At 58.8% G+C, this 226,127-nt stretch carries 219 protein-coding genes (2 of these 219 cut by a window edge); 110 read left to right on the top strand and 109 right to left on the bottom strand.

Going from position 1 to position 226,127, the window contains the following annotated elements; all coding sequences use genetic code 11:
* A protein-coding gene (locus ACU0FH_RS10190; protein ID WP_446194499.1) for an Hsp20 family protein crosses the window boundary here: on the top strand, window positions 1–334 show its 3' portion. The gene continues 137 nt to the left of window position 1, outside the view; the window shows 334 of its 471 coding nt (coding positions 138–471); its start codon lies beyond the left edge, outside the window; the stop codon is at window positions 332–334.
* A gap of 221 nt (window positions 335–555) precedes the next feature.
* On the top strand, window positions 556–1,092 hold the full coding sequence (locus ACU0FH_RS10185) for a PRC-barrel domain-containing protein (RefSeq protein WP_238371998.1): 537 nt from the start codon (window positions 556–558) through the stop codon (window positions 1,090–1,092).
* A 58-nt stretch (window positions 1,093–1,150) separates the two neighbouring features.
* Here the strand turns inward: ACU0FH_RS10185 and ACU0FH_RS10180 are convergent, their stop codons facing one another.
* Window positions 1,151–2,626: an NAD-dependent succinate-semialdehyde dehydrogenase gene (locus tag ACU0FH_RS10180; RefSeq protein WP_238371999.1), complete on the bottom strand. Its 1,476-nt coding sequence runs from the start codon at window positions 2,624–2,626 to the stop codon at window positions 1,151–1,153.
* Between the two features lie 85 nt (window positions 2,627–2,711).
* Here ACU0FH_RS10180 and ACU0FH_RS10175 point away from each other — a divergent pair, with 85 nt between their 5' ends.
* Both ACU0FH_RS10175 and ACU0FH_RS10170 read left to right on the top strand, forming a co-directional pair.
* Entirely contained in the window at window positions 2,712–3,506 is a 795-nt protein-coding gene (locus tag ACU0FH_RS10175) for an alpha/beta hydrolase (RefSeq protein ID WP_446194498.1), read from the top strand.
* Between the two features lie 182 nt (window positions 3,507–3,688).
* On the top strand, window positions 3,689–4,897 hold the full coding sequence (locus tag ACU0FH_RS10170) for a M24 family metallopeptidase (protein WP_446194497.1): 1,209 nt from the start codon (window positions 3,689–3,691) through the stop codon (window positions 4,895–4,897).
* 173 nt (window positions 4,898–5,070) lie between these two features.
* Here the strand turns inward: ACU0FH_RS10170 and ACU0FH_RS10165 are convergent, their stop codons facing one another.
* On the bottom strand, window positions 5,071–5,499 hold the full coding sequence (locus tag ACU0FH_RS10165; RefSeq protein ID WP_446194496.1) for an organic hydroperoxide resistance protein: 429 nt from the start codon (window positions 5,497–5,499) through the stop codon (window positions 5,071–5,073).
* 103 nt (window positions 5,500–5,602) lie between these two features.
* Between ACU0FH_RS10165 and ACU0FH_RS10160 the strand changes: the two genes are divergently transcribed.
* The 8 genes from ACU0FH_RS10160 (at window position 5,603) to ACU0FH_RS10125 (ending at window position 13,626) form a co-directional block, all read left to right on the top strand.
* A complete protein-coding gene (locus ACU0FH_RS10160) occupies window positions 5,603–6,055 on the top strand; it encodes a MarR family winged helix-turn-helix transcriptional regulator (protein WP_238372003.1) in 453 nt (150 codons plus the stop codon).
* A 116-nt stretch (window positions 6,056–6,171) separates the two neighbouring features.
* The gene (locus ACU0FH_RS10155; protein ID WP_446194495.1) at window positions 6,172–7,248 is read left to right on the top strand and encodes a hypothetical protein; all 1,077 of its coding nucleotides are present in this window, start codon (window positions 6,172–6,174) and stop codon (window positions 7,246–7,248) included.
* Between the two features lie 38 nt (window positions 7,249–7,286).
* A complete protein-coding gene (locus tag ACU0FH_RS10150; RefSeq protein ID WP_446194588.1) occupies window positions 7,287–8,408 on the top strand; it encodes a hypothetical protein in 1,122 nt (373 codons plus the stop codon).
* A gap of 73 nt (window positions 8,409–8,481) precedes the next feature.
* Window positions 8,482–10,416 (top strand): ATP-binding protein, encoded by a 1,935-nt coding sequence (locus tag ACU0FH_RS10145; RefSeq protein WP_446194494.1) that lies wholly within the window; start codon window positions 8,482–8,484, stop codon window positions 10,414–10,416.
* Window positions 10,413–11,324 carry a hypothetical protein gene (locus ACU0FH_RS10140; RefSeq protein ID WP_446194493.1) on the top strand — a complete coding sequence of 304 codons (912 nt, stop codon included), beginning with the start codon at window positions 10,413–10,415 and terminating at the stop codon, window positions 11,322–11,324. Before ACU0FH_RS10145 ends, ACU0FH_RS10140 begins: the two co-directional genes overlap by 4 nt.
* Entirely contained in the window at window positions 11,321–12,667 is a 1,347-nt protein-coding gene (locus ACU0FH_RS10135) for a DUF6638 family protein (protein WP_446194492.1), read from the top strand. Before ACU0FH_RS10140 ends, ACU0FH_RS10135 begins: the two co-directional genes overlap by 4 nt.
* Window positions 12,667–12,942: a hypothetical protein gene (locus tag ACU0FH_RS10130; protein ID WP_446194491.1), complete on the top strand. Its 276-nt coding sequence runs from the start codon at window positions 12,667–12,669 to the stop codon at window positions 12,940–12,942. Before ACU0FH_RS10135 ends, ACU0FH_RS10130 begins: the two co-directional genes overlap by 1 nt.
* Window positions 12,943–12,951: 9 nt before the next feature.
* Window positions 12,952–13,626, top strand: a complete 675-nt coding sequence (locus tag ACU0FH_RS10125) for a DUF1523 family protein (RefSeq protein ID WP_446194490.1) — start codon at window positions 12,952–12,954, stop codon at window positions 13,624–13,626.
* A gap of 232 nt (window positions 13,627–13,858) precedes the next feature.
* Here the strand turns inward: ACU0FH_RS10125 and ACU0FH_RS10120 are convergent, their stop codons facing one another.
* Complete coding sequence (locus ACU0FH_RS10120; RefSeq protein ID WP_446194489.1) at window positions 13,859–14,929, bottom strand: NAD(P)H-dependent flavin oxidoreductase; 1,071 nt, start codon at window positions 14,927–14,929, stop codon at window positions 13,859–13,861.
* 236 nt (window positions 14,930–15,165) lie between these two features.
* Between ACU0FH_RS10120 and ACU0FH_RS10115 the strand changes: the two genes are divergently transcribed.
* Window positions 15,166–15,846, top strand: a complete 681-nt coding sequence (locus ACU0FH_RS10115; RefSeq protein WP_446194488.1) for a hypothetical protein — start codon at window positions 15,166–15,168, stop codon at window positions 15,844–15,846.
* Between the two features lie 12 nt (window positions 15,847–15,858).
* Here the strand turns inward: ACU0FH_RS10115 and ACU0FH_RS10110 are convergent, their stop codons facing one another.
* A complete protein-coding gene (locus ACU0FH_RS10110) occupies window positions 15,859–17,436 on the bottom strand; it encodes a DUF5928 domain-containing protein (RefSeq protein ID WP_446194487.1) in 1,578 nt (525 codons plus the stop codon).
* Between the two features lie 241 nt (window positions 17,437–17,677).
* Here ACU0FH_RS10110 and ACU0FH_RS10105 point away from each other — a divergent pair, with 241 nt between their 5' ends.
* The 5 genes from ACU0FH_RS10105 to ACU0FH_RS10085 all read left to right on the top strand — a co-directional run bounded on the left by ACU0FH_RS10105 (window position 17,678) and on the right by ACU0FH_RS10085 (window position 21,868).
* Window positions 17,678–18,496: a sulfotransferase family protein gene (locus tag ACU0FH_RS10105; protein WP_446194486.1), complete on the top strand. Its 819-nt coding sequence runs from the start codon at window positions 17,678–17,680 to the stop codon at window positions 18,494–18,496.
* A gap of 157 nt (window positions 18,497–18,653) precedes the next feature.
* Entirely contained in the window at window positions 18,654–19,130 is a 477-nt protein-coding gene (smpB, locus tag ACU0FH_RS10100) for an SsrA-binding protein SmpB (protein WP_238372014.1), read from the top strand.
* On the top strand, window positions 19,131–19,796 hold the full coding sequence (locus ACU0FH_RS10095; RefSeq protein ID WP_446194485.1) for a glutathione S-transferase family protein: 666 nt from the start codon (window positions 19,131–19,133) through the stop codon (window positions 19,794–19,796).
* Between the two features lie 30 nt (window positions 19,797–19,826).
* Window positions 19,827–20,684, top strand: a complete 858-nt coding sequence (sseA, locus tag ACU0FH_RS10090; protein ID WP_446194484.1) for a 3-mercaptopyruvate sulfurtransferase — start codon at window positions 19,827–19,829, stop codon at window positions 20,682–20,684.
* Window positions 20,684–21,868, top strand: a complete 1,185-nt coding sequence (locus ACU0FH_RS10085; RefSeq protein ID WP_446194587.1) for an amino acid aminotransferase — start codon at window positions 20,684–20,686, stop codon at window positions 21,866–21,868. Before sseA ends, ACU0FH_RS10085 begins: the two co-directional genes overlap by 1 nt.
* A 218-nt stretch (window positions 21,869–22,086) precedes the next feature.
* Here the strand turns inward: ACU0FH_RS10085 and ACU0FH_RS10080 are convergent, their stop codons facing one another.
* Together ACU0FH_RS10080 and ACU0FH_RS10075 are read right to left on the bottom strand one after the other, a co-directional pair.
* A complete protein-coding gene (locus ACU0FH_RS10080; RefSeq protein ID WP_446194483.1) occupies window positions 22,087–23,415 on the bottom strand; it encodes an ammonium transporter in 1,329 nt (442 codons plus the stop codon).
* A gap of 29 nt (window positions 23,416–23,444) precedes the next feature.
* Window positions 23,445–23,783, bottom strand: a complete 339-nt coding sequence (locus ACU0FH_RS10075) for a P-II family nitrogen regulator (protein WP_088631613.1) — start codon at window positions 23,781–23,783, stop codon at window positions 23,445–23,447.
* A 252-nt stretch (window positions 23,784–24,035) separates the two neighbouring features.
* Here ACU0FH_RS10075 and ACU0FH_RS10070 point away from each other — a divergent pair, with 252 nt between their 5' ends.
* Window positions 24,036–26,267, top strand: coding sequence for a transglycosylase domain-containing protein (locus tag ACU0FH_RS10070; protein WP_446194482.1), 2,232 nt, complete (start codon window positions 24,036–24,038; stop codon window positions 26,265–26,267).
* Window positions 26,268–26,327: 60 nt separating this feature from the next.
* On the opposite strand, the gene ACU0FH_RS10065 is transcribed toward ACU0FH_RS10070, so the two are convergent.
* Complete coding sequence (locus ACU0FH_RS10065) at window positions 26,328–26,936, bottom strand: MlaC/ttg2D family ABC transporter substrate-binding protein (protein WP_446194481.1); 609 nt, start codon at window positions 26,934–26,936, stop codon at window positions 26,328–26,330.
* A complete protein-coding gene (locus ACU0FH_RS10060) occupies window positions 26,929–27,744 on the bottom strand; it encodes an MlaA family lipoprotein (protein ID WP_238372021.1) in 816 nt (271 codons plus the stop codon). The genes ACU0FH_RS10065 and ACU0FH_RS10060 overlap by 8 nt, the downstream gene beginning before the upstream one ends.
* 140 nt (window positions 27,745–27,884) lie before the next feature.
* On the opposite strand from ACU0FH_RS10060, the gene ACU0FH_RS10055 reads away from it, so the two are divergent.
* From ACU0FH_RS10055 to ACU0FH_RS10025, 7 genes are all read left to right on the top strand, one after another.
* Window positions 27,885–29,672: a type I secretion system permease/ATPase gene (locus ACU0FH_RS10055; RefSeq protein WP_446194480.1), complete on the top strand. Its 1,788-nt coding sequence runs from the start codon at window positions 27,885–27,887 to the stop codon at window positions 29,670–29,672.
* Entirely contained in the window at window positions 29,669–30,967 is a 1,299-nt protein-coding gene (locus ACU0FH_RS10050; protein WP_446194479.1) for an HlyD family type I secretion periplasmic adaptor subunit, read from the top strand. The genes ACU0FH_RS10055 and ACU0FH_RS10050 overlap by 4 nt, the downstream gene beginning before the upstream one ends.
* A gap of 63 nt (window positions 30,968–31,030) precedes the next feature.
* On the top strand, window positions 31,031–31,489 hold the full coding sequence (locus ACU0FH_RS10045; protein WP_238372023.1) for a RidA family protein: 459 nt from the start codon (window positions 31,031–31,033) through the stop codon (window positions 31,487–31,489).
* Window positions 31,486–32,253, top strand: a complete 768-nt coding sequence (locus tag ACU0FH_RS10040; protein WP_446194478.1) for a glycerophosphodiester phosphodiesterase family protein — start codon at window positions 31,486–31,488, stop codon at window positions 32,251–32,253. The genes ACU0FH_RS10045 and ACU0FH_RS10040 overlap by 4 nt, the downstream gene beginning before the upstream one ends.
* A 50-nt stretch (window positions 32,254–32,303) precedes the next feature.
* Window positions 32,304–33,491, top strand: coding sequence for a GNAT family N-acetyltransferase (locus ACU0FH_RS10035; RefSeq protein ID WP_446194477.1), 1,188 nt, complete (start codon window positions 32,304–32,306; stop codon window positions 33,489–33,491).
* Entirely contained in the window at window positions 33,488–33,787 is a 300-nt protein-coding gene (locus ACU0FH_RS10030; protein WP_446194476.1) for a 4a-hydroxytetrahydrobiopterin dehydratase, read from the top strand. Before ACU0FH_RS10035 ends, ACU0FH_RS10030 begins: the two co-directional genes overlap by 4 nt.
* The gene (locus ACU0FH_RS10025) at window positions 33,787–34,629 is read left to right on the top strand and encodes a mechanosensitive ion channel family protein (protein ID WP_446194475.1); all 843 of its coding nucleotides are present in this window, start codon (window positions 33,787–33,789) and stop codon (window positions 34,627–34,629) included. Before ACU0FH_RS10030 ends, ACU0FH_RS10025 begins: the two co-directional genes overlap by 1 nt.
* 60 nt (window positions 34,630–34,689) lie before the next feature.
* On the opposite strand, the gene ACU0FH_RS10020 is transcribed toward ACU0FH_RS10025, so the two are convergent.
* Entirely contained in the window at window positions 34,690–35,178 is a 489-nt protein-coding gene (locus ACU0FH_RS10020; protein WP_088631624.1) for a peroxiredoxin, read from the bottom strand.
* A gap of 90 nt (window positions 35,179–35,268) precedes the next feature.
* Between ACU0FH_RS10020 and ACU0FH_RS10015 the strand changes: the two genes are divergently transcribed.
* Together ACU0FH_RS10015 and rsmD are read left to right on the top strand one after the other, a co-directional pair.
* Window positions 35,269–36,480, top strand: a complete 1,212-nt coding sequence (locus ACU0FH_RS10015; RefSeq protein WP_446194586.1) for an NAD(P)/FAD-dependent oxidoreductase — start codon at window positions 35,269–35,271, stop codon at window positions 36,478–36,480.
* Window positions 36,477–37,031: a 16S rRNA (guanine(966)-N(2))-methyltransferase RsmD gene (rsmD, locus tag ACU0FH_RS10010; protein ID WP_446194474.1), complete on the top strand. Its 555-nt coding sequence runs from the start codon at window positions 36,477–36,479 to the stop codon at window positions 37,029–37,031. The genes ACU0FH_RS10015 and rsmD overlap by 4 nt, the downstream gene beginning before the upstream one ends.
* Before the next feature lie 21 nt (window positions 37,032–37,052).
* Here rsmD and map read toward each other — a convergent pair whose 3' ends face one another.
* Together map and sfsA are read right to left on the bottom strand one after the other, a co-directional pair.
* Window positions 37,053–37,865, bottom strand: coding sequence for a type I methionyl aminopeptidase (gene map / locus ACU0FH_RS10005; protein WP_446194585.1), 813 nt, complete (start codon window positions 37,863–37,865; stop codon window positions 37,053–37,055).
* Between the two features lie 65 nt (window positions 37,866–37,930).
* Window positions 37,931–38,635: a DNA/RNA nuclease SfsA gene (sfsA, locus tag ACU0FH_RS10000; protein WP_446194473.1), complete on the bottom strand. Its 705-nt coding sequence runs from the start codon at window positions 38,633–38,635 to the stop codon at window positions 37,931–37,933.
* Between the two features lie 48 nt (window positions 38,636–38,683).
* Between sfsA and ACU0FH_RS09995 the strand changes: the two genes are divergently transcribed.
* The 4 genes from ACU0FH_RS09995 to ACU0FH_RS09980 are packed head-to-tail and all read left to right on the top strand — an operon-like array spanning window position 38,684 to window position 41,625.
* Window positions 38,684–39,412 (top strand): competence/damage-inducible protein A, encoded by a 729-nt coding sequence (locus ACU0FH_RS09995; protein WP_446194472.1) that lies wholly within the window; start codon window positions 38,684–38,686, stop codon window positions 39,410–39,412.
* A complete protein-coding gene (locus tag ACU0FH_RS09990; protein ID WP_446194471.1) occupies window positions 39,409–40,143 on the top strand; it encodes a GNAT family N-acetyltransferase in 735 nt (244 codons plus the stop codon). The genes ACU0FH_RS09995 and ACU0FH_RS09990 overlap by 4 nt, the downstream gene beginning before the upstream one ends.
* Window positions 40,136–40,708 carry a peroxidase-related enzyme gene (locus ACU0FH_RS09985; protein ID WP_233145532.1) on the top strand — a complete coding sequence of 191 codons (573 nt, stop codon included), beginning with the start codon at window positions 40,136–40,138 and terminating at the stop codon, window positions 40,706–40,708. Before ACU0FH_RS09990 ends, ACU0FH_RS09985 begins: the two co-directional genes overlap by 8 nt.
* Window positions 40,705–41,625 carry an OmpA family protein gene (locus ACU0FH_RS09980; protein WP_446194470.1) on the top strand — a complete coding sequence of 307 codons (921 nt, stop codon included), beginning with the start codon at window positions 40,705–40,707 and terminating at the stop codon, window positions 41,623–41,625. The genes ACU0FH_RS09985 and ACU0FH_RS09980 overlap by 4 nt, the downstream gene beginning before the upstream one ends.
* 30 nt (window positions 41,626–41,655) lie before the next feature.
* On the opposite strand, the gene ACU0FH_RS09975 is transcribed toward ACU0FH_RS09980, so the two are convergent.
* A complete protein-coding gene (locus tag ACU0FH_RS09975; RefSeq protein ID WP_446194469.1) occupies window positions 41,656–42,831 on the bottom strand; it encodes an acetyl-CoA C-acyltransferase family protein in 1,176 nt (391 codons plus the stop codon).
* A gap of 118 nt (window positions 42,832–42,949) precedes the next feature.
* Between ACU0FH_RS09975 and ACU0FH_RS09970 the strand changes: the two genes are divergently transcribed.
* The 5 genes from ACU0FH_RS09970 (at window position 42,950) to ACU0FH_RS09950 (ending at window position 47,398) form a co-directional block, all read left to right on the top strand.
* Window positions 42,950–43,516, top strand: a complete 567-nt coding sequence (locus ACU0FH_RS09970) for a helix-turn-helix domain-containing protein (RefSeq protein WP_446194468.1) — start codon at window positions 42,950–42,952, stop codon at window positions 43,514–43,516.
* A 96-nt stretch (window positions 43,517–43,612) separates the two neighbouring features.
* Window positions 43,613–44,797 carry a glycine C-acetyltransferase gene (locus tag ACU0FH_RS09965; RefSeq protein ID WP_446194467.1) on the top strand — a complete coding sequence of 395 codons (1,185 nt, stop codon included), beginning with the start codon at window positions 43,613–43,615 and terminating at the stop codon, window positions 44,795–44,797.
* Window positions 44,797–45,411, top strand: a complete 615-nt coding sequence (locus ACU0FH_RS09960; protein ID WP_446194466.1) for a class I SAM-dependent methyltransferase — start codon at window positions 44,797–44,799, stop codon at window positions 45,409–45,411. The genes ACU0FH_RS09965 and ACU0FH_RS09960 overlap by 1 nt, the downstream gene beginning before the upstream one ends.
* Window positions 45,408–46,445, top strand: a complete 1,038-nt coding sequence (gene tdh, locus ACU0FH_RS09955; protein ID WP_446194465.1) for an L-threonine 3-dehydrogenase — start codon at window positions 45,408–45,410, stop codon at window positions 46,443–46,445. The genes ACU0FH_RS09960 and tdh overlap by 4 nt, the downstream gene beginning before the upstream one ends.
* On the top strand, window positions 46,442–47,398 hold the full coding sequence (locus ACU0FH_RS09950) for a PLP-dependent cysteine synthase family protein (protein WP_446194464.1): 957 nt from the start codon (window positions 46,442–46,444) through the stop codon (window positions 47,396–47,398). Before tdh ends, ACU0FH_RS09950 begins: the two co-directional genes overlap by 4 nt.
* Before the next feature lie 80 nt (window positions 47,399–47,478).
* On the opposite strand, the gene ACU0FH_RS09945 is transcribed toward ACU0FH_RS09950, so the two are convergent.
* Together ACU0FH_RS09945 and ACU0FH_RS09940 are read right to left on the bottom strand one after the other, a co-directional pair.
* Entirely contained in the window at window positions 47,479–48,207 is a 729-nt protein-coding gene (locus ACU0FH_RS09945) for a metallophosphoesterase (RefSeq protein WP_446194463.1), read from the bottom strand.
* A gap of 76 nt (window positions 48,208–48,283) precedes the next feature.
* Complete coding sequence (locus ACU0FH_RS09940) at window positions 48,284–49,240, bottom strand: LysR family transcriptional regulator (RefSeq protein WP_446194462.1); 957 nt, start codon at window positions 49,238–49,240, stop codon at window positions 48,284–48,286.
* Window positions 49,241–49,404: 164 nt separating this feature from the next.
* On the opposite strand from ACU0FH_RS09940, the gene ACU0FH_RS09935 reads away from it, so the two are divergent.
* Complete coding sequence (locus tag ACU0FH_RS09935) at window positions 49,405–49,788, top strand: hypothetical protein (protein WP_446194461.1); 384 nt, start codon at window positions 49,405–49,407, stop codon at window positions 49,786–49,788.
* A gap of 54 nt (window positions 49,789–49,842) precedes the next feature.
* Here the strand turns inward: ACU0FH_RS09935 and serA are convergent, their stop codons facing one another.
* Together serA and ACU0FH_RS09925 are read right to left on the bottom strand one after the other, a co-directional pair.
* Window positions 49,843–51,438 (bottom strand): phosphoglycerate dehydrogenase, encoded by a 1,596-nt coding sequence (gene serA / locus ACU0FH_RS09930; RefSeq protein ID WP_446194460.1) that lies wholly within the window; start codon window positions 51,436–51,438, stop codon window positions 49,843–49,845.
* A 69-nt stretch (window positions 51,439–51,507) separates the two neighbouring features.
* A complete protein-coding gene (locus tag ACU0FH_RS09925; RefSeq protein ID WP_446194459.1) occupies window positions 51,508–52,662 on the bottom strand; it encodes a phosphoserine transaminase in 1,155 nt (384 codons plus the stop codon).
* A 158-nt stretch (window positions 52,663–52,820) separates the two neighbouring features.
* On the opposite strand from ACU0FH_RS09925, the gene serB reads away from it, so the two are divergent.
* The 4 genes from serB to ACU0FH_RS09905 are packed head-to-tail and all read left to right on the top strand — an operon-like array spanning window position 52,821 to window position 54,897.
* Window positions 52,821–53,705, top strand: a complete 885-nt coding sequence (gene serB, locus ACU0FH_RS09920; RefSeq protein ID WP_446194458.1) for a phosphoserine phosphatase SerB — start codon at window positions 52,821–52,823, stop codon at window positions 53,703–53,705.
* A gap of 38 nt (window positions 53,706–53,743) precedes the next feature.
* Entirely contained in the window at window positions 53,744–54,079 is a 336-nt protein-coding gene (locus tag ACU0FH_RS09915) for an ArsR/SmtB family transcription factor (RefSeq protein ID WP_446194457.1), read from the top strand.
* The gene (locus tag ACU0FH_RS09910; protein ID WP_446194456.1) at window positions 54,076–54,552 is read left to right on the top strand and encodes an SRPBCC family protein; all 477 of its coding nucleotides are present in this window, start codon (window positions 54,076–54,078) and stop codon (window positions 54,550–54,552) included. Before ACU0FH_RS09915 ends, ACU0FH_RS09910 begins: the two co-directional genes overlap by 4 nt.
* 30 nt (window positions 54,553–54,582) lie before the next feature.
* Window positions 54,583–54,897 (top strand): YciI family protein, encoded by a 315-nt coding sequence (locus ACU0FH_RS09905; protein ID WP_446194455.1) that lies wholly within the window; start codon window positions 54,583–54,585, stop codon window positions 54,895–54,897.
* A gap of 12 nt (window positions 54,898–54,909) precedes the next feature.
* On the opposite strand, the gene ACU0FH_RS09900 is transcribed toward ACU0FH_RS09905, so the two are convergent.
* Window positions 54,910–55,914 carry an asparaginase gene (locus tag ACU0FH_RS09900; RefSeq protein WP_446194454.1) on the bottom strand — a complete coding sequence of 335 codons (1,005 nt, stop codon included), beginning with the start codon at window positions 55,912–55,914 and terminating at the stop codon, window positions 54,910–54,912.
* 173 nt (window positions 55,915–56,087) lie between these two features.
* On the opposite strand from ACU0FH_RS09900, the gene ACU0FH_RS09895 reads away from it, so the two are divergent.
* The 4 genes from ACU0FH_RS09895 to ACU0FH_RS09880 all read left to right on the top strand — a co-directional run bounded on the left by ACU0FH_RS09895 (window position 56,088) and on the right by ACU0FH_RS09880 (window position 58,997).
* Complete coding sequence (locus ACU0FH_RS09895; RefSeq protein WP_446194453.1) at window positions 56,088–56,621, top strand: invasion associated locus B family protein; 534 nt, start codon at window positions 56,088–56,090, stop codon at window positions 56,619–56,621.
* A gap of 90 nt (window positions 56,622–56,711) precedes the next feature.
* Window positions 56,712–57,887 carry a 23S rRNA (adenine(2503)-C(2))-methyltransferase RlmN gene (rlmN, locus tag ACU0FH_RS09890; protein ID WP_446194452.1) on the top strand — a complete coding sequence of 392 codons (1,176 nt, stop codon included), beginning with the start codon at window positions 56,712–56,714 and terminating at the stop codon, window positions 57,885–57,887.
* Between the two features lie 3 nt (window positions 57,888–57,890).
* Complete coding sequence (locus ACU0FH_RS09885; protein ID WP_446194451.1) at window positions 57,891–58,655, top strand: DsbA family protein; 765 nt, start codon at window positions 57,891–57,893, stop codon at window positions 58,653–58,655.
* A gap of 144 nt (window positions 58,656–58,799) precedes the next feature.
* Window positions 58,800–58,997 (top strand): hypothetical protein, encoded by a 198-nt coding sequence (locus tag ACU0FH_RS09880; RefSeq protein ID WP_446194450.1) that lies wholly within the window; start codon window positions 58,800–58,802, stop codon window positions 58,995–58,997.
* A 65-nt stretch (window positions 58,998–59,062) separates the two neighbouring features.
* Here the strand turns inward: ACU0FH_RS09880 and ACU0FH_RS09875 are convergent, their stop codons facing one another.
* A complete protein-coding gene (locus tag ACU0FH_RS09875) occupies window positions 59,063–59,905 on the bottom strand; it encodes an LOG family protein (RefSeq protein ID WP_446194449.1) in 843 nt (280 codons plus the stop codon).
* A gap of 76 nt (window positions 59,906–59,981) precedes the next feature.
* On the opposite strand from ACU0FH_RS09875, the gene ACU0FH_RS09870 reads away from it, so the two are divergent.
* On the top strand, window positions 59,982–60,908 hold the full coding sequence (locus tag ACU0FH_RS09870) for a threonine/serine dehydratase (RefSeq protein WP_446194448.1): 927 nt from the start codon (window positions 59,982–59,984) through the stop codon (window positions 60,906–60,908).
* Between the two features lie 71 nt (window positions 60,909–60,979).
* The gene (gene dapD, locus ACU0FH_RS09865) at window positions 60,980–61,807 is read left to right on the top strand and encodes a 2,3,4,5-tetrahydropyridine-2,6-dicarboxylate N-succinyltransferase (protein WP_446194447.1); all 828 of its coding nucleotides are present in this window, start codon (window positions 60,980–60,982) and stop codon (window positions 61,805–61,807) included.
* 57 nt (window positions 61,808–61,864) lie between these two features.
* On the opposite strand, the gene ACU0FH_RS09860 is transcribed toward dapD, so the two are convergent.
* Entirely contained in the window at window positions 61,865–63,433 is a 1,569-nt protein-coding gene (locus tag ACU0FH_RS09860) for a choice-of-anchor L domain-containing protein (RefSeq protein WP_446194446.1), read from the bottom strand.
* 174 nt (window positions 63,434–63,607) lie between these two features.
* Here ACU0FH_RS09860 and ACU0FH_RS09855 point away from each other — a divergent pair, with 174 nt between their 5' ends.
* Both ACU0FH_RS09855 and ACU0FH_RS09850 read left to right on the top strand, forming a co-directional pair.
* Window positions 63,608–63,958, top strand: coding sequence for a hypothetical protein (locus ACU0FH_RS09855; RefSeq protein ID WP_446194445.1), 351 nt, complete (start codon window positions 63,608–63,610; stop codon window positions 63,956–63,958).
* Window positions 63,959–64,067: 109 nt separating this feature from the next.
* Window positions 64,068–64,319, top strand: a complete 252-nt coding sequence (locus ACU0FH_RS09850; protein ID WP_446194444.1) for a GlsB/YeaQ/YmgE family stress response membrane protein — start codon at window positions 64,068–64,070, stop codon at window positions 64,317–64,319.
* A gap of 112 nt (window positions 64,320–64,431) precedes the next feature.
* Here the strand turns inward: ACU0FH_RS09850 and ACU0FH_RS09845 are convergent, their stop codons facing one another.
* On the bottom strand, window positions 64,432–65,493 hold the full coding sequence (locus ACU0FH_RS09845) for a Hint domain-containing protein (protein ID WP_446194443.1): 1,062 nt from the start codon (window positions 65,491–65,493) through the stop codon (window positions 64,432–64,434).
* Window positions 65,494–65,834: 341 nt separating this feature from the next.
* On the opposite strand from ACU0FH_RS09845, the gene dapE reads away from it, so the two are divergent.
* From dapE to rnr, 3 genes are read left to right on the top strand one after another with little or no spacing between them, the layout of a single operon-like run.
* Entirely contained in the window at window positions 65,835–66,980 is a 1,146-nt protein-coding gene (gene dapE, locus ACU0FH_RS09840) for a succinyl-diaminopimelate desuccinylase (protein WP_446194442.1), read from the top strand.
* 3 nt (window positions 66,981–66,983) lie between these two features.
* Window positions 66,984–67,586, top strand: coding sequence for a TIGR04282 family arsenosugar biosynthesis glycosyltransferase (locus tag ACU0FH_RS09835; RefSeq protein WP_446194441.1), 603 nt, complete (start codon window positions 66,984–66,986; stop codon window positions 67,584–67,586).
* Between the two features lie 38 nt (window positions 67,587–67,624).
* Window positions 67,625–69,889, top strand: coding sequence for a ribonuclease R (gene rnr / locus ACU0FH_RS09830; RefSeq protein WP_446194440.1), 2,265 nt, complete (start codon window positions 67,625–67,627; stop codon window positions 69,887–69,889).
* Here rnr and ACU0FH_RS09825 read toward each other — a convergent pair.
* The 10 genes from ACU0FH_RS09825 to ACU0FH_RS09780 all read right to left on the bottom strand — a co-directional run bounded on the left by ACU0FH_RS09825 (window position 69,886) and on the right by ACU0FH_RS09780 (window position 80,475).
* Window positions 69,886–70,539 (bottom strand): aspartate/glutamate racemase family protein, encoded by a 654-nt coding sequence (locus tag ACU0FH_RS09825; protein ID WP_446194439.1) that lies wholly within the window; start codon window positions 70,537–70,539, stop codon window positions 69,886–69,888. The genes rnr and ACU0FH_RS09825 overlap by 4 nt on opposite strands.
* Window positions 70,536–71,993 carry a dihydropyrimidinase gene (gene hydA, locus ACU0FH_RS09820; protein ID WP_446194438.1) on the bottom strand — a complete coding sequence of 486 codons (1,458 nt, stop codon included), beginning with the start codon at window positions 71,991–71,993 and terminating at the stop codon, window positions 70,536–70,538. The genes ACU0FH_RS09825 and hydA overlap by 4 nt, the downstream gene beginning before the upstream one ends.
* A gap of 16 nt (window positions 71,994–72,009) precedes the next feature.
* On the bottom strand, window positions 72,010–73,308 hold the full coding sequence (locus tag ACU0FH_RS09815; RefSeq protein ID WP_446194437.1) for an NAD(P)/FAD-dependent oxidoreductase: 1,299 nt from the start codon (window positions 73,306–73,308) through the stop codon (window positions 72,010–72,012).
* Between the two features lie 2 nt (window positions 73,309–73,310).
* Window positions 73,311–74,072, bottom strand: a complete 762-nt coding sequence (locus ACU0FH_RS09810) for a DUF1028 domain-containing protein (protein WP_446194436.1) — start codon at window positions 74,070–74,072, stop codon at window positions 73,311–73,313.
* A 26-nt stretch (window positions 74,073–74,098) separates the two neighbouring features.
* Complete coding sequence (locus tag ACU0FH_RS09805) at window positions 74,099–75,466, bottom strand: amidohydrolase family protein (RefSeq protein ID WP_446194435.1); 1,368 nt, start codon at window positions 75,464–75,466, stop codon at window positions 74,099–74,101.
* Window positions 75,463–76,242, bottom strand: coding sequence for an ABC transporter permease (locus ACU0FH_RS09800; RefSeq protein WP_446194434.1), 780 nt, complete (start codon window positions 76,240–76,242; stop codon window positions 75,463–75,465). The genes ACU0FH_RS09805 and ACU0FH_RS09800 overlap by 4 nt, the downstream gene beginning before the upstream one ends.
* Window positions 76,239–77,081 (bottom strand): ABC transporter permease, encoded by an 843-nt coding sequence (locus tag ACU0FH_RS09795; protein ID WP_446194433.1) that lies wholly within the window; start codon window positions 77,079–77,081, stop codon window positions 76,239–76,241. The genes ACU0FH_RS09800 and ACU0FH_RS09795 overlap by 4 nt, the downstream gene beginning before the upstream one ends.
* Before the next feature lie 72 nt (window positions 77,082–77,153).
* Entirely contained in the window at window positions 77,154–78,287 is a 1,134-nt protein-coding gene (locus ACU0FH_RS09790; RefSeq protein ID WP_446194432.1) for an ABC transporter substrate-binding protein, read from the bottom strand.
* 73 nt (window positions 78,288–78,360) lie between these two features.
* The gene (locus ACU0FH_RS09785; RefSeq protein ID WP_446194431.1) at window positions 78,361–79,431 is read right to left on the bottom strand and encodes an ABC transporter ATP-binding protein; all 1,071 of its coding nucleotides are present in this window, start codon (window positions 79,429–79,431) and stop codon (window positions 78,361–78,363) included.
* A gap of 123 nt (window positions 79,432–79,554) precedes the next feature.
* Entirely contained in the window at window positions 79,555–80,475 is a 921-nt protein-coding gene (locus tag ACU0FH_RS09780) for a LysR substrate-binding domain-containing protein (RefSeq protein WP_446194430.1), read from the bottom strand.
* Window positions 80,476–80,571: 96 nt separating this feature from the next.
* Here ACU0FH_RS09780 and ACU0FH_RS09775 point away from each other — a divergent pair, with 96 nt between their 5' ends.
* Both ACU0FH_RS09775 and ACU0FH_RS09770 read left to right on the top strand, forming a co-directional pair.
* Window positions 80,572–81,507: an N-carbamoyl-D-amino-acid hydrolase gene (locus tag ACU0FH_RS09775; protein ID WP_198952201.1), complete on the top strand. Its 936-nt coding sequence runs from the start codon at window positions 80,572–80,574 to the stop codon at window positions 81,505–81,507.
* On the top strand, window positions 81,504–82,178 hold the full coding sequence (locus tag ACU0FH_RS09770) for a DUF1028 domain-containing protein (RefSeq protein ID WP_446194429.1): 675 nt from the start codon (window positions 81,504–81,506) through the stop codon (window positions 82,176–82,178). The genes ACU0FH_RS09775 and ACU0FH_RS09770 overlap by 4 nt, the downstream gene beginning before the upstream one ends.
* Window positions 82,179–82,240: 62 nt before the next feature.
* On the opposite strand, the gene metH is transcribed toward ACU0FH_RS09770, so the two are convergent.
* The 3 genes from metH to ACU0FH_RS09755 form a co-directional block, all read right to left on the bottom strand.
* Window positions 82,241–84,970 carry a methionine synthase gene (gene metH, locus ACU0FH_RS09765; RefSeq protein ID WP_446194428.1) on the bottom strand — a complete coding sequence of 910 codons (2,730 nt, stop codon included), beginning with the start codon at window positions 84,968–84,970 and terminating at the stop codon, window positions 82,241–82,243.
* Entirely contained in the window at window positions 84,963–86,012 is a 1,050-nt protein-coding gene (locus ACU0FH_RS09760; protein ID WP_238372079.1) for a homocysteine S-methyltransferase family protein, read from the bottom strand. Before ACU0FH_RS09760 ends, metH begins: the two co-directional genes overlap by 8 nt.
* Window positions 86,013–86,176: 164 nt before the next feature.
* The gene (locus ACU0FH_RS09755) at window positions 86,177–86,977 is read right to left on the bottom strand and encodes a DeoR/GlpR family DNA-binding transcription regulator (protein WP_446194427.1); all 801 of its coding nucleotides are present in this window, start codon (window positions 86,975–86,977) and stop codon (window positions 86,177–86,179) included.
* Between the two features lie 274 nt (window positions 86,978–87,251).
* Here ACU0FH_RS09755 and ACU0FH_RS09750 point away from each other — a divergent pair, with 274 nt between their 5' ends.
* From ACU0FH_RS09750 to ACU0FH_RS09725, 6 genes are all read left to right on the top strand, one after another.
* The gene (locus ACU0FH_RS09750; protein ID WP_446194426.1) at window positions 87,252–88,322 is read left to right on the top strand and encodes an ABC transporter ATP-binding protein; all 1,071 of its coding nucleotides are present in this window, start codon (window positions 87,252–87,254) and stop codon (window positions 88,320–88,322) included.
* A gap of 34 nt (window positions 88,323–88,356) precedes the next feature.
* Complete coding sequence (locus tag ACU0FH_RS09745; RefSeq protein ID WP_446194425.1) at window positions 88,357–89,619, top strand: ABC transporter substrate-binding protein; 1,263 nt, start codon at window positions 88,357–88,359, stop codon at window positions 89,617–89,619.
* Between the two features lie 108 nt (window positions 89,620–89,727).
* Entirely contained in the window at window positions 89,728–90,603 is an 876-nt protein-coding gene (locus ACU0FH_RS09740; RefSeq protein WP_446194424.1) for a carbohydrate ABC transporter permease, read from the top strand.
* On the top strand, window positions 90,600–91,418 hold the full coding sequence (locus ACU0FH_RS09735) for a carbohydrate ABC transporter permease (protein ID WP_446194423.1): 819 nt from the start codon (window positions 90,600–90,602) through the stop codon (window positions 91,416–91,418). Before ACU0FH_RS09740 ends, ACU0FH_RS09735 begins: the two co-directional genes overlap by 4 nt.
* Window positions 91,419–91,497: 79 nt before the next feature.
* Complete coding sequence (locus ACU0FH_RS09730; RefSeq protein WP_446194422.1) at window positions 91,498–92,688, top strand: cytochrome P450; 1,191 nt, start codon at window positions 91,498–91,500, stop codon at window positions 92,686–92,688.
* Between the two features lie 64 nt (window positions 92,689–92,752).
* Window positions 92,753–93,793, top strand: a complete 1,041-nt coding sequence (locus tag ACU0FH_RS09725; RefSeq protein WP_446194421.1) for a TRAP transporter substrate-binding protein — start codon at window positions 92,753–92,755, stop codon at window positions 93,791–93,793.
* A 51-nt stretch (window positions 93,794–93,844) separates the two neighbouring features.
* Here the strand turns inward: ACU0FH_RS09725 and ACU0FH_RS09720 are convergent, their stop codons facing one another.
* Window positions 93,845–94,261 (bottom strand): cupin domain-containing protein, encoded by a 417-nt coding sequence (locus ACU0FH_RS09720; RefSeq protein ID WP_446194420.1) that lies wholly within the window; start codon window positions 94,259–94,261, stop codon window positions 93,845–93,847.
* Between the two features lie 191 nt (window positions 94,262–94,452).
* Between ACU0FH_RS09720 and ACU0FH_RS09715 the strand changes: the two genes are divergently transcribed.
* From ACU0FH_RS09715 to ACU0FH_RS09685, 7 genes are all read left to right on the top strand, one after another.
* Window positions 94,453–95,067 (top strand): ribonuclease D, encoded by a 615-nt coding sequence (locus ACU0FH_RS09715; protein WP_446194419.1) that lies wholly within the window; start codon window positions 94,453–94,455, stop codon window positions 95,065–95,067.
* Window positions 95,064–96,029 carry a KpsF/GutQ family sugar-phosphate isomerase gene (locus ACU0FH_RS09710; protein WP_446194418.1) on the top strand — a complete coding sequence of 322 codons (966 nt, stop codon included), beginning with the start codon at window positions 95,064–95,066 and terminating at the stop codon, window positions 96,027–96,029. Before ACU0FH_RS09715 ends, ACU0FH_RS09710 begins: the two co-directional genes overlap by 4 nt.
* A 14-nt stretch (window positions 96,030–96,043) precedes the next feature.
* Window positions 96,044–96,640, top strand: coding sequence for a hypothetical protein (locus ACU0FH_RS09705; protein WP_446194417.1), 597 nt, complete (start codon window positions 96,044–96,046; stop codon window positions 96,638–96,640).
* A 56-nt stretch (window positions 96,641–96,696) separates the two neighbouring features.
* Window positions 96,697–97,137, top strand: a complete 441-nt coding sequence (gene lptA / locus ACU0FH_RS09700; protein ID WP_088631963.1) for a lipopolysaccharide transport periplasmic protein LptA — start codon at window positions 96,697–96,699, stop codon at window positions 97,135–97,137.
* A gap of 1 nt (window position 97,138) precedes the next feature.
* The gene (lptB, locus tag ACU0FH_RS09695; protein WP_446194416.1) at window positions 97,139–97,897 is read left to right on the top strand and encodes an LPS export ABC transporter ATP-binding protein; all 759 of its coding nucleotides are present in this window, start codon (window positions 97,139–97,141) and stop codon (window positions 97,895–97,897) included.
* Between the two features lie 249 nt (window positions 97,898–98,146).
* Window positions 98,147–98,722 (top strand): ribosome hibernation-promoting factor, HPF/YfiA family, encoded by a 576-nt coding sequence (gene hpf / locus ACU0FH_RS09690; RefSeq protein WP_088631676.1) that lies wholly within the window; start codon window positions 98,147–98,149, stop codon window positions 98,720–98,722.
* A 40-nt stretch (window positions 98,723–98,762) separates the two neighbouring features.
* Complete coding sequence (locus tag ACU0FH_RS09685) at window positions 98,763–99,227, top strand: PTS sugar transporter subunit IIA (RefSeq protein ID WP_088631677.1); 465 nt, start codon at window positions 98,763–98,765, stop codon at window positions 99,225–99,227.
* Here ACU0FH_RS09685 and ACU0FH_RS09680 read toward each other — a convergent pair.
* The 8 genes from ACU0FH_RS09680 to cysQ form a co-directional block, all read right to left on the bottom strand.
* Window positions 99,214–100,650 (bottom strand): nodulation protein NodH, encoded by a 1,437-nt coding sequence (locus tag ACU0FH_RS09680; RefSeq protein ID WP_446194415.1) that lies wholly within the window; start codon window positions 100,648–100,650, stop codon window positions 99,214–99,216. The genes ACU0FH_RS09685 and ACU0FH_RS09680 overlap by 14 nt on opposite strands.
* Before the next feature lie 17 nt (window positions 100,651–100,667).
* The gene (locus ACU0FH_RS09675) at window positions 100,668–102,365 is read right to left on the bottom strand and encodes a DUF5927 domain-containing protein (RefSeq protein WP_446194414.1); all 1,698 of its coding nucleotides are present in this window, start codon (window positions 102,363–102,365) and stop codon (window positions 100,668–100,670) included.
* Window positions 102,362–103,348 (bottom strand): glycosyltransferase family 2 protein, encoded by a 987-nt coding sequence (locus ACU0FH_RS09670; RefSeq protein WP_446194413.1) that lies wholly within the window; start codon window positions 103,346–103,348, stop codon window positions 102,362–102,364. Before ACU0FH_RS09670 ends, ACU0FH_RS09675 begins: the two co-directional genes overlap by 4 nt.
* Before the next feature lie 217 nt (window positions 103,349–103,565).
* Window positions 103,566–104,492 (bottom strand): glycosyltransferase family 2 protein, encoded by a 927-nt coding sequence (locus tag ACU0FH_RS09665; RefSeq protein WP_446194412.1) that lies wholly within the window; start codon window positions 104,490–104,492, stop codon window positions 103,566–103,568.
* 132 nt (window positions 104,493–104,624) lie between these two features.
* Window positions 104,625–105,608 (bottom strand): UDP-glucose 4-epimerase GalE, encoded by a 984-nt coding sequence (gene galE / locus ACU0FH_RS09660; RefSeq protein ID WP_446194411.1) that lies wholly within the window; start codon window positions 105,606–105,608, stop codon window positions 104,625–104,627.
* A 36-nt stretch (window positions 105,609–105,644) separates the two neighbouring features.
* Complete coding sequence (galU, locus tag ACU0FH_RS09655; protein WP_238372097.1) at window positions 105,645–106,538, bottom strand: UTP--glucose-1-phosphate uridylyltransferase GalU; 894 nt, start codon at window positions 106,536–106,538, stop codon at window positions 105,645–105,647.
* Window positions 106,539–106,750: 212 nt separating this feature from the next.
* Entirely contained in the window at window positions 106,751–107,551 is an 801-nt protein-coding gene (locus ACU0FH_RS09650; protein ID WP_446194410.1) for a 3-deoxy-manno-octulosonate cytidylyltransferase family protein, read from the bottom strand.
* Window positions 107,551–108,348 carry a 3'(2'),5'-bisphosphate nucleotidase CysQ gene (cysQ, locus tag ACU0FH_RS09645; protein ID WP_446194409.1) on the bottom strand — a complete coding sequence of 266 codons (798 nt, stop codon included), beginning with the start codon at window positions 108,346–108,348 and terminating at the stop codon, window positions 107,551–107,553. The genes ACU0FH_RS09650 and cysQ overlap by 1 nt, the downstream gene beginning before the upstream one ends.
* A 125-nt stretch (window positions 108,349–108,473) precedes the next feature.
* Here cysQ and ACU0FH_RS09640 point away from each other — a divergent pair, with 125 nt between their 5' ends.
* A complete protein-coding gene (locus ACU0FH_RS09640; protein WP_088631686.1) occupies window positions 108,474–109,295 on the top strand; it encodes an ABC transporter permease in 822 nt (273 codons plus the stop codon).
* Between the two features lie 6 nt (window positions 109,296–109,301).
* Here ACU0FH_RS09640 and ACU0FH_RS09635 read toward each other — a convergent pair whose 3' ends face one another.
* A complete protein-coding gene (locus tag ACU0FH_RS09635; protein WP_446194408.1) occupies window positions 109,302–109,901 on the bottom strand; it encodes an alpha-ketoglutarate-dependent dioxygenase AlkB family protein in 600 nt (199 codons plus the stop codon).
* A gap of 220 nt (window positions 109,902–110,121) precedes the next feature.
* On the opposite strand from ACU0FH_RS09635, the gene dnaK reads away from it, so the two are divergent.
* The 3 genes from dnaK (at window position 110,122) to radC (ending at window position 114,193) form a co-directional block, all read left to right on the top strand.
* Window positions 110,122–112,026: a molecular chaperone DnaK gene (gene dnaK / locus ACU0FH_RS09630; RefSeq protein WP_238372101.1), complete on the top strand. Its 1,905-nt coding sequence runs from the start codon at window positions 110,122–110,124 to the stop codon at window positions 112,024–112,026.
* Between the two features lie 79 nt (window positions 112,027–112,105).
* Window positions 112,106–113,254 carry a molecular chaperone DnaJ gene (gene dnaJ / locus ACU0FH_RS09625; protein ID WP_446194407.1) on the top strand — a complete coding sequence of 383 codons (1,149 nt, stop codon included), beginning with the start codon at window positions 112,106–112,108 and terminating at the stop codon, window positions 113,252–113,254.
* A 177-nt stretch (window positions 113,255–113,431) separates the two neighbouring features.
* A complete protein-coding gene (radC, locus tag ACU0FH_RS09620) occupies window positions 113,432–114,193 on the top strand; it encodes a RadC family protein (RefSeq protein ID WP_446194406.1) in 762 nt (253 codons plus the stop codon).
* Between the two features lie 26 nt (window positions 114,194–114,219).
* Here radC and ACU0FH_RS09615 read toward each other — a convergent pair whose 3' ends face one another.
* From ACU0FH_RS09615 to secA, 3 genes are all read right to left on the bottom strand, one after another.
* Window positions 114,220–115,767: a phosphate ABC transporter substrate-binding/OmpA family protein gene (locus tag ACU0FH_RS09615; protein ID WP_446194405.1), complete on the bottom strand. Its 1,548-nt coding sequence runs from the start codon at window positions 115,765–115,767 to the stop codon at window positions 114,220–114,222.
* A 26-nt stretch (window positions 115,768–115,793) separates the two neighbouring features.
* Window positions 115,794–116,819, bottom strand: a complete 1,026-nt coding sequence (locus ACU0FH_RS09610; RefSeq protein ID WP_446194404.1) for a hypothetical protein — start codon at window positions 116,817–116,819, stop codon at window positions 115,794–115,796.
* A gap of 89 nt (window positions 116,820–116,908) precedes the next feature.
* A complete protein-coding gene (secA, locus tag ACU0FH_RS09605; protein ID WP_446194403.1) occupies window positions 116,909–119,629 on the bottom strand; it encodes a preprotein translocase subunit SecA in 2,721 nt (906 codons plus the stop codon).
* A gap of 173 nt (window positions 119,630–119,802) precedes the next feature.
* Between secA and ACU0FH_RS09600 the strand changes: the two genes are divergently transcribed.
* The 3 genes from ACU0FH_RS09600 to mutT are packed head-to-tail and all read left to right on the top strand — an operon-like array spanning window position 119,803 to window position 122,287.
* Window positions 119,803–120,654, top strand: coding sequence for a peptidylprolyl isomerase (locus ACU0FH_RS09600; protein WP_446194402.1), 852 nt, complete (start codon window positions 119,803–119,805; stop codon window positions 120,652–120,654).
* Between the two features lie 4 nt (window positions 120,655–120,658).
* Window positions 120,659–121,885 carry a bifunctional glutamate N-acetyltransferase/amino-acid acetyltransferase ArgJ gene (gene argJ / locus ACU0FH_RS09595; RefSeq protein ID WP_446194401.1) on the top strand — a complete coding sequence of 409 codons (1,227 nt, stop codon included), beginning with the start codon at window positions 120,659–120,661 and terminating at the stop codon, window positions 121,883–121,885.
* Between the two features lie 3 nt (window positions 121,886–121,888).
* Window positions 121,889–122,287 (top strand): 8-oxo-dGTP diphosphatase MutT, encoded by a 399-nt coding sequence (gene mutT / locus ACU0FH_RS09590; RefSeq protein WP_446194400.1) that lies wholly within the window; start codon window positions 121,889–121,891, stop codon window positions 122,285–122,287.
* Between the two features lie 406 nt (window positions 122,288–122,693).
* Here the strand turns inward: mutT and infB are convergent, their stop codons facing one another.
* The 6 genes from infB to pip form a co-directional block, all read right to left on the bottom strand.
* Complete coding sequence (gene infB / locus ACU0FH_RS09585; protein ID WP_238372110.1) at window positions 122,694–125,192, bottom strand: translation initiation factor IF-2; 2,499 nt, start codon at window positions 125,190–125,192, stop codon at window positions 122,694–122,696.
* Window positions 125,192–125,821: an RNA-binding protein gene (locus ACU0FH_RS09580; protein ID WP_446194399.1), complete on the bottom strand. Its 630-nt coding sequence runs from the start codon at window positions 125,819–125,821 to the stop codon at window positions 125,192–125,194. Before ACU0FH_RS09580 ends, infB begins: the two co-directional genes overlap by 1 nt.
* A gap of 21 nt (window positions 125,822–125,842) precedes the next feature.
* Window positions 125,843–127,471, bottom strand: a complete 1,629-nt coding sequence (gene nusA, locus ACU0FH_RS09575; RefSeq protein WP_446194398.1) for a transcription termination factor NusA — start codon at window positions 127,469–127,471, stop codon at window positions 125,843–125,845.
* Window positions 127,472–128,062 (bottom strand): ribosome maturation factor RimP, encoded by a 591-nt coding sequence (gene rimP, locus ACU0FH_RS09570; RefSeq protein ID WP_446194397.1) that lies wholly within the window; start codon window positions 128,060–128,062, stop codon window positions 127,472–127,474.
* Between the two features lie 140 nt (window positions 128,063–128,202).
* Entirely contained in the window at window positions 128,203–129,051 is an 849-nt protein-coding gene (locus tag ACU0FH_RS09565) for an ABC transporter substrate-binding protein (RefSeq protein WP_446194396.1), read from the bottom strand.
* Complete coding sequence (gene pip, locus ACU0FH_RS09560) at window positions 129,048–130,031, bottom strand: prolyl aminopeptidase (protein ID WP_446194395.1); 984 nt, start codon at window positions 130,029–130,031, stop codon at window positions 129,048–129,050. The genes ACU0FH_RS09565 and pip overlap by 4 nt, the downstream gene beginning before the upstream one ends.
* Window positions 130,032–130,080: 49 nt before the next feature.
* On the opposite strand from pip, the gene ubiG reads away from it, so the two are divergent.
* Complete coding sequence (gene ubiG / locus ACU0FH_RS09555) at window positions 130,081–130,830, top strand: bifunctional 2-polyprenyl-6-hydroxyphenol methylase/3-demethylubiquinol 3-O-methyltransferase UbiG (RefSeq protein ID WP_446194394.1); 750 nt, start codon at window positions 130,081–130,083, stop codon at window positions 130,828–130,830.
* A gap of 87 nt (window positions 130,831–130,917) precedes the next feature.
* On the top strand, window positions 130,918–131,955 hold the full coding sequence (locus ACU0FH_RS09550; protein ID WP_446194393.1) for a sodium:calcium antiporter: 1,038 nt from the start codon (window positions 130,918–130,920) through the stop codon (window positions 131,953–131,955).
* A gap of 3 nt (window positions 131,956–131,958) precedes the next feature.
* Here the strand turns inward: ACU0FH_RS09550 and ACU0FH_RS09545 are convergent, their stop codons facing one another.
* The 4 genes from ACU0FH_RS09545 to ACU0FH_RS09530 are packed head-to-tail and all read right to left on the bottom strand — an operon-like array spanning window position 131,959 to window position 134,279.
* Window positions 131,959–132,402: a MarR family winged helix-turn-helix transcriptional regulator gene (locus ACU0FH_RS09545; protein WP_088631705.1), complete on the bottom strand. Its 444-nt coding sequence runs from the start codon at window positions 132,400–132,402 to the stop codon at window positions 131,959–131,961.
* A 29-nt stretch (window positions 132,403–132,431) separates the two neighbouring features.
* Entirely contained in the window at window positions 132,432–133,262 is an 831-nt protein-coding gene (locus tag ACU0FH_RS09540) for a carbon-nitrogen hydrolase family protein (protein WP_446194392.1), read from the bottom strand.
* Window positions 133,262–133,519 (bottom strand): glutaredoxin 3, encoded by a 258-nt coding sequence (grxC, locus tag ACU0FH_RS09535; protein ID WP_238372119.1) that lies wholly within the window; start codon window positions 133,517–133,519, stop codon window positions 133,262–133,264. The genes ACU0FH_RS09540 and grxC overlap by 1 nt, the downstream gene beginning before the upstream one ends.
* Window positions 133,520–133,559: 40 nt before the next feature.
* Complete coding sequence (locus tag ACU0FH_RS09530; protein WP_446194391.1) at window positions 133,560–134,279, bottom strand: ComF family protein; 720 nt, start codon at window positions 134,277–134,279, stop codon at window positions 133,560–133,562.
* A 27-nt stretch (window positions 134,280–134,306) separates the two neighbouring features.
* On the opposite strand from ACU0FH_RS09530, the gene ACU0FH_RS09525 reads away from it, so the two are divergent.
* Both ACU0FH_RS09525 and hemH read left to right on the top strand, forming a co-directional pair.
* Complete coding sequence (locus tag ACU0FH_RS09525; RefSeq protein WP_446194390.1) at window positions 134,307–135,125, top strand: methyltransferase domain-containing protein; 819 nt, start codon at window positions 134,307–134,309, stop codon at window positions 135,123–135,125.
* Window positions 135,126–135,182: 57 nt separating this feature from the next.
* On the top strand, window positions 135,183–136,247 hold the full coding sequence (gene hemH, locus ACU0FH_RS09520) for a ferrochelatase (protein ID WP_446194389.1): 1,065 nt from the start codon (window positions 135,183–135,185) through the stop codon (window positions 136,245–136,247).
* A gap of 66 nt (window positions 136,248–136,313) precedes the next feature.
* On the opposite strand, the gene ACU0FH_RS09515 is transcribed toward hemH, so the two are convergent.
* Window positions 136,314–136,496 carry a hypothetical protein gene (locus tag ACU0FH_RS09515; protein WP_088631711.1) on the bottom strand — a complete coding sequence of 61 codons (183 nt, stop codon included), beginning with the start codon at window positions 136,494–136,496 and terminating at the stop codon, window positions 136,314–136,316.
* 138 nt (window positions 136,497–136,634) lie between these two features.
* A complete protein-coding gene (locus tag ACU0FH_RS09510) occupies window positions 136,635–137,246 on the bottom strand; it encodes a L,D-transpeptidase (protein ID WP_446194388.1) in 612 nt (203 codons plus the stop codon).
* Between the two features lie 169 nt (window positions 137,247–137,415).
* On the opposite strand from ACU0FH_RS09510, the gene ACU0FH_RS09505 reads away from it, so the two are divergent.
* On the top strand, window positions 137,416–137,928 hold the full coding sequence (locus tag ACU0FH_RS09505) for a CAP domain-containing protein (RefSeq protein WP_446194387.1): 513 nt from the start codon (window positions 137,416–137,418) through the stop codon (window positions 137,926–137,928).
* A gap of 12 nt (window positions 137,929–137,940) precedes the next feature.
* On the opposite strand, the gene ACU0FH_RS09500 is transcribed toward ACU0FH_RS09505, so the two are convergent.
* The 7 genes from ACU0FH_RS09500 to hslO form a co-directional block, all read right to left on the bottom strand.
* Window positions 137,941–138,441, bottom strand: coding sequence for a L,D-transpeptidase family protein (locus tag ACU0FH_RS09500; protein ID WP_446194584.1), 501 nt, complete (start codon window positions 138,439–138,441; stop codon window positions 137,941–137,943).
* A 94-nt stretch (window positions 138,442–138,535) separates the two neighbouring features.
* The gene (locus ACU0FH_RS09495) at window positions 138,536–139,762 is read right to left on the bottom strand and encodes a class I SAM-dependent RNA methyltransferase (RefSeq protein WP_446194386.1); all 1,227 of its coding nucleotides are present in this window, start codon (window positions 139,760–139,762) and stop codon (window positions 138,536–138,538) included.
* Between the two features lie 39 nt (window positions 139,763–139,801).
* Complete coding sequence (locus tag ACU0FH_RS09490; RefSeq protein ID WP_446194385.1) at window positions 139,802–141,646, bottom strand: ABC transporter ATP-binding protein; 1,845 nt, start codon at window positions 141,644–141,646, stop codon at window positions 139,802–139,804.
* Window positions 141,643–143,481 (bottom strand): ABC transporter ATP-binding protein, encoded by a 1,839-nt coding sequence (locus tag ACU0FH_RS09485; RefSeq protein WP_446194384.1) that lies wholly within the window; start codon window positions 143,479–143,481, stop codon window positions 141,643–141,645. The genes ACU0FH_RS09490 and ACU0FH_RS09485 overlap by 4 nt, the downstream gene beginning before the upstream one ends.
* Window positions 143,482–143,689: 208 nt before the next feature.
* On the bottom strand, window positions 143,690–144,841 hold the full coding sequence (locus tag ACU0FH_RS09480) for a CCA tRNA nucleotidyltransferase (RefSeq protein WP_446194383.1): 1,152 nt from the start codon (window positions 144,839–144,841) through the stop codon (window positions 143,690–143,692).
* On the bottom strand, window positions 144,841–145,440 hold the full coding sequence (locus ACU0FH_RS09475) for a CoA pyrophosphatase (RefSeq protein WP_446194382.1): 600 nt from the start codon (window positions 145,438–145,440) through the stop codon (window positions 144,841–144,843). Before ACU0FH_RS09475 ends, ACU0FH_RS09480 begins: the two co-directional genes overlap by 1 nt.
* Window positions 145,430–146,416, bottom strand: a complete 987-nt coding sequence (gene hslO, locus ACU0FH_RS09470; protein ID WP_446194381.1) for an Hsp33 family molecular chaperone HslO — start codon at window positions 146,414–146,416, stop codon at window positions 145,430–145,432. The genes ACU0FH_RS09475 and hslO overlap by 11 nt, the downstream gene beginning before the upstream one ends.
* Before the next feature lie 77 nt (window positions 146,417–146,493).
* Between hslO and ACU0FH_RS09465 the strand changes: the two genes are divergently transcribed.
* Window positions 146,494–146,940: an NUDIX hydrolase gene (locus ACU0FH_RS09465; protein WP_446194380.1), complete on the top strand. Its 447-nt coding sequence runs from the start codon at window positions 146,494–146,496 to the stop codon at window positions 146,938–146,940.
* Here the strand turns inward: ACU0FH_RS09465 and ACU0FH_RS09460 are convergent.
* Entirely contained in the window at window positions 146,937–148,229 is a 1,293-nt protein-coding gene (locus ACU0FH_RS09460) for a PP2C family protein-serine/threonine phosphatase (RefSeq protein ID WP_446194379.1), read from the bottom strand. The two genes, ACU0FH_RS09465 and ACU0FH_RS09460, sit on opposite strands and share 4 nt — an antisense overlap.
* A 119-nt stretch (window positions 148,230–148,348) precedes the next feature.
* Here ACU0FH_RS09460 and ACU0FH_RS09455 point away from each other — a divergent pair, with 119 nt between their 5' ends.
* Entirely contained in the window at window positions 148,349–148,720 is a 372-nt protein-coding gene (locus tag ACU0FH_RS09455) for an Hpt domain-containing protein (protein ID WP_446194378.1), read from the top strand.
* 93 nt (window positions 148,721–148,813) lie between these two features.
* Entirely contained in the window at window positions 148,814–150,040 is a 1,227-nt protein-coding gene (locus ACU0FH_RS09450; protein ID WP_446194377.1) for an argininosuccinate synthase, read from the top strand.
* Between the two features lie 124 nt (window positions 150,041–150,164).
* On the opposite strand, the gene ACU0FH_RS09445 is transcribed toward ACU0FH_RS09450, so the two are convergent.
* Window positions 150,165–150,881: a sulfotransferase-like domain-containing protein gene (locus ACU0FH_RS09445; protein ID WP_446194376.1), complete on the bottom strand. Its 717-nt coding sequence runs from the start codon at window positions 150,879–150,881 to the stop codon at window positions 150,165–150,167.
* A gap of 178 nt (window positions 150,882–151,059) precedes the next feature.
* Between ACU0FH_RS09445 and msrA the strand changes: the two genes are divergently transcribed.
* Complete coding sequence (gene msrA / locus ACU0FH_RS09440) at window positions 151,060–151,722, top strand: peptide-methionine (S)-S-oxide reductase MsrA (protein WP_446194583.1); 663 nt, start codon at window positions 151,060–151,062, stop codon at window positions 151,720–151,722.
* Here msrA and ACU0FH_RS09435 read toward each other — a convergent pair.
* Window positions 151,719–153,974 (bottom strand): NADP-dependent malic enzyme, encoded by a 2,256-nt coding sequence (locus ACU0FH_RS09435; RefSeq protein ID WP_446194375.1) that lies wholly within the window; start codon window positions 153,972–153,974, stop codon window positions 151,719–151,721. The genes msrA and ACU0FH_RS09435 overlap by 4 nt on opposite strands.
* Before the next feature lie 156 nt (window positions 153,975–154,130).
* Between ACU0FH_RS09435 and mutS the strand changes: the two genes are divergently transcribed.
* Window positions 154,131–156,743 carry a DNA mismatch repair protein MutS gene (mutS, locus tag ACU0FH_RS09430; protein ID WP_446194582.1) on the top strand — a complete coding sequence of 871 codons (2,613 nt, stop codon included), beginning with the start codon at window positions 154,131–154,133 and terminating at the stop codon, window positions 156,741–156,743.
* Between the two features lie 30 nt (window positions 156,744–156,773).
* On the opposite strand, the gene ACU0FH_RS09425 is transcribed toward mutS, so the two are convergent.
* On the bottom strand, window positions 156,774–157,337 hold the full coding sequence (locus tag ACU0FH_RS09425) for a nucleotide exchange factor GrpE (protein ID WP_446194374.1): 564 nt from the start codon (window positions 157,335–157,337) through the stop codon (window positions 156,774–156,776).
* Window positions 157,338–157,346: 9 nt separating this feature from the next.
* Entirely contained in the window at window positions 157,347–158,411 is a 1,065-nt protein-coding gene (gene hrcA / locus ACU0FH_RS09420; RefSeq protein ID WP_446194373.1) for a heat-inducible transcriptional repressor HrcA, read from the bottom strand.
* Window positions 158,412–158,524: 113 nt separating this feature from the next.
* On the opposite strand from hrcA, the gene rph reads away from it, so the two are divergent.
* Genes rph through hemW form a run of 3 tightly spaced genes read left to right on the top strand, consistent with a single transcriptional unit; the run spans window position 158,525 to window position 160,993 of the window.
* Window positions 158,525–159,238: a ribonuclease PH gene (gene rph, locus ACU0FH_RS09415; RefSeq protein ID WP_446194581.1), complete on the top strand. Its 714-nt coding sequence runs from the start codon at window positions 158,525–158,527 to the stop codon at window positions 159,236–159,238.
* The gene (gene rdgB / locus ACU0FH_RS09410; RefSeq protein WP_446194372.1) at window positions 159,235–159,846 is read left to right on the top strand and encodes an RdgB/HAM1 family non-canonical purine NTP pyrophosphatase; all 612 of its coding nucleotides are present in this window, start codon (window positions 159,235–159,237) and stop codon (window positions 159,844–159,846) included. Before rph ends, rdgB begins: the two co-directional genes overlap by 4 nt.
* Window positions 159,839–160,993, top strand: coding sequence for a radical SAM family heme chaperone HemW (hemW, locus tag ACU0FH_RS09405; protein WP_446194371.1), 1,155 nt, complete (start codon window positions 159,839–159,841; stop codon window positions 160,991–160,993). The genes rdgB and hemW overlap by 8 nt, the downstream gene beginning before the upstream one ends.
* 31 nt (window positions 160,994–161,024) lie before the next feature.
* Here hemW and ACU0FH_RS09400 read toward each other — a convergent pair whose 3' ends face one another.
* The 7 genes from ACU0FH_RS09400 to hemJ all read right to left on the bottom strand — a co-directional run bounded on the left by ACU0FH_RS09400 (window position 161,025) and on the right by hemJ (window position 168,389).
* Window positions 161,025–161,930: a ParB/RepB/Spo0J family partition protein gene (locus ACU0FH_RS09400; RefSeq protein ID WP_446194370.1), complete on the bottom strand. Its 906-nt coding sequence runs from the start codon at window positions 161,928–161,930 to the stop codon at window positions 161,025–161,027.
* Between the two features lie 14 nt (window positions 161,931–161,944).
* Window positions 161,945–162,754, bottom strand: a complete 810-nt coding sequence (locus tag ACU0FH_RS09395; RefSeq protein ID WP_238372142.1) for an AAA family ATPase — start codon at window positions 162,752–162,754, stop codon at window positions 161,945–161,947.
* Window positions 162,747–163,346 (bottom strand): 16S rRNA (guanine(527)-N(7))-methyltransferase RsmG, encoded by a 600-nt coding sequence (gene rsmG, locus ACU0FH_RS09390; protein WP_446194369.1) that lies wholly within the window; start codon window positions 163,344–163,346, stop codon window positions 162,747–162,749. Before rsmG ends, ACU0FH_RS09395 begins: the two co-directional genes overlap by 8 nt.
* Window positions 163,343–165,220, bottom strand: a complete 1,878-nt coding sequence (gene mnmG / locus ACU0FH_RS09385; RefSeq protein ID WP_446194368.1) for a tRNA uridine-5-carboxymethylaminomethyl(34) synthesis enzyme MnmG — start codon at window positions 165,218–165,220, stop codon at window positions 163,343–163,345. Before mnmG ends, rsmG begins: the two co-directional genes overlap by 4 nt.
* Window positions 165,221–165,231: 11 nt before the next feature.
* Window positions 165,232–166,518: a tRNA uridine-5-carboxymethylaminomethyl(34) synthesis GTPase MnmE gene (gene mnmE / locus ACU0FH_RS09380; RefSeq protein WP_446194367.1), complete on the bottom strand. Its 1,287-nt coding sequence runs from the start codon at window positions 166,516–166,518 to the stop codon at window positions 165,232–165,234.
* Window positions 166,519–166,545: 27 nt separating this feature from the next.
* Window positions 166,546–167,817, bottom strand: coding sequence for a transcription termination factor Rho (gene rho / locus ACU0FH_RS09375; RefSeq protein ID WP_238372146.1), 1,272 nt, complete (start codon window positions 167,815–167,817; stop codon window positions 166,546–166,548).
* A gap of 125 nt (window positions 167,818–167,942) precedes the next feature.
* Window positions 167,943–168,389, bottom strand: coding sequence for a protoporphyrinogen oxidase HemJ (gene hemJ, locus ACU0FH_RS09370; RefSeq protein WP_446194366.1), 447 nt, complete (start codon window positions 168,387–168,389; stop codon window positions 167,943–167,945).
* Between the two features lie 407 nt (window positions 168,390–168,796).
* Between hemJ and ACU0FH_RS09365 the strand changes: the two genes are divergently transcribed.
* The 4 genes from ACU0FH_RS09365 to dnaQ are packed head-to-tail and all read left to right on the top strand — an operon-like array spanning window position 168,797 to window position 171,495.
* A complete protein-coding gene (locus ACU0FH_RS09365) occupies window positions 168,797–169,396 on the top strand; it encodes a Maf family protein (RefSeq protein WP_446194365.1) in 600 nt (199 codons plus the stop codon).
* Window positions 169,393–170,226 carry a shikimate dehydrogenase gene (locus tag ACU0FH_RS09360; protein WP_446194364.1) on the top strand — a complete coding sequence of 278 codons (834 nt, stop codon included), beginning with the start codon at window positions 169,393–169,395 and terminating at the stop codon, window positions 170,224–170,226. The genes ACU0FH_RS09365 and ACU0FH_RS09360 overlap by 4 nt, the downstream gene beginning before the upstream one ends.
* Window positions 170,223–170,816: a dephospho-CoA kinase gene (gene coaE, locus ACU0FH_RS09355; RefSeq protein ID WP_446194363.1), complete on the top strand. Its 594-nt coding sequence runs from the start codon at window positions 170,223–170,225 to the stop codon at window positions 170,814–170,816. Before ACU0FH_RS09360 ends, coaE begins: the two co-directional genes overlap by 4 nt.
* Window positions 170,809–171,495: a DNA polymerase III subunit epsilon gene (dnaQ, locus tag ACU0FH_RS09350; RefSeq protein WP_446194362.1), complete on the top strand. Its 687-nt coding sequence runs from the start codon at window positions 170,809–170,811 to the stop codon at window positions 171,493–171,495. The genes coaE and dnaQ overlap by 8 nt, the downstream gene beginning before the upstream one ends.
* A 4-nt stretch (window positions 171,496–171,499) precedes the next feature.
* On the opposite strand, the gene secB is transcribed toward dnaQ, so the two are convergent.
* Together secB and ACU0FH_RS09340 are read right to left on the bottom strand one after the other, a co-directional pair.
* Window positions 171,500–172,003, bottom strand: a complete 504-nt coding sequence (secB, locus tag ACU0FH_RS09345) for a protein-export chaperone SecB (protein WP_446194361.1) — start codon at window positions 172,001–172,003, stop codon at window positions 171,500–171,502.
* A gap of 56 nt (window positions 172,004–172,059) precedes the next feature.
* The gene (locus ACU0FH_RS09340; protein WP_446194360.1) at window positions 172,060–172,578 is read right to left on the bottom strand and encodes an FxsA family protein; all 519 of its coding nucleotides are present in this window, start codon (window positions 172,576–172,578) and stop codon (window positions 172,060–172,062) included.
* A 104-nt stretch (window positions 172,579–172,682) separates the two neighbouring features.
* Between ACU0FH_RS09340 and ACU0FH_RS09335 the strand changes: the two genes are divergently transcribed.
* The 3 genes from ACU0FH_RS09335 to ACU0FH_RS09325 all read left to right on the top strand — a co-directional run bounded on the left by ACU0FH_RS09335 (window position 172,683) and on the right by ACU0FH_RS09325 (window position 174,936).
* Window positions 172,683–173,339: a Tim44/TimA family putative adaptor protein gene (locus ACU0FH_RS09335; protein ID WP_446194358.1), complete on the top strand. Its 657-nt coding sequence runs from the start codon at window positions 172,683–172,685 to the stop codon at window positions 173,337–173,339.
* Window positions 173,336–174,376, top strand: coding sequence for a murein transglycosylase A (gene mltA, locus ACU0FH_RS09330; protein WP_446194357.1), 1,041 nt, complete (start codon window positions 173,336–173,338; stop codon window positions 174,374–174,376). The genes ACU0FH_RS09335 and mltA overlap by 4 nt, the downstream gene beginning before the upstream one ends.
* A gap of 242 nt (window positions 174,377–174,618) precedes the next feature.
* Complete coding sequence (locus ACU0FH_RS09325) at window positions 174,619–174,936, top strand: Smr/MutS family protein (protein ID WP_446194356.1); 318 nt, start codon at window positions 174,619–174,621, stop codon at window positions 174,934–174,936.
* Here ACU0FH_RS09325 and ACU0FH_RS09320 read toward each other — a convergent pair.
* From ACU0FH_RS09320 to regB, 11 genes are all read right to left on the bottom strand, one after another.
* Window positions 174,933–176,153 (bottom strand): MFS transporter, encoded by a 1,221-nt coding sequence (locus ACU0FH_RS09320; protein WP_446194355.1) that lies wholly within the window; start codon window positions 176,151–176,153, stop codon window positions 174,933–174,935. The two genes, ACU0FH_RS09325 and ACU0FH_RS09320, sit on opposite strands and share 4 nt — an antisense overlap.
* 74 nt (window positions 176,154–176,227) lie before the next feature.
* Complete coding sequence (gene hslU / locus ACU0FH_RS09315; RefSeq protein ID WP_446194354.1) at window positions 176,228–177,535, bottom strand: ATP-dependent protease ATPase subunit HslU; 1,308 nt, start codon at window positions 177,533–177,535, stop codon at window positions 176,228–176,230.
* A gap of 59 nt (window positions 177,536–177,594) precedes the next feature.
* Window positions 177,595–178,152 carry an ATP-dependent protease subunit HslV gene (gene hslV / locus ACU0FH_RS09310; RefSeq protein WP_446194353.1) on the bottom strand — a complete coding sequence of 186 codons (558 nt, stop codon included), beginning with the start codon at window positions 178,150–178,152 and terminating at the stop codon, window positions 177,595–177,597.
* Between the two features lie 127 nt (window positions 178,153–178,279).
* Window positions 178,280–178,600, bottom strand: coding sequence for a thioredoxin (trxA, locus tag ACU0FH_RS09305; RefSeq protein WP_088631750.1), 321 nt, complete (start codon window positions 178,598–178,600; stop codon window positions 178,280–178,282).
* A gap of 37 nt (window positions 178,601–178,637) precedes the next feature.
* Window positions 178,638–182,018 carry a double-strand break repair helicase AddA gene (addA, locus tag ACU0FH_RS09300; RefSeq protein WP_446194352.1) on the bottom strand — a complete coding sequence of 1,127 codons (3,381 nt, stop codon included), beginning with the start codon at window positions 182,016–182,018 and terminating at the stop codon, window positions 178,638–178,640.
* A complete protein-coding gene (gene addB, locus ACU0FH_RS09295) occupies window positions 182,015–184,948 on the bottom strand; it encodes a double-strand break repair protein AddB (RefSeq protein WP_446194351.1) in 2,934 nt (977 codons plus the stop codon). The genes addA and addB overlap by 4 nt, the downstream gene beginning before the upstream one ends.
* Window positions 184,948–185,631 (bottom strand): nucleotidyltransferase family protein, encoded by a 684-nt coding sequence (locus tag ACU0FH_RS09290; protein ID WP_446194350.1) that lies wholly within the window; start codon window positions 185,629–185,631, stop codon window positions 184,948–184,950. Before ACU0FH_RS09290 ends, addB begins: the two co-directional genes overlap by 1 nt.
* Complete coding sequence (locus ACU0FH_RS09285; protein WP_446194349.1) at window positions 185,631–186,635, bottom strand: aminoglycoside phosphotransferase family protein; 1,005 nt, start codon at window positions 186,633–186,635, stop codon at window positions 185,631–185,633. The genes ACU0FH_RS09290 and ACU0FH_RS09285 overlap by 1 nt, the downstream gene beginning before the upstream one ends.
* Window positions 186,632–187,102: a tRNA (adenosine(37)-N6)-threonylcarbamoyltransferase complex ATPase subunit type 1 TsaE gene (gene tsaE / locus ACU0FH_RS09280; RefSeq protein WP_446194348.1), complete on the bottom strand. Its 471-nt coding sequence runs from the start codon at window positions 187,100–187,102 to the stop codon at window positions 186,632–186,634. Before tsaE ends, ACU0FH_RS09285 begins: the two co-directional genes overlap by 4 nt.
* Before the next feature lie 40 nt (window positions 187,103–187,142).
* Window positions 187,143–188,693: a PAS-domain containing protein gene (locus ACU0FH_RS09275; RefSeq protein ID WP_446194347.1), complete on the bottom strand. Its 1,551-nt coding sequence runs from the start codon at window positions 188,691–188,693 to the stop codon at window positions 187,143–187,145.
* A gap of 93 nt (window positions 188,694–188,786) precedes the next feature.
* Window positions 188,787–190,184 carry a sensor histidine kinase RegB gene (gene regB / locus ACU0FH_RS09270; protein WP_446194346.1) on the bottom strand — a complete coding sequence of 466 codons (1,398 nt, stop codon included), beginning with the start codon at window positions 190,182–190,184 and terminating at the stop codon, window positions 188,787–188,789.
* Window positions 190,185–190,274: 90 nt separating this feature from the next.
* Here regB and ACU0FH_RS09265 point away from each other — a divergent pair, with 90 nt between their 5' ends.
* From ACU0FH_RS09265 to ACU0FH_RS09255, 3 genes are all read left to right on the top strand, one after another.
* Complete coding sequence (locus ACU0FH_RS09265; RefSeq protein WP_446194580.1) at window positions 190,275–190,895, top strand: SCO family protein; 621 nt, start codon at window positions 190,275–190,277, stop codon at window positions 190,893–190,895.
* Between the two features lie 77 nt (window positions 190,896–190,972).
* Window positions 190,973–191,527 carry an ActR/PrrA/RegA family redox response regulator transcription factor gene (locus ACU0FH_RS09260; protein ID WP_088631757.1) on the top strand — a complete coding sequence of 185 codons (555 nt, stop codon included), beginning with the start codon at window positions 190,973–190,975 and terminating at the stop codon, window positions 191,525–191,527.
* A gap of 80 nt (window positions 191,528–191,607) precedes the next feature.
* Entirely contained in the window at window positions 191,608–192,705 is a 1,098-nt protein-coding gene (locus ACU0FH_RS09255) for a glycosyltransferase 61 family protein (RefSeq protein WP_446194345.1), read from the top strand.
* Here the strand turns inward: ACU0FH_RS09255 and ACU0FH_RS09250 are convergent.
* Together ACU0FH_RS09250 and ACU0FH_RS09245 are read right to left on the bottom strand one after the other, a co-directional pair.
* Entirely contained in the window at window positions 192,702–193,298 is a 597-nt protein-coding gene (locus ACU0FH_RS09250) for an HD domain-containing protein (RefSeq protein WP_446194344.1), read from the bottom strand. The genes ACU0FH_RS09255 and ACU0FH_RS09250 overlap by 4 nt on opposite strands.
* A 30-nt stretch (window positions 193,299–193,328) precedes the next feature.
* Window positions 193,329–193,460, bottom strand: a complete 132-nt coding sequence (locus tag ACU0FH_RS09245) for a hypothetical protein (RefSeq protein ID WP_446194343.1) — start codon at window positions 193,458–193,460, stop codon at window positions 193,329–193,331.
* Window positions 193,461–193,474: 14 nt separating this feature from the next.
* Here ACU0FH_RS09245 and ahcY point away from each other — a divergent pair, with 14 nt between their 5' ends.
* Entirely contained in the window at window positions 193,475–194,866 is a 1,392-nt protein-coding gene (gene ahcY / locus ACU0FH_RS09240; protein ID WP_446194342.1) for an adenosylhomocysteinase, read from the top strand.
* Window positions 194,867–194,936: 70 nt separating this feature from the next.
* Here ahcY and ACU0FH_RS09235 read toward each other — a convergent pair whose 3' ends face one another.
* The gene (locus tag ACU0FH_RS09235; RefSeq protein WP_446194341.1) at window positions 194,937–196,475 is read right to left on the bottom strand and encodes an alanine/glycine:cation symporter family protein; all 1,539 of its coding nucleotides are present in this window, start codon (window positions 196,473–196,475) and stop codon (window positions 194,937–194,939) included.
* An 18-nt stretch (window positions 196,476–196,493) separates the two neighbouring features.
* On the bottom strand, window positions 196,494–196,931 hold the full coding sequence (locus tag ACU0FH_RS09230) for a universal stress protein (protein WP_238372171.1): 438 nt from the start codon (window positions 196,929–196,931) through the stop codon (window positions 196,494–196,496).
* Between the two features lie 255 nt (window positions 196,932–197,186).
* Between ACU0FH_RS09230 and ACU0FH_RS09225 the strand changes: the two genes are divergently transcribed.
* The gene (locus ACU0FH_RS09225) at window positions 197,187–197,528 is read left to right on the top strand and encodes a DUF2853 family protein (RefSeq protein WP_446194340.1); all 342 of its coding nucleotides are present in this window, start codon (window positions 197,187–197,189) and stop codon (window positions 197,526–197,528) included.
* Between the two features lie 195 nt (window positions 197,529–197,723).
* Here ACU0FH_RS09225 and ACU0FH_RS09220 read toward each other — a convergent pair whose 3' ends face one another.
* The 3 genes from ACU0FH_RS09220 to tsaD are packed head-to-tail and all read right to left on the bottom strand — an operon-like array spanning window position 197,724 to window position 200,226.
* The gene (locus ACU0FH_RS09220) at window positions 197,724–198,143 is read right to left on the bottom strand and encodes an EVE domain-containing protein (protein ID WP_446194339.1); all 420 of its coding nucleotides are present in this window, start codon (window positions 198,141–198,143) and stop codon (window positions 197,724–197,726) included.
* Between the two features lie 29 nt (window positions 198,144–198,172).
* Window positions 198,173–199,129 (bottom strand): NAD(P)H-dependent glycerol-3-phosphate dehydrogenase, encoded by a 957-nt coding sequence (locus ACU0FH_RS09215; RefSeq protein ID WP_446194338.1) that lies wholly within the window; start codon window positions 199,127–199,129, stop codon window positions 198,173–198,175.
* Window positions 199,126–200,226 (bottom strand): tRNA (adenosine(37)-N6)-threonylcarbamoyltransferase complex transferase subunit TsaD, encoded by a 1,101-nt coding sequence (gene tsaD, locus ACU0FH_RS09210; protein WP_446194337.1) that lies wholly within the window; start codon window positions 200,224–200,226, stop codon window positions 199,126–199,128. The genes ACU0FH_RS09215 and tsaD overlap by 4 nt, the downstream gene beginning before the upstream one ends.
* 81 nt (window positions 200,227–200,307) lie before the next feature.
* Here tsaD and ACU0FH_RS09205 point away from each other — a divergent pair, with 81 nt between their 5' ends.
* The 9 genes from ACU0FH_RS09205 to ACU0FH_RS09165 all read left to right on the top strand — a co-directional run bounded on the left by ACU0FH_RS09205 (window position 200,308) and on the right by ACU0FH_RS09165 (window position 210,265).
* Window positions 200,308–201,015, top strand: coding sequence for a uroporphyrinogen-III synthase (locus ACU0FH_RS09205; RefSeq protein WP_446194336.1), 708 nt, complete (start codon window positions 200,308–200,310; stop codon window positions 201,013–201,015).
* 66 nt (window positions 201,016–201,081) lie between these two features.
* Window positions 201,082–202,461 carry a COG4223 family protein gene (locus ACU0FH_RS09200; protein WP_446194335.1) on the top strand — a complete coding sequence of 460 codons (1,380 nt, stop codon included), beginning with the start codon at window positions 201,082–201,084 and terminating at the stop codon, window positions 202,459–202,461.
* A 10-nt stretch (window positions 202,462–202,471) separates the two neighbouring features.
* The gene (locus ACU0FH_RS09195; RefSeq protein WP_446194334.1) at window positions 202,472–203,998 is read left to right on the top strand and encodes a heme biosynthesis HemY N-terminal domain-containing protein; all 1,527 of its coding nucleotides are present in this window, start codon (window positions 202,472–202,474) and stop codon (window positions 203,996–203,998) included.
* 230 nt (window positions 203,999–204,228) lie between these two features.
* The gene (locus ACU0FH_RS09190) at window positions 204,229–205,428 is read left to right on the top strand and encodes an aromatic ring-hydroxylating oxygenase subunit alpha (protein WP_446194333.1); all 1,200 of its coding nucleotides are present in this window, start codon (window positions 204,229–204,231) and stop codon (window positions 205,426–205,428) included.
* Window positions 205,429–205,471: 43 nt separating this feature from the next.
* Window positions 205,472–206,332: an ABC transporter permease gene (locus ACU0FH_RS09185; RefSeq protein WP_446194332.1), complete on the top strand. Its 861-nt coding sequence runs from the start codon at window positions 205,472–205,474 to the stop codon at window positions 206,330–206,332.
* On the top strand, window positions 206,329–207,159 hold the full coding sequence (locus ACU0FH_RS09180) for an ABC transporter permease (protein WP_238372181.1): 831 nt from the start codon (window positions 206,329–206,331) through the stop codon (window positions 207,157–207,159). Before ACU0FH_RS09185 ends, ACU0FH_RS09180 begins: the two co-directional genes overlap by 4 nt.
* 1 nt (window position 207,160) lies before the next feature.
* Window positions 207,161–208,255 carry an ABC transporter ATP-binding protein gene (locus ACU0FH_RS09175; protein WP_446194331.1) on the top strand — a complete coding sequence of 365 codons (1,095 nt, stop codon included), beginning with the start codon at window positions 207,161–207,163 and terminating at the stop codon, window positions 208,253–208,255.
* Between the two features lie 4 nt (window positions 208,256–208,259).
* Window positions 208,260–209,486, top strand: coding sequence for an aromatic ring-hydroxylating oxygenase subunit alpha (locus tag ACU0FH_RS09170; RefSeq protein ID WP_446194330.1), 1,227 nt, complete (start codon window positions 208,260–208,262; stop codon window positions 209,484–209,486).
* Window positions 209,483–210,265, top strand: a complete 783-nt coding sequence (locus ACU0FH_RS09165) for a methyltransferase domain-containing protein (protein WP_446194329.1) — start codon at window positions 209,483–209,485, stop codon at window positions 210,263–210,265. Before ACU0FH_RS09170 ends, ACU0FH_RS09165 begins: the two co-directional genes overlap by 4 nt.
* Window position 210,266: 1 nt before the next feature.
* Here the strand turns inward: ACU0FH_RS09165 and ACU0FH_RS09160 are convergent, their stop codons facing one another.
* The 6 genes from ACU0FH_RS09160 to ACU0FH_RS09135 all read right to left on the bottom strand — a co-directional run bounded on the left by ACU0FH_RS09160 (window position 210,267) and on the right by ACU0FH_RS09135 (window position 217,743).
* The gene (locus ACU0FH_RS09160) at window positions 210,267–210,581 is read right to left on the bottom strand and encodes a DUF1272 domain-containing protein (protein WP_446194328.1); all 315 of its coding nucleotides are present in this window, start codon (window positions 210,579–210,581) and stop codon (window positions 210,267–210,269) included.
* Window positions 210,582–210,754: 173 nt separating this feature from the next.
* Window positions 210,755–211,819 (bottom strand): extracellular solute-binding protein, encoded by a 1,065-nt coding sequence (locus tag ACU0FH_RS09155; RefSeq protein WP_446194327.1) that lies wholly within the window; start codon window positions 211,817–211,819, stop codon window positions 210,755–210,757.
* A gap of 208 nt (window positions 211,820–212,027) precedes the next feature.
* Entirely contained in the window at window positions 212,028–213,362 is a 1,335-nt protein-coding gene (locus ACU0FH_RS09150; protein ID WP_446194579.1) for an aminotransferase, read from the bottom strand.
* Window positions 213,363–213,425: 63 nt separating this feature from the next.
* A complete protein-coding gene (locus ACU0FH_RS09145) occupies window positions 213,426–214,631 on the bottom strand; it encodes an aminomethyltransferase family protein (RefSeq protein WP_446194326.1) in 1,206 nt (401 codons plus the stop codon).
* Complete coding sequence (locus ACU0FH_RS09140) at window positions 214,628–216,109, bottom strand: phytoene desaturase family protein (RefSeq protein WP_446194325.1); 1,482 nt, start codon at window positions 216,107–216,109, stop codon at window positions 214,628–214,630. The genes ACU0FH_RS09145 and ACU0FH_RS09140 overlap by 4 nt, the downstream gene beginning before the upstream one ends.
* Window positions 216,106–217,743, bottom strand: coding sequence for a phytoene desaturase family protein (locus ACU0FH_RS09135; RefSeq protein ID WP_446194324.1), 1,638 nt, complete (start codon window positions 217,741–217,743; stop codon window positions 216,106–216,108). The genes ACU0FH_RS09140 and ACU0FH_RS09135 overlap by 4 nt, the downstream gene beginning before the upstream one ends.
* A 165-nt stretch (window positions 217,744–217,908) precedes the next feature.
* Here ACU0FH_RS09135 and ACU0FH_RS09130 point away from each other — a divergent pair, with 165 nt between their 5' ends.
* Window positions 217,909–218,556 (top strand): TetR family transcriptional regulator C-terminal domain-containing protein, encoded by a 648-nt coding sequence (locus tag ACU0FH_RS09130; RefSeq protein ID WP_446194323.1) that lies wholly within the window; start codon window positions 217,909–217,911, stop codon window positions 218,554–218,556.
* A gap of 4 nt (window positions 218,557–218,560) precedes the next feature.
* Here the strand turns inward: ACU0FH_RS09130 and ACU0FH_RS09125 are convergent, their stop codons facing one another.
* The 6 genes from ACU0FH_RS09125 to ACU0FH_RS09100 form a co-directional block, all read right to left on the bottom strand.
* On the bottom strand, window positions 218,561–219,691 hold the full coding sequence (locus tag ACU0FH_RS09125; protein WP_446194322.1) for an aromatic ring-hydroxylating oxygenase subunit alpha: 1,131 nt from the start codon (window positions 219,689–219,691) through the stop codon (window positions 218,561–218,563).
* Window positions 219,692–219,904: 213 nt separating this feature from the next.
* Window positions 219,905–221,389, bottom strand: a complete 1,485-nt coding sequence (locus ACU0FH_RS09120) for a zinc-binding dehydrogenase (RefSeq protein ID WP_446194321.1) — start codon at window positions 221,387–221,389, stop codon at window positions 219,905–219,907.
* Window positions 221,390–221,408: 19 nt separating this feature from the next.
* The gene (locus ACU0FH_RS09115; protein ID WP_446194320.1) at window positions 221,409–221,843 is read right to left on the bottom strand and encodes an SRPBCC family protein; all 435 of its coding nucleotides are present in this window, start codon (window positions 221,841–221,843) and stop codon (window positions 221,409–221,411) included.
* On the bottom strand, window positions 221,836–224,022 hold the full coding sequence (locus tag ACU0FH_RS09110; RefSeq protein WP_446194319.1) for a flotillin domain-containing protein: 2,187 nt from the start codon (window positions 224,020–224,022) through the stop codon (window positions 221,836–221,838). The genes ACU0FH_RS09115 and ACU0FH_RS09110 overlap by 8 nt, the downstream gene beginning before the upstream one ends.
* Before the next feature lie 24 nt (window positions 224,023–224,046).
* Complete coding sequence (locus tag ACU0FH_RS09105) at window positions 224,047–224,880, bottom strand: phosphoenolpyruvate hydrolase family protein (RefSeq protein ID WP_446194318.1); 834 nt, start codon at window positions 224,878–224,880, stop codon at window positions 224,047–224,049.
* A protein-coding gene (locus tag ACU0FH_RS09100; RefSeq protein WP_446194317.1) for a Tm-1-like ATP-binding domain-containing protein crosses the window boundary here: on the bottom strand, window positions 224,880–226,127 show its 3' portion. The gene runs 939 nt beyond the window's last position; the window shows 1,248 of its 2,187 coding nt (coding positions 940–2,187); its start codon lies beyond the right edge, outside the window; the stop codon is at window positions 224,880–224,882. The genes ACU0FH_RS09105 and ACU0FH_RS09100 overlap by 1 nt, the downstream gene beginning before the upstream one ends.

Genomic DNA, 226,127 nt, shown 5'->3' with positions numbered 1-226,127 from the left:
CGACGCCTATCGCATCTCGATCGCCGTTGCCGGTTTCACCGACGAGGACCTGATGGTCGAGGTCAAGGAAAACGCGCTGGTCGTGTCGGCCAAGAAAGCCGATGAAGCCAGCGAGAACCGCACCTACCTGCATCGCGGCATCGCCACCCGCGCGTTCGAACGCCGGTTCCACCTCGCCGATCATGTACGCGTCACTGGCGCGACCCATGCCAACGGCATGCTGCATATCGACCTGGAACGCGAAGTGCCCGAGGCGCTGAAACCGCGCCGCATCCAGATCGCGTCCTCGACGGAAAAGAAAACAGACGTCATCGAATCCAAATCGGTGAACTGAATATCGGGCTGATCTAGCCCGTTGATTTCTCGGCGCCCGTTCGGTTTCTGTCCGCCAATAACGGCTCAGAAACCGGGCGGGCGCTTTTCGTTTTCGAAAGCGTTTCCGGCACGTGTTCAGGTTCGCCAGAAGGCAGGTTCAATAAAATAGCTTTAATTTTGGAACACTTGCGGGTGGCTCACGTTGTTACCCCAATGGAAATACAAAGGAGGAGTTTCAAAATGAACTTCAATTACAAAACCCTTACCGCCAGCACGCTTGCTCTGACTCTGGCTGCGGCCGGCGCCATCGCCGAAACCACAACGACCAGCACGAGCACGATGAACGAAGCGGAACCGAATGCCGCTGAAACGGAAATGTCCAACAGCCCGATGCACCGCGATTCGATGCAGAATGTCGATCTGGAATCGATGAAGGGCAACCTGATCCGTACCCGCGACATCACTGGCGGCAACATCTACACGATGAACGAAGCCGACGATGAAGGCTGGGATCCCGACATGCGCTACAACGAAGTTGGCGCTGACTGGAATGAAATCGGCGAAATCGAAGACATCATTCTCTCCAAGGACGGCCAGATGATTGGCATCGTCGGCGAAGTGGGCGGTTTCCTCGACATCGGCGACAAGCACGTCCTGATCTCGATCGACGACGTGAACCTCGTCCCTGTCGACGACAAAACCTATGCTTTCGTGACGCGTCTGAACGAAGAGCAACTGGAAGAGCTGCCCGAAGTTGACGAAGGCTTCTGGGACTAACTCTCCCAAGCTACTCCTAAGAAAAAAGGGGCCTTTCGGCCCCTTTTTTTGTGCGTGCTCAGACGCTCATGCAGATGTATTTCATCTCGAGGTAATCCTCGATCCCATGATGGCTGCCTTCGCGGCCGAGACCCGATTGCTTGACCCCGCCAAACGGCGCGACCTCGGTCGAGATGATGCCGGTATTCACACCGACGATCCCGTATTCCAGCGCCTCGGCCACCTTGTAGACGCGGCTCAGATCCTTGGCGTAGAAATAGCTCGCCAGACCAAAGATCGTGTCATTCGCCATCTCGATCACGTCATCCACATCATCGAACTTGAAGAGTGGCGCGAGCGGGCCAAAGGTTTCCTCGGTTGCAACCTTCATCTCTTGCGTGACGCCGGTAACGATTGTCGGCGCGAGGAAGTTGCCGTCCATGTTCTTTTCTTCGCTGCCGAGCAGGATCTGCGCGCCTTTGGCCAGCGCATCCTTGATGTGCTCCTGCACCTTTTCACCGGCTGCCGGGGTGATAAGCGGACCAAGGTCCGTCCCATCCTCAAGACCGTCGCCAACTTTCATCTGGCTGACACGTTCTTTCAGCTTGGCGGCAAAAGCATCGTATATGCCCGACTGCACATAGATCCGGTTGGCGCAGACGCAGGTCTGGCCGTTGTTGCGGAACTTGCACATGATCGCGCCTTCGACCGCCGCATCCAGATCGGCGTCGTCGAACACGATAAAGGGCGCATTGCCGCCCAGTTCCATCGAGCATTTCATCACGTTGTCCGCCGCCTGCTTCAGCAGGATACGACCCACCTCGGTCGAACCGGTAAAGGTCAGCTTGCGCACCTTGCCGTTCTCGCAGAATTCCTTGCCAACGGCTGAGGAAGACGACGACGGCACCACGTTGAACACGCCCGCCGGGATACCGGCCCGTTCGGCCAGCACGCCCATGACCAGCGCGCTCAGCGGGGTTTCCGCCGCAGGACGGGCGACAAAGGAACAACCCGCAGCCAGCGCCGGAGCAGCCTTGCGGGTGATCATCGCGTTCGGAAAGTTCCACGGCGTGATCGAAGCCGCAACACCAATGGGCTGCTTGATCACGGTGATGCGCTTGTCGCGCTGGTGGCCAGGGATGGTCTCCCCGTAAACCCGCTTGGCCTCTTCGCCGAAGAATTCGATGAAGGACGCGCCATAGGCGATTTCACCCTTGGCCTCGGCCAGCGGCTTGCCCTGCTCGGCGGTCAGGATGGTGCCCAGATCGTCCTGGTTCTCCATCATCAGGTCGAACCATTTGCGCAGGATACCGGCGCGTTCCTTCCCGGTCATCGCAGCCCATTCCTTTTGCGCGGCATAGGCGGTGTCAATGGCCTCGGCGACCTGTTCCCGGCTCAGGTCGGCAACCTGCGCAATGACATCCCCGCGCGCCGGATTGTACACGTCGAACGTGCCATCGGCGCCATCGATCCACTTGCCGCCGACATAAGCCTTGGTCACCAGCAGGTCGGGGTCTTTCAAGAGGGATTTGAGATCAGTGGTCGTGTCGAGCATGAGAGCCTCCATCAGACAATAATTACTCGCGAAGCTGAAGCATCTGCGGCATGAATTGTCCAGACGAACAGCAAAGGAAGTACAGATGGAACTCGACGACGCCTATGCAAATGGCGCTCATATCGCGGGAGCGGAAACCTATCCGCCGCGCTGGAACGAGGCCGCGCAAGCGTTTCGCGACAGTATGGAGGCGCAGGGCCGTGCGCGGCTCGGCGAGGCTTATGGCACCGGCGACCGCAACCGGTTCGATCTGTTCCTGCCAGAGGGCACACCAAGGGGCATAGTGATCTTCGTGCACGGCGGGTACTGGCTGAATTTCGACGCCTCCACCTGGTCGCATCTGGCAGCCGGTCCGCTGGAAAAGGGATGGGCGGTCGCCCTGCCCTCCTACGATCTGTGCCCGTCGGTCCGGATTTCAGAGATTACTCTTCAGATCGCCCAAGCCGTTCAGAAGATTGCAGAAATGGTTCCGGGGCCGATTGCGCTGACGGGGCATTCCGCCGGCGGACACCTTGTCGCGCGGATGCTGGCCCCGGAAATGCTGCCACCGGAGGTCGCCGAGCGCATCGCCCATGTGGTGCCGATTTCGCCGCTGGCGGATCTGCGGCCGCTGCTCAGGACGTCGATGAATGAAAACCTGCGTCTGGACGAGGCCGAGGCCTGGGCGGAAAGCCCGATTGCCCAGCCCGTGCCGGAAGTTCCCGCGACCGTCTGGGTCGGGGCTGACGAACGGCCCGCATTTCTCGATCAGGCCCGCTGGCTTGCCGAGGCTTGGGGCTGCGGTAATGTCATCGTACCGGGCAAACATCATTTTGACGTGATCGACGCGCTGGCCGATCCGCAGGATGCTCTGGTCACGACGCTGACGACACCGGCCTGATCCCGTGCAAAGCCCCGGTAGAACGATCTGAAAATGCGTCGACCCCGGCATCCGGGGTTGCCTGCCGGGGCTGCGCGTGGCTATAGCTTGACCGGGCAAGGCGATGGCGTCGCCTCATCGAAACGATGGGCCCGGTTTTCCCTGTCCTGCACGCCGGGACCTTTCTGAAAAGGAGGGTCGCTGTGACCACACGTCCGGAATTTCACCGCTTTCACAATGGCGAAAAGGCTGCGCTGCCGTTTGCCGTGGAAGAATACGAAGACCGTCTTGAAGAACTGCGCGAGCGCATGGAAAACGCCGGGGCCACAGTCGCGGTTTTCACCTCGATGCATAACATCGCCTATTACTCGGGGTTTCTCTATTGTTCTTTCGGGCGGCCCTATGGGCTGGTTGTGACCGAGACCGACTGTGTCACGATCAGCGCCGGGATCGACGCGGGCCAGCCGTGGCGACGGTCCTTTTGCGATAACATCACCTATACCGACTGGACCCGCGACAATTTCTGGCGCGCGGTGCTGTCAGTCACCGGTACCGGCGCGATCGTGGGCTATGAGGGCGACCACCTGACGCTGATGCAGCGCGACAAGCTCGAGGATTTCCTGCAGCCGCTGACCATGCTGGACCTCAGCTATACGACGATGAACCAGCGGATGTACAAGTCTCCGACGGAGATCGAGCTGATCCGCGCCGGGGCGGCGGTGGCGGATGTGGGCGGCTATGCCATTCGCGATGCGATCCGCGAAGGCGTGCGCGAGATCGACGTGGCAATGGCCGGACGAGACGCGATGGAGTTTGAGATCGCAAGCCGGTTTCCCGATGCGGAATATCGCGACACATGGGTCTGGTTCCAGTCGGGGCTGAACACGGACGGGGCGCATAACCCGGTGACAGGGCGGGTCTTGCAACGGGGCGATATCCTGTCGCTGAATACCTTCCCGATGATCTCGGGCTATTACACGGCGCTGGAACGGACCCTGTTCCTTGGCGAGGTCGACGAAGCCTCGCTGAAGATCTGGGAGGCCAATGTGGCGGCCCACGAATACGGGATGAGCCTTTTGAAGCCGGGGGTAAGCTGCGCCGCGGTCACCGGGCAGATCAACGCCTTTCTCGCCGAGCGCGACCTGCTGCAATACCGGACCTTTGGCTATGGCCATTCCTTTGGGGTGCTGAGCCATTTCTATGGCCGCGAGGCGGGCTTGGAGCTGCGCGAAGATATCGACACGGTGCTGGAGCCGGGCATGGTGATTTCCATGGAGCCGATGCTGACCATTCCCGAGGGCCAGCCCGGCGCAGGCGGGTACCGCGAGCACGATATTCTCTTCATCACCGAAGACGGCAATGAGGACATCACCGGCTTTCCCTATGGGCCGGAGTCCAACGTGGTGGGGTGAGCGAAATGGCCGCTTTGCGGCCATGCCTCCGGCGGCCGTATTTGAACCGAGAAGAAGCGGGGCGTGCGACAGAATTCGGGGGGTGATATGCGTACACAGGCTGTACACCCCCTGTACACCGCCGCGGTGCAGCATCGGGGGTGGCGCGGATTACTGCGCCACCCTGACCGGTTTCAGGCGAGGACCGGTTTGATGTCGAGATTGTTGCGGGTCGCGTTGGAATAGGGGCAGACCGCGTGGGCGGTATCGACCAGATCCTGCGCGACATCCGCGTCCAGCCCCGGAAGGGAGACGCTGATCGAGACATCCAGGCCGAAGCCGCCGGAACCGTTCGGCCCGATCCCGACCTCGGTGTTTACGGTGGCTTCATCCGGAACTTTGACCTTCTTGGCGCTGGCCACATGGCGCAGGGCGCTCAGGAAACAGGCCGCGTATCCCATGGCGAACATTTTTTCTGGATTGAGCTGGTCGCCGCCTGCGCCGCCGAGTTCTTTAGGCGTGGCGAGATCGGCGGTGAAGGACGAATCGTCAAGTGCGACCTTGCCGTTGCGGCCATCGCCGGACGCGGTTGCGGAAGTGTTGTAGAGAATCTTGTCAGGCATGAGTTGTTCCTCTCTTTAACTGCTTGTTATATCGTGTACGATATAATCGTAAAACTATAAAGTCAAACTTGCGTGAAACCCTGGCCTCGGATAGATTTGCGGGATGGATGACAAAACGATGCAGCCTCTTTTGCAGCACATGCTCTGCCTGGATCTCTACGCGGCGAACCAGGCCGTGCACCGGGTATACAAGCCTCTGCTGGCGCCCCTTGGGCTTACCTATCTGCAGTACCTCGTGATGGTGGGGCTGTGGGAAAAAGACCCGCTGAGCGTGAGCGAGATCGGGGCGCGGCTGGGGCTGGAGAGCAATACGCTGACGCCGATGCTGAAACGGATGGAAGCTGCCGGGTTGATCACACGGCGGCGGGATCCGGGCGACGAGCGGCGGGTGAACATTTCGCTGACAACAGAAGGCGACGAGATGCGCGCCGCGGCGGGAGAGATACAGCGCTGCCTGATGGAGGCGACCGGGCGCAGCGAGGCAGAGCTGCTGCGCTTTCAGGAGGATCTGCGCGGGCTGATCGGCAATGTGAGGCGGGCAGCCGACGACGGTTAAGGCTTTGCTTGGCGGGCCGGATTTGCAACTGTTGACGGGAATTCGATGTCTGGGGATGTAAATTCCCGTAACATTACCTAGATACGTTAAAACCATTCATTCAGCAGGAGCTTTCGATGGCCGATTTTGACGCGCTGGTGCGCGAATCCCAGGAGAAGGTGGCGAAGAGCCAGGCCGAGATCCAGGCGGTGACCGGACGGATCGAGGCCGCCCGCGCAAAGATCGAGGCAGGCGAGGCCTCGGGCATCGATATCGAGAATGCGACGCTGGAGGATGTGCACGCCCATACCGAGGTGATGAACGCCAATATCGCCGAGCTGATCATGGGACTGGACGATGTGACCTCGGGGTTTTCGCGTGACTTCGACGAGATGCGCAACAAAACCGGCTGGGAGAGCTTTGTCGGCATCTTCTCGCGCGGAAAATCAGATTCGATGCGGCAGGAACGGGTGCGGGCCGCCAATATCGACGACAAGCTTCAGGACCTGATTTCCAAGTCCGACACCATCGTGAAGCTGCTCCAGAACCAGCTTTCGCTGCTGGAGGAACAGAAGACCAAGGTCGAAGGCAACCTGAGCCAGACGCTGGATGACCGCGAATTCACGGTGCAGGAACTTGAGACGGTGCGGGCCGATATTCTGGCGATGGATCCCAAGATCATCGCGCTTGAGAACAAGATCAGCGTGGAGCAGGATGCCGCCGCGCGCACCAAGCTGGAAACCGAGCTGGCCGATCTGAACAAGCAGTATAACGCGATGGTGCAGGAAGAGCAGGTCAAGCTGGCGCGGTCGCAGACGCTGGAGCGATACATAGAGAAGGGCAAGACCTGGGTAGATTCGCTTCAGAATCAGGCGGCGACGCAGATGGTGCTGATCAACAAGCTGGAGACCGACACGCAACAGCGCGTGGTGCTTTACGATGCCCTCTCGAAATCGCTGAAGACGGCGCAGCAGCAGGATGTGGCGCATCGGATCAACGAGATCGGAGTGAAAACCGACCAGGAAGCGCAGACCGCCATGGCGTCGATTGGGACGGCGACGAACCAGAAGATGGCCGATATGCTGGAAGCCCACGAGGACCACATGGTTTTCGCGCGTAAGGTGCAGGAGGCCAAGGCCCGCGCCGATGAACGCTTTGCCCGGCGGTTTCAGAAGATCGTCGAAAAGCATGACAAGAACCTCTATGGTGGCTGAGCGATGCGGGTCGGGCTGACAGGGTGGCGGGCATGAGCATGTCTGAGACCACGGCGGAGCGGTTCGGGATCTCTGATGGGTTTGCCTCGCGCCGCTATTTCCGCAAGTTTTCCGAGATCACCGCGCATCTTGGGCGGGTTGCCGGTGTGATGGCCGCCGAGGGTGAGCTGAGCCGGGAAGAGGTGAAGGTGCTCACCGGCTATGTGACGGCGCTGACCTATACCTTTCGGGCGCTGTCGATGAAGTACCTGATGGTGGGGCGCGATACGGGGCGGTTCTTTGGCTCGCTGACCATCGACACCACCGATAGCGGCTTTCCGGTGGCGACCGAATTGATGACCATGGCGAACGATGCCCAGCAGGCGCAGGCGCATCTGGCGAACATGCCGTCGGAGGCGGCGCTGAAGGACCAGATGCTGCGCGAGATCATTGGCGAGCGGTCGGTGCCGACGAAGCTGCAATTCGCGCTGTCGCAGCGGAATTACTACGGGGAACTGCTGCGCGGTCACCTGTTCTGGCTGCGCAACGACCCGGAAAGCATCTGGCTGCGCAATCTGAGCGAGACGCGGCGGCGGTTCCTGCTGCACTGGGCGGTTTATGACAGCGAGACCAACCTGCCGGTGGTCTACCTCATGGAGGTGGAGGATACCGGGAAGGTGGCCCTGCCGAAGGATCAGTATCGCTGGCCCGAGGTGCAGGCGCATCTGATGGCGCAGTCGCTGGGCGGGCTGAAATTGCTGACCATTGCCAAGGGATTCGACACGGATTTCGACGATCTGCACCCCAAGCGGCTGAAGCGGTTCCATATCGGGCCGATGTATTCCCATGCCTATACCCATCAGCACGGGCCGTTGCGGCAGGTTCTGGCGGATGCGGAGGCGCCCGAGGGTCAGGACTGGGCGCTTGTCTGGAGCCGCGAGGATCTGGAGAGCGAGCGGGTGATCGAGGAACGGGCCGGGTGGTTTTCGACCGTGGAGCGGGAGGTGTTCGCACTGGACCCATTCGCGGGGCGCGGGGCCGAGACAGGAACGACGGCAAGCGAGCGGTCGATCATATTGCCGCAACGGCCGTTCCAGGTGCTGAGCGAGCAGGCGCCGCCGGGGTTCGACGGGGTGCGGAAATACGTGGTGGGCGCGGGTGGCCGGGTGCTTCGGTACTGAGGGGCACGCCTGCGGAGAGGACGGGACCGCCTCCGGCGGCCGTATTTGAAACGAGAAGAAGCAGGGGGTGGGCATGAGCCTGACCGGCGATCAGATGGAGCTGCGGGAAGAGGATATCCGCAAGCATTACCCGGCCGCGCTGGCTATGCTGGAAGGGTTCGATCATGCGCCGCGTATCGCGCGGGCGGGTGAGCCGGTGGCTGTGGAGCGGTCCTCGGGCGTGGGGACGCGGCGGCGGTTTCGGTCAACCACGCCGGGGCTGGTGACACGATCGACGATGCGGCCCGAGGGTGTGCGGCTGCTGGAGCGGATCGAGGCGGCGGATGAGGGCGAGGCGCTGGTGTCGCCCTTGCAGGCGGTGGCGATGAATGCGGTGCGGCGGGCGCTGGCGATATCGCTGGCGCTGGCGGAAGGGTTTGGCGAGGCGACGGCGCTGGCTGGGCTGAAACGGGCCAATCTGGCCGGGGATCTGCCGGCCGGACGCAAGGGGGAGTTTTCCGAGTTGCTGGCGGCGGAGGCGCTGATCTCGCTGCATGTTTTCGGGAATGCGCTGGCTTTTCTTTTGTCGTCACACGGGAGCGAGGTGTCGGTCGAGGTTGGCGATGTGGAGGAAGTGCTGAGCGACAATGGTCAGCTGGCACTGCATGGCGCCCTGTGGGAGCTGGATCAGAAGCTGGCGGCGATGGCGCAGGACGAGACCCGGATGGTCGCCGTTATGTCCGCCTATGCGGAGCAGTTGATGGAGAAGGTGGCGCTTCGCGCGCAGAGTGCCGCCCATCTGGGTGCCTTTGCCGGAGCGGCGTGGAAGGTGGAGGCCGACGATCTGGTGATCCGCGGGTTTACGCCCGCAAGCAAGGCGCGCTCGACCAGCCTTTCCATGAGTTTCAAGAAACCCGAAGAGGTGATCGGCAACCATATCGCCAAGTACCAGTCGATGAAGCTGGCCAAGATGCTGATGGCCTATGATTTCGACCGGCGGCTCAACCCCTTTGCCGAATTGGGCGGGTTCATCTTTACCTTTATGGGCGACGGAATGCCGGGGACCGGCAAGACCACGCTGATCCAGATGATGGCCGGGCTGATCAACGAGTATTGCGCTGTCACGGGCTATCCGTTCCGCTACCAGAACCTGTCGACCGAGAATATCGACAGCTACCAGGGCAAATCGGGACAGAACGCCAAGGATTTCGTGAACGGCATCCTCGATCCCGGCGTCATCGGCTTTGGCACCATCGACGATATCGACCAGCTGGCGGGGAAACGGGGCGACCGGCAGAGCTCGGCCGGACAGCTGGAGATCACTGCCGTTCTGATGGAGAGCTTTGCCGGGGCGAATACGGTGGTGCGGGGCAATTGCACCTTTGGCATGTTCTCGAACTTCCCCGAAAATGTCGACGATGCGCTGCGCCAGCGGGCCGGGGCGCGGTTCCTTGTCGACGGGCCGCAGACGCGCGAGGATTACGTGGATATCCTGCACCTTCTGCTCGGGCGCGGGCATGAGATTCCGCTGGGCGATCACGAGGCCTTTGCCGCGCAAGAGATCCGGAAAGCGGTGAGCGCGAGTTTCGCGCAACATGCGCGACCGCGAGAGGCCGGTTTGATTGAGGTGTTCGACCGGGTGCGTAGCGAGGTCGGCGAGCTGGATACGATTGCCAAGATGGGCCGCTATCTCAAGGCGATCCAGCAGGCGGATGCGCGGTTTACCGGGCGGGCGATCAAGAACATCACCGATGCGGTGAAGGTGCGCGCGATGGATTTTGAGCTGCCCGATGAATGGATGGAGAACCCGGAGCTGTTTCTGTTCAAGGGTTATGACGAAAAGAAAGCGATGATCGAAGAGCTGCGCGTGCCGGTGACCGCGGAAATGGTGCTTCAGGAGATCAACCGCTATGCAGATTCCGAGTTCCGCTATGCGGATAAATCGGATGAGGCAGCGATTGAGGATATGGTGCGGGAATTTGAGCGCACGGAGGTGGCGAAGAAGCGGTATTTGGAGGGGAGAGGGTGACTACGTTTTTTGTATTAATTCTGATTTCATTACTCATTTTACTGACGTACAAAGCAACCGATCTTTCTCAAAAATCACAGAAAAAGAAACCTGAACTGAACGCTCTCGTTATTGTAGGGTTTATTATTACCGTTCTATTTATTTTGGGTGTCTCCCTCTTGGGAAATCTGGAATACTGCGATCCACAAGCAGCGCCCGACTGTACGACAAAATTCCAGGCTTTTCTGGACGGTCCGCCCAATGAAATCGGCGATACTCTGGCAGGTTTGGCGGGTGCATTAGCGTTCTTGTGGATTATCATAACGGTGATACTCCAAAGCAAGGAACTCTCTGAACAGAGGAAAGAGCTTAAACGAACGCGTAAAGAGTTTAAGAAGATGTCAAAAGCTCAAGATCAACAGGTTCATCTACTAACTATGCAAGGTGAAATTTTTCAAGAGGAGCAATCTCAACGAAGACAGATCTTTGCTAAAAATAATCTGGACGAATTACTGCGGAGTTTCTGCCTTAATCTTTCTAAGTTCAAGGAACAGGAATGGCACTTCAAACTTCCAAGCCAACTAAAGGAGCCGGGAACGAGTCGAGTCTCGATAGCATATCGGCTGCGTGAGGGAAACAGCATCGAAAATGAGATTTTGCAGGCCCGTGAATGCTTTAAAAAGTTTCTATCCGAGTTGAATAGCGCTTTGAACTACAGAGTATTGGTTAAATTCCCCGCCCGGATCGAATTTAAATTGTCAATCATTGAACCACTTCTAGCTGCCGTTGTGGAAAAAGATAAGTTATCCGAAGCTGAAAGGATTAGAGTGAACAGGCTACAGATTAGCCTTTTCTTAGAAGAGCTGCGCGAATTTCATGAAGATCGGAATTTCTGGTCTGTATCCGAACAGTCTGGATCGAAAAAATGAAACGCCTCATCCAATCCGGCCTTATGTTTGGCAATCTCTATCATGTTTCCGGCTCGGCGATGGTGGAGCGGTATAACCGGGCGTTGGCGCATCTGACGGGGAAGCGCTCAACCCTGACGGATTTTCACGTGGATATTTCCGGCTACAGCCCCGAGATCGGGGATGAGTTCGAGGATCATCTCTATCTCAACCACAGGGGCGTGAACCGGCAGTTTATCCTGCTCAGCACCGAGCAGAAACGCTGCCCGCTGCTGAACGTGAAATTCTCGACCAGCCGCGAGATCCTCAAGAGCTTTATCGCGGATAACGAGGCACAGTTATTTGCGCTGACAGCGCGGGATGCGGTCGCGGGGGAGCTGGTGAATTCCGTGTTCGATATCTCTTCGCCCGCGCGGCTGTTCGACGTGGCGCGGGTGACGATCGAGGCGGATACGACAAGCGGGACCTTGCGCCATGCGGGCAAGCTGCATGAGCTGGCGGACCGGTTCCGCAACGAGGAAGACGGCTGGTTCGATGATGTGCTGATCGCGGATATGATCGAGCTTGCCGGGAAATCGGGGGATATTTCGCGCAACCCGGTGAAGCTGAACCAGAAGGTTTATGAGCAGCCGGATTTCTGGACCTCGCATTTCGGCGGCTGTTACCTGTTCCGCTCGGTGCCGCATCCGGCGCTGATCTGCGCCGACAAGGGGCAGGTTGGCGAGGTGCCGATCCAGTTCGTCTTTGGGCTGGAAGAGCGCAATCGCATTGCCAAGTTCCTGTCGCTGAACGAGCTGGTCGAACCGGTGGTCAAGGCGCGTGGCGTGGACGGGGCGGCGATCCTGCAGCAGAAGATGGATTTCATCGTGATCGATGCAGCCGCGGATCAGGGGATCGACCTGACCGGGCTGACGCGCTCGGACATGCGGCGGCTGGCGCGGCAGCACAGCGATGCCCTGCCCCGCGCCTATCACGAATTGCGCGCGCAATGGCGCTGGGCCGAAGAGGGCGGAAAATGGCCGCGGATCGTGTCCGACGACGAGGGATATTTCTATAGCCTGCGGGCAGCGGATACCGAGTGGAAGGATCTGGTGAACATGCTGCTGGCCGAGCTGTGCCCGATGGATGTGCGGCAGATGTTCATCTGCCACAAGGAGCTGTTCTATTGCAGCTATGCAGGCTGGCCGGACACGAAGCGCGCCTATGTGGCCGAATTCCTTGCGCGTGAGTACATGGTCGACAAGGTTGGCGCGCGCGAGGCCTTGTTCGGGCATGAACCGGATATGAAGAACGAACTGCCGCCGGAACCGGTGCGCGATATCGTGGACCGGGTCGGCCCCTGGGGCGCGGTCAGGAGGTCCTGATGGGATTGATCCGGCTCATCATCTTTGGCTTTATCGCCATGACGATTGCCTATTTCGTGATTTCCATCTACTCGCGCTCTGTGCGACGGGAGAAGCTTGAAAACCGCTGGGCCGAGAAACATCCCGATGGGGGAGACGCCCGACAGCGCGAGATCTTTATCGAGCGCGGCATGGCAGCCTATCATTCCAGCCTGCGTCCGAAACTGATCCTGCTGGTGTACGTTGTCCCCGTGGTGCTGATCGCCACCATCCATATCATCACGACCTATTACTGAGGAGCGCCCATGCGCCGTATCAAACAGATCTTCATCACGCTGGTCCTGATCCTGTTCGGGGCGCTGCTGCATTACGTTCTGCCGCAGCATGACATCGTCAAGATCACCTCGACCGAGATCATCCGCACCGATTTCTCGTCGCTGAACCGGATCTTTTACGCGCAGGCGGACAGCGGGTCGGCGGCCTCGGAGACGCGCGACCTGAGGCTGATCAACACGCAGAAGAAAAAGACATGGCTGCTCGGGTTCTACCCGCGCGACAAGATCGGGGTGATGGTTTACCGCAATGAAGATACGGGCTGGATCTGGCCGCCCTACTTCAAGTTCGACAGCGCCGATCTTCAGGCCGAGGCGGCGGCGAATATCGCGCCGGGTCAGGATCGCTGGGTGGTGGTGACCCACTACGGCTGGCGCAACAAATACCTGTCGATCTATCCCAATGCCGTCGGTATCCGCCCTGTCGAGGGGCCGGATGTGACGGTTATTCCGTGGTTCAACATTGTCTTCTTCGCCTTTCTGTTGTTCTGTTTCGGCTTTATGCGCGCGGTCTGGCGGCAGTTCCGCCAGCGGACGGTGGACCCTGCGCTGGAGAGCGCCGAGGATACATGGGATGCGGTCGGTGACGGGATGACCCAGCGCCGGAACCGGTTCAGCCGCTGGGTCGATTCATGGCGCAGCAGATAAATTCAAAAAAATGTTCACTTGTCGGGAACCCGATCTTTTCACGGGTGTTATGATGATGTGAAGACGGCATGTCCCTGCCCAGTTCTTCATCCGTCCCTTCCGGGCCCCCCAACCCGGACGCGCCTGCCCCCTTATTTCAGGGAGCAGGCGCAAATTTTTCCGGGATAGACCATCTTGTACGACGTACGTTCCGGTAGAGGCAGAAGAACGCGTTCGGATTAGTGTGATGGACCTATGGGGAGGCCATTCTTTTCATGACCCTATACGCGTCCCCCGCAAGCTGAGCGACAAGATCGGCTGCCGGAATTTCCTGCGACAGAGCAGCGGCCTGACCGTAGAGCATGAAAGATGCCTCATCGTCGTCGGCCGCGTCCTTTATTGGCGCGCTCAGCGCGTACATCTGCGGGAACTTGGGCAGTTCCGGACGGTTGCGCTCCATCTCTTCGGCGTAACGCGACCGGACGGCACGCGCCGACCGGCCGGAAAAGGCATCTGTCACCATGGTGTCGCGCTCGGTCGCGTGCCGCAGCCTTTCGCGGCGGGCGGGATCGGTCGCGGCCTCGGGACAATTGAGAAAGGCCGTGCCCATCTGAACGCCTGACGCACCAAGTGCCAGCGCCGCCGCGATGCCCCTTCCATCGCCAATGCCGCCTGCGGCAATCACCGGGACCGCGACCGCATCAACAATCTGCGGGACAAGCGCCATGGTGCCCACACCGTCGAATGGCGCGGTCGGCACATGCGAGCCGCGATGACCGCCTGCCTCCCACCCCTGCGCGATGATCGCATCCATGCCAGCGTTTTCCAGCGCCCGCGCTTCGGCGACATTGGTGGCGGAACTGATAAGAAGAATACCGGCGCTCTTCATCGCCTCGATAAAAGGCGCTTCGGGGACACCGAAATGGAAACTTACGACCTTGGGTCTGAGCGACAGGACAAGCTCCAGCCGGTCTTTATCAAAGCCGATGGCGGGATCCGGCAGCTCGACCGGCGGTTCGCCCAAACCAAGGTCATGATACCACGGCTTTAACCGTTCCCTTGCGGATTCAAACACCGACGCATCGGTGGTTTCGCCCGTGGTGATGAAGAAATTCATGTTGAAAGGGCGGTTGGTGCGCGCCCGGATCGCCTCGGCCTCTTGGCGCACGAGATTGACGGGCTTGCCCCCGCAGCCGATTGATCCCAGCGCCCCGGCATTGGCGACGGCACCCGCGAGATCGGGCGTACAGCTGCCCACCATCGGTGCCTGTACGATTGGATGCTCAATTCCAAAGAGGTCCAACAGACGTCTGTCCCGCCACATCACGCGCCTCCATCTTGGGGTTTCTGCCCGGACGTTAACGAAGGAACGTCGATATGTCTGCCTTGGCGGTCCCTGCCCGCACATGTTTGGGCGCAATTCGGGGTATTTTGGTGAAAGCCTGCGCTTTCCTTTGAGTTGAGTTAATATTTGGTTAACAATTATGGAGAGAATCCCGGAGCTGACCGTTATGCCGACAGAAACGCTCAACCACCCGAAAACACGAAAGTTTTTCCGGCATGGTTAATTATATTGGCAAAATTGTTCTGTTTGGTGGGCTTGCCCTGGCCCTGCCTGCCGCCGGACAGGAGAAGCTGGCAGAGGATCCGACAAAGGTCGTCACCCGGATCGGCGCGCAGTATTCCGATGAGTTGACGATTTCCGGCTCGCTCGCCTTCGGCCCGGCAACCAAGATCAACGCGCGCGTGTCGGAGAGCGGGCAATGGTCGCTGGGCGGGTCTTACCTGTTTTCCTTTGGCATCGTGAATATCGCGGCGGGGAAGAACGAATTCGACAACGGATCGGTGCAGACGCGTTATTCCATTGGCAGTTTCGTTCCGCTGAGCGCGCTGGGGCTGAAGACCGGGACATGGCAGGTATTCACCGCCTTTGGTTATGGCTATACCGAGGGCAATGTCGCGTCCTTTGACCTCGATCTTTCGGAATACGTGCTAGTGCCGATCAGTTCGAACAGCGGTTATCTGGGGCTTTTCGCAATCAAACCGTTGAATGAAAGGCTGACCTTCATGACCGTGGGTCTGGGCACCAAGGGGTCGGACGACTATTCAGGCTATTCCGTCGGCGCGGGGCTGTCCTATCACCTGACGGAAAGAGACACGGTTTCGGCCTTTGCGACCTATGTCGATAATACCTTTGGCGAGGAAGAGAAACTGACCATCGGGTATCGGCGCGAGTTTTAAAGCCGGCGCTGATCAGTCTGCAAAAAGATTGCGGGAGCCTGCAATTTCGCGAGCCGCTTCGCCGGAGATGGTAAGGAAGGTGGCCAGTTCCGCCGCATTACGTTCGACCGTGGCCGTTTCGGCTATACAGGAATAGCCGGGGAATTCTGCATCGCGGATGCGGTCAGTTTCATAGGCGATATCGTTGCGCAGCGTCGGCAGCAGGCCCGCCAGCATCGCCGTGCTCGTTTGCTCCCCTGCGAGCCCGACCCGGCGTGCGTGACCCATCAGGTAATCGTCGCTGAACCGGCAATCGATCTTGAGCAGGCGCGTCGTCGAGCGGTCGGACACGAAATCATGCAGCAAGTCGATATTGGCCGGGTCGATACAGACGATCAGCCGCTCGGTATCGTAATGGTCGAACAGCATCCGCATCATGGCGCGGCGGTGGCGGGCACGCTTTTCGACGCTGCCCTCGATACCGCCGAGGTCGGGGAGGTCGGTGTTCTCTTCGTTGAAGAGATATTCGATGGCGGGCATGTTGGTAACCTGCCGGATCCGCGCCAGCAGACGTTTGGCCACGTGCCATTTCTTGCAGATCACGATCATCAGCTCGCGGTCGCGGCCAAGCGAGCTTTCGGTTTCCCAGAAGCGGCGACCGAAGCGACGACCGACGCGGCCCTTGCCGGTAAGGAAGGCATGCAGGTTGCGACCTTCGTCCGAGATTTGGAAGGTGACGCCGGTTTCAGCATACATCTCACCCAGCCGGGTCTTGAGCTCGGTCGCCTCGGGGCTGATCTTGCGCGCGAAAAGCGCGTTCTGGGAGAGCAGCAGATCGTAGTGGTCATTGTAGAAATTCACCGGCATGCCGTAGTCGGTAAACATCAGGAAGGTCAGCGTGCGGCTTTCGATTTCGGATTCCGGCACGAGATGGCGCACAAGGGTCTGAAAGAAGGTTTCGTCCGGAATCCACGTGGTCCGGAAGAACCGCATGACATCGAAGCGGGTGCGGGTCATGTCCATGATCCATTCGATGGTGCGACGGCGCAGGCACCACCATTGGCTGCCAATCTGGATCTGAAGGTCGGCAGGGATCTTGCGGGTCAGGCCAAGCCGTTTCTGCAGGCTGTGCGAGAGGTCGAAAAGCTGTTTGTGACGGCGTTCGTTGAACCAGTGGCGATAGACCAGCCGGTCTTCCTTCATCCCGGTCTTGATCCAGTTGCTGTCGAAGAAATCGAAGCTTTCGATGAAGTCCTTGTCATGTTCGTCAAGGAAGCGGTGGGCGTATTCCGCCGTCTTGATCGCCATGCAATCGCCGGAGAGCATGTAGAAATGGGTGGCGCGCGGAAAGGCATCGAGCGCGGCGCGGATCGCGTGGAGCGTGGCCTGCACCAGCGACCATTCCCCCCAGCCGCATTTCACCCGTTTCGCGACGATGGTGACGTTCGGATTGTCGCGCAGCGCGCTGGAGATCGCGTCGAAATCCTGCTGACGGGCGCGGGCATCAAAATGGATCGACATACAGTCGCCCGCCGCCGTCAAACGGCGCGCCTGCTGAACCACGGCATCCGGGTCCTTGTGGCACAGGAGAATATAGGCGATTTGTGCCATCTGGCGGTCAAGCTACCTGTTCGCGTTCCGGATTCATAACGTGGTAAAGGTGAATCAAATTTGAATAAACACTGTCTGGATGTCTTTTGGAACCATGTTGCTTTACATGATGTTTATAGATGTCTGACGAATTCCGAAGGTTTAACCATGAATTAACCTTCGGAATTCCATGCAGAAATATCTTTTATTTAAGAAATTCGCGTTGATATAAGAGCGAAGAAAAGAGCCGGAGGCAGCAGGCATGGGGTTCCCTGGGACCTGGATGACGGAAAGTGAAAGCGTGATTTACCGCGTGGTGCCGAAATGCGCCTGCTCGACCATCGGCCAGATCATGTATTATTCGGATCACGGCCGGTTTTATGACGGCGATATTCATGACGCCCAGACCGGGCTGCACAAATGGGCGCAGGAGCATAGCCAGGAACCGATCACCCGCAATGTGCAGGGCCACGAAACCTATGCCTTTACCTGTGTGCGAAACCCTTATGCGCGGATCCTGTCATCGTTTTTCGACAAGATCTGCGGCATCCAGCGCAACGGTAATCGCTACCGCGGCAACCTGGTGCCCTCGCTGATCTATAATTATGGCATCGAGGTCGGCGGCGACGACGGCAAGGACGAGTTCGACCAGATCCGAAGTTTTCGCCGGTTTCTGCTGTTTGCACGCGATACCATCCGCTGGCGCAAACCGATGGAGCCGGACATTCACTGGTCGGCCATGTCGGGCCATGTGAGTACCTTTGTGGTGAACGGCGGGCGCTATGACAAGATCATCTGGACCGAGGCGTTCAACGAGGGCATGGGCGAGGTGCTGGATGCCATCGAGACTCCGGTCCCGGTAGACCTGAACGCGATCCCGCGTTTCAACGAAAGCGAAGGCCACGGTCCGAAACGCGCGCACCCCGTCGAGGACTATTTCGACGACCTGTCGATGCACTTGGTCTACGAGATCTACAAGAAGGATTTCGAGCTATTCCGCTATGATTTCGAGAATCCCGGCAACAAGAAGCCGCTGGGCGAGATCGACCTCGACGAGGTGCATGCGAAACTGAGCCAGTAACGGCGTCACGAGCGGCGCTATCGGCGCATGGGGGCTCTGCCCCCGACCGAAATCCGGGGATTTCGCTCTCCCCCGGGATATTTGATGACCCAAAGAAGGGATATAGGCCACCGAGGTGACTTGCCATGACGGTGTCGCGCGCCTACATCCGCTTGTCATGGCCAAGGATAAAGAAAATTCGAATTACAAGGTGATCGCCGAGAACCGGCGGGCACGGTTTGACTATGCCATCGAGGAAGATCTCGAATGCGGGATCCTGCTCGAAGGGTCCGAGGTGAAGTCCCTGCGGCAGGGCGGTGCGAATATCGCCGAGAGCTATGCGGCGGTGGAAGATGGCGAGCTTTGGCTGATCAATTCCTATGTAGCGCCCTATGAACAGGCAAAGACTTTCCGGCACGAGGAGCGGCGTCCGCGCAAGTTGCTTGTTAGCCGGAAAGAGCTGTCACGGCTCTGGAACGAGACCCAGCGCAAGGGCATGACGCTGGTGCCGATGGTGGCCTATTTCAATCACCGGGGCATTGCCAAGATCAAGATCGGCATCGCCAAGGGCAAGAAGCTGCATGACAAGCGTGAGACTCAGGCCAAGCGGGACTGGTCGCGGCAGAAGCAGCGCCTGCTGAAAGATCACGGCTGAGTGGCGGTCCGGCTGACAGGGCTGAGTGTCAGCGTTTACACGCGGATCGCGCGGCTGATGCTGGCGGAGCGCGGGATCGAGTACGAGTTTGTCGAGATCGATCCCTTTGCCGGGACCGATGCGACGCTTCTGGATCTGAATCCGCTGCATACGGTACCGGTGCTGAACCATGACGGTTTTATCCTGCACGAGACATCGGCGATCCTGCGCTATCTTGAAACGGCCTTTGATGGGGTGCCGATGGTACCGAATGGGGCGAAACCGCTCGCGCGGATGGCTCAGGTGATTTCGATCGTCGATTCGCACGGCTACTGGCCGATGGTGCGGCAGGTATTCGCCCAGCGGATCTTTGCGCCGCTTCATGGCGAACCGGTCAGTGAAGAGATGATCGCGGAGGGGCTGCGTCGGGTGGTGCCTGTATTGCAGGCGCTGGAGCGGATCGCGGGTGAGGGGTTTGTTCTGAACGGTGGCAGTGTGACCCTGGCCGATCTGCATCTTGGGCCGATGGTCGGCTATTTTCAGCAGGCTCCCGAGGGGCAGGAGATGCTGGCGCGGCACAAAGCCCTGTCGCGCTGGTGGGGATGGTTCCGCGAAAGGCCTGCCTTTCAGGCTGTCGACAGGCCGGTGGGGCCCGGCGGCCTTGCTTCGCCCCCTAAGCGGTTGTAGGTCAGGATTGATCTGAAAGAGGCAGGCGCAATGGCACAGGACGACCCCAAGACCCTTGTTTCCACCGAATGGCTGGCAGCCCATATGAAAGATCCCGACCTGCGGGTGCTTGACGGATCGTGGTACCTGCCGGATGCTGGCCGCGATCCGCGTGCCGAATACGAGGCCGGTCACATCCCCGGCGCTCGCTTCTTCGATATCGACGAGATTTCGGATCACCGTTCGGATCTGCCGCATATGGCGCCGCCGGTCGAGAAGTTCATGAGCCGCGTGCGGGCGATGGGCGTGGGCGACGGGCACCAGATCGTCGTCTATGACGGGGCCGGGCTGATGTCTGCGGCCCGTGTCTGGTGGCTGTTCCGCCTGATGGGGCATCAGGATATCGCCGTGCTGGATGGTGGATTTCCGAAATGGCAGGCCGAGGGCCGCGAAGTCGAGGATATGGCGCCGGTGGTGCGCGACCGTCACATGACGGTACGGGTTCAGAACCAGTTGGTGCGCGACGTGACGCAGGTGTCGGCCGCCGCCAAGCTGAACGACCACGAAATCATCGACGCACGCTCTGCCCCCCGTTTCCGGGGCGAGGCCCCGGAACCCCGGCAGGGGCTGCGCAGCGGGCATATACCCGGCGCACGCAACGTTCCGTTCAACAGCCTGCTCAGGGATGACCAGACCATGAAGCCGGTCGCCGAATTGCGCAGCGTTTTCGAGGCGGCGGGGGTCGATCTCTCCAAGCCCGCTATCACCACCTGCGGATCCGGCGTGACGGCCGCGGTGCTGAGCCTTGCGTTCGAGAGGATCGGCAAAACCGACCATTCGCTCTATGACGGCTCCTGGGCCGAATGGGGCGCCTTCCCAACCCTGCCCGTCGCGACGGGGGATGCATGATGTTTGCCGACTTCAAAGCCCAGCCCGCCGACAAGATCCTCGAATTGATGCAGCTTTTCCGTGACGATCCGCGCCAGGGCAAGATCGACCTCGGCGTCGGCGTCTACCGTAATGCCGAGGGCGTGACGCCGGTAATGCGCGCGGTCAAATCCGCCGAGCAGCGGCTCTGGTCCGAACAGGAAACCAAGGCCTATACCGGGCTGCTGGGCGATCCCGCTTATGCCACGGCCATGTGCGGCCTCGTGCTGGGTGATGCCGTTTCGCAGGACTCGATTGCCGCCGCTGCCACGCCGGGCGGAACCGGCGCGGTCCGTCAGGGCTTTGAAATGGTGCGCTATGGCAATCCGGATGTCCGGGTGTTCGTCTCGGACCCGACATGGCCCAACCACATCTCGATCCTGAACTACCTCGGCATCGAAACCGTCACCTACCGGTATTTCGACGCGAACACGGGCGGCGTCGATTTTCCAGGCATGCTGGCCGACCTCGAACAGGCGCGCCCCGGTGACGTGATCCTGCTGCACGGCTGCTGTCACAACCCGACGGGCGCCAACCTGACCCTGCCACAGTGGCATGAAGTCATCGAAGTGATGCGGAAAACCGGCGCCCTGCCGATGATCGACCTCGCCTACCAGGGGTTCGGGGATGGGCTTGACGAAGACGCCGCGCCGACCCGGGCGGTGGCCGCCGCCCTGCCCGAATGCCTGATCGCCGCAAGCTGCTCCAAGAACTTCGGCATCTACCGCGAACGCGCGGGCCTGCTCATCACGGTTTCACAGGATGCGTCGAACACGCCGCTGGCGCGCGACACGCTCGCGTTTCTCAACCGACAGAACTATTCCTTCCCGCCGGATCACGGGGCAAGGGTCGTCACAATGATCCTCGATGACCCGGCCCTGCGTGACGACTGGCAGGCCGAGCTTGAGGCAACGCGCCTTTCCATGCTCGATCTGCGCCACCAGCTCGCGGCCGAGCTTCAAAAGCTCTCCGGATCTGATCGCTTCGCCTTTCTCGGCCAGCACCGCGGCATGTTCTCGCGGCTCGGCGCCACGCCGGATCAGGTCAAGGCCCTGCGCGAAAAGCACGGGGTCTACATGGTCGGCGACAGCCGCATGAACATTGCCGGTCTGAACGCAAAAACCGTCCCGCTCCTTGCAAAAGCGATCATCGACACCGGAATCTGACCCCTTCTTTGGGTCTAAAATATCCCGGGGGAGAGCGAAATCGCAAGATTTCGGTCGGGGGCAGAGCCCCCCACCCTATCTGCGCGCGATACACGAAAGATAACTCCGAATTCTTGCAGATATCCCAATGTAACTGTCGCGACGAATGCGACCTCTCCAAAAAGACAGGGCCCCGGTGCGGCTGCACCGGGGCCCTGCTTTCTCAAAAGCCGGAGGAGTTAGCCTTTGGAAAATTCAGGATAGGCTTCCATGCCAAGTTCCGCCATGTCGAGACCGGTGATCTCGTCTTCTTCGGATACCCGGATGCCCATGACAGCCTTGAGGATGAACCACACGATGAGCGAGACCACGAAGGTGAACACACCGTAGGCGACGATACCGGTCAGCTGGGTGCCGAGGCTTGCCTCACCGTAGAAGATCACGGCGATGGTGCCCCAGATACCGGCGCAGAGGTGAACCGGGATTGCGCCGACAACGTCGTCGATCTTGAACTTGTCGAGCATCGGGACAGCGAAGACCACGATCACACCGCCGATGGCACCGATCCAGAGCGCGCCAAAGAGCGTGGGCGCCAGCGGCTCGGCAGTGATCGACACCAGACCGGCCAGCGCGCCGTTCAGCACCATGGTCAGGTCAGGCTTCTTGTACATGATCTGCGTCAGGATCAATGCGGTCACGGCACCGGCTGCGGCAGCCATGTTGGTGTTCGCAAAGATGCGCGACACGTCGGACACGTCACCGACCGTCCCCATTGCCAACTGCGAACCGCCGTTGAAGCCGAACCAGCCGAGCCACAGGATGAACGTACCCAGCGTGGCGAGAGCAAGGTTCGAACCCGGCATCGGGATCACTTTGCCATCGGCAGAGTATTTACCGATACGCGGACCAAGAACGATGGCACCGGCAAGAGCGGCCCAGCCACCCACGGAGTGCACGATGGTCGAACCGGCGAAGTCAGAGAAGCCCATTTCGGACAGCCAGCCGCCGCCCCACTGCCAGGAACCCGAGATCGGATACATGACACCGGTGAGAACAACGACGAAGAACAGGAAGGGCCACAGCTTGATCCGCTCGGCCAGCGCACCGGACACGATCGAGGCGGTCGCGGCAACAAAGACGAGCTGGAAGAAGAAGTCCGAACCGATCGACGCATAGTCGAGCGCGGCATCGGCGGCTGCGATACCAACCGGGTCAAGAACGGTCTGGCTGAAGAACGGGCCGACCCAGCCGGCCATGATCCAGCCATCGCCGGGGTACATCAGGTTGAAGCCGATGAGCCAGTACATGATCGCCGCGACCGAATAGAGCGCGATATTCTTGGTCATCTGCATCGCAACGTTCTTGGAGCGCACAAGCCCGCCTTCGAGCATGGCAAAACCGGCGGCCATGAAGAAAACGAGGAAGCCTGCCATCAAGAACAGCAGCGTGGTCATGATATAGGGGCCGATTTCGTCAAAGCCGGGCGCGGCCTCGGTTTCTTGCGCCAGACCCAGTGTCGGCAGCGCGATAAGCGCCGCGGCCACAGGAATGAGTTTCAGATTTTTCATTTCGGATAGTGTCCCTTGAATTGGCCGCTTTACAGCGCGTCTTCGTTGGTTTCGCCGGTACGCACGCGGATTGCCTGCAGCACGTCCAGTACAAAGATCTTGCCGTCGCCGATCTTGCCGGTCTGGGCAGTCTTGGTGATGGTCTCGACCACCTGGTCGACCATCGCCGCCGATACGACGATCTCGAGCTTGATCTTGGGCACGAAATTCACTTCGTATTCCGCACCGCGATAGATTTCGGTATGTCCGGACTGCGATCCGAAGCCTTTTATTTCAGTCACCATCATGCCGCGCACGCCGGCTGCGGTCAGCGCTTCGCGGACCTCTTCCAGCTTGAACGGCTTGATTGTAGCAATGATGAGTTTCACCTCTGTCCCCTTAAAATTGGCAGGCCTCCCTGCAAATACGCGTCCAACAAGGCGGCGAGGCACTTGAAATTCCAATATTGCGGGCCCAAGGCTGCACGCAATTGCACAAAAAACGAGCAAAATTCGTTAAAAATTCAGGAAGTGCCCAATTTTTGATCTCATTGTTAAGCGGGTCTGTGCAGGCAGGGTCTCTACAATCCTGCCAGCACCGCGTATCATGGGGGCAACAACAGAGGCCGGGCAGGGCTGAACATGGCATCAGGTAACAAACGTAAACCGCCAATGGTGGCGGACCGGAAAAGGGCTGCGAACGGGCAGCCGCCGAAGGTGGGACTGAAAGTGCCGCCCAAGCCGGGAACCGCCAAACCGAAAGCCGCGAAATCGACCCGCAAGAGCAGCCGCAAACCGGCGCGCAAGACCGCGCGGCGCAAGGGCGGCGGTGGCATCGGCGGCTTTTTCCGCGCGGTGTTCGGCTGGATCATGCGCCTGATCTGGCGCGTGACATCGCGCCTAGCGATGGTCGTGGCGCTGCTGGTCGGGATCGCCGTTGCCTTTGTGTATTCCGGTCTGCCCGAGATGTCCGCGCTGCTTGACGGGCGCGCCCGGGGATCGGTGACGTTGCAGGACTATCAGGGCGAAGTCTTTGCTTGGCGGGGCGATCAGTTTGCCGGTGTGGTGACGGCCGAATCCGTCTCTCCCAACCTGCGCAATGCCATCATCGCAACCGAAGACCGGCGATTCTATCGGCATTTCGGCCTAAGCCCGCGCGGCATCGCGAGCGCCGTGGCGATCAACCTGCGTGCCGGGCGCGGTCCGCTCTCCGGTAACGGCGGGTCGACGATCACGCAGCAGACGGCAAAGCTGCTCTGCCTTGGTGTCGAATACGACCCGACCCAGTGGAAGAATGAGACCGAATACGAGGACGATTGCCGTCAGGGATCGCTGTGGCGCAAGGGCAAGGAGGCGATCTATGCCCTCGCGATGGAGGCAAAGTACACCAAGGACGAGATCCTGACGATCTACATGAACCGGGCCTTCCTTGGCGCGGGCGCGCGGGGCTTTGAAGCTGCGAGCCAGCGGTATTTCGGCAAATCGGCAGCCGAGGTCAGCCCCGCCGAGGCGGCGATGCTGGCGGGGTTGCTCAAGGCGCCGACGCGCTATGCCCCGACCAACAATCTTGAACGTTCGCAGGGGCGGGCGGCGACCATCGTGCGTCTCATGGAAGAACAGGATTACCTCACGGCAGAAGAGGCCCAATATGCGCAGGACAACCCGGCGCAGCTGTCCGAGGCGGCCGAGGCCAAGGCGGGCGGCTATTTTGCCGACTGGGTAATGTCGAGCGGTCCCGAGTTCTTTACCCGCAAAACAACCGAAGACGTGATTATCCGCACCACGCTGGACCGGCGTTTACAGCAGGCGGCCGAGGACGCGATGCGGATCGTGTTCGATGAAAAGGTGAGCGAAGGCTCCAAGGCGCAGGCCGCGATTGTGGTTATGTCAGCCGATGGTGCAGTGCGCGCCATGGTCGGCGGGCGTAACACCAAGGTCTCGGGCGCGTTCAACCGCGCGATCCAGGCCAAGCGACAGACCGGGTCTTCGTTCAAACCCTTTGTCTATGCGACCGCGCTTGAGGCCGGGTATTCGCCGCTGGATACGGTGATGGACGAGCCGTTCTGCATGAACGTGGTCGGCTCGGGCCAGTGGTGCCCCGAGAACTATACCCACAAGCATTACGGCGAGGTGACACTGGCGCGGTCTCTCCGCGATTCGCTTAACGTCCCGGCGGTCAAAGTGTCGGAGATGGTGGGGCGTGATCTTGTGCGCAAAGTGGCGGACGATTTCGGCATCAAGAGCGATCTGGCCGCAGGGCCGTCGCTTGCGCTGGGCGCGTCGGAAAGCACGCTGCTCGAAATGACAGGCGCTTATGCAGGTATCCTGAACGGCGGCTCCTCGGTCAAACCCTATGGCCTGATCGACCTGAGGCTTCTGGGCGATGACCAGTCACTGATGGATGCGGATGGCGGGATTGGCGAAAGGGTTATCCGTGCCGAGGCGGCGCAGCAACTGATCTGGATGATGGAAAAGGTCATCAGCGAAGGCACCGGGCGGCGCGCGGCGATCCCCGGATGGGAGGCAGCGGGCAAGACAGGCACGACCTCGAGCTATCGGGATGCGTGGTTCGTTGGCTTTACATCCGAATATGTCGCCGGGGTCTGGATGGGCTATGACGACAACACGCCGCTCAAGGGTGTCACCGGCAGCGGGTTGCCCGCCGAAATCTGGCGCGAGACGATGGTACGGGTCCATGAAGGGCTTGAGCCGCGTCCCCTGCCCGCGCTGCCGCCGCAGGACAGTTCGCGTAACCGAGACGGGATGGCACCGACCACCGTTTCGGGATCCGGTTCGGCGATTGAACGGCTCTTGCGCGGAATCTTCAGCGGCGAAGGCAGCAGTCAGGAACCGGCAAGCGGCGGCACCCGGTGAAACGAAAACGGGCGACCCAAGGGACCGCCCGTCTCTCTATCTAAATGGCTTGTGGCCAGATCAGCCCATGGCCTTGAGATCGGCGATCAGCTGATCGATGTTACCCTTGCGACGGTCCAGCATCGCGCCGATTTCGGTGCGTTCGGTCAGCAGCAGGTTCACACCTTCGATGAACATGTTGAAGAACTTGTCGCGGCCAGATTTATCCGAGACGAGGAAGGTCACGTCGAACGGGGACTGCCCCTGGAGGTCGGCCTGAGCGCGAATTTCATAACCGGCCTTGATCGGGCGCGCCGATTTCACGGTAACGGTGCCACCGACGAATTCCCGGAAACGGCGACCGTACTTGTTGGCGATATAGACCTCAAACGCGTCGGTGAAGGCGCGCATCTGGCCGGCACTTGCGCTGCGGGCGTCGGCGCCCAGCGCATAGCGGGCCATGATTGCCGTGTCGGCATAGGTCGAAAAGATCTTTTCGAATTCCCGGATCTTCGACGCATCCGAACCGCCACTGGCGATGACCCGGTTGATGTCGGCAACGACACGGTCAACGAGCTGACGCGCGCCAGCCTCGGTCAGAGCGAGAAGCTGGGAAGGAAGAGCTGCGAGCGCGGCAAAGCTGCAAGCGGTGGCGAGGAAGCCGCGGCGTGAGAAAACGGTACTATTCATAGGGATCCTCATAAGGGTCTGCGTACAATTCAGGCGCGGCACCGGGTACCGCATAGGGGTCGGTTCCTTCTGCATATGGGTCAGAATAGGTTTCACCGCCAGCCCCGGCCAGTTCGAATCGGCGATTCTGGAGATAGATAATACGTGATTGAGCGTAGCTGTCGGCGCTTTCGTAAAGAATCGAATCAATGGTGTCAGAGTAGCGGCCACGGTTACCGAGCTGCTGAACGACCTTCGAAACCAGCGTCACGTTGGCCACGCGGTTGGACCGGGAATAGCCGATCGGGTTGGTAAAGAAATCGACAACGAGGCCGACCGCGTCACGCTGGTTCGACGGCCCGAAAGCGGGCAGTTCGACATAGGCACCTTCGGGCGCGCCCCAGATGTGCAGGGTTTCACCGAAATCGGTTTCATCCGCGGGAAGCCCGAATTCGGTTGCGGGGTCGGCGAGACCGGCAAAACCGATGGTTGAATTCAACAAGAAGCGGGCAAGCGCCGTCCCGGCACGTTTCGGGTTGCCCTGCAAAAGGCCATTAACCATGTTGCTAGGCTCGGACGCGTTGTCGGCGAAATAGCTGAAGCTGTCCACGATCGGCGGCGGCACGATGGCGACATATCCCTTGGACGCCGGACGGAAAAAGGCCCGGTCCAACCCGAGGTTTAGCTGGTGAATGCTTCTATTGGTCTTTTCATAGGGATCTACGACCTCACCGGAGGAACCGGAATTCTTCGGAACGGCACAGGCAGACACGAAGCTGACAAAAACAAGCAGAATAAGGAGGCGGGCAGCTTGAAACGGCGCGTTCATTCGATCAGAAGTCCATCTATAAAGGCGAAGCGGTATTCATGCGACTATTTAGTATAATGAGGCGCAGTTCACAGATCATCGGTGTTCACTTAAACAATATGTGGCCGAGAAGAAACAGGCTGTTCGCATATTGGTGATGTATGGCCAATATACGCACAGCAATTGTCAATAACCCCCAAACGGTGGGCAGGACGGAGCACCAAGTGAGACACAAATCAGGCCGCGAAGAACTACGCGAGGCGCGGCGACAAAGTCGTGGGCTATACTGGGCCGTCGGTCTTTTCAGCTTTTTTGCGAATATGCTGATGCTGACGGGGCCGCTCTACATGCTGCAGGTCTATGACCGCGTGCTTGGCAGCCGGTCCGAAGCGACGCTGGTGGCGCTGTCGCTGCTGGTGGTCTTTCTTTATGGCGTGATGGGCATTCTCGATTACACGCGCGGCCGCATCATGGCGCGTGTCGGTGCCCGGTTCCAGGCCGCGCTGGACCAACGGGTCTTTGATGCGATGATCCGTCGCTCTGCTGTCGCGCCCGATCCGGCGGCGCAGACCGGGTTGTCGGACCTTGAATCGATTCAGCGCCTGATTTCCTCGCCAGTGCTCATGAGCCTTTTCGACCTGCCGTGGACGCCCGTGTTCCTTGCCGGTATCATGCTGTTCCACCCATGGCTGGGCTTCCTTGCCATGGGCGGCGGCGCGGTGCTGATCGGCATTACCCTGCTGAACCAGCTGTTTTCGCGCGGACCAATGATGCAGGCGAACCGCTCGTCCCACCGGGCGGGCCTTCTGTCCGAGGAAATCCGCAACGAATCCGAGATGATCCAGAGCATGGGGATGCGCGGTGCCGCCTTCCGGCGCTGGCGGGTGGCGCGCGATGCCTCGCTGAAGGAATCAATCTCGGCCAATGATGTCGGCGGGACCTTTACCACCATGACCAAGACTCTGCGGCTGTTCCTGCAATCCGCGATGCTGGGTCTGGGCGCCTATCTCGTGTTGCAGAACGAAATGACCGCCGGGGCGATGATCGCCGGGTCGATCCTGATGGGCCGCGCGCTGGCCCCGATCGAGATGATCATCGGCCAATGGAGTGCGGTGCAGCGGGCGCAGAAAGGCTGGAACAGCCTTGCGGAACTGCTCGACAAGGTGCCGCCGGAGCATGAGCGCACCGCCCTGCCCAAACCGCGCGCCAAGCTGGACGTGCAATCGCTGACGCTGGTGCCGCCGGGTGATTCCCGCGCTTCATTGCGGACCATCAGCTTCAAGGTGGAACCGGGTCAGGCGATTGGCGTCATCGGTCCATCGGGCGCAGGTAAGTCGACGCTGGCCCGGGCGCTTACAGGGGTCTGGAAACCGGCGGGCGGGACGATCCGGCTCGACGGGGCCGGGCTCGACCAGTACGACGCGGATGTGCTGGGCCTCCATATCGGGTATCTGCCGCAGCGCGTGCAGCTGTTTGACGGCACCATCGCCGAGAACATCGCCCGCCTGGGAACCGAACCCGATGCGGATAAAGTCGTTGCGGCGGCAAAGAAGGCCGATGCGCATGACATGATCGTCCACCTGCCCGATGGCTACGATACGCGGGTTGCGGCGGGGGGCGGACGCCTGTCCGGCGGGCAGATGCAGCGTATCGCGCTGGCCCGTGCGCTTTACGATGATCCGGTCATCGTTATTCTGGACGAGCCGAACTCGAACCTCGACAACGAAGGCTCGATGGCGCTGAACCAGGCGATCCGGTCCCTCAAGGCCGAGGGCCGGTCCTGCCTGATCATGGCGCACCGCCCCGCGGCGATCCAGGAATGCGATATGCTGCTGGTGCTTGATCAGGGCACACGCGCGGCATTCGGTCCCAAGGCGCAGGTGCTCAAGGAAATGGTATCCAACCATGAAGAACTGACCAAGACCGCCGCTATGGGAGGTGTCCGATGAGCGATAATTCATGGTCTGCCCGTACGCCGCTGATCATCGGTTTCATTGGCCTGCTGACGCTGGTCGGCGGGTTCGGCACATGGGCGGTGGTCAGCAATATCGCCGGCGCCGTCATCGCGCCGGGCCGGATCGAAGTCGAAAGCAACCGGCAGGTGGTGCAGCATCCTGACGGCGGGGTGGTGACCGAAATTCTTGTCGAGGAAGGCGATACGGTCGAAATGGGCGAGACGCTGATCCGTCTTGATGCCGAATTCCTTGCCTCGGAGCTTTTGATTACCGAGGGCCAGCTGTTCGAACTGATGGCCCGCCGGGGTCGGCTTGAAGCCGAGCGGGACGATGCCACCGAGATTGATTTTGACGAAGAACTGCTTGAGATGGCGAAACACCGTCCGACGGTTGCGGAACTGATCGACGGCCAGCAACGCCTTTTTCAGGCGCGTCGCGAATCCGTCGCGAACGAGACCGACCAGCTTGAAAAGCGCCGCGGCCAGATCCAGAACCAGATCGAGGGGATCGACGCGCAGCAGGTTTCACTTGGTCGCCAGCTAGAGCTGATCGATACCGAGCTGACCAACCAGCAATCGCTGCTGGATCGCGGGTTGGCCCAGGCAGGTACGGTGCTGAACCTGCAGCGGACTGCCGCAAACCTTGACGGGACTTTGGGTGAGCTGAAAGCCTCCGAGGCGCAGGCTGAGGGCCGGATCACCGAGATCGACATCGAGGTGCTCAAACTGGGCTCGCAGCAGCGCGAAGAGGCGATTACCCGTCTGCGCGACCTGCAATATCAGGAACTGGAACTGGCCGAAAAACGGCGCTCGCTCAAGGAACGGCTGGCGCGGCTGGATATCACCGCACCAGTTTCGGGCATCGTCTATGGGCTTCAGGTGCATACGCCACGTTCAGTGATCCGGCCTGCCGATCCGGTGCTCTATCTCGTTCCACAGGACCGGCCTCTTGTCATCGCGACCCGGGTCGAGCCGATCCATATCGACAAGATCTCGGTCGGACAGGAAGTGGCGCTGCGCTTTTCGGCGCTGGATCAACGCGAAACCCCCGAAGTTTTCGGAACGGTCACCAAGATTTCCGCCGACGCCTTTGAGGATCAGAACGGCCAGTTTTCATTCTACCGGACCGAGATCGCCTTGAACGAGGGCGAGCAGGAACGGTTGCCTGTCGGGACCGTCCTTTTGCCGGGGATGCCGGTGGAGGCCTTTATCCGGACCGAGGAACGGTCGCCCATGTGGTATTTCATCAAACCGCTGGCGGATTATTTCATCAAGGCGTTCCGAGAATAGGCTTTTCGTCGCGCAGGGCTGCGGTTAGCGTGCGCGACGAATACCGCCTGAAAGGAACCCGAGATGAGCATTGAAAGCAGACTTGCAGAACTGGGCGTGACCCTGCCCGACGCCCCTGCCCCGGCAGCGAATTACGTGCCCTACGTTCAGACCGGTGACATCGTCTATGTCTCGGGACAGATCTCGCAGGATGCGAACGGGCCGGTAAAGGGCAAGCTGGGCGCGGATCTTGGTGCCGAAGAAGGGGCCGCGGCAGCAAAACTCTGCGCGATCAGTCTTTTGGCGCAGGTTCGGGCGGCCTGTGGCGGCGATCTGGACCGGCTGGTTCGGGTGGTGAAACTGACCGGTTTCGTCAATTCCACTGCGGATTTTACCGATCAGCCCAAGGTGATCAACGGCTGTTCAGATTTCATGGTCGAAGCGCTGGGCGATGCCGGGCGTCATGCGCGGTCTGCCGTTTCCGCCGCTTCCCTGCCGCTGGGTGTGGCCGTTGAAATCGAAGGCATCTTTCAGATCAAATGACAAGTTTGCCAGAGGCGTTCCTGCGCCTGCCTATCGCTCACCGCGCCTATCACGACAAGACACACGGACGGCCCGAAAACAGCCGTGCGGCCATTCGCGCTGCAATCGACGCAGGTTATGGGATCGAGATCGACCTGCAACTGACCGCCGACGGGCAGGCTGTTGTCTTTCACGACTACGAGCTGAAGCGCCTGACCGGTGCGACCGGCACCGTGCGGCAGCATTCTGCCCAGGAACTGGCCCAGATCGCCCTTAGCAATGGCGACGGTGAGACAGTTCCCGGGTTTGCCGAGGTGCTTGAGATCGTCGCAGGTCAGGTGCCGCTTTTGGTCGAGCTGAAGGATCAGGATGGGGCGATGGGACCCAACACCGGCGCCCTTGAAGCGGCAGCCGCAAAGGCATTACAGGGCTATAAAGGTCCGCTGGCAGTGATGTCGTTCAACCCGCACAGCATGGCCGAAATGGCGCGGCTGGCGCCGGATGTGCCGCGCGGGCTGACGACCTCGGGCTATGATCCGGAGGACTGGCCGCTGACGTCGGAAACCTGCGCGCATTTGCGCGAGATCCCGGATTTCGATCGGGTCGGGGCCTGTTTCATCAGCCACGAGGCCAAGAATCTGTTCCGTCCTCGCGTGGGCGAGCTGCACGACTCCGGGGTGCCGGTGCTGTGCTGGACGATCAGATCGCCCGAAGCGGAGGCAGAAGCGCGCAAGCGTGCCGATAACATCACCTTTGAAAGCTACGCGGCCCCGATGCCGTCTTGATCCCCCGCGCCGCTGCTACACATTAGGAGCTGGGGAACGACGGAAAGACCATGGACCAGGCGCAAATCGAAATTCATGTCCTGAACTCCCTTGCGCAGATCGCGCCGGAGGACTGGGATGCCTGTGCCTGCCCCGAGGCGGCGGATGGCGGCGCGCCGGATGATCCGTTCACGACTTATCGATTTCTGAAGGCGCTGGAAGATAGCGGCTCGGTCGGGACCGGAACGGGGTGGCAGCCGCATTACCTTGCCGCACATCTGGATGGCGAGCTGATCGCGGTCGCGCCGATGTACCTGAAGTCACACAGCCAGGGCGAATATATCTTCGATCACAATTGGGCGCATGCCTATGAGCGCGCTGGCGGGCGGTATTACCCCAAGCTGCAGATCGCGGTGCCCTTTACCCCGGCGACCGGGCGACGGTTTCTAGTGCGTCCCGAATACCGCGAGGTCGGCATGTCCGCCCTTGTACAGGGCGCGGTGCAGCTTGCCGACAATAACGAGGTGTCGTCGCTGCATGTCACCTTTTGTACCGCGGACGAGGCCGACGCCGGTGAGCAGATGGGGCTGATGCCTCGGAGCACCCAGCAGTTCCACTGGCTGGATCAGGGATTTGGCGATTTCGATGGTTTCCTTGCCAGCCTGTCGTCGCGCAAGCGCAAGAACATCCGCAAGGAACGCGCGCAGGCCAATGCCTTTGGCGGGACGATCCGAACCTATACCGGCGACGAGATCCAACCCGAGCATTGGGACGCGTTCTGGGAGTTCTATCAGGACACTGGCGCGCGAAAATGGGGCTCTCCCTACCTCACGCGGCGCTTTTTTACCCTCGCGCAGGAGAGCCTGCGCGGCGACATCGCCCTTGTGCTGGCCGAGCGTGAGGGAAATTACGTTGCGGGCGCGCTGAACTTTATCGGGCGCAAGACGTTGTTTGGCCGCTACTGGGGCTGCGTCGAGCATCACCCCTGCCTGCACTTCGAACTGTGCTATTACCGCGCTATCGACTTTGCCCTTGAAAACGGGCTGCCACGGGTCGAGGCCGGCGCGCAGGGCGAACACAAACTGGCGCGAGGGTATCTGCCCTGCGAGACCCATTCGCTGCACTGGGTCGGCAATCCGGGCTTTGCCCGCGCCATCAAGGACTATCTCGACGCCGAGCGTGAAGCGGTGGCCGAAGAGATCGAAATCCTGACGGAATACGGACCGTTCAGGAAGATAGAAGTGGAAGAACAGGAATGACCGAAAAGCTTTCGGAAGAAACCCGCAAAACCCTGCTGACCCCCTTGTTCGAGACGGGCTGGGCAATGTGCGACGACCGGGACGCCATCGAGAAAACATTCACTTTCGATGACTTTGTCGGGGCTTTTGGCTGGATGACCCAGGCCGCCTTCTGGGCGGAAAAGTGGAACCACCACCCGGAATGGCACAATGTTTACAAGACCGTGGAAGTTGTACTAACCACGCATGATGTCGAGGGACTAAGCTCGCTCGACGTGAAATTGGCGCGGAAAATGGACAGCTTGGCAGAGGTTTGATGGAAGAAGTACTTGGGACTGAAATCTGGAACGGCACCACCGTGGGTGACGTTCTGACACTTGAATTTCTGGCGTCTATTGCGGGATCGGTGCTTTCTGCAATCGCGATTCTGGTCGCTGGGTGGTTCATTGCCTCGTGGGCGCATACCCGCATCCGAAAGATCGGTGAACGCTATGCGCATCTTGATGTAACCCTGTTCGATTTCTTTGGGTCGATCCTGCGTTACACGATCCTTGCCTTCACGTTCATCTTCGTGCTGAACACATTCGGCGTGCAGACCACCTCTATCGTGGCCGCAGTCGGTGCCGCCGGTCTTGCCATTGGTCTGGCCTTGCAGGGCACGCTGTCGAACGTGGCGGCGGGTGTGATGCTGATCTTTTTCCGCCCGATCAAGACCGGCGACTTCGTCGAGATCAACGGTCAAATGGGGACGGTCAAGACGATCACCCTGAACTATACGGAACTGGCCAGCCTTGGAAACGTCCAGATCATCGTGCCGAACTCCGAGGTCTGGGGCAGCACCATCGTCAACTATTCGATCTACCCGACCCGCCGGGCCGAATGGACGTTTGGTGTGGGTTATGGCGCAGATCTGAAACAGGCCGAAGCCGTGATCCGCGAGACCATCATGGGCGATGAACGCACCCATGACTCGCCCGAGATGTTCCTGCAAGTGAACAACCTTGGCGATTCCTCGGTCGATTTCCTGGCCCGGGCCTGGTGCGACAGCGCGGTGTATTTCCAGTATCAGGCCGATATCAAGCGCAAGGTCAAAGAGGCGCTGGATGCTGCCGGGGTCGATATACCGTTCCCGACGAGAACGATCGTTCAGGAAAGCTGAGAGTCCCTGTCCGAATAAAGAAAGGCGCGCCCTTAGGGACGCGCCTTTTTCATTGGTAGCTTACTGCATCGAATCCAGCAGACCTTCGCCCGCTGAAATCTCGCATCCGGTGCCGAGTTCCTCGTTCAGGATGCTGACCGTGCCGTCTTCGACCAGCATGGCGTAACGCTTTGAGCGGCCCATGAGACCTACCGCAGCGACGTCAAAGCTCATCCCGATGGCCTTGGTAAATTCACCGGTTCCGTCGGCGAGCATGGTGATCCCGGCCGAGCCTGCGCCAGTGGCGTCGTCCCATGCTTTCATCACGAAGGGGTCGTTGACGGAGACACAGATGATCTCGTCAACACCCTTGGAATCGAACTGTTCCTTGGTGCGGATAAAGCTGGGCACATGAGCGGAATGACAGGTCGGGGTGAACGCGCCGGGCACGGCAAAGATCACGACCTTGCGCCCCTTTACCTTGTCGGCCAGCGGGATCTGCTCCGGGCCTTCGGCACCGATCCGGGTCAGCGTTGCATCGGGAAGTTTGTCGCCTTTGGAAATGGTCATGATGTTTCCCCTGTTGGATTTGCTATTTACCTTGTGGCCCATATAGGGTGCGCCGACAAGATGACGAAGCAGTATCGAAAGGTCGGGCGCATGACCCATATCGTTGTTATCGGAGCCGGTCAGGCCGGGTCCTCTCTGGTGGCCAAGCTGCGCAAGGACGGGTTTGACGGCGATATCACCCTGATCGGGGCGGAACCGGTTGTTCCCTATCAGCGCCCGCCGCTTTCCAAGGCCTATCTGCTGGGCGACATGGCGCTTGAGCGGCTGTTTCTGCGACCCGAAAGCTTTTACGACGACCAGAAGGTGACGCTGAAGCTGGGTCAGCCGGTTACCGCCATCGACCGACACGGGAAGACCGTGCATCTGGGTGACGAGGTCATCCCCTATGACCAGTTGGTGCTGACCACCGGATCGGACCCGCGCCGCCTGCCCTCATCGATTGGCGGCGACTTGGACGGAGTCTTTGTCGTGCGGACGCTGGCCGATGTCGATGCGATGGCGCCGATGGTGAGCGAGGGCAAACGCGCGTTAATCGTAGGTGGCGGCTATATCGGGCTTGAGGCGGCGGCGGTCGCGACCAAGCTCGGTGTGCAGGTCACGCTGGTAGAAATGGCCGACCGCATCCTGCAACGGGTCGCCGCGCCCGAGACGAGCAATTTCTTTCGCGATCTCCACACCGGACACGGCGTGAAGATCCTCGAGCGTGTCGGGCTGGAAAAACTGACGGGCGAGAATGGCAAGGTTACCGGGGCGGTGCTGGCCGATGGCACCACGCTCGAGGTGGATTTCGTGGTTGTGGGTGTCGGCATTGCGCCGTCGACCCAGCTTGCCGAAATGGCCGGGGTGATCCTTGACAACGGGATCAAGACCGATGCGTTTGGCCGGACGTCGGATGAAAACATATGGGCCGCCGGGGATTGCGCGTCCTTTCCCTATAAGGGCGGGCGCATCCGGTTGGAAAGCGTGCCCAATGCCATCGATCAGGCGGAATGCGTTGCGGGCAACCTGCTGGGCAATACGGTCGAATACGTGCCACAGCCGTGGTTCTGGTCAGATCAGTATGACGTCAAATTGCAGATTGCCGGGCTGAATACGGGCTATGATCGGATCATCACGCGCAAAGGCGAGGGTAAAACCGTGTCCTTCTGGTATTACAATGGCGATGAATTGCTGGCCGTGGACGCGATGAACGACCCACGCAATTACATGATCGGCAAGCGGTTGATCGACGCGGGCAAATCACCCTCGCCCGATGTCATCGCCGACCCGGCAACCGACATGAAGGCCTTGTTGAAAGCGTGAGGATCATTGCGGGCAGGTATCGCGGCCGCGCGCTGACCTCGGTGGGCAAGGGCGATGCCGGGGCGCATCTGCGCCCGACCACCGACCGGGTGCGCGAAAGCCTGTTCTCGGTGCTGATGTCGTTGGACGTGCTCGACGGTGCCCGGGTGCTGGACCTCTTTGCCGGCACCGGCGCGTTGGGGCTTGAGGCCTTGTCGCGGGGGGCGGAGCATGTGACTTTCGCAGAGAAAGGCCGGGTCGGTCAGGGGTTGATTGACAAGAACATTGCCCTGCTCGGCGCCGGGGAAGAGACGCGGCTGATCCGGCAGGATGCAACGCGGCTGCCCGATGCCGATGCGCCCTGCGATCTTGTCTTTCTCGATCCGCCCTATGGTCAGGGGCTGGGAGCAAAGGCGCTGGCGTCGGCGAGCGCCGGTGGATGGATCGCCGACGGCGCGCTGATTGTCTGGGAAGAAAGTAGCCCGCAGGAGGCCCCGGAGGGGTTCGATCTGCATGACCGACGTAAATACGGCGATACGCATGTCACGTTGTTATGGTACGGCGCGGCCTGAACCGGACGCGCCGCCAGCGGTTTAACCGTAGGTGGGGTGGAATTTGTTGCCCGGCGAGTTTGTGAAAATCTCACAACCGTCCTCGGTGACGCCAATCGAATGCTCGAACTGCGCCGACAGCGATTTGTCGCGGGTCACGGCAGTCCAGTCATCGGCCAAGGTCTTGGTTTCCGGGCGGCCCAGGTTAACCATCGGTTCGATGGTAAAGAACATGCCCGGTTCCAGAACGGCGCCATTGCCGGGACGGCCATAGTGCAGCACGTTCGGCGGCGCGTGGAACACGCGGCCAAGCCCGTGACCGCAGAAATCGCGAACGACGCTCATGCGGTTGGCTTCGACAAAGGTCTGGATCGCGTGACCGATATCGCCAAAGGTATTGCCCGGCTTGACCACCTCGATTCCGCGCATCAGCGCCTCGTAGGTGACGTCGATCAAACGTTCCGCCTTGCGCGGCAGTTTGCCCGCCACGTACATGCGGCTGGTGTCGCCGTACCAGCCATCGACGATCACGGTCACGTCGATGTTGAGAATATCGCCATCCTTCAGTGTCTTTGGGCCGGGGATACCGTGGCAGACCACGTGGTTTACTGAAATGCAGCTTGCGTGCTGATAGCCCTTGTAGCCGATGGTCGCCGAGGTCGCGCCCGCGTCCTCGACCATCTTGGTGATCAGGCGGTCAAGCTCTTCGGTCGTCTGGCCAACGGTCACATGCTCGGCAACGTCGTCAAGGATCTGCGCGGCAAGCGCGCCAGCCGTATGCATTCCGGCGAAATCGGCGGTTTCGTAGATCCGGATCCCGTCCTTGGTCAGGCGGCCACGATGTTCGTTCTTCAACAAGGGCTCTCCATCCTTTTGGATAGTTTCGATTATAACGACCCGTCTCTAAAATCCAATGGTCGTCAGGTCACGGCGGCCACAGAGCGACCAAGCGACACATGTTGAGGCGTGATATCGCAATCGTAGCAAAGAATTTCAACACCCGAGGCACGCGCAGCGGTGAAGGCGGCTGCATAAGCAGGGTCGATATCGCGGGCAAGATCGAAAGACGTGCAGTCGGTGCGCTGGATCAGGTAGAACATGATTGCGCGATGCCCCTCAGCCGCCATATCCGCAAGTTCGGCCAGATGTTTGGCGCCCCGCGCGGTCACGCTGTCGGGGAATTCGGCAAGTCCCGGCTGGCGCGACAGGGTTACGGATTTCACTTCGACATAGGCATCGGGAAGGTCGGCGCCGGATAACAGGAAATCGATGCGACTGGATTTGCCGTATTTCACCTCGGGGCGGACGGTTTCGTAGTCGGCCAGTTCCGGGATTTCACGCGCCTCGAGTGCGTGGCGTAGGGCGCGGTTCGGAACGGATGTATCGACGCCGGTGAAATTCCCATCCTCGTGATCCACCAGACGCCAGCCGTATTTCAGCTTTTTTTTCGGATCGTCATTGGGTTCGAGCCAGATTTTCACGCCCGGTTCTGCCAGCCCCATCATCGAGCCGGGGTTGGCGCAATGGGCGGTGATCTCGCGCCCGTCTTCCAGCTGGCAATCTGCAAGAAAGCGTTTGTATCGCCGGATCAGCCAAGCCGGAACAAGAGGGGTTTGAAAGCGCATGAGACGCGGCCTATACCCAGATCAATAACCGTTCAAGGAGTTCCGCCCATGCCCAATCCGACTGCCGCCATGCTTGTGATCGGGGATGAAATCCTGTCCGGGCGGACTCGCGATGCGAATTTGTATCATCTTGCCGGACAACTGACGGCGCGGGGGATCGACCTGAAAGAAGTGCGCGTGGTGAGCGACGACGCGCCTGCCATCGTCGCGGCGGTCAAAGCGCTCTCGGCGGGGTTCGATCACGTCTTTACCAGCGGCGGCATCGGGCCGACCCATGATGACATCACCGCCGATTGCATTGCCGAGGCTTTCGACACGCCGATTGGCATCCGCGACGATGCCCGTGCCCTGCTTGCCGCGCATTACGAACGGACCGGGCGCGAGCTTAACGCAGCCCGGCTGCGGATGGCGCGAATTCCAGATGGCGCGGCGCTGATCGACAACCCAGTGTCGGTTGCGCCGGGCTTTACCATTGGCAACGTACACGTGATGGCGGGTGTGCCATCGGTGTTTGAGGCGATGGTGGCCAGCGTTCTGCCCGGCCTGACCGGCGGTGCGCCGCTGATCTCTGAATCCCTGCGTGTCGACAAGGGCGAAGGCGATATTGCGGAAACGCTCACCTCGATTTCGACCACCTACACCGACCTGTCCATCGGTTGTTACCCGTTTCAGGAAAACGGCCGTTACGGCGCGAATGTCGTGTTGCGCGGCAGCGATCCGGCACGGGTCACTGCCGCGCGGACAGCTTTGGTGCGCGCGCTGGAGGCGCTGGCATGACACCGCCCGATTGGTACGCCGTCATCGACGGCACATGGCCAGCGGCCACTTATCGAAAAGAGGACCCCTGGACCTTTCGCGAGGGACGGGGCGGCGGCAGCCGGGTGTCGGCGACAACCGCAGATGGACCGGTAACCGAGGCCGATATCGACCGCGCCGAAGAAGCAATGCTGGCGATGGATCAAAAGCTGATCTTCCAGATCCGCGAAGGTCAGGAGTATCTGGACGGGATACTGGCGGCGCGCGGCTATGCCATTCTTGACCCGGTCACGATCTACGCCTGCCCGCCAGAGACGCTCTGCGATGTGGCGATCCCCCGCGTGACGGTTCTTCAGGTCTGGGAGCCGCTCGCGATCATGCGGGAAATCTGGGCGGCCGGCGGCATCGGCCCGGAACGGATCGAGGTCATGAAACGCACCAAGGGCCAAAGAGTCAGCCTGCTTGGGCGGCTCAACGACAAGCCGGGCGGCGTCGCCTTTGTCGCGATCCATGATGGTGTCGCGATGGTCCACGCGGTCGAGGTTTGCCCGGGACAGCGCCGCCTTGGCATGGGCCGCTGGTTCATGCGCGCGGCGGCATTCTGGGCGCGCGACAACGGTGCCCACACCCTGTCGGTGATGTGTACGGATGCCAATGGCCCGGCCAATGGTTTGTACCGTTCGCTGGGCATGACCGTGACAGGGCACTATCATTACCGACACAGCACTACAGGGAGAGTGACACGTGACTGAAAAAGACAAGCCGACTGCCTTGGATCTGCCGATGGTCGATCCGTTGCCTGAAGCGACGCAGAAGTATTTCGACATCTGCATGGAAAAGCTTGGCATGGTGCCCAATGTGCTCAAGGCGAACGCGTTCGACATCGACAAGCTCAACGCCTTTACCGGCATGTATAATGACCTGATGCTGGCCGACAGCGGGCTTTCCAAGCTTGAACGCGAGATGATCGCGGTCGTGGTGTCCTCGATCAACAAGTGCTTTTACTGCCTAACCGCCCATGGTGCCGCCGTGCGCCAGCTGTCCGGCGATCCGGTGCTTGGCGAGATGCTGGTGATGAATTTCCGGGTGGCCGATCTGGACGCGCGCCAGCGGGCGATGCTGGAATTCGCGGAAAAGGTTACGATCTCAAGCCACAAGGTCGAGGAAGACGACCGGCAGGCCCTGCGCGAGGTCGGCTTTAGCGACCGCGATATCTGGGACATCGCCAATGTCACCGGCTTTTTCAACATGTCCAACCGCGTGGCAAGTGCCACGGATATGCGCCCGAACGACGCCTATCACGCGCAGGCAAGATGATCCGCCTGATCGCCGCATTGATACTGGCGGCAACGCCGGTCGCGGCGATCGAGCTGTCCCTGCCGGTGGGCGCGCGCATGTTGTCCGAACGGGTGATCCCGCTTGATGACTACGCGATGCCGGTGGGCGCCTATCGTGACGGTATCCTGCCGACCGAGACCTTTACCGGAGAGGTTGCGCGCCGCACGTGGCGGATCAACAGTTCCGACCTGACGACGCTTCAGGTGCTTGAACCGATCCGGACTCAGCTTGAGCAGGCCGGGTACGAGGTGCTGTACGCCTGCAAGGATATCGAATGCGGCGGCTTCGATTTCCGTTTCCGGACCGAGATCACCCCGGCCCCGGACATGTATGTCGACATCAGGAACTTCCGCTACGTGGCCGCGCAGAAGACAAACGGCGAAGCCCTGAGCGTCTTGGTCAGCAAGAGCCGGGCATCCGCCTACATCCAGATTATCGAAGTCTCACCAGATGAGGGCGAAAAGGTTCCAACCGAACCCGTGGCCGAAATCGAACCAACGCTGGAGGCAGGTCAGCCCCGGCAGACGGTGAACCAATTCGAGCGTGACGGCCATATCGTGCTGCGCGACCTCGAATTTGAAACCGGCGCCGTTGCTCTTGGACCGGGGCCCTATGACTCACTGGTCAATCTTGCCGCCTATCTGACCGAGAATCCGGGCGTGCGGATCGCGCTTGTCGGGCATACGGATTCGGTTGGCGGTCTGGCCGGGAATATCGACCTGTCCCGTCGCCGTGCGCAGGCGGTGCGGGACAGGCTGATCGAAACCTATGATATCGACGCGGGTCGGCTTGAGGCCGATGGCGTGGGCTATCTAGCCCCGGCGGCCAGCAATCTCGACCCGCAAGGCCGCGAGGATAACAGGCGCGTCGAGGCCGTGCTGCTGTCGCTGGAATGAAAACGGGGGCCGCAGCCCCCGCTTCCGACATCAGATACGCTCGATGGCAAGGGCGATGCCCTGACCGCCGCCGATGCACATTGTGATGATCGCTTTCGAGCCACCAATCCGCTCAAGCTCGTAAAGTGCCTTGATCGTGATCAGGGCACCGGTCGCGCCCACCGGGTGTCCCAGCGCGATGGCACCGCCGTTAGGGTTCACCTTGTCGGTATCCAGACCCAGTTCGCGGTTCACCGCGATGGCCTGCGCGGCAAAGGCTTCGTTGCTTTCGATGACGTCGAAATCCTCGACGCTCAGACCGGTTTTCTTGAGCAGGTTCTGAACGGCCGGGATCGGACCGACACCCATGACTTCGGGACGCACGCCGGAATGGGCGTACCCCAGCACGCGGGCGCGCGGCTTGAGACCGGCCTTTTCCGCAGCGGATGCGCTGGCGAGGACGATGGCCCCTGCGCCATCATTGATGCCGCTTGCGTTGCCCGCCGTGACGGTACCGTCTTTCTGGAACGCAGGCCGCAACCCGGCAAGCGCCTCGGCGCTGGTCTTCTTGGGGTGCTCATCGACCTTGAAGGGCACTTTCTCGCGCTTGACCATCACGTCGACCGGCGCGATCTGGCTTTCGAAATAGCCCGCCTCGATAGCCTTGGCCGCGCGGGTCTGCGAGGTCAGCGCGAAGGCGTCCTGATCTTCGCGGGTGATCTGGTGTTCCGAGGCGACGTTTTCCGCCGTGACGCCCATGTGGCCGGTGCCAAAGGGGCAGTTGAGCGCACCCAGCATCATGTCGAGCGATTTCACATCACCCATCTTCTGCCCCCAGCGGGCCGAGGGCACGATATAGGGGCTACGGGACATCGCCTCGGCCCCACCGGCGAGAGCGAAGTCCGCATCGCCTAGCATCAGGTTCTGAATGGCCGACACAATCGCCTGCGCGCCGGAACCACACAGACGGTTGACGTTCATCGCCGGGGTGGTTTCAGGGATACCGGCCTGCATCGCGGCAACGCGGCTCAGGTACATGTCGCGCGGTTCGGTGTTGATCACGTGGCCAAAGACGACATGGCCGATCTGCCCGCCCTCGACGCCCGAGCGTTCAAGCGCGGCTTCGGTCACGACGGTGGCCAGATCAATCGGGGCCACGCTGGACAGGGCGCCTCCGAAGGTCCCGATCGCGGTGCGGGCACCGTCCAGAATAACGACATCAGTCATAGCTTTACTCCCTTTCAAAATCCTCGCGGGGAATATGCGCGCAGAAGTTTTGGCATTCCAGCGCAATCCGGGGATTGTTGAATTGACAATACGTCACTTTCGCTTTCATCAATCCGTCATGACGGAAAACACCGACGATATCCTGAACCGCCTGCCAGCCCGGCTTAAAGAAGCGCGCCGCGCCAAGGGCCTGTCGCTTGAGGCCGTGGCGAACTTGTCCGGCGTGTCGCGGTCAATGGTGAGCCAGATCGAACGTGGCGAAAGCAGCCCGACCATATCGACGCTTTGGAACCTGACCCGCGCCCTTCAGGTGGATTTCGCCGGTCTGCTTGACTCGGAAAAGACCCGCGACCGCATCGACGTCATTCGCGCCGAAGAGGCCCCGACCATCGAAAACATGGGAGAGGGCTGCCGGATTCGTATCCTCTCTCCACCCGAAGAGGCCGGCCATCACGAAGTGTATGAGCTGATCTTTACGGAGGGCGGCGCCCTCAGAAGCCAGCCACACACCCGCGGCGCCACCGAACAACTTACAGTGATCAGCGGCGAAGTTCTCGTGACCTCGGGCAATGCGGAATCGACCCTGTCACAGGGCGATACGGCCCGTTACGCAGCAGATGTCCCCCATAGCATCCAATCCGCCGGATCACCGGCAAGGGCATTACTAATCGTCAAGAATGCCTGAAAATCCGTCTTACAGGAATTTTTCCGTTAAACCGGAAATCCTTCTTTCAGGAATCACTTGGGCCATGGTAAGGGTCGGGCAAAGGAGACCTGCCCGATGCCCAGCGAATTTCTATCCCATATTTCGAACACGCTTGACGAGATCGAAGCCGAGGGGCTGACCAAGCGCGAACGTCTGATCACCTCACCCCAAGGTGGCGAGATCACCGTGAACGGGCGCAATGTCATCAACCTCTGCGCCAATAACTACCTTGGGCTGGCCGATCATCCGGACCTCATCGCGGCGGCCCGGGCGGCGATGGAACCAAAGGGATTCGGCATGGCCTCGGTCCGGTTCATCTGTGGCACGCAGGATATCCACCGCGAGCTTGAACAAGCGCTGGCAAAATTCCTCGGCATGGAGGATTCGATCCTTTTCGCGGCCTGCTTCGATGCCAATGGCGGCCTGTTCGAACCATTGCTTGGCACCGAGGATGCGGTGATCTCTGACGCACTGAACCATGCCTCGATCATCGACGGTATCAGGCTCTGCAAAGCGAAAAGATACCGCTATGCCAATTCCGACATGGACGATCTCGAAGCCCAACTAAAGGCTGCGAAAGCCGACGGTGCGCGCCATATCATGATCGCCACAGATGGCGTCTTCTCGATGGACGGCTACCTTGCCAAGCTTGGCGAAATCCGCGCGCTGGCAGATAAGTACGACGCCATTGTCATGGTGGACGATTGCCATGCCACAGGCTTCATGGGGCCGAAAGGCGAAGGCACCCCGGCCCATGCGGGCGTCAGCGTGGATATCTTGACTGGAACACTGGGCAAGGCACTGGGCGGCGCAATCGGCGGCTATGTTGCCGGGCCGCAACCAGTGATCGACCTGCTGCGCCAGCGTGCACGGCCCTACCTGTTTTCCAACTCGCTGCCCCCCGCCATCGTCGCTGCCGGGCTCGAGGCGCTGCGTCTGGTGCAAGAGGGCGACGATCTTCGCGCCCGGCTGTTCGAAAACGCGAAATACTGGCGCGAGGGGCTGACCGATCTCGGGTTCGACCTTCTGCCCGGCGAACACCCGATTATCCCGGTGATGCTTGGAGAAGCGCAACTGGCACAGGACATGGCGAACCGGCTGTTCGAAGAAGGCGTCTATGTCTCGGGCTTTTTCTTTCCCGTCGTGCCACGCGGACAGGCCCGGATCAGAACCCAGATGAACGCGGCCCTCACCCGCGAAGAACTCGACCGTGCCCTTGATGCCTTTGCCACGGCCGGGAAGGCGACCGGGGTGATCTGATGTACACCGGGAACGAAGCCCTTCGGATCTACGCAGAGAATGCCGAACAGCTTGCCGAGCGCTATGAATCCGTCGATGCGGACGCGGTTTTTGCGCCGCTCGCCCGGCTGCTTCCCGACGCGCCTGCCCGCATCGCCGATATCGGTGCGGGGACCGGTCGAGACGCGGCTTGGCTGGCAGCGCGGGGACACAGCGTAACCGCCGTCGAGCCGACGCAGGGTTTGCGTAAGGCCGGAATTGCCCGGCATGGCGACCGGGTGGAATGGGTGTCGGACACCCTGCCGGATCTAACGACGCTTGATAACCGCACATTCGACCTCATCTTCGTAAACGCCGTCTGGCATCATCTCAATGAGAACTCGCGGGAAGCGGCCATGAAGCGACTGGCCGAACTCACCTGCGCGGGCGGACGTGTCCTGATTTCGCTGCGCCACGGGCCGCTGCCAAAAGGTCAACCTGTCGAGCCTCTGTCGACAGAACAGGAAATCGACCGCGCCGAGCGCGCAGGCTTTGAGCTGATCCAACGCATAGAAACCGATTCGCGGCAGGAACATAACCGGCAGACCGGTGTGACCTGGACCTGGCTCGCACTGGAACAAAGAGACATCTCATGAAAAACGAAATGAAAGCCCTGTCGAAACTTCACGCCCGCGAGGGTCTCTGGATGACCCATGCCCCGGTGCCGGAAATTGGCCCCGAAGACGTGCTGATCCGCATCAACGCCACCGGCATCTGCGGCACGGACATCCATATCTGGAACTGGGATGAATGGGCGCAGAACACCGTTCCCGTCCCTCTGATAACCGGCCACGAGTTCGCTGGCGAAATCGTCGAGATCGGGCGTAATGTCGAAGGTCTCGAAATCGGCCAGCGCTGCTCTGGCGAAGGCCACCTGATCGGGAAATCCTCGCGCCAGAGCCGGGCGGGCAAGTTTCACCTCGACCCAGCCACGCGCGGCATTGGCGTCAACGAACAGGGCGCCTTCGCCCAATACCTGCGCCTGCCTGCCTTCAACGTGGTGCCCCTGCCCGACGATATCCCGGATGAAATCGGCGCGATTCTCGACCCGCTCGGCAACGCCGTCCACACCGCACTGTCCTTCGATCTCGTAGGCGAGGACGTGCTGATCACCGGCGCAGGCCCCATCGGCATCATGGCAGCAGCGGTCGCGCGGCACGTGGGTGCGCGCCACGTGGTAATCACAGATGTTAATCCCGCGCGGTTGGAACTGGCCGCCAAGGTCGCCGATGTCACCCCCGTCAATGTCGCCGAGCAAGACCTTGCCAAAACGATCTCGGATCTCAAGATGAAACAGGGCTTTGACGTGGGGCTGGAAATGTCCGGCAACCAGACCGCGCTGGATCAGATGGTCGAGGCGATGACCATGGGCGGTCGCATCGCGATGCTGGGCATCCCGCCGGGAAAATCCCCCGTCGACTGGTCGCGCATCGTCTTCAAGGCGATCACGATCAAGGGCGTCTATGGCCGCGAAATATTCGAGACATGGTACAAGATGATCGCGATGCTCCAGAACGGACTCGATGTCTCGGGCGTTATTACCCATCACTTCAAGGTCGATGAATTCGAAGAGGGCTTTGCCGCGATGAAATCCGGACAAAGTGGCAAAGTGGTGCTCGACTGGACATGACGGCGACCTCGATCCTCGATCTCATCGGCAACACCCCTTCCCTCTGGCTCGACCGGCTGACCACGGAAAAGCGGGTCGAGGGACGGATCCTCACCAAGCTCGACTACCTGAACCCCGGCTTTTCCAAAAAGGACCGTGCCGCACTGGGCATCATCCGGGCCGCCCGCGCCGATGGGAGCCTCCGCCCGGGCCAGACCGTGGTGGAACTCACATCCGGCAACATGGGAACCGGTCTGGCCATCGTCTGCGGCCAACTGGGCCACCCGTTCATCGCCGTGATGAGCCGAGGCAATTCCCCCGAACGGGCGCGGATGATGAAAGCCCTCGGGGCCGAGGTCATCCTCGTTGATCAGGCCCCCGGCAGCCAGCCGGGACAGGTCTCGGGCGAGGATCTAGCTGTCGTGGAAACACGTGCGCAAGAGGTGACCGAAGCCCGCTCGGCCTTCCGCGCCGATCAGTTCAACCACCCCGGCAACGCCGAAGCGCACCGCCGGACTACGGGACCAGAGCTCTGGCGCGACTCAGACGAAACGCTGACCGCCTTTGTCGATTTCGCCGGGTCCGGGGGCACCTACGCCGGCACCATCACAGCGCTTAAAGACCTGAACCCTAACCTGCGCGGCTATCTCTGCGAACCAGAAGGGGCGGCCGCACTTTCCGGCGGAAAAATCAGTCATCCCGCCCACCCGATTCAGGGCGGCGGTTACGCCATGCACGAATTGCAGCAACTCATTGACACCCCAGTCGATGGTTACGTCGCTGTCAATGGCTCAACCGCACGCGATACCGCCAGAACCCTCGCACAAAGTCTCGGCATCTTCGCTGGTTTCTCCGCCGGAGCCAATGTTGCCGCCGCTCTCGACCTGCTCAGAGGCCCGGAAAAAGGCGGCACCATCGGCGTCATCATCTGCGACAGCGGGCTGAAATATCTATCCACCGATCTCTGGGACTGATCCTGCTTCTTTGGGTTAAAAAATATCCCGGGGAATCCGCGCGCCCGCGCGGATGGGGCAGAGCCCCCTGTCTTTTTGCCTCAGGGCACCAGCGGCAGCCGCCCCTGTTCGTCCAGCAGCCAGCAATCCTCACCTTCAAAAACCGCAGGATAAATCGTCCGCCCGTAACCGCCACCACCGTCGAGATTAACCCGGTTGCCATAATGAAACGGCATGTCCAGCGCCGTATGACCATGGACCACCAGCCAGGGATAAGGCGCTTTTTCTTCGAGAAACCCTTCGCGGATCCAGAGCAGATCATCGGGATCCTGATCGCTCAGCGCGACTCCGGGACGAAGCCCCGCATGGACGAAAAGTTTCCCCTCTCGCTCAATATACTTCGGCAGACCCTGCAGAAAACCGAGATGAGTTTCCGGCACCATTTCACGGGCCTCTTCAACCAGCGCCTCACGCGGGCGACGCTCGGCACCCTTGACGCCGTAGGACAAAAGCGTCGCGGGTCCGCCAAGGCGCGGATTCAGCCAGCCGATACCGGATTTGATCCTAGGATCATGCACGGCGCCGTCGCTCAGGAACCGGGCGAACATGCGGTCATGATTGCCCATCAGCACCTGCCATGGCATCCCGTCCGCCTGCCCGGCCATCAACCTGTCGATCACGCCCTTGGAATCCGGGCCCCGATCGACGAGATCGCCAAGAAAAACGATGCGCGCATTAGGCCCGCCGTCTGCGTTGACCCATTCCAGAGCCTGTTCCAGCAGCTCGATCTGCCCGTGGATATCGCCAATCGCGTAAAGTGGATCGTTCACCCAAACACCTGTCTCTTTTATCTTTCGCGAACTGTTTCACAGCAGGCGGGCAAGGTCCACCACGGGTGGGCCGGGATCAGCCTCCGGCCTCGAAAGCCTCGGCATCATCCAGCGGTTTCAGCAGATCTGCGATCTGTGCCCGCATCCAGCGATGCGCGGGCGCGTTTGTCGCCCGTTTGTGCCAAATCATCCCGATCTGCGCCGCCGGTATCGGCATGGGCGGAATATAGGCGTCGATCCCGAGGGTATCCCGCAGCTTGTAGGCCATCTGCGCCGGCATCAGCGCCACATGATCGCTGGCGGACACGGCCCGGCAGACTCCGTAGAATACCGGCATCGTCATGACCACGCGCCTCTCCCGGCCGACTTTGGCTAGCGCTGCGTCCCCCATCGCCTTCAGGTTCCCCTCGGGCGAAAACAGGATATGGCCGAGGTCGCAGAAGAGGTCCATCGGCACCTTGTCGCCCGGTTGCACCCCATGCGCGCGCAGGACCGAGTGATCTTGCCGTGCGATCAAGACAAAGCACGACCGGAACATCGGTTCCCAGTCGACCCAGCCGGGGTGGTCCAGCGCCGGGATCAGCGCCATGTCCACTTCGTGGCTTTCCAGCTTGCCGACGAAATTGTCGGGCACCAGATCGACAAGCTGAACCCGGATGTCGGGACCGACGCGGGACAGACGTTCGCCCAGCGCAGGCATCAGCATTTCGGCAAAGAAATCACTACCGGAAATCTTGAAGGTCTCGCTGGCCGTGGCAGGATCGAAGCTTTCAGGACCGGCAATCATCGTCTCGATATTGTCCAGCGTGTCACGCAGGGGCCGGGCGAGAGAAAGCGCGTATACCGTCGGCTCGAGCCGCTGCCCGTTACGAACAAAAAGCGGATCATCCAAGGCCGCTCTCAGACGCCCCAGTGCCGAAGAAACGGCTGGCTGGCTCAGCCCGATGCGTTCCCCCGCCCTGACGGTGGATCCTTCGAGCAAAAGCGCATCAAGGACGCGCAGCAGGTTAAGGTCGAACGCATATAAATTCATGATATCAATAAATATCATATAAAATATCGATTTCACAGCCTCAGCGGATCTCACCTAATATTGGATCTACCTTCTCCTTGCCGTAACGCACTAAGGCGCAAGGCTTTTTAAGAACATCATGGATGCCGCTTTGCAGGGTCCATGTTCAATGTAAGGAAATATTTATGAAGTCGATTTCATTCTGGTTCTTTATTCTCGGCGTCGCCTCGGTCCTGATCGGGATGGTTTGGGGCATTCAGATGAGCGCGACGCATGACCATCTCTTGTCGCCAGCCCATGCGCATCTGAACCTTCTGGGATGGGTCAGCTTTTCGATTTTCGCCTTCTACTACCATCTCGTGCCGGACGCGGCTGAAGGGATGCTTCCGCAGGTGCATTTCGCGCTTGCCGTTAGTGGGCTTGTTCTCATCGTGCCGGGTATCGCGATGGCCATCCAGGGCCACGGCGAAACACTGGCCAAGCTCGGCTCGATCCTGTCCGTGCTGAACATGCTGGTGTTCGCGGCGGTGGTGGTACGTAACCGCAATGCTATTGCCATGACGGCGTAAAAAAAATGGCCCCGGGATCAGCGGGGCCATTTCCGTTACTGAGCTCTGACGACGTCAGGCGACGTCGAACGCCAGCGGTTTGACCTGCTGGAATTTCCCGGTCTCTTCGAGCTTTTTCAGCACCTCGCCCGGAACCGGCGCGTCGACGTAAAGCAGTGCAATCGCTTCGCCCTTCTCAGCCGAACGGCCCAGCGTAAAGTTGGCGATGTTCACGCCGCCTTCGCCCATGGTAAGACCAAGTGTACCAATAATGCCGGGCACGTCCTTGTTGGTCGTGTAGAGCATGTGCGACCCGATTTCGGCGTCGATATTGATGCCTTTGATCTGAATGAAGCGCGGCTTGCCGTCCGAGAACACGGTGCCCGCAATCGAACGTTCACGTTTTTCGGTGACGACGGTAACCTTCATGTAGCCGTCGAATGCGCCGGACTTGTCCTGATTGGTCGTGCTGATCTTGATGCCACGTTCCTTGGCAACGACAGGTGCCGAAACCATGTTAACGTCTGGATTGGCTTTTTTCATGATGCCAGCCACCACGCCGCAGTTCAGCGCGGCAAGGTTCATCTTGGAAACCGAACCGTCATAGAGGATATTGATGGCCTTGATCGGTTCGTCGGTCAGCTGGCCGATGAAGTTGCCCAGATGGCCCGCAAGCGTGACCCACGGCCCCATGACCTTGGCTTCCTCGGCGGTCATCGACGGCATGTTCAGTGCGTTTTCAACGGCGCCTTCAAGCAGGTAGTTCGACATCTGCTCGGCCACCTGAAGCGCGACATTCTCCTGTGCTTCCGTGGTCGCCGCGCCAAGGTGCGGGGTGCAGACCACGTTCGGCAAGTTGAACAGCGGGTTCTCCTTTGCGGGTTCTTCGCTGAACACGTCGAAGGCGGCGCCGGCGACATGGCCGGATTTCAACAGCTCGGCCAGAGCCGCCTCATCCACCAGACCGCCACGGGCGCAGTTGATGATCCGGACACCTTTCTTGGTCTTTTCAAGGTTTTCCTTGGAAAGGATGTTGCGGGTCTGTTCGGTCAGCGGCACGTGCAGGGTGATGAAATCGGCGCGTGCCAGCAGCTCGTCCAGCTCGACCTTTTCGACGCCAAGCTGCTTAGCCTTTTCTTCGCCGAGGAAGGGGTCATAGGCGACAACCTTCATCCGAAGCCCCAGCGCACGGGCGCAGACGATACCGCCGATGTTGCCCGCGCCGATAACGCCAAGCGTCTTGCCGGTCAGTTCGACCCCCATGAACTTCGACTTTTCCCATTTACCCGCGTGGGTCGAGGCGCTGGCCTCGGGGATCTGGCGCGCCACGGCGAACATCATCGCGATGGCGTGTTCCGCCGTGGTGATCATGTTGCCATAGGGCGTGTTCATAACAATGACGCCCTTCTTGGAGGCAGCGTCCTTGTCGATGTTGTCGGTACCGATACCGGCGCGGCCGATCACCTTGAGATTGCTGGCGTTCTCAAGGATCTTTTCGGTCACCTTGGTCGCGGAACGAATGGCAAGGCCGTCGTACTGGCCGATCACTTCGGCCAGCTTGTCCTTGTCCTTGCCCAGATCGGGCTGGAAATCCACGTCAATGCCGCGATCCTTGAAGATCTGAACGGCAGCCGCAGAGAGTTTGTCAGAGATGAGTACACGGGGGGCCATGGGTATGGTCCTTTGAAAATGGGGGAATGGGGACTCACCCTGCTGTGGCAGGATGAGCGGTCCGGTCGCTTAGGCCGCGGCCTTTTGCGCTTCGATTTCGGCGTCAAAGGCCCATTCGAGCCAAGGCAGCATCGCCTCGATATCCGAGGTTTCGACGGTCGAGCCGCACCAGACCCGCAGACCGGCGGGTGCATCGCGATAGGCCCCGATGTCGAGCGCGATGTTCTCATCGGCGAGACGCTTGGCCACGGCCTTGGCAAAAGCCGCGCCATCGGCGATCCGGTCATCGGTGAACTTCAGGCAGACCGAGGTATTCGAACGGGTGGCCGGATCGGTCGCCAGGAAGTCAATCCAGTCATGGGTTTCGACGAAACCGGTGATCGCGGCGGTATTGGCATCGGCGCGGGCGATCATGCCCTTGAGCCCACCTACCGAACGCGCCCAGTCAAGCGCTACGAGGTAATCCTCGACCGCGAGCATGGACGGCGTATTGATGGTTTCGCCCTTGAAGATACCTTCAATCAGCTTGCCACCCTTGGTCAGGCGGAAAATCTTGGGCAGCGGCCATGCGGGCGTATAGCTTTCAAGACGTTCGACGGCGCGGGGGCTGAGGATCAACATGCCATGCGCCGCTTCGCCACCCAGCACTTTCTGCCAAGAGAAAGTCGTTACGTCGAGCTTGTCCCAAGGCAGATTCATCGCGAATGCGGCCGATGTCGCGTCACAAAGGGTCAGACCGTCACGGTCGGCGGGTATCACATCGCCGTTGGGAACACGCACGCCCGAGGTGGTGCCGTTCCAGGTGAAACAGACGTCCTTGTTGAAATCGACGGTGCTGAGGTCGACGATCTCGCCATATTCGGCGGTCTTGACCTCGGCATCGAGCTTCAGCTGTTTCACGACATCGGTGACCCAGCCGGCGCCAAAGCTTTCCCATGCGAGCATCTCGCAGGGGCGCTCGCCCAGCAGGCTCCACATGGCCATCTCGAAAGCGCCGGTGTCGGAAGCCGGTACGATACCGATCTTGTAGTCAGCCGGTACGCCAAGCAGGTCGCGCGTCTCTTCGATCGCGGCTTTCAGCTTGTCCTTGCCGACCGCGGCACGGTGCGATCGGCCCAGCGCGGCATCGGCCAGCTTATTCAGATCGAATGTGGGGATTTTGGCACAGGGGCCAGAAGAAAAACGCGGATTAGCCGGCCGCGTTGCCGGTTGTGCAATAGCCATTTTCAGCTACCCTTCCAGATAAGCGCCCCTCGTTGGGGAGGGGTGTCCCACCGCCGCATGTAGAGCGGTATCTTTGCTGGCACAAGTCGGAAAATGCGGATAAAGCGCCGCTAAATCGCCGAAAAGCGACTTCTCTGTTGCCGATAGGAAACCGCCACATGTACGCCGTCACGCTTTTGACCAATCCTGCCGCCCCCTCTCTTGATCCCGCTCTGGTGGATTCGCTGCGCAATGCTTGGGGCGGCGGCGATGCGCAATGGCTGGCCCCTGATGAAGCGGCAGAATTTCAGGTCACGGAGAAACCGGCGAACCTCTGGGACGTGTGGCAGGAGCTTCAGGGCATGGGCGTCGATCTTGTCGCGCAGCCAGATCAGGGGCGTCGCAAAAAGATGCTGCTGGCCGATATGGACAGCACGATGATCCAGCAGGAATGCATTGACGAGCTTGCGGATGTCGCGGGTGTCGGGGATCGGGTGAAGGAAATCACCGCCCGCGCGATGAACGGCGAGCTTGATTTCGAAGGGGCGCTGACTGAACGGGTCGGCCTGATGAAAGGCTTGCCCGAGGGGATCATTGCGGACGTACTTGCTCAGCGGATCACGCTGATGCCGGGAGGGCCGGAACTTGTCGCGACAATGCGCGCGAACGGAGCCTATGCGGCGCTGGTGTCCGGTGGCTTTACCGCCTTCACCGCCTCGGTCGCGAAAAGGCTGGGCTTCGACGAAAACCGCGCCAATACCTTGATCGTCGAAAACGGCGCCCTGGCCGGGACCGTGGGGCAGCCGATTCTCGGACGGCAGGCCAAGGTCGACGCGCTGGAGGATATCACCACTCGATTAGGCATCGCCGAAGCCGATGTGCTGGCCGTGGGTGACGGGGCCAATGATCTGGGCATGCTGAACCGGGCTGGAACCGGTGTAGCGCTGCACGCAAAGCCGGTTGTCGCCGCCGAATGTGACGTTCGGATCAACCACGGTGATCTGAGCGCGCTTTTGTTTATCCAAGGCTACGCACGGTCGGAATTTGCCAAGCCAGATATATAACGCTTGCGTTAATTAACTATTTCGTTAATAATTCGGTCATGACAGACCTGACAAAAACCTTTGCCGCCCTGTCGGATGCGACCCGCCTGAGCATGGTGGAACGCCTCATGGATCAGGGTGAACTGCCCGCCGGCACACTTGTCGACGGCTTTGACATTTCCGCACCCGCTGTTTCCCGGCATCTCAAAGTCCTGCGCAAGGCCGGGCTTGTCGAACAGCGGAGCGAGGGCACTCACCGGTACTATTCGGTGCGGCCCGAATCGGTGCGCCGGATCGCAAACTGGACGATAGACCACCGTGCCTTCTGGCAACAAAGTCTCGACCGGCTCGATGACCTTCTCGCGCTCAATCCCGAAGAGGTTACGCAGTCATGAAAGACATTCAGGAACTGGAACTTGTCCGCGACTACCCCGTCAGCGTCGACAGGGTCTGGCGCGCTGTCACCGATCCTTCGCAACTGATGCAGTGGTTCGGCCCGGAAGGGCTGAGGATGGAAGATTGCCAGATGGACTTTACCCGCACCGGCCCCTGGACCTGTACCATGTATGGGCGCGAAAGCGGCGACCGCTACAAGTTGAGCGGTCAGGTCACCCACGTTCTGCCTCCCGATTCCGACGGCAAAGGCTCGGTCGGTTTCACCTGGGGCTGGCACGACGGCGAAGACCAACGCGGAACCGAAAGCCATGTCATGTTCATGGTCAGCGCGACAGAGACGGGTTCGCGCCTCACGATCGTACACCGCGACCTGCCCGATATGGAAACAGCCCAGAGCCACAGCCGCGGCTGGCTGGCGACGTTGCCGAAACTCGACCGACTGCTGGAGCAGGACCCCAAAAAATTAGACTGAGCCCTAATTTCAACAGGAAAGGACAATTCAATGCCCAAGTTTATGTTTGCCTATCACGGCGGGAAACGCCCGGAATCCGAGGAAGAAATCAAATCCACCATGGCAGCATGGGAAAAGTGGATGACCGACAACCAAAAGGCGCTGCTCGACCCGGGCAACCCTGTCGGTACGTCCAGAACGGTCACCGACAAGGAAATCCGCGACGATGGCGGGCCTAACCCGCTTTCAGGCTACACCATCGTGGATGCCGCCGACATCGACGCCGCCTGCGCCATCGCAAAGTCGAATCCGATGGTGATGGACGGTAGCGGGTCGGTCGAAATCGCCGAAATCATCCAGATGTAGGCCCCGCCAGTCTCAGAATCCGTGCGTCAGAGCCTCTGTCGCGCGGATCACCCCGGTGTCGATGCCACGCCGGTTCAGGATCGGCGCATTAAGGTAGCTGCGTGTCGCCGGATGATCTGCGTCGAGCACACCAAGTCCGACGAGAATGGCCGCGATGGCACATTCGCTGGCACGCGTCGCCCCGTCCGTGATCTTGAGCGCCACACCAAGCTGCTGTTCCGGCAGGATCGCGATGAACACGGCCTCGGCGCCGGTCTTGATGGCTACCTTGCCCCCCATCGCCCGCATCAGCGATGTGCAGGCGCGCCCCTCACCCGCAACGAGATCAGGGTGTTTCATCATCGCCTCGACCAGCCTCACAGCGCCTTGGCTTTGCTGATCGCTGCGAGCCGACGCCGTTGCAAACCACGCCATGCTGCGCGCCAGGCCATGCAACGACGTCGCGAAATTCGGAGCCGAGCACCCATCGATGCCATAACCGGGGCTGGATTCGCCTGTGGTTTCCTCGAACGCCGCAAGCGCCGCCTGCTGCACCGGGTGATCGATCTCGACGTATTCCGGACCTGCGCCCATGTACTGTGCCAACGTGAGGAAACCACAATGTTTGCCCGAACAGTTGTTGTGGATCTGGCAGGGTTCCTCTCCGGCAAGGATCAGACCGTTGCGCGCGGGTATATCGGCCGGTTCCTGCGGTCCGCAGCGAAAATCGCTTTCGCCCAGTCCAAGCTGATCGAGCCATGCAGATACCCTGTCGGTGTGGATCGCGGCACCATTATGAGACGCGCAGGCCAAGGCCAGTTGCTCGGTGTTCAGGCCATAGCGATCCGCCGCGCCGGAACTCAAGAGCGGCAGCCCCTGAATCATTTTCGCCGACGACCGCGGATAGATCACGGTCTCGGGATCGCCCCATGACGCGACGATATCGCCGCGTCCATCACAGACGACCGCATGGCCGCGATGCAGGCTTTCCAGAAGCTCACCACGCCAGATTTCAACCAGAGGAACCGATCTATCCATGAAACACCTCAATTCTTGGCGATTTCCCGCCAATCGCCCTTTCGTCAGTGGCGAAGATTGCGCTAATGGTGTGTATGTCGCCCGGCGACCGGATACGCAACCAAGATGGCTCGTCAAGAGCAGGAGCGTACCGACGAAGTGTATTGAGGTGAAGGACAGTCGGAGGCTGGACAATGGGATCGAAACTCGTCTGCGCAATTGCAGGCTTGAGCATCGCGGCAATGGCCGCAAACGCAACATTCGCACAGGAACAGAGCACTAACCGCGTCGCCACGGAAACCGACTGGAGCGTCTTCGAGGAAAGCCAGCCTCGTGAGTGCTGGAGCGTGTCGGCACCCAAGGAAACCGTCAACACCCGCGACGGCCGGGTTGTCGCGGTCAAGCGTAGCGATATCCTCCTCATGGTCTTCTACCGCCCTGATGCCAATGTGAAGGGTCAGGTAACCTTTACCGGCGGCTATCCGTTTGCCGAGGGCTCGACCGTGAACCTCAACATTTCGGGCAACGAGTTCGAGCTGTTCACCGAGGGCGAATGGGCATGGCCAGCGAGCGCGGACGAAGACAAGCAGATCATCACTGCGATGAAGCGCGGCACCGATGCCGTGCTGACCGCGCGGTCTTCGCGGGGAACGCAGACCAAGGACACATTCTCGCTCCTCGGCTTTACCGCCGCCGCCGAAGACGCCGACAAACGCTGCTCCAACTAAGCGGCTGAGACATTCGCGCGCAGGTTTGTTTTGAAACCTGCGCCAAATGCTATATAGGGGCGGTCTGTACCCGAAATGAAGGCCGACCCCATGACCGCTACGGCGCCGATCACTCAGGATGTTGTCACGATCCCCCGCAAGATGCCGGAGGGAACGGTGAACCTTGTCGGCCTTACCCGCGATGCCATGCGCGATGCGCTGATCGCAATTGGCACGCCAGAAAAGCAGGCCAAGATGCGCGTCGGCCAGATCTGGCAATGGATCTACCAGTGGGGCGTGCGCGATTTCGCCGAGATGACCAATCTGGCCAAGGATTACCGCGCCAAACTGGCGGAGAATTTCGTGATCGAAATTCCCGACGTGGTCTCCAAACAGGTGAGCGAAGACGGCACGCGCAAATACCTCGTGCGAATCGCTGGCGGTCACGAGGTCGAAGTAGTCTATATCCCAGAAGAGGGACGCGGCACGCTTTGCATCTCGTCACAGGTCGGCTGCACCCTGACATGTTCCTTCTGCCACACCGGTACGCAAAAGCTTGTCCGCAACCTGACAGCGGGCGAGATCATCGGACAGGTGATGATGGCGCGCGACGATCTGGGCGAATGGCCCAAGCAAGGCGCGCCCAAGGATGAAACGCGGCTCTTGTCGAACATCGTGCTGATGGGGATGGGCGAACCGCTCTACAACTTCGAAAACGTGCGTGACGCGATGAAGATCGCGATGGATGCCGAAGGTATCCAGCTATCGCGCCGCCGGATCACCCTATCGACATCCGGCGTAGTTCCGGAAATCGCCCGTACCGCGCAGGAAATCGGCTGTCAGCTGGCCGTATCCTTCCACGCCACGACGAACGAAACCCGCAATATGCTGGTTCCGATCAACAAGCGCTGGAACATCGAGGAACTGCTTGCCGCGCTCAAGAGCTACCCCAAGGTCAGCAACTCCGAACGCATCACCTTTGAATACGTGATGCTGAACGGGGTGAACGACACGGATGAGGACGCGCGCCGGCTGATCAAGCTGATCGAGGGGATCCCCGCCAAGATCAACCTGATCCCGTTCAACGAATGGCCCGGCGCACCCTACAAACGGTCATCGAACAACCGCATCCGTGCTTTCGCGGATATCATCTACAAGGCCGGATATGCCTCGCCAATTCGCACCCCGCGTGGCGAGGATATCATGGCCGCCTGTGGCCAGCTGAAATCTGCAACCGAACGTGAACGCAAGTCGCGCCGCCGGATCGAGGCCGACGCGGGCCTGTAGCCCTTGAAGCGAAGGAACCTCTTGCTGCTTGGTGGCATTGCCGCCTGGGTCTGGGGCGTGCCACGGCTTTACCAGGCCTTCACTGAGCCGCTCCAATTCGATCCGATTCCGGGGCTGGATGGCTTTCGCATCGTCAACAGCGGCTCGGTAAGCGGCGCGACCGATATCGCCCTGCTTGCGGTCGATAGGGTATCGGACGCGCAGCGCAATCTGCGCGCTGACCTGCGAAGCAATCCGTGTTCGATTTTTGACGGCGCCCGAAACTCGGAAAAACTGCCGCTGGCGGTTTTCACGGATTACTATTGCCCCTACTGCCCCGAGATGAGTGATCTTGTGATCGAACTTTCCGAAGGTGCCTCGCCAGTTACGCCTGTCTGGTGGGACCTGCCGCTGCTCGGGCCGCGGTCGGAATATGCCGCGCGGGTTGCCATCGCCGCCGGGAATCAGGAGCAATACCTGCCGGTTCACCAGCATCTCATGCACAAACCTCTGCGCCCCGGGCCAGTCGCCATAAACGAGCTTGCCGAACATTTTGATTTGGACTTCGAGAAGCTTCGGCGGGACATGCAGGCACCGCAAACGGACCTGAAGCTGGAGACCGCCCATGCCGCGCGGGCCGTTTTTGCGATGATCGGCACGCCCTCTGTCGTAGTAGGGCGCAGCGTGCTGATCGGCCGGACCTCGAAACAATCATTTCTAGATTTGATCGAATTAGAGTACAATTCCGGCGAATTTCGCGATTCCTGCGGCCGGAACGGTTCGCTTTAATATAATTGGGGCCAATTTGTTGCCATCGCCGCAACAATGCCTCAAAGCCCCGCTCCTCGCCGCAAAATGACCCCGCTGCCGGACCAATTCGGCCCGGAACCTTTTCATATCCTGACTCCGGTACAAAACAAAAGGATTGGGAAAATGATTATTGAGAACACGCTGGAAGCGCCCCTGCTCGAATTCATCACCGAAGAGCGCAAGAAATGCCTGTCGGCCCGCGAGTGGAAATTCAGGCTGGCCGGATTTGGTTACGGCATCAAGGAAGACAACGGCCGCAGCTTTGTCGTTCAACTTCGTAACGGCTCCGATCTGGGCACGCTCCCTACCGACCTGCACTGAGCTTCAATCAGCGCGGAGCAGGCCTGACCGATCAGGCCCATAATCGTTTTGGACGCGGAATAAGCCTAGCGGCCCGGGATATGATCGCGCGCCGGTGCTGGTTCCCAGTTTTCGATGATGTCCACCGCTTCGTCGGCGCTTTCCACGAACTGGAAAAGATCGAGATCGGCATCGGATATAGTGCCCGCGTCAGCCAGCGCCTGCCAGTTGATGATATTCTCCCAGAATGCCCGGCCGAACAGCAGGAACGGCACCCGCTTCATGCGGCCCGTCTGGATCAGCGTCAGCGCCTCGAACATTTCGTCGAGCGTGCCAAATCCGCCGGGAAAAACGCAAACCGCTTCGGCTCGCATCAGGAAATGCATCTTGCGGATCGCGAAATAGTGGAAGTTAAAGCAAAGGTCCGGCGTGACATATTCGTTGGGCGCCTGCTCATGCGGGAGAACGATGTTCAGACCGATCGATTTTCCACCGGCCTCGGCCGCACCTTGGTTGCCCGCCTTCATAACACCCGGTCCGCCACCCGTTGCGATCACGCAGGTATGCCCGCCTGACGCCAGCGATTTTTCCGTCATCTTCTGGGCGAAGAGACGCGCCTCTTCATAGAAACGCGACAGGTCGGCCAGGGTCTCGGTCCGCGCGGATGCTTTTTCTGCTGGCTCCGGAATGCGCGCCCCACCGAAAAGAACCACGGTGGATTCGATCCCGTTTTCGTCCAGCAGCATCTGCGGCTTCAACAGCTCAAGTTGCAAACGAACCGGTCGCAGCTCATCCCGGCACAGAAAGTCGTCATCCGCAAAGGCCAGCCGATAGGCAGGTGCTCGGGTCTGGGGCGTATCGGGCACCTCGCGCGCGGTCCTGCGGTCGATCTGCGCATCGCGAAAGGGGCTGCGGTGTTCGTCGTTCATGCCGGTCAATTCCTTGGTTGCGCCTGTATTTCAGCCCTATAGGGTTCGCCGCAACAAGACCAGAGAGAGGCCGCCGATGACCGATTGGAAAACAGAAATATCTGCCGCCGCGGCGCGGATCGAAGGCCATGTCATCCGGACCCCGGTCGCAACGCTTGACGGCTTTGGCCTGCCGTATCCGATCGACGTCAAGCTAGAGCAGATGCAGCATACCGGCACGTTCAAGGCGCGGGGCGCTTTCAATACGCTGCTGTCGATGGACGTACCCGACGCCGGCGTCGTCGCGGCGAGCGGCGGCAATCATGGGGCAGCGGCGGCCTATGCAGCCAAGTCGCTGGGCCACCCTGCCCATATTTTTGTGCCGGAAATGGCCGGTCCGTCGAAAATCAACCTGATCCGGGCGACCGGTGCGGAACTAAGCGTGGTTCCCGGCGAATATGCCAATGCTCTGGATCTTGCGCGCGAACACGAGGCGAAGACCGGCGCGATGCAGATTCACGCCTATGACGCGCCCGGGACCGTGGCCGGGCAAGGCACATGCATGCGCGAATGGGAAGAACAGGGATTACAGGCCGATACGATCCTGATCGCCGTGGGAGGCGGCGGGTTGATCGCCGGAGCGATGGGCTGGCTTCAGGGAGCCCGCAAGGTCGTGGCGGTGGAACCGTCGACCTCTTGCGCTTTGAAAGCCGCGCTGACGGCGGGTGAGCCGGTAGATGTCGACGTATCGGGCGTGGCGGCGAATGCCCTTGGGGCGCGTCGTATCGGGTCGATCTGTTTCGATCTTGCCCGTTCGACCGGTGTGCAGTCGGTTCTGGTCGAGGACGAAGCTATCACCGACGCCCAGCAGGCCCTTTGGCACGAAGCGCGGCAACTGGTCGAACCCGCCGGCGCCACGGCGCTCGCCGCCATCATGAGTGGCGCCTACACCCCGGAACCCGGCGAACGCGTTGCCGTATTGATCTGCGGCGCCAATATCGCGCCCGATCCATTTGCGGGATGATCCCATCTGAGATTGTCTGAAACCGGTACGCCCGCTATAGGGCACCAAATCCACTGTTTAGGAAAAACCCGATGTCCAACGCCCAGCTTGAAACCGCCATCGAATCCGCGTGGGAAAACCGCGACCAGATCACCTCTGCCACCACTGGCGAAACAAGGGACGCGATCGAGGACACGCTGAACGCGCTGGACTCGGGCAAGCTGCGCGTCGCAGAACGTCATGACAATGGCGACTGGCACGTGAACCAGTGGGCGAAGAAAGCCGTTCTGCTGGGCTTTCGCATCAAGGACATGGAACTGCAGGACGGTGGCCCACAGGGCGGCGGCTGGTGGGACAAGGTCGACAGCAAGTTCAAAGGCTGGGGCGACAACCAGTGGAAAGCCGCAGGCTTCCGCGCCGTTCCGAACTGCGTCGTACGCAAATCAGCCTATATCGCCCCCGGCGTCGTTCTTATGCCGTCCTTTGTGAACCTCGGCGCTTATGTCGATGAAGGCACCATGGTCGATACATGGGCCACCGTTGGGTCCTGCGCGCAGATCGGCAAGGGGGTACACCTGTCGGGCGGTGTCGGTATCGGCGGCGTGCTCGAGCCGATGCAGGCCGGGCCGACCATCATCGAAGACAACTGCTTTATCGGTGCGCGCTCCGAAGTGGTCGAAGGCGTGATCGTCCGCGAAGGATCTGTGCTTGGCATGGGGGTCTTCCTCGGCCAGTCCACCAAGATCGTCGACCGTGAAACCGGCGACGTATTCTATGGCGAAGTCCCGCCATACTCTGTTGTGGTTGCCGGTACGATGCCGTCGAAGAACAACGTCAATCTCTATTGCGCGGTGATCGTCAAGCGCGTCGATGAAAAGACCCGTTCAAAGACCGGCATCAACGAGCTTCTGCGCGATTGATGCAAAACGCCCGCCTCCTCTCGGGGGCGGGCGTTTAACAGAACCGATAGTCGGATATCAGGCGTCGAGCAGCGCGCGGCTCTCGTAACTTTTCAGAGACCGACGGGCGGCACGGCCATACCCCGCTCCCGCTTCCTCCGAGATTTCCGGCATCAGGCGCAGGATCTCTTCCCGCGTTTCCGCGTCAAAGCTGTCCATCGTTTCGCGGCCGGGATGATAGCTTTCGCTTTCCAGCCCGTTGCCGCGAATGATCTGGTGCCTGTCAAACAGCAGGTGAACATAGGTGACCGGCTTGCCCGCCGTCCCCATCCGGATCGAATCGTCGTTCACCAGATCCTTGGCCTTCACCAGAATCTCATCCTCTCCGAACAAGAGTTGCGCGCGACCGGATTTGATCAGCACGCGGTGGTTCTGCGACATCTCAACCTGTTCATGCTCGCCCAGCGCCCCGGCTCGGAATACGACGGGGACATCGCGCCCCGTACCGACGCGTGTCGACCGGCCGGCCCAGCGCACGGGCTGGGGTCCGTCATCGCGGGTCATCACCAGATCGCCGACGCGCAAATCCTCGACCGGAACCTGACCGTCCGGCGTGTCGATTAACGTTCCCTGTACCAGACAAGGCACCGTGGTCATCTCGACAAAGGCTGTATCGGTATTCCCGCTGCCGTCCTGCACCTGGTAGGTAAAGGTATTGGTTTCCGAGTCCTCATCCGTGAAGATGGTGACCGTCCCGTCGGCATTGAGCTGAATCTGCTCGCCGCTCGGCAGGGTGACGATATCGCCAGCCACAACCGGCTGGTTGTTGATATGCGTGATAATCAGCTGACCGTCAGCGCTGGTCTGATCATTCGCAAGTAGATCGAAGGTTTCGCTTTCGCCGTTCACCTCGATCGTATCATCCCCCGCGACCAGCGCGGTCTGGATCGAATCCCCGGCGATCAGCAGGTTACTGTCGTATTTCTCGTCACCACCATCCGCGATGGCGATCTTGATCGTGTTCACCTCACCCGGCGTAACCGGCGCCTTAAGCGTCAGCGTAACGGTGAAACCGTCCATCTCGGTATTGTAGGAATCATCCTTGTCCGAGTTGTCGATATAGAGGTTTTCGTTACTCTCATCGTTGATGTTGTTGATGGTGATGTCACCGTTGCCAACGGTCAGTTCCGCCTGCACGCCGTTGACCCAGATACCCATGGCATCGTTGAACCCCGTCCCGACATATTCGAGATATTCTTCGGAAGAAAACACCACCTGCATGGTTAGTGTTTCACCCGCAGGCACGAAACTCGCCTCGAATACAGCGGCGTCGTAGGTTTTCACACCCGACACATCGTTCAGATCGCTGTCGCCCGCAGTCTTGTTTTCAGTCGTGGTCCGGTCCGACGTATTCACGTCGCCTTTGCTGTTAGTGATATCCGTGGCCTTACCGGTCGACAGGATGACACCCGTATCCGAAGGCGTCAGTTCCGCTGCAACGGTATCACCATTCGAATAGATCCCCGAGGCATGCGCAGCGCCGGTGTAGTTGGCGGATAGAATATTGATCCCCGAGCCGAACATGGCATCGGCCATATCCATCGCTGACGCAGATGTATCGATGGGAAGTTCGGAAGCCTTTGCCATTAACTATACCTCATTTCTGATCCGCCCCGCCTTACACCGCAGGTTGATCATGTGGAACTACAAGACGATTCCGGCATGATTATGTAAATTTAGCGGAATTTGCTTAACTGGGCCTAACATATAGTAAACGTCAGCCTATTGACCGCTTCTGGACCAAGGGGATAAGGCGGGCGCATGAGCGATTCACCCAAAAAAAAGTCGAGACAGAGCGTCTATACGCTTTTGGTGCAAATTGGCCGCAAGGCCGGTGACGGCCTGCCCGAAGGCTCGACCGGCGCCGCGCTCATGTGTTTTGCCTCCGGCATCGACGAAGCCGAAGCAGTGCGCGAAACTGTCGCGATTCTAAAGCAGGCCGATACCGCACCCCTCGATGTGACGGGGTATGGAACGCTTGACGAACGCGAGGCCGCCGGTCACGAAATCGACGAAGAAGAACGCGCGCTCATGCAACGTGCATTGGACGAAAACTCTGTCATCATCGCTCAGATGACACCCTTTTTTGGCGAAGAAAACGCCAAGGATTAACGGTCAGCGCGTATTAGAAAATATCTTTCGATTTTTGTATAAAACCTTGGAACCTATTCTTGCTCTGCATCGTTGAGTGCCCAGAAAAGGGAACACAAGGACGCGCAAGATGGAAGGTATCGGATGGTTCGCGGCGATTATAGTCGGCGCACTTGCTGGCTGGATCGCTGAAAAGATCATGAAGGCCGATCATGGCCTGCTCACCAACATCATTCTCGGGATCGTCGGGGCGCTTGTTCTGAACTTTATCCTTGTCGCTGTGGTCGGTGGCACACTGGGTGGCTGGATCGGCCAGCTTGTCATCGGCGTCGTCGGAGCGTGTCTGTTGATCGGAGGATATCGGGCCATCAAACGCGCCTGATCAACTCAGAAATTTTGTAATAACCAGTATCTAGAGTAACGTTAGTTAAACAGTGTCGGGCGTCGCATTTATGCGGCGCCCATTTTACATTCCCAGGCCGCGCGATAGAGACTCAGGCTGCGCGATATGCAGCCAAAGTGATCGCGTCGAGCGATTTCAAAACCGGACGCGAAGACGGCGGATGCTCGGGCAAGGTGCTCCGGTCAAACGTAGCCAAGGCGCTTGCGGCCAAATTCAGGGGCTTCCGGCGCAACCGACCGACATAAAGACTTTCGGCGATGGTTCCGGCAACATTCAGCGTTTCCTGCTGCGGCAGGATCGGTTGAGCATAGGAAACAAATCGCGGCAGCGCCGGTCTCTGAATTGCAGGCCCGCCCGCAAGGTGACCGGCCTGCACCAGCACCGATTCATGTCCGAAAAGGTATTCGACCTCCGCCCCTGAAAGCACCAGCCTCTGCATCGGCGAAACGTCGATATCCTGACCAAGCCCGAAGTAGGGCGCGCAAAGCCTGATCGGTGCAAAACTGCCGCGAGCCGGCAAAATCCGGGTCAGGTTGTGAAGAACCGGCACGCTGTCGCCAGAACCGCTGATCACCAGATCACCGCGCTTGAGATCCTGCACGGGACGATACCCATATGGGGTTGCGACAGGCGTATCTGCCATCAGCGTCGGCAACGGCCCGACCGGCTCTATTTCGCTCGAAGCCGCCATGAAGATGACTTCCGGCGAAAGATAGCGCCCCTCTCCACCCTGCATCAGCCGGTGCATATGCCAGAGCGGAATGGGGCTCGGGCTTTCAAACGGCACCACCACCGTCTGGCCATGGTCCGGCTTTTCGAAGGCAAGGCGTCCCTGTCGCAGCGGACCGTCCCAAGTATAAGTGAGACGCAAAATATCGCCGCGCCCGATCTCGGGACAGTTGAAGACCTTGTGCAGAACCTCGCTTCCCTGATCCAACGAAAAACTGATGGCGCCGCCGGGCAGGGCATGAATCGCAAGCTGGAACGGCCAGTCGTCATCAGCGTCGAACAAAACCAGCGGGCGGGCATTGTTGGATTGGGGATATCGGGTTTCGACAAGGATCGAGCCACGTGTCAGAAGGCTCTCGGCCTGTTCCAGCGCCTCGGGTGCGATCCAGTTTTCATCGCTTTCACAGATGGCAAACCAACTCATTGAAAGCCTCCCGGCCATGCCGGGACACTTTTGAATTCTGTCGCGGTATAGATCATGATCTGCTCTTGTTTCTCGCCCGGTTGGACAGGACATCCCGGTAAACAAAAGCTTATTCACGAGCCTGAATCGCGAATATCATCTGTCTTGCGGCTTTTGCCGCTTTCTGCTCGGGTGCCCCGCCTCTGGGGTCATTTGTTTTCTTTCAGCATGTTAGCACCGTTTACCTGTATCTGTTAAGAAGTTTTCCACACCAAGGGCTTGGCTTTGCGATTATTTCGTCCCAACTGTCAGGCAAACGGCGCCGCCCGCGCCCCCAAGATCACGACCAAGGAAAACGTCTCATGTCCGATACCGACGCCGCCAAACTTACCGCCGATCTTATCCGGTGCCCCTCTGTTACGCCCGCGGATGGCGGTGCGCTGGATGTGCTGGACTCTCTGCTAAGCGGTGCGGGCTTCACCTGCACACGGGTTAATCGGGGAGGGATCAACAACCTGTTCGCGCGATGGGGCGACAAGGGACATGCCCGGACATTCGGCTTCAATGGGCATACCGACGTGGTGCCGGTAGGCGACGAATCCGCCTGGACGCACGCCCCTTTCGGCGCCGAGGAGCTTGACGGCATCCTATATGGCCGGGGCGCGACGGACATGAAATCCGGCGTTGCCGCCTTTGCCGCGGCAGCCGTCGATTTCGTGCAGAGTACGCCGCCCGAGGGTTCTGTGATCCTCGCGATCACCGGCGATGAGGAAGGCGATGCGCTTGATGGCACCACCGCCCTCCTCGACTACATGGATGAAGCCGGTGAAAAGATGAACGTCTGCCTTGTCGGCGAACCCACCTGCCCCGAAAACCTGGGCGATATGATCAAGATCGGCCGACGCGGATCGATGAGCGCATGGTTCACAGTGCGCGGCGTGCAGGGCCACTCGGCCTATCCGCATCGCGCCAAGAACCCGTTGCCGGCAATCGCACGGCTGATGGACCGGCTCGCCAGCCATGAACTGGATCAGGGGACCGACCATTTCGATCCTTCCACGCTCGCCATTGTCACCATAGATACCGGTAACCCGGCCACCAACGTGATCCCCGCCGAATGCAAGGGGACGGTGAACATTCGTTTCAACGACACCCATAGCGGTGAGAGCCTGAGCACCTGGCTTAAAGACGAAGCGACTAAAGTCGCCACTGAATTCGACGTTGAGATCGCCGTGGAAATCAAAGTCTCGGGCGAAAGTTTTCTGACCCCACCCGGCGATCTGTCCGATCTGGTTTCCACTGCAGTTCAGGCTGAAACCGGCGTGACGCCTGTGCTGTCGACAACAGGCGGCACCTCGGACGCGCGTTTCGTCAAAGATCACTGCGCCGTGGTTGAATTCGGGCTAGTTGGTAAGACAATGCATCAGGTCGATGAAAATGTACCGGTCGAGCAGATTCATCAACTCAAGCGGATCTATTCCCGCATCCTGTCCGACTACTTCGCCTAAGTCATGCGACCGGGGCCCACCCTGATCGTCATGCTGAAAGAACCGCGCCCCGGACGGGTAAAGACTCGTCTGGCGAGGGAAATAGGCTCTATACAGGCGAAATGGTGGTTCCGGCATCAGGTTGCTGACCTGCTCCGGCGCGTAGACGACCCTCGTTGGGAGGTTGTTCTGGCTGTCAGCCCAGACCGCGAAGGGCTGGTGAGCCGGGTTTGGCCCGACCACTTCCCGCGCATTCCTCAGGGCGGTGGCGATCTCGGCCACCGAATGTCCCGCGCCATGATGCGATTTCCGCGACACCAGGTCTGTGTCATCGGTGGCGACATCCCCGAAATCCGTCCGCGGCACATTTCGAATGCTTTTGCCTTGTTAGGCTCACATACAGCCGTGTTCGGTCCGGCCATCGATGGCGGCTATTGGCTGGTGGGAATGCAGCGCGGCTCACGCGCGCGACCTGACATGTTCAAAGGCGTCCGCTGGTCTTCGCCGAACGCGCTTTCCGACAGTACGTCCGCCCTGCCCGATCACCGGATCGCTTTTGCCGATACGTTGCGCGATGTCGACACGGCAAAGGATCTTGCAGCCACGCCTGCGCCGCGTCGCTTTTGACGATGACGTTGCCCACTGCCCGTGATAAACGCGAAATCATGAGCCATATCCCTACCAAGGCTGAAATCCTTGACTGGATCGCTGCCAACCCGACCCTCAATTCCAAACGCGACATTGCCAAGGCATTTGGCATCAAGGGTGCCGCGCGGATCGACCTCAAACGTCAGTTGAAAGAGCTTGAAGCAGAAGGTCATTTGGAAAAGCGAAAACGCAGCTATCGCGACCCTGATCGCCTGCCTCCCGTCAGCGTATTGCAGATCAAGGAACCCGACGAAAACGGCGATCTCTTTGCCCGTCCGCTGGAATGGCACGGCGAAGGCGTCGAACCTGTCGTTCTCATGCTGCTCAGGGCCTCGGACCCCGCGCTGGGTGCTGGCGACAGAATTCTTGCCAAGCTGACCGTGGTTCACGCCGAGGATCACAACTACGAAGCGCGCCTGATCCGGCGCATCGGCACAAACCCGAAACGTATCCTCGGTATCTTCCGCAAGGGGAGCGAAGGCGGACGGATCGTTCCCATCGATAAATCCGGCAGCTCCGAATGGACCGTCAGCGAAGATAATCGCCACGGCGCGAAAGAGGGCGAACTGGTCGAGGCCGAGCAGGCCGGACCAAAGGGCCGCATGGGGCTTCCCCGCGCGCGGGTAATCAACCGGATCGGCGACCCGACCGCGCCGAAAGCGGTTTCGCTCATCGCGATCCACCAGCACGGAATCCCCGATCATTTCCCCGATGCGGTGATCGATGAAGCGGACCGAGCCAAGCCCGTTGGACTGTCAGGGCGCGAAGATCTGCGCGACCTACCTCTCGTCACGATTGATCCGTGGGATGCGCGCGACCACGACGATGCGTGTTTTGCCGAACCCGATGAGGACCCGAAGAACCCCGAAGGCCATGTCATCTGGGTCGCAATCGCCGATGTCGCCGCCTATGTGCGGCCCGGCTCTCCGCTCGACACCGAGGCCCGCAAGCGCGGCAATTCAAGCTATTTCCCCGACCGTGTCGTGCCGATGCTGCCAGATCGGCTATCGGGCGATCTCTGCTCTTTGCATGAAGGTGTCCCGCGCGCGGTTATCGCCGTCAGAATGCAGATCGACAAAGATGGTCACAAGATCAGCCACAAGTTCATCCGCGGACTGATGCGCTCGGCCGCATCCCTGAATTACGAAGAGGTTCAGGCCGCGATGGATGGCCGCCCGAATGACAAGGCCGAACCCTTGTTAGAGCCTGTTATAGAGCCGCTGTATGCTGCCTATGACGCCCTGACACGCGCGCGAGAAAAACGTCAGCCGCTGGAACTCGACCTGCCGGAACGCAAGATTGAACTAAGCGATGATGGCAAGGTCAACTCGGTCAAATTCCGGGATCGCCTCGACGCGCACCGGCTGATCGAGGAATTCATGGTGCTTGCCAATGTCTGCGCCGCCGAAACCCTGATCGCCAAGAAATCGCCGCTGCTGTTCCGCGTGCATGAAGAACCCTCACCGGACAAGCTGGAAAGCCTGCGCGACACGGCCAGCGCTGCCGGATATACGCTGGCCAAGGGGCAGGTCCTTCAACCCCGGCACCTGAACCAGCTGCTCAATCAAGCCTCGGGACGCGACGACGCCGAGCTGATCAATATCTCCACCCTACGCTCGATGACCCAAGCATATTACAGCCCGCAGAATTTCGGGCATTTCGGCCTTGCGCTGCAGCATTACGCGCATTTCACCTCGCCGATCCGCCGTTACGCAGACCTCATCGTACACCGTGCGCTGATATCCGCACATGGTTGGGGCAAGGACGGGCTGTCGCTTGAAGAGACAGAGAGGCTGGACCAAACCGCGCAGCATATCTCGGACACTGAACGCCGGTCGATGCTGGCCGAGCGCGACACCACAGACCGCTACCTTGCTGCCTATCTCAGCGAACGTGTCGGTGACGAATTCGAAGGCCGCATCAGCGGCATCGCTCGTTTCGGCGTCTTTGTGAAACTGGACGAAACCGGGGCCGACGGGCTGATTCCGATCCGGTCGCTGGGCCGCGAATATTTCCACTACGATGCCGAGGCGAACACCCTGATGGGGTCGGATACCGGCATGATCATCGGAATCGGCCAGCGCGTTACGGTGAAGCTGTCGCAGGCAACGCCCGTAACGGGCGGGCTTGAACTGGAGCTTTTGTCGCTGGATGGAAGCAGCCTTCCCCGCGCACCCTCGCCGGCAGGACGTACCGCAACACGGCGCAAGGCATCGTCCTACAAGCGCAAGGCAGACAAGACCCGGAAAAAGGTCAGCCGCAAGCGCCGCAGCAGCCGCTAGGGCATCACCGCGCCCAGCGCCATGGCCACGGCTGCCTGCACAGGATCGATCACCGCGATCCCGAGTTCCTTTTCCAACGCGGCTCGGCGCGGCGAGAAACCGGCACAGCCCAGAACCATCGCCCCTGCGCCCAATTCCTTGAGGCGGAAGCCGATTTTCAGGGTCTGTTCATAGACATCGTCCGAATGACCGGCATCTTCTGCCGAGGCGTTATCCAGCGGTAATTCCGCCACCATCCGCGACTCGACACCCATCTGGCGAATGCGCAACCTGTGGCGCGCGATCGACGCCGGTCCAAGCGCGACAATGCCAAACAGGTCCGCCCGCGCCATCGCGGTCAGAATTCCTGCCTCCTGTATCCCGATCACAGGTTGCGGCACCAATGTCCGGCAGAGGTCGAGCCCCGGATCTGAAAAACAGGCGATCACGAATGCGCTCGCATCCGGCCGCGACCGGATCACTTCCGCCACGTCCAAACCCGCCTTGGCCGCATGTTCCGCCGTTGCAATCGTTGAGGGACCATTTTCGATTCTCACCGTCTCGAAAATCGGGCCTTGCCGCAGCGAAAGCGGCTCTATTGCGGTAGAAATCGCCTCTGTGACCGCCACTGAGGAATTCGGATTGATGACAAGGATCGGGCCTGCGCTCACGGTGCAATCCTCGCACCAAAGTTGCGGACCGGATCCAATTCCTTGGCAAGGTATCCACGCCCCTTACCCAGATCCACGGGCGCACGCGGCACGAACCGGCCCTGCCCCTCCTGGCATTTCAACTCGCCATGTTCAACGATGATGGCGCCTCGGTTCAGAACGATCTCGGGCACGCCGGTCAATTCCATACCCTCGAAGGGCGTGTAATCCATGTTGTCGTGCTGATCGGCAAGCGTTGTGTTACGCGTAACCTCAGGGTTCCAGATCGCGATATCCGCATCCATGCCCGGTGCCAGTCCACCTTTTTTGGTCACCCCAAAGGTCTTGGCCGCATTCGTCGATGACAGCGCCACGAATTCGTTCAGCGAGATACGCCCTTTCACGACGCCTTCCGAAAACAGATAGGGAAGACGCGCGGCAATCCCCGGCATGCCATTCGCGATTTTGGGATAAGGGGTATCGCGCCCGTTCATGAACTTGCCCGTGTCGTCAAACCTGTACGGGGCGTGATCCGAGCTGACCGATTCAAACGTTCCGGCTTGAACATGGCGCCACAGCGCCTCTTGCGTTTCGGCATCGCGCAGCGGCGGCGAGCAGACAAACTTCGCCCCTTCCATACCCGGCTGATCCAGTTTTTCTCTTGTTAGGGCCAGATATTGCGGACAAGTCTCGGCAAACAGCCGCGTTCCCGCCAGCTTTTCGCGCTGCACGATGGCAGCGCCGCCGGCGGTTGATACATGCACGATGAACAGCGGCGCATCGACCAGCTTGGCAAGTGAAACAGCGCGGTTTATCGCCTCTTCCTCGGCCAGTTCCGGACGCGAAATCGCGTGGTATTTCGGTTCTGTCAGATCGGCGGCGGCCAACCGTTTGTTCATCCATTTGATCATGTCGTTGTTTTCGGCATGAACCATGGTGATAGCGCCATGCGCCCGCGCCACGGTCAGGATGTCCAGCATCCCGCCGTCACCGATATTCATCATGTCATAGGTCATGAAGACCTTGAACGAGGTGATCCCCCGCTTGAAAGCCCTCGGCAGCTGATCCTCGAGCACCTCGGCAGTCGGATCGGTCACGATCAGATGGTAGCTGTAGTCAATTACCGACCGCGCCGCACGCTGGTCGTAAGTAGCTATCACATCGTCAATCGATTGCCCGCGATGCTGGGCGGCGAAGGGGATGAAAGATGAGTTTCCCCCGAAAGCCGCTGAAATAGAGCCTGATAAATAGTCATCGGCCCCCATGATCCCCGAGGAGCTTTCCTGCGCGATATGGGCATGCGCCTCGATCCCGCCGGGCATGACCAGCCGCCCGCCTGCGTCGATCCGGCGCTCGCCCCCCGGCAAGGATTCGGCCAGGGCAACGATCCGGCCGTCCCGGATCCCGATATCGCCCTTGCTGGTTTCGCTTGCGGTGACAAGCGTCCCCCCGTGGATCACCGTATCGAATTCCATGGCCGGGCTCCTTTTCTTAGACTTTATCGCGCTGCCGCAACTCGCGGGCATCCTGATAGGCATACCACTGGGTCATCGCGAGCGCACCGTGCGGGGCAAAACGGCGGAACGGCACGGCTTCGAACGGCAGATCGTCGAAGGCCGTGTCGCGTTCGGGCTGGCGCAGGATCTTGCGCGCCAGTTTCATCCCGAAATAGAGACTGCGAGTCACGCCCGATCCACAATACCCCCCCGCGACCCAGACCCCGTCATGATGGCCGATATGGGGACTGTGATCGGTCGTGTAGGCGACATACCCGGCCCAGAAATGGCTGAAGCTGACCGAGTCGAGCTGCGGAAACACGCGCAGCATGGCCTTGCGGAACGCCGCCTTTCGTGATGCCTCGGACGCGCCCGGAACACCCATGCGACCGCCGAATATGAACCGCTTGCGATCCGGGGTTGGGCGATACCACATGAAAACGCGCCCCGATTCACCGTGCATCCGGTTCAGGGGCGTCAGCTCTGCCATGACATCAGCGCTCAGCTCTTCGGTCGCCACCGCAGCGGTCTCGATCGGCACCATCCGGCTCGACATGACCTGAGTGCGCTTGTCGGCATAGGCGTTCGTCGCCACGACAATTTCGGTCGCGTGGATCACGCCTTGGGCGCACTTCACGTTCAGCCCGGTCGCGTCGTTGTCCCAACCGGAAACGGCGCATTCGGGGAGGATTGTTGCCCCGGCCTCTTGCGCGACCCGCGCCAGTTCCAGCACCAGTTTGCGCGGGTGGATACCGCCGTCACGGTGATAGATCACGCCGCCACGGTAGAAATCGGTCCCGATCTGGGCGCGCTGATCGCTTTGCGGCACCATCTCGGTCGGCAGACCAAGGTTCTTGCCCAGCCAGTCGCACTCCCGCGCCGTCGATTCATAATCCGCCGCTGTCCGCGCCCCGCGGAAACGCCCGACCGGCTGGTAGTCGCAGGCCAACTTGTTCTCCTTGACGAATGCCTCGAAGTAATCGAGCGCAAGGATACCTTCGCGCATGATCCCGAGTGTCTTCTCATCACCGTATTTCGCAATCAGCCCCGAGGTACCCAGCTTGTGAAAACTTGGGCCGACCATGCCACCATTGCGCGACGAACAGCCCGCGCCGATACGACCCGCTTCAAGCACGACAACCCTGCGTCCGGATTGCGCAAGGTGAAAAGCGGTCGACAGTCCTGTGTAACCCGCCCCGATCACCACCACGTCAGCATGGCGTGGCAGTTTTGCAGGATGGACCAGCGTTGGTTCCGGCACTTCCTCGTCCCAGTAGATACGCTGATCCGTCATTTTCAGTCCCTCAATGCCCAACTATCCCGATGCCGCGCCGTGGGAAACCGTGCTTCCAGCCCCAGTTCGGCAATCTGCTCTATACTTGCTTCGAACAGGCTGCGCATCACCGGAATGGTATCGGGTTCAAGCGCCACGCGCCGCAGGTCATCTGCCCGACCCGCATAGGCGTCAAACAGCGCACGCAAATCCTCGACGGCGGTCTTTTCTGACATGTCGACCCGCAGGTCGAGCGTATCCATCCCCAATTCACCCGACACGCGCAGCGCGGCCGACCGCAACGGTCCCAGCACTTCGCCGCCCGCATCGCGCCCCGCTTCGAGACCGCGCATCAGACGTTCGCCCAGCGGCAGCTCCGGGTTGCGCACAAAGGCTTCCGCCATCGCATCGGTCACCTTGTCATTGGCAAGAATATTGCCAAGAGCAAGGCAGTCCTTGTCGATGCTATGGGTATAAATCGAGTACATCCGGCGACCGTGATACACTGCCGCCTGCCCCTTGGCATCCAGCGCGCCGATCTGCCGCCATTCGATATTTTCTGACGATACGCTGACCTTGGACACCGTCGCATCAGCCGACTCTCCGGCTTTCAACAGCGAGATACCCAGATCGCCAAGACGGCTGTCGGTGCGGTGCTGCGACAGCATCGCCCCCTTGCCGTGGGCAAGCCGCAGACAACGACCGCCTACCGCCAGATCCGACGTCGTGATGACGCCGCCAAAGGCACCGGTCCGCGCACAGCGGCCAACCATTGAAAATGTCACAGCAGATCTCCTCTTTTCTTGCTGTTCTACGCGGGATCGGTGGCGGGCAGCGGCACGCCACGATCCTCGGCGCTGAATCTTTCCCACATCGCGTCCGTCGCCGCCTGCGCTTCGACGATTGCGGTGCGTTCATCGATGGTGGTCAACTGCCCGTCGCGCATCAAGAAGCTGCCATCGACCATCGTGTCGGTCACGACACCCGGGTGTCCGTAATGAAGCAGGTTAGACACCGCCGAGAGGCGCGGCATCATCGCCGGGGTCATCAGGTTGAATAGCGCAAGATCCGCCTTCATCCCCACCGCAATAGAGCCGATTTCCGGATGATCCAGCGCCTTGGCCGCATTGACCGTCGCATAGTTAAACACCGTCTGCGGCGACGGCGTAACCGAACGGCCATAGGCGCCACGGTGCAGCGTCATCGCCATCTTCATCGCGTGGAACATATCCTCGGTCATGTTGTCCGTCCCCAGCACGATCTTGACACCATGGTCGAGGATCGACCGCATCGGCAGCGGGTGCGGCCCCTTGGCCGACATCGACGCCGGACAGTGGCCCAGCCACGTGCCCGTCTCGGCCAGTCGCGCCACATCAGAGTCATTGCAGAACGTCCAATGCACCGCGATTAGATCGTCGCCGAGGAAATCGTTCTGATCCAGATACTCGGTCGAGGTGCAGCTGTGCAGTTTCTCGACCTGCTCCTTTTCGCTGATGATCTGGCTGAGGTGCACGGTACGGCGCAGCCCGTGATCGCGTGCCAGTTTCTTCAATTCACCCAGCATCCAAGGACTGCAATTGTCCGGCCCGTGGGCTGCGATCATGACCCGCACCCGGTCGTCCTCGGCCCCGTGGAACTCTTCGATCAGGGCTCGGGTCCGGGTCAGAAATGTTTCGCCGAACTCGCGATCAAAGCGATAAGTGCCCGCGCCAACCTCGGTCGTCACCGCATCGGCGCAGCTTTCCGCCAGCCAGAGCCGTACGCCGGACTCGATCATCGCCGGGGCGTAATCGGCGACGTGACGCAACGGATCAACCATGGTCGTGGTCCCCGACCGGATAGCCTCAGCGCAGGCTAGCCGCGCAATCGCCGCCCGTTCCTGCGGTTCCAGCAGGTAAGAGGCCGGCACCATGTATTGGTAGACAAGGTTGCCCTCGATATCCTCGACCGTACCCTTGAGCACCAGCAGAACCGAATGGGTATGCGAATTAATCAGGCCCGGCGACACCAGCTTGTCCGAGGCATCGACCACCTCGAAAGACTCGAAATCGCTGCCGTTCAGCGTCTCGGGGATCGCGACGATCTTATTGCCTTCGACCGCGATATGCCCCGCGCGAACCTCGGGCATCCCGCTTTCGTGACTGATATAGCGGGCGTTCTTGAAGAGATACTTGCTCATGACGTCCGCCGCAGCGCCGTGATCGCCGTTATCAACAGGGTCAGCAAAACCAGCAGGGTTGCAACCGCCGCGATGGTCGGGTCGATATTGTCCTGAATACCTTCCCAGATCTTCTTGGGCAGCGTCGTCACCCGGCGCACGGTAATGAACAGCACACCGACAATCTCGTCAAAGCTGACGATGAAAGCAAAGACGAAACCGGTCAGGATACCCGGCTTGGCCGCAGGCACGACCACCGCCAGTACTGTCTGCCAGACCGAGGCCCCAAGACTCCGCGCCGCCCGCGGAATATTGCGGTCAAGGTTAACCAGCGCCGCAAAAACCGAGATAGACACATATGGCAGCGCCAAAAGCGTGTGCGCAAGGATGACGCCAAAGCTCGTGTCGATCAGCCCAAGATGCACCCAGAACCGATAGAACCCAAGCGACTGCACAACCGGCGGCACAAGGATCGGCGTGATCAAAACCCACCGCGCAATGGCCGAGGCACGATCCGAGAGGAACCAGCACCCGATGGCAAAGGCAGTACCCAAAACGGCAGCACAGGTCGCCACGACCAGACCGATCCAGATGCTCGACCACGTCGCGTGCAACCATTCGGTATCGCTGAAATAATTGACGTAGTGCTGCATCGACAGATGCTCTTTCGGCAGGCCGATATAGCTTGTGTCGGTCAGGGACACCGGAATGACGACCAGCAGCGGCAGCACCAGAAAGGCAAGGATCAGCCAGGCGCCGGTCTGAAAAAAGATGCGAAACGCGGATACCGGCATCATTTACGCTCCAGCAGGGCAGACCGCAGATTGATAAAGCGGGATGCAATCAAAAGAACAAGGGCGGTCGCTATCAGCAACCCGACGGACAGAGCCGAGCCTAGCCCCCAGTTCAGGAACTCCTGGATCTGGTAGGTGATGTATTCCGAGATCATCAGAACACGCCCGCCACCAAGCAGTGCAGGCGTCACGTAGAACCCCAGAGACAGCACGAACACAAGCAGCGCGCCGGACATCACACCGGGAATGGTCTGCGGAAAGTAGACGTTCCAGAACGCCGTCCATTCACTGGCGCCAAGCCCACGCGCCGCCTTGACATAAGCGTCGGAAATACCGCGCATATTGGTCATCATCGGCAGGATCGCAAAAGGTAGCATGACGTGGATCATCGCGATCAGAACGCCGAATTCATTATGCATGAGCCTCAGCGGAGACTCGATGATCCCGGCATCGCGCAGGGTGTCGTTCACAAGGCCTGAACGGCCCAGCAGAACGATCCAGCTGAACGACCGGATCAGAACCGATACCCAGAACGGCAGGATGACAAGCGCCAGCATAAGCGGCGTGAACTTGTTGGCAAAGTTGCTGATAGAATAGGCCACGATATAGCCCAGCAGCAGGCAACCGATGGTGGTGATCGCGGCGACCCGGAAAGTCAGCACGAAACTGGTTTTGACCGCACTGGATTCGGCCATTTTGACAAAATTGTCGACTCCGGTCGTCGGCTCGGTAAAGGCGATCTCCCAGATGCCCAGCACCGGCAGGATGTAAAAGACGATCATGATCGTCAGGGCAGGCGCCACCAGCATCCAGTAGCTGACTTTTTCGTTGAGACGACCCATGCAAGCTCCGGCAGTCGAAATTCGGAAAAAACGGGGCCATCGGCATCGCACGACAGCCCCGCAGGGGAGGGATTAGTTAATCAGAGCGTCCACATACATCTCTTCTGCAGCGATCTGGTGCTTGGCGTACCATTCATCGTTGTAAAGGATCTGCGTTGCGAGGTTTTCGGGGCTGGTCGGGTTCCACTTTTCCAGCTCGGCAGGCACCATCGACGCGGCTGCAGGATTGATCGGACCAGAGCCGAGCAGTTCCAGCCATTTCACCTGAAGCTCGGGCTTCTGGGCGTGGGCGATGAATTTCATCACTTCTTCGGTGCCGGCCGGGTTGTCTTTCGGAACCACCCAGATGCCCGGCGCCATCACGCCACCATTAAATGTGACCTGAAAGCTGCCTTCATCCATCTGGTCTTTCAACAGGTGCGCGCGGGTCGACCAGATGTTGCCGATCGCAACTTCTTCCTGCAGGAACAGGTTCTGGCTGTCGCTGCCCGAGCCCCAGACGATAATGTTTTCACGCAGCTCACGGAACTTAGCGATGGCAGCGGCAATGCCGTCCTCCGTATCCAGCACGGCATAGACTTCTTCCGGCGCGATACCCTGCGCCATGGTCGCGCTTTCAAGCATACCACGCACCGATTTGCGGAAGGTCCGCATGCCAGGGAAATCCTTGGTGTTCCAGACATCCGCCCAGTTCTGCGGAACGTTTCCGCCCAGCATCTTGGGGTTCGTCGCAAGAACGTAGGAATAGATGTAGTTGCCGACACCGTTGTTATATGCCGTCCCTTCCAGAACTTTCGACTTGTCGACGATGGAATAGTCGATCGGCTGCGTGACGCCCTGCTGTTCCAGAATGATCGCCGAACCCGCGCCACTGTCGCAAAGGTCCCAGACCACCGCCCCGCTTTCGACCATGGCGCGGATCTTGCCCGCCGACGGGCCAGAACCGTCGATGACGACCGGAATACCGGTTTCGTCCGTATAGGTCTCGGCCAGAACTTCTTCGAGCACGTCCTTGGCGGTGCCGCCCCAGTTCACGACGACGATCTCTTTCGCCTGCGCGGAAACCTTGCTGCCCAGCGCGGGCAGAATACCAAGCGCACCCATCGCAGCGATGAAGCCACGGCGGGTCAGGCGGCCTTGCTTGTAACGTTCGACGGCAATATCCGCGATGTCGCGTTTTGCCTCGAAATCGGTTGTGTCAGTCATGTCACTTCTCCTTGTTGGATCGTAATGCTTATTGATTTCAGGCCCTTGTCACCGGGCCCTTGCCGTTAAAACGTTACTCGGGCGCCAGTAGCACACAGGCGTCCTTGTCCCAGCCGATGCTCACGGGAAGATCGGGCTTTGGCGTGATGCCGGTTTTCCACGTCGCGCAGGACAAAAGCAGTTCACCCAGCGAGTCATGGGTCACGATGACTTGGCAACGCTCGCCAAGATAGCTGACCTGTTTGACCTTGGCCGACAGGAACTCTTCGCCCGGCCCCGCCAACCGCAGCTGTTCGGGGCGCAGGGCAACCTTGGTCTTGGTGCCAACCTCAAGCGGAGCATCGGTTTCGACCTGGAACTTGGCCCCATCGGCGGCACAGCTCAGCACGTCGCCTTCTCGGCCCGTCACCGTCACGTCGATGAAATTCGATTTGCCAAGGAAGTCAGCCACAAAGGCGTTCCGAGGCTTGTTATACAAATCTCCCGGCGCGCCTTCCTGCTGGATCTTGCCATCTTTCAGAATGACGATCCGGTCCGACATGGAGAGCGCTTCTTCCTGATCGTGGGTCACGTAGATAAAGGTCACGCCCAGCCGGTCGTGCAGTGCCTTGAGCTCCCATTGCAGGTCCGCGCGCAGCTTCTTGTCGAGCGCCGAAAGCGGTTCGTCCAGCAACAGAACCTGCGGATGAAACGACAGCGCCCGCGCCAGCGCGACCCGCTGCTGCTGTCCGCCGGAAAGCTGAATCGGCAACCGGTCGGCGAAATCGCCCATCTGAACAAGGTCGAGACACTCCGTTACGCGATCGGCAATTTCCTTGGCCGGTTTCTTGCGCACTTTCAGCGGAAAGGCCACGTTTTCAGCCACGGTCATCGTCGGAAACAGCGCATAGCCCTGAAAAACCATGCCAAAATCGCGCGCTTCCGGCGGTTGCTTGGTGATGTCCTTGGAGCGAAGGCTGATCGACCCTTCGTCAAGCCTGATGAAACCCGCAATCGCGCTCAGAAGCGTAGTCTTTCCCGACCCCGAAGGCCCAAGTAGCGTGAGGAATTCGCCATCCGCCACATCCAGCGTCACATCGTCAAGCGCATGCACGCTCCCGTACCGTTTGATCCCCTGACGAATGGAAAGGATAGGAGTGCTCATGCTGTTTTTATGTTCCACGCTTGAGTGAGAGGCCCCTTGCTGCGGGCCGGTATCGCTACGTCAGGGGAGCATGAAGAACTAAAACAATGAAATTAAAAAACGCCCTCTATAAATAATTTCAGATTATACACTTTCGGCCTTCCGCGCGATATTCTCCGCGCCATCCTTGAGAAACTCGGCCAGAAACTGTTGGAACTGAACCGAAAGATGCGAGGTCGGAAACAAGTTCGACGTCACAGCGTGCATGTTGAGATGCAGCACCGGTTGCGTTGGCTTTATGGCGATTCCGCTGATATCCGGTCCGATCAGGGCGAAACTGTCGACCAGCGCAACGCCCAGCCCGTTACGTACCATTTCAAGCGCCGTCGCCGTGTGCCGCACCTCGCAGAAGTAACGACGCTCAAGCCCCTGCTTCGAAAACACCGTATCGATGGCCTGCCCCAGGGGAGTGCTCGCTGCATAAGAAACGTGCGGTACGTGGTTCAGGTCGGTCACCTTGATCTGGTCCGACAGCGCCATTTCGTGATTCTCCGGGCAAACACACATCAGCCGTCCCTCCCCCACTTCGCGCACGGAAAGCGCCGAGTGGCGCGGCCGCGTCACCGAAAGCGCGAGATCTGCCCGACCGCTCACCAGCCGCCGGATGATCTCATCGACGCTGCCCAATTCAATGGAAAGCTGAAGTTTTGGGCGGGTCCGCATGAATTCTGCCAGGACCAGTGGCAGAATCCCGTGGCCGATCGAGGGCGAAGCGACAATGTTCAAACGCCCGATTGTGCCACCGCGCAATTCTTCGATGATATTGGCAACACGCTTTTGCTGCATGAACAAATGCTGTGCCTCCTGCGCGATGTGAAGCGCCTCGCGCGTCGGTACCAGCCGCCCGTGCTCCCTTTGAAACAAGGGGAAACCGACAAGATCCTCGGTATGGCGGATCATGTTGCTTATCGCCGGTTGGCTCACGTTCAGCAATTCCGCCGCCCGCGCGGTCGTGCCAACTTCAATGACGGTAGAAAGAACCTCAAGCTGGCGGGCGTTTATCATGCATATAACTTTTCATTATTCGATAGGGGTACAAATTTATTTCACACTGATATGGCCCCTGTCTACACCGGAAATATACAGGCAGAGGAGACACGGATGAGCCGGAAAGAAGTCTATGCGGTTGCGCAAATGGGACCAGTTCATCTGGCGGACACCAAGGCACAGGTCATCGCTCGGCTGATCGACATGCTGCGTCAGGCCCATGCCCGCGGCGCGCGGTGGGTCACCTTTCCCGAGCTCGCCCTGACGACCTTTTTCCCTCGCTACATCTATGACACGCCCGAAGAATACGACGTCTTCTTCGAAGAGGGTCTGCCTTCTCCGGCGATGAAACCGCTGTTCGAAGAGGCCGAAAAGCTGGGCGTCGGTTTCTATCTCGGCTATGCGGAAAAGATCACCGAAGGCGGCGAAACGCATCGTTACAACACCTCGGTGCTCGTCGCTCCCGATGGCAAGATCCTTGGCAAATACCGCAAGATCCACCTGCCCGGCACCAAAGACCCCATCGGCGATCTGGAATTCGAACATCTCGAGAAACGATACTTCGAAGTCGGCGACATGGGTTTCCCGGTGTTCGAGACACCCTCGGGCCGTTTCGGCATGTGCATCTGCAACGACCGTCGCTGGCCGGAGACCTTCCGTGTCATGGCCCTGCGCGGGGCCGAGGTGTTCATGCTGGGCTACAACACACCGACCCGCAATATTCACCACCCCGAACCGGCGCATCTGCGCGAATTCCACCACCGTCTCAGCCTTGAATCCGCGGCCTATCAGAACGCCGCATGGGTTATGGCCGCCGCGAAATGCGGCTCGGAAGACGGATTCGCGATGATCGGCGGTTCGGCCATTGTCTCTCCCACCGGCGAGGTCGTGGCCCGCGCCTCGACCGAAGATGACGAAGTCATCACCTACGACTGCGATCTCGACCTCGGCGCCTATATCCGCCGTTCGGTCTTTGATTTCGCCCGGCACCGCCGCATCGAACATTACGGGCCTATCACCGCGCAGACCGGCATCGAGCTCGATAAATGACGTTCTCTCTCGCGGGCAGATGCGCGGAAACCGGCGACATCGGCTTTGCCGTGACCACGTCATCTGTCTGCGTCGGGGCCCGCGTTGGCGCCGTAACCGATGGCTGCGTCGTCTTCTCGCAGGCTCGCACCGATCCGCGGCTGCACGCGATCGGGATCGAAGCATGGAAACTCTCGGAAGACACCGAAACCACGCTTTTTGCCATGCAGGACGCCGCAACCGCTCTCCACTGGCGGCAACTCGGCGTTTTTCCAGCACAAGGCAAACCGCTGCATTTCACTGGCGAAAGCTGCCTTGACCATTGCGGCGGGCTAATCGGCAATGAATGCCTCGCGCTTGGTAATTTTCTGGGCAGCGATCAGGTCCTTCCCGAAACGATCCGGGGTTTCGAAACCGCGACCGGCTCTCTCGCCGTTCGCCTCATCGCAGGTCTGAAGGCAGGTGAGAATGCCGGAAGCGAGCGCGATCCGCTGCAATCGGCAGCCGTCGTGGTTCTGGGCAGCAAGGACCTGAAGGATGTCGATCTTCGAATCGATTCCTCGGACGATCCGATTTCCGATCTCGCGGCCCTGCTCGTGGACTGGCTGCCAAAGGCGCCGGCTTATCGCCTCCGCGCCCTCGATCCGGACGCGGCACCTTCATCAAGCTCCGTCGAACATTCCAAAGAGTGAATTCGCCGGGCAAGCCTCGCCTACCCGGCATTCTGAACCCCTGATAATCGCCGAAACAGGCTCTATTCCGCGGCGATCGTCCGTACTTCGCCGGGACGGTAGTTGAGGATCGGCGCCAGCCAGCGTTCCACTTCCTCGATCTCCATCCCCTTGCGGGCGGCATAATCCTCGACCTGATCCCGTTCGACCTTGGCCACGCCAAAGTAATAGGCGTCAGGATGGCCGATATAGATACCCGAAACCGAAGATCCCGGCCACATCGCCATGCTCTCGGTCAGTTCAACACCCGTTGCCTCTTCGGTCTGCAGCAGATCGAAAAGCGTCCGTTTCTCGGTGTGATCCGGCTGTGCTGGATAGCCCGGCGCGGGACGGATACCGTCATAGGGTTCGCCAATCAGCTCCTCCGGCGCATAGGTCTCGCCATTGGCATAGCCCCAATAGTCGCGACGTACCCGCTGATGCAGCATCTCAGCCATCGCCTCGGCAAACCGGTCCGCCAGCGCCTTGACCATTATGGCCGAGTAGTCGTCGCCCTTCTTTTCGAACTCTTTCGCAATTGCGATCTCTTCCGGCCCGGCCGTCACGGTAAACCCGCCAACCCAGTCCTCGACGCCCTCAGGCGCCACAAAATCGGCGAGAGCAAGGTTTGGGCTGTCCCGGCGCTTGCTCGTCTGTTGACGCAGCGTGTGGAACGTGGCGAGCCGTTCCTTTCGGTCGGCATCCTTGAACAGCCGGATGTCATCCCCGTCCCGGTTCGCAGGCCAAAACCCAACGACAGCGCGCGGACCGAACCAGCTTTCCCCGATAATCCGTTGCAGCATAGCCTGCGCGTCCTTGAGTAGCCCTCGCGCGGCCTCGCCGTATTTCTCGTCGTCTAGGATACGGGGATAAACGCCTTTCAGCTCCCAAGTCTGAAAGAACGGCGTCCAGTCGATATATTGCGCGATTTCGGCCAGATCCCAGTCTTCGATCACCTTCGGCCCGGTAAAGGAGGGCGCCGCCACCCTATAATCCGACCAGTCGATCTGCATCGCATTGGCACGGGCCTTTTCAAGTGGCAGGCGCGATTTGGCCCGCTCGGCGCGCTCATGCCGTTCCGCCACCTCGGAATATTCCTCGCGGATGCCTTGTATATAAGGGTCGCGCGCCGTCTTGCTCAGTAGGGACGACACTACCCCGACCGCACGACTGGCATCGGTCACGTAAATCGCCTGATTCCGCGTATACTGCGGCGCGATCTTAACAGCTGTATGCACTTTTGATGTGGTCGCCCCGCCGATCAGCAGCGGGATATCGAACCCTTCGCGCTCAAGCTCGTTCGCCATATGCACCATTTCATCCAGCGACGGCGTGATAAGACCTGACAGGCCGATCACATCAACATCATGCGCTTTCGCTTGCTCAAGGATCTTCTGCGGCGGAACCATCACGCCCAGATCGATGATTTCGTAATTGTTGCAGGCCAGCACGACGCCGACGATATTCTTGCCGATATCATGCACGTCGCCTTTCACGGTGGCCATCAGGACGGTTCCGGCAGTGTCTTTGCCCCCGCCGCCATTCAGACGTTTTTCCTCCTCCATATAAGGCAAGAGAACGGCAACCGCCTGTTTCATCACGCGCGCCGACTTGACCACCTGCGGCAGGAACATCTTGCCCGCGCCGAACAGGTCACCGACAACATTCATGCCCGCCATCAGCGGTCCTTCGATTACCTCGAGCGGCTTATCCGCAGCAACACGTGCGGCCTCGGTATCTTCGTCGACAAATTCCGTAATTCCATTGACCAGTGCATGTTCCAGCCGCTTTTCGACAGGCCATTCGCGCCATGCAAGATCGCGTTTCTTTTCTTCGCGCTTGTCGCCGCGGAATCGCTCGGCGATCTCCAGCAGGTTCTCCGTCGCGTTCCCGCCGTTGGCCGGTTCGCGGTTCAGCACCACATCCTCGCACGCCTCGCGAAGATCCGCATCGATCTGGTCGTAAACTGCAAGCTGACCGGCGTTCACGATCCCCATATCCATCCCCGCCTTGATGGCATGGTAAAGGAACACCGCGTGCATCGCTTCACGGACCGGTTCATTGCCGCGGAAGCTGAACGACAGGTTCGAAACCCCGCCCGAGATGTGACAGTGCGGCAGATTCTCGCGAATCCAGCGGGTGGCCTCGATGAAATCGACACCATAATTGTCGTGCTCTTCAATCCCCGTCGCCACGGCAAAGACGTTCGGATCGAAAATGATGTCCTCGGGCGGAAAGCCGACCTCCTCGGTCAGAATCTTGTAGGCCCGCGCGCAGATTTCTGTCTTGCGTTCGAACGTGTCCGCCTGACCGTCTTCGTCAAAAGCCATAACCACGACCGCCGCGCCGTAGGCCAGACACAGCCCCGCGTGATGCAGGAACGCTTCCTCGCCTTCCTTGAGCGAGATCGAATTGACCACGGGCTTACCCTGCACGCATTGCAGGCCGGCCTCGATCACCTCCCATTTGGAACTGTCGATCATGATCGGCACCCGGGCGATATCAGGCTCTGCAGCGACCAGATTGAGGAATTCGATCATCGCCTGTTTGCTGTCGATCAGACCCTCGTCCATGTTGATGTCGATGATCTGGGCGCCGTTCTCGACCTGATCCCGCGCCACGTCGAGCGCGGCGGCATAATCGCGGTTGGTGATCAGTTTGCGAAAGCGGGCGGACCCGGTGACATTGGTCCGCTCCCCCACGTTCACGAAAGGGATTTCCTTTGTCAGAACAAAAGGCTCAAGGCCGGACAGGCGCAGCAAAGGTTCACGCATCTGCTTTCTCCCCGACCTTGCGCGGCGCATAACCGGCGACATGCGCGGCAATGGCGCGGATATGATCCGGCGTCGTGCCGCAACACCCCCCGACCACGTTCACCAGCCCCTCTTTCGCAAAGATTTCCACTTTGCCCGCCGTGTCCTCGGCCTCTTCGTCATACTGACCAAAGGCGTTCGGCAGGCCCGCGTTCGGATAGGCGCAGGTAAAGGTTTCAGCCACACCGGCCAGTTCCGTCAGGTGCGGGCGCATGGCATCCGCGCCCAGCGCGCAATTCAGCCCAACGGTAAAGGGCTGCGCATGGCGCACCGAATGCCAGAAAGCCGTGGGCGTCTGTCCCGAAAGTGTCCGACCCGAAGCATCGGTGATCGTGCCGGAAATCATGATTGGCAGTCGCTTGCCGTGCTCGGCAAAGGCTTCGAAGCAGGCAAAAATCGCGGCCTTTGCATTCAGCGTATCAAAGATCGTTTCGATCAGGATCAGGTCCGACCCGCCCGCGATCAGCCCGCGAATTTGCTGACCGTAGGCCTGGCGCAGATCGTCGAAAGTCACCGCACGATAGCCGGGGTCGTTCACATCCGGGCTGATCGATGCCGTTCGGTTGGTTGGACCAACAGCCCCAGCGACCCAGCGTGGCTTGCCGTCCTTGGCCGTGGCGCGATCCACCGCGCGCCGCGCGATCCGCGCGCCTTCTGCATTGAGATCATGGACCGCGTCTTCCAGCGCATAATCGGCCTGTGCGATGGTCGTCGAGGAAAACGTGTTGGTTTCCACGATATCAGCCCCCGCCATCGCGAAATCGAAATGGATGTCCTCAACTGCCTGTGGCTGCGTCAGGATCAGCAAATCGTTATTGCCCTTTTGCGGGTGATCCGTGTGATAGGCGCAGGCATGCCCACCATGTCCGCGATACGCCTCTTCATCCAGTCCAAGCGACTGGATCTGAGTCCCCATCGCACCGTCAAGAACAAGAATCCGTTCCTGAGCGGCCCGGATAAGCGCGTCATAGGTTTCGGTTTTCGGCAGGCGAAAGCTGTGCATATCAAACTCGTTTATGGTGAACCTCTGACATAGTGCCCACAGCATCGGTGAGCAAATTCATGTTTGGCGGGATAATCATGAGGTATCCTCATGTTACACCTCGACGAGGCATGACGAGAGACAACTGCAATCGGGGGAAATCGTTTCGCCTGAAAAGACGGGAATTATGAAACCGGCGGGCAAATCACGAATTCCGCGCCACTCTGCGCAAGGAAATCGTGCATGTCCTCGGGCAAGGGCGCATCGCAAAAGATAGCCGAGGCCTCTTCGATACGCCCACCTCGCACATGAGCCACGCGGCCGAACTTTGTCGCGTCAAGCACAAGAAACGACCGCCTTGCATGAGTCCGCATCGCCTCGCGTATGCGCACCTCGGCGCCGGAAAAGTCGAGCAGCGTGCCATCCGGATCGATCCCGCCCACTCCAAAAACCGCGATATCGACACGAAAGCCCGCAAACATCTCCTCGGCAGCGACGGAACAGACATCCAGATCGCTGTTGCGTAACTGCCCACCGGCCATTGTCACTTCGAAATCGCCCTGCATCGCCATTGTCAGCGCGATCGAAAGATTATTCGTGACGATCTTCAGGTTCCGATGCTGACCCAGATGCTCGGCCACCATCCGTGGAGTCGTACCGATCCCGAAAGACACCGAAGCCCCGTTGGGTATATGTTTCGCCACCGTCGCGGCGATCTGCATCTTGGCTGCGCGGTTAAGCACTTCGCGGTCACGAAAGCTCATGTTACCGCTGCCCGACCCGGCATGTCCGGCCATCCGGACAATTCCTCCGTGCAGCCGACGCGCCGCGCCCATCTCGCAAAGCTGATTGATATCGCGCCGAATGGTCTGCGTCGTAACCTCGAACCTAGCCGCCAGCTCTTCGACCGACAGAAAGTCCTGCGCGCGCAGAAGATCGGTGATCTCATTCTGCCTTTGGTTCGGCGCGGAATCGGTCATGTTCATATGAAAACCACTTATCATTCGCTCGAGCAGATCTAAGCGGCAATTATTGCATCTCCATGACAGGTCATAACTCCGTTGGCCCGAAAGCTCTCTGCAATTAGGCCCTAAAAGCTCAATTGCCCGACTTCTGATGTAAAACCGGTAACCTGTCCTCGTTCAAAACCAGAGAAATGAACGTTCATATGAATGTCACACGGTTGTTAAGCGCAGTTCACATCCGCCCCCTAAACCCAAGCTCACGTCCCCCACAGGACGTCACGCACAAGAGGTTTTCATGGCGCATGCAGCCGCAGCCATACCGCGCACGTCCCACGCCGAACCGTTCATCCGTATAGACGGGCTGAACCGCCATTTTGCCGGTGGAGCTGGCGTGCATGACCTGTCTCTGGACATCCAACGCGGGTCTTTCACCACGTTGCTCGGCCCCTCCGGCTGCGGAAAATCCACGACATTGCGCCTTTTGGCCGGGTTAGAGACGCCTGACAGCGGCTCGATCCGGATCGACGGGCGCGATGTGACCGCGCTTGCACCCTCCGAAAGAGGGCTTTCCATGGTGTTCCAGTCCTACGCGCTGTTCCCGCATCTGTCGGTGAAAGATAACATTGAATTCGGCCTGCGCGTGCGCCGTGTCCCGGCTGGCGAGCGTCGAGCCCGTCTGAACGAGGCGCTCGACCTAACCGATCTCCGAGGATTCGAGGCCCGCAAACCTGCGCAACTGTCGGGCGGCCAGCGCCAGCGAGTCGCGCTCGCCCGCGCCGTCGTTGCCGGCCATCCGCTCTGTCTGATGGATGAACCGCTCTCCAATCTCGACGCTAAACTACGCCATTCCGTGCGTCAGGACATCCGCCGCCTGCAGCGCCGCCTTGGCATGACTGTCATCTACGTCACTCACGACCAGACCGAAGCGATGTCGATGGCCGACACCGTTGTATTGATGCGCGACGGTCGGATCGAACAGGCCGCCAGCCCGGCGGACATCTATGCGAATCCCACCACCGAATTCGCGGCCACCTTCGTCGGGTCCCCGCCAATCCAGATGATGCCGCCGCTGTCAGGCGAGCAAGCGCCGCGCGTCGGTATCCGGGCCGAGGACCTGCATCTGGTAGACCCTAAAAAGGGCCTTTTAACGGTGTCGGTAACCTCGACCGAATTCCTTGGTGCCGAAACTTACATCTATGTCCGCGCCACGGAGGGCGATGACATCATCGTACGCGCCCCCGGGCGTGTCGAACCCGCGCCCGGCACATCCTTCGATCTCGACTGGCAGCCCGAAGCCGCGCACCGGTTTGACCAGAAAGGCAATCGTCTCGCGCGCCATCGGAAGACGCTCGTCCCCGCAGAATAACCCTTTCACAAACGGAAATGCTCAAGGAGCTCTCATGAAAACGATCCTGAATGCGCTTGCCGCCGCGGGCACGCTTGCCGCCACGGCCCTTCCCGGCTGGGCGGAAACCAACCTCACCATGTATTACCCAGTCGCTGTGGGCGGTGCCCTGACCGAGGTGGTCGATGGGCTGATCGAAGGGTTCGAGGCCGAAAACCCCGATATCAGTGTCGAAGCGATCTATGCCGGTAATTATGACGACACCCGCGTCCGCGCGCTCTCGGCGATCAATTCCGGCGATGCGCCCCAACTTTCGGTCTTGTTCTCCATCGACGCGATCGACCTTGTCGACCGTGACCTGATCGTCGCCTTCGACGATGTGGTCGAAAGCGATGAAGACAAGGAATGGCTGAACAGCTTTTACCCCGCGCTGATGCGAAACGGGCAGATCGACGGAAAGACCTACGGCGTGCCGTTCCAGCGCTCGACCATTGTGATGTATTACAACAAGGAACTCTTTGCCGAGGCCGGACTCGACCCCGAACAGCCCCCCGCCACCTGGGAAGAGCTGGTTGCGGACGCCAAGGCGCTGACCAAGGACGACCAGTGGGGCATCATGATCCCCTCGACCGGTTACCCCTATTGGATGTTCCAGTGCTTTGCGATTCAGAACGACAAGGAACTGATGAATTCCGCCGGTACAGAGACGTATTTCAACGATCCCGCCGTGGTCGAAGCTCTGGATTTCTGGCGCTCGCTCACCCAGGAAGAAGGCGTCATGCCCGACGGTGTGATTGAATGGGGCACGCTGCGTCAGGCCTTCCTTCAGGGTCAGACCGCGATGATGTGGCACTCCACCGGCAACCTGACCGCTGTGCGCGACGGGGCCGATTTCGACTTTGGCGTGGCGATGCTGCCCGCACACAAGCGTGCCGGTTCGCCCACCGGCGGCGGCAACTTCTACCTCTTCAAGGACTCCACCCCCGAAGAGCAGGCCGCCTCGCTCAAGCTGATTCAGTACATGACCGCGCCCGAACGCGCCGCGAAATGGTCGATGGCCACGGGTTACGTCGGCATCAGCCCGGCCGCCTATGAGACCGAGGCGCTGCAGAACTATAGCGCCGATTTCCCGGCAGCCCTCGTCGCCCGCGATCAACTCGAAGTGGCAGTTCCAGAGCTCTCCACCTTAGAAACCGCGCGGGTGCGTGAGGCACTGAACAACGCGATCCAGGCTGTCCTGACTGGCACCAAGTCGCCGCAGGACGCGCTGGACGAGGCGCAATCTACCGCCCAACGTCTGCTGAAGCCTTATCAGTAACGACCGCAGCCGGGCCAAACCGGCCCCGCGTGGCGCCCCCATCGCCACATGCTGCACAGCGGACGGTCCTTTCCCGGGGCCGTCCGACCTCCCTCACGGAAAGCCGCGATGAAGCCCAGAAGCCAGTCTCTATACGCGTGGATGCTCTTGTTTCCGGCGCTTGTCCTGCTTAGTACATTTGCCTTCTACCCCAGCATCGCCACGCTCTGGTCAAGCCTGTTCACCCGCGGCTCCGCCCGCCGTCCGGCCAAATTCAACGAGCTTGGAAATTACGCCGATCTATTCGCTGATCCGGTTACATGGAAAGTCATCGGCAACAACCTGATCTATGCTGGTGTGACAATCCCCGTATCTATCGCCATCGCCCTGCTGATGGCGCTGTGGGCCGATTCACGGATGCCCGCGAAGAGCTTTGTACGCACGGCCTATTTCACGCCGACCATACTGCCGATGATCGCCGCCGCAAACCTCTGGCTGTTCTTCTACACACCCGGTATTGGCCTGTTCGACCGCGTCATCGGTGTTTTCGGATTGGGTTCGATCAACTGGCTGGGGCAGCCGGAAACCGCGCTCTGGTCGATCATCCTTGTGACGATCTGGAAAGAATCCGGGTTTTTCATGATCTTCTACCTCGCCGCGCTGCAAACCATCCCGCCCGAGCTGAAAGAGGCCGCGATTATCGAGGGTAGCTCGCGTTGGACCTATCTGCGCCGGGTTATTCTGCCGCTGCTGATGCCCACAACCCTGTTCGTTCTGGTCAATGCGCTGATCAATTCTGTCCGGCTGATCGATCACCTGTTCATCCTGACCAAGGGAGGGCCGGATAACGCGACCAAGCTGATCCTCTACTACATCTGGGAGCTCGCCTTTTCCTATCTCGACGCGCCGCACGCTGCCGCGATGACAGTACTGGTACTGATCGCGCTGGGGATCGTCGCCACAATCCAGTTCCGGCTTATCGACAAAAGGGCGCATTACAGATGAAACTTGGCAATAGTCCCCTTATTAGTCTCGATTCTATCGGTGCCCTGATCCTTGCGCTCGCTTGGATCTCTCCGCTTCTGTTCGCGATCTGGGCCGCATTTCACGACCCGACACATGCGATTGATTTCGACCTTTCCGCGCCCTGGACGCTCGACAATATCCGGGCGGTCTGGTCGCAAGCGCCTTGGCTGACCTACCTGACGAATACGATCTTTCTCGTGACGCTTGTCCTCGCCGGGCAATTCCTCCTCTGCACCCTCGCCGGTTTTGCCTTTGCCCGGTTCGAATTTCGCGGGCGCGAGGTGCTCTTCCTCATGGTGCTCCTGCAACTCTTTATCCTGCCCGAGGTGCTGATCGTCGAAAACTACGCAATCGTCTCTAACCTTGGGCTTTTCGACACCGCTTTGGGCATGGCCATGCCGTACATGGCCAGCGCCTTCGGTATTTTCCTATTGCGTCAGGCTTTCAAATCCGTGCCACGCGAACTTGAGGACGCCGCACGAGTGGAAGGCGCGACATGGATGGGCGTGCTGCTCAAGGTCTATGTACCCGTCGCACGGCCAACCTACCTTGCCTATGCGCTGGTTTCTGTCGCGACCCACTGGAACAACTTCCTCTGGCCGCTGATCATCACCAATTCGACCGACACCCGCCCGCTGACGATTGGGCTGTCACTCTTTGGGGCGCCGGAAAGCGGCGTGGACATATCCATGATCAGCGCCGCGACCCTGATGACCATTGCCCCTCTTTTACTCGCTTTCCTGATTTTTCAGCGCCAATTCCTGCAAGCGTTCATAACCTCGGGCATCAAGTAACTGACGCGCACCGAAAGGGTTGCTGGATCAACCCCCCCTCGCTAGGCTGTATTCACGCAGTTCTGGGGAGGAGCCTGCCGTGACAACGACTCTCGCGCCTGTCGCACCCGTCGATACCGAGATTACAATCGAGCAGCTCACGCTCGATCCCTATTCGATTTTCAAACGCCTGCGCGCCGAGAACCCGGTGCTCAAGATCAAATCGATCAACCGCACCCTGCTGACCCGCGCCGAAGACACCAAATACGTCAAGGAAAACCCGGCGCTGTTCAGCTCGGACGACCCGAGCACCCCGATGGAGCGTGCCTTTCGCGCCCATACGCTCATGCGCAAGGATGCCGAGGAACATCTGACCGAACGTAACGCGATGGCGCCGACCTTTGCGGGCAAGAACATCAAGGGCTGCTGGGAACCGATCTATACCAAGATCGCCGAGGATTTCGTCGCCTCCCTGCCGCGCGGCGAAACTGTGGACCTGTTCAAACATCTAGCCGCGCCCTATGCCGCCCGCTGCCTGAAACATCTCCTTGGCATCGAAGAAGCGAGCGATGCCGACATGGAGCGATGGAGCCAGACCCTGATCGACGGGGCGGGCAACTTTGGCTACCGGCAGGATCTCTTCGATCTTTGCGATACCGCGAATGATGAAATGGACGCGCTGTTTCACGCCACGATCCCGCGTCACAAGGCCGAACCGAACGCCTCGGCCCTGTCTGTCATGGTAAACGCCGAAGATCCGATTCCGCTTAGCCAGATATTCGCGAACATCAAGATCGCCATCGGCGGCGGCATCAATGAACCGCGCGATGCCCTGCTGACTATTCTCTACGGGCTGATGACCAACCCGGACCAGATGGAAGCCTGCAAGAAAGATGCGCTCTGGGGGCAGGCGTTCGAGGAAGGCGTGCGCTGGGTCGCCCCGATCCAGGCCAGCTCGCGTCTGGTGATGGAGGACACGGTGATCCGGGGGTACCATATCCCGAAGGGCGATGTGGTGATGACCTCGCAGGCCTCGGCCTGCCATGACGAGGCGCTTTATTACAAGCCCGAGGAATACAACATTTTCCGTCCCAAGGTCCCGCATCAAGCCTTTGGCAACGGGCCGCATTTCTGTCAGGGCACCCATATCGCACGGCGCATGCTGGCAAATATCATGCTGCCGATGCTGTTTGACCGCTTCCCGGATATGACCCTGCCCGATCCCGGTGCGGTCCAGTTCTACGGGTTCGGTTTCCGCGGGCCGCTGTCGTTACCCGTAACCCTGAATTAGAGCCTAATAACTCGAATACCAACAGCGCCGGGACAAACCCGCGCATTTTCTCGGGAGGAGAACCATGAAGAAACGCACTCTGCTCGGGGCAGCACTTTCTGCTGTTCTGGCGTCGACCCTTTGGCCGATCGCAACAACCGCCCAAGAGGTTACGCTCAAGCTGCATCAGTTCCTGCCGGCACCGGCGACAGTGCCAAAGCTGATCCTGAAACCTTGGGCCGAACGGGTCGAAGAGGCCTCGGACGGGCGTATCAAGATCGACCATTTCGATGCAATGGCGCTTGGCGGCACACCTCCCAGCCTGATGGATCAGGCCATCGACGGGTCAGCCGATCTCATCATGACAGTCGTGGGCTATACGCCGGGCCGTTTCCCCAAGACCGAAGTCTTTGAACTACCCTTCATGATGACCGACCCGATTGCGACCTCCAAGGCCTTCATGGACCTTGTTGAGACTGATTTGCAGGGTGAAGAGTACAAGGACGTCAAGATTCTCGGCGCATGGGTGCATGGTCCCGGCGTGGTACATTCGCGCAATGGCGTCACGAAGCTCGAGGATATGGAAGGACTCAAGATGCGCGGTCCGACCCGCGTGATCACCGACATGCTGCGCGAACTGGGCGCAACCCCGGTTGGCATGCCGCTCCCCGCCATCCCCGAGGCACTGTCCAAGGGCGTCATCGACGGCACCGTGATCCCGTGGGAAGTTACCCCCGCGATCAAGCTGTCGGAACTGATCGGTCACGGCACTGAATTCACTAACTCGAAAGAAGCACTGTATACCGCGACCATCGTGCTTGCGATGAACAAGGCCAAGTACGACGCAATGCCCGACGATCTCAAAGCGATCCTCGATGCGGAATCCGGCCAGAAACTGTCCGAATTCGCCGCGCAGGTCATGTATGAACGCGACAACCCGGGCCGTGAACTCGCACTGTCGAACGGATCCGAGATCATCCAGCTCGACGAGACTGAAATCGCCCGCTGGAAGGAAAAGGCCCAGCCGGTTATCGAACGCTGGAAAGAGGAAATGGCGGCGAAAGACATCGACGGCGAAGCGCTGATCGAAAAGGCCCGCGCGCTGATCGAAAAGCACGGCGGCTAGAAACTTCTACAGGGGCGCGAAACATAAGCGTGCCCCTGTAGCAGCCTCTGATCAGGAGTTTTCGTCAAACCATGCGACGATCTCGGGCATGTTCCGCTCGAACCCGCCCGGAATGAACAGGTTCAAGAGCCGCGCAGGCCCGGACCCAGGATTGCGGAAATCATGGGTTACACCGGCCGGGATCCGGATAAAGCTCCCCTCGCCAAAGCCGCGCCATTCCTCGCCGATTAGCACCTCGGGCGCACCTTCCAGCACATAGAAAATCTCGTCATTGGCGTCGTGGTGATGGGCGCCAACACCCTCCTGTCCCGGCGCCATCCGCCATTCCGAGACTGAATAGCCTGCGCCGGTCTCGGCTTCATCCGCTTTGAACAGCGCCGTCAGCTTGCCCATCTCATAGCGCCGACCTTCATCGCGCCCAAGCGCGATCACCGCTTTGCGCGCCGCCTTTTCCGAACCATCATCCATAACACGCCCCTGTTTCGCTGTCGTTCAACGCTACGACAAGCTCCTTGCCCCACAAACAGATTTTTGCCACCTGTCGCGTCTTCCCGCCGGGGCGACCGGCCCTCGCCGCGCGCGCCCGTTGAGTTTGCGCCGAAAAAGACCTATCTCGGCGGGGACAGCCGCCCAAGCGGCACTTGCAAGGAACGACCCGCGTGGCAAATCACCTCTATCAGAACGACCTGCCCGACGGGCTGACCCTTGGCCCCATCGTCGCGATCGACTGCGAAACCATGGGGCTGAACCCCCATCGCGACCGGCTTTGCGTGATCCAGATGTCCGACGGAGACGGCAATTCCCACATCGTGCAGGTGGCCAAAGGCCAGACTGAGGCGCCGAATCTCTGCAAGATGCTCATCGACCCGAACACGCTGAAACTCTTTCATTTCGGGCGTTTCGATATCGCCGCCATGTATCACGCCTTTGGCGCCTTGGCCGCGCCGGTCTATTGCACCAAGATCGCCAGCCGCCTTATCCGCACCTATACGGATCGTCACGGGCTCAAGAACCTCACGCAAGAACTCATCGGCGTCGATATCTCCAAGCAGCAACAGATGAGCGACTGGGGCGCGGAAAAGCTGACCGATGCGCAGCTTGAATATGCCGCTTCGGACGTTCTGTACCTGCATCAGCTCAAGGAAAAGCTCGACGAGCGGCTCGCTCGCGAAGGCCGCACCGAGCTTGCCCAAAGCTGTTTCGATTTCCTGCCCACGCGGTCGCTGCTCGATCTCGAAGGCTGGCCCGAAATCGACATCTTCGCCCACTCATGACCGAGTCGGACTCATTCCTCGCCACGGCGCGCCAGGTCATCACGGACGAGGCGCGCGCGCTCGACGTGCTGGCCGGACAGCTTGATCAGGGATTTGTCGACACCCTGCGCCTGATGCTGGATGCCACAGGCCGCATCATCGTCAGCGGTATCGGCAAATCCGGTCATATCGGGCGCAAGATCGCCGCGACGCTGGCAAGCACTGGCACGCCCGCGCATTTCGTCCACCCGGCCGAAGCGAGCCACGGCGATCTCGGCATGGTCTCCAAGGGCGACGTCGTGCTGGCAATCTCGAATTCGGGCGAGGCACCCGAACTGGCCAACCTCGTCGCCTATACCCGCCGGTTCGGGATTCCGCTGATCGGGCTTTCCAGCAAGCCGGAAAGCTCGCTCATGACGCAGGCGGATGCGCATCTGCTGATTCCGTCGATGGGCGAAGCTTGTGGTTTCGGCATCGTACCGTCGATCTCGACCACGCTGACGCTTGCAATGGGCGACGCGCTGGCCATCGCCCTGATGAAATACCGCGATTTCCAAGCCGAGAATTTCCGCGACTTTCACCCCGGCGGCAAATTGGGGGCGCAGCTTACCAAGGTGCGCGACCTCATGCATGCCGCCGAGGAACTGCCGCTGGTCACGCCGCGAACGCCGATGCGGGACACAATCGCCGAAATTGGGCGCAAATCCTTTGGCATGGTGGGCGTTATCGAAGGTGGCAATCTCGTCGGCATCATCACCGATGGTGACCTGCGCCGCCAGCTCGACGGGCTGATGACCCGCACCGCCGGGGATGTGATGACCCGAAACCCGCAAACAGTCCGACCCGATGCGCTTGCCGAGGAAGGTGCCGCCGTCATGAACAAGCGCGGCATCACCTGTCTCTTCGTGACCGAACATGACGCGCCCGCCCCGGCCCTTGGCTTGCTGCATATTCACGACTGCCTCCGCGCCGGTCTCGGCTAAGGGGAGCATGGGCGATGGATCTCTATTCCCGGCTGGTTGCCATCTTCAAGGTGCTGTTGCCCCTCATCGCGCTTGGTATCCTCGCGACGCTTTTCCTGCTGTCCCGGGGCAGTAATTTCGAGGCGACGATTCCCTTTGCTGACAGCGAAGTCGCCGAACGGACCCGGGGTCAGCAGATTACCGCGCCGTTCTATTCCGGCACCAACCAGAAGGGCGAAGAAATCGTTGTCCGCGCGGCCCTTGCCCGCCCCGGCGATGAGAATACGCCCGCCGAGGCAACCGAGGTCAATGCAAAGCTGACCGCCACCGACGGAGTCGAACTGACGCTCGATTCCGAGAAGGTGCGCGTGGACATGCAAAGCGACGTCGCGACCTTTCAGGGAGGTGTGCGCATGACCACCTCAACCGGGATTGAGATCGAAACCGAAGAGCTGGAAGCCACTCTTCAATATCTGTCGGGCCAGACTAACGGCGCCATCTCCGGCACCTCTCCGTTCGGCGATCTCACGGCCGGCCGGATGACCTTTGGTCCCGAAAATGACGACGGGCCTCTGCATGTTCTTTTCAACCAAGGTGTAAAGCTGATATACCTGCCGAAAAAAACGGATTAACTCACTTGTTCCTTTATCGTTTCCTCATTTTCCCGCTGTTTTTTGCCCTCGCAGCAATGCCCGCGACAGGCCAGACGAATGTCGCCTTCGGGGGTATCAAGGCCGACCCGACTCTCCCTGTCGAGGTCACGGCAGATTCGCTCGACGTGAATCAGGCGGACGGATCGGCGGAATTCAAAGGCAACGTGCGCATCGGACAGGGTGAGATGCGGATCTCGGCCCAGCGCGTCCTCGTTATCTACAATCAGGATCAAAGCACCATCCAGCGGATGGAGGCAGTCGGCGATGTGGTTCTCGTCAGCGGCCCCGACGCGGCCGAGGCTGATCGCGCCGATTACAGCATCGATACAGGCGTGATCGTGATGACCGGCAACGTCCTGTTGACGCAGGGCGCAAACGCGCTTTCCTCCAACAACATGACGGTGAACCTCACGACCGGCACGGCCCAGATGAACGGGCGTGTGCGTACCATCCTTCAGAACGACGGCGGCAACTGATATGGCCCGCCCGACGCTTGTGACGAGTTCGGATACAACCGGACTGCAGATCTCTCATCTGCGGAAATCCTACCGCAAGAAAATGGTGATCCGCGACGTCACCATGTCCCTGCACCGGGGTGAAGTCGTCGCGCTGCTCGGGCCCAACGGGTCGGGCAAGACCACGTCCTTTTACGCAATTGCCGGGCTGGTGTTCCCCGAGGCCGGTTCGGTCACGATTGACGGCACGACCGTCACAACCCTGCCGATGTACCGCCGCGCACGTCTGGGAATCGGCTATCTGCCGCAGGAAATGTCGATCTTTCGCGGCCTCAGCGTCGAAGACAATATCTCGGCCGTGCTCGACATCACCTACGATGACAAAAGCAAGCGCCGGGAACGACTTGAAGAACTCCTTTCGGATTTCTCCATCGAACATCTGCGCCGCGCCCCCGCGCTTGCCCTTTCGGGCGGTGAACGGCGTCGTGTCGAAATCGCGCGCTGCCTTGCGGCCGAACCGAAATACCTGCTGCTCGACGAACCCTTTGCCGGGGTCGACCCGATCTCGGTCAATGAAATCCGCCATCTCGTCTCCGATCTCAAGAATCGGGGAATCGGCGTGCTGATCACCGACCACAACGTCCGCGAGACGCTCGAAATCGTCGATCGCGCCTATATCTTGCACGATGGTCAGGTTCTGATGTCCGGCACGCCCGAAGAAGTTGTCGAAAACGAAAATGTCAGACGCGTCTATCTCGGCGAAAATTTTCGTATTTCCTAAGGAAATCGGCAAGTTGCGGCAATTTGCGCGCAAAATGGCAAGCCGTTTCATCCGCTTTTCGTTGACAGCAAGCCTGCGTGGTGCCTCAATTGAGATATGGTGAATGCATGGCTCACGCGGCTTCTTGTTACCGCCCGGAATACGGGCCGGACCGCTGGACCCATTTTTTACCTATTTCCAGTCATCCGATAAAGTTAACGCCCGCTTTCCAAGCGGAGCGTCTGAGGATGCCAATCTGAAGGAGCACAAATGCGGTACCAAATCAGTGGCAAACAGATCGACATCGGCGAGGCTCTTCAAACCCATGTGCAGACCGAACTGAACGAGATCGTGAGTAAATATGCTGGCCGTCCGACGGATGCGAACGTGATTTTCTCAAAGTCCGCACATGAGTATGTGTGCGAGGCCACGATCCATCTCTCGACTGGTCTGACTGCTGCCGCCAAGGCTAAAGCGACCGAGATCTACTCGGCATTCGACAGCTGTGGCGAGAAGATGGACAAGCAGTTACGCCGCTATAAACGCCGTCTCAAGGACCATCATCGTGATCGGTCGGAACCGGTTGAACTCTTGGGCGCATCCTCCTATATCCTCGCCGCAGAAGAGCAATCGGAAGATGCCGAGCCGGATTCGCTTCAACCAATTATCGTTGCTGAGATGGAAATGCAGATACCTTCATTGTCTGTAGGCGAGGCCGTTATGCAAATGGAATTGGCAGGAGCCCCCGTGCTGATCTTCCGTAACGAAGGTAAACAGGGTTTGAACGTGGTTTATCGCCGCGACGATGGTAACATCGGCTGGATCGACCCGCGCAATCAGGACTAGCCCCAGAACAGGGGGCGCAGCCCACGGAGCACGACACCATATGGAGCTTTCGAGCATCCTGAAACCCGAAGCCGTTCGCGTCTATGCCGCCGTTTCAAGCAAGAAACGCCTTTTTCAGGAAATCGGCGACGTTGCCCACGCCTGCCATGGTATCAACGCCCCGGATACTGTCGAGGCATTGCTTGAACGGGAAAGCCTGGGACCAACCGGCGTCGGACACGGTGTCGCGCTACCCCATGCGCGACTACCCGGGCTCGATTCCGTGGTCGGAGTATTCGTGTTGCTGGAAAAGCCGCTGGATTTCAGTGCGATAGACCGTCAGTCGGTGGATATCGCCTTTGCATTGCTGGCGCCCGAGGAATCGGGCGTCGAGCATCTCAAGGCTCTCGCGCTGGTATCGCGCACCCTGCGCGAACCCACGCTCTGCGCCAAGCTGCGGGCAAACCATGACCCCAGCAAGCTTTACGCTCTGCTCACCTCGCCTACCTCGGTCAAGGCCGCCTAGGCAGACCGGGCGGTGTCCAAGGCCGCATTGCGAAAATCATGAAATCCCGCTGGTAGATTGACCCGATCTTGTCGGCGATTTCATTGTCGTACACATCCGCCAGCACATAGGGGCCACAGGGCTCATCGCGTTGAATATCGCGCGGATAGGTGATTCCCACATGTGAAGCCAACATGCTCAGCAACATGGTATCGTTCTCCCGAACCATGATATCGGGCGATTTGAATTCGGCAAAACCGGCGACGATCTGCGCCTGCGTCGCCCATGACGCATCCACTCGAATCCCCGTCTGACCGGCAAGGTTGGATCTGACGAATCCAAGAAATCCCTTGAACGCGGCCCGGTGATCTTCCACCGAATAGCTCTCGTCGGGCGCCCCCTCCGGCAGGCGCAGCTTGAACTGCCGCCGCAGGGTGTCGCGAATCTGCATATAGCTCCCGGCGCCCGTGTTGAGGATTTTCCTGCAAAAGACCTCGTGCACCCGATCCGCCGGATGCCGCAGAACCGTGAAACTCCGGTGAACTTCCTGCTTGCGCAACCACTGGCGTAAATCTTTCTGTGTCATCTTCCGCTTCAACGCCGACGCCGGCACGCCTTCCAACTCACCCATCCAGTTCGCAATCGTTTCGACAGGCCCGCCCGGAATAGGCATAAAGAGCAATGGCAGGCTGTTGCCCGCAATGTAACTTGGCACCGCCGGTCCACGGCGTGGCTCGAAATTGGGTGTACGTGTCAGATTGAACGCGTCCAGATCGGCCAGCGCGCGTTCCATTTCTCTCGGGTTAGAGACTTTCTCGGCCACGGGCCCGGGGTTCTGAATCTTGAGGCTCGTATCCAAGCCTTCCAGCTTTTCACCGCAGCCCAGCCATTGCGCCAGCCCGTTCATCACATCGAGATCGCGCAGGTCCTCGTAAGCGATGTAAAACCCGGTCTGTCCGGACACCTGCATCCGGTTGAGCAGCTTGACCTGAAAATTCTGAAGCTCTCCGACGTAGCCCGCAAACTCCACCCCGTCGAAATCGGCCAGCGCCTCCTTCCGGCGTTTGACATCGGTCAGCTTCCATTGGTTCGTGGCCTTGGCGATCTTCCACGACACGTAACTTTCCAGCGGATTACGGGTCAGGATGATCTTGGCGCATCGTGGGTCGTCGAGCATGACATCCAGAACGCGCGGATCGTGATCGTGGAAATACCGGAACCCTGAAAGCCCCGGCGCCGACTTCACCGCATCGATCAGGAGCGACGGATCGGCATCCCGCGTTTCCTTGTCGATCCCAAGAAGCTCGGACTTGTTCGGATACCCGATAAAATGCGGATTGAATGCCTCCCCCAGACAACTCATCCCATCGAAAGCGTTCAAGTTGGTTTCAAGCAGGTTCGATCCGGTTCGCATCTCTGCAAACACCACAAAATAGTCGAACATAGTCCCTCTGGTCATTATTACCGCACTAGGTACGGTCTTTGTTTTATGGCTGGCATCTCCTGCGATTCCTGCTCAACAGGAAAATCTCCCATGAGATAGGGATGCATGCCTTCGTTCTTCAGCTTCTGAAGAAATTGTCCAAAGCCGGCAAGATCCTCCAATCGCGGTGCCTCGCCGATCCAGCGCGATTTCTTCTGCGCGATTTCGTCCAGGACGGTCTGCAACGGCTCCATCGGAGATTCAATGAATTCCGCCATCGACCAGATCCGGATCTGTGCATTCGCATGGTTTGAGCGCAGGATTGCCAGCTGTTCGCTTTCCACGCGCTGAAGCCGCGCCGCTTCGCTGCGCAGGGTCGAAAAGTTCTTTTTCGAGCGGAACAGCGGCACCGCCCAGGCTCCGGTTACAACCGAGATCTGCGCGTTCGGATCCCGCGCCATGATCCAGTTGACGTCCTGATTGTCGCGCGGGCTGAACTGGAAACATTGCCGTTCGCCCCGCGTGTTCCAGATCAGGTTGGTCAGGAACCGCTCGGGCGCATGATCCCGCGTCGCGGCATTGTCGGTCAGCGCGCCATCGATGATACTTTCCCCGACCGCGAACTCGACCCGTTTCGGTGCAAAAAGATGCCCGTGTACCCGCGTGCCAGAGGCATTCGCGAGCCAGTCTTCGAAATCCACGAAAAGCTCGGAAAAACCCTGAAAGACCGAATAGGGGTGGGCGGTGATCCCGTTCTCGTGCCCGTTACGAGGCATCCGGCTTTGCATATAAAGACCCGGCCTGCCGCGGGTGCGCCGCTCCACCGCCTTGGCGAAAATCCTGTCGATTTTGGCCGGATTAGGCTCTGCTTTTTTCATCGCGCCCGCATCGTCCGTCAGGAAAGCACGGTAAAGCCGCTCTGCGCCCGGCCAGATTTTGCGGGCGACGAAACAGTCCGAGCGCCGCAGCAATTGCAGGTGGTCATCGTAGAACACATGCGGCTTGCCTTGGTAGTCGAACTTGGAAAGCGTCAGCGACCGGCTTTCGATATTGCGCGAGTAAAGCCGCGCCAAGGTCTGGTAATAGCTTTCATCCGGGATCCAGACCCGCCGGAAATACCTGTCATGCATGGCGCGTTCTGGTGACTTGAGGATACGCGACAGGGTCTCCCGGCTCAGGCACCACCACTGGCTGCCCATATGTGGCACTAACCCTTGGGGAATACGCCGTTTGAGCTTGAACCGACGCTGCACGTCCACCCATTTGTCGAACAGCCGCCGCTGTCGTTTCCACGAAAACGGAAAGCGGAGCGTGAAACGCTCTTCACCCAGCCCGCCTACGATCCATGGCACATCCGAGGTCGTCGCGCTTTCGATGAAATCGGTCTGGGGCCGTGCCGCAAGATAATCGACCAGTTCCGCGACAGGGCGCAGAGGCAGGCAGGACCCCGAGGAAAGAAAGACATGGCTCACGTCCGGAAAAGTTGCCAGCATGGTTTCGGATGCAGCCTGTGAGGCAGCCACGATGCCCCATGTTCCCCATTCGCAGCGATGTCGTTTGCTGAACCGGATCAGCGGGTCCGGTCGCAGCCGGTCACGCAGCGTGCGGAAATCCCTGCGCGACACGCTCTTGTCCACATGCAGAACCACCGGGCACCCTGACGCCGTCCAGTGCCGCGCGACCTGCGCCGCGCGCTCAAGCGAGTTGTGCACCAGCATGACGATACCGATGCTCATGCCCAGTTGCCCTTGGACATCAGCCCCAGGATATCAAGCTGGCGCCAGTTGATGTACTTCTCGCTGCTCGGACACCAAAGGTCCGGACTCTCCTTCAATCCCCTTGCATAGGCTCTGTATTCGGCGGAATCCGCATAATGCTGGCCCCGCTCCATCTCTTCGCGCGCCTTCCCGCGAAAGGTATCAAGGAACTTGGTGTGCAGCAGGGCGCCCGATGCTTTCTCTCCGCCCCATTCGTCATAGACATGGTTCAGCCCGCGCGGCAGCAGCATATGGGTCGAACTGACATAGGTGAACTTGCGGTCCCATTTCACAAGCGGGATCTTGTTCAGCGCGGGCGCCTCCCACGGTTTCTCCGCAAAGAACATGCGACTGCGCGGCCCGCCCTGAATCCAGAGATTGCCATAAGTCGGGTTGGGCCGGATCGTGTAATTGCCCGAGTCGAACCAGCAGGCGATCTCAAGCGGATCCTGCCCGGCCACATAGGGCTGCGCGTCCAGCGGACCCTTGGGATAGACATCGATCAGCATCGCCGAGAAACTGCGGATCGACGAACTATCAAGCCAGTCGGTCAGCGCAGGAATGGGGCGTGTATCGCAGAACGGATATACAAAAAGCTCGTCCGGATCGACGACCAGCGTCCAATGACCATGGGCGTATTTCCGGCACAGCCGGTTCACCCAGTCGACGCCGAAACTGGATTTCAGATAGCTTCCCGATGTCGTCCAGACCGAGATATCCGCCTGCCCGCCCAGCAGCTCAAGCGTGCCATCCGTGCTGTCGTTATCGATAAAGAGAAAATGCCCGACGCCAAGGTTGCGGTAATATTCAAGGAAATAGGGAAGCCGCACGGATTCATTGCGCATGGTGGAGACCAGCAGGATATCGTCCCGCCGGATAGCCGATGTATTGTCCTGGAACAGCCTCAGCTCCAGCGACTTGCGCATCGACCTGAGAATACGACGGCGCCGCCGTACCCTCATCTTATAAGAGTCCCAAAGGCCCAATCTTTCTGCCCAACCCCATATTCACACGCGCCCGGCAACCCGGTTGTGTGCGTCACGGCGTATTCGCGCCCATACCCCTAGTGTAAAAGGTCAATTAATTTACAATTCATTACAAGGAGAATAACCGCCGAATTTAAGCCCCCTGTAACCGTTGCGCCCCCGTTGGGAAAGCCCGGACCTTTTCAATACGGGCCTATTTCTTATCCAGATCCCGCATCAGACCAAGTTCGACCAGTTGCTTCCAGCCTTGATAGCGCACCGAGTCCTCATGCCAAAGCATCGGTGCAGTCTCGATTTTCGCGTAATAGTCTCTGAATTTTCGTGGTTCGTTGAAATGCTGTTTACGCGTGGCATCCTCACGCGCGCGCTCGATGATGTCTGGCAGGAACTTGCTGTGCATCAAAACGCCCGAAGGCTGCGCCCCGCCCGGACCGTCATAAGCCATGTTAAGATCGGGCGGCAACAGCGCATGACAGGAATTGACCAGCGCCCAGCGTCTGTTCCACCGGATCAGCGGCAGCTTGTTCAGCGTCGGCGCGCGCCTCGGTTCATCGGCAAAGAACACCCTCTCGCGCACGCCGCCCTGCACCCAGAGATTGCGTATCGGGGTCTGGCGCCGCCAGCGATAGGGGCCTGCGTCAAACCACGGAAGCGCCCTTATAGGGTCTGTTTCAGTCTCTGATCCGGGTTCTGTCGTACCCAGCGGACCCTTGGCATACATGTCCAGCATCAGGGCACCGAAAAGATTTTGCCCTCTCGCCTCCAAAGCCCCGGTCAGACCCGGAAGGTCAATCTCGTCCATGCGCGGATAGACCAGCAACTCATCCGCATCCAACACCAGACACCAGCGTCCATGCCCATGACGCGCCAGAAGCCAGTTGGTCCAGTCCACTCCGAACCGTGCCTTGCGGTAACTCGCCTTGGTCCGCCAGAGGGAAACATCCTCCTGATCCTGCAAGAGAGCCGCTGTGTCATCGGTGCTTGCGTTGTCGACCACCAAAAAATGCCCCACACCCAGAGCGCGATAGTATTTCAGGAAATGCGGCAACCGGGCAGCTTCGTTGCGCAGGACCATAAAAACGAGGATATCACCGGCACCGATCCGACCGGTTCTGTCCATCACCGATGTCAGGTCATGGCGACTTCGAAAGGCCCGCCACAAAAGACGGCGTCTTTTCCAACGCATTCGATAGGCGGCGAGCAGCCCTATCCTTGCTGCGGTTCGATCCGCAGCCCCTGTCATAACGGGCGGTCAGCCGTCATAGTGACCGGTCTGATGCCACCGCCAGGCGTCCTCGATCATCCGCCCCATGGTCGAGCGCTCTGGCGTCCAGCCAAGCTCGGTCTCGGCCCGGGTCGATCCGGACACAAGCCGGGTGCAATCCCCGGAACGGCGCGGCCCGATCTCATAGGGCACCTCCCGGTTCGTCACCGCACGCGACTGGTCAATCACCTCGCGCACCGAAAAACCCGTCCCGGTGCCAAGATTGAACACCCGGTTTTCCTTGCCATCCTTGAGCCATTCCAGACCCAGCACATGCGCATCGACCAGATCGCAGACATGCACGTAATCACGGATACAGGTCCCGTCCGGCGTGTCGTAATCAGTGCCAAAAACCGTCAACGCGTCGCGCTTGCCGTCGATCGCGTCCAGCATCAGCGGAATAAGGTGGGTCTCGGGCCGGTGGAACTCGCCCACCTCGGCCTCCGGGTCGGCACCTGCCACGTTGAAGTAGCGGAAGATCACGTGGCGCAGCCCGTGCGCCGCACCGAAATCGCGCAGGATGCCCTCGATCGCCAGCTTTGACGCGCCATAGGCGTTCAGCGGTTCCTGTGCGGTGGTTTCGTCCAGCACCACGTTATCATGCTCGCCATAGGTCGCGCAGGTCGAGGAGAAAACAAAGTCGAGGCAGCCCGCCGCCACCGCCGCTTCCATCAGGGTCAACGCCCCGACCACATTGTTGCGCCAGTAAAGACCGGGCTGCGACATCGCCTCGCCAACCTGGCTGAGCGAGGCGAAATGCATGACCGCATCGGGCTTGTGCTTGGCAAAGACGTCGTCAAGCCGCGCGCGGTCACTCAGATCGCCCTGTTCAAAGGGGCCGAATTTGACCGCGTCACGCCAGCCGGTAACAAGATTGTCGTATGTGACCGGCGTATATCCCGCCTGTTTCAATGCCTTGCACGCGTGCGAGCCAATATAGCCGGCGCCGCCGGTCACGAGTATGGTCTTCAAGTCTTGCCCCCGGTATTTACGTTGTCTGGCTGCCGATCACTCGGCAGCGTTTTCAAGCTGAACCACGTCGCGCAGGTAACGGCTCAGATCGTCGCGCAGATCGTCACGCGCCAATGCAAAAGCCACGGTGGCCTGCAAGAAACCCGACTTTGACCCGCAATCGAACCGCTGTCCGCGGAAGCGATAGCCGTAAACGCCGTTCTCCGTACCGATATCCGCCGCGATGGCATCGGTCAGCTGGATCTCGCCGCCCGCGCCTGTTTTCAGCTTGTTCAGGTTTTGCAGCACCGACGGCCCGAGCACGTAACGCCCGATCACCGCCAGGTTCGACGGGGCCTGGCCCGCCGGTGGCTTTTCGACCATGCCTTTGACCTCGACGATGGATCCCATGTCTTCCTTCACGTCGAGCACCCCGTAAGACGAGGCTTTCTCAGGCGCGACTTCCATTGCCGCCACCATGTTGCCGCCGGTTTCAGCATAGGCTTCGACCATCTGCTGAAGGCAGGGCGTTTCCGCCGCGATCACGTCATCGGGCAGGATCACCGCAAAGGGCTCGTTACCGATGAGTCGTCGTGCACACCAGACCGCGTGGCCAAGGCCCAGCGCCTTGTGCTGGCGGATATAGGCGATGGCACCGCTGTCCATGTTCGTGGACTTCAGTACTTTCATCAGGTCTTTCTTGCCCTTGCGGCGCAGTTCCTGCTCCAGCACGGGCGAGTGGTCAAAATAATCTTCCAGCGCGCTCTTGCCGCGTGATGTGACGAAAATGAATTCCTTGATCCCGGCAGCACGCGCTTCGTCGATGGCATATTGCACCAACGGGCGGTCTACCAATGTCATGATCTCTTTTGGAACCGATTTGGTTGCCGGGAGAAATCGCGTACCCAGTCCGGCAACGGGGAAAATTGCTTTTGTGACTTTCTTACGCATACGCTTCCTCAGTTTTTGTTTAACCAGTTAATTCGAAAATACCCGCAGGTTGCATCCGGTATTAGTAATGATGTTCCTGCCTGAGTCCATCAGATGGCGCGTCCATGCCCTGCGTTGCTTTTATTTTCAACGCAAACACAGCATTTAACGTCGCTTTATGTAGCAGGCGTGTCAATCCCGCCGACCAGTGAGAAATTGATCCCGATGTGGGATCAATCCAGATTCATGGCTTTCATCATGGCCTCCAGTTTAGGAACGTCCTCCGGGTTGTTCAGTTCCCAGAATTGACGCCCCCGCGCGGAAACCTCGACGCAGAGCACCTTGCGCCCGTTTTCCATGAACCGAAGCTGTTCAAGGCCTTCCAATTCTTCCAGCGGCCCGGTCGGCCAAGCTGGATAGGCGGACAGCGCATCCGGGCGATAGGCATAGACGCCCACGTGGTGAAACACCGGGCTCGGTTCGTCATCCGCATAGGACCGCGCGGTGAACGGAATAACCTCTTTCGAGAAATACATCGCCGAGTGATCCGTGGCGAAAACGGCGGTAGTGCCGCCGACTCGCCCCTGACGCCGGTCGGCCAGCAACCCGTTCAGCATTTCGCCGTCACAGCGCAGAACCGGAGTCGCGATCTCCGCCTCGGGCGCTGAGTTTAGCCCGGCGACAAGGTCTTCGACGAACCAGTGCGGGGTCAGTGGCGCGTCGCCCTGAAGGTTGACGACGATATCGAACCCACCGCCCAGCGCCGCATGGGCCTCGGCACAACGTTCGGTCCCATTGCGGCAGGATTCCGAAGTCATCACCACCTCGGCCCCGAACCCTTCGGCGGCCTCGCGGATCCGGTCGTCATCCGTGGCGACCACAACCCGGTCGACCCCGCCAACCGCCGAGGCCGCGCGCCATGACCGTTCGATCAGCGACTGGGTCTGCCCGCTCGCCCCCTTAAGCCCGACAAGCGGCTTACCCGGATAGCGCGAGGACGCGAACCGGGCCGGAATGACGATAAGGACTGACATCAGCCCGCCTTGAGCGTGACGCCCGGTGCATGGGCGATAAAGAACGGGTTCGCGAACCCTTCCTTGCCATAAGTCAGCGGCGTCAGGTCATCGAAACGCACGACGCTGCCGCCCGCGCCTGCCAGCACCGCATGCCCGGCGGCCGTATCCCATTCCATCGTGCGGCCAAGCCGCGGGTACAGATCAGCCTCGCCCGTCGCCACAAGACAGAATTTCAGCGAAGAACCCGCACTCTTCATGTCCTTGACGCTGTACTTGCCGATGTAATCATCGGTGGCCTGATCCCGGTGCGACTTGCTCGCCACGACCATCAGCGCCGAGTTGTCACTTTGCGCGACCTTGATCGGGGTCGTCGCGCCTATCTGATCCGGCGCGAAATCGCCGGTTTCCTCAACCGACTGACCATCCGCCATAGTAAAGAACATGCGGTTCTTGGCCGGCGCATAGACCACGCCCCGTGTCGGAGAACCGTTTTCGACAAGCGCGATATTCACCGTGAAATCGCCCCGGCGGTGGACGAATTCCTTGGTCCCGTCCAGCGGATCGACGATGAGAAATGTATCGCCCTTGGCAGTATGAGACTCGGACTGCTCTTCGGTGACGAGCATCACATCGGGATAGGCAGCACGCAAACCTGCCGAGATCAGCGCATCGGCGGCTTCGTCCGCTTCGGTGACCGGGCTTTCGTCCGATTTCTGCTTCACCTCGAAATCGTCAGCATTGTAGATTTCCATGATCTTTGCGCCGGCCTCGATGGCCAGTTTGCGCAACAATGGCATCAATGTCTCATAATCCACGTAAACTGCTCCGTTCTTCGTCGATTTGTTGAATATTTACCTTCGCTCCCTTATGGTCCGGTCTCACGGGAACAGCAAGAATTCCCTGCCTCTCGACGGCACAGCGACACAGGACAGCAGTTTTCATGTTCAGGTACAGGCGGCATCAGTCCAGCTTTGCGCGTGCCCTGACGACACTCGAGCTGATCTTTCACTCTGTCGTCCGCAGCGTCCGCGCCCGTCATAACAACGCCTTTATCGCCATTGGCCTGAACATGCTTCAGGTCGTGATGTTCGTGATCGTGTTCTACTTCATGTTCACCGTTCTCAAGATGCGCAGCTCGGCGGTACGCGGCGATTTCCTGCTTTACGTGATGTCCGGCATCTTTCTGTTCATGTGTCATATCAAGGCGATATCCGCCGTGACCGGGGCCGAAGGCCCGAACAGTTCTATGATGCAGCACGCGCCGCTGAACACCGCGATAACGATAACGGCGGCCGCGCTTGGTGCGCTTTACACGCAACTGCTGTCGATGTTCGTCATCCTCTTTATCTATCACGTCGCCTTCACGCCCATCGAAATCTACCAGCCCGGCGCGGCCTTCGGCATGGTGATGCTGTCATGGTTCACCGGCTGCGCGGTGGGCATGATCTTTCTCTCGGCCAAGCCATGGGCCCCCGCCGCCGTGGGAATCGCGTCGAGCCTTTATCAAAGGGCCAATATGATCGCTTCGGGTAAAATGTTTCTTGCCAACACCCTGCCCGGTTTCATGCTGCCCATCTTCGACTGGAATCCGCTGTTTCACACGATCGACCAGTCGCGCGGATTCGTCTTCATCAACTACAATCCGCATTTCTCGAACTGGCACTACGCGCTCTGGGTCGGCGTCGGGCTGACGATGCTGGGCCTCATGGGCGAATTCTATACCCGCCGCCGCGTCTCGGCGAGCTGGGGTGCCCGGCGCTAGGCCCGCTCAGGTCACCACCCGCAACGTCAGGTTGATCCGCCCGCCGTTTTCCAGCAGCCGGGACGACCCGTACCTGATCCGGTCCACGCCGTGATAGACCAGCCGAGCCTCGCCCCCCATCACCACCACGTCGCCGGAATTCAGCCAAACGGACTCCGTCTTGCCACCCCGGGTCAGGTTGCCGATCCGGAACAGTCCGTCGTCGCCAAGCGAGATCGACACGACGGGCCATGAGAAATCCGCCTCGTCCTTGTCCTGATGCATCCCCATCCGTGCGCCCTCGCCGTAAAAATTGACGAGGCAGCATTCCGGCAACCTCTCAAGCCCGGTCACTTCGCGCCAGATGTCTAGAACCTCCTCGGGAATACCGGGCCAGGCGGCCCCATTGGGGTGTTCGCTCACATAGCGATAGCCGGACCGGTCCGAGTACCAGCCGAACGCCCCGGCCGAGGTCATCCTCACCGACATCGCCTTGCCATATGGCGTTTCGGGCGCATAGGGCGGCGCCTGACGCCAGACATCACGCACGAGCTCGACCAGCCGCGCCTGTCGCGCCTCGTCGAGACAGGATTTCAAAACCTCCACACCCCGGATCGTCAATCGCATCGCCTACATCCTTTGCATTCGCATTTGCCGTGTAAAAAAGGTCACAAATTCGCGAACTCCTCCTGTCATGACCGGTTGCACGGGCTTTTTGCGGTCCCTATATACGCCGGGACGCGCCGAACAGACAGGCTCTGCAAGGCGCATATCATATCGGGGCCGGGATGCCGAAACGGGTTCGGGCTTCGGGTTATCGCCTTGAATAATGAAGGGATCAAAGACTATGGGTAAAGTAATCGGGATTGACCTCGGGACCACCAACAGCTGCGTCGCCATCATGGATGGCAGCCAGCCGCGTGTGATCGAAAACTCCGAAGGGGCACGCACGACCCCGTCTATCGTTGCATTCACGGATGACGAACGCCTTGTCGGCCAGCCGGCGAAACGTCAGGCCGTCACCAACCCGGAAAACACCATCTTTGGCGTCAAGCGCCTGATCGGTCGCCGTAACGACGACACCGATCTCGCCAAGGACCGCAAGAACATGCCGTTCAACGTCATCGACGGCGGCAATGGCGACGCATGGGTCGAAGCCAAGGGTGAGAAATATTCGCCCAGCCAGATTTCGGCCTTCATCCTCGGCAAGATGAAAGAAACCGCCGAGAGCTATCTCGGCGAGGAAGTGACCCAAGCAGTCATCACCGTTCCGGCCTATTTCAACGACGCCCAGCGTCAGGCCACCAAGGATGCGGGCAAGATCGCCGGTCTCGAAGTGCTGCGGATCATCAACGAACCGACGGCTGCCGCACTTGCCTATGGTCTCGACAAGGAAAACACCCAGACCATCGCGGTTTATGACCTTGGCGGCGGTACTTTCGACGTGACCATCCTCGAAATCGACGACGGCCTGTTCGAAGTCAAATCCACCAACGGCGACACGTTCCTCGGCGGTGAAGACTTTGACATGCGCATCGTCAACTACCTCGCGGACGAGTTCAAGAAAGAGAACAACGTCGATCTGACCAAGGACAAGATGGCGCTTCAGCGTCTGAAAGAGGCTGCTGAAAAGGCCAAGATCGAACTGTCCAGCTCCTCCCAGACCGAGATCAACCAGCCGTTCATCTCGATGGGCTCCAATGGTCAGCCGCTGCACATGGTCATGAAGCTGACCCGCGCCAAGCTGGAAAGCCTCGTGGCCGACCTGATCAAGGCGTCGATGAAGCCGTGTCAGGCCGCGCTGAAGGATGCCGGTCTGTCGACCTCGGACGTGGACGAAGTCGTTCTCGTCGGCGGTATGACCCGTATGCCCAAGGTGATCGAGGAAGTGACCAAGTTCTTCGGGAAAGAGCCCCACAAGGGCGTGAACCCGGACGAGGTCGTTGCTCTTGGTGCCGCCATTCAGGCCGGTGTTCTGCAAGGTGACGTCAAGGACGTTGTCCTGCTCGACGTGACCCCGCTGTCGCTCGGTATCGAAACGTTGGGTGGCGTGTTCACCCGCCTGATCGACCGCAACACCACGATCCCGACGAAGAAGAGCCAGATCTTCTCGACCGCGGAAGACAACCAGAACGCCGTGACCATCCGGGTTTTCCAGGGTGAACGTGAAATGGCAGCCGACAACAAGATCCTCGGCCAGTTCAACCTTGAAAACATCCCCCCGGCACCGCGCGGCATGCCGCAGATCGAAGTGACCTTTGACATTGACGCCAACGGTATCGTGTCGGTCGGCGCCATGGACAAAGGCACCGGCAAAGAGCAGAAGATCACGATCCAGGCTTCTGGTGGTCTGTCCGAGGACGACATCGAAAAGATGGTTAAGGACGCCGAGGAAAACGCCGAGGCGGACAAGACCCGTCGCGAGCTGGTCGATGCCAAGAACCAGGCGGAAAGCCTTATCCACTCGACCGAAAAGTCGATGGAAGAGCATTCCGACAAGGTCGACCCGACCACGATCGAGGCGATCGAGCTCGCCATCGCCGCGCTCAAGGACGAGCTGGAAACCGACAATGCCGACAAGATCAAGTCCGGCATCCAGAACGTGACCGAAGCCGCGATGAAACTCGGCGAAGCGATCTACAAGGCCAGCCAGGAAACCGAGGGTGAAGAACCCAAGGCGGCCGACATGGGTGGCGACGACGACATCGTCGATGCGGACTTTGAAGATCTGGATGACGACAAGCGTGCCTAAGGCATAAATCCGGAACCAATATTGGGCCGGTCCGGTCTCCGGGCCGGCCCAACACGTTCCGGGAGAGAGGTAATAAACGATGTCAAAACGTGATTTCTATGACGTACTTGGCGTTGCCAAAGGCGCTTCCGCGGACGAGATCAAAAAGGCCTATCGCAAGAAGGCCAAGGAATTTCACCCGGACCGCAACGCCGACAACCCGGATTCCGAAGCCAAGTTCAAAGAGGCGAACGAAGCTTATGAAATCCTGAAAGACGCCGAGAAAAAAGCGGCCTATGACCGTTTCGGCCACGCGGCCTTCGAAGGCGGCATGGGTGGCGGACGGGGCGGCGCTCGTCCCGGACACGGAGGGGATTTCTCCTCGGCATTCTCCGACGTGTTCGACGACCTCTTTGGTGACTTCATGGGCGGCGGACGCGCCGGTGGCGGCGGACGTCGCGCGGCGCGCGGATCCGACCTGCGCTACAACCTACGTGTCTCGCTCGACGATGCCTATTCAGGCATGCAAAAGACGATCAACGTCCCCACGGCAGTCCCCTGCGGCTCATGCGAGGGCTCCGGCGCCGAGGGCGGTGTCGAACCGACCACCTGCCCCACCTGTTCGGGCATGGGCAAGGTACGCGCGCAGCAGGGCTTTTTCACCGTCGAACGCACCTGCCCGACCTGCTCGGGTCTGGGCCAGATCATCAAGAATCCCTGTAAAGCCTGCGGCGGTGCCGGCCGGGTCGAAAAGAACCGCGCGCTCAATGTGAACATCCCCGCTGGTGTCGAAACCGGCACCCGCATCCGCCTTGCCGGAGAGGGTGAGGCCGGGATGCGCGGTGGTCCTCCGGGCGATCTCTATATCTTTGTCGAGGTCGCGGCCCATGACCTGTTCGAACGCGACGGCATGAACCTGCATTGCCGGGTGCCTGTCAGCATGACCAAGGCCGCGCTTGGCGGCGCTATCGAAGTGCCGACCATTGACGGCGGCCGTGGCCGGGTGCAGATCCCTGCCGGTAGCCAGTCGGGTCGCCAGATGCGTCTGCGTGGCAAGGGCATGCCGGCCCTGCGCGGCGGTGGCGCGGGCGACATGTTCATCGAACTCGCCGTCGAAACCCCGGTCAACCTCACGACCAAGCAAAAGGATCTCTTGCGCGAATTCGATGAGTTGAGCGAGGACAACAACCCGGAATCGAAATCCTTCTTCTCCTCCGTGAAATCCTTCTGGGACGGAATGAAGGGCTGAAACAACAGGGGCCGGTTCGACACCGGCCCCTTTTTTGACCTGCCGATGCTGCGCTGCGGCGGTGTACAGGGGGTGCAAGGGTTGTGTACGGATATCACCCCCCATTGCAGCGATCTACCTTTGGTTGTAGAACTTTCTTTTAATAGTTCTTTAACCAAGTAGACGCACCCTCGCAGCATGGCCCGAGAACGTTCCTTCAACGAAGTTGCGCCGTCATTGTTCGACGCGGATGAGGCGCCAACGACGCCTTTGCCAATTGGCAGGCTGCCTTCTTATATCGCAGACCACCGTACACGCCTGCGGGAACGTTTTCGCAGCGGCGGCGCCACCGCGATGCCGGATTACGAACTGCTCGAACTGCTGCTGTTCAGATCGATCCCGCGCAAGGACACCAAACCGCTCGCACGGGCGCTGCTGGATACTTTCGGCGACTTCAATCGCGTCCTTGCTGCCCCGCCCGAGCGGCTCTTGCAGGTGAACGGTGTCGGTGAACAAGTCATCACCGATCTCAAGGTCGTCGAGGCCGCCGCCCAACGTATGGCCCGCTCCAAGGTCTTGCAGCAGCAAGTTATTTCAAGCTGGGACGCGGTTCTGGACTATTGCCATACGACCATGGCCCACCGCGAAACCGAACAGTTCCGGGTACTGTTTCTCGACCGTAAGAACGTGCTGATCGCAGATGAGGAACAGGCCAAGGGCACGGTAGATCACGTGCCGGTCTACCCGCGCGAGGTCGCGAAGCGCGCGCTTGAACTGAACGCCGCCGCGCTGATCCTTGTGCATAACCACCCCTCCGGCGACCCAACCCCTTCCGAGGCGGATATTGCCATGACCAACCAGGTCAAGCTGGCCTGCGACGCGCTTGGGCTGACGCTGCATGACCACCTGATCATCGGGAAATCGCGCGAACTGAGCTTTCGAAGCGAAGCGCTGATCTGAGGGTATCTGCGAGCGTTGCCAGTAGCTTATCGCACCCAGACTTCGACGCGGCGATTGACCTTGCGCCCCCATTCGCTGTCGTCGCAGGCCATCGGCAGCGCCTCGCCAAAAGCTTCGATATGCACCTCGACGCGACCGGGATCGGCTGCCTGCGCCTTGCGAAGGACAGCGCCCTGAATGGCCTTGGCCCGCGCACGGGCGATCCGCAGATTGGCCGAGGCCGGGCCGTCACCATCACTGAAACCGACAAAAACAAGCCTGCGTCCGTCGAACTCCCCCGCCTCAATGGCCTGTGCCAGCAGATCGATATTTGTGCGCGACTGGGCATCCGGGCGCGTCGATCCTGTTTCGAACCGGAAGGAATGTGTCAGGCGTTGCATCGGCATGAAAAACCCCACCATCCGCTGCAATTCGGCAAGCGGCACCTCGTCACCGGCAGCCAGTATCGCATTGGCAAACCGGTCGCCCTGCGCCTGCAACCCGATGGTTTCTGGCGCCTGATCCACAAGCCCCACTCGACGGATCACGTTCTGCGCCATGTTCGACCGCAGGTATCCCATGAACTCGCGCCCGATCTTGGGCAGACGACGCGCCGGGAGGTACAGAAACATCGGTGTCGTAAGAGGATAGTCCTCGGTCTTTATCGTCTGGCGCGAGGCAGCAAGACGATGCCCACAACCACCGGTCAGGGTCAGTACCCGCGCCGTGCCGGTCTCTGCGTGGCTGGCAAGCCCGATAGAAAACGGATCGGCAGTTACCGCATCCACCATATCGCTACCGCTGTCGTGGAGCGTTACATCAGGCGCAAGCGTCAGCCCGGCCGGTCCAAGCAGATAGTCCTCGGCAGCCTGCGCCAGCCCGGAACCGGCAACCACCAGATGTGCGGAAATCGGTGCGTCAGGTCCGCCAAGCTCGGTCCAGTTGGTGATCTCTCCGGCAAAAACCTGCGCCAGCGCCGGCGTCGAAATCATGCCAAGCGGGTTATCTGCAGCCACGACCGGCACCATGGCATCCAGCGCCAGAACCCGATTGCGGGCAGGTGTGCCAAGATCGCCCAAACCTGCCTCAAACGCACGACGGCTTTCATCCGGTCGCACTTCCCGCAGCGCCATGACGATATCGGCCTCGTTGGCGAGAAGATCGGCAAAGCCTTCGTCCGTATTGGTGCTGCGAAACAGGAAGCGGGCGGCCAGCTTCCCCTGCTCGGACAGTTCCACAACCAGATGGTGGGAATCCACATCGCGACGTTCCACCGAATAGCCGTTGCGCAGCGCAAAGCCTTCGACCAGCGACGGCATCAGAACCGAAGCCATCGCAGACGCACCGGAGAACGAAATACTAGCGACATAATCAGACAGGTTCGGACAAGCCGGCCCCTCGCAAAGCACGCCGGAGCCGTCCAGCGTCAGTTCGCCGAACTTGCTATCGATGCGATAGAATTCGCCATCATAGCCAAGGAACCTGCCGGAGATTTCGATCTCGCCGTCGCGCGACGTCAGGGTGATGTCCTGAGCCGCAAGGGTCGTTCCCAAAAGGACAAGTGCGGCGCAGAACGCCGCACGAAGCAATGCCATCGATTGATACCTGTCTGTTGCGCGGCTTATCTGGCCGCGATTTTCAGGTCATCAATCAGATTATTCAACACCAGAAAATCCCCCACCGACGAACATTCAGGTACGGAAAGCACAAGATCTTGGGTTCGTGGCAAATCCGCATCCCTCAACTCGATGGACTGGGCAGCAATGTCACGGCCACAGTTTTTCTCGGTCACCTCTGCTTCGACGGTCAGGGCAATGGTCCCGACTTTTTTAGAACGCGACTTGGGGAAGGTATAGATTTCCGCGAGATTGGCATCGGCAAGCGTCGGATCGCCAAGGCGCGAGACCCGACCACCTTCCTCGCCAGCAGGAGAGGAGCTTTCGGCCCAGACATGCCCAGCCGAACCATAATCGGCACCGAATTCGCGGGCGTGGATCTGGAAACCGCCGTTGCCTACCCATTGCAGCGCGACCCGGTCATATTCCGCAAGACTCGGCACCTTCGCCGTCGCCACCACGGCGCCATTGGTGTCCGGCACGATCATGAAAACCGCCTTTTGCGAAAGCGCGGGGATCGTCACCTGAAGCCTCCCCTCGTCCGAGGTGCTTTCGGTCACGATCATGCCCATGTGGTGCAGGCTGATCCGTTCGTTGGGATTGCAGGGCGCGGCAATGTCGAGCGCAACGCTTGCCGGTTCTACTGGCTTTGCGCTGACCTGAATTTCACATCCGCGAAACGGGGTGTCGGCCTCAGCCAGTTCGACCAGCGAAGGAGGCTTTGAAATATTGTAACTCTCCGGATGAGAGAGAAGTTCTTCTCCCATCTCATCGTGATCCATGCTCATTGACGTGAGCTCAATCCCCGTAACCTCGAGCGGCATGCCATCCACGATCACCGGATCATCAGTGGTGCAGATATCCCAAGTGAGCCTTGGGTCGGTGGACGACAATTCGGCCTGCTTGATTTCCGGTGACTTGAGACCGAGAGCCTTTTGTTTCACGGGTCCGGCGGACTGCATGAAAAGGCCAATGGCAAAGGCGCAGCCGAGGGTGCCCGCCGTCGTTGCGATCAGTCGTAGCTTGCTCATTCGAGTCTCCGAACCAGTGGTTACAGAGCTGTCTGAACGCAAAACGCGGCCAACTTGTGGCCGCGTTTAGGAGTCATTCTGGCGCAAAGTCAGGTGATCTTGCCGTGGCAGTGCTTGAACTTGAGCCCGCTGCCGCAGGGGCATTTTTCGTTACGACCGGGATTGCCCCATGTTGTGGGGTCATTTTCATCGAAACCCGGTTTAGCCTCGGCGACCTCGGTTTCGGCCTGCTGCGGCTGGGCCGCGACCTGACCTTCGGCTTCGGCGCGCTGACGCATCTCCGGGTTCTGAGCGAGGAACTGCGCCATCATCTGGCGCTGCTCGTCCTCGGTCGGCATCTTGAGGTTCGACAGGTTCTGCGTGACGGTTTCGCGCAGACTGTCAAGCATGTTCTCGAACAGCTGGAAGCTTTCGTTTTTGTATTCGTTGAGCGGATCACGCTGCGCATAGCCACGGAAACCGACGACCGACCGCAGGTGTTCAAGCGTCAGCAGATGCTCGCGCCACTTGGCGTCGATGGTCTGAAGCAGGATCTGCTTTTCGATATTGCGCATGTTCTCGGGGCCGAATTCCACGGCCTTCTTGGCCATGTTTTCGTCCGAGGCTTTCTGAAGCCGCTCGCGTATCTGTTCGTCGTCGACGCCGTCTTCTTCGGCCCATTCGATGACCGGAACGTCAATTCCCAGCTTCTCGATGACTTGAGCATAGAGGCCCTGCATATCCCACTGATCTGCATAGGTCTTGGGCGGCATATGCGCATCGACCAGATCGTCGATGACTTCGTGGCGCATATCCTGCGCGATCTCGGACAGATCGGCGGCCTCCATGATCTCGCGGCGCTGGCCAAAGATGACCTTGCGCTGCTCATTCATGACGTCGTCGAATTTCAGCAGCTGCTTTCGGATATCAAAGTTGCGGCCTTCGACCTTGGCCTGCGCGCGTTCGAGTGATTTGTTGACCCAGGGATGGATGATCGCCTCGCCTTCTTTCAGGCCGAGGGTGGTCAGCACTTTCTCGAGCCGCTCCGAGCCGAAAATCCGCATCAAGTCATCTTCGAGCGAGAGATAGAAAGAGGTACGGCCCGGGTCACCCTGACGGCCCGAACGGCCGCGCAGCTGGTTATCGATCCGGCGGCTTTCGTGCCGTTCCGAGGCCATGACGTAAAGACCACCCGCCTCCAGCACCTTCTTCTTTTCCTCGGCGTGCTTGGCTTCCTCGGCCTTGCGCAGCGCTTCCGGGTCGGCGTCGGGGTTGGCCTCCATCGCCTCAAGCACCTTGATGTCGATGTTGCCGCCAAGCTGGATGTCGGTGCCGCGTCCGGCCATGTTCGTGGCGATGGTCACCGCGCCCAGCTTGCCCGCGTCTCCAACGATCTGGGCTTCCTGTTCGTGCTGACGCGCGTTCAGGACGTTGTGCTTGATGCCTTCCTTGGTAAGAAGCTGGCTCAGCACCTCGGATTTCTCGATCGAGGTCGTCCCGATCAGAACCGGCTGGCCCTTTTCATGGGCCTTCTTGGCTTCTTTGATGATCGCGTCGTATTTTTCGCGCACCGTGCGATAGACCTGATCGTCTTCGTCAACACGGGCAATCGGCAGGTTGGTCGGCACTTCGACCACGCCAAGCCGGTAGATTTCCATGAATTCTTCGGCTTCGGTGGTTGCCGTACCGGTCATGCCGGACAGCTTGTCATAAAGACGGAAGTAATTCTGGAAGGTGACCGATGCCATGGTCACGTTTTCCGGCTGGATCTGGACGTCTTCCTTGGCCTCGATGGCCTGGTGCAGACCATCGGAAAGGCGGCGGCCGGCCATCATGCGGCCGGTGAATTCATCCACCAGCACGACCTGACCGTCGCGCACCATGTAGTCCTTGTCTTTCTGGAACAGCTTGTGCGCCCGAAGACCCTGGTTGACGTGGTGCACGATGGTCGTGCTTTCCGGGTCATAGAGCGAATGGCCCTCTTCAAGCAGGCCACGGGCGGTCAGCTGTTCTTCGAGGAATTCGTTGCCTTCGTCGGTGAAGGTGACGTTCCGCGTCTTTTCGTCGAGCGTGAAATGCTCATCCGTCAGCATAGGGATGAAGGCATCGATGGTCTTGTAAAGCTCGGACCGGTCCTGCGAGGGGCCGGAAATGATCAGCGGAGTCCGTGCCTCGTCGATCAGGATACTGTCGACTTCGTCAACGATCGCGTAGTAGTGCTGCTTTTGGAAAACCTGCGACAGTTCGGATTTCATGTTGTCGCGGAGGTAGTCGAAGCCGAATTCGTTATTGGTGCCGTAGGTGATGTCCGACTGGTAGGCCGCCAGCTTGGCATCGTTCGGCATGTCGGACCAGATCACGCCCGTGGTCATGCCCAGCGCCGCAAAGACCTTGCCCATCCATTCAGAGTCACGCTTGGCGAGGTATTCGTTGACCGTCACCACGTGCACGCCCTTGCCGACAAGCGCGTTGAGATAGGCAGCAAAGGTCGCAGTCAGCGTCTTGCCTTCACCCGTCTTCTGTTCAGCGATATTCCCCTGATGCAGAAAGATCGCGCCCATGAGCTGGGTGTCGAAGGCGCGCAGGCCCAGCGCGCGGCGGGCGGCTTCGCGGCAGTTGGCGAATGCTTCGGGCAGCAGGTCGTCAAGCGAGGTACCGTTGCGGGCCTTTTCCGCCAGCTCCTGCGTTTTTTCCTTCAGACCGTCATCGGTGAGCTTCTCGAATTCAGGTTCGAGAGCGTTGATCTGTGCGACCAGTGGGCGCGTCGCCTTGATCTTTCGGTCGTTCGGTGTTCCGAACACCTTTTTGGCGATAGTTCCGATACCCAGCATTTGCTCTCCAGCCGATCTGACATATTCGTAATTTTCGCAGGCTTGCCCGCCCTTCGCGCAACCCATAGGTAAAAGGGACGCAGGTCCTGCCAAGGCCACAAGGCGATGTAAGGGGCAGGCCATACAGTGTCAACGGCGCGCCCCGTCGCGTCAACGCGAATAGGATGATTTCAATGCTTAAACGTCTCACATTTCTGCCTGCAGCGGCTTTCGCCGTCAGCCTGGCACTCCCGACGGTATCCAGCGCCGAACCATCGGCGGATACAGTCGTGGCGCGGGTGAACGATCAGGAAATCACTCTGGGTCATGTCATCATCGCTTTTGCCAGCCTACCGCAGCAGTACCAACAGGTGCCGCCCGAGCAGCTTTACCCGGCGATCATCAACCAGCTCATCCAGCAATCCGCACTGGAACAAGAACACGAGGGCGACCTGCCGAGACATGTCGCCCTGTCGCTCGACAATGAGCGTCGCTCGCTTTTGGCGGGAGACAAGATCGAAAGCATCATGCGCGACGCGGTGAGCGATGCCGATATTCAGGCAGAATACGATTCTCGTTATAGCGATGGTGTCGGCGGCACTGAATACAACGCATCGCATATTCTCGTGGAAACCGAGGAAGAAGCGAACGCGATCCGCGAAGAAATCATGGGCGGCGCGGACTTTGCCAAGACTGCCGAAGAAAAATCCACCGGCCCATCCGGCCCGAACGGGGGATCGCTGGGCTGGTTTGGTGAAGGCGCGATGGTGCCCGAGTTCGAAGCGGCCGTGGTCGCGCTTGAAGCCGGCGATGTGTCGGAACCGGTGCAGACCCAGTTCGGCTGGCACGTCATCAAGCTGAACGAGACCCGTCAGGCCGATGCACCGCCGCTGGAAGAGGTACAGGTCGAGATCGCGACCGAGCTGCGTCAGAAAGCGGTTGAGAAACGCATCGAAGAGATTACCAATGCAGCCAACGTGGAAAGGCCCGAAGTCGAAGGGTTCGATCCGCAGATGATTACTGACCTCGAGATGATTCGGAACTGACCCTATGGCCAAGACCCTTGCCGTATCGCCGCTGGCACCGGCTTCTTTCCCCGATCTTCCCGTCATTGACGGGGTTCGTTTTGCATCGGTTGCGGCGGGGGTCCGCTATCAGGGACGTACAGACGTCATGCTGGCGGTACTGGATCCCGGCACGTCGGTCGCCGGGGTTTTTACCCGGTCGGCCACGCGCTCGGCGCCGGTTCTGGACTGTCAGTCGAAACTGGGCGGCGATCCGGAACCGGGTGCCGCCATCCTGGTGAACTCAGGCAATTCCAACGCGTTCACCGGGCAGCGCGGGCAAATGTCTGTTGCAGAGCTCACGAGAGCGACAGGCGAGATCGCCGGTGTGCCCGAGGCCCGCGTCTTTACAGCCTCGACAGGCGTGATTGGCGAGCCATTGCCGCACGACCGGATCATCGCCAAGCTCGACGCGCTCAAGACCGCATTGATTCCCGAAGGCATTTCCGACGCGGCGCGGGCGATCATGACAACGGATACCTTCCCGAAAGGGTGCAGTCGTCAGGTCGAAATTGACGGCAAAACCGTGAGTATCGCGGGAATCGCCAAGGGTTCGGGCATGATCGCGCCCGATATGGCGACGATGCTTGTGTACATCTTTACCGATGCAAAGGTTGAACAAGGTGCCTTGCAGGGCATGCTTTCCAAGCTGACCGACCGAACATTCAATTGCATTACGGTCGACAGCGATACCTCGACCTCGGACAGCTTGATGCTCTGCGCGACCGGTGCATCGGGGGTTGATGCCACCGGGAATGGGGAATTCCAAACAGCGTTGCACGAGGTCATGCTGGATCTGTCGCATCAGGTGGTTCGCGACGGCGAGGGGGCAACCAAGTTCGTCGAGATCCAGATTTCGGGCGCGGCAAACGATGCTGACGCCAAAACGCATGCCATGGCAATTGCCAATTCGCCACTGGTCAAGACGGCGATCGCCGGGGAAGACCCGAACTGGGGGCGCGTCGTGATGGCGATAGGCAAATCCGGTGCCGCGGCCGACCGGGACAAGCTGAGCATCTGGTTCGGTGACGTGCTGGTGGCGGAAAACGGCTGGGTCAATCCCGACTATGTCGAGGCCGACGCAGCCGCCCACATGAAACAGCAGGAACTGCTAATACGCGTGGATCTGGGTATCGGCGACGGCACGTCGACAGTCTGGACCTGCGATCTGACGCACGGCTACATCGACATCAACGCCGATTACCGGTCCTGACAGATGAAATCTGTTCTGGTTTCCGCCGTCGCTCTTGTTGACCCCGATGGGCGCATTCTTATCGCTCAGAGACCAGAAGGCAAGGCGATGGCCGGACTGTGGGAGTTTCCCGGTGGCAAGGTCGAACCCGGAGAAACCCCCGAAGAAGCCCTGATTCGTGAGATGCAGGAGGAACTGGGCATCGATACCTGGGCCTCCTGCCTCGCTCCGCTGACCTTTGCCAGCCATAAATATGATGATTTTCATCTGCTTATGCCGCTTTTCGTGTGTCGAAAGTGGCAGGGAATACCCCGGTCCCGGGAAAATCAGGCACTTAAATGGGTCCGGGCGCAGGATCTAAAAAGCTATCCGATGCCGGAAGCGGACCTGCCACTGATTCCCGTTTTGAGAGACTTACTTTAGGGAAGCGTACGATTATCCGTGGCAAAGAAGACATCGTGCACGATTTTAGGACAATATTAATCTTGTTAGCCTAATATTTCCACAAAAACACCCCAAGAAATCACTCGCTTACATAATCGTTTGACAATACAATTTTGTTACATTTCGGGGCATGTTTCTTTTGGGGAGAACATCACATGTTGCGTACTATCACGATCGGGACGTCCATATCTATTCAGGGCATGTTCGTCCGCACACTTCCGAACGGCAAAATTGTCGTTCGCGACGGAAAGACGATTTATACCGGTAAACCGGTGAGCACCGCCGCGTAATTTCGCTACTCACGAAAGACGAAAAAGGCACGGTTTGGGGAAAACCGTGCCTTTTTTTTCTATGTTTGGGTACTTCGCCTGAGCGAGGTGCCGGATTAATCCAGCACCCGCGTGACTTCCTCGCGCTCGAAAATTTCGATCACATCCGCGGGGCGGATATCGTCGTAATTTTCAAAGGCCATACCACATTCCTGACCAGATTGTACTTCGGACACTTCGTCCTTGAAGCGCTTGAGCGTCTTGAGCGTACCTTCGTGGATAACCACGTTGTCGCGCAGCAGGCGAACGCCAGCGGAGCGACGGGCAACACCCTCGGTAACCAGACACCCGGCAACCTTGCCGACGCCGGTAACCTTGAAGACTTCCTTGATCTCGGCATAACCGATGAACTTTTCGCGGATCTCTGCAGAAAGCAGACCGCTTGCCGCCTTTTTCACATCGTCCACAAGGTCGTAGATCACCGAATAGTAGCGGATCTCGACGCCCTTCTGGTTCGCGGTGTTACGCGCAGAGGCGTTTGCACGCACGTTGAAACCCATGATCGGCGCACCTGATGCTTCGGCAAGGCCGACATCGGTTTCCGTAATCGCGCCGACACCGGAGTGCAGAACACGAACGCGTACTTCGTCGTTGCCGATCTTTTCCATTGCCTGAACGATGGCTTCGGCAGAACCCTGCACATCTGCTTTGACGAGGATGGGCAGCTCGGACACGTTTTCGTTCGCCTTGGCGTTCGCCATCAGCTGTTCCAGCGTCGTGGCAGCACCGGCAGCGGCCCGTTTGTCCTTGGCGGCTTTTTCACGATATTCGGCGATTTCGCGCGCCTGCGCTTCGGTTTCCACCACGTTCAGAACGTCGCCCGCTTCGGGAGTACCGTTAAGACCAAGCACCTCCACCGGAACCGAAGGACCGGCTTCTTTGACGCGCTCGCCCTTGTCGTTCTCCATCGCGCGGACCTTACCCCATTGCTCGCCTACGACGAAAATGTCGCCTTGGCGCAGGGTACCGGTCTGGACGAGAACGGTGGCAACGGGACCACGGCCAACGTCAAGCTGCGCCTCGATTACGGCGCCTTGGGCGGCACGATCGGGGTTCGCCTTGAGTTCGAGCAGTTCCGCTTGAAGCGCGATGGCTTCGAGCAGATCGTCGAGACCCTGACCGGAAATCGCCGAGACTTCGACGTCCTGAACATCGCCGGACATCTTTTCTACTATGACTTCGTGATGGAGCAGGTCCGTACGTACCTTGTCCGGGTCCGCAGAGGGTTTGTCGATCTTGTTGATCGCCACGATCATCGGCACCTTTGCCGCCTTGGCGTGGTTGATCGCTTCGATCGTCTGCGGCATCACGGCGTCGTCCGCAGCCACAACAAGCACAACGATATCAGTCACCTGAGCACCGCGAGAGCGCATCGAGGTAAAGGCGGCGTGGCCGGGCGTGTCGAGGAAGGTCAACAGCTGACCGCCATCGGTCTTCACCTGGTAGGCGCCGATGTGCTGGGTGATCCCGCCTGCTTCGCCGGCAACAACCTTGGCGTTACGGATTGCGTCCAGCAGCGAGGTCTTGCCGTGGTCAACGTGGCCCATGATGGTAATGACCGGGGGACGCGACTGGAACGCGCTTTCGTCATCCTCGACCTGTGCGATAACCTGTTCGACGTCGGAGTCGGAAACACGGACGACCTTGTGGCCGAATTCCTCGACGATCAATTCCGCCGTATCTGCGTCGATGGTCTGGTTCTGCGTGACCATCATACCGTTCTGCATCAGCGCCTTGACGACTTCGCCGACGCGTTCAGCCATACGGTTGGCCAGTTCCGAAACGACAATCGCTTCGGGCACCTGAACGTCACGTACGACCTTTTCACGCTCGACATTGCCACCCATCGCTTTCTGACGGGCGCGTTCCTGCTTGCGCTTCATCGCGGCCATCGACCGCTGGCGACCACCTTCGCCGCCGGTCAGCGCCTGATTCAGCGTGAGCTTGCCAGAACGGCGGTTGTCGTCGCGGCCCTTGCCACGATTTGAACGCTGTTCGCGGTCGCGGTCGGCGTCTGCCTTGCGCGGCGAAGCTGCGGGCGCGGATTTGGACGAACGCGGCGCATCGGCAGCAGCCGGCGCTTCGGGCGCTTCCTGCGGCGCGGCGGCACGGCGCGCAGCCTCTTCAGCCTCGCGCTTGGCACGTTCTTCTTCCTCGGCCTTGGCTTTCAGCGCCTCTTCGCGTTCACGCTCTTCGCGCTCTTTCGCTTCCGCTTCGGCGCGGCGGCGATCGCGTTCTTCTTCGCGCGCCTTTTCCTCGGCGATCCGCTGCGCTTCTTCTTCTGCTTCGCGGGCCTTGGCAGCCTGCAACGCTTTCATCCGGCGTTCCATCTCGGCATCAGAGATACCCGCCGGACGGCGGGAAGGATCTGCCGAGGGAGACGTCGCCGCGCCAGTCGCCTTATTGGCGGCGCCCGGCTTGGGAACCACAACGCGCTTGCGCTTGGTTTCCACAACGACATTCTTGGTCCGACCGTGGCTGAAACTCTGTTTCACGTTCCCCGGACGGGACCCCCCACGCAGACCCAATGTCTTTTTGCCGTCAGTATCGCTCATTAAGCTCTTTTTCCTTCCGAGCGGCCCTTGCCGCTCTCCGCTTCGCGCACTCCGCGCAGTCTTTGCGCATCCTCTACAACACGATGGCTGAGTCCACCAGAGGCGAGGGCCGCATGTATCACAGTTTCACGTCCAAAAGCCATCCCCAGCTCATTCGACGTAAGCCAGCCGATGTATCGGCCGAAATGCGGCGTGCTGAGTTTCGACTTTCCCCGACCCGAGCCATCAACGGCCTGGATCAGGATTTCTGCTTCTTCTTTTGCCAGCCAATCCTTGACCTTTTCATATCCGGCCACAGCGTGGCCGGATTTGCGAGCAAGGCTGATCAAATCGATCACCCGGCGCGCAAGCTGGCTTTCGACTTCGTCCACGAGCCCGTCGGGAACCGTGACCGGCCCTTTCAGACTGCGGGCGAACAATTTCTTGTTCACGGCCTTTTCCAAAGCCGCCCGGTCAGCCGCAACATAAGTTCCGCGGCCGGGCAATTTACCCAGAATATCCGGCACGAGCTGGCCTTCGGGACCGGCAACGAACCGGATCAGACCGTTCTTTGGCTGCACCTCTCCGGTCGCAATGCATTTGCGTTCGGGATCGCCATCGCGATCTTTAGAGATGCCTCCGCGGCTCATCCAGCGACCTCCGGGCCCCTATCAGGCCCCGGCCTCCGTGGTGACTTCTACTTCGGATTCGTCGGAGACCTCTTCCTCATCGGATTCGAGTTCCGCCGGATCGACCCAGCCAAGCTGGATACGGGCTGTCATCACCATGTTCTGCGCTTCTTCGAGCGAAACCTCGAAGGGTTCCAGAATACCGTCGTCCTTGGTTCGCTCGCCGTCGACCGTGGTCCAGCCACCGGCCAGTTCCCAGTCAGCACAGGTGGCAAAATCTTCAAGCGTCTTCACACCGTCCTTGGCCAGTGCTTCGATCATTTGGGGTGTCAGACCCTCGAATTCAACCAGGCTGTCCTCAACTCCCAGTGCACGGGCGTTTTCAAGCGCCGCTTTGTTCTGCGCATCGAGGTATTCCGCCGCACGTGCCTGAAGCTCGGCAGCCGTATCTTCGTCCACGCCATCGATGACGAGAAGTTCATCCAATTCCACATAGGCGACTTCCTCGAGGTTGGTGAAACCCTCGGAAACCAGAAGCTGGGCGAAGAATTCGTCGAGATCCAGCGTATCCATGAACAGTTTGGTACGCTGTTCGAATTCGGCCTGACGACGGGCGGATTCTTCTTCCTCGGTCATGATGTCGATGTCGAGACCAGTCAGCTGGCTGGCCAGACGCACGTTCTGACCGCGACGACCGATGGCAAGCGAAAGCTGCTCTTCCGGCACAACAACCTCGATACGCTCGGCTTCTTCGTCGAGAACCACCTTGGAGACCTCGGCGGGCTGGAGCGCGTTGACGAGGAAAGTCGGCTGGTCCTCATTCCACGGAATGATGTCGATCTTTTCGCCCTGAAGCTCGTTCACAACGGCCTGAACACGGCTGCCGCGCATACCGACGCAGGCGCCAACGGGGTCAATGGAACCATCGTAAGAGATCACCGCAATCTTTGCGCGCGAACCCGGGTCACGGGCCACGGCCTTGATCTCGATGATACCGTCGTAGATTTCCGGCACTTCCATCTTGAACAACTCGGCCATGAATTCCGGAGCGGTTCGGCTCAGGAAGATCTGCGGGCCACGCGGTTCGCGCCGCACATCCTTGACGTAGCAGCGGATGCGGTCGTTCGGACGGTAGCTTTCGCGACCGATCTTTTCGTTGCGGCGCAGAATGCCTTCGCCCGCGCCCACATCGACGATGACGTTGCCGTATTCCTCGCGCTTGACGAGACCGTTGATGATGGTACCCGCGCGATCCTTGAATTCTTCGTACTGACGGTCACGCTCGGCTTCGCGCACTTTCTGAAGAATCACCTGCTTTGCGGATTGCGCTGCGATCCGGCCCATTTCGACTGGGGGCACTTCTTCTACGAAAGTGTCGCCGATCTGTGGATCGGCCATGTATTGCTTGGCCTGCGCGACAGTGAATTCGGACTGGTAGTTTTCAAGCTCTTCATCCTCGACCACGGTGCGCACACGGGTAAAGGTCGCACGACCGGTCTTACGGTCAATCGAAACCCGAATGTCCATCTCTGCGCCGTAACGGCTCTTGGCAGCGCGGGCGAGGCTTTCTTCCATCGCTTCGATCACCAGACCGGGATCGATCATCTTTTCGCGGGCGACGGCCTCGGCGGTTTGCAACAGCTCCAGCTGGTTTGCAGAGGTGATAGCCATTTATCTGTTCTCCTCGGGTGAGCTCTCAGTCTCGATTTCGTCAAATGCGTCCTGGTCCAGATCTTCGGGAAGCGTGCCAGCCGCCTTGCGCTGGCGCAGCATTTCCTTGATCAGATCATCGCTGAGCACCAGCTTTGCGTCGCTGAGCCAGTCAAATTTCAGGCCTATGGTGCCTTCGTCCACGTTGATCAGCACCTCGTCCCCGTCAACGCCGGCAAGCATGCCTTTGAAGCGGCGGCGGCCATCGATCAGTTCTGCCGTCTCGATCTTGGCTTCGTAGCCTTCATAGGCATCGAAATCCTTAAGACGCGTCAACGGCCTGTCAATTCCGGGGCTGGAAACTTCCAGCGTATATTCGTCGAGGATCGGGTCTTCGACATCAAGGATCGCGCTGACCGAATTCGATATTTCGGCGCAGTCGTCGACCTCGATGCCGCCGCCGGGCTTGTCCGCCATGATCTGCAAGACAGTCGTCTTGCCCGACATCAGGCGCACCCGGACCAGTTCGAAGCCAAGGTCCTCGATCACCGGTGTGATGATTTCCGCCATGCGTCGGTCGATGGCGGCCTTTGCGATGAGATCGTTGGTCATACGTGTCCAAAAACAAAAAAACGGGCGCGCGGCCCGTTACACTTCTCCGGTGGAGCGTCAGGCCAGAGCCTGCCGCGCCGCTGTTGAGAGGGGATATACGCAGGATGGCCCGAGTCTGCAAGGGTGAAAACGGAAAGCGCCTAGGCGATCCACCAGCGTTCGGCCAGCCGACCATCATCCAGAGCGCCACGGGCGCCGATCACGCGGGGCATTCCGACGCCTCGTCGCGCCGCGATGGCAATGTTCTGCGACGATGGATGATAAGCGAAGTCGCCCCGATTCAAGACACCGTCCGGGGCCGGAAGCTCGGCCACATCGACAAAACCGTCACGCAGCGCCTCGGCACGGACCGACGGGTCCGAAATAGCGATCACATCAATTGCGTCCAGCCACCCAGCCTGCCCGTCCTTGTAATGCGACGGGACACGTTCGCCGAGGAAATGCCGGTTCTCGTCGATGCGCCGCGCTGCATAAAGCCCAGTACCGATCCCTGTCGCCATAGCCGAGTCGACGCAATCGGCGGGGCAGATCGAAAGAGACTGATTCGCCAGTAGGAAGGGCAGTTGTGGATTTGCCTCGTGCAATTCGATCCGGAGCGTCGAAGTACCGGTCGCTTCGACTGCCGCGATATGGCGGTCAGCGAACCATTCCTGCGACAGCAGAGACGCAACTGCATCGGAAGCGTCAAAGCGCGATCCGTCGTGGAAATCGACTCCGTCACGAAGCTTGAATTCCCAGTTACGTGCGTCATTCGCGCTTTGCCATGAAACGGCGAGCTCACCGCGCAGAACGCCATCCGGTGCGACTTCGGTAAGTGTATCGAAAACCGCGCCGCGCGCCAGTTCCGTGACTTGGTCGTGTTCCCGCGAAACAGCCACGCGCAGCCGTCCCCCGCGTGTCGGTTTCGCGTCCGGCGACAGGCCCGTCGCTGCCAGCAGCGCTGCGGCGGCACCGGATGCAAACAGGGCACGACGGTCGATACGGGTCATTTGGAGCGGGCCTTCCTTGCGATGTCGTCCATGATGCGCACGAGCTCGGCGCTTATACCCGGTTCCGAAAGGGCATGGCCAGCATTGCGCACCATCTTGAGCTGACAGTTGGGCCAAAGTTCCGACAAGGTCCATGCGGAATGCGGCGGACAGATCATGTCATACCGGCCCTGAACGATAACGCCCGGAATTTCGGCGATCCTGTCCATCTGGGACAGAATCTGCCCGTCATATTCAAGGAAACCACCGTTGATGAAATAGTGATTCTCGAGCCGGGCAAAGGCGCGGGCGTATTCGCCGGGGCTTTCCCCCGACGCGCCTGTCGACTGAATTGAGGCCAGCGCATTTTCCCATGCGGACCAGGCCCGACCAAAGCGAACCTCTTCATTCACGTCGCCGGAGAACAAGCGCTTGTGATAGGCGCCGATCATGTCATGGCGTTCTGCGCGCGGGATTTTCTCGACGAATCTTGCCCATGTTTCCGGCCAGAAACGCCCAGCGCCGCCGCCGTAGAACCAGTCGAGTTCTGCCTTTGTCATCAGGAACACGCCGCGAAGGACGATATTGCAGACGCGGGAGGGATGCGTCTGGGAATAGATCAGCGCGAGGGTCGCACCCCAGCTACCGCCAAAAGCAACCCATTTATCGATACCAAGAACTTCGCGGATAGCTTCGATATCCGCGACGAGGTGCCATGTGGTATTATCCGTCACCGAGGCGTGCGGTCTTGATCGCCCGCACCCGCGCTGGTCGAAAAGGATGATACGATAGACCTCGGGGTCGAAATACCGACGCATCGCGGGACTGCATCCGCCGCCGGGGCCACCATGAAGAACGACCACGGGCAGGCCGTTGGGATTGCCACATTGCTCGACATAAATCCGGTGGCCCTGCCCGACATCGAGCATCCGCTGATCGAAAGGGTCGATCGGGGGGTGCAGATATTGAACTGCACGCTTTTGATCCGGGTTTTTGTCCATTACTGACCTATATACTGCCCGGAATACAAAAGGTCATTCAGAGATTGGAATGCAAGTGTCGCAATCGACAATAGACCCAAATGAAGTCGCAAAATTCGAAGCCATGGCTGCAGAATGGTGGGATCCGAACGGAAAGTTCAAGCCTCTCCACGTGATGAATCCCTGTCGACTGGATTACATCACGACTCAGATCGCGGGGGAATTCGAACGTGACGTGAAAACGCCGAATCCCTTTAAAGGCTTGCGCATCCTAGACATCGGCTGCGGCGGTGGCCTGCTGTCCGAACCTATGGCGCGGCTGGGGGCCGAGGTTGTCGGCGCGGACGCGGCCGAGCGCAACATACCGGTCGCGCAGGTGCACGCCGAACAATCAGGTCTGGATATCGACTATCGCAACACCACGGCCGAAGCACTTGCCGCTTCGGGAGAGCAGTTCGATGTCGTGCTCAACATGGAAGTCGTCGAACACGTCGCCGATCCGCTGGCCTATCTGACGGCCTGCCGCGAACTGTTGAAACCCGGCGGGCTGCATATCTGCTCGACGATCAATCGGAACCCGAAATCCTATGCTATGGCAATTTTCGGAGCCGAGGTCGTCATGCGCTGGCTTCCACGGGGAACGCATGATTGGTCGAAATTCATCACCCCGGAAGAGTTGTTCGACCTGTTGACGAAAGCCGGGCTTGAACCGGTAGATCGCAAGGGATTCGTCTTTAACCCGGTGTTGTGGAGCTGGAGCATTTCCCCGCGCGATCTTTCGGTTAACTACGTGACCGCGTCCCTAAAACAGGAAACCTGATGTCGGAACCGTATCTTCTGACAGACGTTCGCAACGCATGACCCGTCGCCGCGCGTACCTGACCGACCCGACCGAGAGCCATCCCGCATGATGGCAGACTTGCCCATTGCAATTATCCTGCTGGTTTTTGCCTGCGCGGGTGGCGTGATCTGCGTATCCGGCGTTTTCATGACAGGCTTGGCCGACAAGCTTGCCGACCGAACCGGTCTTGGCGAGGCAATTGTCGGTGGTGTCATTCTTGGCGCGGCGACGTCTTTGTCCGGTACTGTTGTTTCGGTTACCGCCGCATTGGATGGGCGGGCGTCGTTGGCATTCTCCAATTCCGTTGGCGGTATCGCGGCACAGACCGCTTTTCTGGCTTTCGCCGATCTGATGTTCCGGCGTGCGAACCTTGAACATGCGGCGGCAGAGGTCACGAATATCGTCCAGGGGATTCTGCTGGTCTTGCTGCTGCTGATCCCCATGGCGGCTCTCGTAACGCCTGAATTCACAATTCTTGCCATCCACCCGGCATCCTTCCTTATCCCGGTGATCTATATCGCGGGCCTGTTCGTCTGCCGTTCCGTTCAAGAAGAACCGATGTGGCGTCCGGTCAAGACAAAGGAAACCCGCGAAGACACGCCCGATGATGAAGACGAGCAGACCGCGGCGAAGACGACCTTGCGGCTAGGGCTCGAATTTGGAGGTCTCATGGCGGTCATGGGCCTTTCCGGATGGCTGATCGCACAGAGCGGTTCGGCGCTTACTGACAGGCTTGGCATATCGGCATCGCTGGTCGGGGCGCTTTTGACGGCAACTGTCACCTCGCTGCCCGAGCTTGTGACGACTTTGGCTGCAGTTCGGCGCGGCGCGCTGCAACTTGCTGTCGGCGGGATCATCGGGGGCAATACGTTTGACACGCTGTTCCTGACCGCGGCCGACGTGTCATATCGAGAAGGGTCGCTTTACCATGCGGCCACCAACCAGGATTACTTCTGGGTTGTTACCGCCGCGCTGATGACCACCTGCCTCTTGGCCGGGCTCGTCGTGCGCGAACGCAGCGGACCGGCGGGGATAGGATTTGACAGTCTATCTCTGCTTGGCATCTACCTCGGCGCAATCGCCCTGCAGGTGCTCGCTTTCTGAGAGTCAGCCGCGCGGCTCCAGACGAGCGCGCAATTCACGCAGAACGGGGAGAACAGTGCGCACCTTCTCCGCGCCCATATCTCCGACAACTTCGTTGATGAGCGGCGCAATCGAGGCGACAGCGTGATCGCGGGCCTGCCGACCCGCCGGACTGATCGCAACCATCTTGCGGCGCGCATCGTCCCAATCCGGGCGGATATGCACGTAGCCGGCCCATTCCAGTTTCGACAGGGTATTGGTCATCGCACCGCGCGTCACATGGAACGTCTGGGCCAATTGTGCGGGCGAACGCTCCCCTCCCACGAAAACAAGCTGATTCAACACCGAGAAATGCGAAATCTCCATGCCCTTGGGCAGGACTTTTGACAGCCTGTTACGCATAAGCTGATCGGCGGCCAAAATCTCGCTGAACAGGGTCACGGCGAGCGCATTTGTTTCCTCGGACATGGCCGTTCAATTCCCAGTGACTAATGTCTTCAAGGGCCGTCGAACGCGCGGATATGCTGCAGCGACGGCACTTTCTGTCGTGCAAGTTCCACTGATTTATCATCCATGTCAAAAATGTGAATGCCCGGTTCCGTTCCGGCATCCAGCAAGACCTCTCCCCACGGCGAAACCGCAAGGCTGTGGCCGTGGGTCTTGCGCGTGTTGCCCACGCTTGCGGAATGCGTCCCGGTTTGAGCGGGGGCCAGAACAAAACAGCCGGTTTCAATGGCCCGCGCGCGTAGGAGTGATTCCCAATGCGCCGCGCCGGTGACATAGGAAAAGGCAGCGGGAACCGTCAGCACCTTTGCCCCCGCCAGCGCCAGTTGTTGGTAGAGCATCGGAAACCGGACATCGTAGCAAACCGTCATGCCAACAGGCATGAAATCGGTGTCGACCACCACGGCCTTATCGCCGGGCCTGTAGCCTGCGGATTCACGGTAGGTCTCTTCGGCAGAGACATTCACATCGAACATGTGAATCTTGTCGTACCGCGCGCGGATTGCTCCATCGGGACCGATCATGAAGGACCGGTTGGCAAAGCGACCGTCGGGGTCGTTGGTCTTGAGCCCGAGGGAACCGATCAGCAGCCAGACACCGTGCGCTTTCGCCTTATCCTGCAACGCAGGGAGCGTTTCGTCCTCTTCTTCCGTTCTCAGAACGGACCGCTGGTGGTCCCGGCTGGAGGAAACGCAATTGGTCACTTCGGGCGTCAGCAGGAACTTCGCGCCGACATCGACCGCCTGATCGATATAGTCGCTTACGGTTGCGAGGTTTTTCCGTGGGTCGTCTGACGACGTCAGCTGGATCAGCGCGGTTTTCATCAGGCCGCCAACAGGGAGTCGAGTTTACCCGCCCGGTCGAGCGCGTAGAGATCGTCACACCCACCGACATGGGTATCACCGATGAAAATCTGCGGCACCGTGCGCCCACCGTTGGCACGCTGGATCATCTCGGGCTTGCGATCCGGCTGGGCCAGAACATCGATTTCGGAGAAATTCACACCCTTCTGAGTTAGCAGGCGTTTCGCGGCATGGCAAAAGCCACAGAGTGGGGAGGTATAGATTTCGACTTGTTTCATCGATTGGGTTCCGCGCTATGTCAGTTGTTTGACGCAGAACCTAATCATCCTTTGGCACGCGCGCCAGTACCAGCACGTAAACGTCACCCGAGCCCGCCTCAATGCAGGCTTCGGCGCAGGCGGAAAGCGTGGCACCCGAGGTCATGACGTCATCGACGACAAGCACAGGTCGACCTGTCAGCCGATGCCTCCGCTTTGAATGCACCGTGATCGCACCCTGCAGAACGGCCTGTCTTTCCTGCGCTGTCTTTCCATCGAGCGATGGTGTCTGCGACGTGCGCACAAGCAGATCCGGACAGTAAGGCAGCCCCGTTTCCCGGGCCAATGCCTGCACCAGCAACGCGGATTGGTTGTATCGACGCTTTAACAAGCGGCTTCTGTGTAATGGAACGGGGGCAATCAGCATATTGTCGCGAATGAGCGGCCTTGCCGATCTTGCCATCCAGAGAGCCGTCGGACGCACAACTTCGGGACGGTCGCCATGTTTCAACCCGAGAATGATCTTACGTGCCTGATCCTTGTAGAGAAGCGTTGCCCTCCCTTGGACCCAAGGGCGCGGGTTCTTCATGCAATCGTCGCATTCCGTCCGGTGATTGTCTTCTTGGCCCTGCAGCGGAATGCCACAAGAGTCGCATACCGTCCCGTCAATGAATGGCGTATCGCGCCAGCATGTGCCGCAAAGACCGAAATCGCTGTTCACCATTGTTCCGCAGCCAAGGCAGCGCGGGGGATACAAAAGCTGAACTGTCGTTTGAAACATCTTTCGCCTCCGATTACATAGCGCTTTATGAACGCCACAACCCAACTCTTTGACCGCGACGCCCTGCGCCTGCACAGGGCAAGGGCCCGTCAGGAAGCGCTGTTTCTGCACCTCGCAGCTCAAGAGGAGGTTCAGGATCGGCTGTCCATGGTTAATAAAACCCTAACCAAACCAGCGATCATCACGCCCTTTCCGGAAATCTGGCGGCCCGTCTTTCCCGATGCCCGGATCGTAGACGACAGCGACGTGCTTGGGTTGGAGCCGGGTTCGTTCGACCTTGTCATTCATGCCATGGCTCTGCACTGGGCAAACGATCCGGTCGGGCAGCTTATCCAGTCGCGCCGGGCGCTACAGCCGGACGGGCTTTTCCTTGGTGTTCTGCTAGGGGGCGGCACACTGAACGAATTGCGTTCTGCGCTTGGACAGGCCGAGACCGAAGTAACCGGCGGCTTGTCCCCGCGCATCGCACCGATGTCCGAAATCCGCGATCTTGGCGCGCTCTTGCAGCGGGCCGGGCTGGCGCTGCCAGTGGCAGACACCGTGCCTCTTACCGCAGAGTATCGTGACCTGCGCCACCTGCTGCACGATCTGCGAGATATGGGCGAGACCAATGCCATGACAAACAGGCTTCGACGGCCCACCGGCAAGGCAGTATTCAACCGCGCTGAAGAGCTTTACCGTACGCATTTCGCGACGGATTCAGGACGGCTGCGAGCCACGTTCGAATTGGCCTGCCTGACAGGCTGGGCACCAGATGAGAGCCAGCAAAAGCCGCTTCGACCCGGTTCGGCCAAGGCAAGACTTGCAGATGCGCTGAAGACCTCAGAGGTGCCACTCAAAGATTGACGAAGTGCGGATAGCGGTTATCTGCACTGTCACAAGTACATCAAGGGACAGATCCACATGCAAGAGATGACCAAGACAGCCGCCTGTCCTGTCCATGCTCCAAAAGACCATCCGAAAGTCCCCGAGGAAAAGATCGGCGTGCTGCTGGCAAATCTCGGCACGCCGGATCATTACGATTACTGGTCAATGCGGCGATATCTGAACGAGTTCCTGTCCGATCAGCGGGTCATCGACTATCCCAAGTGGAAGTGGCAGCCACTGTTGCAGCTTATCATTCTGACCAAGCGGCCTTTTTCGAGCGGCGCGGCCTATAAATCGATCTGGAATGAAGAGGACGACGAAAGCCCGCTTTTGACCATAACGAAAAAGCAGTCGGACAAGATCACCGAGACCATGAAGGCGCGCTATGGCGACCGGGTCATGGTCGATTTCTGCATGCGCTACGGGAACCCGTCCACACCTGACAAGGTGCGCCAGATGGTCGAGGCGGGCTGCCAGAAGATCCTCTTCTTTCCGCTCTACCCGCATTACGCGGGCGCAACACTTGCCACGGCGAACGACGCTTTCTTTCGCGCCTTGATGAAAGAGAAATGGCAACCCGCGAGCCGCACTGTCCCGGCTTATTTCGACAGGTCCGATTACATCGACGCTCTGGCCCAATCGGTAGAGCGTGCCTATGCCAATTTGGAAACAAAGCCGGATTGTCTGGTGGTTTCCTACCACGGGATGCCGCTGCGCTATCTGACGGATGGCGACCCCTATCATTGCCAGTGCCAGAAGGCGACGCGCCTCTTGAAGGAACGTCTTGGCTGGGCCGATACGGACATCCGCACGACGTTCCAGTCGGTCTTTGGACCGGAGGAATGGCTCAAGCCCTACACGGTGAAGGAAGTGGCCAAGATGGCCAGCGAAGAGGGCAAAAAGAACATCGCAGTCATCGCCCCGGCCTTTTCAGCCGACTGTGTCGAAACGCTGGAAGAGATCAACGAGGAGATCCGTGAAAGCTTTATCCATGCGGGTGGCGAAACCTTTACCTATATCCCCTGCCTGAACGACGATGAGGCGCACATAAGCTGCCTGTCATCCGTAATCGAAGAGAACCTAAGAGGCTGGATCGACTAACTAATCTTCAGACACAAAAAAAGGCGGTGGAGAACCACCGCCTTTTCTTTTGGTACCGTATCGCGCTTAGTTAGCTGCGACAGCGGCCGCAACCAGAACCAGCAGAACCAGCGGCAGGATGATGCCGCTCGAGGAGCTACCAGCTTCTTCAACGATGACCGGTGCTTCGATGATCGGCTCTTCCAGCGTACCTGCGGAAGCGGTCGAAGCTGCTGCGGTCAGTGCAGCGGCGAGAACGAGTTTCTTCATATTAACCTCCAGAATAAGCACAATTCAGAACAATGAATCGTGCGCCCAAGACTTACCTCGTGCATTTTTCTAACCAGCAAAACAGATAGATTGCAAATGGTTGTTAGTATCGGTTCGTGTTGCCAAGCGGGAATGTCGTCAAATTAGCAACACTTGCGTGCCGTTCTGGGTCATCGAAAAGAGCTCGGCGATATGTTCGTTGTAGAGCCCGATACAACCGTTCGAAGACCGACGCCCGATCTTGCGTGTATCGTGCGTTCCATGGATACGATAATACTGCCAGCCGAGGTACAATGCATGGGTGCCAAGCGGGTTATCCGGACCGGGCGGAATGTGCTTTGGCCACTCGGGATTGCGCTTGAGCATGTTCGGCGTCGGCCGCCAATCTGGACCTTCAACTTTACGCACGACCGAAGTGCGACCTCGGCGGGTCAGGTCCTCGGTCAGCGGAACGCTGGAGGGGTAGAGCTTGTAGGTCAGCCCGTCCTCGCTCCAGAAATGCAGCGCCCGCGAGGTGACATCGACAAGGATCGCGCCTTTGCGCAGGTTACTGAAGTAAGGCTGCCACTCGAGCGACCGGAAGCTCGAGATATTGCGACGCACAGTCTGCGAAAGATCGCGTTCAATTTCGGTGGTCGCGGCGGTGTCCGTAACCGAACCCGTCTGTGCCAGCGCCGGCGTTGCGAGCATTGTTGCCGCGCCAGCCAGAAAGCCGCGCCGGGTCGGCTCGCTTTTGCTTGAATTGGTCATTGGATCATCCCGTTCGCCTAAGGTACTAGTTCTGAACTTGATGATATGGCGCGAATGACGCAGTCGCAAATCAATCCGCTGTTCATCGGTCAGATTTGACTTATGTACAGTATCGTTGCATCTGCTCTTGAGCTAGACGCAAGTTTGGATTCCACGAGCGGAGTGCGGAATGATACGCATAATTTCTTTGGTAATAGCTGCTGCAATTGCACTGTCCGGTTGCGTTTCACAGCCGGAGACAAGACTTGGTGCGGATGGTCAGCCATTGCCGAAACTGTATCGCATCCGTGCTTCGGATTCGTCCAAGATCGAATATCGCATGCTCGATTCGATCAATTCTTTGCGACAGGCACGCGGCGTTTCGCCGGTAGAATTGAACGCGCAACTCAATGCAGCGGCTGCGACTCACTCGCGCGATATGTCGGTTCAGAACCGTCCCTGGCACTTTGGCTCGGACGGATCTTCTCCGATCGAACGCGTGGCGCGCACCGGGTATGCAGGAAGGATGCTGGGCGAAAACATCTCGGAAACTTACGAAACCGAGCTTGAGACCCTTGCCGCCTGGATGGAGGAAGAAGGCACCCGCGAAGTTATCCTTTCGCCGGATGCCCGGAACCTTGGTTTCTCCTGGTATCAGGAAAGCAACGGCAAGATCTGGTGGACATTGTTAATGGGCAGCTAAGCTGCCCATTCATCAGGCGCGGATGGTGATCACCGTGCCATCCCGGACCATCGCATAAATCTGTTCGATCTCACGATTTTTTACCGCAATGCAGCCAGCAGTCCAGTTCTTGCGCTTCGCAAGCTTGCGGTTTTTGTTGGGCTCGCCATGGATGAAGATATCACCCCCCGGGCTTTTCCCCTGCGACTGCGCATAAGCGATATCCTCGGCATTCGGGTATGAGATCCCGACGGACAGGTGAAATTTGCTGTTCGGGTTGCGCTTGTCGATCAGGTACGTGCCCTCCGGCGTTTTCCCGTCGCCTTCGAACTGCTTCGGCCCGGCCGGTGCAAAGCCCAGATCGATATCATAGGCTTTAAGAATTTCGGTATGGTGAAGAAGATACATCTGCCTGGATGACTTGTTCACCACGACAGATGTGACTTCGGGCCCGTTATACCGTTTGAATTTGCTGCTGCAGCCCGGAATCGCCAGCAGAGCAAGCAATCCAAGACCAAACGACCTGCGTTTCATGATGCGTACTGTCCCAATAGGTTTTTTTATGACCCATATCGTTACCGGTTGATTTTGAGAAATCAAATATTGGAAAGACGCGGTTAAATTTTCCTTACCGCTTGCCCAGCCGAAAGGACCCGACCAGTTCGGTATGCACCGACCATCGGAACTGATCGACGACCTGCACCCATTCAAGATCGTATCCCGCATCCACCAAGGCACGCGCATCGCGGGCAAAAGTTACAGGGTTGCAGGACACATGAGCAATGACCGGCACGCCACTTTGGGCCAGTTCGCGAATCTGTGCTTCGGCCCCTGCCCTTGGCGGATCAATAACGACAGCGTCTACCCGTTTGAATTCATCGGGTTGCAGGGGGCGGCGAAAAAGATCACGCGCTTCGCTTGTCAGTTTTTTCAGCCCGCCCACAGCACGCCAGCCTTTAACCAGCGCATCAGTCATCTCCGGATCGCCTTCGACGGCATGTACCTCGGCGGTTTTCGATAGTGGCAAGGCAAACGTGCCGCAGCCGGCGAAGAGATCTACAACCTTGTCCGCCGACCCGACGATCTCAAGCACCGCCGCCAAAAGCGCAGCTTCGCCTTCGGGCGTTGCTTGCAAGAAAGCGCCGGGCGGCGGCACGACCGACGCCGGTCCGAATTTCTGCACCGGGGGTTCTCGCATGGCGATCATTTCCTGATCCCAAGCCAGACGAGCAATTCCGCTTGTTTCCGCAAACTGCGCGAGCTCCATGCGCAATTGATCATCCAGCTCTCTGCCGCCCGAAACCGAGACGTCGAGCCCTGACAGTGAGGCGGTCAAAGTCACGGCAAGTTCGCCTTTTCGGCTTCCAAACTGGCTTGCCAGAGCCTCTACCATCGGCAGGGCCGCGACGAGCGCGGGATCGAGAAGATGGCAATTGGGAATCTCTGTAATCGTACCGGATGCTTTGCCGTGAAACCCGGCAAGTGCGCCCTTTTTTGTCCGGCGTGCCGCAAGCGTGGCCCGGCGTCGCGTGCGAGGTGGCGATGTCAGGACCGGGCGGAATTCGGTTTCCAGACCCTGTGCAAGCAAAGCTGATCGCACGAATTCAAGCTTCCATTTGGCCGTGAACTCTTCGGACGCGTGCTGAAGCTGGCAGCCACCGCAGCTCTTGTAATGGCGACAGGGAGGCTGAACGCGGTCGACAGAAGGGGTGACAATGCGAATGTCGCGCAAATGCGATCCGTCCAGTTCACCGGTAACGGTTTCGCCGGGCAGCGTGCGGGCTGCGAACACGGGACCGGGCGCAATCCCATCGCCCTGATGGCCCAGTCGTTCAATAGTGATTTCTGTCTGCATGAGAGTTGTCTTATCGGCTAGTCGACCGGTTAGACAATCTCATTCAGCGGCCTCGGCACCGATGAAACCGCCAGATTGCCTGTTCCAGAACTGAGCATAGAGTCCACCTTTGGCCAACAAGCTTTCGTGTGTCCCGATTTCGGCGATCCGACCGTTATCCATGACCATGATCCGGTCCATTTCAGACAGGGTTGAAAGACGGTGCGCAATGGCCAGAACGGTCTTCCCCTCCATCACCCGCTCGAGCGCCGACTGAATAGCGGCCTCAACTTCGGAATCTAGCGCGCTTGTCGCTTCGTCCAGGACCAGAATCGGCGCGTCTTTCAGGATGGCGCGGGCCAGCGCGATGCGCTGCCTCTGGCCGCCGGAAAGCTTTACGCCGCGTTCACCCAGATGAGCGTCATATCCTTTGCGCCCCTTGTGATCTTCGAGGTCCAAGATAAAATCATGCGCTTCGGCTTTTTCCGTCGCGGCGAGCAAGTCTTCCCAGCTTGCCTCGGGACGACCATAAAGGATGTTGTCCTTGGCAGAGCGATTGAACATCGCGGTTTCCTGCGTAACCATGCCGATCTGGCGGCGCAGGCTTTCCTGAGTGATATTTTCGATATTCTGACCGTCGATCCGAATTTCGCCAGATTCGCCTTTGTAAAGCTTAAGCAGCAGCGAAACGAGCGTGGATTTGCCAGCCCCCGAGGCACCGACGATGCCCAGTTTCTCACCCGGCTGGATGGTGAGATTGATATTTTCGACGCCGCCATGATCCCTGCCGTAGGCAAAGTTCACATTGTCGAAAACGATTTCGCCGTTCGATACCGCAAGATGTGGCGTATCTTCCGGGTCCTGCAGTCGGATGCGGGGGGTAAGGGTCCGCATTCCGTCTTCGACTTCGCCAAGGTTGGAATAGATGGCCATAAGGGTAAAGCTCACCCAGCCGGTCATCTGAGCGATACGAATCGACACCGCTCCGGCAGCGACGATATCACCTTCGCTGGCGACACCATTTTGCCAAAGCAAGAGGGTTCCGCCGATCAGCAGCACGGGTAACAGCCCGGCAAGGGACATCAGGCAGAACCGGAAGGCTGCCGAGAGATATCCGAATTCAAGCGCCCTGCTTCGGAAAGTGCTCATCGCGCCCAGCGCGGCGCGGTCTTCGTGATCTGCATGGGCGAAAAGCTTGACCGTCTTGATGTTCGTAATCGTGTCGACCACCTGTCCCGACACCATCGCACGCGCGCTGGCCCGACCGGCCGCCAAGCGCCGGATGCGCGGCAGAAACCACATGATCAAAGAAAAATAACCGACAAGCCAAACGCTGAATATGACGGTGATCCAGCCGCCAATACTCGACAAAAGCACCATTGCCCCGGCCAGTGAGGCCAGCGCGAATGCGATGACGTTGATTGTTTCCGAGGCGACATCCGTCACAGCGCGCGCACATTGCATCTGCTTCTGCGCGATGCGACCCGCGAAATCGTCGTCGAAGAACTTTACCGCCTGCCCAAGCGTCCAACGATGCAGACGCGAGAGCACCAGAGGGTTCACATTGGGCTGCACGATGATCGAGTTCGATGCAGAGGAAAGGCCAAAGAGAATTGGCCTCGCCACGAGGAAGAAGGCGACCGCCATGACGATGATGCCAAGGTTGGACCCATCAAAAAAGTTTCCCGGCCCTGAAGCCGTGGCGGCATCAATGACAAGCCCGAGGATCCATGCGGTGCCCGCTTCTACCGCCCCGGCCGCCGCTGAAAGGGCGGCCGCCAGCCAGAGCGCGGGCCAAGCGCCCGAAAGGCACCAGCGCATAAACGCGCCCAAGGTCTGGGGCGGCGGTCCTTCCGCAGGACGGAAGGAATCGATCATATCGCCAAGCCTTGAGCCTGTTTTCATTCAGCTGCCTCGGTATTCAGGAACCCGCCAGACTGGCGTGCCCAGAACTCGGCATATAGCCCGCCCGAGGCTAAAAGCACGTCATGGCTGCCTTGCTCGACGATATGTCCCTGATCCAGAACAAGAATGCGGTCCATCTGAGCAATGGTGGACAGGCGGTGGGCGATGGCAATGACCGTTTTGCCTTCCATCATGCCATAGAGCGTCTTCTGGATTTCGGCTTCGACCTCGGAGTCCAGCGCGCTGGTAGCCTCGTCAAGCAATAGGATCGGCGCGTCCTTTAGAATCACCCGCGCCAAGGTCACCCGCTGGCGCTGCCCGCCAGACAGCTTGATACCTCGTTCACCTACCTGCGCATCATAGCCACGACGCCCCTGAGGGTCGACGAGATCCATGATGAAATCATGGGCCTGCGCCTGCCGGGCCGCGGCGATCATCTCTTCCTCAGTAGCCTCTGGTCGACCATAGAGAATATTCTCACGGACCGAACGGTGCAAAAGGGCACTGTCCTGCTGGACCATACCGATATGACTGCGCAGACTTTCCTGCTGAACGCGCGCGATATCCTGACCATCCATCAGAACCCGACCAGAATCCGGATCATAGAAACGCAGGAGCAGCTTGACCAATGTCGACTTTCCGGCACCAGACCGCCCGATCAGTCCGACCTTTTCACCCGGCTCGATGGTCAGGTTCAGCTTGTCCAATCCACCAGTCCCGCGGCCATAGTGGTGCGACAGGTCCTGCAGCTCCACACGTCCGCGATCCAGTTGCAAAGGCTTGGCCCCTGGCGCATCGACCAGATCAATCGGCTGCGCGATCGTTTCCATACCCTCGGCCACTACGCCGAGTTCACGGAAAAACGACGTCAGCGCCCACATGATCCATCCAGTCATGGCGTTCAGACGGAGAGTCAGAGCTGTCGCGGCTGCGACAACACCCACACTCGCCAAGCCCTGATACCACAACAAGATGGCCCAGCCGACCACGCCCACGATCAGCAGACCGTTGAGCGTGACAAGTGCGAGGTCCATCTTGGTAAATATACGCATTTCGACCTGAAACGAGGCGCGCGCGCCCTCGATGGCTTCCTTGGCATAATCCAGTTCACGGTCATCATGCGCAAACATCTTCACCGAGCTGATATTGGTGTAGCTGTCGACAACCCGGCCAGTGAAGGTTGACCGAGCATCCGCCGCGGCCTTGGAAGCAGGCCCGACGTTTGCAACAGTCCAGCGGATCAGGAATCCGTAGAGTACGAACCATGCAAGCAGCGGCAGGATCAGACGAACGTCAGCGGTTATCAAAAGAACGGCAGCGCCCACCAGATAGGCCAGCGAAAAGGAAATCGCATCGAAGACCTGAAACACCACCTCGCCCGCCGCCGGCGGCGCCTGAACGATACGGTTGGCGATACGTCCGGCGAAGTCGTTCTCGAACCAGCCGACCGATTGCCGAAGAACATGCCGATGCGCCCGCCAGCGGAAAACCGTTGTGAAATTGGGCAGGATCGTATTGTTCAGCAAGACCACGTCCAGCGCGGAAATAAGCGGACGCAGCGTCAGCAGGAACAAGCCAACCAGACTGATTTCAACCCAGTGGCGCTGCCATACGTCGGCCGGATCGCCGCCAAGAATATCGACGAGGCGGCCCATGTACCAGATCAGGCCGACCTCTATCGCAGCAACGACAACGGACAGAAGCGCGGTCCAGAGGAACACCCTCCAGAACGGTCCGCAAAGATCCCGCATGAACGGCCAGAGCCTTGTCGGAGGGCGATCCTTTTCCTCGTAGGAAACATAGGGATCAATAAGATTTTCAAAGAAACGAAACATGTCGGAGGTGCTCCTTGGCGAGCGAGTAGGCGCAAATGTAGTGCGGGGTGCCGTCAACTGCGCACCCGTTACGGGGCGGTCAGCTTAAATAAACCAGAGCCCGTAATACATTTGCATTCCTCCGATACCGATTGACGTAGCGATAGCCGAGCGGAATCGTTTTGTCACCCCATCCGGGTGCATTTTCTGACCACGTGTGGTGAAGTTTTCATGACGCGAGCAGGTCCGACCGTGTCGCCAAAAATCCGCTGGCGATCCACTTTCCTTCAAGTTCCGCCAGTTTGCGCCCAAGGTCGGGACCTGAAAATTCGGGCATAAGGTCCTTTGCAGAAACAGGAAAATCCGCTCTGCTCCCGATTTTCAATTGCTCATCGGTTGCAGACGCCCAAGCGTTTCCCGTGACCGCAGAACGAAGCAGCATTACGTCTTTCGCCAAATCATAACCCAGCCGGTATCCAAGTTCAGCCGCATCGCAAGTGGATCCGATGTTGTCGGCCAGCGTGGCCAATCGGGCTGACTGCACCTTGCTCAGCCGCAGCGCATCCCCGGCGTGATTGCCGCCCAGCGCCGAAAGTCGGCGGATGGCATCGGGTGCCGCGTTCGCCTGATCCTCGCAATGGATCAATGGGCCCAGCGCGGTGTCATCGGCACCGGGAAGAACCTGTGCCAGTACGCCGGTGGCGCGCATTGCAGCGACCGACGCAGCGGGGTCGGGCGCAGCCAGTAATTTCAAAAGCTCAGCCCCTATGCGTTCGCGTGATATGCGTCCAAGACCATCGACCTCTTGCGCGATGGCTGCAAGCGCATCGGAATCCATACCGTTCCCCGGGTCGCCGTACCATGCGTGGAATCGGAAGTACCGAAGGGAGCGCAGATAGTCCTCGCGAATTCGGGATATGGCATCGCCAATAAACCGCACGCGGCGATCCTGCAAATCCGGCAATCCGTTCATCGGATCGATCAGCGTTCCTTCGGGAGTGGCGTAAAGCGCATTCATCGTAAAATCTCGCCGCACGGCGTCTTCGGCGATATCGTTCGAAAAGGAGACCACCGCGTGTCGGCCGTCCGTTTTCACATCGCGCCGAAATGTGGTGACTTCGTGCGGGATGCCACCGGACACAAGGGTTACCGTTCCATGATCGATGCCAGTGGGAATTGCCTTCAGTCCCGCAGATCGAGCGAATTCGATGACTTTTTCGGGGCGCGCATCCGTGGCGATATCAATATCACTGACATCGGCATTGATGATAGTATTCCGGACGCAGCCGCCGACAAAATAAGCCTTGGCGCCACCCATAGACAGTGCCGTACAGACCGCCTGTGTGGCCGGTCTGGTCAGCCAGTCGGCGGTCAGCCTCATCACTGCTCGAACCTCGCCGCGAGTGCGCGCAACATGCGTGCCGTCGCACCCCAGATATAATAAGGTCCGTAAGGCACCGTGTAATAATGCCGGCGGCTGCCTCGCCAACGTCTAGACTCAACAAGGTAATTTGCCGGAGTCATCAAATGCTCAAACGGTACCGAGAAAACTTCCTCGACTTCACCGGGCTCAGCGACCGCCTCAAAAGGTTCTTCCAGAACCGCCACGACCGGCGTGACCATGAACCCGGTTACCGTCTCATGGGCGGGCATATGCCCGATGACCCGTGGCACATCGACCGGCAAACCAACCTCTTCCGAGGCCTCTCGCAGGGCCGCAGCTGTGACATTGGCGTCGCTTTCTTCCTGTTTACCGCCGGGAAATGCAATCTGGCCCGGATGGTGTTTCAGAACGGAGGAGCGTTTCGTCAGGAGGATTTCGGGGCGATCACCGAAAACGGAAACTGCAATTAGCACGCCAGCTGACCGCAGTTTCCGTCCTTCGGGAAGAACTGTACCGGGATTCAGGTCAAAATCGGATGACGACTCGCCCTCATGCTCAAGAGCACGGCGCAGCCGCGCAACGATATCAGTCGCCATCGTCCTGACCTGCCTCAAAGCCAACTGTGGCCGGGTCCAAATCGTAATGAGCACCACAGAATTGGCAATCAGCCGTTACCCGTCCCTCATCCGTCGTCATCTTCTCGATGTCGCGCGCCGAATAGATCGACAGGCTCTGACGCACGCGATCCTCCGAACAGGTGCATCCGAAACGTACGGCCTGTGCATCGTAAACACGCGGCGCTTCTTCGTGGAACAGGCGCACCAGCAGATCCGTAGGCGGAATGGTCGGGCCGATTAGTTCAAGCTCTTCGACGGTATCCAGAAGAATGTTCACACGGTTCCAGTGTTCACCTTCTTCACCGTCGACGAGATCATCCGCACTCAGCACATCGCCAGACCCAGCTTGATCCGCGACAAAGGGCGATGCTTTAGGCATATGTTGCAGCATGATACCGCCAGCACGCCAATGCTCATCTACGCCGGGCTCGGACGAGAGACCGAAGCTGAGAGAAAACCGGGTCGGCAATTGCTCTGACTGTGCGAAATATGCTTCGGCGCATTCACGCAGACTATTCCCGGTCAGCGGCGTTATCCCCTGATAGGGCGCCGATCCCTTGCCTTGGTCGATCAGGATGGCAAAATACCCTTCACTAAGAAGATCTTTCGTATCGGTCTGATCGATAAGTTCAGAGTCAAAGCTTGCATAGGCACGTATTCGGGCGGCCTCACCCTCTTTTTGGGGCGCAAAGTAATCGGTGGCGATCATCCGGATCGCTCCCTTGGACTGTACCTGCAGGGACAGTTTCCAACGCAGTTTGATCGTCTGCCCGATCAGGGCTGTAAGCAACGCCATCTCTGCGACAAGTGCTTCTACCTGCCTTGGATAATCGTGCTGTTTCAGGATGCCGTCGAGCACGCCGTCAAGCCGGGCAACCCGACCGCGCATGTTCGAAACATCAAGCTGAAAGGGTAGGACTGTATCGTCCCACGCGAGTTTTGGTCCAATGGTCATGGGGTTTCCTTAAACGCCTTGTCTTGGCATACGGCCGGAATATAGACACAACTTGCCGGGTTAGAAAGGGCAAGCCAGTGATCAGACGTTTCGGACAACCGCCAGAGAAGGGCAGAAAGTACACAAGACGTCCTGGCGCCTATGCCTTGTTGCCCCGTGCGGGTCAATTCCTCGTCACGCATCAGAGCGAGCCGCTCCCGGAAATACAGTTGCCAGGTGGCGGCATCGATCCGGGTGAATCGGCGATCACGGCATTACACCGCGAAGTGCTTGAGGAAACCGGGTGGCACATCGCAACTCCGCAGAAAATGGGAATTTTCAGGAGGTTTGTGTTTATGCCTGAATATGACATCTGGGCGGAAAAGATCTGCCACATCTTCATTGCGCGCCCGGTCGTTCGCATGGGTATGCCCTCGGAACCGGCGCACGAAGCAGTTTGGTTGCCGTTCAACGAAACCATTGATCTGCTTGCCAATGATGGAGACCGGCATTTCGCCGCGGAATTCGCAAGATGCTACGGTTAACCGCAGGAAACATCATACTCGATCAAGGCCGCAGAAACGTCATCCTCCATCCCTTTCGACGTGTTCATGACCTGAACGAGGTTCCAGAACAGATCGTCCAGAAACTCTGGACCGAAAACACCGTTGCCGGAATGGCCAGCGCTGCATTCATCGATGAGCTTCAAAAGTCCGTCTGCATCGAGCATCTCACCATTGCTCAGGCGGCATTCAGTAAAGCCATCCGAGTAGAGCAACAGTCGGTCGCCCGGTTCAAAGACAGTTTCGTAAGTCGTGTAATCGACATTTTCGATAAGACCGATGGGTATCCCACCCAGACCGACGAACTCGACACTGCCATCGCGACGCAAAACAAGCGGATGCGGATGCCCCGCCTGTACCAGTTTCAACCGACCAGACGGCAAATCGATCGTCCCGTAGGCAAGGGTAAAATATTCGTCGATCCCTGTATCGACCACCTGGCGTTCGTTCAGCATCTTTGCGACGTCTTCAGGTTCGCGCAGTGCGCGGGTCTGATCCGCCAAATGGGTGACGCCCAAGTTCTGGTCGAAATAGCACGGGCTGAAGTATCCGCCGAGTCGAGCGGTCATCATAGCGGAGGTTATCCCGTGACCGGATACGTCGAGCGAATAGAAACCGACCTGGTTGGGGTTCGGTGCAAACATACCGACCATGTCACCGCCGATGTGCCCACAAGGCTTTAAAAGCAGACTGACGTGAGAGTTGCCAAATCTGCGGGTCCGGTCAGGTATCATCGATTGCTGTATCTTGCGAGCCTGAACCAGATCCGCATCTATCGAATCATACGCGACCTGAAGCTTGTCCAGCGTTTCACCGATCATCCGGTTCTTGTCGGATAGCTCACGTTGCATGGCGATGATCCGGTCGCCCGCTGTTATACGCGCCCGCAACTCGCTCTGATTTACCGGTTTGGTCAGGAAATCATCGGCGCCAGCATCCAGACCACGCGCGATTTCAACCTTTTCGCTCTTGGACGTGAGAAGAATGAAGTACCCGTATTCCTCATTCGGCAGATTCCGGTAGGCGCGGCAGAAATCGAGCCCGTTCATCCCCGGCATCATCCAGTCGCTGAGCACCAGATCAAAACTCGCGCTGGCGCATAGCAGCAGCGCCTGTTCAGCGCTTTCAGCCTCAACCACCCGATAGCCCCATTTCCGTAGCGATCTGGCAAGAATTTCGCGCTGCAAACGACTATCATCGACAATCAGAACGTTTCTGATCGACTGCGGTTCAACAGTTTTTCGGATACGGTTGTTTTCATTCGACAACACGCTGCGGCATTCCTTTTTGCTGTCGAAAGACTCGCGCGGCCCCGACTATTGATGCTCCACATTAACACGCCGTGAACCTTAAAATTGCTCAAATTGAATTAGTCGTTAACGGCACTTTCATGACGGAGCCGGTAGGCTTAGCGCGAGGTAAAATCATAAGGCAAATGATGATCGACTGGACCCGGGTGAACGAATTACGGGACGAAATCGGGCACGAGGATTTCAACGAAGTCGTCGAGATGTTCCTTGAAGAAGTGGAAGGCATCATCGAACGTATCCAATCTTCACGCGATACCAGCAGTTATGAGGCGGATCTTCATGCTCTCAAAGGTTGTGCCTTGAATTTAGGTTTCGAGAGTTTTGCCCAAGTCTGCCAAAACGGGGAACAGTTGGCCGCAAAGGGACAGGAATCGCGCATCGATCTGCCGTCTGTCTTTGCGTCCTTCGTGTCCTCCAAAAACGACTTTTTAAAGCGACTCGACACTTCGTAGCCAGTTTCATGGCTGACCGGACAGTTGGGCTGCTCTTGCTCCCCTTGACAAAAACGGCTAGGCCCCAGCCGGTCTCAATCAAGAGGAATTCTCATGTCCGCGCCCAAGAAAGTCGTGCTGGCCTACTCCGGCGGTCTCGATACGTCGATCATCCTGAAATGGCTTCAAACCGAATATGGTTGCGAGGTCGTCACTTTCACTGCCGACCTTGGTCAGGGCGAAGAGCTTGAACCGGCCCGCAAGAAAGCCGAACTGCTGGGCATCAAACCCGAGAACATCCATATCGAGGATGTTCGCGAAGAATTTGTCCGCGACTTTGTCTTTCCAATGTTCCGGGCAAACGCGCTTTACGAAGGCCAGTATCTGCTTGGTACCTCAATTGCGCGACCGCTGATTTCCAAGCGACTGGTTGAGATCGCGGCGGAAAGCGGTGCCGACGCCGTTGCCCACGGCGCGACGGGCAAGGGTAACGATCAGGTTCGCTTTGAACTTGCCGCCTATGCGCTGAACCCGGACATCAAGGTGATCGCTCCTTGGCGCGAATGGGATCTTTCCAGCCGGACCAAACTCTTGGCCTTTGCCGAAGAGAACCAGATCCCGATTGCGAAGGACAAGCGCGGCGAAGCACCTTTCTCTGTGGATGCAAACCTGTTGCACACCTCTTCTGAGGGTAAGGTCCTTGAGGATCCCGCCGAAGCGGCGCCGGATTACGTCTACCAGCGTACCGTCGATCCCGAAAAAGCGCCGGATACGCCCGAGTTCGTGGAAATCAGCTTTGAAAACGGCGACGCGGTTGCGATCAACGGCGAAGCGATGAGCCCCGCGACCATCCTGACCAAATTGAACGAACTTGGCGGAAAACACGGCATCGGCCGGCTCGATTTCGTGGAGAACCGGTTTGTCGGTATGAAATCGCGGGGCATCTATGAAACCCCCGGCGGTACCATTCTGCTCGAGGCCCATCGCGGCATCGAACAGATCACCCTTGATGCAGGATCAGGCCATCTGAAAGATTCGATCATGCCGCGCTATGCGGAACTGATCTATAACGGGTTCTGGTTCAGCCCGGAACGCGAGATGCTTCAGGCTCTTATCGATTCCAGCCAGCAACACGTTACAGGGACGGTCCGACTGAAGCTGTACAAGGGTTCGGTGACGACAGTTGGCCGCTGGTCGGATCATTCGCTTTATTCCGAAGCGCATGTGACTTTTGAAGACGACGCTGGGGCATACGATCAAAAGGATGCCGCAGGGTTCATCCAGCTGAACGCGCTTCGCCTCAAACTTCTGGCTGCGCGAAACCGCCGCCTGAGCAAATAATAGAAACGACGGCTCCGTTTTGTTCGGAGCCGTCATACTCATAACCAAACTCGAAAGAGCCTCTTCCGGGCTCTCGTTCGCTCGATACGAAACTTTTCGGGAAAAAGTTTCAATTCGAGGTAATTCAGCCAAGTTTGAATGACTGTAACCGCTCATAATGCGGCATTGCCTGTTCTACCAAACCCTGTTCGAAGGCGTCCAAATCCGGCAGATCCCCTTCCGGTCCAGCGAAGCCGGTCGACCGGTGAACGTTTTCATACCAGTGGGCGGCCCAGACACCATCAGACGCATGCCCGCCCGCTGGCCAGTGCAACATCGCATCGTCCCATTCCAGATCAAGTGAGCTGCACAAGAGACGCAGCATTTTCTCGGGATCTTTGCGAATGTCGTGACTATCGATGACGACAGGATTGCCTCCCTGCGCCAGAACCTTGCCGAATAAATCGCTTTGTTGAGTAAATCCGATGTCTTTAAGGGTCAGACCTTCGTATTTCGCGGCAAAACTGGCAACAACCCGGGCCGGGTGCCGCAGCAGGAAAACATTCTTGACCTCTCTTAACCAGTCCACCGGCACGTTGGGCAGCATATGTTGTGTCATATGCTTCTGGTAATAATGCAGCTTATTCTCGGGTACGGGTCCGATCATCGACTGCGCGACCGCATATGCATCCCTGGACTGTGACGCCAGAATGTCCTCTCGCATCGGATGATTCCGACCGGTTTCAGTTAAATATGCTGCATAAAAGGGCTCATCCACGACGGCGAAATCGGGCCTGTTACCGAACGAGTACATCATTGCTGTACTCAAGTTGCGCGGCCCCGACCACATGGCAATTCGCATTCATTGTCCCTTTCAGTACTGACGGTACGTCCCCATCTTTCGACGCCAGCAAAACGCGATGAGCGATTTTTTTTCAATACCGTCGGTAAAGATCACTCAACTCACCGTGAGGTTCGATGTCCCAGCCTTGTTACATCCACGCCTCTATGCCCAGCATGGTCTCAACGGAGGTGAATCCATGAACCGTCTTCAGAACCTGAAACCGCTCGCTTTAACTCTGCTCATCGCCTTTGCGCTTGTTATCCGCTGCAGCCCTGCTTCTGCTCAAACCCTCGAAACGCTGACAGTGGCTGGCGGATGTTTCTGGTGCGTCGAAGCCGACTTTGAAAAGGTCGAAGGCGTAACCGAAGCAGTGTCTGGGTTTACGGGCGGGGAGGTCGAAAACCCGACCTATAATCAGGTAACCAAAGGCGGGACAGGTCACTACGAAGCAGTCGAAATCAGCTTCGACCCTTCTGTCGTTTCCCGGTCTCAGCTGCTGTCGATGTTTCTGCGCTCAATCGATCCGACCGACGCAGGGGGACAATTCTGCGATCGTGGCGATAGCTATCGTACCGCGATATTTGTCTCTAATCAGGAAGAACGGTCCCTTGCGGAGCAACAGATAGAGGCGGCCGGGGACAAACTTGGGCAAGAAATCGTGACTCCGGTTCTGGAAAAAGAAGCGTTCTATCCTGCGGATTCATACCATCAGGATTACTACAAAGGACGAAAGCTTGTTCTTACCCGGTTTGGACCGAAAAGCCAGGCATCCGCATACAAGGCCTACCGCGCAGCATGTGGTCGGGATGATCGAGTGCGCGACCTCTGGGGCGAGGCCGCGCCTTTCGTCGGCAATTAACCGAGATCACAGGCCGCAAGCACCGCCATATTCAGAATGTCGTTTGCCGTCGAAACGGTCGAGCAAATCTGAATCGGCTTGTCGACCCCGGTCAGGATAGGCCCGATCACGGTCGCCCCGGCCATTTCCTGCATCAGTTTGACAGAAATACTAGCCGAATGCCGGGCTGGCACGATCAGAATGTTCGCGGGGCCCGTCAGACGTGAAAACGGGTAAGCGGCCTGGGCCTTGGCATTCATCGCGACATCCACGGTCATTTCGCCTTCGAATTCGAAATCGACACCGCGTGCTTCAAGAACATCCGGCGCTTTGTGCATTTTCTCGGCCCGTTCCGAAATGGGATAACCGAACGTCGAGAAGCTTACAAAGGCCGCTCGCGGCTCTAAACCCATGTGTCGAGCCACATCAGCACCCCTTTGCGCAATCGTCGCGAGGTCTTCTGCATCAGGCCATTCGTGAACCAAAGTGTCGCCGATCAGGACGATCCGGCCCTTGTAAAGGACCGCCGTAATTCCAACTGCGCCATGCTGGGCGTCGGCATCGAACACGTGACCGATCCGCTCAAGAACATGCGCGGACTTGCGGGTTGCCCCTGTTACCAGACCATCGCCATGCCCATGCGCCAGCATGAGCGCCGAAAAAACATGCCTGTCGCGTGCTGCAAGCCGATGAATGTCCTGCGCATCGAAACCTTTGCGATTAAGACGGTCGTAGAGAAATTGCTTGTAGGTAGAAAGGTGATGCGTATTGGCCGCATTCACCACTTCAAGCTCTCGCGCGGCATCGCCAAGACCCGCTGCCTCAAGTTTTTCGCGCACGTCTTCCTTTCGCCCAACAACAAGCGCCTTTCCCATACCGGATCGCTGATACATAACGGCGGCGCGCAAAACGCGCGGGTCGTCGCCCTCAGCAAAGATCATGCGAGACTGGGCAGCCCGCGCACGGGCATTCATACCGCGCAGGATGCTCGCCGTCGGATCCATCCGCGATTTCAGATTTAGCTCATACGCGTCCATATCGATGATCGGCCGCCGAGCAGCTCCGGTATCCATCCCGGCTTTTGCGACAGCGGGCGGGATCCGGTGGATGAGACGCGGGTCAAACGGCGTCGGAATTATATAGTCCCGGCCGAAGCTGAGGTTCTTGCCATAGGCTAGAGCAACCTCATCCGGCACATCTTCGCGTGCCAGTTCGGCCAGCGCATGGGCGCAGGCAATCTTCATCTCGTCATTGATTGCACGCGCATGAATGTCGAGCGCGCCGCGAAAGAGATACGGAAAACCAAGGACATTGTTAACTTGGTTCGGATAGTCGCTCCGACCCGTTGCTACGATTGCATCGGCACGAACCTGGCGCGCTTCTTCGGGCGTGATTTCTGGATGGGGATTGGCCATGGCGAAGATGACCGGGTTGTCCGCCATGCTTTCGACCATGGCAGCTGTCACCGCGCCCCTGACCGACACTCCAAGGAACACATCCGCGCCCTTCATCGCTTCTTCGAGCGTCCGAAGATCCGTCTTCACGGCGTGAGCGGACTTCCACTGGTTCATTCCCTCGGTTCGGCCCTGATAGATGACGCCTTTGGTATCGCACATGATGCAGTTTTCTTGGCGAGCACCCATGGACTTCAGCAATTCGAGGCAGGCAATTCCCGCCGCCCCTGCCCCGTTCAGCACGATGCGCACATCCTCGATCTTTTTCTCCGAGATATGCAGCGCGTTGATCAGGCCGGCCGCGCAGATCACCGCTGTGCCATGCTGGTCGTCGTGAAAGACCGGGATATCCAGCTCTTCCTTGAGCCTTTGCTCGATAATAAAGCACTCAGGCGCCTTGATATCTTCAAGGTTGATGCCCCCAAAAGTCGGAGCCATCAGTTTTACCGCGTTGCAGAAGGCGTCCGGATCTTCGGTATCCAATTCGATATCGATACTGTTCACGTCGGCAAAACGTTTGAACAGGACCGACTTACCTTCCATGACCGGTTTGGACCCCAGCGCGCCAAGATTGCCCAGCCCAAGAACAGCTGTGCCGTTTGTCACTACCGCGACGAGATTGCCCTTGTTCGTGTAGTCATAGGCAAGCTCCGGATTCTCGGCGATGGCCTCGCACGGCACCGCAACACCGGGGGAATACGCCAAGCTAAGATCGCGCTGGGTCGTCATCGGCACGGTTGCTCTAATTTCGAACTTTCCGGGCGACGGTTCCAGGTGAAAGGCCAGCGCCTCTTCGTCGGTTATTTTCGTGTTGGACATGACGGCCCCTCCTCGCAGGTCGAAGTGGTCTTACAGGAGCTGAAAGGAGGTCTCAACGGGCATTACGTTTTCGCCTTTAACCACCCGGACACGATTTGTAAGGTCCGCTTCAATCCGGGTGGTTCGCAGGGGAAACAGGTGTCCAACGTCACGCCAATGATGGCGCAATATCTCGAGATCAAAGCAGCATATGACGGTGCCTTGCTGTTTTATCGAATGGGCGATTTCTACGAGATGTTTTTCGAGGACGCGGTTGCGGCCGCCGAAGCGTTGGATATTGCGCTTACCAAACGCGGAAAGCATGACGGGAAAGAAATTCCCATGTGCGGCGTCCCGATCCACGCGGCCGAAGGATATCTTCTGACCCTGATCCGGAAAGGGTTCCGCGTCGCCGTTTGCGAACAGATGGAAAGCCCCGCCGAAGCCAAGAAACGCGGATACAAGGCAGTCGTAAAGCGGGAGGTCGTCCGTCTGGTCACCCCGGGCACCCTCACCGAGGACGCTTTGCTCGAAGCCCGCAGGCATAACTTTCTTGCCGCATTCGCCCGTGTTAGAGACGAATCCGCACTTGCTTGGGCCGATATTTCCACAGGTTCGTTTCACGTCATGAAGCTGAGCAGCGTCCGGCTTGGACCCGAACTTGCTCGGCTAAGCCCGTCAGAGCTTGTCGTTCAGGAAGATGACGACGCGCCCTATGATCTGGCCGACGAAATGGGGATTTCTCTGACCCCGCTGGGACGCTCAAGCTTCGACAGTACTGCAGCCGAGAAACGCCTCTGCGACCTGTTTGGCGTTGCCACGCTCGAACCCTTCGGCAATTTCGACCGGGCCGAGACCTCGGCGATGGGTGCCCTGATCGACTACCTCGAGATCACCCAAAAGGGCAAACTCCCCCTGTTGTCCCCTCCGGTTCAGAATTCAGAGGCACATGTCGTACAGATCGACTCTGCAACCCGGCGAAACCTTGAACTGACTAGATCCTTGAACGGAGGGCGCGAGGGATCACTGCTAGGTTCCATTGACCGCACTGTGACCCCGGGCGGAGCCCGTTTGCTGGATCAGAGGGTCTCCAATCCGTCGAGACGGCTCGACGTCATCCAAGATCGGCTGGACTCGGTTCAGTACTGCATCGAGAATTCTGCAATATCGAGTGATCTAAGGGCCTGTCTGCGCAAGACGCCTGACCTCGACCGGGCTTTATCGAGGCTTTCGCTAGACCGCGGCGGACCTCGTGACCTGGCTTCAATACGGAACGCACTTGAACAGGCAAAAACCATCTCCGACATTTTGTCAGTCTCGGGTCCGCCGAACTTGATAAACCAAACTGTAAAGCAATTGGCCGGTTTCGATGATCTGACCCAGATTCTAGATGACGCGTTGGTCGCCGACCCGCCGCTTTTGGTCAGGGACGGTGAATTCATCGCCAGTGGCTACGATGAGACCCTCGATGAATCTCGCGCTTTGAGGGACGAAGGCCGTTCTGTCATCGCAGCGATGCAGCAAAGATACGCAGAGCAGACAAAGATCTCCTCCCTTAAGATCAAGCATAACAACGTGCTTGGCTATTTTATCGAAACCACCGCAACCCATGCTGAGAAAATGCTCTCTGCGCCGCTTTCGAAATCCTTCATTCATCGCCAGACCACCGCCAATCAGGTGCGCTTTACGACCGTCGAACTATCGGAGATGGAAACCAAGATTCTTAACGCTGGTAACAATGCGTTGGAGACGGAAAAGCGGCTCTATGAAAGCCTGAAAGAGTCTGTTTTGTCCTACGCGGCGCAGATCAGCTCTGCCGCGCGGGCTCTTTCAGAAATCGATTTGATGACCGCTCTGTCGGATCTCGCTGTTTCCGAGAACTGGTGCCGCCCTGCTGTCGACAATTCCCGCGCATTTGAAATTGCCGGGGGTCGCCACCCGGTGGTCGAACGTGCGCTCAGAAAGGCTGGCGGAAACTTTATCGCGAATGACTGCGACCTTTCGGCAGAGACTGGCGCTGCGATATGGCTCCTGACCGGCCCTAACATGGCAGGTAAGTCGACCTTCCTTCGCCAGAACGCGTTGATTGCCCTTCTAGCGCAAATGGGCAGCTACGTTCCGGCGGAATCTGCCCATATCGGCATCATCAGCCAGTTGTTCAGCCGCGTCGGCGCTTCGGATGACCTCGCCCGTGGGCGTTCGACCTTCATGGTGGAGATGGTCGAAACCGCGACGATCCTAAACCAAGCCGATGATCGTGCTCTCGTCATTCTCGACGAAATCGGCCGTGGAACCGCGACTTATGATGGTTTGTCCATCGCTTGGGCTACGCTGGAGCATCTTCACCAGACCAACCGGTCGCGCGCCTTGTTCGCGACCCATTACCACGAATTGACAGCGCTGGCCGGTAAGCTCGAAGGGGTCGATAACGCCACTGTTTCGGTCAAGGAATGGGAAGGCGAGGTCATCTTCCTTCACGAGGTCCGCAAAGGCGCCGCCGACAGGTCGTATGGTGTTCAGGTGGCGCAGCTTGCCGGACTTCCCAAGTCAGTCGTCGCGCGTGCGCGGGTTGTTCTGGAAGCTCTCGAGAAAGGTGAACGTGAAGGCGGCGGAAAGCAGAAGACATTGATCGACGACCTGCCACTTTTTGCGGCTGTCCCCGCTCTTCAGGAAGCCAAGCCCGCGAAATCGCCGGTTACGGATCTTCTGGAAGAGATTCACCCGGACGAGCTCACGCCAAAAGCGGCGCTGGACGTTCTCTATAAATTGAAAGAAGCGGCCAAAATCTGACCGCGTTCTTTCAATCGAAGCGGCTGTCGGTCAGCTCGCCGGCATCGACGAAACGCCAACCTGCGCAGGACGCAAAAGCCGGTCATGCAGCAGGAAACCTTCTGCCGCGACCTGGATGATCTCGCCCGATTTGGTACCGGGCACCGGCGCTTCGAACATCGCCTGATGGAGTTGCGGGTCAAACTTGTCGCCAACCTGCGGTGCGATGATCTCGATACCGTGCTTGGCAAATACGTTCTGCATCTCGCGCATCGTCAGCTCGACGCCTTCGATCAGCGCGGCAGATACCGTTCTCTGCTCTTCGGTCGCGGCCTCAAGCGCACGTTTCATGTTGTCGAACACGGGCAACAAATCGCGGGCGAGCTTTGAGCCGCCGTAATTTTCAGCCTCGCGGCGATCCTTTTCCGAGCGTTTCCTTGCGTTCTCGGCATCCGCCAAGGCCCGCATGAAACGGTCTTTCAACATGTCACGTTCGGCACGAAGAGAATCCAGTTCAGCATCTTCGCTGCTGATCTCGCTCATCTCGTCCGCAAGTTCTTCGGCCTCGGCATTCGCAAGGCTATCAAGGAAATCTTCGTTCTTTGGCTCAGCCATTCTTCACCTCTAACTGCGATCGGAGACCACCCGCCCAAGCAACTGGGCGGTATAGTCCACAATAGGAACGATTCGGCCATAATTCAGGCGAGTCGGTCCAATGACCCCAACCGCTCCAATGATCTTTCGGTCAGCGTTCATATAAGGAGACACGACCAGAGAGGAACCCGAAAGTGAGAAAAGTTTGTTCTCCGAGCCAATAAAAATGCGCACACCGTCCCCGTCTTCGGCTAATTCGAGGAATTCAGCGATGTCCCGTTTCCGCTCGAGATCGTCAAACAAGGTTCGAATCCGTTCGAGTTCCTGATCGGGGTCGTCTCCCGCCAACAGGTTTGAGCGGCCGCGAACGATCAATCGTGTCGTTTCCTCGGAATTCCCCTCCCAGATCGCCAGACCGCTATCGACCAGATCCCGAGCAAGCTGATCGATTTCTTGCCGACGTCCGACGATCTCGGTCTGTATCAACTTACGTGCTTCGGCCAGGGTCTTCCCTTCGATCAGCGAGTTCAGAAAGTTGGTCGCTTCTCTCATCGAGCTTGGCGTCTGACCCGGAGGCGGCGTGAACAAGCGGTTCTCGACATGCCCGTCCGAGAAAACCAGCACAACCAGCGCTTTGTTCTGGTTCAACGAAACGAATTCGATATGCTTGATCGCCGCTTCACGTTTCGGTGTAAGCACGAGCGAGGCACCTTGTGTGACCCCAGACAGGGCTGCACCGATGCGATCCAGCGCCGTTTCGACATCCTGGCTTGTGCCGCTCATGGTCGCGTCGATTTTCTGGCGATCGGATTCATCAAGGTCGCCGATTTCCAGCAAACCATCCACGAACATTCGCAGCCCCATCTGAGTGGGAATCCGCCCAGCAGACACATGCGGACTATCCAGCAAACCTAAAAATTCCAAGTCCTGCATCACGTTACGAACCGTCGCAGCACTGACTTTCTCACTAAGGGTCCGAGTAAGCGTCCGGCTGCCAACAGGCTCGCCCGTCGTCAGATACGACTCTACGACCGATCGGAAAACTTCCCGCGAGCGGTCGTTCAGTTCTTCTAGTATCTTCGAAGCGTTATTCATCGCTGATCCCTTACCAGACTGTAATAAAAGTGCTCTCCCGCGAAAGGTCAATCGGGGTTGCATCGGGTATCGAGCGAGCGTTATCCCGTAGCCCTGATAGAGAGGGATTTGCAATGCGACCGTCAGGACGAGAGTTGAACGAAATGCGGCCTGTTTCAATCGAAACGGGATTTACGAAGCACGCGGAAGGTTCCTGTCTAATCAAGATGGGTGACACGCATGTTCTCTGCACGGCGACCATCGAAGACCGGGTGCCGCCGTTTATCAAGGGTTCTGGACTCGGCTGGGTGACAGCCGAATATGGCATGCTGCCCCGCGCAACGAACACGCGCATGCGCCGCGAGGCAGCTTCGGGCAAACAGGGTGGCAGAACGGTAGAAATTCAACGGTTGATCGGCCGCGCTCTCCGCGCAGGTGTTGATCGTTCCGCCCTTGGCGAACGACAGATCACCGTGGATTGTGACGTATTGCAAGCCGATGGCGGAACGCGCTGTGCGTCAATCACCGGTGGCTGGGTTGCCCTACGCCTTGCGGTGAATAAGCTGATGAAGATCGGAGAAGTGGTCAGCGATCCATTGGTGGATCCGGTTGCTGCGGTCAGCTGCGGGATTTATGCCGGACAAGCTGTCGTCGATCTCGACTACCCCGAGGATAGTGAAGCAGGCGTTGACGGTAACTTCATCATGACAGGCTCGGGTAAACTCATTGAGGTCCAGATGTCTGCGGAAGGTTCTGTTTTCTCGCGCGAGCAGATGAACAACTTGCTGGACCTTGCAGAAAAAGGCGTATCCGAGCTTGTAGAAAAGCAACTGCAGGCCGCGAAATGACGCGCAAGTTCGTCGACAAAGAGCTCATCGTTGCGACGCATAACTCGGGCAAACTGGCCGAGATGGTCGACTTGCTCGGGCCGTTCGGAATCACGGTCCGCGGGGCGGCTGAGCTGAACCTCGACGAACCGGAAGAAACCGAAAGCACGTTCATTGGAAACGCACGTATCAAGGCACGTGCCGCCGTCGAGGCGACCGGTCTCCCCGCTCTGGCAGATGATTCCGGCATTCAGGTTGATGGTCTCGGCGGAGCCCCCGGTGTTTACACAGCCGATTGGGCGGAAACCGGGAATGGCCGCGATTTCGTTATGGCAATGGAGCGAGTTAATCGCGAACTCGAAGCCAAGAACGAACCGCACCCGCGCACTGCGCGGTTTTGTTGCACGCTGGTTCTGGCGTGGCCGGACGGGCATGAAGAGATCTTTGAAGGCGTCATGCCCGGGCAAGTGGTGTGGCCCATGCGTGGTAACAACGGGCATGGTTACGATCCAATATTCGTTCCGGACGGTCACGACGTGACCTTTGCTGAAATGCCGACAGACCTGAAAAACAGCATCAGCCACCGCGCAGATGCTGTTTCGAAACTCGTGAAGGGCTGTTTTGTCTGAGGATTGGCGCAACGGGGGCTTTGGCCTGTACATTCACTGGCCATTTTGCGAGGCAAAATGCCCCTATTGCGACTTTAACAGCCATGTTTCCCGAAACATCGTTCATCAAGACTGGCTTGAATCCTATCGTCGTGAACTTGCTCGTGTCGCACAGGAAACGCCCGGCCGCATTCTGAATTCAATCTACTTCGGCGGCGGCACGCCCAGTTTGATGCTGCCAAGCACTGTCGGAACCATAATCGCAGATGCAGTCGGCTACTGGACGCCGGCGAACAACATCGAAATCACGCTTGAAGCAAACCCTGGTTCGATCGAAGCGCAAAAGTTTTCAGATTTTCGCAGTGCGGGCGTGAACCGCGTTTCTATGGGAATGCAGGCTATGAATGACGTCGATCTTCGACGCCTTGGCAGGATTCATACAGTCGCCGAGGCCGAAGCAGCCTTGGAAATTGCAAAGAAAAACTTTGATAGGGTCAGTTTTGATCTCATTTACGCGCGGCAGAACCAGTCCCTGTCCGACTGGGAAGACGAGCTAAATCTCGCTCTAACCTTTGCAACCGATCATCTTTCTCTCTACCAGCTAACGATCGAATCCGGGACAGCATTCGGAGATCGTTACAAGGCGGGTAAGCTGAATGGTCTGCCCAAGGACGATCTCTCGGCCGATATGTACGACCTTACCCAAGAGGTCTGTAATGCGCACGGGCTGCCTCGGTACGAGGTTTCCAACCATGCGCGTCCAGGATTGGAGTCCCGACATAACCTGATCTATTGGAACTACGGTGACTACATCGGTGTAGGTCCGGGTGCCCATGGTCGGGTAACGCTCGACGGCCAGAAATACGCAACTGAAACATATCGAAATCCGGCGGAGTGGCTTTCGAAGGCCAAAGGCGGATCCGGGGAAAAGCCCCGGAAGAGTCTTCCAAGTAAGGATCAGGCCAATGAGTACCTCATGATGGGGTTGCGAGTAAAAGAAGGCATAGATCTTGATCGCATCGAAGCCCTAGGTGGTGAAACTTTATCCGTTCCGGCCCGAAATCACCTGAAGGAACTTGGGATGATTGAAGAGATGGGATCCAGATTAGTTGTTACGAATCAAGGGTTTAATGTGCTGAACGCGATCATTTCCGAACTCGCGTTCTGATCGTTTTAATCCCGAACACTGTGTAGATCACCTATTCACCGCTAAGCATACGGCACAATGAGTCCAGCTGGTCCAATGTATCGTATTCGATAGTGATCTTGCCTTTTTCGCTGTCTGGGGAATGATCAAGGGACACCCGCATGCCGAGGTTTGCGGCGAGATCCCCTTCCAAGGCGCGGGTATCTGCATCTTTCTCGGTTGCCGCCTTTGTCGCCTTTGACCGCTTGTTATCGTTTTGTCCATTTAGCGACTTCTTAACGAGCGCTTCGGTCGCTCGAACGGACAAGCCGCCCTTTACGACCTTACGCGCCAGATCCGAAGGGTTTTCGGCCGGAATAAGTGCCCTGGCATGACCTGCTGACAGCTCTCCCCCCTGCAGAAGATCCTGAACATCCTTCGGGAGAGACAGCAATCGTAGCAAGTTGGCAATATGGCTCCGACTTTTACCAAGCGCCTCGGCGATTTTCTCTTGAGTATGGCCAAAGCGATCCATCAATTGCCGATAGCCCGCAGCTTCTTCTACGGCATTCAGGTCCGAACGCTGGACGTTTTCGATGATCGCGACTTCCAGAACTTCAGTATCCGAGAATTCGCGGATAAGAACCGGAACTTCGTGGAGCTGCGCCCTCTGCGCGGCTCGCCACCGACGTTCACCAGCTACAATCTCAAATTTGCCGCCAGCTATCTCTCGAACAATAAGAGGCTGGATAATTCCCTTTTCACGAATTGAATTCGTAAGATCATCAAGCGCCTCTTCGGTGAAGACGCGGCGCGGCTGGTCGGGATTCGCGACCAACTTCTCTATAGGAAGCATCTGATCCGCATGACGCACGGGACTGTCAGTTGCAGCATCCTGAACTTCCGGAGCAGAAACATCCGCCATCAAAGCAGAAAGCCCACGACCAAGACCCCTTGGTTTTGCTTTTTTATCCGTCACCTTCTTCTCCCGCTCTACGCTGCAACCGCGCTGTTATTCCTGACCAATTCCGCTGCCAATGCCCGATAAGCCTCGGCACCCAGCGATTTGGGATCGTAGCTGAGCACTGGCATAGCGAATGAAGGTGCCTCACTCACGCGAACATTACGCGGAATGACTGTTTGGAATACGAGATCGCCGAGATTATCACGGGCATCCTGCTCGACCTGCTGCGACAGATTGTTCCGACGATCATACATCGTTAGTACAATTCCCTCGATGCGAAGGCCGGGATTGGCGGACTGCCTAATTTCCCGGATCGTCAGCATCAGTTGGGAAAGGCCTTCAAGTGCAAAGAACTCGCTCTGCAACGGTACGAGAACGGAATGAGCCGCGACCATCGCATTTACCGTCAGGATGTTCAGAGAAGGGGGACAGTCGATCAATATATAGTCCCAGACATACTGATCCATCGCAACCTGTCGTAGCGCGTCGTGCAAAAGGAAGCTGCGCTTTTCATTTGAGATCAGCTCGATATCGGCTGAACTCAAGTCCACTGTTGCCGGAACGATGCCAAGACCATCCATACTTGTGGCTTGAATCACGTCAGAAAGAGGCGCTTCGTCAAGCAGGAGATCATAAGTCGTGTATGTGCGCTCCGTCGCCTCGATCCCAAAACCAGTAGACGCGTTACCCTGAGGGTCGAGATCGATGACCAGAACTCGATGACCCTGCTCAACCAAGGCTGCCGCGAGATTGATTGCCGTAGTCGTCTTCCCGACGCCACCTTTCTGGTTAGCAATTGCTATTATCTTGGGTTCGGTTGATCTGGATATGTCAGACACGCTGAATTCCTTCTACTCGCAAGATGACAGCCTGGCTGTCGGTAACGCTTTTTATCACATTCATATCGAACTGCCATTGTTCGCGAGCTTCACGGACCTCTTCTTCCCAATTTTTTCCCTTCGGGAAAAGAGCAACACCTTGCTTCGACAGATGAAGATCTGCGTAAGACAGTAGTCCTTTCAATCCTGTAAGGGCCCTCGCTGAAAGAACATCTGTTTGCAAAGGTGTAACACTTTCAATCCTATCATTGATCACTTCGCATTGAATACCCGTGTTACGGATAACCTCTTTCATGAAAATACATTTTCGGGTGTCGCTTTCTACTAATATGAATTTGCCACCATTTTTGCTCCCGTGATCAAGAATAGCGCAAACCAAACCCGGGAAACCTCCCCCACTCCCGATATCGGACCATGTTGAGAAACAGTCGGCTTGTTCAAAAATCTGAACTGAATCGACGATATGACGCGTCCAAAGATCATTTAAGCTCCTAGGGGAAACCAGGTTTATCTTTTGGTTCCATTTTCGGAGCAAGGTTGCATATATCTCTAGCCGTTCAAGTGTTTCACGTGAAACATTAAGTTCAGTCACGTTGCGGTCGCCCTGAGTTCCGATGCTCGTTTTTTGACGTGATAAAGCAAAAGCGTCAAAGCAGAAGGTGTCATACCATCGATTTTAGCGGCCTGAGCCATATTCTCTGGTTTGAAACGCTCCAGTTTCATTCGAAGTTCATTCGACAACCCGACAATGTCTCGAAAATTGAAGTCCTTTGGGAATTCAACGCGTTCTTCTTTTTGAATTGCATCGATGTCACGCTGCTGGCGAGTGATGTAGTTGGCGTATAGCGCATCGCGTGACAGTTGAAGCTTAACGTCGGCATCCAACTTCTCAGACCCGGGAATTAGAATGCTAAGTTGGTTAAATTCAACATCCGGGAAAGCCAGGATGTCCAATCCCGACCGCTTTTTCCCGTCCTGCTTTATCGAAATGCCAGAGCTCTCTATTTCTTTGGGTGTAAACGTGGAACCCGTCAGTAAATTCATACCGACGTTCAAACGCTCACGTTTATCTAAAAAAACATCTTTTCGATTAGAGCCAACGCAACCAAGCTCCAAACCAAGCGGTGTAAGCCTTTGGTCAGCGTTATCCGCACGAAGTGAAAGCCTGAACTCTGCCCTCGAGGTGAACATTCGGTACGGCTCACTGACACCTCTAGTGACAAGATCATCGATCATAACTCCAATATAACTTTCAGCTCGGCTGAAATAGAGAGGAGACGATCCCCTCGCCTCCAACGCTGCATTCAAACCAGCAACCAAACCCTGCGCACCGGCTTCTTCATAGCCCGTGGTTCCGTTAATCTGTCCAGCTAAGTACAAGCCCTCCACAGACTTCAAACTTAAATTCGCGTTGAGCGCTCTAGGATCCACGTAATCGTATTCGATGGCATATCCAGGCTGAAGGATAACCGCATCTTCAAGCCCCACCATGGAATTAATATAAGCCCACTGCACATCTTCAGGCAGCGAGGTCGAAACACCGTTGGGGTACACAGTGTTGTTGGAAAGGCTTTCTGGTTCCAGAAATACTTGGTGAGATTCTTTATCAGCGAACCGCACGATTTTATCCTCTATCGACGGGCAATACCTCGGTCCAACTCCTTCGATCCGACCTCCGTACATTGCTGATTTCTTCAGGTTTTTGGAAATAATCTCATGAGTACGGACATTGGTATGCGTGATCCCACAAGAGATCTGACGGGCGACTGGAGGTTTGGACAAAAAGGAGAACATCGTCGGTTCGTCATCGCCGGGCTGCTGATCCAGAATCGACCAATCAATGGTGGAACCATCCAACCTAGGCGGTGTCCCAGTCTTCAAGCGACCCATAGGTAGATCGAAACCGTCGATTTGTTCAGCCAGTTTAACTGACGGGGCATCACCCATCCGGCCACCCGGGGTCGAAGTCTCTCCAATATGGATGACACCACGCAAAAAGGTTCCCGTTGTCAGGATAACTGACTTTGCGGATATCTCCCGGCCATCGGCCAACTTGACGCCGTCAACTTTTTCCCCACTCAATAGGAATTGGGCAACCTCGCCTTCGACTATCGAAAGATTTTCTTGAGTTTCGAGATTGCCAAGAACGGCCTGCCGGTAAAGTTCACGATCAGCTTGTGCTCGAGGCCCCTGAACGGCGGGACCTTTTCTGCGATTTAACAGACGAAATTGAATTCCCGCCGCATCCGCTGCTCGTCCCATGACGCCATCAAGAGCGTCTATTTCTCGAACTAAATGTCCTTTGCCCAGCCCCCCAATTGCAGGGTTGCAGGACATAACGCCGATTTTATCAATTTTCAGCGTGACCAGAACTGTCTTCGCGCCCATCCTAGCAGCGGCTGATGCGGCTTCGGTTCCAGCATGACCGCCGCCTACCACTACCACATCTGCATTAAGATGTTTCACGTGAAACACTCCTATTTTCCAAGACAAAAACTCGCGAAAATCTCATCAAGCAGGTCTTCTACACCGATTCTTCCAACCAGCATACCCAAGGCCTGAGAAGCATCACGCAATTCTTCGGCAACTATATCATATGCACTCGGGCCGCTATCCAGAAGTTTCATCGCAGATGACAACGAATTCATTGCTCTGGATATCGCAACTCGATGACGCTCCCGACTCGCGAGTTCCGCTTTAAGGGCGCGGCCCTTAAGCTTTGCTGTCAAGCGAGCTACTAGGGAGTCAACACCTTCACCAGATAGCCCTGATATTCCGTTTTCCTTACAAGATAACAAATCAACCTTCGATCTCAACACAATGTCGTCAGGCATAATCTCAATGTCGATATCTTCGTCAGATTCCACAAGGAAAACCCTGACGTCTGCAGATCTTGCGCGGTCTTTCGCTCTCGAAATCCCGATGTTTTCGACCGCGTCATCAGTTGTTCGCAAGCCTGCGGTGTCCATCAAGGTTACAGGTAAGCCGTCGAAATCCATACGAACTTCGATAACATCGCGCGTGGTGCCCTCAAACTCAGAGGTTATTGCGGCTTCCCTTCCTGCCAGAGCATTTAAAAGCGTAGATTTTCCGACGTTCGGACGCCCAACGATGGCAACCTCGAAACCCTCGCGAATCCGCTCGGCCGTCGAAATCCCCGAACTTACAACCTTGAGATCATCGTGAACTCTACCGAGCAGCTCATTGACCTCCGGTGTCACATCCACCGGTACTTCTTCGTCAGCAAAATCAATTGTCGCTTCAAGCAACGCACCCGCACGGATCAGATCCTTCCGCCAATCTTCAGCCCGTTTACTAAAGACACCGGACATAACTTTTACGGCTTGCGTGCGTTGCGCCTCTGTTTCAGCGTCGATGAGATCAGCAAGTCCCTCTACCTGCGCAAGGTCCATCCGACCATTCATCAAGGCACGGCGCGTGAACTCCCCGGGTTCGGCAAGGCGCAACCCACCAATCCGTCCCAGCGATCCCAAGACCGCGGAAACGACTGCGTTACTACCGTGGACCTGCAATTCTGCAACATCCTCGCCAGTGAAACTCTTCGGCGCTTCGAAAGTAAGTATCATCCCCTGGTCAAGAATATCACCCTCTGCCGTCTTCAAAGACCGGAATGTCATCCCACGGGGGGGCAATTGACCGCCGCACAGGTTTTCCGCGGCGTTTCTGGCCAGAGGACCGGAAACACGTATAACAGCCACGCCTGCTTTACCCGGCGCAGAGGCCAGGGCAAAAATAGTATCCATGACGATCTCCGAATTTCCCGACCAGCGTCAGGTATTCATTGAATCAAAGAAATCACTGTTGGTCTTCGTCTGCTTCAGCTTCGAAATCAGGAACTCAATGGCATCAGTCGTACCCATAGGATTGAGAATACGGCGAAGCACAAAGGTCTTCTGAAGATCGATTTTATCGACCAGCAGATCTTCTTTACGGGTCCCGGACTTAAGGATGTCGATCGCCGGGAATACACGCTTGTCTGCAATCTTACGATCCAGAACCAGTTCAGAGTTACCCGTACCCTTAAATTCTTCGAAGATGACTTCGTCCATACGGCTACCCGTATCTATCAGGGCTGTGGCGATAATCGTCAGCGAGCCACCCTCTTCGATATTCCGAGCCGCGCCAAAAAACCGCTTGGGACGTTGTAGGGCATTTGCGTCCACGCCACCTGTCAGAACCTTCCCGGAAGATGGGACAACGGTGTTAAAGGCTCTACCAAGTCTTGTTATTGAGTCGAGAAGAATAACAACATCTCGTTTATGTTCTACGAGACGTTTGGCCTTTTCGATCACCATTTCGCTGACTGCAACGTGACGTGTAGCGGGTTCATCGAAAGTCGACGAAACGACTTCTCCTTTGACCGATCGCTGCATGTCAGTCACCTCTTCGGGACGTTCATCAATCAGCAGAACAATCAGGTAGCACTCCGGGTGATTCTTTTCGATCGAGTTAGCGATGTTCTGCAGGATAACCGTTTTACCAGTCCGCGGCGGCGCAACGATCAGCGAACGCTGACCTTTCCCGATCGGCGCTACGAGATCGATGATCCGCGCCGTCCGGTCTTTGACGGTCGGGTCATCAAGTTCCATGTTCAACCGCTCATCCGGATACAGCGGTGTCAGGTTATCGAAGGCAATCTTGTGTTTTGCCCGCTCCGGATCTTCAAAGTTGATCTGGGTCACGTTCGTGAGGGCGAAATAACGTTCGTTATCATCAGGCGCCTTTATGACCCCATCAATCGTGTCGCCCGTTCTCAGGGAGTACTGACGGATCATGTCGGGCGATACATAGATATCGTCCGGACCAGGCAAGTAATTCGCCTCCGGCGATCTCAGGAATCCAAAACCGTCCTGGAGCACTTCCAGAACGCCGTCACCGGAGATTTCCCAGCCCTCATCCGCACGCTCGCGCAGAATCTGGAACATCATCTCGCCCTTACGCATCGTGGATGCGTTTTCAATCTCCAGCTCTTCGGCCATGGCAAGAAGGTCCTTGGGACTTTTTGCCTTAAGATCAGCGAGGTTAAGGGATTCTAATGTCATGGTTCAAGCCTTTGGAAACGAGAGCGCAAGCCGCCTACGTCAAGAATTAGTCATGGGGAAACACGTGTCCCGGACGGGACAGTTCAGCCGTATCTATGTTCGGTTTGCGCTTATGTCAAACAAGTTCAAAACCGAACCACCACAGAGATCACGATAACGACCATTAAAACCGTAGGTACCTCATTCATCATCCGATACTGGCGACTGGTGACCGAGTTACGGCCTTTCACGAAGTCCTTGCGCCGCAATGCCAGCCAGTGATGAAACCAGGTCATCCCGAGCACCGAGATGGCCTTTGTCCAAGGCCAGATCATACTCCAGTCCACAATGCCGGGTGTAAAGACAAGACACAGCCCAAAAACCCAAGTGGCAACCATTGCCGGGTTCATGATGGCCTTCAACAGCCTGTGTTCCATCACTTCGAATACCTCGGGAAGTCCCGATAACTCTTTTTTTTCAACGTGATAGACGAAAAGACGTGGAAGGTAGAACAAGCCTGCCATCCAGGCAATGACCGAGATGATGTGAAAGGCTTTTGTCCAGGGATAGATGGAAATCAGAAAGTCGGTCATTTCGGCCTCGGGGTCATGCTCGGTCTCTCTTAAATATAATAAATATAAGAAGAAAGGTTTATGGTTTGGTAGGCAGGGCCCATGCCGGTGGATTATTCAGATGTGCCATGGGTTATCCCACGGGGGATCAAAGTTTATCCGAGTCTTACACAAACCGCCAAAATGAAAATTTTACTATGTAAAACATCGCCTTAGACTGAAAATTGTGTCGCGGTAAATGTGGATAAAAACTGTATTGGATTCGGACGGATGGTTTCGTCCACGTTTAGATTTTATCCCCCTCCACCCTGTAAGACTCGGGGTGAGAGACTTGGGGAAAATGGATGAAAACGCCCGGGTTGCGAAATTCGCCGAGAAACATAAAAACGGTCCCGACTGAAACAAGATTTCTCCAGCAGGTTATGCACATGTCTGTCCCCATCGTTCTGGCTTCGGGATCAAAAATCCGCTCAGAACTGCTGCAGAATGCACGGGTCCCATTTGAAGTCATGGTGGCCCGGATCGATGAAGAATCGGTAAAAATGGCGCTGCAGGCGGAGCAGGCCAAACCGCGAGACATTGCCGATGCTCTCGCAGAACTGAAGGCAAGGAAGATCAGTGGTAAAATGTCTGGCCGTGTTGTGCTGGGCTGCGATCAGGTGCTGGATCTGGACGGAAGGATCCTGTCCAAACCTGAAACCCCAGAGCAGGCATATAGCCAGATCGAATCCCTAAGCGGTAAAAGGCATAGCCTTCTTTCTGCAGCCGTAATCGTTGAAGATGGCAAACCGATCTGGCGGCATGTGGGACAGGTCCGGCTTTTCATGCGCGAGCTTTCACCGGATTATATGACAAGTTATGTCGAACGAAACTGGGAAAGCATTCGGTTTTCCGTAGGGTCCTATAAGCTGGAAGAAGAAGGTGTTAGGCTGTTCAGGTCGATTGAGGGCGATTACTTCAATGTGCTTGGGTTGCCGTTGCTGGAACTCCTGAATTTTCTGACAGTGAGGGGAATGTTGGAAACATGACGCAGGAAAAGATACCGCTGGCGGGCGTGATCGGGTCGCCGATTGCCCATTCGCGTTCTCCGCTGCTCCACCACCACTGGCTCAGGGCGCTTGGTATCAAGGGTCACTATATCCCTATGGATGTGGCGCAAGCAGATCTGGAAACTGTGGTACGCACCCTGCCGAAGATGGGGTTTGTCGGGGTGAACATTACCCTGCCTCACAAGGAAACGGTGATGCGCATCGCCGACCAGATCACCGACAGGGCCACGGTAATAGGTGCCGCCAACACTCTCATCTTCCGCAAGGATGGCATCATCCACGCAGATAACACCGATGGCTATGGGTTCATCGAAAACCTGAAGCATGGCGCACCTGATTGGGCGCCTAGGGAAGCTCCAACGCTGGTTCTTGGCGCTGGTGGCGCAGCGCGTGCCATTGTTGCGGCTTTGGCCGATGCAGGCGTTCCGGAAATCATTCTTGCCAACCGAACCCGCGTCCGTGCCGAAAAGCTGCGTGATGATTTCGGCCAGCGGATTAGGGTAGTCGATTGGGTTCAGGTCGGAAATTACATGGATGAGCCGAATTTGCTGGTGAATACAACTGTGCTTGGGATGACCGGCAAACCGGAGCTACGCATTTCCCTTGATAGGTTGAGCTCGGACACGGTCGTGACGGATATCGTTTATAATCCTCTGGAAACACCTTTGCTTCAGCAGGCGAAACAAATCGGCTGTACCACGGTCGACGGGCTCGGCATGTTGATTTACCAGGGTCTCCCGGGGTTTGAACGCTGGTTCGGCCAAAGACCGGTCATAGATGACACGACGAGGGCGGCCATTCTGGCATGAGTTTCCTACTTGGTCTGACTGGCTCCATCGGTATGGGCAAAACATCGACTGCCAAGCTGTTCCGGCAGTTGGGCTGCGATGTCTGGGACGCGGACGCGGCTGTTCACCGTTTATATGCGCGTGACGGCGCGGCCGTTGAACCGATGTCCCGCGTGTTTCCCGAGGCGATCACCGATGGTGCTGTCGACCGCGGACAGCTAAAGGCAATCATTGCAAAGGATGCGTCAGCCATCAAAGAGATCGAAAAAATCGTCCATCCGCTGGTTGCAAAAGACCGCGAAGCGTTCAAAAAATCAGCCACGTCCGATATTGTCGTATTCGATATTCCCCTGATTTTCGAAACCGGAGGGCAAAGCAAGCTGGACGCAGTTGCTTGTGTGTCCGTAGATGCGGAGATTCAGGAAAAACGGGTTCTGGAACGCGGCACAATGACGCGCGATCAGTTTCTGATGATCCGAGAAAAGCAAATGCCGGATGCGGAAAAGAGAAAGCTTGCAGATTACGTGATTGAAACGGACACGCCCGAACATGCCCTTGCGCAGGTTGAAGCCATCATAAACGACATCAGAAGCAAGGTGAGCCATGCGTGAAATCGTGCTCGATACCGAAACCACAGGATTTGACCCCGAAGGCGGCGACCGGATTGTCGAAATCGGCGGCGTCGAACTCTATAACCACGTGGCGACGGGCCGTACCTATCACCAGTACATCAATCCTGAACGCGACATGCCCGAAGACGCCTTCAAGGTTCACGGACTTGGCAATGAGTTCCTTGCGGATAAACCGAAGTTCGCCGAAATCGGTCAGGCATTTCTCGATTTTGTCGGCGATGCCAAGCTCATCATCCACAATGCGTCATTCGACATGAAGTTTCTGAATGCCGAGTTGAAGTGGATGAACCTGCCATTGTTGCCGCTCGATCAGGCCATTGATACGCTGGCCATCGCGCGCAAGAAGTTTCCCGGCTCGCCCGCCTCTCTCGACGCCCTTTGTCGCCGTTTCGGTATCAACAACGACGCCCGTACTCTGCACGGCGCTTTGCTCGACTCCGAAATCCTTGCCGAAGTTTATCTTGAACTGATTGGTGGCCGGCAGCCTGATTTTGCGCTCTCAACGGCACAATCCGTTTCTGCGACGCAGGTGTCTGAAAACTGGCGCCCGGTTCCACGCCCCGAGCCTCTCCCACCCCGGCTGACCGAGGCGGAAAAGGTTGCTCATAATGAATTCATCGCCCAACTGGGCGAAAACCCGCTTTGGTTACGCGGATAAGACCTTATGCGTCAGCGGCTGGCGTTGCGCCTTCGCCCTGAGCAGCCTGACGACGGGCCAGCTCGGAACGATAGATCTGAACGAAGTCGATATTTTCGAGGTTCAGCGGCGGGTAGCCACCGTCACGGGTCACATCACTGACGATGCGGCGCAAGAACGGGAAAAGCATACGGGGGCATTCGATCAGCAGGAACGGGTGAAGCTGTTCCTCCGGAACGCCCTGAATGCGGAATACGCCAACATAGTCGATTTCCAGCAGAAACAGCTGCTCGCCGCCGTCCTTGGCCTTGGATTCGATATTCAGCTTGATCATGACTTCGTACTGATTATCGGTCGGACGCTTTTTCGCATCCAGATTGACCTGAACGCTGATGTCCGGATTGACCTGACCCGTTGCACCTTTCTGGGCCATGACGTTTTCAAAGGACAGATCGCGGACGAACTGTCCAAGGATATTCATCTGTACTGCGGGTTGTTGCGCGGTATCGGCTGCACCGTTCTCGGCCATATTGCGAGCTCCTGAAACAAAACTTTGCCGCTGCTTACCAGCTTGAGACTCTTATCTCAATGCTGCTCCGAATGTCTGTCGCTGCCGTGCTCGACCCATCCCGAGTTACCTTTAGGCTTGTTGCTGGTCGGGGAAACCTCTTCGTATTCCCCGTCAATGACGTCGCCCCTGCCGGGATACTCGCGCTGGTGCGCGCTCCTGGTCTGCGATCCCATCTGAAACGTCTGAACATTTACGCGTTTTCTGAGAAAGCGGAAAACGGCGACCCGCACCGAAGGGACGAGCAGGGCAAATCCAACCGCGTCGGTGAAAAAGCCGGGGGTCAGTAGCAGCGCGCCCGAAAACAGGATCATCGCGCCATGCGCCAAGGGCTCAGTCGGGTCGTTCAGTTCTGAAAAAGAACGGCTCAGCTGCGCAAGCGCCATCCGTCCCTGGGTCTTGACCAGCCATGTACCCAGAATAGCTGTTATGATCACGATCCCAAGAGTTGGCCACAGCCCGATCAGACCGCCAATCTGAATAAACAGGGCGATTTCAATAATCGGAACCATCAAGAAGGCCAAAAACAGATACATAGGCTCGTTCCTTATTATGCTCGGCGGTGGACTTGGACCTAGCCAACCCCTACATAGGGCTTTGACCGCAGCTTACAAAGCCCGACGCCTGAAACGAGGTACAAATGAATTCGCCCCTGATCCAGCTTCTGGTCCTGGCCGGCATTGCCATATTCCTGATTTTGCGCCTCAAAAGCGTTCTCGGGACACGTGAGGGCTTTGAAAAACCTCCCGTAACCAACCAGTCGGCCAAATCGTCGCGGCCCGATTTCGAGGTAATCGAAGGTGGTCCTGACCACGACATTACCGATCATGTGGATCCCGACAGCGAAGCGGCCAAGGAGTTGGCGGCGATGAAACGGGTCGAACCGGGCTTTTCACTGACTGATTTCATTCAGGGCGCTCGTGGCGCTTATGAAATGATCGTGATGGGCTTCGAACGCGGCAACCTTGACGAAATCCAGCCTTATCTGGCCGAAGACGTGTTTGAAACCTTCGTCAGTGTCGTGTCCGACCGTGAAGACAAGGGTCTCAAGATCACCGCTGAATTCATCGGGATCCGCGAAACCCGTGTTCAGGAGGTCAACTTTGACCGCGCCACCAATCGGGCAGAAATCACCATGCGTTTTGTTGGCGAACTGACCTCGGTCGTGCGCGACGAGGGTGGCGATATCATCGAGGGCAGCGAAACCACCGCCAAGCGGCAGAAAGACAGTTGGACCTTTGCCCGCACCATGGGTGAAGACGATCCGAACTGGTTGCTGGTCGCCACGGACGCATGATTGCTGTCCTGCGCGCGATATGCATGGCGGTCACGATGATGGCCGCCACCGGCGCGCAGGCTGAGATCACCCATAAGATCGTTCCTTTTAAAGAACTTGATGGATGGTCTGCGGATAATCACAGGGATGCGTTCGCCGCTTTCCTGAACACCTGTACCGATCTGAAAGATCCGGACTGGCTGTCTATTTGCGCCGTCGCCCAAAGCAACACGGACGGCAATCCAAAATCGTTCTTCGAGCTCTTCTTTCGTCCTGTCCTGATCGAAGACGGCGGCAATTCGCTGTTTACCGGGTACTTCGAACCCGAACTAGAGGGGTCGCGTCACCCGACGCCACGGTTCCGGTATCCGCTCTACAAAATGCCGCCCGAAGCGAAAAACGCGAACCCTTGGTTGTCGCGGGAAGAGATTTTTTCGTCCGGCGTGCTCGACAATCGTGGGCTTGAGATTGCGTGGGTCGATGATCCCGTAGAACTCTTCTTTCTCCAGATTCAGGGGTCGGGCCGTATCCGCCTCCAGAACGGAGAATCCCTGCGCGTCGGATATGGCGGCGCCAATGGTCACCCATATCGGTCCATAGGCGTCGAATTGGTCCGTCGTGGTATCTATGATGCCCACCAAGTCAGCGCCCAGGTCATCAAGAACTGGGTGAAACGGAATCCCGAGGCTGGACGAGATCTGCTCTACCATAACCCGTCTTATGTTTTCTTTCGGGAGATCAGCAAGGTAGCCGCCCACCTCGGGCCGCTTGGCGCGATGAACAGATCGGTTACAGCCATGCGCAGCATCGCGGTTGATCCACAGTTCACGCCGCTCGGTGCGCCGGTATGGCTTGAAAAGGATGGGGAAAATCCGATCCGGCGCTTGATGGTGGCGCAAGACACCGGCTCAGCGATAAAGGGCGCCCAGCGCGCAGATGTTTTCTTTGGCACCGGCAATGCGGCCGGAGAAGCCGCCGGCAGACTCCGCGACCCAGGCCGCATGCTCGTTTTGCTTCCCATTCAACGCGCCTATGCGCTGGCTACGGATGGCGTCTAATGAAACGCCGTCGGCTCAGCCAGGAAGAAATCGAGCTATGGAACAAGGTGGTTTCAAAGGCTCAAAAAATGCATCCCGAGCAGACGGTTTTCAAATCCGCCGAAACGAAGCCTGTGGTGAAGAAAGCCCCATCGAACCAATCACCCTCGCGGCCTGCCCCACCGCGTCCCGCAACCCAGCCAAAACCACCTTCCCCGCCCCCACTCGCGCCGATGAACATGGACCGAAAGGCTTTCGGTCGCTTGAAACGGGGCAAACTGGTCCCCGAGGCACGGATCGACCTTCATGGCATGACGCTCGATCAGGCCCATCCGGCTCTTACCCGTTTTATTCTTGGCGCTCAGTCCTCTGGCAAGCGTCTTGTTCTGGTCATCACCGGCAAGGGCAAGATAGGAGAAGATAACTTTCTTGTTTCCCGGCAAAGAGGGGTTCTGAAACGACAGGTTCCCCACTGGCTCCAGATGTCACCCCTGTCTCAGGCAGTGCAACAGGTCAGCCCGGCGCATATCCGCCACGGCGGCGACGGCGCCCTGTACGTCTATCTGCGCAGGCAACGTTAAGTGCTGCTTAGCCTGGCTTTGTTTCTTCGGACGCCGATGTTCATGCACAATGTCGTAAGTAGGAAATAGGCCGATACGCCGAGGAATTGTGTCTCTAACCCGATACCCTGATCGATCATGACCCCTGTAATGCCGGGCCCAATAGCAGATCCAAGCACCATGACGGCAGCGGCCATTGCCTTGATCGATCCAATATTGGCCGTGCCGTAGAACTCTGCCCAGAAAGCATTTGGAACTGTCGTGTTCGCGCCTGTTGTCATCGCCATGAAGAACAGCCCGAGGAGTACGACGGGAAGACTTTCAGAAACACCGAAAACGGCAAATGCAGCCACCATCGGCAATTGAAAGAACGGAATGATACGGGCCGTCCCCAAACGGTCCAGCAGCCAGCCCGATATGATCATCGAGCCGACACCGAAGGCTGTGTAGAACGGAAAGAGAGCAACAAGCTCGACGTGGTCCCATCCATTGATCTCGGCGAAATGGACCTGATGAAAAAAGAACGCCGTATTGAAGGCGGACGGACCCAGCAAGGCCGGTACCATGAACCAGAACAGGGAATGCCTGAGCGCCTGATTGCGGGTCCAGTGACGTCCATCCATGCCGAGCGAGGATTCAGATTGAAGCATACTTTGCGGTGTTCGCTCATTCTGCAGGGCCGCCATCAGCACCGGGATCGACATCAGACAGATCAGGGCGGCGATGATCCAGAGATAATGCCAGTTCATCACGCTCATCAAGCTCACGAAGATCACCGGCAAACAGGCTTCGCCAATGGAAAACCCAAGCGAAGCGATGGAGAGCGCGCGGCCACGCCGAGCGAGGAACCAGCGGCTCATGGCGACGACGGCCAGATGGCTGGTCATGCCTTGCCCGAAAAAACGCAGGCCGAAGATTACAATCGGCAGGCAAGCGGCAAACGGGTTGAATGCCATTAGCAGACAAGCCGAGGCAAGACCCGAGAGGATGAGCGGACCAAGAACGCGAACTCTGAACAGGTCCGTAAGCCCGCCTGCCCAGATCATCACAATCGCGGAAATCGACGTCCCGAGCGTATAGATCCCGCCCCACTGCCCATGGCTCAACCCGAATTCATCGCGGATTTCACCGGAGAAAATCGAGATGAAAAAGGTCTGCCCGAAGCTGGACAGGAAGGTCAGAAGCCCCCCTGCCCCGAGCCAGAGCAAATTTTGTCGAAAGAACGCCGAAAACACCATCCGGATGAAGTGACCGAGGTGCCGCTTTCAGGCAAGCGAATTCTTGGACAGGGGGATGCCCCCTGCCCCGTCCATTAAAGGACGTAGCGACTGATATCTGCGGAACGTGTAAGTTCGCCGAGGTTTTTCTCTACGAAATCAGCGTCGACCGTGATTTCCTCACCCGCCCTGTCGGGCGCGGTAAAGGACAGTTCCTCGAAGACCCGCTCCATCACCGTATAAAGCCGCCGGGCCCCGATGTTTTCGACTGACTTGTTCACGTCGGCTGCGATCTTGGCCAGCGCAGCGATGCCTTCCGGCGTAAAGGATACCTTTACGCTCTCGGTCCCCATGAGTGCGGTATATTGCAAGGTCAGTGCATTGTCGGTTTCCGTCAGGATCCGCACGAAATCTTCTTCGGTGAGTGCGCGCAGCTCGACCCGGATGGGCAGACGACCCTGAAGTTCCGGCAGCAGATCTGAAGGTTTCGCGATATGGAACGCCCCGGAGGCGATGAACAGGATATGATCGGTCTTGACCGGGCCGTACTTCGTGCTGACGGTCGTGCCCTCGATCAAGGGCAAGAGATCGCGTTGAACGCCCTCGCGGCTTACATCGCCGCCCCGTGCGTCGGAGCGCGCGCAGACCTTGTCGATTTCATCCAAAAAAACAATGCCGTTCTGTTCCACCGCCTCGACAGCCGCACGGTTGACGGTTTCATCGTCCAGCAGCTTGTCAGCTTCTTCACCGATCAGAACGTCGTAGCTCTCCGCCACGGTCATCCTGCGTTTCTGGGTACGTCCGCCAAGGGTCTTTCCAAAAAGATCGCCGATGTTCATCATGCCCATGTTCGCGCCGGGCTGGCCGGGAACGTCGAACATTGCCATTGGGTTCGAATTGTCCGCCACTTCCAGCTCGATTTCCGTATCGTCGAGCTCCCCGGCTTTCAGTTTCTTGCGGAACATCTCACGGGTGCCTTCACGCGCATCTTCGCCCGCAATCGCGGTGATCACGCGCTCTTCGGCAGATTTCTGGGCGTTGGCCTTGACGTCTTCGCGCATGTACTCGCGCGTCATGGCGATCGAACTGTCGATGAGATCGCGAATGATCTGCTCCACGTCCCGTCCGACATATCCGACTTCGGTGAATTTCGTCGCTTCGACCTTGATAAAAGGTGCGCGGGCAAGCTTGGCCAGACGGCGGCTGATTTCGGTCTTGCCGACGCCGGTGGGCCCGATCATCAGGATATTCTTCGGATAAACCTCATCGCGGAGATCATCCGAAAGCAATTTGCGGCGCCACCGGTTGCGCAGCGCCACGGCGACTGCGCGCTTGGCGTCCTTCTGGCCAATGATGTAGCGATCCAACTCGCTGACGATTTCCCGGGGAGTGAGGTCTGTCATCTCTTTTCCTTCTTCACCCAAATTTCTGAAAGAAATTTGCCAAGAAAATTCCAATTTTCTTACTTGGTGATTTTTTCAACGGTCAGGTTGCCATTCGTATAGACACATATGTCGGCAGCGATCTTCATCGCATCTCGCGCGATCTGCTCGGCGTCGCGGTCGCTGTCCATCATGCCGCGGGCCGCGGCCAGCGCATAGTTTCCGCCGGACCCGATTGCAGTCACGTCATGCTCGGGTTCCAGAACATCACCTGCACCCGTGATGACAAAGATATCCGCCCCGTCCGAGACGATCAGCATAGCTTCGAGTTTTTGCAGATACTTGTCCGTGCGCCAATCCTTGGCCAGTTCCACGCTTGCCCGCGCAAGTTGGCCCGGCAGACCTTCAAGCTTGGCTTCGAGGCGCTCCAGCAGCGCAAAAGCATCGGCTGTCGATCCGGCGAACCCGGCAACAATATCATACCCTCCGGGCGAAAGACGGCGCACCTTGCGGGCTGTCCCCTTGATCACTGTCTGACCAAGCGAAACCTGACCATCACCGGCAATGACAACCTCGCCGCCCTTTTTCACGCCGATGATCGTCGTGCCGTGCCAACCGGGGAAATCTTCTTTGCTCATACTGCCTCCTGGTTCATGCGCCCTATATGTAACCCGCGTCCATGAGTGACAAGGGGCTCGAATTTTCCCAGTAAAAACAAAGGCGCCCCCAAGGGAGCGCCTCTGGATCGCGATTATGTCGCTGCGATCAAAGCGCGTCGTCGATCCAGCTTTGAAGCGCGGCTTTGGGCGCGGCGCCGGCGCGGTTGGATACGACTTCGCCATTCTTAAAGATGAACAGGGCCGGAATACCTCGCACACCCATGGCGGCGGCAGAATTCGGGTTGCTGTCTACGTCGACCTTGGCAACCTTGATCCGATCACCGTATTCTTCGGACAGTTCTTCAAGCGCGGGCCCGATCTGTTTGCACGGACCGCACCACTCGGCCCAGAAATCCACCACAACGGGGACATCGGAATTTTTCACTTCGGCGTCAAACGTGGCGTCTGTTACGGCGACGGTGGACATGGGGATACTCCTAAAGAGATGCGTCAGGTTAGGGAACCTATGAACGGCTGGCGCCAAGGTCAAGCTCCGGGGTGCGCGCAAGCGCATCGGTCACGAGATCGTGGAAAAGTTCCATCAGCGCCCCTTTTCGCGTCCAGAGGATCGCGACACGGCAGTTTCGGTCGGGGTAGATCTGTTTCAACGCACACAGATACGCGCCCATCTGGCGCAGCAATCCCTCAGGGCAGAGTTCCGGCGTGGCGGGAACAGTCGCGTTTGTCTTGAAATCCACCGCCAGCACATCCGTTTCCGTCACTACCAGCCGGTCAATGACACCGTGAATGCGACGCGATCCGATATTTGCGGTGATCGGCACCTCGGCAAGCGCATCCGGGCCAAGCAGGTAGGTCAAATCCGGGTTCGCCAAGACGGCCTGCGCTTCGCTCAGGATATCCGCGCGCTCTTCCGGGCTCAGGCCGGGGACAAGACGATCGGCGAAAAGCTCATGGTCTTCCGGCATCGCGGCAGGCAGGTGTTCAAGCAAGGTATGAATGCGTGTCCCGCGAAGCTTTGCGATCCCTTCAGTTTCTCCCTCTGCACCAGCAAGTGCCTTCGCCCCGCCAAGGTCGGACGGGCTCAGGGTCTCTGGTAATACTACAACATCTGGAATCTCCTTGGAAAACACGTCGGGAACGCGCTGCTTTTCGAATACGATCGTATCCGGACTGCGGATCGGCAAATCGGTCCATGCGTCATCCACAAGTTCCAGACCGTTGCCGCCCGGGAAATCGCGTTCGGTCGCCCCCGCGCTACGCATCGCGGCCTCGATGATCTGGTACCAGCTGTCGCCATTCTTGTCCAAATCCCCGGCAGAAGCGACGATAAGCCGTTTTTCCGCACGGGTCAGCGCCACATAAAGCAGGCGCTGTCTTTCGTTGATCTCCCCCTGCTTCGCGCTGTCGATGGAGGGCTGCAACACGCGCGGCAGCTCTGCAGCGGCGGGGCGCCAGACGGGCTGACCGTCAACAATCGAAAGATCTCCGCGCCCCCCGACCTGTCGCTTCGCCGTGTCGGGAAGGATGACGATAGGCGATTCCAGCCCTTTTGAGCCATGTACCGTCATTACCCGGATCATGTTACCGGCGTTGCCCATCTGGCGTTTGATCTCGAGATCGTCGGTTTCCATCCATGCGAGGAACCCGGTGAGATTGGGTATCTCGACCCGCTCATAAGCCAGTGCCTGAGACAGCAGCGCATTGATCCCGTCCTCGGCCTCGGCCCCCAACCGCCCGAGCAGGGTTTGACGGCCGTCGTGGCGTGTTAAAATCCGTTCGATCAGATCGAAGGGACGCAGAAAATCTGCCTGATCGCGAAGATCGTAGAGAACCGACAATGTCTCAGGAAACTCCCCTGCCCGATCCCGCATGCTCTGCCAGAGAAAATTACTTTTCCGGCGATGCGCGAGATCGAACAGCTGTTGTTCGCTCCACCCGAAGAGGGGCGATTTCAGTACTGTGGCAAGCGACAGATTGTCCTCGGGTGTCGCGAGAAACCTTAGCAGCGCGCCAAGATCCTTGACGGCAAGCTCGGCCCCGACTTTCAGCCGGTCGGCCCCGGCAATGGGAAGCCCCGCAGATTTGCAGGCCCGGATGATCTCGGCGAAAAGATCCGACCGGCGTTGTACGAGGATCAGGAAGTCGCCTGCTTTCACCGGCCGTCGATGCAGCCCTTCTGCATCCTCGTCCGGAATCGTCTCGCCGGTGTCGATTTGCCTTTTGATTTCGGCGGCGATCTGTTCGGCTAAAATGACCGTGTGATGACGCGGGCTTGGCCGGTCCAGCGGGTCGGTCCATGGCTGATCCTCGTCATCAGAGACCTTTTCGACGCAGGGCCAGAGATCGACACGTCCGGGCAGATCGGATTTGAACGCCCGGTGCTTGGAATCCGGGGAAAACCCCGCCTCGCCCCGCCCGTCAAAAACCAGATCGACAAGTCTAAGAATGGTCTCGGCCGAACGGAACGAGAATTCCAGTTCAAGATCGAAAAGCCGCGAGCCCTTGGCCTCTAGCCGCGCGCCGAACTCTGCCTGCATGCGGTCAAAGGCATCCGGATCGGCGCCCTGAAAGGAATAGATGGACTGCTTTTTGTCACCGACCACGAAAATGGTGCGCTCGACATCCTCGCGCGCACCGATACCGCTGGTGAATTCCTGCGCCAGCTTTTCCACCACGTCCCATTGTTCCGGGCTGGTATCCTGTGCCTCATCCACAAGGATGTGGTCGATACCACCATCAAGCCTGTAAAGAACCCAGGCCGCGACGGCAGGATCGTTCAGCAATTGGCGTGCCTTAAGGATCAGATCGTCGAAATCCAGCCAGCCCCTCACCTGTTTGCGCCGCTCGTATTCAGGCAGGAAAGCCGCGGCGAAACGATGCAGCGCGAGCGACTTTTCGACAGTGGCAAGACCCAGCCGTGCTGTGCGGGTATCTTCCACCCGGCGCATGAAATCCTCGACCTCATCCATCAGTGCAGGGTTGTCTTTCCGCACCGGTGCAGTCGGAAAGGAACCGATTTTGGCGGCGAAAGGCTCCTTAGCTTTTGCACCCATTAGGAATACGTTCTCGAGAATTGGCAGCGCGTTCAAATCCAAATCTCGGATTTGAGAGAGCTTAGCTGAATTTCCTAAGTCTCTGTCGCCGCCACCTGCTTGCAGCGCTGTGATCAAGCGCGCCAGCAAGGCCTTTTCATCACCAAGAAACACGCGCTTGAGAATGGTACTTTCGTCAAGGTCTTCGGGCAAACCGAACAGTCGCATAATCGCGCCCCGGTCCGGTTGCCCCGAAAATGCGGCGCGCTTGCCCAGCACCATCGCGGTCAGCCCGTCGAAACCGTTGTCGCTGATGTATTTCGCGACCCCGTCCAAAAGCGTGGCCTTGTCTCCGTTTGCGAAATCCTCGACGATTTCCTGCTGCAAGAGCCGCGCCGCGCGGTCTTCGACCTCGGTGAATTGTGGGCTGACGCCAGCCTCGAGCGGGAAGCGACGCAGAAGCGATGAACAGAAGGAGTGGATCGTCTGGATCTTGAGTCCGCCCGGCGCTTCGATTGCCCGTGCGAACAGGGTGCGCGCATGGCGCATCCGCTCCGTGGTGATCACTCCGTCGACGCCCAGAACCGTAAGAGCGGAAGCCAGTCGGGTGTCGTCCAGCATCGCCCATTCACCCAGCCGCTTGAACAGGCGGTTCTGCATCTCGCTGGCGGCGGCCTTGGTATAGGTCAGGCAAAGAATGTTCTGCGGCTGAACCCCCGCCATCAAGAGCCGCGCCACGCGGTCCGTCAGAACGCGGGTCTTGCCCGAACCCGCATTCGCGGCAAGCCATGTGGAGGCATCGGGCCGCGCCGCTTGAACCTGACGTTCGGTCGCTTCATCGCGCGGGGTCATGTAAGATCCTCGGGATAGGAAGGGGCGCTGCGGTCCCATTCGCCAAACCGCGCCAGTTGGTCGTAATCTCCGGCATCCGTATCTTTTTGCAGTGCCCGTCGCGAGGTAAACCCCTGATCCAGCTCGAAATAGGCGCCGATCAATTCACGCAGTTCGGCCAGAACTTTTTCTGGCGGCTCCTCGACAAGGGGTGCCTCGACCTCGTTATACTTGCTGCCGAGGCCGATAAAGGTCGCCGCGATCACCTTGCCCATCGGCACGTTGTCAAAGGCACCCTGCTCGGCCATCGCGGCTTCGATCAGAAGTTGCTTGTCGAACTTGGCCTGAACCGACGCGCTGGGCGGCGTGCCTGTCTTGTAGTCGTAGATGATCAGTTCACCCGCTTCGTTTTGGTCGATCCTGTCCGCCTGTCCGGTCAGTCGGAAATCGAGCGGTGCAAGGGAAATGCCGCCGCTGACCTCGAACTTCAAAGGTATCGCCCGCGACTGGCGCTGAATCTCGCTTTCGACGAATGGCTCGGCCACTTTTTTCATTCTGGCCTGCCACAGGCGTTTGGCGACGGGCCACGACACTTTTTCTTCGAGGATCGCACTGCATTTTTCCAAGAAGGCATTGAGGCTGAGCTTGGAGGGGTCGTCCCGTGTTTCCTTGACGAAATGCTCGAGAATCTCGTGCACGACGATGCCGCGCAGCAGTGCATCCGGTTCGCGTACCAGCGGATCCAACGGCCGCAGTCGCAGGACATGCTTGGCATAGACCGCGTATGGGTCCCGGATCAGCCGCTTGATTTCCGTCACTGACAGCTTGCGGGGACGCGCGGCGACCGGCGGCCGCGGAGAGGGCCGTTTGGCGGGTTCAATTGGTTCCGCCTCTTCCATCGCTTCGGCCCAGTCGACCCATTTGCGGCCTCTGTTTCGCATAGCTTCGAGCGCCGGGCGGCCTTGTTCCGGCAAACCCTGCAACAGGTTAGTGATTCGGTTCAGCCACCGCGAGGGGATCGTTTCGGAATCCTCGGATCGTTCCGACCGCGTCAGCCAGACTTCGGGCGCCGCCACGGCAAGCTGGAAATCATGGGCAGAAAGCCCGATCCGCCGTTCGGGCAGCAATAATCCGGCCTGATGCCTGAGCTTGCGGTTCAGCCAGGGGTCGGGGGACGGTGCTTCGGGCCATGTCCCTTCGTTCAGACCGCCAAGAATGAGCAGATCCGCTCCCTGCACCCGCGCCTCGAGCGTTCCCCAGATAAGCACCTGTGGATGCGGGGCGTCCCGGTCGCGAACCTCTTCGCCGCTGAGAACCGCGCCCAGCAGGTCGGTGAATTCGCGGGCGGTCATCTCGCCCCCGTATTCCGCTTCGTCCCGCAGGGCGGCGATGACGGAGAGCGCCTTTTGGCCTGCGTTCTTCTCCCAAAGCCCGCCGCTACCCTCGGCCCGGCTGCCTGCGGCCAGTTTTTCCGCGAGAGTTACAAGTGTCTCGATCCATTCGCCAAGCGGCAGGGGATTTTCGACGCAGCGATCCGTGACCGTATCGACGAGCCAGTCGATCCAGTGTGGGGGGACATCGCCAGTTTCCCGTGTCTGGTAGGCGCCAAGGCTTTCCGCATCGGGAAACGGTGGCCCGTTTTTCCGCAGGAACAGTTCAAGATCCCGCGTCAGAAGCAGATGTTCCCCTCGTTCCGCGCCGCTGTGACAAAGCGGGTGCTTCAGCAGGGCCATCAGCTTTTCGTTGTTCAGCCGCTGCGTAAAAAGCTGCGCCACATGGCGCAGGAACCGGCCCGGCGGGGAGAGTTGCAAAGGCAGGCCCGCGCTGTCATCCGGCAGGATACGCCATTGATCGAGCGCCGCGCTGACCCGCCGGGTCAGCATCCGGTCGGGCGTGATCAATGCCGCCGTCTGACCATCCTCGACGGCTTGCCGCAATCGCATCGCGATGGCCAGCGCTTCGGCGCGGGGGCCGGGGGCCTCGACGAGCGTCAGGTTTCCCGTCGCGTGCGCTATGTCCTGAAGATGCGGGCCTTCCTCAAGCCAGGCGTGTGTGTACGGTGCCGGTCTTAGTGCAAGCGAAACCAGCCTGTTGCGCGCCTTTGACGGCGGTTCGCCCTCCGTCCAAGACTGGACATCCTCGTGGTTCAGTCCCAGCGTTTCCATCATCCGGTAGAAACGGAACTGCGGATGGTCTTCGGACACCAGCGCGTCGGCCATGTCGTCCCAGACCGATTGCGGTTGATCGAAATCGAAGCCCGGCAGGATCACCGCCCCCTGCGGCAGCCGGGCAACCGCGTCGATCAGCATCAGCGTGGTGCCGCGCGATCCGGTCGAACCGGCAAGGATCACCGGGTGCGATGGCGGGTTTACGGCCCATTCCTTTACAAGCGCTTCGACCTGCGCCCGCTGCTGTGCCTGCGGGTCGATCCTGTCCTCACCCTCGCCCAGATAACTATCAACGATTCCAATGAATTGCTGCGCCCGCGCCCAATGTCCGGACATGTCCGAAACGTCCAGATCGCGGATCGTCTGGGTGCTGACACCTTCGCCCTGCATCTCATCCATGAGCGCGGCGAGGCTATCGGCGAGATGGTAGAGAGACGACTGCGCGGCAAGATCCGGCTGGGCCTTGAGCAGCACGGAAATGAGCTGCGCCAGTTCGAGACGACGGCGCAAAACAGGGGTCACAAGCCGTACAGCATCTGTACACCCCCTGTACACCGTATCGGTGACAAGAGACAGCCGGGGCAAGAGCCGGGCGGGTCCCGTATCGTAAATATCCCGGATGCGGCGTTCCATGCGGCGGGTGTTCACGATCAATTGGACGCGGGCCAGCGCTTCGGGCGATTGGCCGGCGAGACGGGCATCCAGCCCCTTGATCAGCTCGGCCGGGAAATCGACGCCGGGGGGCAAGGCAAAGAGTCGGGGTTTGTCACTGGGTTCGAACATCATGCATTCTTTAGCAACTGTTCAGCGAGCCCGATACCTTGAGGATGGCCGACGTCGCACCACCGGCCAGGATAGGCACATCCAAAGATCCGTCTGGACTGGTTTAGGTCATCCCAGACGCGGTTCAGGGAGAAGACCTTTTGATCCATGTGCTTAAGCGCGCCGGTTTTGAGGATCTGAACGCCGCCATAAACATAGTTTCCCTGGCGCGAGAGCCTGCCATCGGGGTCGAGCGAGAAATCACCGCCGCCCACGCGACCGACGGTGTTTCCGACCGGCACACAGATCAGCAGCGCGTCCATGCGATTGGGATCCCAGGCCTTGGCAAGGCAGGACAGCGGGTTGGGACCGGCCCAGATCGCATCCGTGTTCATGGTAAAGACAGGATCGGCCGCCAGCAGGGGCAGGGCGGCTTTCAACCCGCCGCCGGTATCGAGGATATCCGGCTGTTCGTCCGAGATGAGGATATCGCGACCGGCGAGGTAATCGGCCAGCATTGGAGCCTTGTAATGGGTGTTGACCACTTTGCGCAGCAGGCCGAAATTATCCACGATTTCAAGCGTGTGGTCGATCAGCGGCTTGTTCAGAACCTCGACCAGAGGCTTGGGCCGGTCGGCAGTCAATTTGCCCATACGCGTGCCAAACCCGGCGGCGAAGAGCATGATGGCTTTCGGCGCGTTCATTACTCGGCCCGAAGAAGCGCGAGGTTTTCGGGCGTCGGCCTGGGCAGGCTGGTCAGCAGAAGATCCGCGACCGGGGCCAGCGCCGGGTGTTCGAGATCGCGGGTGAGAACCTCCCAGACTTTCGGGATCATCTCGACATAGCGGGGTTTGCCATAGGTCGTTCCGAGCCGTGCGAATACACCGAGAATCCGCAGGTTGCGCTGGGCGCCGAGCACCGCGTAGGCCTTGCGGAAAGCGTGATCCTGCACGCCGGTTTCGTCGATGTAATGGGCGATCATCTTCGCCTCGACCCCGGGGGAGACATCGCGGCGAATGTCCTGAAGCAGGGAGACGAGATCATAGGCCGGGTGGCCCGACATGGCGTCCTGAAAATCCAGCAGGCCGACACGCGCGACGCCGGTTCTGTCAGGTAGCCAGAGCAGGTTATCTGCGTGGTAGTCGCGCTGAATGAGGACGGGATTTTCGGGTTCGATATCGCGCAGGATCGTATTGAACTGCCCCGCGAAACGCTCGGCCACCTGCGGATCGGGCGCGCCATTTATGCGGTCGGCATATTCAGAAAACGCCAGACCGGCCAGATCTGTCATCAGCGCCGCGTCGTAGGCGTCAAGCGCGGGGAGCGGCGCCTTGTGCAGTTCGATCAGCACATCGACCGCCGCGCTGTAGAGTTCCTCTTCGAGCGTGGGGTCATTAGCAATGACACGGGAATAGAGACCGTCGCCCAGATCCTCGAGGATGAGAAATCCGTTTTCCTCGTCCGCGGCGATGATTTCGGGCGCGCTCAGTCCGGTTTCTTTCAGGTGCCGGGCTATTTTTACGAAGGGTCGGATGTCTTCGCCTTTTTCCGGCGGCGCGTCCATGAAAACAGCGGTTCCGCCGGTCTCCGTTTTGGTCAGCCGATCATACCTGCGGTTCGACGCATCACCGGCCAAAAGGCTGCGGTCGGCATTCTTCCAATCGGTCCCGGCGATGAATGCTTTTGCGAGATCGGCGCGGTCGGTCATGTGAGCATTTCCAGTTTCTTTTCCCATTTCGGGTCGGTCCAGCTGAGGTTCAGTTGGCGGCTGTCTTCGTTTACCGTGTCGGGCAAGAGTTCAAGGGTCAGGGCATCGGGTGGAGTCAAATCGCCTAGGCGTTCAGGCCATTCGATCAGGCAGATGGCGTCGGTGAAGGCATCCGTCAGGCCAAGTTCCTCGATCTCGTCGGGGCCGGACAGCCGGTAGAGATCGGCGTGCCAGATCGTGCCAGTGGAGCCGTCGTAGATCTGAACGAGGGTAAAGGTGGGCGAGGGCACGTCTTCGGGCATGTCCTGAAGCGATTGTACCAGATGTCGGCAGATATGGGTTTTGCCCGCGCCGACGGGGCCATAAAACAGCACCGTATCGCCCGGCGCGAGCGTTTTGCCCAGCCGGGTGGCGAAGGCTGCGCTGTCTTCGGGCGAGGTCAGGGTGAAAGTGCGTTCAGCGGTCATGAGCCGCACAATGGCGAGCCAGACCGGCAGCCGCAAGCGGTCAGTTATGCACTTCGAGCTGCGGTTTCCCGTTGATCTGAACCATGTTGGCGGGCGACAGGTTCGAAAAGGTGATGAGACTGGTGCCGTTCAGGATGGGGCGGACGCGACACAGCATGCGTTCACCATTCTGGAGCGTGATTTCAGATTCCCAGTTGGTACGATTTTCGCTGGCGCTGACGAAATCGCGGATTTCTCCCCAGATCGGTGTTGCCTTGCAATTCTGTTGCCAGATCCGGGTCGCGTCGATGACGGTGCTTGGGGTAAAGCTGCTGTCTGGATCGACATTCCACAGATCGCGATAGGCCTTGTTGCACAGGGCCAGCGTGCCATCGGGAACAAAGACGACAAAGGCATCACCGATTTCATCGAGCACAGCCTGACCCATTTCCAGATCCGACCGGAAACGGCGGGTAAGGGTGATCTCGGCCGTGATATCCTCAAACAAAAAGGCGATAGCGCCATCCGGATGCGGGCGTCCGTTGACCGAATAGACCGAACCCGACGGAAGCGACCATGTTTCCTGATAGCGGCCATCGGAGGCGGCGGCGACAAGCTCGGCCATCTGGTGGCGCCAGCCACTGTAATTCTTGGGCTCCGGCATCATGCGCTGGTCGCGCAGCCGGTCGAAGAAGGTGAGCAGATTGGGGCGGGCCGAGAGGAATTCGGCGGGCAGGGCGGTCAGGTCGATCAGCGCAGGATTGAAAAGTGCGAGCTGCCGGTTGCGGTCGAAAATCGCCAGCCCGATGGAAAGCTGCGCAAAGGTTTTGGCCAGCGTCTGCACGAATTTCCGCTGTGCGTTTTCCGCCTCGACCACTGCGTTCACGTTTACGGCGCAGCAAAGCGGACCTTCGTCATTGGCGATAACAGAAACATCGTACCAGATCCGGTCACCGGTGCCGAGCATGGTGACGGGCACCCGGCGCGAGCGGGACTGTTCCACATCGCTGGGCAGGATCGGGAACAGGCAGGAAGTTTCGGATTCGGGTTTCGAACTGATTTTTGCGGCCAGAGCCTGATAGGCGGCATTGCTCCATACCACGTCGCCCGATTCAGAGAGTTGCCAGATCGGGTAGGGGGTTTTGTTGACCGCAAGCCGAAGCTGCAAGAGCTCATCCCGTGCCGAGGGGCCGAGCAGAAGAGACGGGTCATTCTGAACGGCACTGTTTTCGCCGATGCGGACCCGGGTAATACCGTCGAGCCATTCCATCGTGAGAATTGCGGGGTCTTCCTTCCCGATGGCGCGACGCCGTAAGCGCCCTGCCAGCCGCAGCTCGCTTTGCGAGGACGGCAGATCGCGAAAGCGCGTTTTCAGCACCTCACACAGAGTATTCCAGTCAAAATTTTCCTCGCTGGCCTCTATATACCCACTTGCTGCAGAGGACACATCGAGCAAACGGTTGCCATCGAATATCCAGATCGCGTCATCGTTCGTTTCCGCGACGTACTTGCTTCTCCATGATCGGGGGGACCGGGAACCGGGGGAAAGGATTGCTACCGTCAGAATTGCCGATAGCAAGGAAACGATTACAAGGGCTATCCACTCACTCATGGGAAAAGTATTACCGTTTCTCCAGCCAAGGACCTTAGTTACAGTTCAGAGAAATGGTTAACACGACCTTAACCGGCCAAGATTATCTGAGCCTCACGTCTCGATAGGCCGGTTCTGTCCCAGAGGTACGATATTATCGCCGGCGCGGGCGTCGATGCTGCGGCGTGGCCAGCGGACTTCGACAATGGCACCGGTACGGTTTGCCATTACGGGAACGTCGCCCGTCCATTCCGGCCCGTTTGCAAAGCGAAGCTCGGCGCCGGAACGTTCCAGAAGTGTCTTTGCGATGAAGAGGCCAAGGCCCATGCCTTCGTACCCTGGGCGGGAGGGCCGGTCGGTTTCCTGACGTCTGCGGCGCATGAAGGGATCGCCGATGCGGCCGATGGTCTGCGGCGGAAAACCACGGCCGTCGTCCATGATACGGATCGAGATGAAGTTCTCGTTCCAGCTGGATTCCAACCAGACGGTGGTTCGGGCGAAATCGACAGCGTTCTGCACGAGGTTGCGCAAGCCGTGGATAACCTCGGGTTTGCGCAGGATCGAAGGCTGCTGAAACGCGGTGCCCGAGCCGGGGTGTTCTTCGAAGATGATTTCCTTGCCGCGATCCATATGCGGTTCGGCGGCTTCATTGAGCACGGCGCTGAGAGGTGCCTGACGCAGATGCAGGTCATCCTTACCGGCCCGGCCCATGTTGCGCAGGATGTCGCGACACCGGTCGGCCTGTTCGCGGATAAGCTGGGCATCCTCGCGCAGGTCGGGGCGGTCATCCAGTTCCTCGAAGAGTTCGGCGCTGGTGAGTTTTATCGTGGCAAGTGGTGTGCCCAGTTCATGCGCCGCGGCCGCAACCACACCGCCAAGGTCAGTCAGCTTTTGTTCACGGGCGAGGGCCATTTGCGTCGCGGCAAGCGCGTCGGACATGGAATGCATCTCTGAACTGACGCGACGGGAATAAGCGCCCATGAAGAGTGTTGCGATGGTGATCGCGGCCCAGTTGCCAAAGACGAACATGTCCGGCAGGCGCAGTACCTCGCCGCTTTCGGTGACGAGGGGGAGGTGATTGACCGCCAGCATCGTCACCAGCATGATCGCGCAACCGCCGATCAATATCGTCGAGCGCAGGCCCAGAACGCTGGCGGAAATCGTAACCGGGCCCAGCATCAGCATGGCAAAGGGGTTGTTCAGCCCGCCGGTCAGGTAAAGCAGGAAAGAAAGCTGAAGCAGGTCGAAGAGAACCATCATGAAGTTCTCTGTCTCATTCAGGCGCTTGTTTTCCGGAAAGACGAAAATCGCAATCAGGTTGCCGACGACCGAGACCCCGATGGCGAGGTAGCACAGACCGAATTCGAGTTGCAGGTTGTACATCTGCTGCGACACGGTGATCGCGGCAAGCTGCCCAACGATGGCGACCCAGCGCAGAAAGATCAGCGTGCGCAGACGGATCCAGTTGCTGCGTTCCTGCCCGTGGAGAATGGCGCCGGAAGAATTGAACATGCGTGACCTTACGTCTGTTGCGGCGGCTAAATATGTTGATAGGTGTCCACGCCGGAACGATCAACAATCATGAGCCAGAGGATAATCACGATGCGCCGCTATTTTGCATTTCTCGGAGCGGCCGTTCTGGTTGCCGTCGTGGGCGGTACCTGGCTTTACACCGTGTATGCGCGCAACGACAATCCGCTGGCATCTTGCGGGGTTGGTCAGGTCGCGGGTGGCTCGGCCCAGATTGGCGGTCCTTTCGAGCTGGTGAATGCATCGGGTGAGACGGTGACCGATACGGAGGTGATCACCGAACCGTCGCTGGTCTATTTCGGCTATACTTTCTGTCCGGATGTCTGCCCGATGGACATGGCGCGCAACGCAGATGCAGTCGATCTGCTACAGGACGCCGGTTATGGCGTGACGCCGGTTTTTATCACCGTTGATCCAGATCGGGATACGCCCGAAGTCGTTGGTGACTTTGCCGACAACCTGCATGAGCGGATGATCGGCCTGACCGGTTCGGCAGAGCAGATCAAGAATGTCAGCCAGACCTACAAGGCCTATTACAACGCGCATAAGGACGAGGGCGAATTCTACCTCGTCGATCATTCGACCTTTACCTACCTGATGACGCCAGAGAACGGGTTCATCGAATTCTTTCGCCGGGATCTGAGCGCCGAGGATATGGCCGAAAAGACCGCCTGCATCATAGACAACCTGTAGGCGAATCGCTGGTTTGACCTTTTCGATGCCGGTCTTCATAGTATGTAAAATAAAGAACAAATGCCGGAGGAACCCGCATGGCAACCGTTGACCCGCATGAGCTTGGTCCTGACCGGTCTTTGCTTTTGCTCGACGATGACGAGCCTTTCCTGCGCAGGCTGGCCAAGGCGATGGAAAAGCGTGGCTTTGAAGTCGAAATGGCGGGTTCTGTTGCTGCCGGGCGTGCCATCGCGACAGCCCGTCCGCCGGCCTATGCGGTCGTTGATTTGCGGCTTGAGGATGGCAACGGGCTGGATGTGGTCGAAGTTCTGCGGGAAAAGCGGCCCGACAGCCGGGTCGTGGTGCTGACCGGGTACGGCGCGATTGCCACTGCTGTGGCGGCGGTCAAGATCGGGGCGACGGATTACCTGTCGAAACCGGCGGATGCGACCGACATCACCAATGCGCTTCTGGCGAAGACGGATGAACTGCCGCCGCCGCCGGAAAATCCGATGAGCGCTGACCGGGTGCGCTGGGAACATATCCAGCGCGTCTATGAGCTTTGCGATCGCAACGTGAGCGAAACGGCGCGGCGGCTGAACATGCACCGCCGGACCCTGCAACGCATACTTGCCAAAAGAAGTCCGCGTTAGAGCCTGTGTCCGGGGGCGATCTGCCTTTGGGGGCGCTGGGCAGCCAGCCTGAACCGACGGGCGGATGGTCAGAAGAGATCGTGACTTTGAAACGTGCCATTGTGGTGCCGCCGCTCAAGGGCGACTTTATCCAACCGGCGGGAATTTTGTCCGAGGATGGTGCTTATTGCGCCCATGGGGCGCTGTGGCGGAAATTTCGCGCCCTGACCGTCGCACCGGAAATGCCGGAGCGGACCGAGCCGCTCCCCGGGCGCTGGCTATGGGGCGGCGTGCTCTGGGCGCATTTCGGACATTTCCTTGTGGAAAGCAGCGCTCGATTGTGGGCACTCGATCAGTTGGAACAGCCTGTTGACGGCATCCTGTTCATGCCAAGACGGCCACGCGCGGGCGACGCGGTCCGGGGATTTCACAAGGATTTCATCCAGTTGATGGCCCCGGAGATGCCGGTCCGGGTTGTGACGGACCCGGCCAGCGTCGAAGAGCTGGTGGTGCCGGGGCAGGGGTTTGGCCTTGGGCGGATCACGGCGGGGACGGAGGCGTTCCGGCAGGCGGTTCATAATCGGTTCGCTGCGGATATCGCGGCGGAGGGGCCGGAAAAGATTTACATCTCGCGCTCTGCGCTGGGCGTCGGGAAGGGCGGTTTGCTGGGCGAAGAGCGTATGGAAGAGCTTTTGGCAAGCGAAGGCTACGAGATTTTTCATCCGCAACGGCATGACATGGCAACGCAGATCGCACGCTACAAGGCGGCAAAGCAGATCGTGGCGGCGGATGGTTCGGCCATTCACCTGTTTGCGATGGTTGGGCGCGCGGATCAATCTTTGGCCATTGTCTTGCGGCGCAAATCCTCGGCCAATAACCTGCTGCAGTCGAATGTCACGCATTTTTGCGGGCGCGAACCGCTGATGATCGAGGCGCTGCGCAGCGAATGGGTCAAGGCGACCGACAAGAAGAAGTCCAATCGGCTGTCCTTTGGTGAGCTGGATTTGCAGAGGATCGGCGCCATGCTGGCCGAGGGCGGTTTTATCCGCGATGCGGCGGGATGGGAGGCGCTGAGCGACGAGGAGCGGCAGGCGCTTTTCGCCGCCAAGAAGCTGACCGGTAAGAACGCGCTTGAGGAATTGCCGAAGTACAAGCGTAACCGGATACGCGCGGCGCGCCGGGCGAGGAAAGCGACCTAGCCAAGCTGTTGCGAAAGTTCCTCGTATCTCTGCGTAAAATCCCGACGGGTTTCGACGGGGGGTCGCAAAACTATAGTCAAATCGCCTATTAGAGCCTGATCCGGCTTGCCAAAGAACTTGTTCGCCTCGGCCTCGGTAAAGCCTGCGATGCTTGTTGCCTCCATCCATGCGCTGATGTTGTCGGCCTTCTTGATTTGACGTTTCACGCTGGCGGGGATGGCCGCAGGCAGGCCGAAACGGATGTGGATGGCCGAGGTCAGACGGATATCGAGATCTTTGTAACCGGGACCGACAGCTGCTTTCACCGGAGAGATCATGTCACCGATCACGTATTCAGGCGCGTCGTGTAAAAGCGCGGCCAGTTGCCATTTCGGAGGCGCCTTGGGCGCAATGCGGCGAAACAGCACTTCGACCAGAAGCGAATGTTCCGCAACGGAGTAGGCGAAATCGCCATTTGTCTGTCCGTTCCAGCGCGCGACAAAGGCCAGACCATGGGCGATGTCTTCGATTTCGATGTCCACGGGCGTCGGATCAAGCAGATCAAGGCGACGGCCGGACAGCATGCGTTGCCAGGCGCGGGGAGGTTTCATCATGGCTCTCGGTCAGACAAGGGGAGTCCCGGTTTACTGCCCAAAACCAATGCGCTCGTCCAGCCCGAAGCGCGTGAAACCCGGATTGATTAGGTCTTCGTTAAAGGTGATCACCCTGTCACGTTGCGCCTTTTGGGTGGTGATGGTAAATGCGCTCAAAATCATAGGAGTTTCCCATCGTGACCCAAGATTATGCCGTCAAGGACATCAACCTCGCCGATTACGGGCGCAAAGAGCTTGATATCGCCGAAACCGAAATGCCGGGCCTGATGGCACTGCGTGAAGAATACGGCGAGAGCAAACCGCTGAAAGGCGCGCGGATCGTCGGTTCGCTGCACATGACCATCCAGACGGCGGTTCTGATCGAAACCCTGACCGCTCTGGGTGCCGATGTGCGCTGGGCGTCGTGCAACATCTTTTCGACGCAGGACCACGCGGCCGCGGCAATCGCTGCCGGTGGTACGCCGGTCTTTGCGGTAAAGGGACAGAGTCTGGTCGAGCACTGGGATTACCTCGACAAATCCTTCCAGTTCCCGGAAGGCGCGAATATGATCCTCGACGATGGCGGTGACGCAACGCTTTACGTTCTGCTTGGCGCACGTGTCGAAGCGGGTGAAACCAACCTGATCGAAGTGCCGACCTCGGAAGAGGAAGAGGCGATCTTTGCGCAGATAAAGAAGCGCATGAAGGAAAGCCCCGGCTGGTTCACCAAGACGCGCGATGCGATCAAGGGCGTTTCCGAGGAAACCACCACCGGCGTTCACCGTCTTTACGATCTGCACAAAAAAGGCCAGCTGCCTTTCCCGGCGATCAACGTGAACGACAGCGTGACCAAGTCGAAGTTCGACAACAAGTACGGCTGCAAGGAATCGCTGGTTGACGGTATCCGCCGCGCGACCGACGTGATGATGGCCGGCAAGGTTGCCGTCGTCTGCGGTTACGGCGATGTGGGCAAAGGGTCGGCGGCGTCGCTGGCCGGTGCCGGTGCCCGCGTGAAAGTGACCGAGATCGATCCGATCTGCGCGCTTCAGGCCGCGATGGATGGTTTCGAAGTTGTGCGTCTTGAGGACGTGATCGACAGTGCCGACATCTTTATCACCACGACCGGCAACAAGGACGTGATCCGCATCGAGCATATGCGCGAGATGAAGAACATGGCCATCGTCGGCAACATCGGCCACTTTGACAATGAAATCCAGGTTGCCAGCCTGAAGAACCACAAGTGGACCAACATCAAGGAACAGGTGGACATGATCGAGATGCCCTCGGGCAACAAGATCATCCTCTTGTCCGAAGGGCGTCTCCTGAACCTTGGTAACGCGACCGGTCACCCGTCCTTCGTGATGTCGGCCTCCTTTACCAACCAGGTTCTGGCTCAGATCGAGCTGTGGACGCGCGGCGAGGAATACAAGAACGAGGTCTACATCCTGCCCAAGCATCTGGACGAGAAAGTTGCCCGTCTGCATCTGGAACGGATCGGTGTCCGCCTGAGCGAGCTGAGCTCGGAGCAGGCCGCGTATATCGGCGTTACGCCGGAAGGCCCCTTCAAGCCGGAACACTATCGTTACTGATTTCGGCCTGAGTGCTGAAATGACGAGCCCCGCCGAAATCTCGGCGGGGCTTTCTTTTACAGGGTCTGGATCAGCCCTTGAACCGTTTGATCTCGCCGGAATGGAGCCGGACGATATAGCTGCTGAGCTCGCGTTTCACGATCGGCATCAGCAGGTAGAGCGCGATGATGTTCACGATCGCCATGGAGAACAACATGGCGTCCGAGAAGTCGATCACCGGCCCGAGATTGGCGGCCGAGCCGATCACGATGAAGATGCAGAAGATCACCTTGAACACGATCTCTTTCGCGGCACCTTCGCCGAATAGGTAGGTCCATGCCTTGAGGCCATAATAGCTCCACGAGATCATGGTGGAGAAGGCAAAGAGGACCACCGCGATGGCCAGCAATGCCGGGAACCATGAGAAGACCGATGCAAAGGCGGCCGAGGTGAGTTCGACCCCTGCGACTTCGCCTTGGGTCGAGATGCGGCCCGCTTCGGCGTTCCAGACGTAGAGGCCGGTTTCCGGGTCGACGTTGAGGACACCGGTGATCACGATGACCAGCGCGGTCATGGTGCAGATCACAACCGTATCGATAAAGGGTTCAAGCAGGGCGACGTAACCTTCGGTGACCGGTTCCTTGGTTTTCACCGCAGAGTGGGCGATGGCGGCCGAACCGATACCGGCCTCGTTCGAGAATGCCGCGCGCCGGAAACCCTGGATCAGCGCGCCGGTAAAGCCGCCGACAACGCCAAGCCCGGTGAAAGCACCCATGAAAATCTGGCCAAAGGCCCAGCCGATCATGTCGAAATTCATAAACAGGATGATAAGCGACACGGCAACATAGAAGATCCCCATGAAAGGCACGACCTTTTCGGTGACGCTGGCAATGGATTTGATGCCGCCGACGATGACCATGAAAGTCACGATGGCGATGATGATGCCGGTGATCCAGCCGGGGTAGTCCCCGAGGACGCCCGATAGCTGCGCGTGTGCCTGGTTGGCCTGGAACATGTTGCCGCCGCCAAGGGCGCCGAGGATGGTGAAGATGCAGAAAATGATCGCGAGGATCTTGCCGCCGGGAAGCCCGCGTTCCGCGAAACCTTTGGTGATATAGTACATCGGGCCGCCTGAAACCCGTCCGTCCGGGTATTCGTTGCGGTATTTCACGCCCAGCGTACATTCGGTGAATTTCGTCGCCATGCCGAAGATGCCAGCGATGACCATCCAGAATGTTGCGCCCGGCCCGCCGATGCCAACGGCGACCGCCACGCCGGCGATGTTACCGAGGCCGACGGTCCCAGAGAGAGCGGTGGCAAGGGCTTGAAAATGGCTGACCTCCCCGGCGTCGTGGGGATCGGAGTAGTCGCCCTTTACGAGCTGGATGGAGTGAGTGAAGCCGCGAAGCTGGATGAACCCGAAGTAGCCCGTGAAGATCAGGGCGCCGACGACGAGCCAGAGGGCGATCCATGAAAAGGTGGTGCCGGGAAGCGGCGCGAAGATGAAAGATACGTACCAGCCGGTATAGTCGGCAAATATCGTGTTAATGGTTTCGTCCAGGCTCTGAGCCATCAGCGGCGCTGGCGTCACCGATGCGACAAGAGCGGGGAATAATTTATTGAAACGCATGAAAGACTGCTCCTGTGGTCAGGGGACAATGACGGTGGGGACGTGGGCGATCTGGGCCAGCCCCAGCGGGACAGAGCCGAACACGCGGGCACTGATCGAATGCATACCTGAGCGGCCCACGTAGATCATGGTACCATTGACTTCCTTTGTGATGGCAACGACCAGTTCGGCAATCGACCCGTACCGGATTTCGCCGTCGACGGGCACACCCGCCGCCTTGACGCGTGCCATGGCCGGGTCAAGCAGGGCTTCTTTGGCGCGTGTCAGTTCTTCCTTCCGCCGCCCGTGACGTTCTTCGATCTCTTGGGGAGTCAGGAAAGTGTAGGGCGACCATTCAAGGATATGCACAATGTGAAGTCCGGCCCCTGTTTTCTTGGCGCTGGCGATAGCGTAATCCAGAACGCTATCGTCATCTTCGACGCATTCATAGGCGACGACATAGGTTTCAGATGTCATTTCATCCCTCCGGTTGCGTACGCCGTCGATTGGAATTCAATGACGGAGCACGAATTCAGCGGTTAGACCCGCATTTGTTAAGGATGGACTCTGATACCCGGTCTGTCATGACATATTTACAAAAAGTTAATACCCGCTGGAGTAGACGTTAAAGTTTTAGCTTCTTATGCGGGAATTCGCCGGTTAGTCTGTTAACGAAACCGGGAGCTCTTCCCGGATTTCGCGCGTATTAACAATTTGGAAAGGCCAAGACCGATGGGAAAAAGAGACGAGCTGATTGAAAAATACGCCGCTGATCTCAAAGAGAAATGTGGCATGGACCCGGATATGGATCTTTTGACCAAGGTTGTGATCGGCTGCGGTCCGGCAATTTACAATGACGATTCCTCGACCGTTGCAGCAAGCCAGCCGGGTGAGCTGGAAACGGTAAAGAACAATTTCCTGATCAAGAAGCTCGGACTTGCCGACGGACCGGAATTGGATGCAGCCATGAATTCGGTGATCGAAACTTATGGCCAATCCGAACGCAACAAGTATCGGGCCGTGGTTTATTACATGCTGACCAAGCATTTCGGAAAAGAATCCGTCTACGCCTGAACGAATTAAGGCCCCAACCGATACAATTTGCGTCTTATCCTACGGGCAATTGTTTTGCCATGTGGCACCGGTTGGGGTACTACGATCACAGACCAGGACGGTCGGAACCAGTTTCAAGTTACACGTGTGGTGCGTAGGGAGCACGTGGGTGACAGAGGGTTCCGGCTGTGGCCGGGCCCTCTTTTCAATTCTGCCTCACGGATCGGTTTTGCCCATTTCGCAGACGCGTTTCCATTCCGTATCGGTCACCGGCTGAACCGAGAGGCGTGAGTTTTTCACGAGGATCATTTCGGCGAGCGATTCCTCGGCCTTGATCTGATCCAGTGTGACCGGTTCTTTAAACGATCGAACAGCCTTTATGTCCACGCATTCCCAACGTTCGTCATCCGTCGTGCTATCCGGATGGCTTTCGGCGCAGACTTCGACAATGCCCACAACTGCCTTTTCCGTTTGAGAGTGGTAAAAGAACCCCCTGTCGCCAAGTTTCATCTCTCGCATGAAATTGCGGGCTTGGTAGTTGCGCACGCCATCCCATTCCTCGCCTTCCTCGCCCTTGTCCTGCTGGTCTTGCCAGCTCCATGTCGAGGGTTCCGATTTGAAAAGCCAGTATGCCATGAGACCTCCGGTTATGTGGCGTTGCCCGTCTATTCTTCCTTGAGCGAGCGGGACAAAAGTTCTGAAATCACTTGGTTTAGGGTCTGTTTCTGGTCGATCAGCGTTACCACGGCCCGGGTGATCGGCATGTCGATATCGGCCATGTTGGCAAGGATGGCGCGGGCGGTTGCCGCACCTTCGACCGTGATCGAGGGGTCGAACTCTTCACCGCGACCGATTGAGAGGCCAAGCCGATAATTCCGTGACAGATCGGAACTGCAGGTGAGGGCAAGATCGCCGAAGCCCGAGAGACCGGCCAGGGTATCCGCCTGCCCGCCGCGAGCCACGGCGAAACGGACCATCTCGGCATAGCCGCGGGTCATCAGGGCGGCGCGGGCACTGTCGCCAAGCTGTGCGCCGATGACGGCGCCACAGGCGATGGCCATGACGTTCTTGAGTGCGCCGCCAATTTCCGCGCCCATCGTGTCTGTCGTGCGATACAGCCTGAGGCTTCCGGTCGACAGCCTGGTCTGGAGGTTCTTGCAGAGCGTGGCGTTTTCGCAGGCGAGCGTCAGGGCCGTCGGCAGGCCCCGGGCAATGTCTGCGGCAAAGCTTGGCCCGGTCAGAAGCGCAGGAGACCCTTTTTCCATGACCTCCTGCGTGACGGCGATCGGACCGAGCCCGGTGGATAGTTCGATGCCCTTGCAGCAGATGACAAGGTTCTTTCCGTCCAGCGCTGAGCGGTGTTCGGACAATACGTCCCGCAGTTTTTGCATGGGAACGGCGATCAGAACGGGATCTGCCGAGGACAGGTCGGAAATCTCTGATGTCGGTGTGATCGTGTCGGGCAGCAGGTGTCCCGGCAAGCGGGCGGCGTTTTCACGCGTCTTGCGCATGCCCGCTGTCTGTTCCGCGGAGCGTGACCACAGGAGGACTGGGCCTTCATGCGATTGCGCGATGGCGAGGGCGGTGCCGAATGCACCCGATCCCATCACCGCGACAGTCATGCCTTGGCTCCTTTGCGGCCGCTTCCAAGAAGGGCGGGGCTGCTTTTGTCCAATGGCCAGCGGGGTCGCGCGGCGAGTGTCATGTCGTCGCGATGTCCGCTGTCGAAGAGTTCGATACCAGCATAAGCGATCATCGCGGCATTGTCGGTGCAATATCTGAGCGGGGGCGCGAGGAAAACACTCCCTAACCTGGCGCAAACAGTCTCTAATCCTTCCCGGATCTGCTTGTTCGCAGCGACACCTCCGGCAACGGCCACTGTCGGTGACTTGGTCCTCGTGCGGGACATGTACTCACCCAGCGCGCGCTCCAGCTTGGCGGAAAGAACATCGACCACCGCCTGCTGGAAACCGGCGCAGAGATCGGCGCGGTCCTGTCTTGTCAGCCCGCCTTTCTCCGCGACGATCTGGTCGCGGGCGCGCAGGAGAGCTGTCTTCAGGCCGGAGAAAGACAGGTTGCAGTCGTCGCGGTCGAGCAGGGGACGCGGCATTCTGAAACGCTTGGGGTCGCCCTTTGCGGCCTCGGCCTCGACCGAGGGACCGCCGGGCTGGGGCAGGCCAAGAAGCCGCGCGACCTTGTCGAAAGCCTCGCCCGGTGCATCGTCGATCGTGCCGCCGAGGCGAGAGAATTCGGTCGCACTATGAGCGATGAGAAACTGGCAGTGCCCGCCGGATACCAGCAGCATCAGGTAGGGATAAGCGATTCCATCTGTCATCCGGGGGGTAAGCGCGTGGCCGACAAGGTGGTTGACTCCGATCAGCGGCAGCCCTGTTGAGGCGCTGAGGCCCTTGGCGCACATGACACCGGACAGAACACCGCCGATCAGACCGGGACCGGCTGTAACGGCTATGGCGTCGAGGTCATCAAAGCCGAGGCCGGCCTGCCGCATCGCTTCGCTAACCGAGATATCCAGCTTTTCGGTGTGCGCGCGGGCGGCGATTTCGGGGACGACCCCGCCAAAGGCCGAGTGAAGGTCGGTCTGTCCATAGACGACAGACGCAAGGATTTCGGTTCCTTTATCGGCCGAGTGGCGCACGATGGCGGCGGCCGTATCGTCACAGCTGCTTTCCAGTCCGAGAACGGTGAGGTCTTGAGACATGCCGCAGGTTCCGTTGCATGATTGCCTGACCGGAGGTAACACTCAACCACGCCGCTCACAATCCCGAGGCCTCGGATCATCATGCCGAACCCTGTCTTGCTGATGACGCGCCCGAGGGAGGGCGCCGAGCGCTTTGTAGCGATGTTGCCGTCGGAGGTTCGTGGCCGTATCGATATCTGCCATGCGCCGCTGCTTGAGATCGAAAGCCTGCCTGTTTCGCCTGATTTTGAGCGGGTGAAGGGCGTGATATTCACCTCTTCCAATGCGGTCGACAGTGTCGTGGCACATGATCTGCACGCGTTCTGTATCGGCGAGGCGACAACGAGAAAGGCGGCTATGGCCGGGTGGAACGCGCGTCAGGCCGGGCAGGATGCCGACTCGCTCGTTGCCGACCTATGCCGTTCGCAGCCTGAATCGCCGTTGTTGCATCTGAGAGGGCGCCATACCCGTGGCAACATAGCCGAGCGTTTGAGCCAATGCTCCCTGCCGACGCAGGAAGCAATCGTTTACAATCAAAAGTTGTTGCCCCTTGGCGATGAAGCCATAAGGTTGTTGAAAGGGGAGCGGCCGGTTATCGCGCCTGTCTTTTCGCCACGTGTTGCGCGACAATTTGTCGAAACCGCCTGTTTTTCGGTCAACCTGCACCTTGTTGCGATGAGCGCGGCCGTGGCGGAACCCTTTAAGGGCTTGGCTTTTGGGTCAATGGACGTAGTTGAAAGGCCCAACGCCGAAGAAGTTGCCGAGTCCGTGGCGGGTTTGGTGGAACGCTTGATGCGGGTTGAGGGTTAGATGCTTGCGCAGTAGGGTTTTTCTGCGCTTTGCGACATTGGGTAAGATTCGAAAGGGTGGGGCACGTTGGTCGACAAGAAAATTTCGGATGAAGACAAACAGGGCGCCAAGGATCAGGACGTTGATGCCCTGACTTCGGATGAAGGGTCTCCGGTCGATATGCCTGAACCAAAGGAAAAGGTGGATACCGAGCCAGGAAAACCTGACGCACCGGTAGCTGATACCGCGTTTGATCCAGAGTCCGATGCGGATGCGGAACCTGTGCCGCTTGGCGACGACGACCCTATCGATATCGGCGAACAGGATACCGAGCAGGAGGAAGTTCCGGTTGCGGATACCGAGTTCGCGCCAGATGAAACCGAAGCGGAGCCCGATCCTGTCGTCCCGGATACCGAAGGGTCGGCTCATAGCGAACCGACGCGTGAACCTGTTGCTCCCGCACCGACACAGACGGTTGTGGAACGGCGCGGAGGATTTTTCCCGGCGTTGCTGGGTGGGATTGTGGCCGCCGTTCTTGGTTTCCTTGCGGCGCGTGCGGACCTGATTGACCCAATCCTGCCGCCTTCTCTGCAGAGCAGCCGTGACGCCGGGATGGTCGAAGATCTTAGCGCCCGTGTCGATGGTCAGCAGAGCGACATCGAAGCCTTGCGCCAAGACGTAGACAATCTGCCGCCGCCGGATACGTCGGCAGTGGACGCGCAGGTTGCGGGTATTGGCGATGACCTGGGCGCGATATCCAGTCGTATCGACGAGTTGAGTTCAACGATTGACGGGTTGCAGTCGCGTGTGACGGAAATTGAAAAAGCGCCGATCAATGATGCCTTATCTGAAAGCGCGATTGCGGCCTATGAAGATGAGCTGAACCGCCTCCAGCAGGCGATGGCCACTCAGCGCGAAGAGGTCGAGGCCCTTGTTGCCGAGGCGCGCGAAATGGATGCTCAATCCGCCGAGCAGGCACGTCAGGCCAATGCGCTGGCAGCGATTGCGCGGCTTCAATCGGCGGTGAGCAACGGGCTGCCTTATGCGGATGTGGCGCAGGAGGTTTCCGATGCTGGTGTGGAGCTGCCTGAGGCATTGACTTCGTCGGCCGAGACCGGTGTACCGACGCTCTCTGAGTTGCAGGCCGCATTCCCGGGCGCTGCCCGCAACGCGCTTGCCGATGTGCGTTCAAGTCAGGTCGGTACGGAAACGGGGCTGGGTGCATTCCTGCAACGACAGCTTGGTGCAAGGTCGGTGGAACCGCGTGAGGGCAGTGATCCGGACGCGATCCTGTCGCGGGCCGAGGCCGCTGTGATGGACGGCAACCTGCAAACCGCAATCGAAGAAATTGAAACGCTGCCCGAAGAGGCCAAAGGCGCCATGTCCCAGTGGACCGCCGATGCGCGCGCTCGTGCAGATGCCATGACCGCCGCAGACGGGCTTACTGTCAGCGCAACATCGAATTGAAGGACCCGTTATGATTTGGTCATTGATCAAGATCCTGTTTTTTGTTGCCCTGGTTGCCGTTCTTGCCTGGGGCGCGGCAATGTTGTTGGAGACCAGTGGCGGTCTTCAGATCACGGTTGCCGGGATGGAGTATACGCTGGGGCCGCTTCAGTCGGTGATCGCGGCTATCGTTCTTATCGTGGCCGTATGGGTGTTGCTGAAAATCCTGTCGCTTCTGGTGGCGACGCTGCGGTTCCTGAACGGGGATGAAACCGCGATTTCGCGTTATTTCGACAAGGGGCGCGAGCGGAAAGGGTATCAGGCGCTGGCTGACGGGCTGATGGCGCTGGCCTCGGGCGAGGGTCGGCTTGCCATGTCGAAGGCCGCGAAAGCCGAGCGTTATTTGCAAAAGCCGGAACTGACCAACCTGATAACGGCGCAGGCCGCCGAGATGACTGGCGATACGCGCAAGGCGACCGAGACCTACAAGAAGCTGATCACCCACGATGCGACCCGGTTCGTCGGCGTGCGCGGGATCATGAAACAGAAGCTGGCGGAGGGCGATACCGAAACCGCGCGCAAGCTGGCAGAGAAAGCGTTTGAACTGAAGCCCAAGCACGAGGAAACGCAGGACGTTCTCTTGCGGCTTCAGGCGCAGGCGCATGACTGGGCGGGTGCCCGGAGCACGCTGACAGCCAAGTTGAAATCCGGGGCCCTGCCGCGTGACATCTATACGCGACGCGAAGCTGTGCTGGCGCTTTCCGAAGCCAAGGAGCTTTTGGACGATACCAGCAGCATCGAAGCGCGCGAACAGGTGATCGAGGCCAATCGCCTGTCGCCCGATCTTGTGCCTGCGGCGGCGCTGGCAGCGAAATCCTATCTTTCCAAGGGCCAGCCCAAAAAGGCCGTGCGTATCCTGCGTAAGGCTTGGGACGCACAGCCACATCCCGACCTTGCGGCGGCGTTTGCGGCGCTTGAGCCCGACGAGACACCGACTGAACGTCTGAAGCGGTTTACGGTTCTGACCAAGATTCATCCGGATCACCCCGAGACCCGTCTGCTTTTGGCTGAACTCAACATCGTGGCCGAGGATTTCCCCGAGGCGCGCCGTGCGCTGGGCGAACTTGCGGCGTCGGATACGGCGGATGCGCGGGCGCTGACGCTTATGGCCGCTGTCGAGCGGGGCGAAGGTGCCTCGAACGCCGTGGTTCATGGCTGGCTGGCAAAAGCGCTGAATGCGCCGCGCGGCCCGCAATGGGTCTGCGAGAATTGCCATCAGGTGCACACAGAGTGGATGCCGGTGTGCAGCAATTGCGAGGGACTCGACACGTTGAGCTGGAAATCACCGCCGCGTGCTGAATACGTCGGAGCCACCGGGGCGCATATGTTGCCGTTGATCGTCGGTGACACCGAGGGCGAGGCACCGGATGACGCATCGGGCATGGCAGAGGCGGAGCTGATCGCCACCCCACAGGAACCGGCAAGCGCGCCGGATCCGGAAGCGCCCAACACCGAGTTCGAGGAAGCGGTCGAAAAAGAACCCAAGCCTGCGGTTTAGCCGGTTTAGGCGGATATTGAGAGAGCCAAGCCTTGCCCTTTGGGCGAGGCTTTTTCGTTTTGATGAGGGGAATTTCTCTATCGGGTCGGCGCTAGGCATGCGCTGCATCGGCCATTTTGCACAAGATAATGGCTGGATCACGGGTGTCGCCACGAAATCTTTTAATTTTTATTGAGCGCTCAAATAATTCTTGCTAAGGTCGCCGGGACCTCAGGGAAAAGGAGCCGGAAATGGCCGCGAGGACGACGGGAGACGCAAAGATCAACGGAGACCGGTCGGGTTTGCCCGCATGGAGCTACTTCAGCGAGGAAATGCTGGAGGAGGAAAAGGAGCTGCTTTTCCGACGGCATTGGCAACTGGTCTGTCACGTCAACGATATCCCGGAAAGCGGCGACTACATGGCGATGGATTTCGTCGATGAACGTGCGCTGGTCGTCCGGGGCAAAGATGGTGAGGTCCGCGCCTTTCATAACCTCTGCCGCCACAGAGGCTCGCGCGTGGTCGGGGACGACAAAGGCCATTGCCGGTCCGCAATTATCTGTCCTTTTCACGGCTGGGTCTTTAACCTCGATGGAACGCTGCGCGGGGCCTCCCGCCCGGACACGCTGCCTAAGCTGGACCCGGTGAAATGGGGTCTGAAACCGCTTGAGATGGATATCTGGAACGGTTTTGTCTTTGTCCGTTTCAAACCGGGCCCGCAGGAGCCGATGAGCAAGATCATGGCGCGGTTCGACGAAGAGCTGGCCCAGTATGATCTGGCGAGCCTTGTGCCCGACGGGAATGGAGTCTCGCACGAGGAAATGCGCGCAAACTGGAAATGCGTGCGAGATGTCGACAATGAAGGCTACCACGTGCCGATGGCCCATCCCGGTCTGGATGACCTTTTTGGCAAGAACTATTTCGATGAACCGTTTCAGGATGGCACAAGCCGGTCGTTTTCGTCCTTTCGCGAGGCAGACAGCAAGCTTTGGAGCGTACGGCACTACAAGAAGATCCTGCCGCAGGTGAATACGCTGGATGCCGACCATCAGCGCGCATGGCTCTACGTGGGGGTGTTCCCCAATCTGGTCTTTGGAATCTACCCGGATTCAGTGATCTTCTATCATGAATTTCCGGTCGATTTCGGCAAGACGGTTCAGCGCGCCGCTTGCTATCGTCGACCTGACGAGGACCGGCGCATGCGGATCGCCCGGTACCTCAGCGGGCGGATCGACAGGATTACCAGCAAGGAAGACGAGCAGCTAATCGAATGGAGCTGGGAAGCGGCCAAGTCGAGCGCTTATGATGGCGTGATCCTGTCGGATCTGGAGGCCGGGGTGAAAAGCTATCACGATCAGTTGCGCAAGCTGTATCCTGTTCTGAACGAGGAGGAGCCCGCACCGGGAACTCTTGCCGAGCAGAATGCGGCATTGGTCGAGGCGGAAAGCTGAGAATGGCAGTGACTTTAGACCTGTGCGAACGCCGGTTTCGCGCATGATTTTGAGCCGGGAAGCGCGACAGGGGCTGACGCTTATAAGTCCCACACTGGTTTACGCACTGTTGCTGCTGGCGGCGCCGCTGTTGACGGTGGTCACGTTCAGCTTCTGGACGCAGGACTATCTGGATATCGACACCACGATCACGCTGAACAACTATCGTGAAGCGTGGACGCAGCCGATCTATCGGACCCTGATCTTTCGCTCGCTCTGGGTGTCGCTGGTGGTCACGCTGGTAACAGTGGTTCTGGCCTTTCCCATTGCCTACTACCTCAGCTTCCATGTCACGCGGCGCAAGGCGCTGTGGTTGTTCCTGATCACCATACCGTTCTGGACCAGCTACCTGCTGCGGGTATTCCTGTGGAAGGTCATCCTCGGCTATAACGGCGTGCTGAATTCGGCGCTGACCGGGCTGGGGATCATTGATGAGCCGCTGACCTTTCTGCTTTATAACGTGAATGCGGTGGTGATTACGCTGGCCCATGCCTGGGCGCCTTTTGCGATCCTTCCGATTTTCGTGGCGCTGGAAAAGATCGACCGGTCGCTGCTGGAAGCGGCGGAGGATCTTGGCGACGGGGCCGTGCGCCGGTTCTTTCGCGTGACGCTGCCGCTGGCGATGCCGGGTGTGATCGCTTCGACCCTGATTGTCCTGATCCCGACCGTCGGCGATTTCGTTACGCCGCGCCTTGTCGGGGGGACCGACGGGCTGATGATTTCGAACATGATCCAGATCCAGTTCGGCAAGGCGAATAACGCGCCGCTTGGGGCCGCGCTGGCCGTGTCTTCGATGGTGATCGTATCCTCGATCAGCCTTGTGATCTTCCTTGTCGGCAAGAAATTCGGAGGGCGTGTGCAATGAGACCGGGACGCGCCAAGAAGCTTTGGAACTGGCTGGCGGTATATGCCTTTCTCTACATGGTGTTCCTTTATGCGCCGGTGATCCTGCTGCCGCTGTTCGCCTTCAATGAATCGACGATCATCGCCTTTCCGTTGAGCGGGTTCACGACCGAATGGTTCACTGTGCTCGTCAACAACGATGCCCTGGCACGTTCGGTTGAGAACAGCCTTTTCGTCGCCGTCACCACGGCGGTGGTCTCTACATTGCTGGGCGCCTGTGCGGCGCGGGCGGCCGCACGTTACAGGTTCCCGGGACAGAAGGGCGTTATCGGTTTCATCATGCTGCCGCTGGTCCTGCCAGAAATCATCGTCGCCGTCGCGTTGCTGGTCGTGTTGATGCAACTTGGGTTCAGCCTGTCGCTCTGGACGGTGATCGCGGGCCATATCCTGATCTGCATGCCCTATTCCATCGCGATCCTGAGTTCGGCCTTTCAGGGTCTGGACCGAAACCTTGAAGAAGCGTCTTTCGATCTGGGCGAAACCAACTGGGGCACGTTCAAGCGCGTGATCTTTCCGCTGGTCCTGCCGGGGGTGATTTCGAGCCTTCTCATCACTTTCACGATCTCACTCGATGAGTTCATCATTGCGTTCTTCCTGACGGGCACCGATGCGACTCTCCCCGTCTATATCTGGAGCCAGCTGCGTTTCCCGAGCAAACTGCCGTCGATCATGGCGCTTGGGACAATCCTTCTGGTTCTGTCCATTATCCTTCTTATTCTTGCCGAGTGGTTCCGTCAGCGTTCGGCCAAACGACAGGGCGTCGAAGCTGCCGCCGGAGGTTTCATATAATATGTCAGAAAAGCCGATCATCGAACTCAGGGACGTGGCCAAGTCATTCGGCACCGTCAAAGCGCTGAACGGCATCAATGCGAATATCCGCGAAGGCGAGTTCTTTTCGCTGCTTGGGCCGTCGGGGTGCGGCAAGACCACGCTGTTGCGGATGATCGCCGGGTTCGAAGATCCGAGTGGCGGGGAAATCGTGATTGACGGCAAGTCGATGCGGGGCATTCCGGCAAACCGGCGGCCCACCAATATGGTATTCCAGTCCTATGCGATCTTTCCGCATCTGAGCGTGGCTGAAAACGTGGCTTATGGGCTGAAGCGGAAAAAACTGCCGAAAAGCGAGGTGACCGACGAGGTCAACAAGGCGCTGTCGATGGTCGATCTGTCCGGTTACGGCGGCCGCGCGGCGCATGAGCTTTCCGGTGGACAACGGCAGCGGGTGGCGCTGGCGCGGGCGCTGGTGATGCGGCCCAAGGTGGTTCTGTTGGACGAACCGCTGTCTGCGCTGGACAAGAAGCTGCGCGAGCAGATGCAGGTCGAACTGCGCCAGTTGCAGCAATCCATCGGAATTACGTTCATCCTCGTGACCCACGATCAGGAGGAAGCGCTGATCATGTCGGACCGGATCGCAGTGATGTTCGAAGGCGACATCGCGCAAATCGACAGCCCCGAGGGGCTTTACCGGCACCCGGTCAGCAAGCGGGTCGCGTCCTTTATCGGGGTCATGAATTTCCTCGATGCGCGGACCACGGGTCAAAGCGATGCGGGCGTCAGTCTGGATATTCCGGCGCTGGGCAAGGTCACGGTACCTGCAAGCCATGTACCGGACGGGCTGGATGCGAATTCGGTTGAATCCGTGGGGGTCAGGCCCGAAATGCTCACCATCCTGTTCGACGAACGGGAAACGGCCGAGGCTGTGGCCAAGGGGGTCGTGACCTCGACGTCGTATTACGGGGATATGACCTATTACAGCGTGGCGCTGAACGAGACGAAGGCGCCGGTGACATTGTCGATGCGCAATACCGCCGGTCGCTCTGTTCTTCCGGCCGGGAGCGAGGTGCGTGTGGGATGGGGTGCTGAATCCATCGTTTTGTTCGAGTGAGGCCATGACCGCCCATACCAAGAGCAAAACCGAGGTAAGTCTGCTCGAGATGCTTTCGCGTCATCGCGATGGGTATGCGCTTGAGCAGGGGTTCTACACCTCTCCCGAAATCTTTCGGGAGGATATGGAACGGGTTTTCATGTCGGACTGGCATTTCGCCGGTCACATCAGCGAGCTGCGCGAGCCGGGGGATTTCCTGCTTTTCGAGATGATGGAGGAATCTGTCATCATCGCGAGGGACGGAGATGGTGAGATCCACGCGCTCGCGAATGTCTGCCGTCATCGGGGATCACGGGTCTGTCTTGAGCAGCGCGGCAACGCGCGGCGGTTCTCCTGTCCGTATCACGCCTGGACCTACAACCTGGATGGCAGCCTGTTCTCTGCCCGGCTGATGGATGCGGGGCTGGACCAGTCGGCGCTTGGGCTAAAGCCTGTGCCCTTCGAAATTTTCCACGGTCTGTTCTTTGTGTCCTTTGCCGAAGATCCTGCAAGTTTCGAAGCGGCCCGGGCCGAACTGGATCAAATCCTTTCGCCTTTCCAGCTTGAAAATACAAGGATCGCGCATCGGGTAAGTTATCCGGTCAAGGCGAACTGGAAGCTGCTCGTCGAGAATTACAACGAATGCTACCATTGCGCGCCGGCCCATCCGGAATTTGCGCGCGCGCATCCCACGCATATGGATTTCGACCGGATGGAACCGCTGAACGAGGCGATGATCCCGCGATCGGAAGCCTTGGGCATTCCGAGGGATACAGTGGATCGGGTTGGTCCTTTGTGTCCGCCGGGATCGGTCGACTACACGGTCAGCCGTCATTCGCTTTATGAGGGAACGGATACCGGGAGCGAAGACGGGAAGCAGGTTGCTCCGCTGTTGGGGGATATCAGGGGGTTCGATCAGGCGGCCTGCGATCTTTATGTCGGGATCTTTAATCCCGTTCTGATCTACAACGATCATGCGGTGCTTTATCGGTTCATCCCGGTCGATACCCAGAATTCGATACAGGAAATCATCTGGCTGGTACGCGAGGATGCGGAGGAGGGGCGCGATTATGACCGCGAGCGCCTTACATGGTTGTGGGATGTCACCACCAAGGCCGACAAGTTCATCATCGAAAAGAACCAGCAGGGGGTGAATTCCCGCTATTACGAACCCGGTCCGCTGGCCGGGATGGAAGCCTTTACCAAGCGGTTTCTCGATCTTTATCTTGAACGGATGGGCAGGAAAGCATGAGCGACAGCGAGCTTCTTTACGACGATCTCCATATCGATTTCCTCGAAGACCTTTGGGGAGAGGGATACCTTTCGCCGGGCGGTGAGGAGGAGGCGCTGCGCGTGGTTCAGGGCTTGGATCTGAAAGGTAAGCGCGTACTGGATATTGGTTGCGGCTCGGGCGCGATTTCCGTGTTGCTGGCTAAGGAATGCGGCGCGGCAGAGGTTGTCGGCATCGACGTGGAACGCGATGTCTGTGCGGCGGCGCAGCGCCGTGTCGATGCGGCAGGAGTCGCTGACCGGGTCACGATCCGAGAGGTCACGCCGGGCCCGTTCGATTTTGCCGATGAAAGTTTCGACGTGGTCTATTCAAAGGATTCGATCATCCATATTCCTGACAAGGAGGCGCTTTCAGCCGAAGTGTTCCGCATTCTGCGCCCGGGCGGCTGGTTTGCCGCGTCGGACTGGCTGATTTCGCATGACGGAGAACCGTCGGCGGAGATGAAGGCCTATATCACGGCCGAGGATCTGGATTTCGCGATGGCCTCGCCCGACCGCTACGACAAGGCGCTTCAGGCGGCGGGGTTCGAGAAGATTTCCCTTTTGAACCGGAACCCGTGGTACAAGGAAGTGGCGGAAGAAGAATATGCCTATCTCACCGGGCCAGAGCGGGCGCGACTCGAGTCGCGGTTCGGTGAAGAGTTCATCGCCGGTCAGATTGGCACATGGACGGCCATGAACAAGGTTTTGGCCAGCGGTGAGCATTGTCCGCACCATCTGCGCGCCCGTCGACCGGGATAAATCAGCGTTTAGCCGGCGGGATGTCCCTGAGTTTGAGGCTGATCTCGCTGACGTCTTGGCCGCACCATTTCGAGTGAACGCGTTTCGTGCTGGCGGGATGAACACCGAGGCCGAGTTTTGGTTGTTCGCGATGGGCATACCGGGGCCGGATCGGACGGGGGACGAGCCCGCCGCCGCAGGTCGCGCAGACGTTGAACAGGACGGTTTCGACGGATTCGGCGCAGTAGGTGCATTCGTAGCTGCAAATCCGCGCATCGGTGGCGTCAGGCGGTAGTGACTTGTCACACCATTCGCAGTTGGGTCGTAATTCCAGCATCTCTTTCTCCTGTCGAAGGCTCGCAGGGATGATACCGGTTTTTCGTTGGTGCACGTAGTTGCACGCGAGGCGGAACCGAAATCAGTCAGGCTAAAAAAAATCCAGCCCCGGCGGGTTGAGCCGGGGCTGGCGAAAACTGTCTCGATGGCCCGAGTTTCGGGTTCGGGGGTTGCTTAGAAACCGGCCTTGATCAGTTCGAATTCCGCGATCATCTTTTCCCGCAGCTCTGCCGGAACCGGACCCTGCCAGAGCGTATTCTCACGCAGTTTTTCGCTGGTGTTGAGACCAACGGCAGAGAGGTCCTCTTCGCTCATCTTGCCCATTTCAACCATGTTGGAATGTCCATAGCCCCAGGCGTTAACGATATAATCGGCGGTCTTGGGTTCGAGCCATGCGTTGATGAAATCATAAAACTTTTCATCAGAGCCGGGCGCGTCCTTGAGGTGAACATAGCCACAGACCCAGCTTGAAGCGCCTTCCTTGGTGTCACGCTTCATGGCGATGGGATGGCCTTCGCCGGACATGGTCGAGAAGGTCTCGTTCCAGGCCCATGCAAGATAGACTTCGCCGCTTTGCATCAGCTGCGCGAGGGATGAGCCGGAGTCCCAGTAGGAGCGCACGTTCTGGTGAACCTTGCGCAGGAAATCGGATGCGGCCTTGAACTCTTCGTCGGTGGCGTTTGCCCAGTCCTTGACGCCGGTTGCGAGGAAGCCCAGCGCATAGGCATCATCGACGTTATCGCCGATGGACACGCGGCCCTGGTTCGCGGGATCGGCGAAAGCCTGCAGCGAGGATACGTCTTCCTCGTTCTGCAATTCGGTGTTGTAGGTCAGACCGGTGTTGCCCCAGTCGATCGGGACAAAGTAGTACTCACCGTCTTTCTGGAAGGCTTCGAGATCGCGGAAGGCGGGATCCAGATCGTCCCAGTAGGTGATCTTGGAAGTGTCGAGCGGCTGGAGAAGGCCGGCTTCGATCCATTTCGGTACAGATTGTGCACAGGGGTGCGCTGCATCTGCCTGAAAGCCAGACCGCAGTTTTTGAAAGGCTTCTTCTTCGTCGCCGAAGAAGGAGAAGGTCGGCGCGTCGCCGTGCGCCTCGTTGTAGCTGGTGTAGAATTCCGGGTCTTCGTATCCGGCCCAGTCAAAAACAACGAGATCCGGATCGGCAGCGTGAACAGTTCCTGCTGTGAGTGCCAGAACCGCTGCAACGGACGTTGCCGTCTTGGTTAGGATGTTCATGGGTAGCTCCCTGTTGATTTGTTATTTTTGACCCGCGCGGCGGACCGCGCGCGCCTTTTCCATGGCTTTCAGGCTATGGGCTATCGTGTCGTGACTCAACGTTTTACTGAGCGCTCAAACAAATTTTATCCCCCCTTGGCGCGGCAGTAAGCAGGATGAGAACACCCCGACAGAGAGTCGCGCAATCGCGAAGATGCCGGGGTGGATCCTACGCGAGATCGCGGGTCACCTTTTCGAGCGCCTTTTCCAGCAGGTCGAACATTTCGTCGATTTGTGCCCGGGTGATCACGAGGGGTGGAGAAAACACCGCCATATTGATCAGCGGCCGGACCAAAAGCCCCAGTTCCTCGCAGGCGGCGTCAATCATATTGCCAAGTTCGCGCTCTTCTTCGAGCGTTTTTCCCTTGCCTTCGATGCATCCCAGAAGGCCCATGCCCCGTGCATCGCCGACGATCGGGAATTTCTTGAGTGCGCGGAGGCGTTCCTGAAAATAGGGCGTGATCTCGCGCACGTGCTCGAGGATGTTTTCTCGTTCCATGATTTCGATGTTTGTCAGCGCCGCGACGCAGCTTACCGGGTGCGCAGAATAGGTGTAACCGTTGGAGAAAAGCGCCGGATCGTCGGGAGAGGCGCAGCGCTCCATGACGCGATCCGAGATGATACAGGCACCGAGCGGCAGGTAGCCCGAGGTCAGGCCCTTGGCGCAGGTGATCATGTCGGGCTGGATGCCAAAGACTTCCTCGGAGCAGAACCAGTGACCGAGACGTCCGAAACCGGTCACGACCTCATCCGAGATATAGAGGATGTCATGTTCGCGGCAGATGTCGAAGGTGCGCTTGTGATAACCGGGCGGCGGGACGATGACCCCACCCGAGGACAGGATCGGTTCGGCGATGAAGGCGCCGACATTCTCGGGTCCGACTTCGGCGATCATCTTTTCAAGATCAGCAACTTTTTCATCGCACCATTCCTCGACGCTCATCCCGTCGGGGCGGCGATAGGGGTTCACATCGGGGAGGAAGCGGACGAGGCGGCTTTCAACGTCGAAACGGTTCTTGTCGCGTTCCTTGCCGGTAACGGAATGCGCAAGGTAGGTCGAGCCGTGATAGCCCTTTTCCCGCGCGATCACGATTTTCTTGTCGTGCCGCCCGAGGCGGTTGTTCATGAAATGCATGGTGCGCAGCGCGGTATCCACTGCTGTCGAGCCACCGGTGGTAAAAAACACGTTGTTCAGATCGCCGGGCGCCATTTCGGCCAGTCGTTTTGACAGGATGGCCGAGGGTTCAGTCGTGTTGGTGAAAGGCGAGGTATAGGGCAGTTTCTTTACCTGCTGCGCGATGGCATCCGCCATTTCGTCACGGCCATAACCGATCTGGACGCACCACATGCCGCCGGGGCCGTCGATAAATCGTTTGCCGTTCCCGTCCCAGAGATAGATTCCGTCGGCTGTGTCGACGAACATGTTGTCATAGCCCTGATAGTCGTCCATGGCCGCCCAAGGGTGGATCTGGTGCAGACGGTCCCATTCATGGAGCGTTTCCATGTTCGGTTCGTTACTCAGTTGGGGTGCAATCGTATCGCTCACGTTCATATTCCTTTGGTTCGTTCAGAAAGGCCGGGGCGGGGTGGCCCGCGCCCGGTCGTTCCTGAAAAAGGGATCGGTGACCACGGTCACGGGGACAAGACGTTTGTCCCAGATGCCTTCTTCGTTTACATAGACCTCGGCCCAGAGATCGTTGATTTTTTCACCGCCATAGGGGGCTTTCAACTCGGCCAGCGCAATGTTGCGCTTGGCGGTGGGGGACCAGATAGCTGAGGTCACATGTCCGACCTCGCGTTTCTTTCGGTGATAGATCAATGAGCCGTCGGCGGGTTTGAAGCCGCCGATCTCAAGCTTGATCAAATGGTGACGCAGGCCGCATTCCTTTTGTTTCAAAAGGGCGCGGCGGCCGTTGAAGTGTCCCTTGGTGAAATCGACCAGCCTGTCGAAACCAAGTTCGAGTGGCGAGCGCCCGCGACCGAGCCGCGAGGCCGTCAGCACCGGTTGGAAATCGACCTTGGCCGCCATGAATCCCGCCTCGATCCGGACCATGTCAAGCGCGTGGGACCCGATGGCGCGCAGGCCCCAGGGTTGCTTTTGTTCCCAGAGACGGTCCCAGAGCGCACCGGTCTTTTGCCAGTCGGTCCAGAGTTCATACCCAAGATCGCCGGTAAAACCGGTCCGGGAGATCCAGAGACCGGGTTCGATCTCTCTCAGATCGAAAGGCTTCATGTCAGCGACGGCGGAAAGACCCGCGGCATCAAGAAGGGAAAAGGACGTCGGACCCTGAAGCGACAGGCCCCCGATGGAATGGCTTTCGTCTTCGACGGTGACGTCGAACCCCCATGCGGCATCGAGCAGCCAGCCTTGCATGGATTCCTGGCAGCAAAGCCGAAAATCGGTTTCGGAAAAGCGGAAGAGGGTGCCATCGTCGATCACCATGCCCTCTTCATCGCACCAGAGCGCATACCCGACGCGGCCCGGTTTGATCTTGCGAATGTCACGGGTGACCATGCGGTTCAGCATCGCCTCGGCTTCGGGTCCGGTGATGCGATACTTGTGCATCGGAGAGACATCGAAGAGCGTCGTTTGATTACGGATCGCGAAATATTCGAATTCCACCGTGTCCAGCACCAGCGGCGAGACATATCCGGCCCAGTTGCCCCAGCTTTTCGCCGTGCTGATCTTTTCGAGGCGCGATTGTACCGGCCCGGGGATAAGTCCCGTCGGGACGGCGGCGATGCTGTCGGTATCTATTCGTCCGTCCATCATGCCACCCCGTCGAGAAGTACCTGCGCGGCGCTGTTGCGCCCCGGCATGCCGGTGACATCGCCGCCCGGATGGGCCGAGGCGCCGCAGAGATAGAGGCCCCGCACGCCAAAGCGGTAACGGGCCATTCCAACCGTCGGTCTTGTGGTGAGCATCTGGTCGAGTCCCATTTCAGCGTGGTGCCAGTGGCCGCCCGGCGCGCCGGTCAGGTGGGCGATATCGGCAGGTGTCAGGAGGTCTGTCGAGGCGATCTGATCACGCAGGCCCGGGGCATAGGCTTCGATGGTGGCAATCACGGTTTCGGTGAGCGTGCCGCTTGCCTTTTCGGTCCAACCGGATTTGAGATCTAGGGGCACATGGCTAACGATCACAGAGAGGCGGTCCTGCCCATCCGGCATCACTATCTCAAGAGACGGTGCGCTGGGCAGTTCGCCGTATTTTGCCGGGTTGAAGGCGCGTTCGACCTCCGCGACGGAGGGGGCGATCAAAAGTCTCGATTTTGCCTGTTCCTTGGTAAGACCGGCGAATCCCGGGCGACCTTTCAACGCTATATTCAGTTTGGCCGTTGTCCCCTTGGCGCGAAGGTTCCGGGCCCGGCGCACGGCCTCGATATCAAAAGAGGGTATACCGGCCATCTGCATCGTCTGCATGGGGCCTGCGCTTGACAGCACGGCCGGGGCAAGCAGCTGACCTCCGTCAGAGGTGGTGACACCAAGCACGATATCGTCTTCGATAATGACGCCCGTGACGCCGACGCCACAGCGGATGTCGGCCCCTGCCTTACGGGCGGCATCTGCATAGGCATTGGTGATGGTTCCCATCCCGCCAGTGGGAAGCGAGACAGACCCGCCGTTGCGCAACCGGTACATCAGCGTCAGCACGGTACCGGGCGATCTGGGACCGGCAAAGGCACCGCGCACCGCGTCAGATGCCAGCGCGCCGGGCAGGGGGCCATCGGGCATTTCGTCAAGCAGCAGGTCATAGACATTGGTCAGGAGGATACGAAGGAACTCTCGCATCTCGGGTTTGCCCAGACGTTTCACGCCGATCCCAAGCTTGGCCAGACGTGACATTTCGCGGAGGCCGGCAGGCGAGGTAAGCCCCTGATCGAGACCCGGCGGGGCGGATTCGGCGAGCGTGTTGAGCAGGGCGGCATAGGTAACCAGACGGTCATGCAGGGTTTTGAAGGCGGTGGCATCTGGGTGCGCCTCGCCGGAGGCGTAGCTGGCAATGCCATCGCGCAGAACAACATGCTTGCCGTCGGGGGACATGGAAACAGTGTCTATTTTGCGTGTTTGAGCCTGAACACCGCGCGGCAGCGGATTGTAGAGAAGGTGCGCCATCCGGTCTGAGGCCATGCCGCCGATATGATCGGCACGTTCAAGAACGCAGACCGACTTGCCACGCGCTGCAAGAGAAGCCGCGGCGGAAAGCCCGTTGTGACCCGCACCGATCACGATTGCATCGAACTTTTCACTCATGCCGCAGCCGCCACGTTCGAGGTGGTCTTGCCAAGCTTGCGCAGGATTTCACGCGCGGCATTGGCGCCGGGCGCTGCCATCACGCCGCCACCGGGGTGAGCGGAAGATCCGACGAGGTACATGCCGTCGATCGGTGTCGCGTAATTCGCATAGCCGGGCACCGGCCGGTTGAACAGCAGCTGATCAAAAGTGAGTTCGCCCTGAAAGATATTGCCTTCGGTCAAGCCGACCTCCCTCTCGATGTCTCTTGGTGTCCTGATCTCGGCGTGGACCACGCGCTGGCGAATGTCGGGGCAGGCCTCTTCGATCTTGTCAAAGACACAGTCGGCGAAGGCCCTCTTGCGCTCTTCGGTCCAGTTTTCGGCGCTGCGCTTGCCGTCGGCCAGAAGGTCATAAGGCGCGTATTGCACGAAGACGGTCATCATGTGCTTGCCCGGCGGGGCCATCGTGGGATCGATCTGGCTGGGGATCAGCATGTCGAAATAGGGATTGGACGACCACCGGCCCTCTTTCCAGTCGTCATAGGCGCGTTCGAGCTCTTCAAGCGAGGTCGAGCAGTGCAGGTCGCCGCGCAGGAAACTGGCATTCTTGGGCGCGGCGGGAAATTCCGGCAGCGCGTCCAGCGCGATGTTCAGCTTGCCGCTTGAGCCGCGGATCTTAAAGCGTTTGACGGCGCGGGTGAAATCCTCGGGCAGGTCCCTGGCGTCGGTGTGTTCAAGGAAGGTACGTTTCACATCCATGTTCGAGGCGACGATCGGTGCGCGGAATTCATCGCCGTTTTCCAGCGCCACCCCAATGATCTTGCCGCCTTCGACCAGAAAACGGTCTACACCCGAGCCGGTGACAATCTTGCCGCCCGCCTCTTCGAAACAGTCGCCTAGGGCCTTGCTGATCGCGCCCATCCCGCCGCGTGCAAAACCCCAGGCGCCGATCGCACCGTCAACATCACCCATGTAATGATGCAAAAGAACATAGGCGGTACCGGGCGAGTAGACGCCAAGACCGGTGCCGATAATGCCCGATCCGGCAAGATGCGCCTTGATCAGGTCGTTTTCAAAGTGTTCGTCGAGAAAGTCGCCGATAGACATGGTCCAGAAACGGAGGGTCTCGGCCAGTTCCTTTGCCCCCAACCCGTGGGCGCGTTTGACCAAATAGAGTAGCTCCTGCAGGTCGCGGACCTTGAAAGAGGTCGGATCGGGGGCGGAACGAAGCAGAAAGGGCCGGATGAACCGGCACTGCCGGATGACCGTCTGGCTGAACCGGTCATAGGCATCGACATCACGCGGTTCGTGGCGGGCGATTTCCCGGCGCAGCGCGTCATGATCGGAATGATAGGCGAAATAGTCTCCGTCGCGCGTAAAACTGGCACCCCCCTCGTAAGGGATCACCTGAAGCCCGAAACGGGGGAGTTCGAGGTCGCGCACGATTTCGCGGCGAAGCAGAGAACAGACATAAGAGCAGTTGGAATAGGTCCAGCCCTCGTGGAGAGAGCGGCTTACAGCAGCACCGCCGATCCAGTCGTTTTTCTCGACGACAAGGACTCTCATCCCGGCCTTGGCAAGATAACAGGCGGTTGTCAGGCCGTTGTGCCCGGCCCCTGCAACGATGGCGTCATATCTGTCGTACTGCCCCATTGGCCTCTCCTGTTGGTTGCGGCGAGGTTAGGCGCTCGGGAGGCGTAGGTAAAGTTTTTTGAGCGCTCAAACAAATATTTTCTGCACAGGATGCCGCAATGTGCTACTGACTTCATCGAGAAGATGTGGAAAACACGTTGAACGAACAGAGGTTGAGGCCCGCCCATGACGATGCAGCCCGACGACACATTGCGGCCGCGCAAGGAACGCAAGGAAAACGCCGACAAACGGCGCCGGCAGGTGCTGGATGCGACCTGTCGCTCTATCGTGACGAACGGGTTGGTCAAGACGACGCTGGCGACGGTTGCGAAAGAAGCTGGCCTGTCGCAGGGCGTCGCGGTGTTCTATTTCAAATCAAAGAGCGGGTTGCTGACCGAGGCCCTGCGGGACCTTTACCAGTCTTACGAGGCGCATTGGAGCGCGGCTGTCGATGCGGCCCCGGAGGATCCGGTTTCCCGGCTGGTGGCGCTGATCCGGGCCGATTTCGACCCGAAGATCTGCAACCAGCAGACGCTTTCGATCTGGTACGCGTTTTGGGGAGAGCAGGCGTTTGTCCCGCAGTACAGCGAAATCACCCGGGAATATGATGAGAACCGGGGCGGGGCGATCCGGGAGGCCTGTATGGACCTGCTGCCGGATGACCCGGTTCGCGCGGCAAATGTTGCCGATTGGATCGACACGCTGACAGACGGGTATTGGCAGAACCTCCACCTGTTTCCGGCCAATACCGATAATGAAAAATCGCTGGCGGCATCGCTGGAATGTTTGAAAGCTTTGCTGCCCGAGTATGCGCAGGAAATCGCAACTGCCTGAGAGGTCAGTCACCCATTTCCGCAAGCACCCATTTGTGGAAGTAGTGAATGTCGAATTCTTCGGGCATGAGCCGCCCTCTCTCGTAGGCGGGAGAGGCGATGCCTTTTTGGTTCAATTCACAGGCCGCCCCATCCTGTTCCATGACCAGCGTCGCAAATTCTGTGACGTTTTTCAGATCGAAACCGGGTGCGGCCATGGTGTCAGGCAAGAACAGCCATTCCGCGCGAAGTTTCGTCTTTTCGGGCCCTAACGGAGTGAGGGTTACCGAGCGCACGTAGTCAACATGCGCGACGATGAAGGCCGAGGGGTAGAGCGTCACGAAGTTATGCGCAGTTCTGCGTTCCGTCGTAGTGAGGTTGGGGAATTCTGGGCCGCAGGGCTGGCCGTTTGCCGTCCATGTCTGCGCGCCTTCCTTGAGGGGAGACAGTTCGGCCCCGCCCGGTTTGTTTTTGCGTTCGGCTTCGGACATCACGCCTTCGCGGTAGACGGGGACAAGATCGCTCAGCTCGGGGTGGATGCCCGGACAATGGAGGCATTCGTTGTAGTTTTCCCAGAAGATCTTCCAGTTGCAGTACAGTTCCTTTTCAAAAACGTGGCCGCAGACGAGGTCATTCATTGGCCAGTTGTCGAGCGCGTTCAGTCCCATGTCCGGAGAGAGCGGTCCTGGATCTTTCGGGAGGGACAGGAAGACAAAGCCGTTCCATTCCATGAGGGAGACGGGGAACAAGCTGTGTTCCGATTTGTCGAAATCAGCAGTGGGTTGGCCAAAGCCGGTCGAGATCAGGCAGCCGTCTGTGGCGTAGGACCACGCATGATAAGGGCATTTAATCAGCTTGCCGCCGAATGACTCTTGATGGGTCGCACACAGCGCTGCGCCGCGATGACGACAGGTGTTGTGGAAAGCGCTCAGCTTGCCATTGGCGTCCGATACTACGAGCACATCAGCGCCGCCAAGGGAACGACGGGTGACGCTGCCTGCCGGGAAATCCGCTGCGCGGCCTACCATGACCCAGTTATTCGACCAGATCGTCGATAGTTCCTTTTTGTACCAGTCGATATCCATATAGGCCGCTTTGGGCAGCGTCTCGGGGCAATGGTCGAGCAGGGGCGAGGGGGTCGGCGACTGAATTGTCATTGGCGGATTTCCGTTGGCTCAGGCAATTGGTTTCGCATGCCCGATCTCGAGACAATCGGGAGGGCGGTTGGGACAGAGCGTAGACCTCTGAACAGGTGTGCGACAAGAGTGAATTTATTTGAGCGCTCACATAATATGCTGTTCGTGCAAGATTCGTGCAGACCTCACGACCTCGGCCTCTCGCAAAGGATGACTTGCCTTGGCTGCGGCGGTTTAACCGCTCGTGTCTAAAACAGCAGACCACATAAGGCTGCGCGATTCGAGCGCGCTTTGCGCGTCGGCCGCCTTTGACAACGGATAGATCTCGGGTGACGGAATGCGTAGCTTTCCGCTTGAGATCGCGTCGAAGAGCAGCCGCGAGTATCTCTCCACCTGCGCCGCGCTTCCCACGTAATGCCCGTAATTGGGTCTGGAAAAGCGAAGCGATTTGGAAGACATGTGCCCAAGATCATGGAGGCCCGGTGGTCCAGAGGCTTCGCCAAAGCTTACGACGTGACCCCGGATTGCCGCTGCCTCTAACGAGCCTTGAAGCGTGCTTTGACCGACACCGTCAAAGATGACGCTGGCGCCCATGCCGTCGGTCAGGTCAAGCGTGGCTGCGACGAAGTCTTCTTGCCGGTAATTGATGACGCGGTCGGCCCCGTTGCACAGGGCCATCTCGAGCTTTTCCCCGGAAGAAGCTGTTGCGATCACCCGCGCGCCCAGCGTTTTTGCCCATTGCACCAGTAGCTGTCCGACGCCACCTGACGCAGCGTGGATCAGGACGATGTCGTCAGGGCCAACGGGCTGCACATCATGCAAAAGAAAACTCGCGGTCATGCCTTTGAGGAGCGTTCCGGCTGCCCGATCGTCGCTCAGCCTGTCGGGCAGTCTGACGAGCATCGATTCCGGCATGACCCGGTCCGTACAATAGGCGCCCACCGGCGCACAGGCATAGCCGACACGGTCGCCGGGACGCAAAGCAGAGACCTCCGCCCCGACATTCGTGACAATGCCGACCGCTTCCATGCCGGGAATGCCGGGCGGGTCGATCAGGTTGAAATGGCCGGTTCGACAGTGGATGTCGATGAAATTGACGCCTACAAATGTTTGATGCAGACGGACTTCGTTTGGACCAACAGGCGGAAGTTCGATTGGTTGAAAGGATAGTACGTCGGGTCCGCCGTGTCTTTGAATGATGATTCCCATTGGTGTTTGGCTGCTGTTTTTTGGCGGGGCCGAGGCGGGATTCGACGGGGCCACTGGTTTGACAGGCTGCGGCGCACCCGAGAACCAGTCGTGCAAAGCGGAGAACCCGGCCCGGTAGATGTCATCTCTTACCAAGGCAATAAGGCGATTTCTTTCAGGTGCCGGCGGGTTGAAGGCGCTTGACCATTCAAGCAGTGTCCTGTCGCCGTCGGTGACAGGCCGCAGGCGCATTTCCGCGACATAGCCCATGAGCGGCAATGGTGAATCGAGAAGGCAGTAGCGCAGCGACATGTCGCGGTCGGAACAGGAAATCAGTTGTTCCCGCAGGATGCTGCCATCGGTGAGGGAGAAATAGCGGACGCCACCGACGGTTTGCGATGCCAGGCCATCCTCGATCCGGCTGCTGGCGATTGCCGGATGCCAGCGGTCGTGGCTGTTGAAATCGCGTAATAACGCCCAGACCGCACCGACCGGTGCGTCGATGACCGTGCTTTCGCGGACCGTATCCATCAGGCGTGCGGTTTCCGTTTCAACTGAAACGTTTCTTCAGTGCGTCGAAGGCGGTCTGGAAGACGCCCTGCCCGATCTGGTCGATCAGACCGGATTCGGCCTGTGGATCACAATCGAAATTCGCCTCCCACGAGGCAAAGGTCCGGTTGCCGTCGGTCACGGGGATGAGGGCAAGAGTCGCGATATAGTCGCGCACGCCCATGCCGCTCTCGAGAATGGAATAGGTGCAGCTCATATCGTAATCGGAAAGGGCCAGAAGCTGCTCACGTATGGTGTCGCCGTTTCCAAGCTGAAAGTTCCGGATGCAGCCGATCTGATCCGGATGCATGCCGCCTTCGATGCGGCTTGCGGTGACGAAAGGTGTCCAATCCGGCAAACCGTTGAAATTGCGCACGACCCGCCAGACCGAGGTTACGGGTGCTGGCACCACGGTCGAGATATAGACTCTAGTCATCGTCGCGATCCTCTTTTTCAACGGTTTCGACCGAGGACTTGTCGCCCTTGGAAAGGCTGGCGATGTCTTTGGCGTTGCGAAGGACGTCAGTCATCCGACCCATGGAGCTGCCTTCGATGCCGATTTCCTTCATCAGGTTGTCGATCATCGGAGCCTGCACGCGGTAGCGCAGGGCGCTGTCGATCACCTCGTCGGTAACGTTCTTGCCGCCTGACGCGCCGCCGCCGTTCATGCCGTCCACATGCAGGATCTTGATCCCGTCGATCTTTTCCATCGGCCGGACGCTTTCGCGAACGATGCCTTCGAGACGGTCCAGCAGGGCCGCGCGGAGACGGCCGGCGCGGGCGTCTTCGGACAGAACGTTTTCGGCCTCGTTGAGTTGACGCGCGCCTTCGGCATCCACGCCGAATTTCTCGGCAGCAGCAGCGGCGAGGATCTTTTCGGCCTCAGCAGTAGCCGCAGCGGCGATGCGGCGGGCTTCGGCTGTCGACTTGGCGGCTTCCATCTCGGCCTGTGCCTTGGCGGTAAGGGCTAGAGCTTCGCGTTCAGCTTCGCGATGGGCGGCGATCATGTCGGTCATCTTGCGGCGCTCGGCGATCTCGCGTTCGCGCATGGTGAAGGCCTGTTCCTCGGCCTGGATGGCTTTGCCGCGCTGGGTCTCGGCGGCCGCGACGGCGATGCTGCGTTCCTCGCTCTTCTTGGCCAGTGCGATGGCCCGGTCCTCACGGGCGAGATCGACCTTGAGATCGAGTTCAACCGCGATCTGGCGCAACTCCTGATCGGTAAGAAGCTGCGCCTCTTTCACCCCGCGTTCTGCGGTCAGACGGGCGCGTTCGATTTCTTCGTCCGAGGCAATCTCCGCCTCTTGCACGGCCTGACGCTTGGCGACCTGAAGGGATTCAAGATGCCGTTCGCGGGCGATGCGCAATTCGTCTAGCGCGCGATCCTGGGCAAGTTTTTCGGCCTCGGCACCCTGATTGGCGACAATTTCTGCCCGACGGCGGGCGCTTTCCGCCTTGGCCAGTTCCTGCGCCTTGATCGTCAGGGCGATCTTGCGGTCCTGTTCGGCGAGTTCAAGCGCACTTTGCCGTGCGATATTGAGCCTTTCCTGCGTTTCCGCGCGGGCGATGCGTGCTTCTTCGAGGGCAAGTTCCAGCGCGATGGCCTCCTTTTCCGTGAGTTCGCGCATCTTGAGATCGGCCTCGTCCAGCGCACGGCGGCGTTTCAGATCAAGCTTCTGGGCTTCTTCCTCTTTCTCGATCCGTTCCTGTGTGAGGCGGCGTTCCTGCATAACGCGGGCGATTTCGATCGCTTCGCTGGATTGCAGCCTTGCCTGTTCCGCTTCCTGATCGCGCATGGCCCGTTCGCGCACCAGTTCGGTTTTCTGTGCAGCGCGGCGGGTTTCGATTTCCTGCTCTTGCGCAAGCTGGGCGTATTCGGTCTCGCGGTCGATTTCGAGAACCTTGCGCTGGGTGTCGAGATTCTGGTTCCGGATTTCGACAAGGGTGCGCTGTTCGATCTCGTTCCGGAGCTTGCGGCGGGTCTCGATGGTTTCGGTCAGTTGGGTCAGGCCCTCGGCGTCAAAGCTGTTGGACGGATCGAAGTATTCCAGCCCGGTCTGGTCGAGATCGACGATGGACACGTTTTCAAGTTCAAGCCCGTTGGCTGAAACGGTGCCTTCGGCAAGGGCTCGCACGGCTTCGGCATAGTCATGGCGGTTTTCATGCAGCTCTTCGAGCGAGCGTTGCGCCGCGACAGAACGCATGGCGGCGGAAAATTTGCCTTCGAGAAGTTCGGTAAGTCCGTCACGGTCCAGCGTTCTGCGACCAAGCGTCTGGGCGGCGGCGGCGACCTGGTCTTTCGATGCGCCGACGCGAACGAAGAATTCCGCATTCAGATCGACACGCATCCGGTTCTTGGTGATCAGGGCGTGATCGTTTTCGCGAACCACGCTGATGCGCAGGACACCCATGTTCACGGGCGTAATTTCATGAAGGACCGGTATGACAAAGGCGCCGCCATTCACCACGACTTTTTCGCCCATGAAACCCGTGCGAACAAAGGCCGTATCTTTGGTCGACCGCCGATAGAGCCATCGGAGGATGTAGACGACAACCGTTATCACGATCGCGGCGACGATGATCCACAGCAGGAGTGCGCCAATTAGATCCGAGGACATTTCGATTTCTCCTATGCGGTCGAGTTACGAGAACCTGATTGATTTGAATTTGCGGGTCTGGTCGGTGAGCGCGCGTTCTGTCGGGAGCCTCTCCATCGAAGACGCGCCGTAGAAGCCGTGGCAGTGATCGGCGTGGCGCAGCACATAGGCCGCGTCGTCGGGTTCGGCGACTGGGCCGCCGTGTACCAGCACCAGCACGTCCTCGCGGATTTCCATCGCGGCCTTGGCCCAGCGATCGACGATTTCGGGCACCTGTTTGAGTGTCGTGGCAGTTTCCGCGCCGATGCTGCCCCCCGTGGTCAGGCCGAGATGGCAGACAATGATGTCCGCCCCGGCGTGGGTCATGGCGCGGGCGTCTTCCTCGGAGAACACGTAGGGGGTGGTGAACAGACCCTTTTCATGTGCCGCTGCGATCATGTCGACTTCGAGCTGGTAGGACATGCCGGTTTCCTCGAGGTTTGCGCGGAACATCCCGTCGATCAGCCCGACGGTCGGAAAGTTCTGAACCCCCGCGAACCCGACGCGCTTGAGGTCGTCTAGAAAACTTGAGAAAAGACAGAACGGGTCGGTCCCGTTCACACCGGCGAGCACCGGTGTGTGCTTGACCACGGGCAGAACCTCGCTCGCCATTTCCATCACAATGTCATTTGCGTTGCCATAGGCCATCATCCCGGCCAGCGAACCGCGCCCGGCCATGCGATACCTTCCGGAGTTGTAGATGACGATCAGGTCAATGCCGCCTTCTTCTTCGCATTTTGCGGAGAGTCCGGTGCCCGCCCCGCCACCGACGATGGGGATACCCGCGTTCCGCATTCCCTGGAATTTGGCGACAAGCGCCGCTCGATCATGATGCGACATCAGGCATTCCTTTTTCTGGCAGAGTGAAGAACAGGCATGGCGTCCAGAACCGCGTTTGCGAATTCTTCGGAGTTGATGTGAGCGTTGATGCGGGTGACCCGGCGGTTGCTTCCCTGATTCACGTTGGTCTCAATCGCATTGAACAGGGCGTCGCGGGCCTCGGGGTCGTGGAATGGCTGACCCGGCGCGTCGAGCGCGGAAATGCCGCCTTCGGGTAGCAGGAATGTCATTGGTCCCTGCATCTGGTTGAGGCGCTGGGCGATCCACTCCCCGATTTGCCTGCATTCCTGGGCGGTCGTGCGCATCAGGGTGACGCTATCATTGTGGATCACGAATTTCCGCGAAGAGAACCTGTCCGGCACCGTGTTGCGCGGCCCGAAGTTCACCATGTCGAGGGCGCCGACGGATCCGACATAGGGAACACCGGTGCGGATGATCGCGCCGAAACGATCCTCGGTGGCTTGGAACACACCGCCAACCAGCATGTCGGCAACCTCGGTCGTGGTAAGGTCGAGCACGGTTTCGATGTCGCCGTTGTCGACGAGGGATTCCATGGAGCGCCCGCCGATGCCGGTTGCGTGGAAGGTCAGGCAATCAAAATCAGGCTCTAATTTCCCAGTTAGCCTCTGTATCAGCGGAGTTGTAACGCCGAACATGGTCAGGCCGACGGTTGGCTTTGCCTCTGAGCCGAGAGATTTATCGGCGCGGGACGACGGCAGGTCGGCTGCCATTCCTGCCATCGCGCGCGCTGCGTTGCCTAAGACCTTTTGCGTTATGCGGTTCAGCCCCTGAACGTCTGCAACGGAATGCATCATCATGATGTCGGAGGACCCGACATACTGCGCGACGTCGCCGGCTGCGACTGTGGAAACCATGACTTTGGGGATCCCAAATGGAAGCGCCCGCATGCCGGCGGTGGCCAGGCTTGTACCCCCCGAACCGCCCGCTGAAAGAATGCCGCCGATACCGCGTTCCCGCGCGATCCAGGTTTCGAATGCCTTAGCCATGGCGCTGACCGACTGCCCGCGATCTCCTGTCATCACGGATTGGGTGCCGCCACGTGCCATGATGGCGATCTGCGCAGGGGTGACATCCGCGCGGGACGGCTTGCCGGATGTCGACAGGTCGACTGTCTTGACCGGTAAGCCAAGCGCCTTGATCCGATCCGCCATGTAGTTCAGTTCGCGCGCCTTAGTGTCGAATGTACCCACTACAAGTACTGTCCTACCAACCCGTTCCGCATAGGG

It is taken from the genome of Heliomarina sp. (assembly GCF_052826185.1).
This window is presented reverse-complemented; position numbering and strand designations above follow the sequence as displayed.

Excerpts from the sequence above, each read along its gene's own strand:
- ACU0FH_RS09790 (WP_446194432.1), bottom strand. The coding sequence starts at position 78,287 with ATGACTGACACAACCGATTTCGAGGCAAAACGCGACATCGCGGATATT.
- ACU0FH_RS10135 (WP_446194492.1), top strand. The coding sequence starts at position 11,321 with ATGAAACGCCTCATCCAATCCGGCCTTATGTTTGGCAATCTCTATCAT.
- ACU0FH_RS10185 (WP_238371998.1), top strand. The coding sequence starts at position 556 with ATGAACTTCAATTACAAAACCCTTACCGCCAGCACGCTTGCTCTGACT.
- ACU0FH_RS09815 (WP_446194437.1), bottom strand. The coding sequence starts at position 73,308 with ATGACGGATCAGCGTATCTACTGGGACGAGGAAGTGCCGGAACCAACG.
- ACU0FH_RS09495 (WP_446194386.1), bottom strand. The coding sequence starts at position 139,762 with ATGCAGACAGAAATCACTATTGAACGACTGGGCCATCAGGGCGATGGG.
- ACU0FH_RS09835 (WP_446194441.1), top strand. The coding sequence starts at position 66,984 with ATGCGACCGGGGCCCACCCTGATCGTCATGCTGAAAGAACCGCGCCCC.
- ACU0FH_RS09275 (WP_446194347.1), bottom strand. The coding sequence starts at position 188,693 with ATGAGTGAGTGGATAGCCCTTGTAATCGTTTCCTTGCTATCGGCAATT.
- ACU0FH_RS09635 (WP_446194408.1), bottom strand. The coding sequence starts at position 109,901 with ATGCGATTGACGATCCGGGGTGTGGAGGTTTTGAAATCCTGTCTCGAC.
- dnaJ (WP_446194407.1), top strand. The coding sequence starts at position 112,106 with ATGTCAAAACGTGATTTCTATGACGTACTTGGCGTTGCCAAAGGCGCT.
- tsaD (WP_446194337.1), bottom strand. The coding sequence starts at position 200,226 with ATGTCTCAAGACCTCACCGTTCTCGGACTGGAAAGCAGCTGTGACGAT.
- ACU0FH_RS10080 (WP_446194483.1), bottom strand. The coding sequence starts at position 23,415 with ATGAAAAATCTGAAACTCATTCCTGTGGCCGCGGCGCTTATCGCGCTG.
- ACU0FH_RS09745 (WP_446194425.1), top strand. The coding sequence starts at position 88,357 with ATGAAAACGATCCTGAATGCGCTTGCCGCCGCGGGCACGCTTGCCGCC.
- ACU0FH_RS09205 (WP_446194336.1), top strand. The coding sequence starts at position 200,308 with ATGCCGAACCCTGTCTTGCTGATGACGCGCCCGAGGGAGGGCGCCGAG.
- ACU0FH_RS09640 (WP_088631686.1), top strand. The coding sequence starts at position 108,474 with ATGTTCAGGTACAGGCGGCATCAGTCCAGCTTTGCGCGTGCCCTGACG.
- ACU0FH_RS10065 (WP_446194481.1), bottom strand. The coding sequence starts at position 26,936 with ATGAATAGTACCGTTTTCTCACGCCGCGGCTTCCTCGCCACCGCTTGC.
- ACU0FH_RS09860 (WP_446194446.1), bottom strand. The coding sequence starts at position 63,433 with ATGGCAAAGGCTTCCGAACTTCCCATCGATACATCTGCGTCAGCGATG.
- ACU0FH_RS10160 (WP_238372003.1), top strand. The coding sequence starts at position 5,603 with ATGGATGACAAAACGATGCAGCCTCTTTTGCAGCACATGCTCTGCCTG.
- ACU0FH_RS09285 (WP_446194349.1), bottom strand. The coding sequence starts at position 186,635 with ATGACCGACCGCGCCGATCTCGCAAAAGCATTCATCGCCGGGACCGAT.
- ACU0FH_RS09960 (WP_446194466.1), top strand. The coding sequence starts at position 44,797 with ATGTACACCGGGAACGAAGCCCTTCGGATCTACGCAGAGAATGCCGAA.
- trxA (WP_088631750.1), bottom strand. The coding sequence starts at position 178,600 with ATGTCCACCGTCGCCGTAACAGACGCCACGTTTGACGCCGAAGTGAAA.
- ACU0FH_RS09850 (WP_446194444.1), top strand. The coding sequence starts at position 64,068 with ATGGAAGGTATCGGATGGTTCGCGGCGATTATAGTCGGCGCACTTGCT.
- hemJ (WP_446194366.1), bottom strand. The coding sequence starts at position 168,389 with ATGACCGACTTTCTGATTTCCATCTATCCCTGGACAAAAGCCTTTCAC.
- ACU0FH_RS09785 (WP_446194431.1), bottom strand. The coding sequence starts at position 79,431 with ATGAGCACTCCTATCCTTTCCATTCGTCAGGGGATCAAACGGTACGGG.
- hydA (WP_446194438.1), bottom strand. The coding sequence starts at position 71,993 with ATGGAATTCGATACGGTGATCCACGGGGGGACGCTTGTCACCGCAAGC.
- ACU0FH_RS09685 (WP_088631677.1), top strand. The coding sequence starts at position 98,763 with ATGGAGCTTTCGAGCATCCTGAAACCCGAAGCCGTTCGCGTCTATGCC.
- ACU0FH_RS09215 (WP_446194338.1), bottom strand. The coding sequence starts at position 199,129 with ATGACTGTCGCGGTGATGGGATCGGGTGCATTCGGCACCGCCCTCGCC.
- ACU0FH_RS09120 (WP_446194321.1), bottom strand. The coding sequence starts at position 221,389 with ATGGATACGGTCCGCGAAAGCACGGTCATCGACGCACCGGTCGGTGCG.
- ACU0FH_RS09855 (WP_446194445.1), top strand. The coding sequence starts at position 63,608 with ATGAGCGATTCACCCAAAAAAAAGTCGAGACAGAGCGTCTATACGCTT.
- ACU0FH_RS10050 (WP_446194479.1), top strand. The coding sequence starts at position 29,669 with ATGAGCGATAATTCATGGTCTGCCCGTACGCCGCTGATCATCGGTTTC.
- ACU0FH_RS09365 (WP_446194365.1), top strand. The coding sequence starts at position 168,797 with ATGTCTGTCCCCATCGTTCTGGCTTCGGGATCAAAAATCCGCTCAGAA.
- ACU0FH_RS09130 (WP_446194323.1), top strand. The coding sequence starts at position 217,909 with ATGACGATGCAGCCCGACGACACATTGCGGCCGCGCAAGGAACGCAAG.
- ACU0FH_RS09175 (WP_446194331.1), top strand. The coding sequence starts at position 207,161 with ATGTCAGAAAAGCCGATCATCGAACTCAGGGACGTGGCCAAGTCATTC.
- ACU0FH_RS10130 (WP_446194491.1), top strand. The coding sequence starts at position 12,667 with ATGGGATTGATCCGGCTCATCATCTTTGGCTTTATCGCCATGACGATT.
- ACU0FH_RS10025 (WP_446194475.1), top strand. The coding sequence starts at position 33,787 with ATGGAAGAAGTACTTGGGACTGAAATCTGGAACGGCACCACCGTGGGT.
- secA (WP_446194403.1), bottom strand. The coding sequence starts at position 119,629 with ATGCTGGGTATCGGAACTATCGCCAAAAAGGTGTTCGGAACACCGAAC.
- hpf (WP_088631676.1), top strand. The coding sequence starts at position 98,147 with ATGCGGTACCAAATCAGTGGCAAACAGATCGACATCGGCGAGGCTCTT.
- ACU0FH_RS09970 (WP_446194468.1), top strand. The coding sequence starts at position 42,950 with ATGACGGAAAACACCGACGATATCCTGAACCGCCTGCCAGCCCGGCTT.
- ACU0FH_RS09155 (WP_446194327.1), bottom strand. The coding sequence starts at position 211,819 with ATGAACATCCTAACCAAGACGGCAACGTCCGTTGCAGCGGTTCTGGCA.
- mutS (WP_446194582.1), top strand. The coding sequence starts at position 154,131 with ATGATGGCGCAATATCTCGAGATCAAAGCAGCATATGACGGTGCCTTG.
- ACU0FH_RS09455 (WP_446194378.1), top strand. The coding sequence starts at position 148,349 with ATGACGGAGCCGGTAGGCTTAGCGCGAGGTAAAATCATAAGGCAAATG.
- addB (WP_446194351.1), bottom strand. The coding sequence starts at position 184,948 with ATGTTCGAACCCAGTGACAAACCCCGACTCTTTGCCTTGCCCCCCGGC.
- ACU0FH_RS09235 (WP_446194341.1), bottom strand. The coding sequence starts at position 196,475 with ATGCGTTTCAATAAATTATTCCCCGCTCTTGTCGCATCGGTGACGCCA.
- smpB (WP_238372014.1), top strand. The coding sequence starts at position 18,654 with ATGGCCAAGGATAAAGAAAATTCGAATTACAAGGTGATCGCCGAGAAC.
- ACU0FH_RS09705 (WP_446194417.1), top strand. The coding sequence starts at position 96,044 with ATGGATCTCTATTCCCGGCTGGTTGCCATCTTCAAGGTGCTGTTGCCC.
- ACU0FH_RS09610 (WP_446194404.1), bottom strand. The coding sequence starts at position 116,819 with ATGAGCAAGCTACGACTGATCGCAACGACGGCGGGCACCCTCGGCTGC.
- ACU0FH_RS09805 (WP_446194435.1), bottom strand. The coding sequence starts at position 75,466 with ATGAGCAAGTATCTCTTCAAGAACGCCCGCTATATCAGTCACGAAAGC.
- dnaQ (WP_446194362.1), top strand. The coding sequence starts at position 170,809 with ATGCGTGAAATCGTGCTCGATACCGAAACCACAGGATTTGACCCCGAA.
- ACU0FH_RS09510 (WP_446194388.1), bottom strand. The coding sequence starts at position 137,246 with ATGACCAATTCAAGCAAAAGCGAGCCGACCCGGCGCGGCTTTCTGGCT.
- serA (WP_446194460.1), bottom strand. The coding sequence starts at position 51,438 with ATGGCCCCCCGTGTACTCATCTCTGACAAACTCTCTGCGGCTGCCGTT.
- ACU0FH_RS09910 (WP_446194456.1), top strand. The coding sequence starts at position 54,076 with ATGAAAGACATTCAGGAACTGGAACTTGTCCGCGACTACCCCGTCAGC.
- metH (WP_446194428.1), bottom strand. The coding sequence starts at position 84,970 with ATGCGTGAACCTTTGCTGCGCCTGTCCGGCCTTGAGCCTTTTGTTCTG.
- ACU0FH_RS09665 (WP_446194412.1), bottom strand. The coding sequence starts at position 104,492 with ATGGACAGAACCGGTCGGATCGGTGCCGGTGATATCCTCGTTTTTATG.
- ACU0FH_RS09650 (WP_446194410.1), bottom strand. The coding sequence starts at position 107,551 with ATGTCAGTCCTTATCGTCATTCCGGCCCGGTTCGCGTCCTCGCGCTAT.
- ACU0FH_RS09580 (WP_446194399.1), bottom strand. The coding sequence starts at position 125,821 with ATGAGCCGCGGAGGCATCTCTAAAGATCGCGATGGCGATCCCGAACGC.
- grxC (WP_238372119.1), bottom strand. The coding sequence starts at position 133,519 with ATGAAACAAGTCGAAATCTATACCTCCCCACTCTGTGGCTTTTGCCAT.
- ACU0FH_RS09990 (WP_446194471.1), top strand. The coding sequence starts at position 39,409 with ATGACACCGCCCGATTGGTACGCCGTCATCGACGGCACATGGCCAGCG.
- ACU0FH_RS09935 (WP_446194461.1), top strand. The coding sequence starts at position 49,405 with ATGAAGTCGATTTCATTCTGGTTCTTTATTCTCGGCGTCGCCTCGGTC.
- ACU0FH_RS09190 (WP_446194333.1), top strand. The coding sequence starts at position 204,229 with ATGGCCGCGAGGACGACGGGAGACGCAAAGATCAACGGAGACCGGTCG.
- ACU0FH_RS09795 (WP_446194433.1), bottom strand. The coding sequence starts at position 77,081 with ATGGGTCGTCTCAACGAAAAAGTCAGCTACTGGATGCTGGTGGCGCCT.
- ACU0FH_RS09905 (WP_446194455.1), top strand. The coding sequence starts at position 54,583 with ATGCCCAAGTTTATGTTTGCCTATCACGGCGGGAAACGCCCGGAATCC.
- ACU0FH_RS09755 (WP_446194427.1), bottom strand. The coding sequence starts at position 86,977 with ATGAACATGACCGATTCCGCGCCGAACCAAAGGCAGAATGAGATCACC.
- ACU0FH_RS10085 (WP_446194587.1), top strand. The coding sequence starts at position 20,684 with ATGTTTGCCGACTTCAAAGCCCAGCCCGCCGACAAGATCCTCGAATTG.
- serB (WP_446194458.1), top strand. The coding sequence starts at position 52,821 with ATGTACGCCGTCACGCTTTTGACCAATCCTGCCGCCCCCTCTCTTGAT.
- ACU0FH_RS09540 (WP_446194392.1), bottom strand. The coding sequence starts at position 133,262 with ATGAAAACCGCGCTGATCCAGCTGACGTCGTCAGACGACCCACGGAAA.
- coaE (WP_446194363.1), top strand. The coding sequence starts at position 170,223 with ATGAGTTTCCTACTTGGTCTGACTGGCTCCATCGGTATGGGCAAAACA.
- ACU0FH_RS09170 (WP_446194330.1), top strand. The coding sequence starts at position 208,260 with ATGACCGCCCATACCAAGAGCAAAACCGAGGTAAGTCTGCTCGAGATG.
- rdgB (WP_446194372.1), top strand. The coding sequence starts at position 159,235 with ATGACGCGCAAGTTCGTCGACAAAGAGCTCATCGTTGCGACGCATAAC.
- ACU0FH_RS09480 (WP_446194383.1), bottom strand. The coding sequence starts at position 144,841 with ATGAGGCTGACCGCCGACTGGCTGACCAGACCGGCCACACAGGCGGTC.
- ACU0FH_RS09195 (WP_446194334.1), top strand. The coding sequence starts at position 202,472 with ATGATTTGGTCATTGATCAAGATCCTGTTTTTTGTTGCCCTGGTTGCC.
- ACU0FH_RS09145 (WP_446194326.1), bottom strand. The coding sequence starts at position 214,631 with ATGATGGACGGACGAATAGATACCGACAGCATCGCCGCCGTCCCGACG.
- ACU0FH_RS09150 (WP_446194579.1), bottom strand. The coding sequence starts at position 213,362 with ATGGAAACGCTCCATGAATGGGACCGTCTGCACCAGATCCACCCTTGG.
- ACU0FH_RS09340 (WP_446194360.1), bottom strand. The coding sequence starts at position 172,578 with ATGTATCTGTTTTTGGCCTTCTTGATGGTTCCGATTATTGAAATCGCC.
- ACU0FH_RS09775 (WP_198952201.1), top strand. The coding sequence starts at position 80,572 with ATGAGCCGGAAAGAAGTCTATGCGGTTGCGCAAATGGGACCAGTTCAT.
- ACU0FH_RS09265 (WP_446194580.1), top strand. The coding sequence starts at position 190,275 with ATGCGCCGCTATTTTGCATTTCTCGGAGCGGCCGTTCTGGTTGCCGTC.
- ACU0FH_RS09950 (WP_446194464.1), top strand. The coding sequence starts at position 46,442 with ATGACGGCGACCTCGATCCTCGATCTCATCGGCAACACCCCTTCCCTC.
- ACU0FH_RS09670 (WP_446194413.1), bottom strand. The coding sequence starts at position 103,348 with ATGAGGGTACGGCGGCGCCGTCGTATTCTCAGGTCGATGCGCAAGTCG.
- rlmN (WP_446194452.1), top strand. The coding sequence starts at position 56,712 with ATGACCGCTACGGCGCCGATCACTCAGGATGTTGTCACGATCCCCCGC.
- dapD (WP_446194447.1), top strand. The coding sequence starts at position 60,980 with ATGTCCAACGCCCAGCTTGAAACCGCCATCGAATCCGCGTGGGAAAAC.
- mltA (WP_446194357.1), top strand. The coding sequence starts at position 173,336 with ATGATTGCTGTCCTGCGCGCGATATGCATGGCGGTCACGATGATGGCC.
- ACU0FH_RS09780 (WP_446194430.1), bottom strand. The coding sequence starts at position 80,475 with ATGATAAACGCCCGCCAGCTTGAGGTTCTTTCTACCGTCATTGAAGTT.
- ACU0FH_RS09180 (WP_238372181.1), top strand. The coding sequence starts at position 206,329 with ATGAGACCGGGACGCGCCAAGAAGCTTTGGAACTGGCTGGCGGTATAT.
- mnmE (WP_446194367.1), bottom strand. The coding sequence starts at position 166,518 with ATGGATACTATTTTTGCCCTGGCCTCTGCGCCGGGTAAAGCAGGCGTG.
- ACU0FH_RS09565 (WP_446194396.1), bottom strand. The coding sequence starts at position 129,051 with ATGACCCGTATCGACCGTCGTGCCCTGTTTGCATCCGGTGCCGCCGCA.
- galU (WP_238372097.1), bottom strand. The coding sequence starts at position 106,538 with ATGCGTAAGAAAGTCACAAAAGCAATTTTCCCCGTTGCCGGACTGGGT.
- ACU0FH_RS10070 (WP_446194482.1), top strand. The coding sequence starts at position 24,036 with ATGGCATCAGGTAACAAACGTAAACCGCCAATGGTGGCGGACCGGAAA.
- ACU0FH_RS10115 (WP_446194488.1), top strand. The coding sequence starts at position 15,166 with ATGGTTAATTATATTGGCAAAATTGTTCTGTTTGGTGGGCTTGCCCTG.
- hslV (WP_446194353.1), bottom strand. The coding sequence starts at position 178,152 with ATGAGCAAAGAAGATTTCCCCGGTTGGCACGGCACGACGATCATCGGC.
- ACU0FH_RS09880 (WP_446194450.1), top strand. The coding sequence starts at position 58,800 with ATGATTATTGAGAACACGCTGGAAGCGCCCCTGCTCGAATTCATCACC.
- ACU0FH_RS09140 (WP_446194325.1), bottom strand. The coding sequence starts at position 216,109 with ATGAGTGAAAAGTTCGATGCAATCGTGATCGGTGCGGGTCACAACGGG.
- ACU0FH_RS09160 (WP_446194328.1), bottom strand. The coding sequence starts at position 210,581 with ATGCTGGAATTACGACCCAACTGCGAATGGTGTGACAAGTCACTACCG.
- argJ (WP_446194401.1), top strand. The coding sequence starts at position 120,659 with ATGGCCAAGACCCTTGCCGTATCGCCGCTGGCACCGGCTTCTTTCCCC.
- secB (WP_446194361.1), bottom strand. The coding sequence starts at position 172,003 with ATGGCCGAGAACGGTGCAGCCGATACCGCGCAACAACCCGCAGTACAG.
- lptA (WP_088631963.1), top strand. The coding sequence starts at position 96,697 with ATGCCCGCGACAGGCCAGACGAATGTCGCCTTCGGGGGTATCAAGGCC.
- ACU0FH_RS09615 (WP_446194405.1), bottom strand. The coding sequence starts at position 115,767 with ATGGCATTGCTTCGTGCGGCGTTCTGCGCCGCACTTGTCCTTTTGGGA.
- lptB (WP_446194416.1), top strand. The coding sequence starts at position 97,139 with ATGGCCCGCCCGACGCTTGTGACGAGTTCGGATACAACCGGACTGCAG.
- tdh (WP_446194465.1), top strand. The coding sequence starts at position 45,408 with ATGAAAAACGAAATGAAAGCCCTGTCGAAACTTCACGCCCGCGAGGGT.
- ACU0FH_RS09525 (WP_446194390.1), top strand. The coding sequence starts at position 134,307 with ATGAACGCCACAACCCAACTCTTTGACCGCGACGCCCTGCGCCTGCAC.
- ACU0FH_RS10020 (WP_088631624.1), bottom strand. The coding sequence starts at position 35,178 with ATGACCATTTCCAAAGGCGACAAACTTCCCGATGCAACGCTGACCCGG.
- ubiG (WP_446194394.1), top strand. The coding sequence starts at position 130,081 with ATGCAAGTGTCGCAATCGACAATAGACCCAAATGAAGTCGCAAAATTC.
- ACU0FH_RS09720 (WP_446194420.1), bottom strand. The coding sequence starts at position 94,261 with ATGGATGATGGTTCGGAAAAGGCGGCGCGCAAAGCGGTGATCGCGCTT.
- ACU0FH_RS10030 (WP_446194476.1), top strand. The coding sequence starts at position 33,488 with ATGACCGAAAAGCTTTCGGAAGAAACCCGCAAAACCCTGCTGACCCCC.
- ACU0FH_RS09135 (WP_446194324.1), bottom strand. The coding sequence starts at position 217,743 with ATGGGGCAGTACGACAGATATGACGCCATCGTTGCAGGGGCCGGGCAC.
- ACU0FH_RS09515 (WP_088631711.1), bottom strand. The coding sequence starts at position 136,496 with ATGAAGAAACTCGTTCTCGCCGCTGCACTGACCGCAGCAGCTTCGACC.
- ACU0FH_RS09475 (WP_446194382.1), bottom strand. The coding sequence starts at position 145,440 with ATGGCGACTGATATCGTTGCGCGGCTGCGCCGTGCTCTTGAGCATGAG.
- ACU0FH_RS09750 (WP_446194426.1), top strand. The coding sequence starts at position 87,252 with ATGGCGCATGCAGCCGCAGCCATACCGCGCACGTCCCACGCCGAACCG.
- ACU0FH_RS10165 (WP_446194496.1), bottom strand. The coding sequence starts at position 5,499 with ATGCCTGACAAGATTCTCTACAACACTTCCGCAACCGCGTCCGGCGAT.
- ACU0FH_RS10155 (WP_446194495.1), top strand. The coding sequence starts at position 6,172 with ATGGCCGATTTTGACGCGCTGGTGCGCGAATCCCAGGAGAAGGTGGCG.
- ACU0FH_RS09185 (WP_446194332.1), top strand. The coding sequence starts at position 205,472 with ATGATTTTGAGCCGGGAAGCGCGACAGGGGCTGACGCTTATAAGTCCC.
- mutT (WP_446194400.1), top strand. The coding sequence starts at position 121,889 with ATGAAATCTGTTCTGGTTTCCGCCGTCGCTCTTGTTGACCCCGATGGG.
- ACU0FH_RS09250 (WP_446194344.1), bottom strand. The coding sequence starts at position 193,298 with ATGATGAAACCTCCCCGCGCCTGGCAACGCATGCTGTCCGGCCGTCGC.
- dnaK (WP_238372101.1), top strand. The coding sequence starts at position 110,122 with ATGGGTAAAGTAATCGGGATTGACCTCGGGACCACCAACAGCTGCGTC.
- hslU (WP_446194354.1), bottom strand. The coding sequence starts at position 177,535 with ATGACAGACCTCACTCCCCGGGAAATCGTCAGCGAGTTGGATCGCTAC.
- ACU0FH_RS09760 (WP_238372079.1), bottom strand. The coding sequence starts at position 86,012 with ATGCACAGCTTTCGCCTGCCGAAAACCGAAACCTATGACGCGCTTATC.
- ACU0FH_RS10175 (WP_446194498.1), top strand. The coding sequence starts at position 2,712 with ATGGAACTCGACGACGCCTATGCAAATGGCGCTCATATCGCGGGAGCG.
- ACU0FH_RS09245 (WP_446194343.1), bottom strand. The coding sequence starts at position 193,460 with ATGATTTTGAGCGCATTTACCATCACCACCCAAAAGGCGCAACGTGAC.
- ACU0FH_RS09675 (WP_446194414.1), bottom strand. The coding sequence starts at position 102,365 with ATGAGCATCGGTATCGTCATGCTGGTGCACAACTCGCTTGAGCGCGCG.
- ACU0FH_RS09505 (WP_446194387.1), top strand. The coding sequence starts at position 137,416 with ATGATACGCATAATTTCTTTGGTAATAGCTGCTGCAATTGCACTGTCC.
- ACU0FH_RS09900 (WP_446194454.1), bottom strand. The coding sequence starts at position 55,914 with ATGGATAGATCGGTTCCTCTGGTTGAAATCTGGCGTGGTGAGCTTCTG.
- ACU0FH_RS09680 (WP_446194415.1), bottom strand. The coding sequence starts at position 100,650 with ATGTTCGACTATTTTGTGGTGTTTGCAGAGATGCGAACCGGATCGAAC.
- rimP (WP_446194397.1), bottom strand. The coding sequence starts at position 128,062 with ATGACCAACGATCTCATCGCAAAGGCCGCCATCGACCGACGCATGGCG.
- ACU0FH_RS09450 (WP_446194377.1), top strand. The coding sequence starts at position 148,814 with ATGTCCGCGCCCAAGAAAGTCGTGCTGGCCTACTCCGGCGGTCTCGAT.
- rnr (WP_446194440.1), top strand. The coding sequence starts at position 67,625 with ATGAGCCATATCCCTACCAAGGCTGAAATCCTTGACTGGATCGCTGCC.
- ACU0FH_RS09230 (WP_238372171.1), bottom strand. The coding sequence starts at position 196,931 with ATGACATCTGAAACCTATGTCGTCGCCTATGAATGCGTCGAAGATGAC.
- msrA (WP_446194583.1), top strand. The coding sequence starts at position 151,060 with ATGAACCGTCTTCAGAACCTGAAACCGCTCGCTTTAACTCTGCTCATC.
- ACU0FH_RS10180 (WP_238371999.1), bottom strand. The coding sequence starts at position 2,626 with ATGCTCGACACGACCACTGATCTCAAATCCCTCTTGAAAGACCCCGAC.
- ACU0FH_RS10110 (WP_446194487.1), bottom strand. The coding sequence starts at position 17,436 with ATGGCACAAATCGCCTATATTCTCCTGTGCCACAAGGACCCGGATGCC.
- ACU0FH_RS09165 (WP_446194329.1), top strand. The coding sequence starts at position 209,483 with ATGAGCGACAGCGAGCTTCTTTACGACGATCTCCATATCGATTTCCTC.
- ACU0FH_RS10060 (WP_238372021.1), bottom strand. The coding sequence starts at position 27,744 with ATGAACGCGCCGTTTCAAGCTGCCCGCCTCCTTATTCTGCTTGTTTTT.
- ACU0FH_RS09800 (WP_446194434.1), bottom strand. The coding sequence starts at position 76,242 with ATGATGCCGGTATCCGCGTTTCGCATCTTTTTTCAGACCGGCGCCTGG.
- sfsA (WP_446194473.1), bottom strand. The coding sequence starts at position 38,635 with ATGCGCTTTCAAACCCCTCTTGTTCCGGCTTGGCTGATCCGGCGATAC.
- rph (WP_446194581.1), top strand. The coding sequence starts at position 158,525 with ATGCGACCGTCAGGACGAGAGTTGAACGAAATGCGGCCTGTTTCAATC.
- ACU0FH_RS10150 (WP_446194588.1), top strand. The coding sequence starts at position 7,287 with ATGTCTGAGACCACGGCGGAGCGGTTCGGGATCTCTGATGGGTTTGCC.
- ACU0FH_RS09875 (WP_446194449.1), bottom strand. The coding sequence starts at position 59,905 with ATGAACGACGAACACCGCAGCCCCTTTCGCGATGCGCAGATCGACCGC.
- ACU0FH_RS09735 (WP_446194423.1), top strand. The coding sequence starts at position 90,600 with ATGAAACTTGGCAATAGTCCCCTTATTAGTCTCGATTCTATCGGTGCC.
- ACU0FH_RS09115 (WP_446194320.1), bottom strand. The coding sequence starts at position 221,843 with ATGACTAGAGTCTATATCTCGACCGTGGTGCCAGCACCCGTAACCTCG.
- hslO (WP_446194381.1), bottom strand. The coding sequence starts at position 146,416 with ATGACCATTGGACCAAAACTCGCGTGGGACGATACAGTCCTACCCTTT.
- hrcA (WP_446194373.1), bottom strand. The coding sequence starts at position 158,411 with ATGAATAACGCTTCGAAGATACTAGAAGAACTGAACGACCGCTCGCGG.
- ACU0FH_RS09360 (WP_446194364.1), top strand. The coding sequence starts at position 169,393 with ATGACGCAGGAAAAGATACCGCTGGCGGGCGTGATCGGGTCGCCGATT.
- addA (WP_446194352.1), bottom strand. The coding sequence starts at position 182,018 with ATGACCCCGCGCGATGAAGCGACCGAACGTCAGGTTCAAGCGGCGCGG.
- ACU0FH_RS09600 (WP_446194402.1), top strand. The coding sequence starts at position 119,803 with ATGCTTAAACGTCTCACATTTCTGCCTGCAGCGGCTTTCGCCGTCAGC.
- ACU0FH_RS09445 (WP_446194376.1), bottom strand. The coding sequence starts at position 150,881 with ATGCGAATTGCCATGTGGTCGGGGCCGCGCAACTTGAGTACAGCAATG.
- nusA (WP_446194398.1), bottom strand. The coding sequence starts at position 127,471 with ATGGCTATCACCTCTGCAAACCAGCTGGAGCTGTTGCAAACCGCCGAG.
- dapE (WP_446194442.1), top strand. The coding sequence starts at position 65,835 with ATGTCCGATACCGACGCCGCCAAACTTACCGCCGATCTTATCCGGTGC.
- ACU0FH_RS09550 (WP_446194393.1), top strand. The coding sequence starts at position 130,918 with ATGATGGCAGACTTGCCCATTGCAATTATCCTGCTGGTTTTTGCCTGC.
- ACU0FH_RS09915 (WP_446194457.1), top strand. The coding sequence starts at position 53,744 with ATGACAGACCTGACAAAAACCTTTGCCGCCCTGTCGGATGCGACCCGC.
- ACU0FH_RS09425 (WP_446194374.1), bottom strand. The coding sequence starts at position 157,337 with ATGGCTGAGCCAAAGAACGAAGATTTCCTTGATAGCCTTGCGAATGCC.
- ACU0FH_RS09225 (WP_446194340.1), top strand. The coding sequence starts at position 197,187 with ATGGGAAAAAGAGACGAGCTGATTGAAAAATACGCCGCTGATCTCAAA.
- ACU0FH_RS09105 (WP_446194318.1), bottom strand. The coding sequence starts at position 224,880 with ATGTCGCATCATGATCGAGCGGCGCTTGTCGCCAAATTCCAGGGAATG.
- infB (WP_238372110.1), bottom strand. The coding sequence starts at position 125,192 with ATGAGCGATACTGACGGCAAAAAGACATTGGGTCTGCGTGGGGGGTCC.
- ACU0FH_RS09320 (WP_446194355.1), bottom strand. The coding sequence starts at position 176,153 with ATGGTGTTTTCGGCGTTCTTTCGACAAAATTTGCTCTGGCTCGGGGCA.
- regB (WP_446194346.1), bottom strand. The coding sequence starts at position 190,184 with ATGTTCAATTCTTCCGGCGCCATTCTCCACGGGCAGGAACGCAGCAAC.
- ACU0FH_RS10040 (WP_446194478.1), top strand. The coding sequence starts at position 31,486 with ATGACAAGTTTGCCAGAGGCGTTCCTGCGCCTGCCTATCGCTCACCGC.
- radC (WP_446194406.1), top strand. The coding sequence starts at position 113,432 with ATGGCCCGAGAACGTTCCTTCAACGAAGTTGCGCCGTCATTGTTCGAC.
- ACU0FH_RS09490 (WP_446194385.1), bottom strand. The coding sequence starts at position 141,646 with ATGAAAACAGGCTCAAGGCTTGGCGATATGATCGATTCCTTCCGTCCT.
- ACU0FH_RS09965 (WP_446194467.1), top strand. The coding sequence starts at position 43,613 with ATGCCCAGCGAATTTCTATCCCATATTTCGAACACGCTTGACGAGATC.
- ACU0FH_RS09845 (WP_446194443.1), bottom strand. The coding sequence starts at position 65,493 with ATGAGTTGGTTTGCCATCTGTGAAAGCGATGAAAACTGGATCGCACCC.
- ACU0FH_RS09725 (WP_446194421.1), top strand. The coding sequence starts at position 92,753 with ATGAAGAAACGCACTCTGCTCGGGGCAGCACTTTCTGCTGTTCTGGCG.
- ACU0FH_RS10120 (WP_446194489.1), bottom strand. The coding sequence starts at position 14,929 with ATGTGGCGGGACAGACGTCTGTTGGACCTCTTTGGAATTGAGCATCCA.
- tsaE (WP_446194348.1), bottom strand. The coding sequence starts at position 187,102 with ATGACCGCTGAACGCACTTTCACCCTGACCTCGCCCGAAGACAGCGCA.
- ACU0FH_RS09485 (WP_446194384.1), bottom strand. The coding sequence starts at position 143,481 with ATGTTTCGTTTCTTTGAAAATCTTATTGATCCCTATGTTTCCTACGAG.
- ACU0FH_RS09770 (WP_446194429.1), top strand. The coding sequence starts at position 81,504 with ATGACGTTCTCTCTCGCGGGCAGATGCGCGGAAACCGGCGACATCGGC.
- ACU0FH_RS09220 (WP_446194339.1), bottom strand. The coding sequence starts at position 198,143 with ATGGCATACTGGCTTTTCAAATCGGAACCCTCGACATGGAGCTGGCAA.
- ACU0FH_RS09530 (WP_446194391.1), bottom strand. The coding sequence starts at position 134,279 with ATGTTTCAAACGACAGTTCAGCTTTTGTATCCCCCGCGCTGCCTTGGC.
- ACU0FH_RS10145 (WP_446194494.1), top strand. The coding sequence starts at position 8,482 with ATGAGCCTGACCGGCGATCAGATGGAGCTGCGGGAAGAGGATATCCGC.
- ACU0FH_RS09995 (WP_446194472.1), top strand. The coding sequence starts at position 38,684 with ATGCCCAATCCGACTGCCGCCATGCTTGTGATCGGGGATGAAATCCTG.
- ACU0FH_RS09260 (WP_088631757.1), top strand. The coding sequence starts at position 190,973 with ATGGCAACCGTTGACCCGCATGAGCTTGGTCCTGACCGGTCTTTGCTT.
- ACU0FH_RS09500 (WP_446194584.1), bottom strand. The coding sequence starts at position 138,441 with ATGAAACGCAGGTCGTTTGGTCTTGGATTGCTTGCTCTGCTGGCGATT.
- ACU0FH_RS09895 (WP_446194453.1), top strand. The coding sequence starts at position 56,088 with ATGGGATCGAAACTCGTCTGCGCAATTGCAGGCTTGAGCATCGCGGCA.
- rho (WP_238372146.1), bottom strand. The coding sequence starts at position 167,817 with ATGACATTAGAATCCCTTAACCTCGCTGATCTTAAGGCAAAAAGTCCC.
- ACU0FH_RS09740 (WP_446194424.1), top strand. The coding sequence starts at position 89,728 with ATGAAGCCCAGAAGCCAGTCTCTATACGCGTGGATGCTCTTGTTTCCG.
- ACU0FH_RS09545 (WP_088631705.1), bottom strand. The coding sequence starts at position 132,402 with ATGTCCGAGGAAACAAATGCGCTCGCCGTGACCCTGTTCAGCGAGATT.
- ACU0FH_RS10045 (WP_238372023.1), top strand. The coding sequence starts at position 31,031 with ATGAGCATTGAAAGCAGACTTGCAGAACTGGGCGTGACCCTGCCCGAC.
- ACU0FH_RS10125 (WP_446194490.1), top strand. The coding sequence starts at position 12,952 with ATGCGCCGTATCAAACAGATCTTCATCACGCTGGTCCTGATCCTGTTC.
- ACU0FH_RS09980 (WP_446194470.1), top strand. The coding sequence starts at position 40,705 with ATGATCCGCCTGATCGCCGCATTGATACTGGCGGCAACGCCGGTCGCG.
- ACU0FH_RS09940 (WP_446194462.1), bottom strand. The coding sequence starts at position 49,240 with ATGAATTTATATGCGTTCGACCTTAACCTGCTGCGCGTCCTTGATGCG.
- ACU0FH_RS09110 (WP_446194319.1), bottom strand. The coding sequence starts at position 224,022 with ATGTCCTCGGATCTAATTGGCGCACTCCTGCTGTGGATCATCGTCGCC.
- ACU0FH_RS09975 (WP_446194469.1), bottom strand. The coding sequence starts at position 42,831 with ATGACTGATGTCGTTATTCTGGACGGTGCCCGCACCGCGATCGGGACC.
- sseA (WP_446194484.1), top strand. The coding sequence starts at position 19,827 with ATGGCACAGGACGACCCCAAGACCCTTGTTTCCACCGAATGGCTGGCA.
- ACU0FH_RS09870 (WP_446194448.1), top strand. The coding sequence starts at position 59,982 with ATGACCGATTGGAAAACAGAAATATCTGCCGCCGCGGCGCGGATCGAA.
- hemH (WP_446194389.1), top strand. The coding sequence starts at position 135,183 with ATGCAAGAGATGACCAAGACAGCCGCCTGTCCTGTCCATGCTCCAAAA.
- pip (WP_446194395.1), bottom strand. The coding sequence starts at position 130,031 with ATGGACAAAAACCCGGATCAAAAGCGTGCAGTTCAATATCTGCACCCC.
- ACU0FH_RS09435 (WP_446194375.1), bottom strand. The coding sequence starts at position 153,974 with ATGTCCAACACGAAAATAACCGACGAAGAGGCGCTGGCCTTTCACCTG.
- ACU0FH_RS10105 (WP_446194486.1), top strand. The coding sequence starts at position 17,678 with ATGGGGTTCCCTGGGACCTGGATGACGGAAAGTGAAAGCGTGATTTAC.
- ACU0FH_RS09125 (WP_446194322.1), bottom strand. The coding sequence starts at position 219,691 with ATGACAATTCAGTCGCCGACCCCCTCGCCCCTGCTCGACCATTGCCCC.
- ACU0FH_RS10015 (WP_446194586.1), top strand. The coding sequence starts at position 35,269 with ATGACCCATATCGTTGTTATCGGAGCCGGTCAGGCCGGGTCCTCTCTG.
- ACU0FH_RS09335 (WP_446194358.1), top strand. The coding sequence starts at position 172,683 with ATGAATTCGCCCCTGATCCAGCTTCTGGTCCTGGCCGGCATTGCCATA.
- ACU0FH_RS10035 (WP_446194477.1), top strand. The coding sequence starts at position 32,304 with ATGGACCAGGCGCAAATCGAAATTCATGTCCTGAACTCCCTTGCGCAG.
- ACU0FH_RS09710 (WP_446194418.1), top strand. The coding sequence starts at position 95,064 with ATGACCGAGTCGGACTCATTCCTCGCCACGGCGCGCCAGGTCATCACG.
- ACU0FH_RS10055 (WP_446194480.1), top strand. The coding sequence starts at position 27,885 with ATGGCCAATATACGCACAGCAATTGTCAATAACCCCCAAACGGTGGGC.
- ACU0FH_RS09925 (WP_446194459.1), bottom strand. The coding sequence starts at position 52,662 with ATGGCTATTGCACAACCGGCAACGCGGCCGGCTAATCCGCGTTTTTCT.
- ACU0FH_RS09290 (WP_446194350.1), bottom strand. The coding sequence starts at position 185,631 with ATGAACGCGCCGAAAGCCATCATGCTCTTCGCCGCCGGGTTTGGCACG.